Genomic DNA, 230,686 nt, shown 5'->3' on the forward strand with positions numbered 1-230,686 from the left:
TTCACTCCAGCCTCGTGCTCACGCAGCACGCCTATGATCTGATCCTCGGTAAAACGGCCTCGCCGCATCGCTCGTCTCCATCTGACCAGCTAACTTACCAATGGCATGATTTCCGGGGAGCAGGTCATCATCACTCCAGCCTAAAGGCCAAGGAGCCAACGCCTTCCTTCCTATTTTCATGTGATCAAATGACGGTTTTTGGTGAGGTTTTAACATGCATAAGGGGTCGGGAATTGGTTGACGCTGTTCTTTCGGTTTCCTGAAATATTGAATGATCGCTGTTTGAAGACCGTTGAGATACACATGAAAATCGGCAAGATAATTGTTAAAGCTAATCAGATCATCAGCTGAAACGAAATCCAAGAGAAACTTTCGCTTCCCCTTGGCGGACTTCAGGTACACATTCCCGAACGGTCCCATTGTCATGGCTTCGTGAACCGGAATATCCGCTGCTATGGCTTCTGGACTAAAATCTATACCGTATTTTGTGACGCCGCTGATCCCGTGAACGTAGTAATTTCTATATGTGCGACAGATCTCAACGACTTTCACCGCATGTAAGATAGCGGAGGTCAAACTTTCTTCCTCCTCTGGAAGTTCGTTTGCGTAGCAGCTAAGCGCTTGAGTGATTCCCACGGAGCCGAGCTCCGAAATCAACGGTTCTGCTACCCTAAGATGTTCGGGGCTTCCTTTTGCTCCAAGCCATGACAAAGATTCTCGTAGCGATAACTCGCAGGCATTCCAGACTATGACGAGCATTCCTAGGCCCAAGGGAATGTCTCGATGGTCACCCGTCATTACGAAATTTGAATTTTCATCCATGACGACGTCCTACGCTAACCAGCAATGTCTTGGCTACTTTATCCGACAGTTGGATCGGTACGGAATGACCAAAGTTCGTACAAGTCTCGCCAGCGCAGCAGAATAAGTCATCCATCCTCACGTCACCCCGGGCTTGACCCGGAGTCCCGCTTCTTTTCTTCTTCCGGCTTGTGGCGGAGGGGTGGGGCGTGTGGGTCTATATTATGGCCGATCGCTATCGGGGTGCCATGTATCTTGACATCACGGCGCATCTGGGTGCGCGGGTTCGGCAGCATCGGTGCGGGGACGGGTCCGACTTCTGCCGGGGCTATGGCTTGGATCGGCTGGTCTGGGCGGAGCGGGCTGGGTCCGCGGCCGAGGCGATCGGGCATGAGAAGCGGCTGAAGAAGTGGCGGCGGGAGTGGAAGTCTGCGTTGATCGAGCGGGGTAATCCTGAGTGGGCGGACTTGTTTGATCTGGTGGGGTGAGAGGCCGGGGGGGGCGTAGGAGAAGAAGGAGCGGGACCCCGGCTCAAGGCCGGGGTGACGGGATGTTATTCGGCGGGGTGTGCTTTCTTTGCGGCTGGTTAGGCGGCAGCCTTCGCCAGACCCTTCGACAGTTGCAGCGCGCCGTGGAGGCGCGCCGCTGGGTCGGCCCAGTTGCGCTGTAGTGCCAGCTTCGAATCCGGGCGCAGTTTCGCGATGCCGCCGAGCTTGTCGACATAGGCCAGCAGGCCCGCGACGTTGGGCGGTTTGTCGTCGTGGAAGCTGACCAGCGCGCCCTTCGGCCCGACATCCATCTTCGCCACGCACGCCGTCTTGGCGTTCATCTTGATCTCGATGACCTTGACGAGATTGTCGGTCGCTTCCGGCAACGGGCCGAAGCGATCGATCATTTCGGCGGCGAAGGCCTCCAGTTCGCGCTTCTCGTCGAGTTCGTTGAGGCGGCGGTAGAGGGCCATGCGCAGGTCGAGATCGGGAACGTACTCCTCCGGGATGAGGATCGGCGCGTCGACGGTGATCTGCGGCGAGAAATCGCGCGGGCGGTTGGCGAGGCCGCCGGCCTTGGCGTCCATGATCGCCTCCTCCAGCATCGACTGGTAGAGTTCGTAGCCGACTTCCTTGATGTGGCCCGACTGTTCGTCGCCGAGCAGGTTGCCCGCCCCGCGGATGTCGAGATCGTGGCTGGCGAGCTGGAAACCGGCGCCGAGGCTGTCGAGATCGGAGAGGACCTTGAGGCGCTTTTCGGCGGCGTCGGTCATCATCCGCTCGGGCGGGGTGACCATATAGGCATAGGCGCGCGTCTTCGACCGGCCGACGCGGCCGCGCAGCTGGTAGAGCTGGGCTAGGCCGAAGCGATCGGCGCGGTTGACGATCATCGTGTTGGCGGACGGGATGTCGATGCCGCTCTCGATGATGGTGGTGGAGACGAGCACTTCGAACTTCTTGTCGTAGAAGGCGCTCATCCGCTCCTCGACCTCGCTGGCCGCCATCTGGCCGTGGGCGATGACGTAGCGGATCTCGGGCACTTCCTTGCGCAGGAATTCCTCGATGTCGGGAAGGTCCGCGACGCGTGGGGTGACGAGGAAGCTCTGCCCGCCGCGATAATGTTCGCGCAGCAGCGCCTCGCGCAGGACGACCGGGTCCCAGGGCATGACATAGGTGCGCACCGCGAGCCGATCGACCGGGGGCGTCTGGATGACGGACAGTTCGCGCAGGCCGCTCATCGCCATCTGGAGCGTGCGCGGGATCGGCGTGGCGGTGAGGGTGAGGATGTGGACGTCGGCGCGCAGCGTCTTGAGGCGTTCCTTGTGGGTGACGCCGAAGCGCTGCTCCTCGTCGACGATGACGAGGCCGAGGCGTTTGAAATCGACGTTCTTGGCGAGGAGGGCGTGGGTGCCGATGACGACGTCGATCGTGCCGTCGGCGAGGCCTTCCTTGACGCGCTTGGTCTCCGCCGCGGTGACGAGGCGCGAGAGACGGCCCATCTGGATCGGGAAGCCTTCGAAGCGGGTGGTGAAGTTGTTGTAATGCTGGCGCGCGAGCAAAGTGGTGGGGCAGACGACCGCGACCTGCATGCCGGCCATGGCGGCGACGAAGGCGGCGCGTAGCGCGACCTCCGTCTTGCCGAAGCCGACGTCGCCGACGATGAGCCGGTCCATCGGCTTGCCGGCGGAGAGGTCGGCGAGCGTTTCCTCGATCGCGCGGTCCTGATCGTCGGTTTCCTGATAGGGGAAGCGATCGACGAAGCTGGGGTAGCCGCTTGAGTCGGGCTCGGCGACCTCGCCCTGGCGGAGGGCGCGCAGGGCGGCGGTGGCGATCAGCTCACCCGCGATCTCGCGGATGCGCTCCTTCATCTTGGACTTGCGGCGCTGCCATGCCTCGCCGCCGAGCCGATCGAGGCTCGCGCCTTCCTCGCCTGAGCCGTAGCGGGAGAGGACTTCGAGGTTCTCGACCGGCACGTAGAGCTTGTCGCCGCCGGCGTACTCCAGCTGCACGCAATCGTGCGGCGCCTTGGCGACGGGGACCTGCGTCAGCCCGACATAGCGGCCGATGCCGTGATCGGTGTGGACGACGAGATCGCCGGGCGAGAGCGTGGCGAGCTCGGCGAGGAAGGCGTCGGCGGACTTGCGGCGCTTGGCGCGGCGCACGAGGCGGTCACCGAGCATGTCCTGTTCGGTGAGGACGGCGACCTTGGGGGCGGTGAAGCCGTGGTCGAGCGGGAGGACGATGAGCGCGGTCTGCGTCTCGCCGACGCCCTGCGCCTCCTGCCATGTCTCAACCGCTTTGGCGCCGGTGAGGCCGTGGTCCTTGAGGAGGTTGCCCAGGCGATCGCGCGCGCCGGGGGAATAGCTGGCGAGGACGGGTGTGCGGCCCTCTTTGCGGAGCGTCTTGAGGTGATCGACCACCGCTTCGTACACGTTGGTGTTGGCGGCGCGTTCGGGGGCGAAATCACGCGGGCCGTCGACGTTGAAGTCGATGACGGTGGCGGATTCGGGCTCGTGAAACGGCGTGGTGACGTGCGCGGTCGCGGTGACGAGCGCTTCCTCCCATTCCTTGGGGGGCATGTAGAGCGTTTTCGCCGGGAGCGCGCGGTAGCTGCCGGGCTGGGCAGCCTCGGCGCGCTTGCGGTTCTCGTAATAGTCGGCGACCGCCTCGAAGCGGGACTCGCCGGCCGCCTTTACGCCGCCGTCGCGGATGATGAGGGCGTCGTCGCCTAGGTGGTCGAAGAGGGTTTCGAGGCGGTCCTCGAACAGGGGCAGCCAATGCTCCATGCCGGCGAGGCGGCGGCCTTCGCTGACGGCCTGGTAGAGCGGGTCGCCCGTCGCGGTGGCGCCGAAGGTTTCGCGATAGCGGCTGCGGAAGCGCTTGATGCTTTCCTCGTCGAGCAGCGCCTCGGAGGCGGGGAGGAGGGTGAAGCCCTTGATGGTGCCGGTGGTGCGCTGGTCGGCAGGATCGAAGGTGCGGACGCTTTCGATCTCGTCGCCGAAGAAGTCGAGGCGAAGCGCCTGGGTCTCGCCCGAGGGGAAGAGATCGACCAGGCCGCCGCGGACGGCGAACTCGCCCGAGTCATGCACCGTGTCGGTGCGGACGTAACCGTTGGCGGAGAGGAGCGCGGCGAGCTTGTCGCGCGCGATGCGCTCGCCGGGCTTGAGCGTGGCGACGAGCTGGCGGATGCGGAACGGGGTGAGCGTACGCTGGGTGGCGGCGTTGACGGTGGTGAGGACGAGCTGCGGCCCCTTGGGCTTGGCCTGCAGCTTGTGGAGCGCGCCGATCCGCTCGGCCATCACGCGCAGGGTGGGGGAGGCGCGGTCGTAGGGGAGGCAATCCCACGCCGGATATTCGACGATCTCGATCTCGGGCGCGAAATAATGCGCCGTTGCGGCGATGGCGCGCATCGCGGCTTCGTCCGGCGCGATGAAGACGGCGCGGGTCTTCGCGGCGCGGGCGAGATCGGCGAGGAGGCTAGGGAGGAAACCGCTCGGCACGCCCGACAGGGTGAGAGGTGCGGTGGCGGTGAGGATCGTCGTGAGGTCGGGCATCGGATTCCAATTCTCCCTCTACCCGCTTGCGGGGAGAGGGCAGGGGAGAGGGGCAGTGTAGGGCGGCTCTTGACTGCCCCTCTCCCCGACCCTCTCCCCGCAAGCGGGGAGAGGGAGAGTGTGTCACACGCCTTGGCGGGTGCCGGGTATCGCCACGGCGAAATCGACTTGGCGCATCGTGTCCATCATCGCGCCGTCCCATTCGGGCGGGCAGGGGATCGAGCCGATCGCCCAGCCCATGATGTCGACATCCTGCTCCTCCAGCAGCCGTTCGAACCATTGGAGCTGTTCCTCGCTCCAAGCGGCGTGATGCGCGTCAAAAAAGCCGCCGATCATGAAATCGGCCTCCCGCGTGCCGCGGTGCCAGGCGCGGAAGCGGGTGCGCTTCAGGCGGGTGTCTTGATCCATTCGGGCTCCAACGGCGGCAGGCCGGCCATCGTTGCAGAGGGTCGGCTACGAATCTGAACGCCGTTCGTCCTGAGCTTGTCGAAGCATGTGTTCCGGAGCACGGGCTTCGACAGGCTCAGCCCGAACGGCTAGGGCTGCTAACCAGATAGTCATGCGTCCCGATATCCTCAATCCGCTGTTCGCCGAAGTCACTGCCCTCAAGGGGGTCGGGGCGGGACTCGCCAAGCCGCTCGACCGGCTGGGGCTGGCGCGCGTGGTCGATGTGGCGTTCCATCTGCCAAGTGGTTGGATCGACCGGATCCCGCGCGACGAGCTGATGGCGCAGGATGCCGGGCGGACGATCGCGATTACGCTCACGGTGCGTGATATCCGTACCTCCTCGTCCCCGCGCGCGCCGACGCGGGTGCAGGCGGCGGACGCGCTCGGCAACATCGTGAGCCTGGTCTATTTCGGCCGGTCGAGCGGGCTGGTGCGCAAGCTCTACACGGTGGGCGAACAGGTGCGGATCTCGGGCAAGGTCGAGCAATATGGCCAGGACCTGCAGATCATCCATCCGGAGATACTGGAGGAAGGCGGCGGGTCTCGCGAGCGCGAGGCGATCTATCCTTTGTCGGAGGGGCTCACCTCGCGGCGGGTGGGCGGGATGGTGGCGCAGGCGATCGAGCGCGCGCCGGACTTGCCCGAGTGGATCGAGCCGAGCCTGTTGGCGCAGCGCGACTGGCCGGGGTGGAAGGAGGCGCTCGCCCGCATCCATGCCGATCCGTCTGATGCGGTGGCGCGGGCGCGGATCGCTTATGACGAGGTGTTCGCCAATCAGCTCGCGCTCGCCCTGGTTCGGCAGGATACGCGCAAGCGGCGCGGCCGGGGCCTGCGCGGTGACGGGCGGCTGCGCGATCGGCTGAACCTGCCTTATGCGCTGACCGGGGCGCAGGCACGCACGATCGGCGAGATCGAGGGCGATCTGGCGCAGGATGCGCCGATGCTTCGGCTGCTGCAGGGCGATGTGGGGTCCGGCAAGACGCTGGTGGCGGCGCTGGCGCTGCTGATCGCGGTCGAGGCGGGCGCACAGGGCGCGCTGCTAGCGCCGACCGAGATCCTGGCGCGCCAGCATTATGAGACGCTGCGCGAGACGCTGGCGGGGCTGCCGATCAACATCGCGGTGCTGACCGGGCGCGACAAGGGACGCGCGCGCGAAAGCACGCTGATGGGGCTGGCGGACGGCTCGATCGACATCCTCATCGGCACGCATGCGATCTTCCAGGAGGCAGTGAGCTATCGCGACCTCGGGCTGGTGGTGGTGGACGAGCAGCATCGCTTCGGCGTCGCCGAGCGGCTGGCGCTGTCGGCCAAGGGCAAGACCACGCCGCATCTGCTGGCGATGACCGCGACGCCCATCCCGCGCACGCTGGTGCTCGCGCAGCATGGCGAGATGGACCAGAGCCGGCTCGACGAAATGCCGCCGGGGCGCGAGCCAGTCGAGACGCGGGTGATCAGCGAGGAGCGGTTGGACGAGGTGGTCAATGCGCTCGGCCGCCATCTGGCGGAGGGCAAGCAGGCCTATTGGGTGTGCCCGCTGGTGGAGGAAAGCGAGAAGAGCGACCTTGCCGCGGCCGAGGATCGGGCCGCGACTCTGGCGGCTCGCTTCGGGGATCGCGTCGGGCTGGTGCACGGGCGGATGCGCGGGCCGGAGAAGGACGCGGTGATGGCGCGCTTCGCCGGCGGCGAGCTGGGCGTGCTGGTCGCGACGACGGTGATCGAGGTGGGCGTCAACGTGCCCAATGCGACGCTGATCGTGATCGAGCATGCCGACCGCTTCGGGCTGGCGCAGTTGCACCAGTTGCGCGGGCGCGTCGGGCGCGGCGGAGGGCAGTCGCGCTGCCTGCTAATGCGCGGGGCGGCGCTGAGCGAAACCTCGCGTGCGCGGCTGGCGCTGATGCGCGAGACCAATGACGGCTTCCGGATCGCCGAGGAGGACCTGCGGCTGCGCGGCGGCGGCGAGTTGCTGGGCACGCGGCAGTCGGGCGAGGCGGCGTTTCGGCTGGCGACGCCCGAACTGCTTGGCGAGCTGCTGCCGGTAGCTGCGGATGATGCGCGGCTGCTGATCGATCGCGATGGCGGGCTGGCGGGGCCGCGCGGACAGGCGGCGCGGGTGGCGCTGTATCTGTTTGAGCGCGATGCGGGTGTGGCGTTGTTGCGATCGGGTTGATAGCCGCGCGAGCGATGACCGCTTTTCTCCCGATCCTCTTCGCCATCGCCGCTGGTTTGTGCGTGGCGGTGCAATCACCCACCAATGCGATGCTGGCGCGATCGACCGGATCGGTGTGGTTCGCCTCCTTGGTGTCGTTTACCGGCGGGGTGACGTTGCTGCTGGCAATCTGGGCGTTGGTGGACCGCACGCCTCTGGCGGCGATTCGTCAGGCGCCGCCTTGGGCTTGGGTGGGCGGCTTGTATGGCGTCGTGTTCGTCGCGGCGGTGGCTTACGCCACGCCGCGGCTGGGGCTGGCGGTGACGTTGACCGTGACGCTGGCGGCGCAGCTGTCGATGGCGGTGGCGCTGGATCACTTCGGGCTGCTCGGGTTGAAGCAGGAGCCGGTGAGCGTGACGCGGTTGGCGGGGCTGGCGCTGGTGGTGGCGGGGGTATTTCTGGTGCGGAGATAGTGCCGTTCGTCCCGAGCGAAGCCGAGGGACAGGCCGAAGGCGAAGCGTCCGCGGCACGTGCCTCGACTTCGCTCGGCACGAACGGGGAAGGGATCACCATAGCTCCGTTCGTGCTGAGCTTGTCGAAGCACGTGCCGCGGGCGATGCTGCCTGAGGCACGCCCTTCGACAGGCTCAGGGCGAACGGGGGAGGGGGTTAGCCTGCGATCAATAGTCCGTGGTTCTTCTTGCCAGCGGAGATGCGGAGCGGCTCTAAGCCCGCGGAAACCGTCGCGGCTTCATCGGACACCTTGTCGGCACCAATGCGCGCGCCGCCCTGCTTGATCAGGCGACGGGCCTCGCCCTTCGACGCGCAAAAACCGAGACCCACCAGTACATCGACCAGCGCGACTTCGCCGGAGGCGGCAAAGGTCGGCAGCGCGTCGCCGCTGGTGCCTTCCTCGAAAGTCCGCCGTGCAGTTTCGGCCGCCGCGTCTGCCGCCTCTCGGCCGCGGCACATGGCGGTGGCTTCGTTGGCGAGGATCTTCTTTGCCTCGTTGATCTCGGCGCCCTCCAGCGCCTCAAGCCGGGCGATCTCGTCGAGCGGGAGATCGGTGTAGAGGCGCAGGAAGCGGCCGACGTCGCGGTCGTCGGCGTTGCGCCAGAACTGCCAGTAATCGAAATGCGGCAACTGGTCCTCGTGCAGCCACACCGCACCCGCCACCGTCTTGCCCATCTTGGTGCCGTCAGCGGTGGTGAGCAGCGGCGTCGTCACGCCGAACACCTCCGTGCCGTCCATCCGGCGCGCCAGCTCGATGCCGTTGACGATATTGCCCCATTGATCGCTGCCGCCCATCTGCAGCCGCACGCCGTGGCGCTGCGACAGCTCGCGGAAGTCATAGGCTTGCAGGATCATGTAGTTGAATTCGAGGAAGCTCAGCGACTGCTCGCGATCGAGCCGCAGCTTCACCGAATCGAACGACAGCATCCGGTTGACCGAGAAATGCTGCCCGACTTCGCGCAGGAACGGAATGTATTCGAGCTTGTCGAGCCAATCGGCATTGTCGACCATCACCGCGTCGGTCGGGCCGTCGCCGAAGGTCAGGAAACGTTCGAAGATGCGGCGGATCGAGGCGACGTTCTCGGCCACGCGATCGTCGTTGAGCAGCTGACGCGATTCTTCCTTGAACGATGGATCGCCGATCTTTCCGGTGCCGCCGCCCATCAGGACGATCGGCTTATGGCCGGTCTGCTGGAGCCGGCGCAGTAGCATGATCTGAACGAGGCTGCCGACGTGCAGCGAGGGAGCGGTGGGATCGAAGCCGATATAGCCCGGCACCACCGACGTCGTCGCAAGCGCATCAAGCGCAGCCGCGTCGGTCGTCTGGTGGATGTAGCCGCGGTCGGTGAGGACGCGGAGCAGCTCGGACTTGAGTTCGGTCATCGCTTCTTCTTCTCCCCTCCCGCGCGCGGGAAGGGTCGGGGGAGGGGTTGTCCGCACGTAACGGATGGTTGCGCCCATGCCCTCCCCCAGCCCCTCCCGCAAGCGGGAGGGGAATAAGGAGCGCACCCCCGGCTCTAGTCCGGGGTAACCTTACCTTCTGGGAAGCTGCGCCGTCGGATCGACCGGGCTGCGGCCCTTGCGCAATTCGAAATGCAGCTCCGGCCGATCCGCAAAGCCGGTGTCGCCGGACAATGCGATCGTCTGGCCCTTCTTCACCGCCTGGCCGCGCTGAACGAGCAGCTTGGAGGCATGGCCATAGACGCTGGTCCAATTCTCGCCGTGGCGAACGATCACCAGGCCCCCGAGGGCGGCAATGCCGTCACCGACATAGGCGACTGTGCCGTCCGCTGTCGCCTTAACCGGTGTATCCACCGGGACGGCGATCTTAACACCATTGTTGCGCACGCCGCTGGCACCAGTGCCGAAGCGGCTGACGACCTTGCCGTCCACCGGCCAGAGGAACCGGCCCGGGCCGGTCTTCGGTGCTTCCACCGCCGCGGTCGTCGGCAGCACGCGGCGCGAACTCGCCACCGGCTTGGCAGGCACCTGATTGACGGCAAGCGCCGGCTCGCCGCCGGTGATGATGTCGTCGATATCGAGGCGAAACGCCGCGGCGCGCTCGGCATAATTGGTGCCCGCGCGCGAATCGCCGGGGATCAGCACGTGCTGTCCGGTGCGAAGAATGTATGGCTCCTCCAGCTCGTTGGCCGCGACGATGCGGGACCATTGCACGCCATAAGCACGCGCAATTGCAATCCCGGTCTGGCCGGAGCGGACCTGGTGATACCGCCCGCCGGGGATGCGCAGCCGCTGGCCGGCATAGATGGTAAAGGGCGCCGACAAGCCGTTGGCGCGCGCGATCGCTTCCGATCCGGCGCCGATCCGCTGCGCAATGAGCCGCAGCGAATCGCCGGGGCGGACGACATAGATCTGCTCCGCCACGTCCTGCGCGTCCGCGCTGACCGGACGTGCTTCCCAGGCGGGGCGAGGGGCAGGCAGCCGGCTGACATCGTCAGATGCATCGGCGCGATCGCCGGGAGCGGGCAGGTCGAGCGGCTCACCGCCGGGCGGCGGCGGCGGTGGACGCGAACGATCGGTCGAGGGAATGCAGGCCGCCAGCCCGAGTGCGAGCGGCAGTGCAGCCGTGATCCTGATCCGCATCATCCCCCGATAGCCGCTTGGTTAACGCGGCTCCAGTCGGTTCAGTCCGCCAAGATAGGGCTGGAGCACGTTTGGCACGACCACCGATCCGTCCGCCTGCTGATAATTCTCCAGGATCGCCACGATGGTTCGGCCAACCACCAGGCCGGAGCCGTTGAGCGTGTGGACGAAGCGAGTCGCCTTTTCACCCTCCGGACGGAAGCGCGCGTTCATGCGGCGCGCCTGGAAATCGGTGCAGGTGGAGCAGGACGAGACTTCGCGATAGCGATCCTGCCCCGGCAGCCAGACCTCGATGTCATAGGTGCGGGCGGCGGAGAAGCCCATGTCGCCAGTGCACAGCTTCATGCGGCGGAACGGCAGCTCGAGCCGGGTCAGCACGTCCTCGGCGATGGCGGTCATCCGCTCATGCTCGGCCTCCGACTGATCGGGTTCGACGATGGAGACCATCTCGGCCTTGTCGAACTGGTGCTGGCGGATGAAGCCGCGCGTGTCGCGACCGGCGGCGCCGGCCTCGGAGCGGAAGCAGGGCGTGAGCGCAGTGAAGCGCAGCGGCAAGTCGGCGAGGATCTTCTCGCGCACGATGTTGGTGAGGCTGACCTCGCTGGTCGGGATCAGCCAGCGGCCGTCGGTGGTACGGAACAGATCCTCGGCGAATTTGGGCAGCTGGCCGGTGCCGAACATCGTCTCGTCACGGACGAGCAGAGGCGGCACGATCTCTTCATAGCCATGGTCGCGGGTGAGCACGTCGAGTCCGAACTGGCCGAGCGCACGGGCGAGCTTCGCCATGTGCCCGCGCACAAGCGTGAAGCGCGCGCCGGAGAGCAACGCGCCAGTCTCGAAATCAAGGCCCAATGCCGGGCCGATCGCGTCATGTTCGCGGATCGCGAAGTCGAAGGTCGGGCGCCGCCCGCGCTCGTGGATGAGATGATTGTCATTCTCGTCCGCGCCCTCGGGCACGTCGGCAAGTGGAAGGTTGGGAAGGCTCGCGAGCAGGCCGTCTAGCTCGCCGCCCAGCTGCGCCTCTTCCGCCTCGAGCTCGGGCAGACGCTGCTTCAGCGTTGCCACTTCCGCCATCAACGCGGCGGCGGTGTCCTCGTCCTTCTTTGCCTTGGCCGCCCCGATCGCCTTGGAGGCTTCGTTGCGGCGTGCCTGGCCGACCTGAAGCTCCGTCACGATTTCGCGGCGGCGGCGATCGAGGTCGAGGATCGTTGCGGCGTCGGTGGGCTTGCCGCGGCGCGCCATGGCGGCGTCGAAAGCGGCAGGGTCGTCACGGATCAGGCGAATATCGAGCATGGCGCGGGCGCTATGCCGGGGAGGGCAGGGACAGGCAACCCGCGCGGGCGGCGGCGCGTTCTTCACATGACAGGCCAATTACAGGAGATCCCTTCATGCAAGTGCCGCACAATTCCGTCGTTCTGGTCGCGGATGGCCGCAAGCTGTTGTTCCTGCGCAATGAAGGCGATGATGTTCACCCGAATTTGACGGTGGAACATGCCGAGGAACGCCCCAATCCGTCCGACCTCGATCAGAAGACTGACAAGGCCGGGCGCGCCTCCTCCACGCAATCCGGCCCGGGCGCGCCGTCGGTTGCGCAGAACGGATCGAATCACGCGCGCGGTGGCGGGGCGCAGTTTGCGCCGTCACGCGGCACCCTGGGGGAGACGGACTTTCACCAGCTGGAAGAAGATCGGTTTGCGGCCGATGCCGCGGAATTGCTGAAGAAGCGTGCGTTCGCCAACGAGTATGACTCGTTGATCGTGGTGGCACCGCCCAGGACCTTGGGCGAACTGCGCAAACATTATCACAAGGAAGTCACCGATCGGCTGGCCGGTGAGCTTTCCAAGGATCTGACCGGCCATCCGATCCCGGACATTGAGCAGGCGCTGCTGAGCGCCTGAAGCACCGGTGCTCCGTCACGCCGGTATGACCCGGTGTGCAGAAAAAAAAGGCCGTGCGCATCGTCAGACGCGCACGGCCTTTTCTATATTCGGGAAGCTTAAAATCAGGCGGATCCGGCCGCCTTTTTCGCGAACCGGCGGCGCGCGATCAGTCCTGCTGCAGCGGCGCCGAACAGGATCATCATCGGCGGCGCGGGAACAGGCGAGGGATTGCCGCTGCTGTTGCCGCCGTGGCCGCCGTTCGACGACCAGCCCTTTGACGACGAGCCCCAGCCCTTGGACGATGATCCCCAACCCTTGGAGGAAGAGCCGTAGGAAGAGCTGGAGGTCGAAGTCGACGTGGAGCCGGACGAGGAGACGTTGCCCGACGAAGAGGACGAGACGTTACCCGAGGAGGATGACGAGACGTTACCCGACGAGGACGACGATACGTTACCGGATGACGATGAGGAGGAGGAGACATTACCCGATGAGGATGACGTGCTGCTCACGTTGCCGCTGGACGAGGTGCTGCTCACATTGCCCGATGACGTCGATGAAGTGCTGCTGACGCCGCCGGTCGAGGTGGAGGAGCCACCGGTGGACGACGAGACGTTGCCGCTCGATCCACCCGACGAGGTGGAACTGGACGTCGATCCGCCGCTCGTGCTGGATGTCGAGGAGATCACGATCCCGCTCGAACCGCTGCCGCCGCCCGATCCGCCAAAGAAGCCACCCGCGAAGAAGCCGCCGCCGCCGAGGCCGCCGCCACCCCAGCCACCGCCGATGATCGGCGCCACCTCGCCCCCGCCCGACACCACCGGCTGCACGGCGGGGAGCGGCACGGGGATCGGCGCCGCTTGCGATGCGACCGTCACCACCGTGGGCGCGCAGGCCGCGGTGGTAGTCGTCACCACCTTTCGCACGGTGCCCTTGCGCGCCACCGTGCGCTTGACGATCCGCTTCTTCGGTGCGGTTTTTACGTATTTCGTGTAGGAACTGCGAGCCTTCTGCGTTTCGGCCACGTGAACCGCGCCGCCGCCGACGATCGCACCACCGACGGTGCATGCGCAGAGTTTTGCCAAAGCCATCCGCACCGACATGATGTCACTCTCTCAATCTGACGCAGCCGACAGGCCGCCCTTGTTCTTGCTGCAGCGTTGAACCGCCTGTGGCACAAGGTGCAGAACAAAAAATTAAACGCAACGCGATTAACCTGTGGGATCGTCACCTAACCCGCAATTTGCGAAGGTGCAGCGCGTTTTTTCGGGTTAACGTACCAGCGCGGGACAGGAGACCGCGCAACAATCCATTCAGCGTGCCGCAAGACGCGACCGATTAGGCGCTTTTCCACGTCCGTGGACGCTTGTCGGTTGCCTGATGCATGTCTATAGGCGCCGCACGGGGCGCGGTGGTGCTACGACACCCTGACGCGGGCGGGGAGACAGGTCGATGGCAACGGCGTACAATCGCGTGGATCAGGCAGACCCAATGGCACTCGGGGCTGCAAACGACGACGGCTACCGGCCGCATCCGGACGAACCCTTCATGAATGCGCGGCAGCAGGAGTATTTCCGGGCCAAGCTGCTGGCATGGAAGGATGCCATTCTTCGGGAGTCTTTGGGCACCCTGTCACAGCTTCAGATCGACTCGCTGCGAGAAGCGGATCTCAACGATCGCGCATCGAGTGAGACCGATTGGTCGATCGAACTGCGCACGCGTGATCGTCAGCGCAAGCTGATCGGCAAGATCGAGGCCGCGATCCGCCGCATCGAGGAAGGCGAATACGGTTATTGCGAAGTAACCGGTGAGCCGATCAGCCTGGGGCGCCTTGAAGCGCGGCCGATCGCGACCATGACGGTCGAGGCGCAGGAGCGGCACGAGCGCAACGAGAAGGTTTCGCGCGAAGATTGATTGTGGCGGCCGTCGTGGCCACGGCTTGTTTGTATTTCGTCAAGATTTCGGGACGTAAATGTTCGCCATGAATCCGGTCGCAGACAGCGTATTCTTGGATGCTGCGCCTGCGGCGGCCAGCGATCGTGGGCGCGACAGCCTGTTTCTGCTCGCTCGGCTGCGGATCGCCGGGTTTGATGAGGAGCTGTCGGTGCGCGTGCGCAACCTGTCGGCTGGCGGGCTGATGGCCGAACTGCCTGAACCGGTCGAACCCGATGCAGCGGTGCAGATCGAATTGCGCGGGCTGGGCTGGCAGTCGGGCCGAGTCGCGTGGCAGACCGAGGGGCGTGCCGGCATCGCTTTCGATCGCCCGGTTGATCCGCAGCGCGCGCGCAAGCCGGTGGGCGCGCGCACCGGTGATCAGGCGCCGCATCAGCCGCTTCGCTTTCCGGGCTGAGCGCCGGCGCGATAATCACGTCGGACGGGCTGGACGCGCCCGCCCGGTTCGTGCTTAAGGCGCCGTCCAGACACGTGCGGGCGTGGCGGAATGGTAGACGCAGCGGACTCAAAATCCGCCGTTGGTGACAACATGTCGGTTCGAGTCCGACCGCCCGTACCAACATTCAATGCTCGGCTTTGCGGCATCGCGCGTGTCGGCACCATTCACGTCCGGCAATGCGCTCCCTCGAACCAAAACGTCGGCCGCTCATGTAGCGGCGGGTGTTCAAGTACCACGCGCCGCGCCGAGCGCTTCCGATCAGGCGGCACTCCTGACCATCTCCCGGTCGGTTACGCAGCCCGGCTCTGGGCGGGGTTCCCGACCACCGTTGCACCGGCTGGAACATCGCGCGTCACGACGCTGCCGGCGCCCACGACCGCATCTTCCCCGACGGTGATCCCAGGCAGGATGATGGTGCCGCCTCCGATCCAGACGTTACGCCCGATGTGGATCGGGCGGCCCCATTCGGCGCCCGACGCTCGCTCGGTCGAATCACGTGGGTGGTCAGCGGTGAGGATCTGGACGCCAGGGCCGATCTGCGCGCCGTCCCCGATCGTCACTGCAACGACGTCGAGGATCACGCAGTTGAAGTTCAGAAACACTCCGGCACCAAGATGTATGTTATAGCCGTAGTCGCAGTGGAAAGGAGGACGGATCGTTGAGCCGCCGCCCACATGGGCCAGCCCTTCGCGCAGCAGCGCGAGCCGCTCGTCGGGCGAAGCGGTGATGTCCGCATTGAATCGTGCCATCCACCCGGCCGCGGCACGCTGGTCCGCGACGAGTTCCGCATCGCCAGCGTGATAGGGCTCGCCCGCGAGCATCTTCTGCTTCTCGGAGCGCCCCGCCATCATCGTTCCTTGTGCCTGACCCCGCACCGCCTAGCGCGGCTTGTCCTCAATGGGTGCGGTGACAATTGCGCGCAGCCCCGGATCGTTGTTGGCGTGCTCAAGCGTGCCGTCGAGGCGCGCCAGCACCGCTTGCATCATCCGGCTGCCGAAGCCGCGCCGGTCGCCGGATATACCAACACCATGGTCGGCGACGATCAGCCGCAGCCGGTTGCGATGCTGCTCCAGCGCGATGTCGATCCGTCCGCTCGCCCCTTGATAGGCATATTTGGTGGCATTGATAAGCAGTTCGGACGCAACCAGGCCGATGCTGACGGCGCGATCGGTAGGAACCAGTAAAGGCGCCAGATCCACTGTCATTTGCGTCGCCCATTCCTCGCCCAGCGAGCCCTTGAGATCGGCGAACAGCTCCTCGAGATAGCGCGCGAGATCGATCGTCTCGATCTGATCGTCGCGGTACAGGCGGCGGTGCACCAGCGCGACTGCCGACAGCCGTGATCGCGCCTCGATCAACTGATCCGCGACCACGCCAGGGCCGGCTTCACGCGCCTGCAGCGACAGAAAGGCAGAGACGAGCTGGAGGCTGTTCTGGACGCGATGGTCCACCTCCTTCATCAGCACGTCCTTCTGCGCCAGCGCAGCCTCCTTCTCCGCCAGCGCGCGCTCCAGATCGTGGAACAGCCGCTGGCGTTCCCGCACGTCGTTCGCGTCGCGAAACGCGCGACGCAGCCGGTGCGACGACTCGACTTGCTCCAGCGTCCAGCGGCGCGAGCGGCAGCGCACCGTTTCGCTCCACGATTCGAACGACGAGCGGGGCGTCAACATCGCCGAGGAATCAACACCGACGCCCTTGTGCGGATTGCCCGCCCATTCGATTTCCTCGACCTGCTCGACCCGGAACCACAGCAAGGTCGCCTGTTCCTCCGGGATCGGCAGCGCTAGGACGCCGCTCGCCTTGTCCGCAAAAGCGGCAGCCGCTGGCAGCACATTGGCCAAGTTGTGAGTAACAAACGCCTCGCTGGTGTTGCGTTCGGCGAGCCACTGGCCGATCGCCGCAATGTCCTGCTTTGACGGACAATGACCATAGGTGTCGATGCCGTTGGCGTGGATCAGCGCGATGCCGTCGCCGTCGAGCATGCGCCGAATGTCGTCGCTGCGGCTGGCGACCGCAAGGGTCAGCGGCGGTCGGAGCGCCGGCGCCAGCGAATCTTCGGCCGCACGCAGCGACAGCCGCTCGCGATAACTGTCCGCTTCCTCCTTGGCGCGGATCTGCCGCGCCAGGCCGCCGGCCAGCGCCGATGCGGCAAGGCGAATATCGCGCGGCATACTGCGGGGCGTGCGATGATGGCAGGCGATCAGCCCCCACAGCACGCCGTCCTTCACGATCGAGATCGACGCGGACGCCCCGACATCCATGTTGCGCATATATTCGAGGTGCACCGGCGAGACGCTGCGCAGCGACACGTCGCTGAGGTCCACATCGTCATATTGCGCCGGGCGAATTGGCGCGGGGGTATAGCCGACGTCGGGAATGACCCGTGCACGATTGCGGACGTAGAGGGCGCGCGCCTGGCGGGGAATGTCGCCGGCCGGAAAATGGTGGTGCATGAAGCTGCCGAGCGCCGGATCGCGATCCTCACCCACCACGCGCCCCGCTTCATCGTCAAGGAAGCGATAAACCATCACCCGGTCAAAGCCGGTCAGCGTGCGGAACGCGGTTGCCGCGCGGGCGCATAGCATTGCCACGTTGGTCGCACGCTCGAAACCGGCGGCAATGACGTCCATCCACGCCAGCATGTCCCCGGCGAGCAGGGGTTCGGTTCCGGCTGGCTCCAGTTCAACGATCAACTGCTTGCCCGCGCGGTGCATCGCCACGTCATAGGTTCGGTCGCCGAACGCGACAGGTTCGCCGCGGATCGCGCCACCTGGGCCGGCTGTGGGATTGCTGAGCCGCCCGGCGATATCCTGCAACAACAGTTCAGGCAGAGCCGATCCCAGCCACGTCTCGCCAAACAGGCTTTCGAGGTCGCCCGCGCCGGCCTGCACGCTCAGCGTGGCAAGATCAGCGATCAGCAACAGCCCGTGCGGCTGGATCGCGCCGGGAACATGGATCGGCTCGCGATCGCATTCGGTCAGATCGGGCGCGGCCCGCTCGCTGAAGCTCGCCATGGCCTCCCTCTAGACGACAAGGGCTGGACATGACGCAGACGAGTGGCCCGCGCAACTGATCTAAATCAACGTGCCCCGTTACTCGGCCGCTTCGGCGTAGCGGGAAATCATTGATTGCAAACGACCTTCGATGATCTCCTCCGCCTCGGCGACGATCCGGTCGACCAGCTCCTTGACGGTCGGTACGTCGTTGATGAGGCCCTGGACCATGCCGGCGGACCAGATGCCGTCCTCGGTGTCGCCATTCTCCATGGCGGCGCGGCCGCGCGCGCCGGCGACGAGGTGCTGGACGTCCTTGAATTCGGCGCCGCCCTTGCGCTCGATCGCGACCACTTCCTGGCTGACCTTGTTCTTCATCACGCGTGCGGTGTTGTGCAGGGTGCGGAAGATGAGGTCGGTGGCGCGCTCGTCATTGGCGACCATCTGCTGCTTGAAGCTGTCAGCGATCTCCGCTTCCTGCGTCACGCAGAAGCGTGTGCCCATGTTGATGCCGTCGGCACCCAGCGCGAGCGCAGCGACAAGGCCGCGACCGTCGCCGAACCCGCCCGAAGCGAGCATGGGCACCTTGATCTTGTTCGCCGCGGCCGGGATCAGGATCAGGCCGGGGATGTCGTCCTCACCGGGGTGGCCGGCACATTCGAAACCGTCGATCGAGATCGCATCGGCGCCCATCCGCTCGGCCGAAACGGCGTGACGGACTGCGGTGCACTTGTGGATCACCTTGATCCCGTGCGCCTTGAAATCGTCGATATGTTCCTGCGGCTTGTAGCCGGCGGTTTCGACCACCTTGATCCCGCCTTCGATGATCGCGCGGCGATATTCGGCATAGGGCGGGGGGGTGATGGTCGGCAGGATCGTCAGGTTCACGCCGAACGGCTTGTCGGTGAGATCCTTGGTACGCTGGATTTCCTTCGCCAGATCCTCGGGCGTCGGCTGAGTCAGCGCTGTGACGAAGCCGAGCGCGCCAGCATTGGCAACCGCTGCGACGAGCTTCGCCTTGCCAACCCACTGCATGCCGCCCTGCGCGATCGGATATTCGACCCCGAACGCCTCGGTGAACCGCGTCTTGAGCATTTCCCTCTCCCTATCCGCTCGCCGGTGTCCGGCGGGGTAACGTAACAGATGTTATGCTGATCTGGACTGTGTCGCAAGTGGGGCGTCATGCCGGGCCCGTAGCGGCATAACGGAGGCGAGCGACGTCGCACCCATAGGTAACGTCATCCCGGATTTGATCCGGGATCCAACCCTCCGCGGACGCTTCGATCCATGACGATGCGCAGCGCTCGCGGCACCTTGGATCCCGGCGCAAGGCCGGGATGACGGTGCGTTAGAATACGCTGCCCAGCGCCTGCTTGCCCGACCGCGGCCGGATCTGGCTGTTGCGATAGTCCACGTCGCTCCAGTCGAGTTCCTTGAACTCCTGCCGCCGCGGGCCGAGGTAGCCGAACAGGAACGCGGCCACCTTGCGGATCTGGATCTCCTCGGCGCCTTCGGTGATGCGGTAGCGGCGGTGGTGGCGATAGATGTGCTCGAACGCCTTGTGCCGTGAATAGCCGATGCCGCCGTGCACCTGCATCGCCCGGTCCGCTGCCTCGCAGCACAAGCGGTTGCCCCAGTAGTTGCACATCGACACCTTGTCAGAGAGTCGCTTCTCAACCTCCGGGTGCGACATCTGGTCCATTTCCCAGGCGGTCTTGCGGATCAGCAGGCGCAGCATCTCGGCCTGCGTCGCCAGCTCGACGAGCGGGAACTGGATCGCCTGGTTCTTGGCCAGATCCTCGCCGAACGGCTTGCGCTGGCGGGCGTAGCGGATCGATTCCTCGATACAGTAGGTCGCGGCACCGAGCGACGACGCCGCCTGGCGGATGCGGTTCTCGTGGACGAACGCCTGCGCCACCGGCAGCCCGTTCTCCTTTTCGCCGAAGATCGTCGTCTCGGGCACCCACACGTCCTTGAAGCTGACGCGCGGGTGGTCGGTCGGCATGTTGAAGGTCCAGAGGTATTCCTCGACCTTCACGCCCTCGTCATCGGTAGGGACGAGGAAGCAGGTGATGCCGCGCGCCGCGCCATCCTCGCCCGTTGTGCGGGCGAACAAAGCGCAATGCGTCGCCACGTGCATCCCCGTCGTCCACATCTTTTCGCCGTTGATGACATAGCCTGCCACGCCGTTGCGCACCTCGGGCACGCCGCGCGTCTCCATGTGAGTCGCGTCGGAGCCGTGGTATGGCTCGGTCAGGCCAAAGGTCACGCGGCGCGTGCCGTTCAGCGTGCCGTTGATGAACTCTTCCTTCTGCTCGTCCGAGCCGAAATCGTCGAACATCTTAGCGAAGGGGTTGTTCGCTACGATCGAGTGCTCGGTCTGCAGGTCGTTGTGGAGGCCCAGGCCCTTCGCCGCGAGATATTCGCGAATCACACACATCCACAGGTTCGAGCCTCCCTTGCCGCCGAACTTGGGATCCATGGCGAAGCGCAGGTGGCCGGCCTTGTCGGCGCGGCGCTTCGCCTCGCGCATCAGCTCTTCCCACTCGTGGCGGGGCAGGCCGTCATTCTCAAAGTCGGTGCGCGCATATTCGCGGCGGTGATCGAAGAAGCGGACGTTGTCGTCGGCATCCTCCAGCGGCTTGATCTCCGCCTCGATAAAGGCGTCCAGCTCCTTGAGATAGTCGAGCAGATCCTGCGGCAATCCGAAATCCATGTCCCTCTCCCGAATTAAGTCGACTCTTTTAACTTGCCTAACGGACCGGCAAAGATTTTAAAGCCCCTAAATCAAACAAGCCGAGGGGCGATGGCGGATAGGCTTTCGAAAAACGAGTTGGCGGAGCGCCTGACGGTGCTCGCACCGCGAATGGTGCCCGGCGCTGAGCGGATCGAGAATCTGGTACGCCTGACCGGCGGCGCCAGCATGGCGACCTGGGCGTTCGATGCGATGGATGGAGCGGGGACGGCGACCCCGCTGATCCTGCGCCGCCGTGATCGCCCCGTGGAATATTCCACCGTCGCCAAGCCGCCCTTGCGCCGCGAAGCCGCCGCGATCGCTCGCGCGGTCGAGGCAGGGGTGCCGGCGCCGATCGTCGCCTATGTGTGCGACGAGGAGACGGACGGGCTGGACGAGGCCTATGTCATGCACCGCGTCTCCGGCGAGACGCTTGGCAAGAAGATCGCCAGCGATCCGGCGTTTGAGCCAGCGCGTGGCAAGCTGGCGCATCAATGCGGCGCGGCGCTGGCGCGCATCCATGCGCTCGAGCCGCTCGACGGCCTCGACTCGACCGATGCCGAGACGACGCTCGCCAATTACGAGCGGACGTGGCGCGCCACCGGCAATGTGCGGCCGACGATAGAGGCGGCGTTTCGCTGGCTCGAGAAGCGCTTGCCGCCCGAGAAGGTCACGCCGCGCATGGTCCACGGCGATTTCCGCAACGGCAACATCATGGTCGACCCGAACGAGGGCCTGGTTGCGGTGCTTGATTGGGAGATCGTCCATATCGGCGATCCCGCGGAGGATCTCGGCTGGCTGTGCACCAACAGCTGGAAGTTCGGCCGGCCCGATCGCTACGTCGGCGGATTCGGCGAGCTGGACGATCTGCTCGCGGGCTATGCCGAAGCGGGTGGCGAGCCGATGTCGGCGGCGCGGGTCGATTTCTGGTCGATGCTCGGGAGTTTGAAATGGGGGGTAATGACGATGGGCATGTACGCCAGCTTCGCCTCCGACCCGAGCGCAGGGCCGGAACGCGCGGTGATCGGCCGCCGGTTGTCGGAAACCGAGGCGGATATCGTAGCGATCATCGAGAGGAACGCGGCATGATCACGCACCCTTCCGCGCAGGAGATCGTCGCCGGGGTCGCGCAATGGCTGCCGGTCGATGGCAGCGCGAGCATCTTCAGCCTGCGAGTGGCGCGTAACGCGCTGGAGATCGCCGCGCGGGATATGGCGATGAGCCCCGCCGCCGATGCACGCGCGGCGGAGCGGATGCACGCGCTGCTCGGGCGCGGCGGTACGCGCGAGGAACTGGACGTAGCGCTGGTGGAGGCGATCCGCAGCGGCGCGATCGCGTCGGACGATCCCTCGTTGGTGGCGCATCTGCGTGCCTGTGCGCTCGACACGATCGCGATTGACCAGCCGAAATACGCGCACACGCTTGGCTGACTCACGCAAGCCGCTATAGCCACTCACCAAAGCCGTTCGCTCTGAGCTTGTCGAGGGCGTGCCACACAGCGCTGGGCTGCTTGGCACGTGCTTCGACGGGCTAAGCACGAACGGCAAAGGAGCGTTACGCTCCTGAAGTTAGGTGGAGTGATTGCATGGCCGGCATGGGCGCATTCGACTGGGCTGACCCCTTCCTGCTCGACGAGCAACTGACCGAAGACGAGCGGATGGTGCGCGATACCGCGCGCGCCTATGCTCAGGAAAAGCTCGCCCCGCGCATCATCGACGCGTTCGCCAACGAGGTGACCGACCACGCCATCTTCCGTGAGATGGGCGAGCTCGGCCTGCTCGGCCCGACGATCCCGGAGGAATATGGCGGCGTCGGCACCAGCTACGTCGCCTACGGCCTGGTCGCGCGTGAGGTGGAGCGGATCGACTCGGGTTATCGCTCGATGATGAGCGTCCAGTCGAGCCTCGTGATGTACCCGATCTACGCTTACGGCTCCGAGGAGCAGAAGCGGAAGTACCTCCCCAAGCTCGCGAGCGGCGAATGGATCGGCTGCTTCGGGCTAACGGAGCCTGACGCCGGCTCCGATCCCGGCGGGATGAAGACCCGCGCGGTTAAGACCGACGGCGGCTATGTCCTGAACGGCGCCAAGACGTGGATCAGCAACTCGCCCATCGCCGACGTGTTCGTCGTCTGGGCGAAGAGCGACGCGCACGGCGGCGGCATTCGCGGCTTTGTGCTCGAAAAGGGCATGAAGGGGCTGTCGGCGCCCAAGATCGAGGGCAAGCTCTCGCTGCGCGCCTCGATCACCGGCATGATCGTGCTGGAGGATGTCGAGGTCGGCGAGGAGGCGCTGCTCCCTGAGGTGCAGGGGCTGAAGGGCCCGTTCGGCTGCCTCAACCGTGCGCGCTACGGCATCAGCTGGGGCGCGCTCGGCGCGGCGGAATTCTGCATGCACGCTGCCCGGCAATATGGCCTTGATCGCCAGCAGTTCGGCCGGCCGTTGGCGGCGACCCAGCTTTACCAGAAGAAGCTCGCCGACATGGAGACCGAGATCGCACTCGGTCTGCAGGCCAGCCTGCGGGTCGGCCGGCTGATGGACGAGGGCCGGTTCGCGCCGGAGATGGTCTCGATCGTCAAGCGCAACAACGTTGGCAAGGCGCTCGATATCGCCCGCGTCGCGCGTGACATGCATGGCGGCAACGGCATTTCGGGCGAGTATCAAGTGATGCGCCACGTGATGAACCTTGAAACGGTCAACACGTACGAGGGCGCGCATGACGTTCACGCGCTGATCCTCGGCCGCGCGATCACGGGCATCGCTGCATTCTAATCGTCACCCCGGACTTGATCCGGGGTCCCGCTTCTTCTTTCTGCCGGGTTGAAGGTCAGCGGGACCCCGGCTCAAGGCGGGTGACGACAGATGAAGGAAGCGCCGCTCAAGGGCATCAAGGTCGTCGAACTCGCCCGCATTCTCGCGGGGCCCTGGGCGGGCCAGATCCTCGCTGATCTCGGCGCGGAGGTGATCAAGGTCGAAAGCCCCGCTGGTGACGACACCCGTAGCTGGGGCCCACCCTTCGTCGATCACGAGGGCGAGCGCGCCGCCGCTTATTACCACGCTTGTAACCGCGGCAAGACGGGCGTGGTCGCCGACTTCACCAACCCCGACGACGTCGCGCACGTGAAAGCGCTGATCGCCGACGCCGACGTGGTGATCGAGAACTTCAAGGTCGGCGGTCTCGTCAAATACGGGCTCGACTATGCCAGTCTCGCCCCCGATCACCCGGGCCTCGTCTATTGCTCGATCACCGGCTTCGGCCAGGACGGGCCGTACGCCCATCGTTCCGGCTATGATTTCATCATTCAGGGTATGGGCGGCATCATGTCGCTGACCGGCGAACCCGATGGCGCGCCGCAGAAGATCGGCGTCGCTTTCGCCGACATCATGACCGGGCTGTACGCCACGATCGGCATCCAGGCCGCGCTGATGATGCGCGCGCGGACGGGCAGGGGGCAGCAGATCGATTGCGCGCTGCTCGACACGATGGTGGGCGTGCTCGCCAACCAGGCGGCGAATTACTTCGCCAGCGGCGTGAACCCGCCGCGCATGGGCAATGCGCATGCCAATGTCAGTCCTTATGCGGTGTTTCCGACCATTGATGGCTGGTTCATCCTCGCCGTCGGCAACGATGCGCAATATCACCGCTTCGCCGCGATCGTCGGCATTGGGCCGGATCCGCGCTGGGATTCGAATGCGGGCCGGATCGAGCATCGCGAGGCCCTGTTCGCGCTGATCGAGGCGCGGTGCCGCACGTTCCAGCGCGATGATTTGCTGGCAAGGCTTGAGGTGGCGGGCGTGCCGGCGGGGCCGATCAATACCGTCGAGCAGGCGCTCGCCGATCCGCAGGTCGCGGCGCGGGGGATGGTGCTGCCGCCGAGCGTGACGCGGCCCATCGCCGGCCTGCGCACACCGATCCGGTTTTCCGGCGCGGACCTTGCGCTGGATCGCGGCGCGCCGCCGCTGGCGAAGTAAACGCAGCGTCGTGCCGGGCTCGTCCCGGCATCCAGACCTCCTCAAGCTCCGCGCCCGCTGAATGCGCGGGACCCTGGATGCCGGGACAAGCCCGGCATGACGAAGAAGCGGCATAACTTTTGTTGTGCTCGCCGCCCCGCCGCGATACCCCTCTGCGCAATCGCAATCAGGAGAGAGCATCCGTGAGCACGCCACCCCTCGCCGGCATCCGTATCGTTGAGTTCGCCGGAATCGGCCCGGGGCCGTTCGCCGGCATGATGCTAGCCGATCACGGCGCGGAGGTTATCCGCATCGATCGGCCGGGCAAGACGCAGGGCAATGGCGTAGCGGAGAAGGATCCCCTCCTGCGCAACCGCAAGTCGATCGGCATGGACCTCAAGGATCCCAAGGCGATCGCCGCCGTGCGCAAGATCGTGAAAGGCGCCGATGCGATCATCGAGGGCTTCCGTCCCGGTGTGATGGAGCGCCTCGGCCTCGGCCCGGACGTGCTGATCGGCGACAATCCCAAGCTCGTCTACGGCCGAATGACCGGTTGGGGCCAGTATGGCCCGATGGCGCCCGAGCCCGGCCATGACATAAATTACATCGCCATCTCCGGCGCGCTTCACGCCTTCGGGCGCAAGGGCGAGAAGCCAACGCCGCCGATCAACCTGGCCGGGGACTTCGGCGGCGGCGGCATGTTTCTGGCCTATGGCATGCTTGCCGCGCTCCTCCACGCCGCGCGTACCGGCGAAGGGCAGGTAGTCGATGCCGCGATGACCGATGGGTCGGCGGTGCTGATGACGATGATGTGGGGCTTTCGCGGCATGGGCCGCTGGGCCGACGAGCGCGGCACCAACCTGCTCGATACCGCCGCGCATTTCTACGACACGTACGAAACCAGCGACGGCAAGTTCATCTCGTTGGGCGCGATCGAGCCGCAATTCTATGCCGAGTTCCGGCAGGTGATGGGGCTGTCGGACGACAAATGGTCGGCGCAGATGGACCAACGGCAATGGCCGGCGCTGAAGGACGAACTCACCGCTTTGTTCAAGTCCAAGACGCGCGCCGACTGGGTTGCGGCGTTCAAGGGTCATGACGTCTGCTTCGCGCCGGTGCTCGGCTTCGATGAGGCGTATGAGGACGAGCACAACAAGGCGCGCGGCACCTTCGTCGAGGCCGGCGGGATCAAGCAGCCGGCGCCGGCGCCGCGTTATTCGAAAAGCCCGACCGTCGCGCCTGCGCTCGGCGCCGAGCGACAGGACGCGGCGATCCTGCGCGAGCTGGGCTTTGACGATACGGAGGTCGCCGGGCTGGGTTATTGATTGCTCACGCGAAGACGCGAAGAAGATCGGTTCTCACAGAGAGCGCAGAGACGGCCTGCCCCGGGCGGCGGTCTCGCGTCAGCGAGACCTTCACACTAATCGGTGGCCGCAACCTTATTGGCCGCTGACGCGGCCGACGATGCGGCGAGCGCAACACCTCGGCGTCCTCTGCGCTCTCTGTGAGAACCAACCTTCTTCCTGAACTCTTCGCGTCTTCGCGCCTTCGCGTGAACCTCCACCCACGCTATGACGCGTGAATGACGAAGCTCACCGTCAACAACGAAGCAGTCGAGTACCTCCTCGATCCGGCGACCCCGCTGCTGTGGGCGCTGCGCGACGCATCCAACCTCACCGGCACCAAATACGGTTGCGGCACCGGCGCGTGCGGCGCGTGCACCGTGGATGTCGATGGCCGTGCGGTGCGGTCCTGCCAGAGCACGATTGCTGAGGTCGAGGGCAGTTTCGTCACCACTATCGAGGGCTTGTCGCGCGACCGCGCCCACCCAGTCCAACTCGCGTTCCTTGCCGACAATGTCGTGCAATGCGGTTTCTGCATTCCCGGCATCGTCATGGCCGCCGCCGTTCTCATCAAGAATGATCGCGACCCATCCGAGGCAAAGATCCGCGCCGCCATCAGCAACATTTGCCGCTGCGGCATCTACCCACGGCTGGTCGAGGCGATCCAGAAGGCCGCCCGCGCCGCCCGAGGCGACGAAACGCTCACCGCCGGCGCTCGTCCCGGCATCGACCCGAGCGAGGCGGCGAAGAGCGTCCCGGCCCTCAGTCCTCGCTGATCCGGCTCGTCTCGCGTGTGTCGCGCATCTTGAGATAGACGACCAGCGATACCGCAATCATCCCGGTCACATACCAATAGAAGCCGCGCTCCCACCCGGCATCCTTGAACTTCAGCGCGACGAACTCCGCCGTCCCGCCGAACAGCGTGTTGGCCAAAGCATAGGGCAGCGCCACGCCCAGCGCGCGGATGTTGGCCGGGAACAGCTCTGCCTTCACCACCGCGTTGATCGAGGTATAACCAGTCACGATCACCAGCGCCGCCATCACCAGCAGTCCGGCGATCACCGGATTGCGAACACTCTCGAGCGTTGCGAAGATTGGATAGGTCGCCAGCACACCGAGGATGCCGAACGCAACCATCAGCGGCTTGCGCCCGATTTTGTCGCTTAGCCCGCCAGCGATCGGTTGCAGGCACATGAACACAAACAAGGTCGCGGCGTTGATCCGGCTGGCAACTTCGCGGTCGAAGCCGCTGGTATTGACCAGGAATTTTTGCATGTAGATCGAGTAAGCATAGAAAGCGAGCGTGCCCCCGGCGGTCAGCAGCATCACTGTCGCCGTTTCGCGGGGGTGCTGCGTCACCAGCGTCCAGAAGCCCGATTTCGGGCCCTCGCTCTTTTTGAAGCTTTCCGTTTCGGCGAGGCCCCGGCGGATGCGGAACACCACGATTGCCAGCACCCCGCCGATCGCAAACGGAATGCGCCAGCCCCAATCGTCAAGCGCCGCCTCGCTCATCGTGGATTGCAGCACGAGCAGCACGAGCAGCGCGACGAGCTGCCCCGCGATCAGCGTGACATATTGGAAAGACGAGAAGAACCCGCGCCGGTCCTTGCCTGCCATCTCGGATAGATAGGTCGCGCTGGCGCCGTATTCGCCACCGACGGACAGGCCCTGCATCAATCGCGCGAGCACTAGCAGCGCGGGCGCGAGCACACCGATCGTCTCATATCCTGGGATGATCGCGATCAAGAACGATCCCGCACACATCAGCGTAACGGACAGCGTCAGCCCGGCCTTACGCCCATGCCGATCGGCATAGACGCCCATGATCCACGCCCCGATCGGCCGCATGATGAAGCCGACCGCGAACACCGCGGCGGCGCTCAGCAGCTGAGCGGTGCGATCTTCCGCCGGGAAGAAGTGCGGCGCGAAATACAGCGTGAAGGCGGAATAGGCATACCAATCATACCATTCGACGAGGTTGCCCGTCGATCCGCCGATGATCGACTTGAGCCGTGGGTTCATGCGGTGGGTCCTTGCTGTCGGCGGTTCGCGCGCCTTTGCAGTACCGGTTGGTGATCCTCAAGCCAGCTGACCGACGGCACTTTCTACCATGGCTCCTTCAGCGAAGCTCCGGACAGGCTTGGCCACAGCCAGCCTTCCGCCGTGAGTGTGCGGGACCCTGGATGCCGGCACAGGGCGGGCATGACGACTTTGACGTGGCCGTCGCAATCCGATCCACGGGCAGAAAAGGGTTGCTGCCACCCGCTTGCCGCCTTCAAAAGGCTGGTGAGAGGAGAGGGGCCATACGAAGCCTGTTGATCGCCAACCGCGGCGAGATCGCGATCCGCATCGCGCGCACCGCCGCGTCGCTGGGGCTGGAGACGGTCGCCGTCCATTCCGCCGACGATGCTGAGGCACCGCATATCGGCGCTGCCAAACGTGCGATCGCCCTGTCAGGGGAGGGCCCTGCCGCCTATCTCTCCATCGATGCCGTGGTCGCCGCCGCCCGCGGGGCCGGATGCGATGCCGTCCACCCCGGCTACGGGTTCCTGAGCGAGAACGCCGCCTTCGCGAAGGCCTGCGAGGCGGCCGGCCTGACTTTCGTCGGCCCGGCACCTGATCTGCTGGCGTTGTTCGGCGACAAAGCCGCGGCGAAGCGCCACGCGCGCGCCGCCGGCGTGCCGGTGCTCGCCGAAGGGAGTGAAGCCACCGGACCAGTGATCGTAAAGGCGGTTGCAGGCGGTGGTGGGCGCGGCATCCGTGTTGTGCACGACCGTGCGACACTCGACTTCCAACTTGCCGCTGCAGGCGCGGAGGCGCTTGCCGCCTTTGGCTCCGCCGAAGTGATGGTCGAGCGCTACATCGCCGACGCCCGCCACATCGAGGTTCAGCTCGCCGGCGACAATGTTGGCAAGATCGTTGCGCTCGGCACCCGCGATTGTACGGTTCAGCGTCGCCACCAGAAACTCATCGAGATCGCCCCTGCCCAGGCGCTCGATCCAGCTCTCGCCGCACGGATCGAGCAAGCCGCGGTGCGGCTGCTGGTAGGCACCGGCTACACCGGCCTCGCCACCGCCGAATTCCTGGTCGATCGCACGCTCGCCCCCGAACACCCTGACGCCTTCGCCTTCCTCGAAGTAAATCCGCGCCTCCAGGTCGAGCATACCGTGACGGAGGAAGTGACCGGCCTCGATCTCGTCGCCTTGCAACTGCACCTCGCCCGTGGTGAGGAGGTGCCGCCCGTCCCGACGCCACGCGGCGTCGCGATCCAGCTCAGGATCAACGCCGAGACGCTCGGCAGCGACGGCACCCCGCGTCCCTCCGGCGGCACGATCACCGCGCTGGACGCGCCGGGCGGACCCGGCATCCGCATAGACGATGCGGCCCGAACTGGGCTAGTCGCCAATCCGCGGTTCGACCCGCTGATCGCCAAGCTGATCGTCCACGCTCCCGATTGGACCGTCGCGCTCGCTCGTGCTCGCCGCGCCGTTGCCGAATATCGCATCGAAGGGGTCGCCACCAACCTGCCGCTGCTCGCTGCCTTGCTCGATCGCGACGAAGTGGCGGAGACGACCACCGACACCAGCTGGTTCGATCGGCACGCGGCAGAGCTGGTGCCTGCCGCGCCCGAGGCGGCGCCCGCCGATGCGGAGTCGATCGTCGCGCCGCTTTCGGGCGTGGTGGTCGCGATCGGCGTTGCCGTCGGTGATCGGGTCGTCGCCGGCACGGAAGTCGGCACGGTCGAGGCGCTGAAGATGCAGCATGCCGTGGTGGCGACCCGCAGCGGCATAGTGCGCGCGATCGCGGCCGAGCAGGGTAAGGTGATCCAGGAAGGCGCCGTGTTTATCCGCATCGATCCGCTTGACAGCGCGGACGATAGGGGCGCGGAGACGAAAGGCCCCGATCCCGATCTGATAAGGTCCGACCTCGCCGAGGTTCGCGCTCGCCATGCCTTGGGTCTCGACGAGAACCGCCCGGAGTCGGTCGCACGCCGCCGCAAGACCGGCCAGCGCACCGCGCGCGAGAACATCGCCGACCTGTTCGATGCCGACAGCTTCATCGAATATGGCGCGCTGACGATCGCCGCCCAGCGTCGCCGCCGCAGTCTCGAAGATCTGATGCGTAACACGCCCGCGGACGGCTTGATCGGCGGCATTGGCACGGTAAATGCCTCGGACCACGGCGAAGAAGCCGCGAAATGCATGGGCCTGGCCTATGACTACACCGTGCTCGCCGGCACGCAGGGCCACAACAATCACCGCAAGACCGACCGGCTGCTCGGCGTCGCCGCTGATCTGAAGCTGCCGATCGTCTTCTACACCGAAGGCGGCGGAGGGCGCCCCGGCGACGTCGATTCGGTCGGCGCCACCGGCCTTGACGTGCCCACCTTCCGCAGCTTCGCCGCGCTTTCGGGTACGGCGCCCCGGATCGGCATCACGTCAGGCTATGCCTTTGCCGGTAACGCCATTTTGTTCGGCAGCTGCGACATCACCATCGCCGCGCGAGACGCGCATATCGGCGTCGGCGGCCCGGCGATGATCGAGGGCGGCGGGCTAGGCGTCTTTTCGCCCAAGGAGGTCGGCCCGGCCGAGGTGCACTGGGCCAGCGGTGCGATCGACGTGCTGGCGGAGGATGAGGCGGACGCGACCGACTATGCGCGTCGCCTGCTGTCCTTCTTTCAAGGCCGGGTGAGCGGCGCCCAGACGCCCGATCAGCGCCTGCTTCGCCATGTCGTCCCGGAAAACCGGCTGCGCGTATTCGACATGCGCCAGGCGATCCATGGTATGTTCGATGTTGGCAGTTTTGTGGAGCTGCGCGGCGGCTACGCCAAGGGGATGATCACTGGTCTTGCCCGGCTAGACGGCCGAGCAGTCGGCGTTATCGCCAATGATTGCCGCTACTTGTCGGGCGCGGTCGATGCGGAGGGCGCGGACAAGGCGGCGCGCTTCTTTCAGCTGTGTGACGGGTTCGGCATACCCATCGTTTCCTTGTGCGACACGCCAGGCTTTATGGTCGGGCCGGAGGCGGAGAAGACCGCGCCGATCCGCCGCGCCTCACGCATGTTCATCGTCGGCGCGGCGCTGTCAGTGCCGATCTTCACCGTTGTTGTTCGCAAAGCTTATGGCCTGGGCGCGCAGGGCATGGCTGGCGGCTCACTTCATGCCGGCCCATTCACCGTCGCCTGGCCGACCGCCGAGTTCGGCGGCATGGGTCTGGAAGGCGCAGTACGGCTCGGCTATCGCAAGGAACTCGATGCGATCGTCAACCCGGAGGAGCGTGAGGCGCGATATCAGCAACTCGTTGCCAATTCCTACGAGCGCGGGAAGGCAGTGTCGGTGGCGCAATATCTCGAGATCGACGCGGTGATCGATCCCGCGGACACGCGCGCATGGCTGCTGCGCGGCCTCGCTTCGGCGCCGGCGCGTCGCTCCGGCCGTTATGTCGATACTTGGTAAAAGGACGGAGATGATCGAACTCTATCATTGCGCCGACGCGCGCTCCTTCCGCGCCTTGTGGGCGCTGGAGGAACTGGGCCTACCCTATCGGTTGCACGTGTTGCCGTTCCCGCCGCGGATCCGCCAGCCCGAGTATCTGGAGGCCAACCCGCTCGGCACCATTCCGCTGCTGATCGATGGTGACACGCGGATGACCGAGTCGGCCGCAATCGTCCAATATCTTGCGGTAAAGCACGGGCCGACCGATCTAGCGGTCGCGCCCGACGAGCCTGGCTATGGCGAATGGCTCAATTGGCTACACTTTGGCGAGGCGACGCTCACCTTTCCGCAGACATTGGTGCTGCGCTATCGTATGCTGGAGCCGCCGGAACGCCGCCTGCCGCAAGCCGCGGACGATTACGCGCAATGGTTCCACTCGCGCCTGCGCCATGTCGAGCGCGTACTGACGGATCGGGAATGGCTCGTCGCCGATCGTTTCACGATGGCCGACATATCCGTCGGTTACGCCCTGCTGCTCGCCAAGAGCCTGAAGATCGACAACGGCTTTCCACCGCAAGTCGCAGCCTATTGGGAACGCATCAAGGCTCGCGAGGCATTCGGTCGCGCAAAGGCGGCGCAAAAGGCCTGACGATCAGCGCGCCGCCAGCTTGCGCAGCGCCCGTTCGATCCGGGCGGGCGCCTGCGCACCACTGACGACGAACTCGCGATCAATCACCATCGTGGGGACGGAGGCGATGCCTTCCGATCGCCACTCGATTTCATCGTCATTCACCTGTGCGGCATAGCTGCCCCGGCGCAGCACGTCGTTCGCCGCTGCCCGGTCCAATCCGGCAGCCTCCGCCGCATCGGCCAGCGCCGCATGATCGGCGATGTTGCGTCCCTGCTCGAAATAGGCGTCGAACAGGGCATGTTTCAGGGCCAGTTGCCGTCCTTGCTCGCCGGCCCAGTACAGCAGCCGATGCGCGTCAAACGTGTCGTAGATGCGATCGGGCCTTCCCGCCATCGCCACGCCCGCCTCGGCCGCTGCCTCGCGCACCCCGCCACCGCGGCTGCGCGCCTGATCCGGGGTCAGGCCGTATTTGCGGGCGATGTTATCCGCTGTCGCCTCGCCCTGGGGTGGCAGACCTGGATTGAGTTGGAGCGGGTGAAAGGCGATGTCCACCGCCACCTCCCCCTCAAGCGCGGCCAGCGCGCGCTCCAGATTGGCAAGCCCGATATAGCACCAGGGACAGACGATGTCGGAGACGATGTCGAGCCGCAGCGTGCGCATGATGCTTCTCCCAAGAGCCCGCCGGCCCGCTTGCAGCCTCCACCCGGACCGGCGCTCACGTCAAGACTTGAGCGCCGCGCAACCGATGCTACGCCTGTGCGATGACTCAGCTCGTTCTTGACCGGTTCCTCCCCTATCGGATGTCGATCACGTCGAACCTGGTCAGTGATCGGATTGCACGCGCCTATGAAGCGCTGTTCGGGCTTTCCATCCCTGAATGGCGGTTGATCGCGGTTATCGCCGAGGTCGAGGCGATTACCCAAGCTGAAATTGGCGAGCGCACACGGATGGACAAGGTGACGGTCAGCCGCGCTGCGATCGCCCTGGTTGAGCGCGGGCTGCTGCTGCGCGCGCCCAACCCTGGTGACAAGCGCTCGCATCACCTCTCGCTCACCGCCGAAGGGCGAGACCTTTACGCAAGTGTCGCGCCGAAGGCACTGGAGTTGGAGGCGAAAATCTTCGCTCGTTTCACACAGAAGGAGCTGGACGGCTTTGTGGCCATGCTGCGCCGGATCGACGTGGCGGCTTTGGAGGCCTGAGATGAGCGCACCCCTGATTGCCGGTCTGGAATTGGGCGGCACCAAGTGCGTCGCGATCCTGGCCAGCGGGCCGGACGCGATTCATGAACGGGTCGAACTGCCGACCACCAGCCCAGCCGCAACGCTGGCTGCGATCGAGGCAGTGATCGACGGCTGGCGCGGATTCGCGGCCCTTGGCATCGCCAGCTTCGGCCCGATCTCGATCAATCGCCACGCCGCCGATTACGGGCACATCACCTCCACCCCCAAGCCCGGCTGGGCCGGCACCGATGTCGCGCGTCGCCTTGGCGCTCGCTACGGCGTGCCGACCGAGTTCCACAGCGATGTCGTCGGCGCTGCGTTGGGCGAAGCGCGTTGGGGCGCTGCGGCGGGGCTGACCGATCTCGCTTATGTCACCGTTGGCACCGGCATCGGCGTCGGCCTGATCGCGCACGATCGCCCGGTCGATGGCCTGACACATAGCGAACTTGGTCACATCCGCCCGCAACGGCTCCCCGGAGACGATTGGGGCGGCACGTGCCCGTTTCACGGCGCCTGTGTGGAAGGTCTCGCCGCCGGCCCCGCGATTGCCGCAAGGACCGGCGTCAAGGGGCAGGATCTCCCGGCCGATCACGAAGCGTGGGAGGGTGTCGTTCACGCGCTTGCGCAGTTGCTCCATACGATCACGCTCACGGGCGTACCGCGCCGCATCGTCATGGGCGGCGGGGTGATGGTCGGTAATCCATTTCTTTTTCCGCGTGTCCGGCATTCGCTGCGCCAATCGCTTGGCGGTTACATCGCGATCCCGGAAGTAGCGGATGTGGATACCTATGTCGTTGCGCCTGCGCTGGGCCATAATGCCGGGCCCCTCGGCGCCATCGTACTTGGCCAACAGGCCCTTCTCTCGCGCTGAATTTACGCCCGATTAACGTCACTTCGTTACGAGTCGGCAAGCGGTTCGGGTCGTCTGTCGCCCGATACTTGGGACGATTTCGATGCGCTTGCTGATCGTTGACGACGAACCCGCGATGCAAGAATCCTACCGGCGCAGCTTTCGCCCGCCGGTGGACCCTGCGACGCAGAACTTGTCCGCCATGGCCGGCGAATTGTTCGACGAAGGCGGCGAGGAGCCTACGAGCGATGCGCCACCGGCCTTTGAATGCGCCTACCACAATCAGGGGTTGGACGCCGCCATTGCAGTTGAGCGCGCGCTGGCGGAAGATAGTCCCTTTGCCGTTGCATTCATTGACGTGCGCATGCCACCGGGGATCGACGGCAAGGAGACCGCCCGTCGCATTCGCGCCCTCGATCCGCACATCAACCTCGTCATCGTCACCGGCTATTCCGATTTCTCGCCGGCGGAGATCAGCAAGGTCGCGGGCCCGGCTGACAAGATCTTTTACCTCGCCAAGCCGTTCGAAGTTGCCGAGATCGTTCAGACTGCCATCGCCCTCAGCAAACGCTGGGAAGTGGATCGCGAACTCGCCGAAGCCCGTGCCATCCTCGCACGTCAGATCGTCCAGCTCGAACAGCAGGCAGCCGAGCTCGCCGCCAACGAAAGCCGCGCTATCCACGTCGCCAGCCATGATGCGCTGACCGACGCCCCCAATCGGCTTGCCTTCCAGCATGCGCTGGCGGAGCGTAGCCGGGTACGTGGGCCATTCGCGGTTGCCATGGCCGATCTCGATCGGTTCAAGCTGGTCAACGACACGTTGGGTCATCTCGCCGGGGACGAGATGATCCGTGAGGTCTGCGCCATCCTTCACGCCACCGTGCCGGAAGGCGGCATGGTCGCCCGGCTCGGCGGCGACGAGTTCGGGCTCATGTTCGACTCGGCCGGGCCCGAAGCCGCGGTGATGACATGCGAGCGGATCGTGGCTGCGTGCAACGTCTCGATGCGGCTGCTCGGTGATCCCGTCCATGGCTCGATCTCGGTCGGCGTGGTCGTCGCCAATGGCACCGGCGATGCGACTCCGGTCGACCTGATGCGCCGAGCGGATCTCGCGCTCAACGATGCGAAGCGCCACGGTCGAAACGTCGCGCGCCTGTTTGACGAAAGCATCGACGAGGAAATCCGAATCCGACGCCGCATCGAAGCCAATCTCAGCCAAGCGATCGCGCGTGACGAGCTTGGCATGACGTTTCAGCCGATCGTCGCCAACGACACGTTCGAGGTGGTGGGTTTCGAGGCGTTGCTACGCTGGACGGAGGAGTCGGGTCCGATCAGCCCTGGGGTATTCATCCCGATCGCCGAGGAATCGAACCTGATCCACGAGCTTGGCGACTGGGTGCTGGCCAAATCGCTCGAGGTGCTGAAGGAATGGCCCGGCCAATATGTCTCCGTGAATTTCTCCCCACGTCAGTTCCGGCGGCACAATTTTGTCGGCTATGTCATGGAACAGGTGCTGCGCGCCGGCATCGCGCCGCAGCGCTTGCAGATCGAAATCACCGAAACCGCGATTTTCGACGATGCCGAACGAGCGGCCGAGACGCTGTATCGCTTGCGCCAGATGGGCTTCCGCATCGCACTCGATGATTTCGGCACCGGCTATTCCAGCCTCTACAACATCCGCAAGTTCGCGCTCGACAGCCTGAAGATCGATCGCGGCTTTATCGAAGGCATGGGGCGTGAGCGCGAATCCGCCGCCATCGTGCATTCCATCATCCATCTGGGCCGCGCGCTTGGGCTTGGCGTCATCGCCGAGGGCGTGGAGACGGAGATGCAGGTCGCGATGCTTCGCGCCGCGGGCGCCAGCCACCTGCAAGGCTATCTGTTCTCGCACCCGGTCAACGCCGACGGCGCGCGCGCGCTGGCGCATGCCGGGATCATCCATGGGCCGCCGGAACAACATCCGGTGCTCGGAACTGGCACTGCCGGTTAGGGCGTGACTGCGCTGAACCAGCTGATCGGCCTCGGCCGGGCTGGCGCCTCGCGCGCAGGGCGCTGAATGCCGTTCCGCTCACGCTCCGCTCGCCAATCACCCCGATCCCGGCGCTCGGCCTCCTTGAACGCGCAATTGGCGCTGATCATGGCCTTGATCGGCATCGCCGGCGCGGTGGGCATCACCGTGCTGCTCGCCAGCCTCATCACGCCCGGCTTCGATCGTCTCGAGACGGCGCCCGAGCACGCACCGACGCTTGGCCGGCACATCCTGTTGATGGCGGTCGGCGGCTCGATCCTGCTGCTGTTGGTGGTGCTGGTAACGCTCCGCCGGATCATCGCCCATCGCGTCCTCGCGCCGCTCGAACGGCTGCGCGCGCATATGCAGCACGTCTGCGCCTCCGGCCTGCTCGCGCCGCTGGAGGTTGGCGATCGCCGCGACGAGATCGGGTCGCTCGGTAAGAGCTTCAATGCGATGCTGGGCCAATTGGATCGGCAGCGCGAACAGATTGAGGCGCAATCCTTTCTTCTCGGCCGCTCGGCCAACGCGGTCGAGGTGATGCACAATGTCCGCAACGCGCTGAACCCGATCTCGACCATCCTTTCGCAGGGAAGCGCGGAGACGCCAGCGGTCGATCGCGCGTTGTTGGGTCGCACGCTGAGCGAACTGGCCCAATCGGATCTTTCCGCCGACCGACGCGAGAAACTCGCAGCATTCGCCCTCGCCTGCATCGATGCCTTGGACGAGGCGCGCCGTGCTCAGGTCGGGCAGCTCGAGATCGGGCGCGAGGCGCTGGCGCATGTCCTCGACATCATCGGTGCGCAACAGGCCGACGCGCATCAGCCGTTTGCGCTTGATCCTTGCGACATCACCGACGTGATCGCGCGCAACGCCACCATCGCGCGCTACGCGGGCGGCCTCTCGATCGCCTTTTCCTTTCCCGCCGAGCCTCAACCCGTCCTCGCCAACCGGCTGATCCTCAGTCAGGTGATCGGGAATCTTTTCGCCAACGCCGCCGAAGCAATCGCCGCGACCGGTCGGCAGAATGGGGCGATCACGGTGAACGTGGATCGGCACGACAATACGGTTCGCGTCCGCATCCGCGACGATGGGGAAGGCTTCGCGCCGGAAGACGGCCCGGCTCTGTTCCGCCGCGGCTTTTCCACCCGCACGAACAAGGCGGGCGGCCTCGGCTTGCATTGGTGCGCCAATGCCATGGCCGCCATGCGCGGCTCGCTGGCGCTTCATAGCGAAGGGAAGGGCCGCGGCGCGGTGGCGGAACTGCACTTGGAGGCGCCAACGGAAGAGAACGTTGAGCTATAGGGCTCGCCTCGGTCGCTTGCTGCTGATCGAGGACGTTACACCTTATCGCCGTCAGGTTAGGGGGCGCGTGACCCGGCGCGATCACGCGGTCCGCGATTTACCTCGCGCGACGAGCCAGGATCAGGATGCCACTCATCAGTGTCAAAGCTCCGATGCCGGCAGTCCCCAGCAAAACAACGTTCGCTACTTCCATGATCCACTCCCCTTTTCACGCCGGTGATCCGGTCATTGTTGAGGGAAGGTGCCGAGAACCTGCCGGCCACGCAAGTATATTCGTTCGTCGAATGTGTCGCGCATCAAGTCATTACTGCCCCGCGCGTCGTTCCGCTCAGAGGGTGGTGATCTCGCCATCGATCACGCCCACGGGCCAGGGTGTCAGCCGGTCGCCAGCACACGGGCCCCCGACGCATCGTCCGCTATCGGGTTCGAACATCGCGCCGTGCCAGCTGCACGTGATGAACCGGCCATCGGGCGTCAGATAGGCGTCCAGCTCCTGCGCCAGCGGCAGGCCGGCATGCGGGCAGCGGTCGACATAACCATGCACCGCTTCCCCGCGCCGCACGACAAAGCCATGGAAACGCCCGGCCTTCATCTGCAGCACGAAGTTGCGCGCGGCGCCATCCGCAATGATGGCGAGCGGCCCAAGCCGTACCCCCGCGGGAGTCGCGGACAGGCGCTCGCTCATGATTGCGGCAGTTGCGCCTTGGTGAAGCCCGTCCACACGTCGTCATAGTCAAGCTGCATCGTCGGTGCCGCCGCCGCCCATTGCGTCAGCCGCACGACGTGCCGCGTCTCGAACATGAACGCCATCGTCCCGTCGATCTTGTGCGGCTTCAGGTCAGCCGCGACCGCCTTTTCGTAACTCGCCTGGTCGGGCCCATGGCCGTTCATCTGATTGTGCAGCGATGCCCCGCCCGGCACGAATCCGCCGCCCTCCTTGGCGTCGTAGGCGCCCGCGATCAGCCCCATGAATTCGCTCATGACGTTGCGGTGGAACCACGGCGGGCGGAACGTGTCCTCCGCCACCATCCAGCGCGGCGGGAAGATCACGAAATCGCAATTGGCGGTGCCCGGTGTGTCGCTGGGGGAGGTCAATACGGTGAAGATCGACGGGTCGGGGTGATCGAACGACACCGTGTTTATGGTGTTGAAGCGTCGGAGATCATAACGATACGGCGCCAGATTGCCGTGCCACGCCACGACATCGAACGGCGAATGCTCCAGCCGGGTCTGCCACAGCCCGCCCTGAAACTTCTGGACGACATCGCAGGGCGTATCCAGGTCCTCGAACCATGCCAGTGGCGTCTCGAAATCCCGCGGGTTGGCCAAGCCGTTGGCGCCGATCGGCCCCAGGTCCGGCAGTCGCAACAGCGCGCCATAATTCTCCAGCACATAGCCGCGCGCGCGACCATCCGGCAGCGCCACGCGAAACCGCACCCCGCGCGGGATCACCGCTATCTGCAACGGCGCCACGTCGATCCGCCCCAATTCAGTGACGATCGCCAGCGCTCCCTCCTGCGGCACGATCAGCATCTCGCCATCGGCCGAGAAAAACGCGCGGTCCATGTCGGCCGTCGCGGCATAGAGGTGGATGCCGACACCCGTCTGTTCGGCCACATCGCCAGTCCCCCCATAGGTGATCAGTCCATCGATCCAATCCACCGCCGCGCCCGGCCACGGCAGCGGGTCCCACCGTAGCCGGTTGGGGGAGGGGGGCACCGCGGCGAACGGCGCAGTCTTCAGATGCGCCGCGCCGGGATAGGGCGTGAACGCCGGATGGCTGGCGGTCGGCCGCAGGCGATACAGCCACGACCGCTTGTTCTCCGCCCGCGGGGCTGTGAAGGCGGTGCCGGACAGTTGCTCGGCATAGAGCCCGAACGGTACCTTCTGCGGCGAATTGCGACCGACCGGCAGGGCGCCGGAAACGGCTTCGGTTGCGACATGATTGCCGAAACCGGGAATGTAACCGTTCATCCTGCTCCTTTCGCCATTCATGCCGCTTTTCGACCGGCTTTTCGGCTACGTATTTGCGTTTGCCGGGTCGATGTCAGCCCGTCAGCCGTCCACCGTGATGACGCCGCGTCGGATCTGGTCCAGCTCGATGCTTTCGAACAGCGCCTGGAAATTGCCGTTCCCAAAGCCTTCGTTGCCCTTGCGCTGGATGATCTCGAAGAAGATCGGCCCGATCAGATTCTCGGTAAAGATCTGCAACAGCAACCCTTCGTCCCGCTCGATCGATCCGTCGATCAGGATACGGTTCTTACGCAGCCGCTCGAGATCTTCGCCATGGCCGGGCACACGCTTGTCGACAAGTTCGTAATAGGTCTCGATCGTGTCTTGCAGGCGAACCCCCCGCGCGCGCAGCCGCTCGACCGTGTCGTAAATGTCGTCCGTTGTCAGCGCGAGGTGCTGAATGCCTTCGCCCTGATATTCGCGGATGAACTCTTCGATCTGGCTGTTGTCGTCCTGGCTCTCGTTCAGCGGAATGCGGATCGCGCCATCGGGGGCAATCATTGCTTGGCTGAACAGCCCAGTGGCTTTGCCCTTGATGTCGAAATACTTCTGCTCTTCAAAGCCAAACAGCTTGCCATAGAAGCTGGACCAAGTCCGCATCTCGCCACGGCGGACATTGTGCGTCAGGTGATCGAGCAGGTCGAGCCCGACATTATTCTCCCGCTCAGCCTCATGCCAGCCCGGCACTTCGTTCCAATCGGCGTAAAGGTCGGCACCTGCCTTCACCAGATACAGATTGGATCCGCCAATCCCTTCAATGACATGAGTGTCCGGGCCCAGGGTGGATTTGCTCGCATCGACGGCAGTCGCTCCTTCTGCAACGGCATGGGCGTAAGCGGCGGCGGGATCGGCGACGCGGAACGCCATGCCGCTCGCCGACGGCCCATGCGCCGCACGGAAGTCCGCCGCTTGTCCGGTGACTTCCCGGTTGAGCAACAGGTTGATCCGGCCCTGCTTGTAGCGGACTACATCCTTGGTGGGGTGCCGATGCGTGGCAACGAACCCCAGCAACTCGAATTGCGCGGCAAGTGTGTCGGCCTCGGGCGAGGTGAATTCGCAGAACTCGAAGCCATCAAGGCCTAGCGGATTGGCGATGTCGGTCATGATCGTTCCTCGTCCGGCACGTGGAAAAGAGAAGAATATGTAAAGGGCCGCCCGGCTTGCTTAAGCGTCGGTCTTGCTGCGCGCATAAGCCTGGCTGCCCCGATGATAGACCAGGTCCGTTGCGAGCACCGCGTCGGGCGCGATCTCCGACTCTCCGGCAAGCGCTTGGTAAACGGGCGCAAAATCGGTGTTGAGCGTCTGGCTGAGCAGATCTTCGAAATTGTCGATGACGAAATAGCTCTGCTGAAAATCGTCGATCCGGTACTTGGTGCGCATCACCCGGCGCAGATCGAAACCGATGCGATTGGGCGAGGGGTCGTCGAGCGCAAAGATCGACTCGGCATGCGACGACACGATCCCCGCGCCATAAAGGCACAAGCCATCATCCGAGCGGACCAGCCCGAACTCAACGGTGTACCAGTAAAGCCGCGCGAGCCGATCGATCGCGCCCAGTTGCGCCGCGCGTTGCCCGCCCTGGCCATAAGCCTGCATGTAATCGGCAAAGACCGGGTTCGCGAGCAGCGGTACATGGCCGAAGACGTCGTGGAAAACGTCCGGCTCCTGCAAATAGTCAAGCTGGTCCGGGCGGCGGATGAAATTGCCTGACACGAACCGGCGGTTGGCGAGATGGTCGAAGAACACCTCGTCCGGCACCAACCCCGGCACCGCCACCACCTGCCACCCCGTGGCGCGCATCAGCCGATCGGAAAGCTCCTCGAAATCGGGGATGCCGGGCCGTGACAACCGCAGCACGTCCAAACCCTCGATGAACTCAGGGGTGACTCGCCCCGGCAGCATCTGTGCCTGGCGCGCGAAGAGCTTGTCCCAGGTGGCATGTTCTTCAGCCGTGTAGGACGACCAAGACTGTGGGATGGTCCAGTCGTCGGCGGTACCTTCGGGACGGATCAACGATGCCTCGGCCATGAACACCTTCTGCTAGCCAGCGGTTTCCAGCATTGGTAACAGATGAAACTATATACGTAACGTCATTCGAAGGGAAGCCGTTTCGTGGCATGGCAGGTCGCATTCTTGGCGCCTCATTGATGAAATCGCCGCTCGCCATGCCGATCTAGTCGCCTATGCTCGATCTGTTCGACACCCCACCGATCCCGGGCCTTTCGACCCGCGACGACCTGATCTCCCCAGCGGAGGAGCAGGCGCTTATCGCGGGGATCGATGACACCTCCTTGTCGCCGTTCCGCTTTCAGGGCTGGGAAGGAAAGCGGCTGACCGCCTCCTTCGGGTGGAATTACGATTTCGATACTCAGCGTGTCGCACGTGCCGCGCCAATCCCGGATTGGCTGTTGCCGATCCGGCAGCGAATGGCAGCTCTCGCCGGCCTTGATCCGCTTGTGCTGATCCAGGCGCTGTTGATCCGCTACGATCCCGGCGCCGGCATCGGTTGGCATCGCGATCGCCCGATCTACGAACATGTCGTCGGTTTGTCGTTGGGGGCGCGGGTGAACATGCGGTTTCGTCGGCGGCGGTCGCACGGCGGCTTCGATCGGGTCACCGTCCCGCTGACGCCTCGCGGTGCTTACCATATGTCGGGGGAGGCGAGATATGATTGGGAGCACAGCATTGCCGAGATGGACCGCACACGATGGTCGATCACATTCCGCTCGCCGTCATCGCGCTGGGCACTTCCGCTCGATCCCGTGCTTTCGATCTGAACGGTCACGCCATCGCACTTGGCAGTCACCCGCGCTGAATAGCTAACGGGTTGCAGTCCGTGATGATGTATCATAAAAGAACGCTCTGCGATCGGAGCAGCTTGGCTCGCTTCACGTAAGTCGAGTGTCGGCGCAGACAGTTCGCTCACCCTTCGGGTATGTTACGATATGGTGTTTCATTCAGATTGCATGATGGCGAACGAAGCTTGCGTCGCGAGTTTAGATCCTCGCGCTTTCACGCCTGCACCGCCAAATCAGCTTTAATCGGGAAAACAGATGATGCGGGATGCCGCAATCGACGTGCGCGCGTTGCGCCACAGCTACGGTCAACGCGAAGTGCTGCGCGGCTTGGATCTAAGGGTCGCCGCAGGCGAGATCTACGCCCTGCTTGGCGGCAATGGCGCGGGCAAATCGACGACGCTTAGCGCGTTGCTTGGCTTCATTCGGCCGGGTTCGGGCAGCGTCCAGGTGTGCGGGATCGATCCGGCGACTGCGCCGCAGGATGCGCGTGCGCAGCTCGCTTACGTCCCTGAAAGCGTGGCGCTCTACGACCACCTGACCGCGCGCGAGAACGTCGAATACTTTCTGGCGCTTGCCCGGGCTGCCCGCGATCGAGGCACTGTGATCGATCCCGCGCTTGACGCAGTGGGGCTGCCCGGTCACGCCTGGGACGCGCGGGTCGGGGGCTTTTCCAAGGGCATGCGGCAGAAGGTCGCGATCGCGCTTGCGTTGGCGCGGCATGTGCCAGTGCTGTTGCTCGACGAGCCGACGTCGGGCCTGGATCCGAGCGCCACGCTGGAATTCAACCGGCTGATCGAAACCGCGCGCGATCGCGGGGTCGCGATCCTGATGGTGACGCACGATCTGCTCAGCGCGGTGGATGTCGCCGATCGGATCGGCTTCCTGTCCGAAGGGCGGATCGAGGAGGAACTGGTCGCCGGCGCTGCGGGCGCCCGGTTCGACCTCAACGCGCTCCACGCACGCTATACCGGCGCGAAGGTCTCGGGATGAGTGCTGCAGTGACCCGGATCGCGCGCGAGGAATGGCGCGCGCTTGCCCGCAACCGTGCAGGGCTGATCGCCAGCATGCTGCTTGCCCTGCTGGTGCTCGCCGCGGCGCTTGTCAGCGTCGAGCGGCGCAACGCGATCGAGAGCGAGCGCGCGCGCTACCAGGCGTCAGTCGATCACCAGTTCGACGAACAGCCGGCGCGCCATCCCCATCGCATGGTGCATTACGGGCAATTCGTGTTCCGGCCTTTGAGCCCGCTCGCGTTTTTTGACTTCGGCGTAGATGGTTTCACGGGCAATACCATCTTCCTCGAAGGCCACCGCCAAAACAGCGCCAATTTCGCCGAAGCGCGTCAATCCTCGCTGTTGCTCCGCTTCGGGCAACTCACGCCCGCCTTTGTGCTGCAAAACCTGGCGCCCTTGCTGCTGATCTTTCTCGCCTTTGCCAGCGTTTCGCGGGAGCGGGAACGCGGCACGTTGCGGCTGTTGCTGTCGCAGGGGGTAGACGGGCAGCGTTTGCTGATGGGGAAGCTGATCGGTCACGCCGGGATCGCGCTGGCGATTGGCGCGCCTGCCTTTATCCTGCTGCTCGGCATAGCGGCCAGCGGCGGGGCGGAATGGGGCGCCGGCCTGCTGCTGATCCTGGGCTATGCCGGCTGGCTGCTGCTATGGGCGATGCTGGCAGTGCTGGTCTCCGCTTCGGTCCGCCGCTCGCGCGATGCACTGATCGTATTGGTTGGGGTGTGGATGGTCGGCGTGGTCCTGCTGCCGCGCGCGCTTCCGGAGGTGGCAGCTGTACGAACGACGTTGCCGACGCGGATTGAGACGGAAGTGGCGCTACACCGCGACCTGAAGGAGATCGGCGACAGCCACGACCCCGACGACCCATATTTTAACGACTTCAAGGCCCGCACCCTGGCGCACTATGGCGTCGCGCGGGTGGAAGACCTGCCGGTGCAATATGCCGGGCTGGTCGGCATGGAAGGCGAGCGGATCTCAACCGACCTTTACGCCCGTGCTGCCGCCCGCACCGCCGGGCTCGAGGCCAAGCAGGCCGGGTTCGTTCAAAGCTTTTCGGCGCTGAGCCCGCTGCTCGCAATCCGCCAGCTCTCCATGGCGCTGAGCGGTAGCGACATGGGCGCGCACGGGCACTTCCTCGATGCGGCGGAACGGTTCCGCTACCGTTTCGTCCAGGCGCTCAATCAGATGCAGGTGGATCAGATCCCGAACACCAACGCCGGCGAGGATCCGCGCATCGCGGCGGAGAACTGGAAAACCGTGCCGCGATTTTCCTATACTGTGCCGCCGCCGCCCGGGCTCAGCGATCCGCGTGTCCTGCCCAACCTGGCCGTACTCGGCGGCTGGCTGCTCGCGCTGGTGTTGCTCGCCTTGCCCGTCGCGCGCCGCCTCGGGAGGGCCGCACGATGAGCCCGGTTTTGGCCGAACTGCGGCTGATCCTGCGCTCGCGTCTTGCTGCGGGATCGCTGACGCTGCTGCTCCTTCTGGCCGCGCTTGCCATCTGGTCGGGCATGTCCAACGTCGCGCGGCAACAGGAAAGCATCGCACGTGTCACCGCCGAGCAGAAGCGCGACTTCGCCGCGGTGGCGGCGGAACAGGGCAAGCCCGACGGCGAGGCCGGCTATGCCGCTTATTATACCTTTCTGCTGACGCATGACCCGGCCTCGCCGCTCGCCTTCGCTGCGATCGGCCAGCGCGATCTCCAGCCGCAGGTGCTGCGCATCCGTGCGCTCGGCCTGCAGCAGCAGCTCTACGATGCCGAAACGATCAACGCCGAACTGGCGTTGCCCGGCGTGTTCGATTGGGCGTTCGTGCTGATCTATCTCGCGCCGCTGGTGGTGGTCGCGCTGACTCACGATCTGGTGTCGAGCGAGCACGAGGGAGGCCGGCTGCGGCTTCTCCTATCGATGCCGGGGCGCGGCCTGTGGCGGCGGCGGATTGGGCTACGCTACTTCCTGGTCCTGCTGGCGGCGACGCTGCCGCTGCTTGTAGCGCTGCCGTTCGCCGGAGCGCCGGTGCTGGCGGGGACGGGAATGCTGGCGGTGGCGGCGGTGTATCTCGCCTTCTGGTTCGGACTTGGCCTGCTCGTCGCCGCCAGCGTGCGGACTTCGGCGACCGCGGCGGCCGGGTTGCTCGGTTGCTGGATCGCGCTGACGCTGCTGCTGCCGACGCTTGCCAATGCTGCGATCGCGCGTGCCGTGCCGGTGGGCAAGGGCATCGATCTGACGCTGGCGCAACGCGAGACCGTCCACCACGGCTGGGATATCCCGAAGCAGGAGACGTTTGACAAATTCTTCGTCAACCACCCGGAATGGCGCGGCAAGCATGAATTCGAAGGCCGCTTCCACTGGAAATGGTACTACGCCATGCACCAGGTCGGCGACGAGGCAGTGGCAGCCGACGCGGCCGCGTATCGCGAAAGCCTGCTCGCGCGTGAACGCTTGACAACACAGCTCGGCTGGATGCTGCCGCCGGTCGGCGCTCAGGGGCTGCTTCACCGACTGGCGGATACCGATCGAGTGGCGCAGCTGTCGTACCAGGATGCGGTCGCCGCGTTCCATGGTCGATTGCGCCACTTCTTCTACCCGTACATGTTTGAGGATCGGCCGTTCACGCGAGACGATTTCGAGTTGCTGCCGCGCTTCTCCGCGCGTGCACAAACCGGGAGCTGGCCAGTAGTACCGATGGTCGCGCTGATTCTGATTGCTAGCTTGGCGCTGTTCGCCGGCGCCGCCCGCTTGCGACGCATCTGATCGGCTTAGGGAGTTGTTTCTGCCTCTGGTACTACTGACTTTGGCGTACGGATGACCTCCACGTCTCTCACAGCTCAGAAAGCGCGCTCCGGCGCTGCCAGTGCTGCCGCCAACCCCGTCCTTGTTGGCGGACAGTACGAGGGTGATCATTCCCCTGACGACCGCTGGATCAGGCTGGCCAGAGAGGCAGGCTTCGCATCCACCACCAGCTATGCGCGCGGCTGGAGCGCGTCGCCGTTGCCGCCGCGCTGAGCGAGGTGGAGGCGTTCGGCCGTACGCTGGAGCGCGACCTACATGCGCGCCGCCACGGGGGGGGCGGGCAACCCCGACCCCTACCCACCGGTGCGATGAGCGCCCCCAGACGCGCGAGGCCGCAGCTCCCAACCCCAAAGGGCGATGGTGCCCCCGGCGAGATTCGTATCTCACTTTCAGGTCTGCTGACGGTTCCGTCTTGCTGTTGATTTTTCGGTATTTGTGCGCGCAGGTGTGAGAGAATGGTGTGAGAGTTTTGTGGATCAGAAAGCATGGCAGCGTTGGTGCGATACCTAAACCGACGTAACGGTGTGTTCCGGTACGAGAGATGGATTCCTGAGCATCTCCGGTCCGCGGCGGGCATGAAGTCCTTCCGCCGATCACTGCGCACCAAAGACCAATCGGAAGCGCTTAGTCGCGCTGCGATCGCCGAGCGCGAATACGATAGCTTGCTCGCGAGTGCGGCGGCGGCAGCTGGCATCTCAATCCTCGACGCATCGCCAAGGCCATCGCTCGGGCAGGTGGTGCGGCCCGTATCGCAAGGGGACCTAGATCTGATTGAGTCAGATACACGACGCACGGCTTCCCGGTCCTGGCACCAGGACTACTTGATGGCTCAATCCGACCCGGCGCGCGCGGAGTTGCTGAGGGAGCAATGGGATCATTGGCAGCAGAACGCGGAGACGCGTCGCGAAGCGCTCTTAACCCCCGGCTTCGATGATGACGAGCGGCCATGGCTGCCGTCACCGACCAGGGATGCGAGGGCCGTTATATCGGCATTCGGCCTAGACGCGCCTCAAGGAAGCCCCGTGTTTGGCGCAATTGTGAATGCTATACGACGGGGCTACGTCGGTGCAGAGCACGACGTCGCGGAGCTGATGGCCGGACGAGGCCTCGTCCGAGCACGCCAACCCAGTCCAGTAAGCATTGCCCCGACTTTCACGGCGACTGTCGCCGGCTACTTAGAACACCGTCGACCGAGCGAAAAGACAAAGCGGGAAATCGAACGGTACGTCGCTGAGTTCGTAAATCTCGCCGGCGATAAGCGCCTCGATGCTTACACTCGTAATGACTTCGAGAGGTTTGTGAAGTTTCGGGCAAGTCGCACCGTCGGCGGCAAGACAGATGGCAGCATCGTTCGTCCGGCAGCGGCGCAGACTGTAGCGAAGGCTCTAACTTTTCTACGCGCGCCGATCGATCACGCGATCAATCACAGCGACTACGCGTTTGCCGGGCCAAACCCGGCTGTGGGTATTAAGGTCGAGACTTATATCAAACCAGTCGACCAAGCAGTGATGCCGGAGAAACGGCCCTTCAAGGTCGGCGAGATCAACAGGATTCTCCGACACCCTTGGTTCACCGGATGCGCCAGCATGATCAACACACACGAGCGGGGTGCAGAGCGTTTAAATGGAGCCGAGTATTGGGTGCCGATCATCGCATTGCTGACGGGTTGCCGCTTGGCCGAGCTTGCTGGGCTGAGTGTTAGCGAGGTGATGCTGGACGATCCGCATCCTCATATCGTCGTGCGGGCAAACGACGCTCGTCGCGTGAAGACTCGGAGCGCCTCGCGCTGTGTGCCGATCATCGATGCCCTATCGGAACATGGGTTCGACGATTTCGTGAGGGCGGCGCGACGCGCTGGGCACGATCGCCTCTTCCCAGATTGGAACGCTGCCTCTGATGGAACCGGCGAGCAACGATGGAACAACAGCAAGCTAATTCGCGCATTCAATCGCACTGTCATCCCAAACCAACTAGGTGATGTGCTGCCGACCAGCGCCCGTCGAGAGGTCACTTTCCATTCGTTTCGAGGCGCGTTCAAGACTATGCTGGGATCGAGCGAATACCGGCTGCATCCTAACATCATCAACGAGGTAGTCGGGCACGCGAAATCGACGCTGGACCAACGATATGTCGGCACAATTGGGATCGATGAGACCTACAACGCGGTTCGGGCTTGTCGCTTCAAGGGGCTTATCCTTCCGACACCACCGGTCGTATGAGACACCCGTCATGGTCGAGGTTGCCGGCGCTTGCTTACGATCGGCGGACTCAGAGTCATTCAGCGTAGCGGTTTTGTTACACCATGGGCGATGTAAAAAGTGGAATCAGGCAGAGGCGTTCGCGTGAGGCGGAACGCGAGCGCCGTGATCGTAAAATTCTCAGAAAACTGCGAGTTGCGGTAGTTCAATCCAAGAGCCTGCATGCTATCACGCGGGAGCCGCTTGAGCCTTTATCAGTATACCTTGGGAAGCTTGGCACTGAGCGCGGTAGCAAGGTGACTCGGTTCCCGATCGAAACGCAGGATGACGGCAGACCCATGCCGCCGTGGGTTGACCTGTCCCGTTGGATGAAGGTTCAGATCGCGGTGATGGCCATGCACGAATGGTCGTTCCAAACATACAACATTCACATCCATCCCGATCTTGAGGAAAAATGGCTTTCGTCAGGTCGTGATCCGCGAGTGATGATGAGGGATCGTGTGCGCCGCGAGTTCGATAGGCATGTGCGTCCGAACCTCGACTGGTTCTTCGTGATCGAGGGCTGGAGCCCTCGGAACGGAGAGACAATCCTGCACATCCATGGGGGCGCCGCGAGTTATGAGCCCGGGGATGCTGGGAAGATCATGCATGCGGTCGCCCGCGCCGCTGGTCATGGTCTCAAGGGCTACGCGGCGGTCCCCAGGGCTGTTCATGGACAGCCATTCAAGAGGCACAAGGCCGGTTACGTCGACTACCTCTTCAAGGCGGCCCGGCGCAAAGATCCGAGGCTTGGGGAACGGCGACTAACAATGTCCCGCGCGATGACCGGCGGGGCTCGCGCGCTCTGGGAACTGCTGACAGGTCAATAGCATATACGTTGTGGTCGTGAGAGGCGGGCGTCGAACGAGCTGTGATGAAAGCTTGTGCGTCCTTTCCCCACGATCGCGGTATTAACACTGCTAGGTTGCGGTTGCGCTCAAGGGCCGCGAGTACGTCGACCCGCCTGAACCAGGCCTACGGGTCACCCAGGCACTGCATCATCGCTCTGGGCGCGCTCGGCGGGTGATTCAAAGCAAAGTCGCTGCCCACCCGCATCCACGCGGGGATCGCTGCACAGTCTTTTCTTCAACGACTACGAAGGAGATGACGATGCAGCAGATGTTCGACGCTCACGATGAAATTGATTTCCACGTTCTGGTTTTCGCGCCGAACTCGTGGAGAGCCAGTGAGATGGCTGAGCTCCACCGAGACTTGGGGTTCGGGTTTGGCTCCACGCCTGTGTCCGTTGTCCCGCGCTTCATGCCGCTGGCCGGCGCCGCCAGCTATCATCTGCAAGCCGCGCTGGATCGAAACGTCCCGGGGATAGGACACCTGCAACTTGACGGCAGCTGGCTAATCTTGCCGCCCGGCGAACGGCCGCCGCAATCCACCGGGCCCACGCCAATGCAGCTTCACAACTTCACTGACGACGACGGCGATGAATACGTGATCTTCGCCCGAGATTGGGATCGCGCCGCGAAGATCTTCACCGCCTACCTGGACGATCCGAATGCGCTGCCGGGTGGCTGGATCCCTCTAACTCACGATCATTGGCGCACGCTGGGCCTCGTCCGGCACGGCCACCAAGCCGAGTCACGCGGAGTCGAGGGTGTCGGTCGCTATACAGCTGCCGGATGGGTGATCCTTGCAGTTGATTATCACCGGCTTGGGCTGTCAGCACCCTGACGCCCCATGAGCAGTAATTGCCTGAGCACGCTTGTGCATCCGCGGCGTGGCTTTCACATTTGGTCGAGAATGTAGAGGCGGCAAGCTCGACACGTCCGACCAAAACGGCGTGATGGTGGGTGTTCGGGGTGGGCCAGATATTTGGTTTCGGCCGCCGACGTTAACGAAAGACGGCAAAGAATTTTGCTTTGTATCTACAGAAAGCGCCCGATGAACCTAGCTTTAAAGCGGGTTAGAGAGATATTCGGCATTGGACAATGGTTGACGGAAGTTGGTCTTAAATTGACGTAAATATCGAATTCTTTGTCAACCATGTACCTAGGCCTGACGTTTGTAGGCCCTGACGATGCATGTTACGTCAGAAGCGTAATGGAGGTCGCGTCGCCCCTAGCTTGGCGCAAGCATGATCTCAATCGTCCCGCGAGTGATCACTAGTGTAGCCTATAGCAATCCAGAGACCGCGTCCGCAGACTGGAAGAAATTGATCAATCCAGCAATCTCTTCGCAATGGCATCAATGGTGATTGTCTCGAACGACGCATTGCAGATGGCTCGAACTTCCGATGTTAGAATCGGATGAGGCACGCCATCTCTGCTCCAATCTATCTTCTTGTCCAGTGTTACAAAACTTACGCGCTCTATCTCCACCCCCGATTGGTGCAATCTCGAAAGGCCGAACAGGAGATCTGACCATACGTAAAAATCGCCATCCAGATCATCTTTAAAGCCCGGCGGCGTCTTAGTTCTCTTCCTTGATAATGCCGTATCTATTAGTGCATTTCTTGGCACGAACGGAACCATGGCTTTCTCTTGGAGAAGGCTTATCAAGACTCTCGTCTTGCCTACTATCTTATCGTCAAAAACATAACCAAAGGTCTCGTTGAAGTCTTTGACCGTCTCCTGGAACCTGGCGGAAAATGCCTCAAATCGACTGTCAATCCCCTCCATCAATCTGCTTAATTCATCGAACTTCTTCTTTATGTCTGCTGACTTTGTAGCTATGGCTTGAAATTGATTGTTCCAGAACTCTTGTATAACTTGGCCGGGTAGAATGAGTTTTCCAGGGAAGCTCGTTCTTAGATAGTCTACGATGTCGGCACTGCGTGGGTGAGCAATAAGGCGAAGCATGACATTGGCGTCGAGGGCGATAACAGTCTTTTCTAAAGAAGCGTGCCCGATGTCGAACTGCATCGCAGTCGCTAGTGACGAAAGGGCATCTACTTCTACTGCTCGGTCAAGAACGTCACGAACTCTTGACAGCGACGGATCGAGCGCTGGTTCCGAGTTAGGCATCGTACCAGATCCGTCCTGCTTCGGCTGCTAGGTCAGATCCCAGAGCTTCGATCGCCGCCGCATCCCATGCGTCGGTTTTGCCGAGCTGTAAGGTCCATTCACCATCCGCTGCGGTGGGCAGCATGCCTTGTTTGAAGCTCGGCCAGTCCGTTACCGTTTTCGGCCGCTTCTCTATTTTCGACAGAAACGTGTTTCCGATGGTTGAGGCCCAGAAAGCGCCCTCGTTCTCCGGCAGGTCGCCGAATGGCGGATTCTTGACCCAGATGAAGTGAAGAAAGCCGTCTACGTTGGGCGTTACCGTGTTTTGAATGATAGATCTTCTCAGAAACTGAAGTACCTGTTTATTGAGAGACCTTTTTCTTAGGCGGCTCTCAAACTCATCTCGGGGCGGATTTAGATCCTGAAGACTATCCACCATAGCGTGCCAGTCCCCATGCTCACGGATAGACTTCGCTGCCTCCCCAAACTTGCGCTCTACATTACCGGTACCGAGGTTCCCGACAACCATTCGACGGACAACGAGCTTGAGTATGTGCTCCATACCTTGCTGGGCATCGGCGGTCCCAGCGCATGCAAGTAGAATCGGCCGTACGGTCAAAACACCGAGACTATTGAGTGCAGAGAATACACCTAGCGCTTCTGAGTCTGCCGGCCCCCCGGCGGTTGGATCTATCATTTGCAAGTATAAGGGAAGTCGATCGCTTAACAGCTCCATAAGCCGGTGCGGAGCGGGTGGAATGCGATCCCCAAGCGTCATTCTACCTGCAATGAAGCCAAACAGGTCTTTTGGAAGAACGTATCCACTCTCTACAGTAACGACATGGCGAATGTACTGTACAAGATTGTTCCCACCGTCGGTGGTAAACTGCTTCGATATACTTTGCCACTGCTCATATCGCTGTGACTGGTTTACTCCAGACTGACTTAGAACATAGTTCTTTAGAAGGTCAGCAGTGGTAAGATCCTTCCCGCGAGTATTGATGACTTCGTATACTTGATATGCAGACTCAGGGTTTGGGTGAACGAAGACGGCCAGATACAAGCGGTTAGTGAGAAAGTCAGTCCAGCGGCCCAGCCGCTTGAAGGGATCCGGGCGAAGATCTTCTCGCACTCGTTTGACGAGAAAGTCGTAGGACGCGATCATCCTTGCGGAGACGGACCCGTCCTCTTCAGTGGCGGCGGCCGCCATGCCCCTGGTGAGTATAGACTGAAAAGTAGCGTCGTCCTTAGGATCGCTAAGTTTTACTCGTGATACTTCCTCGTCAGAGTCATAGTCGATTGATCTTAGGAATGCCGCCTGTATGCGCTCGGCAAGCGCCTTGCGATCGCGAGCGAGGGCCTCGTGGTATAGAGCGTTAGCGAGAAGACTTATCGTTATTATACGTTGCTGCCCGTCTACTACCTGCTTGCGGCCATGCGCCGTCGAAGTCGGGGTCGTAAAGATCATCAAGCCAAGAAAGTACGATTCGAGTTCGAGCGACCCCCTCAAGTCTGTCCAAAAATCATCAACTTCGTCTTCTCCCCAAGAGTACTCGCGTTGAAATCGCGGTATCTCAAACATGTTATTAGAGAAGACCGCACCGGCGCTACTGGCAGACGCGTTTAGGGGGGTGTCCATTACGTCTCACATGTCGTTCAGGTTCGGGTCCACGTTACACGCAGCGATCGCCGCGGCAAGTCGGTAGTGGCGACGACGACCAAACGCGCTCAGCGTTGTCAGTAGCCATGCAAACTCGTCACCGTACCGCGCAAGGCTGGAACTTCGTCGAAAGCCAAGCTGTGCCGCTTGCTGCCTCAAATCGCTGAGCCATGCGCCTAGCGCCTCTTCAAGCAGTGTCCCTTTGAAGTATAGGTATGCGAGGCGCGATGTTGAGACACTAGCCCCCCGCCAATCAGTCTCAATAGGGTTGACGCCGCACTTTTGGGGCACCACGGTGCGATGGTCTGGAAGCTATTGAGACGGAGCTAGCATGAAGGTGGGGTATGCGCGTGTCTCCTCGGTGGGGCAGTCGCTGGACGTCCAGCTCGCCGCATTGGAGGCGGCCCATTGCGAGAGGATATTCGCAGAGAAGCGAAGTGGCACGACTACGTCGGGGCGATCAGAGCTTGCCGACGCGCTGTCGTTTGTGCGTGAGGGCGATACCTTGGTGGTGACCCGCCTCGACCGCCTCGCGCGGTCTGCGACCGACCTCCACAACATCGTGAAGCAGTTGGCGGATAAGGGCGTGTCATTTCAGTGCCTGCAACAGGGTGGGATGGACACAACCAGCTCAACGGGAAAGCTTCTGCTAGGTGTGCTTGCATCGATCGCGGAGTTTGAAGCTGACATTCGTCGTGAGCGTCAACGCGAGGGGATAGACCGAGCCAAGGCGGCGGGTGTCTATAAGGGTCGTAAGCCGTCCGTGGATGCTAGTGCCGTCAGGGCGCTGCGAGACCAGGGTCTCGGTGGGAGCGAGATCGCGAAGCAACTCGGGATCGGTCGTGCGAGCGTGTATCGTGCATTGAGTGGGTGATCGTCGCTGCGCTTGCCTCTGATCCTAGGAAATGAAAGTCTTAGGATTGCTCGCGCGCACTGACCCGGAAGGAGCCGATGCGGCGGTTAGCCCCGCGCCTCTGCCATCCACCGGCGACAAGGACACATTGGCGATAACCGAATCGGACTCGCGCGAATAGGTCGTGAAAGGATATGAGTTAGACGACGGAAAGCGCTGGCCGATCATTGCGCAGCGGCGGTCGGTCCGACGCCGCCGTTAGGCCAAATAGGAGGTTCTCAAGTTCCCCATGAGGAATGTTGAGCCCGGTGGCGATGTCCGCGCGCGTCAGCTTCTGGTCCCACAGGTCGTCTAGCACCATCTTCCATAGCGTAGACGTTTCTCGCTGCATGGAGTCAGGTTCGCTGCTGCCATAGTCGGTACGCAGCTGGATATTGAAGTTCCGATACTGCCAGTCGGTAATCAAGCCGATCTTATGAAGTCGGTAAGTTAGCGCCGCCGCCGATACGCCCCATCGCTTCTTGCCCCTGAGGATCTGTTGCAGCGACTGAACGCGGGGCATCTCCGACAGCACATCGGCGCGTGGCATTAGAAAAGAACTTGCGAAGGAGTTGGCCTCAGACTCGGCTTGTGGCCCTTGGTTCGACCCGCCGTGCTTATGTAGAATGAGATGGCCGAGTTCATGTGCCGCATCGAAGCGGCTGCGTTCCGTCGTCTTAAAAGTATTGAGAAAGATATAGGGCTCGTCATTCCTCCAGCAGGAAAAGGCGTCAACGTTCTTCGTATTCTCAGCCAACGAGAACACTCGGATACCTTTCGCCTCAAGCAGCTTAATGAGGTTGGAGATGGGCTTTTCGCCAAGGCCCCAAGCCTGACGGAGCGCGCGCGCCGCAGTCGCCGGATCACGCTCAGCCCCAGCATCAATAAGCTTCGGGCTGGGCAGCGTGTATTTCGAGTGCAGCCAGTCAGCCACGAGGTAAGCGATCCCACCTGCGGCGATCGCCGCTTTTCGCTCGCGCTGGGTCACCGAGGACAGGCTGCGGAAGCTGACTGCCGCAGCAGGTAGTGTATCGACGTCAGCCCCATGGAAGAACGCAACGGGATAATCGAGCGCGCCAGCGATACGCTGCACTGTCGTCTCTTGCGGCACCTGCTTGCCGGTCTTGATCTGCGACAAGCTTACCACTGTCACGTCGGCGAGCTCAGCAAGCGCGCGCGCGGTAAGCCGCCGGCGATCCATCGCCAGCTCAAGTCGTGCCGGATTGAACTGCATGCTACTTTCGCGCGATCGAGAACTCGTAAGCGCCGTCATCCTCGGGGGTCATCACCGGGCTCCGAGCTTTCCAGTCGCCGCCCTTAACAATGAAGATCCGTTCGAGAAACCCTTTGAACTGGCCGCTCTCGATCGCCGCTGGCAGCGAGAGCTCCGCACGCACGTCCTCCTCATCCTCGTCGTTGACCGACACGCAGAGGAACCAGAGCATCGAGTTCAGATCCGCAATCTTCTCGGGTGCCACCTCAGGCAGTTCCTCATCGCGGAATAGCACGCCTTGCCCCATCTTGATCGCATTCTCGGCCGCGGGACCCTTCGCGTTGATGGGCTGCGGGCCGCGGATGGCGACACACGCGCTTTCGACAGACTGGTAGACGATCCGCATCCCGGTCTCGACATGAACGACCGACTCCACGCCATTGGTGCTATCAGACTGCCAGCCCTTCGGAAGGAACAGGAAGCGTAGATGCCGAACCCCGGCAAGGTATGCCTTCGTGCCTGCTGCCGTTCGGGCATCAGCGGACACGACGTCATTGCGGGCGGCGACCACGGCCTCGATGAGCGGATTTACATCCTCGGCAACGATACCAAATTGCGATAGCCGGTTGGCGACGTCCGAAGGGCTATGGAAAATGCGAACAGCATGCATGACGACGCCCCTTTAATTTTCTCCACCTCATATGTGACACGAAAAATTAAAGTGCGCAAGCGTCCTAGTCGCTGGGTCGGCCTCATACCGCATCACTAGCAGCCGCCGCAGCCGCCGTCGTGACGATCAGCGGTGTCACGGAACGTGTCGGGAGAGGTTCGACATCCGCGCGCTTTTCAAAGTTGCGCTCGATCGCCGGAGACACAGGACCCGAACAAGCGAGCGACATGGTGCTTTCAGCGTGAGGGCATCTTGGGACGCGGGTCGGTGTCGAGGCGCTTGGGCCGAGAGCTAACACCTAAAAGTGTGAGAGGGAACTGTGAGAGCGCGGCTCCCCAATCCTCCTAAGTCTCTGAATTTGTTAGAATGGTGCCCCCGGCGAGATTCGAACTCACGACCTGCGGTTTAGGAAACCGTCGCTCTATCCTGCTGAGCTACGGGGGCACGCAGGCTTAGCTACGGCGCAGGTCCGTGCGGGTCAATCGCGGCGATGATCGCCTGCTGCCGCTCGCTCACCGACGTAGCGGACGGGCGTGCATCGCGCGACGCCCGTCCTGCGGGATGTCACGCCTTCACGTGTGCCGAAATGTACTTGTTCATCTCGAACATCGTCACCTTGTCCTTGCCGAAGACCTTCTGGAGCTTGTCGTCGGCGAGGATTTCGCGCTTGTTCTCGGGGTTCTGCAGGTTGTTGGACTTGATATATTCCCACACCTTGCTGATCACCTCGCTGCGCGGCAGCTTGTCGGTGCCGACGATCGCGCCGAGTTCGGGCGAGGGCTGGACAGGCGCGTGAATGCCGCCGGTCTTGGGCTTGCCTTCCTCAGTCTTGGTCTTCGTAGCCATTGTTTTCCTTCCTGTTGCGCCGGTCATTCGGCATCTCGCGGAATCACGCCGTTTCGCGAGCGTGACGGCCTTTGTGCGCTGCCTTGCACCGCTTGTCACGCCCCTGTGACTGCGAGTGTCTCGGGAGGTATGTCCGGGCTGCCGCCGAAGCGGTGGTCACAGCCGGGCGCCACCGCTAAGCGGCGGCCGAACCGCAGGAGTAAGGCAAATGGAAACGGTCAACCAAAGCAAGGCATTCGGCGGCACCCAGGGCGTGTACCGTCATGCCGCTGCGACCACCGGCACCGACATGACCTTTTCGGTCTATGTTCCGCCGCATGACGAAGGCGCGCGACTGCCAGTGCTATGGTATCTGTCGGGCCTCACCTGCACCCACGCCAACGTTACCGACAAGGGCGAGTATCGTCGGGCCTGTGCCGAACGCGGCATCATCTTCGTGGCGCCGGACACGAGCCCACGCGGCGAAGGCGTGCCGGACGATACGGCCTGGGATTTCGGACAGGGTGCCGGCTTCTATGTCGATGCGACGGAAGCGCCGTGGAGCGCCAACTTCCGCATGCGAAGCTATATCGAAGACGAGCTGCCGGGCCTCATCGCCGCCGAGTTTCCGATGGCCGACCTTGCCCGTCAGGGGATCACCGGGCACTCCATGGGCGGCCATGGCGCGCTAACGGTGGCATTGCGCAATCCCGGTCGTTTTCGCAGCGTTTCCGCCTTTGCGCCGATTAATTCGCCGCGGCATTGCGCATGGGGTGAGAAGGCGCTGGGCGGTTACCTCGGGGCTGATCGAGCGTCGTGGCTGCCGTATGACGCGTGTGCGTTGATTGACGATGGCGCTCGGGTGGAGGCGATTTTGGTCGATCAGGGCGCAAGCGATCCGTTTCTTTCCGACCAGCTCAAGCCCGATCTGCTGCAACGTGCGTGCGAGCGGGCCGGCATCAACCTGACGCTGCGGATGCAAGCCGGATATGATCACAGCTACCATTTCATTTCGACGTTTATGAATGATCATATTGCTTGGGCCGCGGAACGGCTCCAGTAAAAAAAACGGGCCCCGAGGGGCCCGTAGGTAGTACTCATAAAGACCGCTCGACGATCAGAAGCGGAATCCCGCCGCCACACCATAGCGGCGCGGCTCGAGTGTGAAGATGTTGGTGAACAGACCGGACGACTGATCGGTCAGATACAAACCGGTGGTCGCATTATTGTCGAAGACGTTTGAGATGAAGCCGCGAAGATACCATTTCTCATCCACCCCGTTCAGCTGCACCTGTGCGTTGACCTGCTCATAGCCTTCGATCCGGTTGACGCGTCCGTTGAAGATGTTGCCGTAGCTTTCGCCGGTGTAGGTGAGATCGACCCGTGGCACGAAGCTCATGCCGTTGCTGAAGTCGAACGTCTTCTGCACGCCGGCGGAGAACTTGGCGATCGGCGCCTGCGGCAGTGAGTTGCCCTTGATGCTAACTCCGATGCCATCAACCACCTGGATCAGGCCGCCCGGGTTAAGAGCACCATTCGACGCAAGGGTGGTCAGCGTGCTGCACTGGCTGAACGCACCGCTTCTGGCCCCGACATTGCTGTCGCTTGGATACGCTTGCGGCCCGCGCAGGCCGTTGGCGGCGGTGAGGCCGCGCGACGCATTGATCGCATTATTGGCGGCGGTGACGAACGCTTCGGCAGCGGCGGCGGTGGGGCCACGAACGACGCAGTTGAACGCTGCGCCGATGTCCTTGATGATCACCGTGTTGGGATCGCCGCCCGATGGGTCGCGTTGATTGATGAACGGGCTTTCTTCCTGAACGCTGGTGTTCAGGTAACTCGCGCCAAGGTTGATGACCCAGCCAGGACCTGGCCGCATCACCGCTTCGGCCTCAACGCCCCAGATGTTGGCGTCGATATTGTCATTGATCGACGAGCGCGCGACGATACGGCTGAGCTGCAGGTTCTTGTACTTATAGTAGAAGCCCGTGAGGTTCAGCGTCAGCTTGCCGTTTGCGAAGGTGTTCTTTGAACCGATTTCAAAGGCGTCGATGCTTTCCGGCAGGAACGAGTCCGGGATGGTCAGGCCGGGAACCTGCACCGCCGGATTGAAGCCGCCCGACTTGTAGCCGCGCGAGTAGGACGCGTACACCAGGTTGTCGTCCGTGATCTTGTAGTCGAGCACCGCGCGGCCGGTGAACGCATCGAACGTGCGATTGCGGAACTGCTCAGCCTGGACCCCGGGCACGACCGGATCGGCATCGTACAGCCCGAAATACGGGGAGTCGTAGGCGGTGCCGGTCTGATTGTAAGGCACCAGGAAGCTGGCAAGCGTGCTGCGCGCGCGCACCGTTTTTTGATCGTTGTTATAGCGCAGGCCCAACGTAAGCTTGAGGCTGTCGTTGAAGTCGAAATACGCCTCGCCGAAAATGCCATAGGACTGCAGCTTGAACTCGGGCGTAGCGTTACGGAAGAACGGCGTGCCGAGGAAGCTTGGCGGGACACCATTCGCCGCGCCGCCAAGGCTTTGCAAGCTGCCGAGGACGCCAGTGACATAGTCGATCGGGAAGGCGTTCACGTAATAGTCGCCGTCGCTCAGCTTGTTCTCGACGTAGATACCGCCGAGCAGAAAGTTGAACATGCCATCGAAGTCCGACGACACGATGCCTTCCGCGGACCATGCCTCTGTGCGCTGGTTCGAGCGGTCAAACGCCAGCGGGGTAGCAGCGCAGCGTTTGAAGCCGCCGAACGACCCCAGGCCCGTTTCTTCAGGCAGCGAGGTACAGACGCCACCATTGACGCCGTTCGGGATCAGCGCATTGACGATCGGACGGAAATAGTTGGCGAGCGCCGGATTGGCGGCAAATGCCGACAGCGCGGTGAGGCCCGGGATGATACCCTGCGAATTGCCGACGCCGAGCGAATAATCCTGCGACGATTCAACTTTCGTCTTGTGGTATAAGCCAGTTACCTGCGCCTTGATCGGGCCGAAATTATGTTCGAGCCGGCCCTGGATCTGCAATTCGTCCGTGAAATAGGTGGGATCGGTTGCCGACGCGATCACGCGTGGATCTGGCGAGTCGAGGTAGCCGGCGTAAGCATCGGGCCCGTAAAGGCTGTTAAGCCCGAGCGCTGCAAAGGTCGGCCCACCGGCAATCGCCAGGAACTCGCGCGAACCCAGCGTTCCGGTGAAGCTCGAGTTAGTGTTGCTGCGTGCTGGATCACGGCGCCCGGCAAGGCAGCCGAGCGTGCCTGTTGGATCGCGCTGGCAGACCTGCTTCTGAATGCGCAGGCGGTTATCGTCCTCGCGGAAGTAATAGCCCATGAGGTCAAAGGTGGTATCGACCGAGGGCTCCCAGCGGAACGAACCGCGGATAGCGTACATGTCGCGGCCGTCGATGCGGGTGTTGAGGAAGGTGTTCTTCGTATAGCCGTCACGATTGAGGTAGAAGCCGGCGACCCGCACCGCCATGGTTTCGCTAAGTGGCATATTGATCACGCCCCGCGCACGGATCGAATCGTAGTTGCCGTATTCGAAGTCGCCCGAAGCGGAGAACGCGTCCGTGCGCGGCTTGGCCGAGATGAAGTTGATCACGCCCGAGGTCGCGTTGCGGCCGAACAGTGTGCCTTGCGGGCCGCGCAACACTTCGACCCGCTCAAGATCGAAATACTCGGTTTCGAAGATGCGCGTCGCGAGCAGCGGTGTGCCGTTGATGTGGATCGCGGTTGCGGCATCGCACGAAATCCCGACGCACAGATCGCCGATGCCGCGGATGGTGAAGCTGGAGCCGGTGAAATTGCCCTTCGAGAAGGTCACGTTCGGGAGCGTCAGCTGTAGGTCGGACGCGTTGTCGATCTGTTGCGCGTCTAGCGCCTCGGCCGAGAAGGCCGAGACGGCGATCGGCACTTCCTGCAAGGTCTGGGCTTGGCGTTGGGCGGTGACGACGATATCCGAGCCAAAACCGCTGTCCTGCCCGACCGGCACGGTGCCGGCCGGTGACCCGCCGGTCGGTGCCGGTTGCCCCTGGCCCATCGCCGCGGAAGGAAGGATCGCGATCAACGCGATGGCAGAGGCAGAAAGCAGATCGATCTTGCGCATTGACATCCTCTCCTGGATCCGCCGCCGGCTTTTGCGCCGATCTGCGGTGTACAACTTGCGAGCTGAAACGTAGCGGCATAACATTTCTTACGTCAAACGGATTTGATCGGCAGAAATGCACGTCACATCATTTTTGTGACGAAAATGAAACAGTAGCCAATGTGAACGCTTGCTTCATTGCAGCAAGGAACACGTTGCATTGCACAAGGGTTTTTCTTTGATGAACGTTAAAGGTTCGCCGAATGAGGGGGATATCGTAGCTGAGGACGGCAAGATGGCCGTTCCCGACCATGTTGCGGACGCGATACGAACCTTGTTGCGGTGGGCGGGCGATGATCCCTCACGTGAGGGGCTGATCGACACGCCAAAACGAGTGGCACGCGCCTGGAAGGAATACTGCGCCGGCTATGCCGAGGATCCTGCGCATCATCTCGCACGGGTGTTCGAGGAAGTCGGTGGTTACGATGAAATCGTGCTGTTGCGCGACATCCCGTTCCAATCGCATTGCGAGCATCACATGGCGCCGATCATCGGCCGCGCGCACATCGCCTATTTGCCAAAGAACCACGTTGTCGGCATTTCGAAGCTGGCGCGGGTGCTTCATGCCTACGCCCGCCGCCTTCAGGTCCAGGAGCGGCTGACGGCTGAGGTCGCGGACTGCATTTGGAACGAGCTGAAGCCGCAGGGCGTCGCCGTGGTCATCGAGGCAAGCCATGCCTGCATGACGGCGCGCGGGGTGCGCACGCCGGGTGTCTCGATGGTGACGAGCCGGATGATGGGTGTGTTCCGCGATGACGAACGCAGCCGCAAGGAAGTCCTGGCGCTGATGGGCATGCAGGGCAGGGCGTGAGCCGCACCGTTCTGGTCACGGGGGGGGCGAAGCGGCTTGGCGCTGCGATTGCGCGCGCCTGTGCGGGCGCGGGTTGGCGGGTCGTCATCCACTACGGAGGCTCGCAAGACGAGGCCCGCGCCTTGGCGGCGGAAATCGGCGCAGTGACCGTGGGCGGTGATCTGGGCGATGCGGCGGCGATCGATCCGTTGTTCGCACGGGCTATCGATGCAGCGGGCGGGCCAATCCACGCGCTGGTCAACAATGCCTCGAAGTTTGAAGAGGACCGGCCCGAAGCGATTGACCCGATGCTGGCTGCTCGGCTGTACGCGATCAATTGCACGGCGCCCGCGCTGCTTGCCGCCGCGCTGGCCGGGCAAACCGGGCTTGAAGGTGGCGCCGTCGTCAACCTTCTGGATCAGAAACTCGCCAACCCGAACCCGGATTTCTTTTCCTACTCGCTGACCAAATATGCGCTCTCCGGCGCGACGGAGATGATGGCTATGGCTTTTGCTCCGCGCGTGCGGGTGAATGCGGTGGCGCCGGGCCTTACCCTGCCGAGTGGCGATCAGAGCGTCGCCGACTTCGCCGATGTCGCACGCGAAAATCTCTTGCGACGCCCCGTGGGCGCCGATCAGGTAGCGGCGGCGGTCCTCTATCTGCTCGCCGCGCCAAGCGTGACGGGCCAGACATTGTATGTCGATAGCGGCCAACGCTTTCTGAAGCGGGATTCGGACGTAATGTTCGAGCGGGGGCGCGGAGGATTGGGGCTTGGCTGACTATACGATCATCCTGGAACGGTTCGAGGTGCCGATCCGCCTCGGCATTCATCCGCACGAGGCGGAGCCGCAACGCGTTCGGCTCACCATTGAGATGACCGCCTCATACCCCGGAGCGCCGCGTGCGGATGCGATCGAGGAGGTACTCGACTACGACTTTGTGCGCGAAGGCGTGCTGGCGCTCGCCGCGGGACCGGGGTTTGCCCTGCAAGAAACGCTGGTGGACGCAGTGGCGGCGCTTTGCCTCGCCGACGCGCGCGTACGCCAAGTGCGCGTCCGATCGATGAAGCTCGATGTATATCCCGACGCGCGGGTTGGATGCGAGGTGGTGCGCGGACGGTGAAGCCGTTGTTCGTTCGAGCTCGGGGCGGCGCCGTGTTCGCCGTCCGCTAGGATCGGTGGATGCGAGGGCAGCGTGCCGAACGCGCGCCGTCCTCTGCCTCTCGTTTGGGACCTAGTGCTGGCATAATCGGGCGGTCGCCGCGCCCCGCCCGGATGAATGTTTGGGGGCCGCCGGACAGGGAAGCAGTGTTTCGGCTATTTTCCTTTTCCGGCGCCCGTCGAACTCAGCTTCGATTCGCCGCGCTCAGCACTGCGCGCACACTGGCAGTCGCGATATCGGTATCGATACCGACGCCCCACACCGTCCGGCCGTCGGCGGTGCGGCACTCCAGATACGCCGCCGCCTGCGCGCCGGCACCGTGCCCGATGGCGTGTTCGGCATAGTCGATCACGTCGAGGCTGGGCCCCGTCGAGTCCGCCAGCGCTGCGATCACGCCCGAGATCAGGCCGTTGCCGCGCCCGGACAGTGAGCGTTCCTCGCCGTCGATTGCGATCCGACCCACGAACAGGCGATCGCCCGCGCTGCCGGTCTCGTCATAATCGCGCAGCACAAAACGATCACTCTCACCCGGCAGATAGGCACGTTCGAACGCACCCCAGATATCGGCGGCGTTGAGCTCGCGGCTCGTCTCGTCGGCGAGCGCCTGGACGTGGCGGCTGAAATCGCTCTGTAGCCGCTTCGGAAGCTTCAGTCCCTTGTCCTGCTCGATCACCCAGGCAACGCCGCCCTTGCCGCTCTGCGAATTGACGCGGATCACCGCTTCGTAGCTGCGCCCGAGATCGGCGGGGTCGATGGGAAGGTAAGGCACCTCCCAAAGATCGTCGTTGCGCGCTTCCTGCGCGGCGAAGCCCTTCTTGATAGCGTCCTGGTGGCTGCCCGAGAACGCCGTGAACACGAGATCGCCGGCATAGGGTGTGCGCGGGTGCACCGGGATGTTGGTGGCATATTCCACCGTCTTCACGATCGCGTCGATGTCGCTGAGGTCCAGCTGCGGGTCGACGCCCTGCGTGTACATGTTGAGCGCCACAGTCACGAGATCGCAATTGCCGGTGCGCTCGCCATTGCCGAGCAGGCAACCCTCGACGCGATCGGCGCCGGCCATCAGCCCCAGCTCCGCCGCCGCCACGCCGGTGCCGCGGTCGTTGTGCGTGTGCAGGCTGATCACCACCGCTTCGCGATTGGGGATGTGACGGCCGAAATATTCGATCTGGTCGGCATAGACGTTGGGCGTCGCGCACTCGACCGTGGCGGGCAGGTTGAGGATCAGCGGATGCTCGGCGGTGGGGCGAAGTACGTCCATCACCGCGGCGCAGACCTCGATGCTGAAATCCACTTCGGCGGTGGAGAAGGTTTCCGGGCTATATTCGAAATGCCAGTCGACATTCGGCTGCTTGGCCGCCTCGTCGCGCAGCACCTTGGCGCCTTCGATCGCGATCGCCTTCACCTCCTCGCGGCTCATGCCGAACACGATGCGGCGCCAGGCAGGACTGACCGCATTGTAGAGGTGGACGATCGCCGAATGCGCGCCTTCGAGGCTGCGAAAGCTCGTCTCGATCAGGTCGCGGCGCGACTGGGTGAGGACCTGGATCTTCACGTCCTCGGGGATACGATTCTGCTTGATCAGCCCGGAGATGAAATCGAATTCGGTCGCCCCGGCGGAGGGGAAGCCGACCTCGATTTCCTTCAGGCCGACCTTCACCAGCAGGTCGAAGAAGCGGGTCTTCTTCTCGGCATCCATCGGATCGATCAGCGCCTGATTGCCGTCGCGCAGGTCGGTCGAGAGCCAGCGCGGCGCGCGGGTGATCGTTTTGGAAGGCCAGGTGCGGTCGGCGATCTGGATCGGCGGAAAGGGACGGTACTTGGTCGATGGGTCGCGCAGCATGGTTCGGCTCGCTTCGCTCGAAGGGGGCGGGGAAGGTCGGTTCGGCTGGCCCTTAGGCGGTTCGCGTGCCGCCCGATAGGCGCACCGCGGTGGTCGCGCCTAAGGGCGCGTAAGTCGCAGGAGAAGGCCGAGTGCCCGGATCATCGACGCCAAAGGTGCCCAAATATCGCCATCCTGTCCACCCTGAAGAAATTTGACGTTTTCGTAAGGGGTTGGCCGATAGGCATCGGCTTTCGCTCCAGCGGCGGCTTGAAAGGACCAGCGTGAGGCAGCTTCTCTACATCAGCACGGCCACGCCGGGCACCACCATCGATACTGTGGGTATCTTGGCGGCTTCACTGCGCAACAATCGGCGCGAAGGCGTCACCGGCCTGCTGTGGACCGACGATCGTCGCTTCCTGCAAGTCCTGGAGGGGGAGGACGCCGCAGTGCAGGGCGTGTTCGACCGGATCAAGGCCGATCCACGGCATCGTGCGATCGTCGTGCTCCACGATCGCACGATCGCGGTGCGTGAATTCGGCGCATGGGAGATGGCGCGCCGCGGCCCGTCGGACACCAGCGATGCCTTTGACACGAAGATGCGGCACCATCTTGCCGCCGCATCGCCGGCGGTACGCGGCACGTTCGAGGGGCTGATCGCCGCCCGGCGCGCCGCGTAGCGCCTGCCGCCGCTTACTTCTGGAAGGCGGCGGTGATCTTCAGCTTCACCTCGTCCGACACCATCGGAATGCCGTAACCGACGTTGAACGCACTGCGCTGAATGCTGGTCTTGGCGGTAAAGCCGATATTCTCCTTGCCGCCCATCGGGGCCGGCGCCTTGCCCGCACCGTAGAATTCGGCATCCAGCGTCACCGGCTTGGTCACGCCGTTGAGCGTCAGATTGCCCTCGATCTTGGCCGTCTGGCCGTTCGGCGTTACGCGGGTCGAGACGAAGCGGGCGGGCGCAGGGGCAGCGCCGAAGAAGTCGGCCTGCTTGCCGGCCTCGGCAGGCTTCAGCAGATGCTTGGTCAGGCCAGCGCTGGCGGTGGTCACTTCGGCGACCGGGATCGTGACATCGACCTTCGCCGCCGCCGGATTCTTCGGATCAAGCGTCAGCGTGCCGGTGACATTGCCGAACAGCCCGAAATAGGGGCTGAAGCCGAGGTGATCGACCGACCATTCCACCAACGTGTGGCCGGCATCGACGGTATAGGTGCCGCCGGTGATCGCGGCGGGGTTCTTCTGCCCTGGCGTGGTGGTCGGCGCCTGTGGGGCGGCGATGGCCACGGTGCCGGTGAGCAGGGCGGACAGGATGAAAGCGTGTGCGATGCGCATGAGAAGGCCTCCCGGAAAACGTCTGGCGCGGAGGAACCATAACGCGTGACGGCGGAAAAGTGCCGCGTCCGAAACGACCTGTTTCAGCTAGTTCGCCACGCCCACGACGATATCGTATTTGATCCGCACCCAGGCCCCGATCAGCGGCTTGCCGTTCACCCGCGGCGGCCGCACCAGGAACTGCCACGACGCCCGCCTGAGGCCGCGCGCGATGCCCGATCCAGGCGTTTCGCCCATCTCGCGGCAGTCCTCGACGCGGTTGCGCTCGATGGTGCGGCAAGCGACGATGCCCCAGCCGCTTTGCTCGCGCTGCGGCAGGTAGGTGACCATCTCGGCGCGGGTTGGCTCGCGCACCCATTCGGCGGCATAGAGTGTCTCGCCGTTGGGGCCGCCGCCTGCCACACCTTCGGCACCGCCGCCGGCATCGCCGGGCGGGCCGGATGCGCCACCCGGCGCCGGCGCGGCACGCGGAATCCGGCCGATGTCGGCTGCGGCATAGTCGTTCCGCGACAGCTTGATGACGCCGGGCAGTTCCAGTTCCGACAGCGGTACGGGCGGCAGCGGTGGTGGAGGTGGGGCGACGGGCGGTTGCTCCGCCGGCTTCTGATTCGCCTTGGGTTGCCGCTCACGGCGCTGTTGCCGCGACTGTTCCTGCTTCGGGCCGGGCGGGGAGACGTCGAAGGTCGACAGGATGCCGCCGTCACCGGGCGGGCGGCCGGGCCATGCCCCCATGCGGATCAGCACCAGCACGAGCAGCGCGACGAGCAGCAGCGCGAACGACAGGGACAGCAGGCGGCTGCGCCACGACGGACGGGCCAAATACGTCGCATGGATCTGGGACGACGGCCGCATCGTCCGGCGCGCGTAGCGGGTTGAGGGTAGGGCGACAATGGCAGTCGCACCAAGATGAGAACTCTATTCCGCTCGCACTGAGCTTGTCGAAGTGCGTGCCAAGCGCGCTTTCGCTTGTGACACGCCCTTCGACAGGCTCCGGGCGAACGGGGAAGGGTGGTTCCCTTCCCCGTGTGCTAGCGGATCAGTTCTTTTCCTTGTCCACCAGCTTGTTGGCGCCGATCCACGGCATCATCGCGCGCAGCTCGCTGCCGACCTGCTCGATCGGATGTGCCGCCGCCGCCTTGCGCGCGGCCTTGAGTTCCGGCTGACCGGCGCGGTTGTCGAGCACGAAGTTCTTGACGAACCGACCCGACTGAATGTCGGCGAGCACGCGCTTCATCTCCTTCTTGGTCTCGTCGGTGATGATCCGCGGACCGGTGGTGATGTCGCCATATTCGGCGGTGTTGCTGATCGAATAGCGCATGTTGGCGATGCCGCCTTCATACAGCAGATCGACGATCAGCTTGGTCTCGTGCAGGCATTCGAAATAGGCCATTTCGGGGGCATAGCCCGCCTCGACCAGCGTCTCGAACCCGGCCTGGATCAGGTGGGTAATACCGCCGCACAGCACCGCCTGCTCACCGAACAGGTCGGTTTCGCATTCTTCCTTGAAGTTCGTCTCGATGATGCCCGAACGCCCGCCGCCGACGCCGCTGGCATAAGCAAGCGCGATGTCATGCGCGTTGCCGCTCGCGTCCTGCTGGATGGCGATGAGGCACGGCACGCCGCCGCCGCGGACATATTCGCTGCGTACGGTGTGGCCGGGGCCCTTGGGCGCGATCATGATCACGTCGATGTCGGCGGGCGCCTCGATCAGGCCGAAGTGAACGTTGAGGCCATGCGCGAAGGCGATCGCCGCACCCGGCTTCATGTTGCCCTTGAGATCATTCTCCCAGATCGCCGCCTGGTGCTCGTCCGGCGCCAGGATCATCAGGATGTCTGCCCAGCCGGCGGCTTCCTTGTTGCTCATCACCTTGAAGCCGGCGCCTTCCGCCTTCTTCGCCGTCGCCGAACCCTCGCGGAGCGCGATCGCGACGTCCTTCACCCCGCTGTCGCGCAGGTTCTGCGCATGGGCGTGGCCCTGCGAGCCATAGCCGACGATGGCGATCTTCTTGGACGTGATCAGGTTCAGGTCGGCGTCGCGATCGTAATAGACACGCATTGGTTGGTACTCCCTTTTGTTCTGCCGTCATGCTGAACTTGTTTCAGCATCCACCGTGCAACCGGCGAAGATCTCGCTTGTGGAGCATTGGACCCTGAAACGAACTCAGGGTGACGGGTGTGGTGGCGGATAGGTTCAGGCGGCGTCCTTGCCGCGGGCGATGGCGACGATGCCGGTGCGGGCGACCTCGATCAGGCCGACTTCGCCCATCAGCTCGACGAACTTGTCGATCTTCTCGATGCCGCCGGTCACTTCGAACACGAAGCTCGACGTGGTCGCATCGACTACGCGGGCGCGATAGACGTCGGCGAGGCGAAGCGCCTCGATGCGGTGATCGCCGGTGCCGCGCACCTTCACCAGTGCGAGCTCGCGCTCGACGTGCGGCCCCTCCGCGGTCAGATCGCGGACGGTGTGCACCGGCACGAGCCGATCGAGCTGGGCGACGATCTGTTCCAGCATCGGCTTGCTCGCCGACGTCACGATGGTAATCCGGCTGACCGCCTTGTCGGCGGTGATCTCGCTCACCGTCAGGCTTTCGATATTATAGCCGCGCGCGGTGAACAGGCCGGCGATCCGGGCGAGGATACCGGGTTCGTTGTCGACGATGACGGCAAGCGTATGCCGCTCGGCGGTTTCGGATTTGATGTGCATGTCGATCTCACTCCCCTCCCGCTTGCGGGAGGGGTTGGGGGTGGGAAGGCGGCAGGCGATGCGGAGGCGGACAAGCCCACCCCCAGCCCCTCCCGCAAGCGGGAGGGGGGATCAGACCAGCGCCTTGGCCTCGTCGTCCATCGTGCCCGACACTTCGTTCGCCTGAAGGATCATGTCGGTATGCGCCGCACCCGACGGGATCATCGGGAAACAGTTGGCGAGCTTCGCCACCATGCAATCCACCATCACCGGGCCGTCATGCGCGAGCATGTCGGCGATCCCCTGCTCCAACTGGTCGGGATGCTCGATGCGGATGCCCTTCCATCCGTATGCCTCGGCCAGCTTCACGAAATCGGGCAGCGAATCCGAATAGCTTTCGGCATAGCGGCTCTCATAAGTGAGCTCCTGCCACTGGCGGACCATGCCCATATATTCGTTGTTGAGGATGAAGACCTTCACCGGGAGGCGATATTGCGTCGCCGTCGCCAGTTCCTGGATGTTCATCTGGATCGAGGCTTCGCCGGCGATGTCGATCACCAGCGCGTTGGGATTGCCCATCTGCGCACCAATCGCGGCGGGGAGGCCATAGCCCATCGTGCCGAGCCCACCGGAGGTCAGCCACTTGTTCGGCTTCTCGAACCCGAAATGCTGCGCGGCCCACATCTGGTGCTGACCGACCTCGGTGGTGATGATCGGATCGCGGGCATGCGTCGCCTCCCACAGCGCGCGCACCGCGCGTTGCGGCATGATGACCTGATCGTCCTTCGGGAAGTTCAGGCACTGGACCGCGCGCCATCCCTCGATCCGCCGCCACCACTCGCGCGTATCGGGCTTGGGATGCTGGCGCGCCTTCCAGATGCGCAGCATGTCCTCCATCGCATGGCCAGCATCGGCGACGATGCCCAAGTCGATGCGCACCGTCTTGTTGATGCTCGACCGATCGATGTCGATGTGTACCTTACGGCTGTTCGGCGAAAAGGCGTCGAGCCGGCCCGTAACGCGATCGTCGAAGCGCGCGCCGATCGCGACGATCAGGTCCGCCTGGTTCATCGCCATATTGGCTTCATAGGTGCCGTGCATGCCCAGCATCCCCAGCCATTGCGGCGAGGTGGCGGGCAGGGCGCCAAGCCCCATCAGCGTCGAGGTGACCGGCGCGCCGGTGACGCGCGCCAGCTCGATCAGCAGCTGCGACGCCGCAGGGCCCGCGTTGATCACGCCGCCGCCGGTGTAGAAGATCGGGCGTTCGGCCGCGGCGAGCATGTCGACCAGTTGCTCGATCTCGCTGCGATCCGCCTTAAGCGCCGGACGATAGGTCTTGTGCTGGATCGGGCCGGGCTTCTGATATTTGGCGGTTGCGACCTGCACGTCCTTGGGGATGTCGACCACGACCGGGCCGGGGCGACCCGAGGTGGCGATATGGAACGCCTCGTGGATCACGCTGCCGAGGATCGCCGGGTCCTTCACCAGATAATTATGCTTGGTGCAGTGACGCGTGATGCCGATCGTGTCGGCCTCCTGAAACGCGTCCGAGCCGATCAGCGCGGTCGGCACCTGTCCGGTGATTACCACCATCGGGATCGAATCGAGCAGCGCATCGGTGATGCCGGTGACGGCGTTGGTCGCACCGGGGCCGGAGGTGACGAGCACCACGCCCGGCTTGCCGGTGGAGCGGGCATAACCTTCCGCCGCATGCGTTGCTGCCTGCTCGTGGCGTACAAGGATGTGGCGAATGCGCTTGGACCGGAAGAGGGCGTCGTAGATCGGTAAAACGGCACCGCCCGGATAGCCGAAGATGACGTCCACGCCGAGATCGCACAGCGCCTCGACCAGGATGTCTGCTCCGCTCTTCTCAATCACTTTCATTCCCCTTTCATGATAGACACGGTCGCGTGCCACTCGGGTGGCGGCGCGCTACGGCAATGAAAATTACGCGTCAAGACGGAAGATTGAAATAATATTCCAACTCAGCCGCAGGTAGCTGGTCCACGCGCCGCCAGTGCGGCGGCGGCTGATGCCGGAACCACGTATATTGGCGCTTGGCGTACCGCCGGGTCGCAAGTGCCGCGCGGGTCAGCGCCGTCTCGCGATCGATATCACCTGCCAGCATGGCCGCGATCTCCGGCACGCCAATCGCGCGACGCACCGGCGCCGCTTCATCCACGTCGTTGCGGGTAAGCAGAGCCTCCACTTCCATGATCGCGCCGCTGGCGAACATTTGGTTCAGGCGCTGATCGATGCGTTCGTTCAGGTCTGCGCGATCGGGCAAGACGATCAACGGTGCGAGATCGACCTGATCGCCGATCCCCCCAACCCGCTCCGCCTGCCATGCCGCAAGGGGCCGGCCCGTTGATCGCACCACCTCAAGCGCGCGCGCGACGCGCGTGGTGTCGGCCGGGGCCAGCCGCTGCGCAGCGCCCGGATCGGCCACCGTCAGTTCGGCATAGGCCTTCGCCACCGGCAAGGCGCGTACGGCCTCCCGGATCGACGGATCGATCGGCGGCACCGGTGCGATGCCCTCCAGCAAGGTGCGCATATAGAGCCCAGTCCCGCCGGTGAGGATTGGCAGTCGCCCTTCCGCGATGATTGCCATGATCTGCTCGCGAGCCTCGGCCGCCCATTGCGCGGCCGACCAATGCGTGGCGCCATCGATATGGCCGTACAGCCGGTGCTCGGCCCGCGCCTCGTCCGCCGATGTCGGCCGCGCGCTGATCACCCGCAAGTCGCGATACACTTGGCTGGCATCGGCGTTGACGATGACGCCGCCGGTCCGCTCGGCCAGCGCAAGCGCGAGCGATGACTTGCCGCTCGCGGTTGGCCCTGCAATGAGCGCCAGCTTCGAAAGGGGATCACGCTTGTTCACCGCGACGCTGATAGCAGCCGGGCGCCTGTCGCCCCAGACCCTCTCTGACGCGCAGGAGCGGCTTGCGGCTGCCGGCTGCGCTCCGGTCGCCGCCGGCTGGCTCGACGAAGGGGATGCGGCGGACATTCCGTTCGGCCTGTCTCCCGATGCTGCCCGCCAAGCGCTGGAAGGCGCCCTTGATCGCGTCGATGTGGTCGTCCAGCCGCTGGCCGGGCGCGAGAAGCGCCTGCTGGTCGCGGACATGGATTCCACCATGATCACCGTCGAATGCATCGACGAACTCGCGGACTATGCCGGCATCAAGCCGCAGATCGCCGAGATTACCGAGGCGGCGATGCGCGGCGAACTCGATTTTGCCGCCGCGCTCGACGCGCGGGTCGCGTTGCTGAAAGATCTTGGCGCTGACGCGATCGATCGCTGCCGCGCGGAACGGGTGAAGCTGATGCCGGGTGCTGTGACGCTGGTGCGCACCATGCGCGCGCGCGGCGCCACCAGCATTCTCGTTTCCGGCGGCTTCACCGCTTTCGCCGATGCAGTGGGCGAAGAAATCGGCTTCAATCGGGTAATTGCAAACAGGCTGGAGGTTAAGGACGGCAAGCTCGCCGGTACTGTAATCAAACCGATCGTCGATTCCGCCACCAAGGAGCGCACCTTGCGCGAAGCGCGCGTCGAACTCGGGCTGGCGGAGGAGGCCACGCTGGCGGTGGGGGATGGCGCCAACGATCTGGCGATGATCAACATCGCAGGACTTGGCGTGGCTTATCACGCCAAGCCGATCGTCGCCGCGGCGGCTGGCGCACGGATCGACCATAATGATCTTACCGCGCTACTCTGGGCGCAAGGCTTGCCGCGCCGGGAGTGGGTGGCAGGCTGACCTGTCCCGGGCGCACATGCCTGTCCTACTCACCGTGGTTTGTGGCATGTGGGTGGGCATGATTGCGTCCCCCACAACTCATCCGCTCGCGAATGTTGAGACAGGTGTGCCAGAGCCTCAACTTCCTCAACATTCGCGCGCTAAGTGACTGATCCGATGTCGCCACCGATCAATATTCTCCATCTCCATTCCACCTTCGATCTTGGTGGCAAGGAGGCGCGCGCCGTACGGCTGATGAACGCGTTCGGCGATCGTGCTCGCCACACGATCGTGTCGGGGATGGAGGGGCGCTACGGCGCGCGCGAGCGGATCGCCAAGGGCATCAAGTATGAGATCGCGCAGAATCCTCCACCGCTGCAAGGGCGCCCCTCCGTGGCGCGCTACGAAGCGATCGCCCGCTACATGCGCCGCTTCGACTTGGTCCTGACGTATAATTGGGGTGCGATCGACGGTGTCATGGCACGGCGCGTGTTCGGCCGTGGCACGCCGCCGGTCGTTCATCACGAAGACGGCTTCAACGAGGACGAGGCGGGCGGACTGAAGCGAGAGCGCAACCTCTACCGCCGCCTTGCCCTGAGTGCCGCACATGGCCTGGCGGTTCCCTCGACGACGCTGGAACGCATCGCGCTGGAAACATGGAAGCAGCCGCGCGCCAAGGTCCATCGCATCGTCAACGGAATTGCCACCGATCTTTATACCAAACGCCCCGATCCCAAGGCGATCCCCGGCTTCGTCCGCAAACCGAGGGAGACGGTGATCGGCACCGTCGCCGGTCTGCGCGCGGTCAAGGATCTACCCGCGCTGGTTCGCGCCGTGGGCGGGCTGTCCACCCGCTTTCGCCTCGTCATCATTGGCGAGGGGCCGGAACGCGCCGCGATCGAGCAGGCCGCGCTGGCGATGGGAATCGAGGATCAGCTCATCATGCCAGGGTTCCTGGATCGGCCCTATCGCTTTCTGGGGCTTTTCGATCTGCTGGCGCTGTCGTCCCGCTCGGAGCAATTCCCGATTTCGGTGGTTGAAGCGATGGCTGCCGGCCTGCCGATCGTCGCTCCACCAGTCGGTGACGTGCCGGCGATGGTGGCGCCGGAGAATGCGCCGTTCATCACCGACTATCCCGGTGAAGTGCGGCTGCGCGATGCAATGCAGGCGCTGATCGCCGACCCCGAACTGCGGCGCAGCGTGGGGGAGGCGAACCGCCGCAAGGCACAAACGGAGTATGATGAGGACCGGATGATCGCTCGCTACGCGGCGCTTTATGAAGGGGCAATGGAGCGGCCGGGGTCATTGTTCTGAAACCAAAAGGCTCGCGCGACGAAACCTTTCTCGCTAGGGCGCCTTATCCGTTTGCAAGAGGTGATTGAAGCTCGTGGCCACTGCCGTTTTCAAGGGGCTGAAGCCCATTATCTACAACGGCCGCGAAGTGTGGCCGCTGGTGGAGGGCGGCAAAGGTGTTGCAGCGACCAACCATGCCTCCGCGGGTGCATGGGCCGCGGCCGGCGGCATCGGCACGGTCAGCGCGGTCAATGCCGACAGCTACGATCCCGAGGGCAAGATCGTGCCGCAGGTGTATCACGCCGCCACTCGGCGCGAGCGGCATGAGGAACTGATCGCCTACGCCATCGAAGGTGCTGTTCAGCAGGTGCAGCGCGCCTGGGAGATCGCTGGCGGCAAGGGCGCGATCAACATCAACGTCCTGTGGGAGATGGGCGGCGCGCAGCGTGTGCTGCAAGGCGTGCTGGAGCGCACCCGTGGGCTGGTGGCTGGCGTCACCTGCGGCGCAGGCATGCCGTACAAGCTGAGCGAAATCGCCGCTTCGTACAACGTCAACTATCTGCCGATCGTCTCCTCGGGGCGTGCCTTCCGGGCGCTTTGGAAGCGCGCCTATTCAAAGGTTTCCGAACTGCTGGGCGCGGTGGTTTATGAAGATCCATGGCTCGCAGGTGGGCACAACGGTTTGTCGAATGCCGAGGATCCGCTGAAGCCGGAGGATCCCTATCCCCGCGTCAAGGCACTGCGAGAGACGATGCGCGAGGGCGGCATCCCGGATTCGACGCCGATCATCATGGCCGGCGGTGTGTGGTACTTGCGCGACTGGAACAACTGGATCGACAATCCCGAACTGGGTGCGATCGCCTTCCAGTACGGCACGCGCCCGCTGCTGACGCAGGAAAGCCCGATTCCGCAGGAGTGGAAGGAGCGGCTGATGACGATTGAGGAGGGCGACGTCCTCCTGCATCGTTTCTCGCCCACTGGTTTTTACTCGTCCGCGGTGCGCAATCCGTTTCTCCGCAGCCTGGAGGCCAGGTCCGAGCGGCAGATTGCGTTCTCCACCCAGGAAGCGGGCGACCACGTCTTCCAGCTCGATGTGGGTGTGAAGGGCAAGAACTTCTGGGTCACCAAGGGCGATCTGATGCGCGCCCGCGAGTGGTTCGGCCACGGCTTCACCGATGCACTGAAGACGCCGGACAACACGTTGGTGTTCGTCAATCCGCAGGAAAAGGCAGAAATCCGCAAGGATCAGGCGGATTGCATGGGCTGCCTGAGCCAATGTCTGTTCTCGAGCTGGGCCGATACGGAGACCAACTCCACCGGTCGCTTGGCCGATCCGCGCAGTTTCTGCATTCAAAAGACGCTGCAGGACATCGCCCATGGCGGCGACACCGAGGCGAATCTGATGTTCGCCGGGCATGCCGCGTATAACTTCAAGCGTGATCCGTTCTATTCCAACGGATTCGTACCCACCGTGAAGCAGCTAGTGGATCGCATTCTGACCGGGGATTGAGACGCCCTTATCGGCAATGAGACTAGCGGCCATTGTTGCGGCCTCCGCCGCCCTGATCGAGCGGTGATGGTTGCAGCAGCGGTCGTTCAATCGTCATTGCGACCAGGTCGCCGCCGCGGGCAACTGAAATGCGCGCATGGCCCAGCGAACCGAGGTAGCGACGGCGGTTGCACCAAGCATCAGCAGAAGAATCGTCTTCTTCATGATCGTTTCTCCATTTTCTGGGACGATCAAGAAATGTCGCAGCAGAGGTCGGCTCTGATCGGCATCTTGAATTAGCGCGCGGGTTCAGGCCCAGCCTTCAAGTACCTGGTCGGGCGGGCGGTGACCATCCGCCCACATCCGGATGTTGGCGATCACTTTTTCACCCGTCGCCAGTCGCCCTTCAAACGTAGCCGAGCCCATGTGCGGCGTCATGACGACATTAGGGAGCGCCAGCAGTCGCGGATCGATCGCGGGCTCGTGGGTCCAGACGTCGAGACCAGCGCCAGCGAGGCGGCCCGCTTCCAGCGCATCGATCATTGCTTCCTCATCGACAATCCCGCCGCGGCTGGCGTTGATGAGGTGGACGTGCGGGCGCAGCAGGGCAATGCGATCTGCGCCGATCAGGTTGGCGCTATCTGCATTCAGCGGCGTGTGCATTGTCAGGATGTCAATGGCGCCGAGCATCTCATCGAGGTTCGGGTGCCATTGCGCCTGTAGCTCCGCCTCAACCACCTTCGGCAGGCGGTGGCGATTGTGATAGTGGATCGACAGGCCGAAGGCGCGCGCCCGGCGGGCGACCGCCTGGCCGATGCGGCCCATGCCGACGATGCCTAATGCTTTGCCGCCGATACGGTGGCCGAGCATCCCGCCGGGGCTCCAGCCCTTCCACTCGCCGGAGCGGACCAGCTTCTCGCCTTCCGCCAGCCGGCGCGGAACCGAGACGATCAGCGCCATCGTCATGTCGGCGGTGTCTTCGGTGAGGACGCCCGGCGTGTTGGTGACGATGATGCCGCGCGCACGCGCCGCCCTGAGGTCGATATGGTTCACGCCCGCGCCGAAATTGGCGATCAGCTTCAGCCGCTCGCCAGCAGCGGCGATCAGATCGGCATCGATCGTATCCACGACGGAGGGGACCAGCACGTCGCAATCAGCCATGGCGGCGGCGAGCTGATCGCGCGACATGGCGAGATCGCCGCGGTTGTTGACCGTATCGAACAGAGCCTCCAGCCGATCCATCGTGGCGTTCGGCAGCTCACGGGTGACGACCACCCGAGGGTTGGGGCAGCGGCGGGTATCGACCATGACGCCAGGATTGGCGAAGCGACGCGCAGGCGTCAACGATCGGTTGATGGCAGGGCGTCGGCGCGGCTACAGGGGCGGCTTGGTCGAAGGGGTCAGATGATGCGGCGTTGGACGGTATCGATTGCTATCGCCGCATGTGTCGGGCTGGTCGCAGGTGCGCAGGCACAGAGCAACAAGGACAAGCCCAAGCCACCCTATTTCGCCTCGATCGGTGCGGGCAAGGCGCGGATGCGGTCGGGGCCGGGGCGCAGCTATCCGGCGACCTGGCTGTACGTGCGCGCCGATCTGCCGGTGCGCGTGGTCGATGTGTTCAAAGACTGGCGCAAGGTGGAAGATCCCGGCGGCACGCAGGGCTGGATGCTCGGCACGTTGATCAGCCGGACGCGAACCGCGGTGGTGCAGGGGGCGATCACCGAATTGCGCGAGCGGCCGGCATTCGGCGCGCGCGTCCTGTGGCGGGCGGAGCCGGGCGTAGTGGGGCGATTGAGCCAGTGCGCGCGCGGCTGGTGCCGTTTCGACGTGCGGGGGCAGGCGGGCTTTGTCGAGATCAGCCGCTTGTGGGGCGTCGCGTCGGAGGAGACTCTGCCGTGATCGAAGGCTTCGATATCGGCGCGTTCGTTTCCGCGACATTAGCGGAGGATTTAGGACCGGGGAGGGATGTCACGTCCGAAGCCGTCATCCCCGCGAACGCGCGGTTCGATGCGGTCATGGATACGCGGGACGCCATTACGGTGGCGGGGCTGGAGATCGCAGCGGCGTTCTTCCGCCGGCTCGATCCAAATGCGGCGGTGGTGCGCCTTGTTGCCGATGGCGAGCGGGTGCCTGCGGGAACCGAGATCATGCGTGTCGCAGGCGGAGCGCGGGCGCTGCTGACCGCGGAGCGATCGGCGCTCAACACGGTGCAGCATCTGTCGGGAATCGCGACACTCACCGCGCGTTACGTCGACCAGATCGCCGGAACGGGCGCGGTGTTGCTTGACACCCGCAAGACGATCCCCGGCCTCCGCCTGCTGGAGAAATATGCCACGCGGATGGGTGGGGCGCAGAACCACCGCATGGGGCTGTGGGATGCGGCGATGATCAAGGACAATCACGTCGCAGTTGCCGGCGACGTGGGCGAGGCGGTACGCCGCGCGCGTGCGGCCGGGGTGGCGGAGATCATCGTCGAGGTGGACCGGGTGGAGCAGATCGAGCCGGCACTAGCGGCCGGCGCCACGCGGCTGCTGCTCGACAATATGCCACCAGCCGTGCTGCGCGGCGCGGTGACATTGGTCGGCGGGCGCGTGAAGACCGAGGCATCGGGCGGCGTGACGCTGGAGACGATCCGCGCCATTGCTGAAACCGGTGTCGATTACATCAGCGTCGGCCGGCTGACGCAGTCAGCACCGGCGGCCGATATCGGCCTCGATTTCGCGCTCACTTGAGGACGCTGCTTTCCATGACACGCCCGTTGTCGATCCAACGCTATGAGCGGCTGTATCTTCTTGCCCTGGCGCTCGGTGTCGGGAGCACGATGCTGGACTGGCCGCAGCGGGCGGCGAGCTTCGCGCGTGACCCGATCCTAGCCGAAATGGGGTGGATGCTGCCGGCCTCGTTGGTGGTGAATGTCCTGCTGCGACTCACCCTTTGGTTCTACACCGCGCGTCGGGCCAATCGGGCGGCCAAGTGGTTCGTCGTGCTGCTCGCGGGGATTGCGCTGGTCCTGCTTCTGTTCAGCCTCACCGCGCTGATCGCCGGCGCAACGCCGTCGCTCGCGGCTTCGCTGACCGGCATCATCTCGGGCGCGCTGTATATCGCGGCGACGGCCTATCTGTTTCGCGGCGACGCGCGGGCGTGGTTCGGCGAAGAGGTTCATGGGGAAGGGGAGTTGGAGCTATGATCCGGGGTTTGGCGGTGGCGCTGGCCTTCGTGCCGGGGCTCGCGGCGGCGCAGGCGTATCAATGTTCGGTGCCGGATACGGCCGCGCTGACGGTGCGACCCGATCTGCCGAGCGAGCGGGAGCCCAAGCGGCTGCTGCCGATCGGGCATTACACGCTGGCGATCAGCTGGTCGCCGCAATATTGTCGTAAGCCGGACGCCATAACGCGGTCGCGCTTCCAGTGCGGCAGTAGTAATCGCTTCGGCTTCGTGCTGCATGGCCTGTGGCCCGACGGCGTTGGCAAGGAGTGGCCGCAATATTGCAAGGCGACGCCGCTGATCTCGCCGGCGACGGTGCGCGCCAACATCTGCTCGACGCCCTCGGCGCAGCTGTTGCAGCATGAGTGGGCGAAGCATGGAACGTGCATGGCCGGCGAGACGCCGGAGAGCTACTTCGCCAAGTCCACGTCTTTGTACCGCAAGCTGCGCTACCCCGATATGGTGTCGTTGTCCCGCCAGCCGCTGAGCGCGGGGAAGCTCGCGGCGGCGATCGCGCGGGTCAATCCGGGGATGCGGGCGGACAATATGCGGATCACCACCGATCGGCAGGGCTGGCTGGACGAGGTGTGGATCTGTCTGGACAAGCGTTTCCGTTATGCGCGCTGTCCAGCGCATCAGGGTGGGGTCAAGGCGAACGCCCGGGTGCGGATCTGGCGCGGGCGGCGGTAAGATAAGGGGCAAGCGCCTCCCCTCTAGGGGAGGAGCTTTTTCCCCTCAGCGCTTGCGCGTCAGCTCGCGCATCGCGTCGTCGAGACCTTCCAGCGTCAACGGGTACATGCGGTCGTTCATCAGCTCGCGGATGACCTTCACCGATTGCGAATAGCCCCATTGCGCCTGCGCGACCGGGTTCAGCCATACCGCTGCCGGGTAGGTGGTCGTAAGCCGGTGCATCCACACTGCGCCCGATTCCTCGTTGAAATGCTCGACCGATCCACCCGGATGGGTGATCTCGTACGGGCTCATCGAGGCGTCGCCGACGAACACGAGCTTATAATCGTGCGGGAACTTGTGCAGCACGTCCCACATCGGCGTGCGCTCCGCGAAGCGGCGCTTGTTGTCCTTCCACACGCCTTCGTAGGGGCAATTGTGAAAGTAGAAGAATTCGAGATTCTTGAACTCGGTCGTCGCAGCGGAGAACAGTTCCTCGCAGAGCTTGACGAACGGGTCCATCGAGCCCCCGACGTCGAGGAACAGCAGCAATTTCACCGCATTGCGCCGCTCTGGCCGCATGTGAACGTCGAGCCAGCCCTGCCGCGCGGTGCCGTCGATCGTCGCGTCGATGTCGAGCTCGTCAGCGGCGCCTTCGCGGGCGAACTTGCGCAGGCGGCGTAGCGCGATCTTGATGTTGCGGGTGCCAAGCTCGCGGGTGTTGTCGAGGTTCTTGAACTCGCGTTGGTCCCAGACCTTGAGCGCGCGCTTGTTCTTCGATTCGCCGCCAATGCGCACGCCTTCGGGATTGTAGCCCGAATTGCCGAACGGGCTGGTGCCGCCGGTACCGATCCACTTGTTGCCGCCCTGGTGGCGCTTCTGCTGTTCCTCGAGCCGCTTCTTCAGCGTCTCCATGATTTCGTCCCAAGAGCCGAGCGACTTGATCGCTTCCATCTCCTCGGGGGTCAGGAACTTCTCGGTGATGGCTTTCAGCCAATCTTCCGGGATCTCGGCGCCCTGCTGGGCAAAGCTCGTCTCCAAGCCCTTGAAAACCTTGGCGAAGACTTGGTCGAATTTATCGAGCAGCCCCTCGTCCTTCACGTACACCGAGCGGGAGAGATAGTAGAAATCCTCCGGCGTGCGATCGATCACCTCCTTGTCGAGCGCTTCGAGCAGCAGGAGGTGCTCCTTGAGGCTCGCGGGGATGCCCGCCACGCGCAGCTCATCTAGGAAGTTGAGGAACATCGGCCATCCGCTCCGGTATCTGTTTGCGGTCTTGATGCCAGAGTATCACGCCGGGTGAAAGCGGGGGCGCTGACGGATGCATCAGGCGCCGCTAGAGAGCGCGCCATGCTCACTGCCGCCGCCACGCTACCGCCCCCGCCGCCGCTCGTTGCCGCGGGTCACTGCCTCCTGCTCGACTTCGATGGCACGCTTGTCGATCTGGTCGATCGGCCCGACGCAGTGGTCGTGGATGCGGATCTCGTTGCGCTTATGCAACATCTGGTGGGAACCTTTGCCGGGCGGTGCGCCTTAGTGAGTGGACGGTCGGTGGCGCAGATCGAGGGCTTTCTCGGCGGCGCCGTACCAGGACTGGCGGTGGTCGGCAGCCATGGTGCCGAACTCCGGCTTCCCGGTGCGCAAATTGCGCCCGACCGGCCCGCGGCGCTGCATGAGGCGGAGCGGGTGTTCACCGCGGCGTTCGCCGGCGAGCAGGGGGTGTTGATTGAGGTGAAGTCTCTGGGGGTTGCAGTTCATTACCGCATGGCGCCCGAGCGCGCCGCGGAGGCGCATCGCCTCGCCGAGCAATTCGCCGGGGCTGACGGCATCGTGCTTCAGCAAGGCAAGATGATGGTCGAGCTGCGCGCTGGCGGCAATGACAAGGGTACCGGCATCGCCGCGCTGCTGCGCCATGCGCCGTTCGCGGGGCAGGTGCCGGTGTTCGCGGGTGACGACGTGACGGACGAGGCGGGGCTGAAGGTGGTCGCCGATCTTGGCGGCGTTGGCGTGCTGGTCGGGCCGCAGCGCGATACGGCGGCGGCATACCGTCTCGATGATGTCGCCGCGGTGCGCGGCTGGCTGGAGACGGCGGCATGACGGCGACGATGGACCTGTGGCCGATCGGCAATTGCCAGGTGTCGGCACTGGTCGACCGGGCTGGCCGGTTCGTTTGGGGCTGCACGCCGCGCGTCGACGGCGACCCGGCGTTCTGCTCGCTGCTCGATGACAAGCCGCCCGCGGGCGAGGATGCGTTCGGCTTTTGGGAGATCGATATCGATCGCCTGAAATCGACCACGCAATATTATCTGCGCAACACCCCCGTGCTTGTCACGCGGCACGAGGACGAGAATGGCAGCGCGATCGAAGTGATCGACTTCTGCCCGCGCTTCACCCGTAACGGGCGGCGCTATCGCCCGGTGGCATTCGCGCGGATCGTGCGGCCGGTGGCCGGAAGCCCGCGCGTGCGCGTGCGGTTGCGGCCGGCGGTAAACTGGGGCGCAGCGCAGGCGGAGACAACGCGTGGCTCGAACCATATCCGCTATCTGCTGGACGATAGCGTGCTGCGGCTGTCCACGACGGCGCCCGTCGGGTGGATCGAGGACGAACGGATGTTCCGGGTCGAGCGTCCGCTGCACTTCTTCCTGGGGCCGGACGAGAGTTTCTCCGACAGCATCGAAGCATCGCTCGATAACATGCTCGATCGGACGATCGATGAATGGCGGCATTGGGTGCGCGGGCTGGCGACGCCGCACGAATGGCAGGAGGCGGTGATCCGCTCCGCCATCACGCTGAAGCTGTGCCAGCATGAGGAGACCGGCGCGATCGTCGCGGCGCTGACCACCTCGATCCCGGAACATGCCGACTCGCAGCGCAACTGGGACTATCGGTATTGCTGGGTGCGTGACGCTTATTACACGGTGCAGGCGCTCAACCGATTGGGCGCGCTCGACGTGCTGGAAAGCTATCTCGAATACCTCCGCAACATCGTCGACAATGCCAAGGACGGACATATCCAGCCGCTGTACGGCGTTGGCGGTGAGGCGACTCTGGTCGAGTGGGATGCACCAGCGCTTAATGGCTATCGCGGCATGGGGCCGGTGCGCGTCGGCAATCTGGCCTATGAGCAGGTCCAGCACGACGCTTACGGCCAGATCGTGCTATCCAACGCACAGGCGTTCTTCGATCACCGCCTGCTGCGCGTCGCGGGCGTGGAGGATTTCGAGGCGCTGGAGCCGGTGGGCGAGCGCGCCTGGGAGAAGTTCGACAAGCCTGACGCGGGACTGTGGGAGCTGCGCACCAAGAGCCACGTCCACACCTATTCCGCCGCCATGTGCTGGGCGGCATGCGACCGGCTGGCCAATGCCGCGGAGGCGCTGGGGCTGTTCGAACGCTGCATCTTCTGGCGCGACCGGGCAGATACGATGCGCGCGCGGATCGAGGAAGCGGCGTGGCGGCCGGATACGGAGCGGATGTCGGCGACGTTCGGTGGCGACGATCTCGACGCCAGCCTGCTGCAATTGCTCGACCTGCGTTTTCTGGCGCCGGACGATCCCCGTTTCCGCGCGACGCTCGACGCGGTCGAGGGCGGGCTTCGGCGCGGATCGCACATGCTGCGCTATGCGACCGAGGATGATTTCGGTCTGCCGCATACGGCGTTCAACGTCTGCACCTTCTGGCTGATCGAGGCCTTGCACTTCACCGGGCGCGATGCGGATGCGCGCGAATTGTTCGAAGAGATGCTGTCGCGCTGCACGCCGGCGGGGCTGTTGTCTGAGGATATCGATCCCGTGAGCGGGGAATTGTGGGGCAATTATCCCCAGACCTATTCACTGGTGGGCGTCATCAACTGCGCCGTGCTGCTGAGCAAGCCATGGAGCGCCATACGATGAGCCGATTGATCGTCATCTCCAACCGGGTATCCGCCCCCACCGCCGAGCAGCCGAGCGCGCAGGGCGGCCTGGCGGTGGCGCTGACTGCTGCGCTGCGCGAGGCGGACGGAATCTGGTTCGGCTGGTCGGGTCAGACCGGTGAGACGGGCGATCTCAAGTTCGAGACCTATGACGGCGTCACCTCCGCGACGATCGACCTGCCTGAGCAGGATGTGGAGGAATATTATGACGGTTATGCCAATCGCACGCTGTGGCCGCTGTTCCATTACCGGCTGGGGCTGACCGAGTTCGAGCGCGATTTTCAAGGCGGCTACGAGCGCGTCAACCGGCTGTTTGCCGACGTGATCAGCCCGCATATCGAACCCAACGATCTCGTCTGGGTGCATGATTACCATATGATACCGCTGGGCTGGATGCTGCGGCAGCAAGGGATCAAGAGCCGGCTGGGCTTCTTCCTGCACATCCCGTGGCCGCCGGCACGTCTGCTGATCGCGCTGCCCGAACATCGCCGGTTGGTGGAGGCGCTGTTCGGTTATGACGTGGTCGGCTTCCAGACCCAGGAATGGCTGGAGACGTTCCACGACTATGTCGAGCGCGAGATGGGCGGCACGATCGGCGAGAACGGCGACGTGACGGTCGGCGGGCGCACGATCAAGGCCATCGCTTGCCCGATCGGGATCGACGCCAAGGAGTTTATCGCCAACGCCAACGGGCCGACGGCGCAGGCGACGCACGAGCGGATGATGGAAAGCGTCACGGGGCGCGACCTGATCGTCGGCGTCGATCGGCTGGATTACTCCAAAGGGATCGAGGAGCGCTTTAACGGCTACCAGCGCTATCTGGAGACGCGGCCGGAGATGCGGACCAACGTCTCGCTGCTCCAGATCGCGCCGCCCTCCCGCGCGACGGTGCAAAGCTATCAGGAAATCCGCGCGACGCTGGATGCCTTGTCGGGCCGGATCAATGGTGCATTCGCCGAGATCGACTGGGTGCCGCTGCGCTACGTCAATCGCGGGCTGCCGCGTGACGTGCTGGCGGGGGCCTATCGCGCGGCGCGCGTGGGCCTCGTGACGCCACTGCGCGACGGCATGAACCTGGTGGCGAAGGAGTTCGTCGCGGCCCAGGATCCCGAGGATCCGGGCGTGCTGATCCTGTCTCGCTTCGCCGGCGCGGCGGAGCAGTTGACCGAGGCGTTGCTGATCAATCCGTACAGCCCGGATGAGATGGCCGATGCGATCGAACAGGCGCTCGCCATGCCGCCGGACGAGCGGATCGCGCGCTGGCGCAAGATGTACGACAATGTCGTCAACGAGGATGTGATCTGGTGGCGCAAGCGCTTTACCGACGTCCTGACGGCGGTGGAGCCGGTCGCGGCATAATCGGGCCGGACGGGCAACAATCGTCCAAACGTCACCCCGGACTTGATCCGGGGTTCAGCTTTTCACCATCGGCCGCGAAGACATCGGGCCCCCGGATCAAGTCCGGGGTGACGACGGTTGGATGGGGAGACGAGGAATCATGGCTCGTGGTACAAAGCGGTCGCTTGCTCCCGGTTTCCGTCCCGACCAAAGACCGCGCATGACCTTCCGCATTCTTCCCCTCGGCCTGGCGCTGTCCGCGGTGCCTGCCGCTGCGCAGACGGCGCCCGATATCGTCGTTACCGGGCGCGGGCTCGATGATCGGCCCGGCGATCGCACCGCTGACGTCGTGACCATCGACGCAGACCGGATCAGCGCCAATGCGAGCGATCGGCTCGAAAGCGTGCTGGCGGATATCGCGGGGCTTCAGCAGTTCCGGCGATCCGACTCGCGCTCCGCCAATCCAACCAGCCAGGGCATTTCGCTGCGGGGGATCGGCGGCAATGCCTCCAGCCGCGCCTTGCTGGTACTGGACGGTGTGCCGCAGGCCGATCCATTCGGCGGCTGGGTGCCGTTCCCGGCCTATGCCACCGATCGGCTGGGACGCATCCGCGTGACGCGCGGCGGAGGCAGCGGCTATTTCGGTCCGGGGGCGCTGGCCGGGACGGTGGAGTTGGAGAGTGCCGATCCGCGTGACCAGCGATCGGTGCTGGGCAGCGTCGCCTACGGTAGTCGCGATTCGGTGGATGCGCAGGCGTCGGGCACGTTCGTGTCCGGGCCGGGGTTTGCGACTGTATCTGCGGCCTATGCGCGCGGCGATGGATTCGTGCCGATCGTGGCCGAATCTCGCGGGCCGGCGGATCGCCCGGCGCGCTACGAGCAGGCGTCGGGTGCGGTGCGTGGGGTGATCCGGGTGGCGCCAGGCACCGAGCTTCAGGCGAACCTCAGCGCCTTCACCGACTCGCGCGAGCGCGGCACGGCTTTCACGGCCAACCGCAGCGAGGGGGCGGATGCGAGCATTCGGCTGATTGGGCGGGGCGAGTGGGGCTTTTCGGCGTTGGCCTATCTGCAGACGCGCGCCTTCGCTTCGCAGTTCGCCAGCGTTTCCGCGGGACGCGCGAGTGCGAGCCAGACGCTCGACCAATACAACACGCCCGCGACCGGGCTGGGTGCGCGGTTCGAGGTCGTGCCGCCGGTCGGCGTCGGACGCGATCTGCGGATCGGCGTGGACGTGCGCGATGTGGAGGGGCGGACGCAGGAAAATTACACCTTTGTGGGCGGCGCACCGACGCGGCGACGGATAGCGGGGGGCAGCAGCCTTACCGCGGGGTTGTTCTTCGACGGCAGCGTGGAGGCGGGGGCCTGGACGCTGACGCTGGGCGGGCGCGTCGATCGCTGGCGGATCAGCGACGGGCGGCTGGACGAATATGCGCTGGCGACGGCTGCGCCGGTCACCGACGCCGATTTCGTGGATCGCAGCGGGACTGAATGGACCGGGCGGGCGGGCCTGGCCTTTGCGCCGGTCGACGCGGTGACGCTGCGGTTGAGTGGTTATCGCGGGTGGCGGCTGCCGACGCTGAATGAGTTGTATCGCCCGTTCCGCGTCGGCGCTGATGCGACCGCCGCCAATGCCGCGCTCGATCCCGAGCGGCTGACGGGCGTGGATGGGGGGGTGACGATCACCCCCGCCGCAAACGTCTCGATCGCCGCGACCGTGTTCTGGAACCGGCTGGAAGGGGCGATCGCCAACGTCACGCAGGCGCAAGGGCCGGGCAATTTCCCGGGGGTCGGCTTCGTCAACGGTGCTTATCGCGTGCGGCAGAATCTCGACGCGATCGAGTCGACGGGTGTTGAGGTGGATGCGCGCTGGCAGTCCGGCCCGGTGTTTGCCATCGCATCGTGGAGCCATGTCGATCCGCGGGTGGAGGCTTCGGGTGCGGCCGCGCCGCTCGACGGGCTGCGGCCGGCGCAGACCCCGCTCGATCAGGTGTCGGGAACGTTGGGGATCCGGCAGGGGCGATGGACAGCGTCGGCGACGCTGCGGCACGCTGCGCGGCAGTTCGAAGACGATCAGAACAGCCGCGCCCTGGCGCCGGCGACGACGCTCGATGGCTATCTCGCTGTGCCGCTGACGCCTGCGCTGGCGATCGAGGCGAGGGGCGAGAATCTGTTCGACGAGCGGGTCGAGGCAGGGATCAGCGGGGCGGACATCGTGGAGCAGGCGACGCCGCGCACCTTGTGGATCGGCCTGCGCGTGCGGGGGTGAGCCGCCGAGGCGCGATGCCGTCGTGGCCTACGCCGGCTGCTCCTCGCGCTGCAGCCCGTCGATGGCGGCGTTGATGCAGCCCATCAGCGACCGGATCGCCTCGCTGCTCGGCTGATCCTGTTCGGTGATGCGGCGCTGGAAGACACCCGCGGCGATCGTCTGTATCATCTCGGCAACGCACTCGAAACGCGCGGGAGAGACAGACGCCGGCACCAGCAGGCGAAGCGCCGACGACAATTCCTGACTCATCCGCTCGTTCACGTTGCGGACGATCTCTGCGATGCGATCATTGCGCGAGGCCTCCGCCATGATCTCGGCCACCAGCCGACCGCCGCTTTCCGGCTCCTTGCACGCGACAAAGTTGCCGATCCACGCACGTACCGCTTCGGGGTCTCCGGCCGCGCCGGCGGCGCACAACCCCTGTTCCGATAAGAAATCTTCCAAATCGCGTTCCACGATCGCCGCGACGATCGCTTCCTTGTTCGCGAAATCGCGATAGATCTGGCCCACGGCGATGCCGGACGCATGGGCGATCTGTGCGACGCCGGTCCCATGAAAGCCATTGGCCGCAAACGCCTCACGCGCGGCTTGGATCAATTTCTCGCGTCGTGCGTTGGCCCGACCGATGCGAGCACTCGGCGGGGCAGGGCAGCATCCAATAACGACAACTCTCCTCACGCTTGACCGTTCCGCCAGTTCGCAGTAGCAGCAAACGTGAGTGAACGATCACTCACGTATATCACAGAGAACAATATGTCATTCAAGAGGGTCGCGCTTACGGCGCTGCTGCTGGCCTCCGTGTCCGCGTGCGGGGGGCAGAACGATCAGGCGCAGCAGGCGCAACAGCAGGCAGGGCCGCCGCCGGTTGGCATCATCACGGTGCAGCCGCAGGCGGTGACGCTGACGACGACCCTCCCGGGCCGGACCTCCCCCTATGAGACGTCTGAAGTGCGTCCGCAGGTAAATGGCCTGATCGTCGAGCGTCTGTTCCGCGAGGGCGATCAGGTCCGCCGGGGCCAGCCGCTCTTCCGGGTTGACCAGCAACCATACATCGCTGCCGTGGCAAGCGCCCGTGCGGCGCTGGCGCGGGCACGCGCGGCGATCGCGTCGAGCGCGGCGCTCCAGCGGCGTTACGGCGAACTGGTGAAGATCAACGCCATCGCGCGCCAGGAGTATGAGAACGCGATCACCTCGGCGCAGCAGGCGCAGGCGGATGTCGCGGCCCAGCAGGCGGCACTGCGTAGCGCGCAGATCGATCTGGAGCGTACGACGGTGCGCGCGCCGATCTCGGGCCGGATCGGCCGTGCGCTGGCGACCACTGGCGCGCTGGTGACTTCCGGGCAGACGACCGCGTTGACCACCATTCAGCGGCTCGACCCGATCTATGTCGACGTGCCGCAATCGAGCGCGGACCTGTTGCGTCTGCGCCAGTCGATCGCGGCCGGCGACCTTTCGCGCGGCGGCGGTGCCGCGCGGGTGCGCCTGCGGTTGGAGGACGGCTCAGTCTATCCGGTCGAGGGCAGGTTGCAGTTCACCGACGTCAGCGTCGATCCCGCGACGGGCACGCAGACGATCCGCGCGATCTTCGACAATCCGCGCGGACTGCTGCTGCCGGGCATGTACGTGCGCGCCGAGCTGGTCGAGGGCACGCAAGGCGACGGCATCTTGGTGCCGCAGCGCGCGGTTCAGCGCAGCGAGCGCGGCGAGCCGACCGTGATGGTTGTTGGCCAGGGCAACAAGGTCGAGCAGCGGACGCTCAAGGCGGACCGTACGATTGGCGAGAACTGGCTCGTCACGAGCGGGCTCAAGGCCGGTGACCGCGTGATCGTGGAAGGCGGCGGCGGCATGCTGCGGCCGGGCATGCCCGTAGCACCCAAGCCGTGGAACCCCAATGCCAAGCCCGCAGGGCAGGGTGGTCAGCCCGGCACGCCCACGGGACAAGCGCCGCAGGGCAATCAGGCGCAGGCGAAGTAATCCCAGATGGCACGCTATTTCATCGATCGACCCATCTTCGCATGGGTGATCGCGATCGTCCTGATGCTGGCTGGCGCGATCGCCATCCGCTCGCTTCCCGTCGCCCAGTTTCCGGAGATCGCGCCACCGACGGTGTCGATCACCGCGACCTATCCCGGTGCCGACGCCAACACGCTTGAACGCACCACCACGCAGATCATCGAGCAGCAACTGCGCGGGATCGACAATCTGCGCTATTTCTCGTCGTCGTCCTCCTCTTCGGGCGTGCTCACCATCACGCTGACGTTTGAACAGGGCACCGATCCTGACATCGCGCAGGTGCAGGTGCAGAACAAGCTGCAGGCGGCGACTCCCTTGCTGCCGCAAGAAGTGCAGCAGCAGGGCATCCAGGTGCAGAAGTCGGCGGCGAGCTTCCTGGTCATCGTTGGCCTGTATTCGCAGGACGGCTCGCACTCGATCACCGACCTGTCGGACATGGTTGTGTCGCGGCTCCAGGATCCAGTCAGCCGCGTCAACGGCGTGGGTGAGCTCCAGATCTTCGGTTCACAATATGCTATGCGCATTTGGATCGATCCGCTCAAGCTGAACAATTACCAGCTGACGATCGAGGACGTCTCGGCCGCAGTGCGTGCACAGAACGCACAGGTTTCCGCCGGCCAGATCGGTGCGCAGCCGGCGCCCAAGGAGCAGATGCTCAACGCCACGGTCTCGGTTCAGTCGCGGTTGCAGACGCCTGAGGAATTCGGCGCGATCCGCATGAAGACCGCCGCCAATGGCGCGGTGGTGCGGCTGCGGGATGTGGCGCGGATCGAGCTTGGTGCGGAAAACTATGGCTTCGATACCAAGTTCAACGGCAAGCCCGCATCTGGCTTTGGCGTCCGCCTTGCCGCCGGCGCCAACGCGCTCGACACCGTCGATGCCGTCAAGGCCGAGGTCGAGTCGATCGCCAAGGGCTTCTCGGCCGACGTGAAGGTCGTTTATCCGTTCGACACCACGCCGTTCGTGCGCTTGTCGGTGGAGCAGGTGATCCACACGCTGGTCGAGGCGGTGGTGCTCGTCTTCCTGGTCATGTTCCTGTTCCTGCAGAACTGGCGTGCGACGATCATCCCGACAATCGCGGTCCCGGTGGTGCTGCTCGGCACCTTCGCGGTGATGCAGATCGCGGGTTATTCGATCAACACGCTGACGCTGTTCGGCATGGTACTCGCCATCGGCTTGCTAGTGGACGACGCCATCGTTGTGGTGGAGAACGTCGAGCGTCTGATCGTGGACGAGGGGCTGAGCCCCAAGGACGCCGCGCGCAAGTCGATGGACGAGATCTCGGGCGCGCTGATCGGCATCGGCATGGTGCTGTCCGCGGTGTTCCTGCCGATGGCGTTCTTCGGCGGATCGACGGGCGTGATCTATCGCCAGTTCTCGATCACGATCGTCTCGGCGATGGTGCTCTCGGTGCTGGTTGCGTTGATCCTGACGCCGGCGCTGTGCGCCACCATCCTGAAGCCGCACGATACAACCAAGCACGAAGGCAACGGCATCTTTGCGCGCTTCTTCCGCTGGTTCAACCGAACCTTCGAAAAGGGCACGACCAAGTACGAAGGCGGCGTCAAGCGCACTGCACGTAGCTGGAAACGGTCGATGCTGGTCTATCTGTTGATCGTCGGCGGCATGGCGTTCCTGTTCGCACGCCTGCCGAGCGCCTTCCTGCCGGACGAAGACCAGGGCACGGTGGTGGCGCTGGTCCAGGGGCCGGCGGGCGCAACCTCCGCGCGCACCGACAAGGGCCTGGATCTGATCCGCAGCCACTTCCTGAAAGAGCCCGGCGTCGAATCGGTGTTCACGATCAACGGCTTCAGCTTCGCGGGTCAGGGGCAGAATGCGGGCCTCGCCTTCATCAGCCTCAAGCCTTGGGAGGATCGCGAGGGCGTCGAGAACAAGGCGCAGACGATCGCCGCGCGATCGATGGGTGCCTTCTCTCAGTATACCGACGGCATGATCTTTGCGCTGGTGCCGCCGGCGGTGCAGGAGCTGGGCAATGCGACTGGCTTCGACCTCCAGCTGGTCGATACGGCAGGAATCGGACACGAGAAACTGACCCAGGCGCGCAACATGCTGCTCGGCATGGCCGCGCAGGATCAACGCGTCGCGCAGGTCCGCCCGCTCAGCCTCGAGGACGCGCCGCAGCTCAAGATCGACATCGATCAAGACAAGGCGCGGGCGCTCGGCCTCGATCTCGCCACGGTGAACTCGACGCTGGCGACCGCATGGGGTGGATCGTACATCAACGACTTTATCGATCGTGGCCGTGTGAAGCGCGTCTATGTCCAGGCGGACACCCCTTATCGCCTGAAGCCGGAAGACCTTGCCAGCTTCTACGTCCGTGGCGCGGAAGGGCAGATGGTGCCGTTCACCGCCTTCTCGACGATCGAATGGGCGAACGCGCCGGTCTCGCTAACCCGCTATAATGGCCAGCCTGCGATGCAGCTTCAGGGTTCGCCGGGGCAGGGGCTCAGCACCGGCACCGCGATGGAGGCGCTGGAGGAGATGCACGTGAAGCTGCCGCCGGGTACCGCGCTGGAGTGGACCGGCCTGTCCTATGAGGAACGGCTGTCGGGCGGTCAGGCGCCGGCACTCTACGCGCTGTCGCTGATGATCGTGTTCCTCTGCCTGGCCGCGCTGTACGAGAGCTGGTCGGTGCCGATCGCGGTGATGCTGGTGGTGCCGCTGGGCGTGATCGGTGCGCTGCTCGCGGCGATGCTGACGGGCCTTAGCAACGACATCTATCTGCAGGTCGGACTGATCACGACGATCGGCGTGTCGGCGAAGAACGCGATCCTAATCGTGGAATTTGCCGAGGAACGGATCGCCGAAGGGATGCGGCCGTTCGAGGCGGCAGTGGAAGCGGCACGGCTGCGTCTACGGCCGATCCTGATGACCAGCCTTGCCTTCATCTTCGGCGTCCTGCCGCTGGCGATCTCGACCGGTGCAGGTGCGGGCGGTCAGAATGCGATCGGTCGCGCGGTAGTCGGCGGCATGTTGTCTGCGACGGTGCTGGCGATCTTCTTCGTGCCGATGTTCTTCGTCGTCGTGTCGCGGCTGTTCGGTCACGGCAAGGGCGACGAGGGCGACCAGAATGTGAACAACTACGAACCGCTGCACGACGATAGCAACGGTGGTGACCGTGGCCGCGGCCCGGCGCCGCAGGGAGCATGAGTAAGATGAACGGCCGTTTCCTCCTGTTGGCGCTCGCCGCAGCCACTGCGCTGTCGGGCTGCAACCTGGCGCCCAAGTACGTTCGCCCTGTCGGCGCCGCGCCGGCGACCCTGCCCGAGGGCGGAGTCTATCCTCGCGCCGCCACCGATGCGCCGGACATCACTCAGATCGGCTGGCGCGATTTCTTCCTTGATCCGCGGCTCCAGCAGGTGATCGAGACCGGGCTCGCCAACAACCGCGATCTCCGCATCGCGGCCGGCAACGTGCTTCAGGCCCGTGCGCAATATCGTGTGCAACGCGCGAACCTGGTGCCGTCCACGACGATATCGGGCTCGGGCACCTATACCAACAACGTCTTCGGTGCCGCAGGCGCTGCGGGCGGTGGCGGTCTAGGGGGCGGGACTGGCACGGGTGGCACGGGTATTGGAGGCACCGGATCGGGGGCAGGTGGCGGCTCCGGGGGTGGCACGGGGGTTGGCGGCGGCGCCGGGATCGGCGGCGCTTCATCCAATCTCGAATTCTATTCGGTGAACGCCGGCTTCTCGCAATTCGAGCTCGATCTTTTCGGCCGCGTGCGCAACCTGTCCCGTGCCGCGCTGGAGCAATATTTCGCCTCGGAGGAGGCGCAGCGCACCGCACGCATCAGCCTCATTGCGGAGATCGCCACCGCCTGGCTGACCATGGCATCGGACCAGGAACAGCTCCGCATCAGCCGCGAGACGCTGAAGGCGTTCGAACAGTCGTTGGAACTGACGCGTGCGCAGTTCCGGATCGGCGTCGCGTCCGAACTGGAGGCGCGCCAGGCGGAGACCAATTATCACGCCGCGCGCAACGACATCGCGGCTCTGCAGACGCAGGTGGCGCGGGATCAGAACGCGCTCGATCTGCTCGCCGGCACCACGATCCCGGCGGAGCAACTGCCGGCGGAACTGGGCGCAATGGCAGTCACCCGCGACGCGCTGCCCGGCGATCTTTCGTCGGAGGTGCTTCTGCGCCGCCCGGATGTGCTCCGGGCCGAGCATCAGTTGATCGCCGAAAACGCCAATATCGGCGCAGCGCGCGCCGCCTTCTTCCCACGCATCTCGCTAACGGCGACGATTGGCACCATCTCGACCGCGCTGTCGGGCCTTTTCGCGGGTGGCAGCTTCACCTACAATGCCGCGCCTTCGATCGGGCTGCCGTTGTTCGACGGCGGGCGCAATGCGGCCAATCTCGATTATGCCAAGGCATCGCAGCAGGTGGCGGTCGCCACTTATGAGCGTGCCGTGCAAACCGCGTTCCGTGAAGTGTCCGACGCACTCGCGCAGCGCGGCACGATCGATGAGCAAGTGGCGGCACAGACCGCACGAGCCGAGGCGGCTAGTGTGGCGGCACGTCTGTCCGATGCGCGCTATCGCGCGGGCGTGGATTCATTCCTGGTGGCGCTTGATGCCCAGCGTACTGCTTATGCGGCGCAACAGCAGTTGGTGACCACACGCTTGGCGCGCGGCAATAATCTTGTTGAACTCTATCGTTCGCTCGGCGGCGGACTAAACTGAGGCTATTGCAAGACGGATCATTTCGCTTACTCTCCCGTTCTTAGGAAGAGGAGAGAGCCAATGACGCCACAAGAGCGCGCGGGCGACGAATCACTGGTGATCTTGCAGAGCCTGCTCTGCTTGCTTCGCGAGAAGAACGTGTTGACCCGCGCCGACATCGAAACACTTTGTGAGCGCGTCGCGATGCGCGCCAGTCAGGCCGAACGCGATCCGATTCCCTGCTGCGCCGAAGCGGCGCGCACTGCGGCAGAGGAAATGGCGAAGATCGCCGGCTATATCGGCCCGCATTATGGCGGAAAGCATCGCCGCGCCTGATCATGTCTGACGCTGACGGCGCTTGCCTGCGAACCTTATCGCGGGCAGCGCGTTGGCGATGCCGATGAAGCTATTCCATGTCAGCGACGTGCATTTCGGGGCGGAAGATCCGAAGGCACTCGGTTGGTTCGCGCAATGTGTCGCGGACGAGAAGCCCGACGCAGTCATCATGACCGGCGATCTGACGATGCGTGCCAGGCGTCGCGAGTTCGACGCCGGCGGCAAGTGGCTCCGCTCGCTGGGCGTGCCGGTGACGATCGAGGTCGGCAACCACGATATTCCATATTACTGGGATCCGCTGCGGCGGCTGTTCAGCCCCTACAAGCGCTATGGCGCGGCCGAGCGGATGATCGAGAAGACGCTCGATTTGCCCGGCATCTCTATCGTTCCGCTGAAGACGACCGCGCGCGCGCAATGGCGCTGGAACTGGTCCAAAGGTTACGTGAGCCGTGGCGCGCTGCGAGACGCGTTGGAACTGGTCGCGGCCGCGCCTCGCGGCAATCTGATCTTCGTCGCCGGCCATCATCCGCTGATCGAAGGCGGCACCAAGGGAACGGCCAAGACGCGAAACGGCGATGCGGCGCTCGCGGCGCTGGCCGACGCCGGAGTTCATGCCGTCCTCTCAGGACACGTCCATGATCCGTTCGACAGGCCGGTGCGGTGCGGTGACTGGACGGTGCGGATGATCGGTGCCGGCACCCTGTCCAAGCGTTTGCGCGCATCACCACCGGCGTTCAACGAGATCCGCATCCACGGTGCGCGATTCGAGACACTGGCGCGCACACTCTCGCCGGAACCGAAGCATCCTATCAGCGCGACGTCCAACGCCGGCGACACCTACTGACCGGCATGCTGGCCGCGGACAGCCCGCTCAGCCGACCGGATAGGGCGTGAGGGTCGCGCGGTTCTCGTCTGCGGCGACGGGGCGGCCGATCATGGGAAAGGCGCGTTGCGGGCAGGCGGTGCGCTCGCACACCTTGCAGCCGACGCCGATCGGGGTGGCGGCGCGAGGGTCGGTGAGGTCGAAGCCGCGCGAATAGACGAGGCGGTGCGCGTGGCGGATGTCGCAGCCGAGCGCGATGGCGAAGGTCTTGCCCGGTTCGCCGAACGCGCCGGCGGTGCGGCGAACGGTGCGCGCGACCCACAGATAGGTGCGGCCGTCGGGCATCTGCGCGACCTGGCGGAGCACGCGGCCGGGCTGGACGAAGGCTTCGTACACTTTCCACAAGGGGCAGCTGCCGCCGACGCGCGAGAAGTGGAAATCGGTGGCCGACTGACGCTTGGAGATGTTGCCGGCCCGATCGACGCGGATGAAGAAGAAGGGGACGCCGCGCGCCTCGGGGCGCTGGAGGGTGGAGAGGCGGTGACAGATCGTCTCGAACCCGACGCCGAAGTGACGGCCGAGCTTTTCAATGTCGTACGCCTGCGCCTCTGCCTCGGCGAGGAAATCGGCGTAGGGGAGGAGGAGCGCGCCGGCGAAGTAATTGGCGAGACCGATGCGGGCTAGACGGCGCGCCTCGGGGCCGGTGAGGATCGGGTCGTCAGCCAGGCGGTCGATGAGGTCGCCGAGTTCAAGGAAGGCGAGCTGGGTCGCCATCTGAAACGCCTGCTGGCCAGCGCGCAGATCGGGCGAGATGTGCAGCGTCCGGGTAGCGGGGTCGTACCGGCGCTGGACGGCGCCGGGCTCCGACAGCGCCACGGTGATGCCGTGGCGGTCCTGGAGGCGCGCGATCAGGCCGGCGTGCACCCGGCGCGGGCCGAAGCGGGCTTCGCGGTACAGCGCTTCGGCGGCTTGATCGAGCGGTTCGATATGGTTGTAATTGGCGTAGAACAGTTCGCGAACCTGCTCGAACGGCATGCGCGTGCCGCCGCCCTCGATCCACTGGTCGCCGAGTTGCGCGGCCATCGCTTCGTTGCGTTCGGTGAGGTCGCGCTGGCGGCGGTGGAGCGCGATCAGCGTGCGCGCGACCGCGGGCATGTTGGTGGCAAGTTCGCGGATCTCGGCCAGCGCGATCGGCTCGGGTGCTTCGGTCAGGCTGTCGCGCAGGTCGGTGATTAGGCGGGCTTCCTCGTCCTCCGAGAAAAGCTGGACGTCGATGCCGAAGACCTGGTTGATCTTGAGCAGGACGGGAACGGTGAGCGGGCGCTGGTTCTGCTCGATCTGGTTGAGGTAGCTGGTGGAGATGCCGAGTGCCTGGGCGAGCTCGACCTGTTTCAGGCGGCGTTCTTCGCGGAGGCGGCGCAGGCGCACGCCCATGAAGGTTTTCCGCATTCCTTCGCTTCCTTCGCTTTCGGGTAGACGTGGAAGAGATAGAGGTTTGCGGATGTTGCGGAAAGTGCCGCGCTCGTCATGCCGGCACAAGGCCGGCATGACGTTGGGGCGATGCCAGCGCTAGCTACTTGCGTCATCCCGGACTTGATCCGGGATCCATGCCGCCGCGTACACTTCGGCGTCAGCGTTCGCGGAACCTTGGACTCCGGCTCAGGGCCGGGGTGACGGTGTTTGCAGGTCAGGCGTTGGGCATCACGGGGACGATCGTCTTGATGATGCTGGCGTCGAGCTCTTCGAAATCGTGCAGGCCGATCACGTCATACAGTTCCTGGCGGGTCTGCATGCGATCGACGTATTTGTGGGTGCCGCCGTTTTCCTTGATCGAAGCGTAAAGTTCGGCCTGCGCCTTGTTGGCAACGCGCAGTGAGGAGACCGGCCAGATCACCATTTTGTAGCCCATCTCCTCGAACTCGGTCGCGGTGTAGAAGGGGGTCTTGCCGAATTCGGTCATGTTGGCGAGCAGCGGCACGTTCGGCACCGCCTTCGCGAACTTCTCGAACATCTCGCGTGTGTTCAATGCTTCGGGGAAGATCGCGTCGGCGCCGGCGTCGACATACATCTTGGCGCGATCGACCGCGGCGTCGAAGCCCTCGACACCCGCGGCGTCGGTGCGGGCGACGATGACGATGTCGCGCGCCGCCTTCTTCGCGGCGGCGACCTTGGTGGCCATGTCCATCGCCGACACGAGGTTCTTGCCGTTCAGGTGGCCGCACTTCTTGGGCAGGATCTGGTCCTCGAGATGAACCGCGCCGGCGCCCGCGTCCTCGAAGGTGCGGACCATGTGCATGACATTGAGCGCCTCGCCATAGCCGGTGTCGCCGTCGACCAGCAGCGGGAGACCCGACGAGCGAGTGATCTGGCGGATGAAGAAGGCAACTTCATCGACGGTGATGATGCCGAGATCGGGCAGGCCCATCGATGCAGTCATCGCCGCGCCCGACAGGTACAGGCCGTCGAACCCGGCATTGCGCGCCTGGATCGCCGCTTGGCCGTTATGCGCGCCCGGAAGCTGAAAGATGCCCGGCCGCTCCAGCCCCGCACGGAAGCGCTTGCCGGCGGATTCGGTCGGGAGGTCGGAGGCGAGGAGGTAGGGCATTGTCATTCCTTGTGTATTCGGGCGTCTGGCTTGGCGCGCCTTAGCATGTGCAGCATGGCGCGGCCAATCTTGTGACGGCCGCGCCTGTAGTCCCTCGATGCGGGACCGAGCTTACTTCCGCTCGGCCAGCGGCACCCACTTGAGGTCTTCGGGGCCGGTGTAGTTCGCGCTCGGGCGGATGATCTTGTTGTCTTCGCGCTGCTCGATGACGTGCGCGGCCCAGCCGCTGGTGCGGGCGATCACGAACAAGGGCGTGAACATCGCGGTGGGGACGCCCATCATGTGGTAGGAGACGGCCGAGAACCAATCGAGGTTCGGGAACATCTTCTTCACGTCCATCATCACCGCTTCGAGGCGGTCGGCGATGTCGTACATCTTGGTCGAGCCGGCCTCATCCGACAGCTTCTTGGCGACGCGCTTGATGACGACGTTACGCGGATCGCTGATCGTATAGACCGGGTGGCCGAAGCCGATGATGACTTCCTTGGCTTCCATCCGGCGGCGGATGTCGGCCTCGGCATCGTCGGGGTTCTGGTAGCGCTTCTGGATCTCGAACGCGACTTCGTTGGCGCCGCCGTGCTTGGGGCCGCGCAGCGCGCCGATCGCGCCGGTGATGCACGAATGCATGTCGGAGCCCGTGCCGGCGATTACGCGGGCGGTGAAGGTCGAGGCGTTGAACTCATGCTCGGCATAGAGGATCAGCGAGGTGTGCATCGCCTGCACCCAGCTCTCGCTCGGCGCTTCGCCATGGAGCAGGTGGAGGAAGTGGCCGCCGATCGACTCGTCGTCGGTCTCGACCTCGATCTCCACGCCGTTGTTCGACAGGTGATACCAATAGAGCAGCATCGAGCCGAGGCTGGCCATCAGCCGGTCGGCGATGTCGCGCGCGGCTGGGGTGTTGTGATCGTCCTTCTCCGGCAGCGCGCAGCCGAGGGCGGAGACGCCGGTGCGCATCACGTCCATCGGGTGGGCAGCGGCGGGGAGCGCGGCAAGCGCTTCCTTCACGGCGATGGGGAGGCCGCGGAGTGCCTTGAGCTTGGCCTTGTACGCCTTGAGCTCGGCGGCATTGGGGAGCCAGCCGTGGACGAGGAGGTGGGCGATTTCCTCGAACTCCGCGCCTTCGGCGAAATCGAGGATGTCATAGCCGCGATAGTGCAGGTCGTTGCCGGTGCGGCCGACGGTGCACAGCGCAGTGTTGCCAGCCGTGACGCCCGACAGGGCGACGGACTTCTTCGGCTTGAAGGTGGGAGCGGTGGCGGTGTCGGTCATGCTCTTTCGGTCCTCTTTCTTCTGTTCCGGTCACCCTGTGGCGGGCGTGTTACAAGCGCTACCGTTTGGGACACGTGCTTCGGACAGGCTCAGCACGAACGGAGCTGGTTAGAAGCTTCCTTCCGGCACGCGGACGTGGCCTTCCATCAGGATGCGGGCGCTTCGGCTCATGATCGCCTTGGTGACGGTCCATTGGCCATCGACTTGGCGAGCCTCGGCGCCGACACGCAGCGTGCCCGAGGGGTGGCCGAAGCGGACCGACTGGCGCTCGCCGCCACCCGCCGCCTGGTTGACGAGCGTGCCGGGGACGGCCGCCGCCGTGGCGATGGCCACCGAAGCGGTGCCCATCATCGCGTGGTGGAGCTTGCCCATCGACATGGCGCGAACGAGCAAATCGATGTCGTCACCCTTCACGATCTTGCCGCTCGATGACGGGTAATCGGTCGGCGGAGCGACAAAGGCGATCTTGGGGGTGTGCTGGCGCTTGGCGGCTTCCTCGGGCGACTTGATGAGGCCCATCTTGATCGCGCCGATCGTGCGTAGTGCCTCGAAGCGGCGGAGCGTGTCGGGATTGGTGTTGATCGTCTCGCGCAGCTCAGTGCCGGTGAAGCCGATATCGGCGGCGTTCACGAAGATCGTCGGGATGCCCGCGGTGATCATCGTCGCCTTGAGCTTGCCGCCGGGCACGATTTCTTCCGGCACATCCAGTTCGTCGACGAGATTGCCGGTGGGGAACATCGATCCACCCTCGTCGCCGTCGTCGGCGGGATCGACGAATTCGAGGACGATCTCGGCCGCCGGGAAGGTGACGCCATCGAGTTCGAAGTCACCGGTTTCCTGCACTTCACCGTTGGCAACGGGGACATGGGCGATGATCGTCTTGCCAATGTTCGCCTGCCAGATGCGGACGGTGCAGACGCCGTTCTCGGCACGGTTCGCATCGACATAGCCGGCATGGATCGCGAAGGCGCCCGCACCGGTGGAGAGATTGCCGCAATTACCCGACCAGTCGACGAAATCGGTATCGATCGAGACCTGGCCGTAGAGATAGTCGACGTCGTGATCGGGCTGGGTGCTGGGCGAGATGATCACGCACTTGCTGGTGCTTGAGGTCGCCCCGCCCATGCCGTCGATCTGCGCGGCATAGGGGTCGGGGCTGCCGATGACTCGCTGGAAGAGCTTGTCGCGGGCGGTGCCGGGGGTGCGGGCGGATTCGGGGAGGTCTTCGAGGCGGAAGAATACGCCCTTGCTGGTGCCGCCGCGCATGTAGGTGGCGGGGATGCGGGTCTGGCCGGTCATTATGCGGCTGCCGCTTCCGAGGCGAGGAAGTCCTGGGCGAAGCGCTGGAGAACGCCGCCGGCTTCGTAGATCAGCGATTCCTCGGCGGTGTCGAGGCGGCAGGTGACGGGTACTTCCTCCGTCGTGCCATCCTTGCGGCGGATGATCAGCGTGAGGTCCGCACGCGGGCGGCGGTCGCCGATCACGTCATAGGTTTCGGTGCCGTCGAGGCCGAGCGTCAGCCGGGTGGTGCCCGGCTTGAACTCGCACGGCAGCACGCCCATGCCGATCAGGTTGGTGCGGTGGATGCGCTCGAAGCCCTCCGCGACGATCGCCTCGACGCCGGCGAGGCGGACGCCCTTGGCGGCCCAGTCACGCGAGGAGCCCTGGCCGTAATCGGCGCCGGCGATGATGATCAGCGGCTGCTTGCGCTGCGCATAGGTCTCCATCGCTTCCCACATGCGCATGACGGTGCCGTCGGGCTCGACGCGGGCGAGGCTGCCGCGCTTCACCTGGCCGTCGACCACCGCCATCTCGTTGACGAGCTGCGGATTTGCGAAGGTGGCGCGCATCGCGGTGAGGTGATCGCCACGGTGGGTGGCGTAGGAGTTAAAGTCCTCCTCTGGCACGCCCATCTTCGTCAGGTATTCGCCCGCCGCGGAGCTGGCGAGGATCGCGTTGGACGGGGACAGGTGATCGGTCGTGATGTTGTCCGGCAGGATCGCGAGCGGGCGCATGTCCTTGAGCGTGCGCGGATGCGCCGCCAGCGCGCCGACGCCCTGCGTGTCCCAATAAGGCGGGCGGCGGATGTAGGTCGACATCGGGCGCCAGTCGTAGAGCGGGCTGATCTTGTCCGCCGAACGGGCGCGCGCGCCGAACATCGGCTCGTAGACCTTGCGGAACTGCTCCGGCTTCACATGCGCGGCGACGATCGCGTCGATCTCCTCGTCGGTCGGCCACAGATCCTTGAGGCGGATCTCCTTGCCGTCGACCACACCGAGCACGTCCCGTTCGATGTCGAAGCGGATCGTGCCGGCGATCGCATAGGCCACCACCAGCGGCGGCGAGGCAAGGAACGCCTGTTTGGCATAGGGGTGGATTCGGCCGTCGAAGTTGCGGTTACCCGAGAGAACGGCGGTGGCGTAGAGATCGCGGTCGATGATCTCCTGCTGGATCTTGGGATCGAGCGCGCCCGACATGCCATTGCAGGTGGTGCAGGCAAAGGCGACGATGCCGAAGCCGAGCTTTTCGAGCTCGGGCAGCAGGCCGGCCTCCTCGAGATAGAGGCGGGCGACGATCGAGCCGGGGGCGAAGCTGGACTTGACCCAAGGCTTGCGGACGAGGCCGAGCGCGTTGGCCTTCTTGGCGACGAGACCGGCGGCGACGACGTTGCGCGGGTTCGACGTGTTGGTGCAGCTGGTGATCGCGGCGATGATCACCGCGCCGTCGGGGAGCAGTCCCTCGCGCTCCTGCGCCTGCGCCTTGTCGAGATCGACGGCGATGCCGGTCTCTTCCAGCGCCGAGGTCGGCAGGCGGCGGTGCGGGTTGGACGGGCCGGCGAGGTTGCGGACGACGGTGGAGAGGTCGAATTCGAGCACGCGCTCGTACTCGGCGGTCTTGAGCGCGTCGGCCCACAGGCCGGTGTGCTTGGCGTAGGTCTCGACCAGCTTGACCTGATCGGTTTCGCGGCCGGTGAGCAGGAGATAGTCGATCGTCTGCTGGTCGATGTAGAACATCGACGCGGTGGCGCCATATTCGGGGCACATGTTGGAGATGGTCGCGCGGTCGCCGATCGTCAGGCTGTCCGCGCCCTCGCCGAAGAACTCGAGCCAGGCGCCGACCACGCGCTCCTTGCGGAGGAATTCGGTGATCGCGAGGACGATGTCGGTGGCGGTGATGCCGGGCTGGCGCTTGCCGGTGAGGCGGACGCCGACGATGTCCGGCAGGCGCATCATCGAGGCGCGGCCGAGCATCACCGTCTCGGCCTCAAGCCCGCCGACGCCGATCGCGATCACACCGAGCGCGTCGACGTGCGGCGTGTGGCTGTCGGTGCCGACGCAGGTGTCGGGGAAAGCGACGCCGTCCCGTAGCTGGATAACGGGCGACATCTTCTCCAGGTTGATCTGGTGCATGATGCCGTTGCCGGCGGGGATCACGTCGACGTTCTGGAACGCCTCCTTGGTCCATTCGATGAAGTGGAAGCGATCCTCGTTACGACGATCCTCAATCGCGCGGTTTTTCTCGAAGGCATTCGGATCGAAGCCGCCATGCTCGACCGCGAGGCTGTGGTCGACGATCAGCTGGGTGGGGACGACCGGGTTGACCTTGGCGGGGTCGCCGCCCTGGTCGGCGATGGCGTCGCGCAGGCCGGCGAGATCGACGAGCGCGGTCTGGCCGAGGATGTCGTGGCAGACGACGCGGGCGGGATACCAGGGGAAGTCGAGATCGCGCTTGCGCTCGACGATCTGGGTCAGCGCGTCGGTGAGAAGCGCGGGATCGCAGCGACGAACGAGCTGTTCGGCCAACACGCGCGACACGTAGGGCAGGCCGTCATAGGCGCCGGGGCGGATCGCCTCGATCGCCTCGCGGGTGTCGAAATAGTCGACCTGGGTGCCGGGGAGCTGCTTGCGGTGGGCGCGGTTCATGGCTGGGACTCTTGTTTGGCGCCGCGCACCGGACGGAGACTCTCCCGTGTGCGCGTCGCTTCGTACGATCACGGGTTACCATTTGTGCATTATCCGCAACGGCGCAACCCGTGGCGGCGGTTTAAAGGGCGAAGATCGGCGGATGCCGCTGGGGTGAGGCTGCGAAGTTTGCGAATGTTGATGCTCGCTACTCCGTTACGGAGCGGTCATCCCGGACTTGATCCGGGATCGATCGTGCCGCGTACGCAGGTGCGTCAGTGTACGCGGGACCTTGGGTCCCGGATCAAGTCCGGATGACGGGGGATGGGTGGTGAGTGCTGCGGCTCAAACGCCTGTGAACGCCGGGCGTTTTGCTATATGGCGGGCGCTATGACCAAGCCCGTTGTAACCGACATCGAACGCCCGATCCTGACGCCCCCCGATGGCCACAAGAAGGTGCTGCTGCACAGTTGCTGCGCGCCGTGTTCGGGAGAAGTGATGGAAGCGATGACGGCGAGCGGAATTGATTACACGATCTTCTTCTACAACCCGAACATCCACCCCAAGGAGGAATACATCCTTCGCAAGGAGGAGAATATCCGCTTTGCCGAAGCGCACAACGTGCCGTTCGTCGATGCCGATTACGACACGGTGAACTGGTTCAAGCGCGCCAAGGGAATGGAGCACGAGCCCGAGCGCGGCATCCGCTGCACCATGTGCTTCGACATGCGGTTTGAGCGGACGGCGCTTTATGCGCATGAGAACGGCTTTCCGGTGATCACCTCGTCACTCGGGATCTCGCGCTGGAAGGACATGAACCAGATCAACGGCAGCGGTGAGCGGGCAGCGTCGCATTACCCCGATCTCAGCTATTGGACGTTCAACTGGCGCAAGGGCGGCGGCGCGGCGCGGATGATCGACATTTCCAAGCGTGAGCAATTTTATCAGCAGGAATATTGCGGCTGCGTCTATTCGCTGCGCGACACCAATGCACATCGGGTGTCGCAGGGGCGGCCGGAGATCGAGATTGGCAAGCTGTTCTACGGGGTGGACGAGCCTTCAGCGTCAAACTGACATAAAGCCATAAAGATACCGTTATACCGCGGTTCGAGGCTCCCGGTGCGGGGCTAAGACGGGAGGCGGGTGGCGTGTCCGTGAGGGCCCGCAGTCCGGCGCCGCCTCTGCAACTGTAAGGGGAGCGGCGGCTTCATCTCGTGCCGCAAGCATGCCTGGCAGGCCCGGACCGTTTTGTTGATCCGTGACCAGGAGACCTGCCTTCGCCGCAACCGCGCTCCTTGTAAGGGGGTTCCTCCGGTGGATCGCGCCGGGCGCTGCGCGCCGCGACCTGGGAGCGACAGAAGGCATTGGGCATCGCAGTGATCCCCTCGAACGACCTTCCCCTCTCTCCTCCTGGGGAAGAGGAAGCGATCACCCCGGCGTGACGTCGAACCACACTGGTGACGCGCCAAGCACCTCCACCGCATCGTGCCGCGCGCCCGAAGCAAAGTGGATCGTGGCCCTGTCGAACTCGCCACCTAGTGCTACGGCAACCCGCAGCGCCTTTCTCTCATACCTCCTTTCGAAGGCGAGCAGCCGTGCGCTTTCTGGAGTGTGGATCTCGGCCGGTTCGTAGCTTCCGTGCTCAAACAGTGCGCGATGTTGGCGACGCAGGCCGAGTAGGTCGATGAGCAGCCGCATCTTGGGCGCTGGGACATCGAGAGCGGCCGCGCGGGCGGCATAATCAACCGGGCGGCGGTTGTCAGGGTCGACAAGGCTGAGATCCGCAAATTCCCGGCCCTGGTACAGGTCCGGCACCCCGGGCAGCGTGCAGCGAAGCGCAACCTGGATCAGGCTGTTGCGGTTCGCCGCGGAGGCGATCTCCGCCAGGAAGCCGTCGATAGCGCTTCGATAGGCGGGGTTGGCGATCAAGGCACGTGCGAGATCGTTGCAGCGGGCCTCGTACGCTTCGTCCGGCGCTTCCCATGACGAGCGCAGCTTGGCTTCCCGGAGTGCCTTAGTTTGCCAATCGGCGATGCGGTCGCTGAACTCTTCGGTGAGCCGATCCGGCCAGGCACCGAGGAGAGCCTGAAACAGCATGTAACGGTCGCCGCCATCGACATCCAATGAATGACTTGCCGCGATCTCTTCCCACCGGCTGACCACTTCGCGCCAACGGTCGGGTATGGCGCTGAGCACCGCCAGCCTGGCGCGGGAGTCCTCGCCGCGTTTGTGATCGTGGGTGGCGGTGGTAAGCATCGCGTGTGGCCAGTGCGTGGCGCGAGCTTGCATGCGTGCGTGGAAGGCCGCGGGGGCCAGCGCGAAAAGGCCGGCGTCAAAGCCGACGTCGTTACGGGAAAGCAAGCGACCGTGGCGGTAGAAAGCGGTGTCTTCCAATGCCTTGGCAGCGATCGGTGCCGAAAGCTGTTGAAAACGACGCGCTGCCTCGGCGCGTAGGCCGATGTCGCCGGAACCGGCACCGGCAAGCCAATCGAGCACCAGGTGAACGACCTCCTTCTCTCCGGGAGGTACGTGCGGCTCAACTCGTCGTCGTACCGTGTCCCGCACCGCTGCATCGCTGACGGGAGCGTCGGGGCCGTAGGTGCGATAGACCGGGAAAACCCACAGCAGTCGCTCCAAAGCTCGGCGGAGCATGGCGCGGGTGATGCCGTCGGAAGCGATCGCATGGAAGGCGTCAGTGCAGGCTTCAAGCTGACCGGTGAATTGCCATGCGAGGAGTTGCTGGCGGGCGAGCAGTTCTTCCGCTTCGAGGCCGACGGGGCGGTCACTGATCGCGTGCCATAGCTGGCCGAGCGGTTCGGCACCAGTCGGATCGTGGATTAGAGCGGAAACATCCTCCATGAAATCATAGCCGCTCGTGCCATTTACTGCCCATTCCTTCGACAGCTGCTCACCGGGGCCGAGAATCTTTTCGATGACGATCCATGCTTTGTCGCCGAGCCGGTCGCGGAGCTGGCGGCAATAGCCGAGCGGGTCAGTGAGGCCGTCGACATGATCGATCCGGACCCCGTCGATCAGCCCCTCGTCGTGGAGGCGGAAGTAGAGGCTGTGGGTGCGTTCGAAGACCTGCGGGTCCTCGATGCGGACGCCGGCGAGCTCGTTGATTGCGAAGAAGCGGCGCCAGTTGAGCTCGTCGTTAGCGGTGCGCCAGAGCGCGAGGCGGTAATGCTGGCGGCTGAGCAGGGCTTTGATTGGCTCCTTCTCCGGTGCTTGCTGGTCTTGGTCGCGGAGAGGGAAGCGCTTGTTACCATAAGCAGTTAGCCACCAACGTTCGTCCTGATGCTCAACCTTCAGAACGCCGTCTTCGATCGCTTGGGCGAGAGAGGTGCCGAGAACCGGCAGGACGATCGGCCTTGACCAGTCGATGTCGAAGACGTCGGCGTATCGGCTAGCCCGGCCGTGGCGCAGGATGTCGTTCCACCAGGGGTTCGTGTCGCCGGCGACGCCCATGTGGTTAGGAACGATGTCGATGATCATGCCCATGTCGCGCGCGCGCAAGGCATTGACGAGGCTGCGGAATCCTTCCTCGCCACCCAGCTCGGGATTGATGCGCGTGGGGTCGACCACGTCATAGCCATGGGTGGAGCCGGGCGCGGCGGTGGTGATGGGGGAGGCGTAGATGTGGCTGATGCCGAGTTGGTCTAGGTAGGGCACAATCGCCTCCGCATCGGCGAAGGTGAATTCCTTATGGAATTGAAGGCGATAGGTGGCGCGCGGGATCATCCAGGCCTCTTGGCGGTGAGTATGTGGGTACGCTGCGCGACGGCGGGGCGGGCGAGCAAAGCGGCTGTGTTGTCAGGCATGCGGCGCCGCCAGTTGGGGTGCTCGTCGACGGTGCCGGGGAGGTTAGGTTGTTCCTCAATGCCGAGCAGGTCTTCCAACGGGAAGATCGCGAGGGGAGCGGGGGAACCGGCCACGGCTTCGAGTACCTGATCGAGCGGTGGTTCTTCGGGTGCTGTTCCAGACACATCAAGTGCTTGCGCCAGGGAGTTGCGTTCCTTTGTACGCTCTTCAAGGTTGGCGGGTTGGCCGCTGATGGCGGCGCGCCATTCGACGTCGCGACCCTTCCACCAGCCGACGACGGTGGGGGTGTCGTGGGTGCCGGTCATTGCGACGGCATCGCTATCCCATTGAGCGGCGGAGACAAATCCGCCCTGTTTGTCTCGTTCGAAGGGGAGGACACGCATGCCGAGCATGCCGCGGCGGGAGAGGTCTTCGCGCAGGCCGGGGGGGACGGTGCCGAGATCCTCTGCAATGACGATCGCGCCCGCGCGACGTGCCTCTATTGCCACGATATTCTTGAGCGTTTCGCCGGGCATGTCGAGGTAGGCGCCGTCGGCGGCGGTGGCGTGGTCGGGAACGATCCAGAGGCGGTCGAGGCCGATGGCGTGATCGATGCGGAGGCCGCCGGCGTGGCGCAGGGCGGTGCGTATCGTGTTGATAAACGGGGCAAAGCCGCTGCGCGCGAGGGCGAAGGGATCGAGCGCGGAGATGCCCCAGTTCTGGCCGTCAGGGCCGAGCGGATCGGGGGGGGCGCCGATGGTAACGCCGGTGAGCAGATCCCGCGGGTCGCTCCAGCCGTGGCTGCCGCCGCGATCGGTGCCGACGGCGAGGTCGGCGATGAGGCCGATGGCCATATGCTCGCGGGCGGACTTCTGGGCGTTTGCAAGGCCTTGGTCGGCGAGCCATTGTAAGAATGTGAAGAAGGCGACGTCCTGCGCGTGCTCGGCGGCGAAGCGCTGAACGGCTGGGCTGGCGGGATCGCGCAATTCGGTGGGCCAGTGCGAGCCAGCGCGGACGTTCATGTGCCACTGGAGGGCGTCGAAGCGGGCGTGATCGATCAGCGGCGGGCCGTGCTGTGCTGCATAAGCAGAGACCGCGGCCTCGATTTCCGGTCCGGCGCTTTCGAAAGCGAAACGCAGGTGTTTCAAACGAAAGCGCTGGGCATCGGGCCAGTCGATGAGGTCGGGGGCGGGCTCCGTCGGGAACGGCATGCCGATCAGCGAAGGGTCGGCGAGGGCGACGTTGTGGAAGAGGCGAGAAGAGGGGGCGTAGGGGCTGAAGCGGGTCGGGTCGGCGGGGAAGAGGGCGTGGGTGGGGCTGATCGCGAGCGCGGTGGCGCCGGAGCGGCCGAAGGCGGCGGCGGCTTTGGCTAGGGTCGCGTAGCTGCCGTAGGCGGTGGGGTGATCGTCACGGAGCGAGGGGATCTGGATGGCGAGGCCCCAGCCGCGGCCGGGGGGCTGGGGGCAGCGCGCGGGCGCGACGGCGATCGTGTAGGATCGGCGGCCGAGCTGGAGGTGGTGGTAGCCGATCTGGGTGATCGTGTCCTGGCCGAGGGCGAGCGGGATTGCCGTGCCGTCTTCCAGCGTCAGGTCGGCGGTGCCGGTGGGGGCGCCGGGGAGGTGGACGGGTTCGCCGGCGGTGATCGACAGGAACGGGGTCTCGGGTGGGGTCAGGTCGAGGCAGGCGAGCAGGGCTTCGAGCACCGCGCCGTCGACGTGCTGGGGGCGGCCGGTGGCGTCGGTCCAGTCGCGCTTGAGGCCGGCGGCCGCCGCGGCGGCTTGGAGAGGGGTTACGCGATCCATGCGGCGAAGCGGTTGTCGGTGGTGAAAAGGGGTTCGCTCACCTTTCGTGCCTCGACTTCGCTCGGCACTAACGGAGGGGTGGGGAGCGGGGCCGGGGTGTCGGACAGGTCGACGACGATGGTGAGGGTCTTTCCGTCCGTTAGGCGCCAGCTGGCGGTTACCGCGGCGAGGCTGGTGGCCCGGGCGCCCAAGCTTTGGACTGACGTGTCGTCACCCCGGACTTGATCCGGGGTCCCGCTTACTGGCGCAGTTGGAGAGGAGAAGCGGGATCCCGGCTCGTGGCCGGGATGACGGGTGGGGTGGGCTTCCACTTCGGCTTTCCCGACTGGGCCCCGGCCTTCGCCGGGGTGCAGTTCGGGAGTGGTCGCGAGGCGGGGGGTGATGTGCTGGCGGCGGAGGCGGAGCAGGTTCTGGTAGAAGGTGCGCCAAGCCGGGGCTTCGGGGCCGGGGTGCGGGATCGAGGCGGTGAAGGTGTTTTCCGCATTGGGATCGGGGATCTGCTCGCGGGCGCTTTCGTCGGCGAAGGCGGCGAATTTGGCGAATTCCTTGCGGCGGCCGGTGCGAACGGCGTCCGCGAGCTCGTCGTGGAAATCGGTGAAGAACAGGAACGGGCTCTCGCTGCCTTCCTCGTCGCCCATGAAGAGGAGCGGGATCTGCGGCGCGAGAAGCAGCAGCGCGGTGGCGGCGCGGAGCTTGGCGGGATCGGTGAGGAGCGTCAGGCGCTCGCCCAGCGCACGGTTGCCGATCTGGTCGTGGTTCTGGAGGAAGCTGACGAAGCGCGTCGGTGGCAGGTGCGCGCTGGGAGTGCCGCGCGGCTTGCCTTCGTGATTGGGCGAGGGGTCGCCCTGGTAGATAAAACCTTCCGACAAGCAGCGGGCGAGGCGCTCGGCGGGCTTGTCGGCGAAGTCGCCGTAATAGGCGCTGGTTTCTCCGGTGAGGAGGACGTGGAGGACGTTGTGAAAATCGTCGTTCCATTGCGCGTCATAGGCGTCCGGGCGTAGACGGGCGGCGTCGTTGCTCTCGTTCTCCAGGACCAAGTGGGTGTGGCGGTCGGGGAGGGCGGCGCGGATTTCGGCGGCCATCGTGTCGAGGAACGTGGGGTTGTCGATCGCGTGGACGGCGTCGAAGCGCAGGCCGTCGAAGCGATAGTCCTTGAGCCACATCAGAGCGTTGTCGATGAAGAAGCGCGCGACCGGCGGCTCATCGACCGCGACCGCCCCGCCCCAGGGGGTGGCGACGTCGCGGTGAAAGAAGCGGTCGGCGTAGAGGCCGAGGTAGTTACCGTCGGGGCCGAAGTGATTGTACACCACGTCGAGGAAGACGCTGAGGCCGAGTTCGTGCGCGGCGTCGATGAGGGCGCGCAGTTCGTCGGGCGAGCCATAGGCCTCATGGATCGCGTAGGGGAGGACGCCGTCATAGCCCCACCCGCGGTTCCCGCCAAACGCGTTGATCGGCATGAGCTCGATCGCGGTGACGCCGAGTGCGGCAATTGACGGGAGGCGCTGGAGAACACCGCTGAAGCCGCCGAGGGTGCCGGCGTGAAGCTCCATGATGACCATTTCGTGCCATGGGCGCCCGCGCCAGTGGGGAGTGCGCCAATGGTAGGTATGGTCGGGGACGATGCTCCAGCCGTTCACGCCGCCGTGCTGACGGCGGGAGGCGGGATCGGGGACGGAGGTGTCGCCGATGTGGAAGCGGTAGCGGGTGCCGGCGCCGGCGGGGAGGGTGGTTTCCCACCAGCCGTTTTCAGTGGGGTTGAGGGGGCGGCGTGCTTCTTCCGCTGTTCCCCGGCGGAGGTCGGGGTCCAGTTGGGGGGCGTTTCGGGCTGCCTCGTGAGCTTTCCCGACTGGGCCCCGGCCTTCGCCGGGGAACAGGTTGCGGGGTGGGCCGTCGATCTCGATTGCCACCGCGTCCGCATCGGGTGCCCAGAGGCGGAAGCGGGTGGTGCCGTCCGTTAGCGGTTCGGGGCCCCAGGCGTTCAGGCTTCCCATGCGCTGGTCCAGCTGAGCAGCACCGCGCCTTGTGGGGCGACTTCATATTCGTTCTCGATGTCGACCTCGCCTTGGTCGGGCTTGGCGCTGTCGATCAGGACGGTGCGGCGGGTGTCGGGCTTGGGCAGGTGGAAGGTGATCGGTGCCTCGCTAGCGTTGAGGAGGAGCGAGACGGTTTCCACCTCGCCTGCCTCGGTGCGCATCGCGCGGCGCATCATCAGCGCGCGTCCTTCGGGGTTCTGCCAATCCTCGTCGCTCAGCCGCTCGCCGCGCTCGTCCCACCATTCGACGTCGTTGACACCGTGGCCGGGGGAATCCTGGCCGTAGAGGAAGGTCGGTGCGCGCAGCACGGCGAAGCGGCGGCGCAGTTCGGTCAAGCGGGCGGTGAAGTCGATCTGCTGCTGACCCTCCGGGCTGGCGGCGGCCTTCCAGTCGAGCCAGCTGATCTCGTTATCCTGGCAATAGGCATTGTTGTTGCCGCCCTGCGTACGGCCGAACTCGTCCCCGGCGACCAGCATCGGGGTGCCGAGCGACGCCAAAAGTGTGGTGAGCATGGAGCGCATGACGCGGCCGCGGGCGTCGTTGATCGCGGGATCGTCGGTGGGGCCTTCCGCGCCCCAGTTGCGCGAATGATTGTTATCGTGGCCGTCGCGATTGTCCTCGCCATTGGCCTCGTTGTGGCGTTCCTCATACATCACCGTGTCGGCGAGGGTGAAGCCGTCGTGCGCGACAAGGAAGTTGACGCTGGCCCAGGGGCGGCGGGCGCGACGGTCGAACAGGTCGCCCGAGCCGGACAGGCGCGCGGCAAGGTCACCGCGCTTGCCCGCGTCACCCTTCCAATAGCTGCGGACGGTGTCGCGGTATTTGTCGTTCCATTCGGCAAAGCCGGGCGGGAAGTTGCCGAGCTGATAGCCGCCGGGGCCGACGTCCCATGGCTCGGCGATCAGCTTGAGCTGGCTCAAGACGGGATCCTGGCGGACGACGTCGAAGAAGGCCGCGCCCGGGTCGAAGCCGGTTGCCTCGCGGCCGAGCGTCAGGCCGAGATCGAAACGGAAGCCGTCGATGCCGAAGCTGGTGGCCCAGTAGCGCAAGCTGTCCGCGACCATCTGGATCACGCGGGCCTTGCTCATGTTGAGCGTGTTGCCGGTGCCGGTGTCGTTGATCGTGTAGCGCGGATTATCGTGGACGAGGCGGTAGTAGCTGGCGTTGTCGAGGCCGCGCCACGATAGCGTCGGGCCCTTCTCCGAGCCTTCGCAGGTGTGGTTGTAAACCACGTCCATGATGACTTCGATGCCGGCGTTGTGGAGGCGGTGGACGGCGCGGCGAAGCTCGTCCTGATGCTGGCTGGCCATATAGGCCTGCTCTGGGGCGAAGAAGCCGAGCGTGTTATAGCCCCAGTAGTTGCGCAGGCCTTTTTCTTGCAGGAACCGGTCCTGGGTAAAGGCTTGGATCGGGAGCAACTCGATCGCGGTGACGCCGAGGCGCTGGAGGTGGCGGATAACCGCTGGGTGCCCGAGCGCGGCATAAGTGCCGCGTTCGCGCGCCGGCACCTCCTCCATCAGTTTGGTTAAGCCCTTGGTGTGCGCTTCATAAATGATCGTTTCGGACCAAGGGGTTTTGGGGCGCCGATCGCGCGACCAGTCCCAATGATCGTCAACCACCACGCTCTTGGGCATGGCGGGGGCGCTGTCGCGTTTGTCGAAGGAGAGATCCTCCCGGCGGTGGCCGATGCGATAGCCGTGTAGCGCGTCGGTCCATTTGATTTGGCCGTGCAGCTTGCGCGCGTAGGGATCGAGCAGCAGCTTGTTCGGATTGAAGCGGTGGCCGGCCTCAGGCTCGTAGCGGCCGTGTGCGCGATAGCCGTAGAGGAGACCCGGCTCGACGTCGGGCAGGTAGCCGTGAAACACCTCGTCGGTGCATTCGGGCAGCCAGAAGCGCTTGAGCTCGCGCTTGCCCGCAGGGTCGAACAGACACAACTCGATCGCGTCGGCGTTGGCGGAGAAGACGGCAAAGTTGACGCCAAGGCCGTCGAAGGTGGCGCCGAGCGGGTAAGGGGTGCCGGGCTGGAGCCGGTCGACGGAGAAGGGCACGGTTATTGGGCCTCGTGGTTGGCAGGTCGTGCAAGTCGTCAGGATGGTCTGGTTCCGGCATCCACCGTGCCGCGCCTCCTACGCCGTTGTGTGTGCGGCGCAGTGGACCCCGGCACTGGACCGGGGTGACGGATCGTTGGTGGAGCGGTTGCCGCCTGTCAGTTGCTGGTCTTAGTCCGAACCTTGCCGCGGGCGCCCTTTTTGGTCGGCGCGGCGGCTGCGGGCGGCTCGATGGCGCCTGATGCGCTCGCGACGCGCGTTTCGGGAGCGCCGCCGGCCGTCGACTCGGCGGCGGTCGTTTGCGGCGGGGCAGTTTGGAGCTGATCGCTGTCGGTCTGCGCAGCTTGTTCGTCCGCGGCACCGGTGTCCGCCGGCTCGCCGAAGGGCAGGTCCGCGCCGGCGTCGCTGATCAGCGCATCGCGATAGGCGGGTTCGTTGTCTGCAAGATCAGTGCTGACGTCATCGCCGGTGCCATGTTCCTGCTCAGCCTGGGCCCAATGCGCCTGTTCGCGACCCTCCGGCTGGCCCTCGTCCTGCCAGATCCTGTAGGCGCGTTCCCTGATCTTGTGTTCCCGCTCATCGGCCAAGTCGGTTCTCCCTCTTTGTGCGGGAGGAACGCGCGGGCGGCGAAATCGCCCCAGCGCACGGGAAATATTTGCCTAGCGCCGATAGGGGTTCTGAAGACCGGGCATCCAGCCGGCGGTCGCGCCCGCATCTGGTGTTCGGGCCGACGCCGGTCGCGGCGCCACGGCCGCCTTGGCCCGCGCGGCGTCCGGATCGATCGGCTCCGCGAATTCGATGCCGGCCGCGCCGTCACGCGCCCACACCACCGTGGCGCCGACGGCCTCAAGCGCGCCAACGGTGACCAGAACAGTGGCGCCGGGCCTGAGCCCCACCGCCTGATCGATGCGCATGCCGCCGGTCGAGAGATCGCGGACCCGATGCTTGCTAGGCGCGGTGCCGCCGAAACGTTGCACCGTGGCGCTCAGGAAGACGCTGTGGCGCGGCGCGCGCACAGTCGGTTCGCTGGTGGGCGGCGTATCAGGCGATAACGCTCCGGCCGAGGGGAGGTCCGGCTTCGACATGGCGCGCAAGTGGGATGTGCGTGCCGCGGACGCAACCATGTTTTTCTGTGACAGAATGCTTCTGCATTGTAACGTTATTACGTCCCAGCTAGGTAGTGGCGCTCCATCGTAGAAGGGTTACCCGTTGAAGACCTTTGCCTTTTTGCTGGCCGGCAGCGCGCTGGCGACGACGCCCGCCGCTGCGCAGACAACAGCCAGCCCCGTCGAAGGGTCAAGCGCCCCCACGCGCTCCGGCCATGTCGAGGCGGATCGCGACATCGTCATCACGGCCCCGTTCGTACGCGATCTCAACATTCTGGCGGGCAAATCTGTGGTGACCGGCGACGAACTGGTACGCGACATCCGGCCGCAGATCGGCGACACGCTGACGCGCCAGCCGGGCGTGTCGGCGACGTCGTTCGGCCCCGGTGCGTCGCGGCCCGTGCTGCGTGGTTTCCAAGGCGAGCGCGTGCGGGTGCTGACGGATGGGCTCGGTTCGCTCGACGTGTCGAACACCTCGACCGATCACGGCGTGACGATCGATCCGCTGACCGCCGAGCGGATCGAGGTGCTGCGCGGGCCGGCGGTGCTGCTGTTCGGAAGCCAGGCGATCGGTGGCGCGGTGAACGTGATTGACCGGCGGATCCCGCGTGGTGTGCCCGAGAATGGCTATCACGTCGACGCGATCGGCACCTATGGCTCGACCGCCGACGAGCGTAGCGGCGGGGCGGGCCTCGATGTTGCGCTGTCGAACCAAATTGTGGCGCATGTCGATGGCAGCTATCGCAAGAGCGACGACCTCGGGATCGGCGGCTATCAGCTGTCGCCGAGCTTCCGGCGCGAGCAGCTGGATATCGCGGCGGAGGAAGCCGAAGAGGGGCATGCCGATGAAGCCGCGGAGGCGACCGCGCGCGCCAACCAGCGCGGGCGGGTGCTGAACAGCGGCACCGAGACCTATACGTTGGGCGCCGGGCTGGCGGTGATCAACGACGGCGGGAGCCTGGGCTTTTCGGTCGGCTATTACGACAGCAATTATGGCGTGCCGGAGCGACCCGGCTCGGCGCATGCGCATGGCGAGGAGGACCATGACCATGACGATGACCACGAGGAGGGAGGTCACGATCACGGCGACGTGACGATCGCCATGAAGCAGTTTCGCGCGGACATGCGCGGCGAGCTGAACGTGGATGGCGGGCTTCTCGACAAGGTCCGCTTCCGCGCGGGCTTTGCCGATTACGAGCACACCGAGTTCGAGGGTGCCGAGGTCGGCACCGTGTTCAACTCGCAGGCGTTCGAGGGCCGGCTGGAACTGGTGCAAGCGGACCGCAGCGGCTGGCGCGGAGTGACAGGATTCCAGGGCTTTACGCGCGACTTCTCGGCAATCGGTGAAGAAGCGTTCGTGCCGCCAAACACCACCGACCAATACGGCCTGTTCACGTTGCAGGAAATCAACCGGGGCAATTGGGAGGTCGAATTCGCCGGCCGTTACGAGCACACCGACGTGCATTCCCGGAGCGTCCGGGTGGGGCTGGACGAGGATGTCGCGCCAATCGCCGTGAGCCGTGATTTCAATTCCCTCTCGGGCGCGCTTGGCCTGTCCTACGCGGTCGCGCCCGAGGTGAAGATCGGCATCAACGGATCGCGCGCGGTGCGTGCGCCTTCAGCGGAGGAATTGTTCTCCAATGGGCCACATATCGCGACACAGGCGTATGAGATTGGAAATCCGAACTTCAAGACCGAGAAGAGCTGGGGATTGGAGCTGTACGCGCGCGGACGGACAGGGCCGTTCCGTTTCCAGGTGAGCGGCTATGCGACCTGGTTCGACGATTACATCTTCGAGAATGCGACTGGCGCGGAGCGCGACGGTCTGCCGGTGTTCCAGTATTTCCAGGCGAGCGCACGCTATTATGGCGTGGAGGGCGAACTGACCGCCGAGTTGATCCGCAGCGGCGCGTTCGAACTCGATGGCAATTTGGTGGCCGATTACGTCAACGCCGAGCTGACGGGCGACCGCGGGCCGGTGCCGCGCATTCCGCCGCTGCGCGTGCTGGGCGGGCTGAGCGCGCGGATGGGCGATTTCGGCGCTCGGGCCGAGGTGGAACATGTGACGCCGCAGAACCGCGTGGCGGCGTTCGAGACGCGCACCGATGATTTCACGCTGGTCAACGGATCGGTATCGTTCAAGCCGTTCGGGCACGACAGCGAAACGACGCTGATCGTGTCGGCGAACAACATCTTCGACGTCGATGCACGGCGGCATGCGTCGTTCACCAAGGATTATGTGCCGCTTGCCGGGCGCGACATTCGTGTGGCGGCGCGGGTTAGTTTTTGAACTAACCCGTCACCCCGGCCTTGAGCCGGGGTCCCGCTATCTGGCCTGAGGCTAGAAGAAGAAGCGGGACCCCGGATCAAGTCCGGGGTGACGTAGCTATTTCGGCAAGCGTCGGCTTCATTTCGTTCGCCCTGAGCTTGTCGAAGCGTGCCGCATGCGGGATCGCGTGTGACACGTGCTTCGACAGGCTCAGCACGAACGGGCAGGGGTGGCGAGCCGGTCAGTCTTACAGGCAAGCCTCGAGGAACGCCTGGTCGAAGCCGAACTGCTTCGCCTTGTCGATCGTGTAAGGGCGAAGTCCCATGGCGCGGTATTCGCCGATGATCTTGCCGTCGGCGGTTTCGTCAAGATACTCGAACTTGAAGAGTTCCTGCGTGACGATCACCGGGCCTTCCATGCCAATCACTTCGGTGACGTTCGTCACGCGGCGCGAGCCGTCTCGCAGGCGCTTCACCTGGATGATCATGTCGACCGAGTCGGCGATCTGGCGGCTGATCGCTTCCTTGGGCACCTTGATGTCCGACATCATCACCATGTTCTCCATACGCGCCAGCGCCTCGCGCGGGGAGTTGGAGTGAAGCGTACACATCGAGCCGTCGTGGCCGGTGTTCATCGCCGAGAGCATGTCGAAACACTCGCTGCCACGAATTTCGCCCAGGATGATGCGGTCCGGGCGCATACGCAGCGCGTTCTTGACGAGATCGCGGATGCTGATTTCGCCCTGACCTTCGAGGTTCGCGGGACGCGTTTCGAGCGGGAGCCAATGCGGCTGCTGCAAGCGAAGTTCGGCGGCGTCCTCGATCGTCAGCACGCGCTCGCCCGGGTCGATCATCTTCGACAGCGCGTTGAGCATGGTGGTCTTGCCCGAGCCGGTGCCGCCCGAGATGACGATGTTGAAGCGGCAAGCGCCGGCGATCTTCAGCGCGGTCGCCATCTTCGGCGACATCGAGCCGAAGCCCGCCATCATGTCGAGCGTGATCGGCTTGGCCGAGAACTTACGGATCGAGATCGCCGTGCCCTTGAGGCTCAGCGGCGGCACGATGACGTTGACGCGGCTGCCGTCCTTCAGGCGCGCGTCGGCGAGTGGCGTGGTTTGGTCGACGCGGCGGCCGACCGAGTTGCAGATGCGCTGCGCGATCTGGAACAGATGCTCCTCGTCGCGGAACTGGATCTGCGCGAGCTGAAGCTTGCCCTTCTTTTCGATAAACGTCTGGTCGGGGCCGTTGACCATGATGTCGGAGATTTCCGGGTCGGCGAGCAGCTCCTCGAGTGGGCCAAGGCCGAGCAACTCGTCGACCAGCACCTTCTCAAGCGCGAACTGTTCGCGGCGGTTGAGGGTCAGCTTGAGCTCGGCGAGAACTTCTCCAATGATTGGTCGGAATTCCTCGGCAAGCTCGTCCTTGCCGAGCGTCGCGGCGGCTTCGGGATCGACGCGCTCCAGGAGGCGGGGAAGCACTTGTTCCTTGATCTTGTGGATCGAGGTCTCAAACCCCTCCATGCGGCTGCTGCCCGCCTCGCCGGACGCCGCCTGACGGTCGGCAAGGCGCTGCATGGCGTTCTGCTGCAGGACGGGCATGTTGCCACCGTGCTCGGGCGCGGCGAGTTCGCCGGGTAGCGGGAGCGTGTCGAGCGAGGGGAATTGCTCGCCGCCGGGCTCGGCGCGCGGCGAATTGTTGTCCGGCCGAGGGGCGCCGCCCTGCATGGGCCGCGCCACGCCGAAGCCGGGCCGTGCTGCCGTTCCCACACCATTTCTACGCCCGAACGCGTTCATGCCAAACAGTCCTGCTAGTCCTGGGGCCGAAGCGGTAAATGGGAAGGCTTTAGATTTGCCTAACCAATGGTGGGAGCTGCCGTCCTCCCTATGCGCAGCATGGAGAGGGGGACCGCCGCCGAAGGCGGGGGTGGAGGGGACTGTCACGAGGGGCAGCGTTCGTGGATTTCCCCTCCACCAGCTTCGCTGGTCTCCCTCCCCATCTGCGATGGGGAGGATGAGTTAGCGCTTCCGTTCCCGCTCAAGCAGCGTCTGCTTGCGCTCGGGGCCGTGGGCGTAGCCGCCGATCGTGCCATCGCTCTTCGTCACGCGGTGGCAGGGGATGAGGACGGGGACGTGATTGGCGCCGCAGGCTGTGCCGGCTGCGCGAACGGCGCCGGGGCGGCCGGCGAGCGCGGCGAGCTGGGCATAGGAGCGGGTTTCGCCGGGTGGGATGGTGCGCAAGGCCTGCCAGATCGCTTCCTGGAAGGCGGTGCCGCGAACGTCGAGGGGCAAATCATGGTTGCGATCGGGGGATTCCACCGCCGCGATTACCCGTGCTGCCAGGTCGGACAGGGCTTCGCCACCAGCGATGAGCTCGGCCGCGGGGAAGCAGGCGCGCAGGTTCGCGCCATCCTCCTCAAAGGCGAGGCGGCAGATGCCGCGGTCGGTGGCGGCGATCAGGAGCGGGCCTAAGCTGGTAGAGGCGATCGTCCAGCGGATCGTTACGCCGGCGCCGCCGCGGCTCCACGCGCTGGGGCTCATGCCGAGGCGCGGCGCTGCGTGTTCGTAGAAGCGGCTGGGAGCGGAATAGCCGCTGTCGTAGATCGCCTCCGTAACGGAAGCGCCATCGGCGAGCGCGGCGGCGGCGCGGTGGGCCTTGCGGGCGCGGGCGTAAGCGGCCGGGGTGATGCCGGTGGCGCGCTTGAACAAGCGGTGGAAATGATGGGGCGCGTAGCCGACGCGCGCCGCAAGCTGGTCGAGCGAAGGCGCTTCATCCGCGGTTTCGAGCAGGGCGATGGCGTCGGCGACAGCAGTGCGGTCGCGCCCGAGCTCATCGGGGCGGCAGCGCAGGCAAGCGCGATAGCCAGCAGCCAGCGCTTCGGCCGGGCCGGCGTGGAAGGAGACGTTCTCGCGGCGCGGATGGCGCGCGGGACAGCTCGGCTTGCAATAGATGCCGGTGGTGCGCACCGCGACGACGAAGCGGCCGTCTGCGGCGCGATCGCGCGCTTCGAAGGCGGCCCAGGCGGCGGCAGGATCGATGGCGGCGCGCGCTGCGGGGTCGATGGCGTCACTCATGGGCGTCATGTAGGACATGGCGTGGGCGCGGGCATCCCGTGGCTTACGATCAAAACAAACTGTCAAAAGATTGGGAGAGGGTGATGGACGATCTGGTGCTGCTGGAGGTTGCCGATGGCGTGGCGACGGTGACGTTGAACCGGCCCGGGGCGATGAACGCGCTGTCCAAGGCGCTGCGTTCGCGATTGTACGAGGTCATGACCATGGTCGATGGCGACGATGATGTGCGCGCGGTGGTGCTGACCGGCGCGGGTGAGCGGGCGTTCACTGCGGGGCTGGACCTCAAGGAACTTGGGTCGCAGGCGGGGGCGCTGGGGTCGGCGAATGCGACGGGCGCGGACGAGAATCCGGTCAAGGCGATCGAGCTGTGCCGCAAGCCAGTGGTGGGCGCGATCAACGGCGTGGCGATCACCGGCGGGTTCGAGGTGGCGCTGGCATGCGACATATTGATCGCCAGCGAGAATGCGCGGTTTGCCGATACGCATGCGCGCGTTGGCGTCATGCCGGGTTGGGGGCTGAGCCAGAAGCTGTCGCGGCTGATCGGGATTTCGCGCGCGAAGGAATTGTCGCTGAGCGGGAATTTTCTGGATGCGGCGACAGCGGAGCGCTGGGGGCTGGTCAATCGCGTGGTGCCGGCTGGGGAATTGCTGGCGGTCGCGCGCAAGCTGGCGAGCGATATCGCCTCGGCGGATGCGGGGTTCATTGCCGCGTACAAGCGGCTGATCGATGACGGATTTGCGCGGCCGTTCGGGGAGGCGATGGCGCTGGAGCATGAGCGCTCGTCTGCGGCGAACCGCGCGGTGACGCCGGAGGCGGTCGAGGCGCGGCGCGCGGCCGTGCAGGCGCGGGGGCGGGCGCAGTAGATCACGCGTCCGTCACCCCGGACTTGATCCGGGGTCCATCCGCCCGCAAGCGCTGCCGTGCATCATGAGCCGCAGCGCTCGCGGCACCTTGGATCTCGGGCCAAGCCCGGGATGACGGATGTGGTTGGGGCTTCTCACGGCGCCAACAGCGGATAAGCTGTCTCTGGAGAAGGAAGAGGGGAACGGATGATCTGGCGGTGGCTGGTGGCGCTGGGGTGCGCGTTGGCGGCGGCGACGTCAGCACAAGCGGAGTGGCTGGAGGCGCGGTCGCGGCATTTCGTGCTCTATTCGGACACGAGCGAGGCGACGTTGCGCAAACAATCGGAGGCGCTGGAGCGGCTCGACTGGGGGCTTCGGCGCTTCATGGCGGTGGAGGAAGAGCCCGAGATCGCCTCGCGCAAGCTGACCGTGTTCATGGTCGAGGATCGTGACGTCAAACGGCTATGCCGGTGCAGCAATGCCGCCGGCTTCTACCATTCGCGGGTGAGCGGATCGGTGGCCTATAGCGGGCGCGGCGGGTGGACCGATGCGAACAATTGGGGCCGCGTGGTGCTGTTCCACGAATATGCCCATCATTTCATGTTCGGCAGCTATGATGTCGCCTTTCCGGCCTGGTATGCGGAAGGGTTCGCCGAGTTCGCCTCCACCATGCGGATTTCGGACGATCAGGCGGTGATCGGCTACCCTGCCCAGCATCGCGCCAATGGGCTGATGATGGGTGAGCGGCTGACGGCGGCGCAGCTGTTCGACCCCGCGAACCGCGCGCGCTGGTCCGCGCAGCAGATGGATGTGTTCTACGGGCGCGGCTGGCTGATGACCCATTATCTCAGCTTCGATCGGGACCGGTTCATCAAGTTCCAGAATTACCTCAAGGCGATCAACCGCGGGGTGCCGGGCGTCGAGGCGGGGCAGCAGGCCTTTGGTGACCTGAAGGCGCTCGACAAGGAACTGGCGCGGTATCTGCGGCAGAGCCGGTTGCCAGGCTTGCCGATGCGGTTCGAAGGCGCGGCGGTACCGCCAGTGGCGATCCGCCGCCTGAGTGCGGGCGAAGCGGCGCTGATCGACGAGCGGATGACGTCGGTGCGGGGCGTCAATCGCGAAAGCGGGCGCAAGCTGTTCGGAAAAGCCGCGCCAATTGCGGCGCGCTACCCCGACGATCCGGTGGTGCAGGGATGGCTTGCCGAGATGGCGTATGATGCGGGCGACTTTCCGGCGGCGCTTGCGGCGGCGGATCGGGCTCTGTCGCGCGATCCCAAATCCGTACAGGCGCTGCTGTACCGCGGCATGACGAAGCTGCGGCAGGTGAATGATGCCAAGTCCGAGGATGCGGCTGCCTGGGCGGAGGCGCGGCGCGCGATCGTGGCTGCGAATCGTGCCGACCCGAACGATGCGGAGCCCTTGTGGTGGTTCTGGCAGAGCTTCGGGATGCAGGGGATCGAGCCGACGCCCTCGGCCGTCGCTGGGCTGCACCGCGCGCAGGAACTCGCCCCGCAGGACGAATCGGTGCGATTCGCGGCGGCGATGGTGCGGTTGAAGGCGGAGGAGCTGCCGCAGGCCAAGCGGCTGCTACGGCCGATCGCCTATCACCCGCATGCGCCCGCGGACAATCCGGCGAGCCGGATGGTGGCGGCGCTGGATGCGGGGAAGAAGGGGGCTGAGGTGATGGCGATCGGCGCGGCGGCGATGATGGAAAAGGCGATCATGCGAGCCGGTGAGGGCGGGGACTAGCTTTCACGTCATGCCGGGCTCGTCCCGGCATGACGATGGTGGCTTAGCCGCCGTTTTCGCGAAACAGCGTCAGCGTGCGGTCTCTTGCGAGCTCGGCCGAGGGCTCGTGATAATCCTTGCGGCGATCAGAGTTGAAGCCGTGGCCCGCTTCGTAGATGTGCACCTCGGCGAGCGGGAATTGCTTTGCGACCACCGCTTCGACCCCTTCCATGGGAATGCCGCGATCGTAGCGGCCGAAGTGCGCGATCACCGGCACGCGCGGCGCCGCTTCCTCCGCGATGGCCGGCACCATGCTGCCGTAATAGGCCGAGGCTGCCGCCACGCCATCGAGCTTGGTCGCGGCGGCCCAGGCGATCGAGCCGCCGTAGCAATAGCCAACCACGAACACCGGGCCCTTTGCCCGGAGCGCGTCGATGCAGGTCTGCGTGTCCTTGAGCGACAGGTCAAAGGGGTGCAGCGTACGGGCGAGTTCCACCGCGCGCTCGAAATCGGGGCCGCTGTAACCCGCTTCGAATCCGGGATGCTCGCGATCGAACAGAGCGGGGGAGAGGACCTCATAGCCTTCGCTGGCATAGTCATCCGCCATCTCGCGGATGTGATCGGTGACCCCGAATATTTCCTGCACCAGCACCACCCCGCCGCGGCGCTCGCCCTCGGGCTTGGCGTGATAGACGGCGATCTCGGCGCCGTCGCTCATCGTCATTCGGATCATGTCACCCATCGTTCATCCTCCCGTCACGGATTGTTGCATAGCGGCTACCCCTTTGCTACGCGCCGGCCAACCCAAGCGTCGGCCACGTTCGTGCGCCGTGTTTTCGCATGGGGGTTTAACCTTAGTGCGAACGGGGATTCGACTCGCGTGGATGGTTCCAGCGGTAATCTAGGTGGCAGCATCCAGGCGAGCCTGGGCGGTCGGTATGCGACCGCGCTGTTCGAGCTCGCCGAGGCGGGCAAGACGATCGACACGGTGGAGGCGAGCCTGGCCAAGGTGCGCGCCGCCCTCGACCAGTCGGACGATTTCAAGGCGCTGACGACCTCGCCGGTCGTCGCCCGCGAGGCTGCCGGCAAGGCGGTGCTCTCGACCGCGGACGAGTTGGGCGTCGATTCCGTTACGAAGAATTTCCTTGGCGTGCTCGCGCAGAACCGCCGTCTGGCTGAATTGCCTGCGATCATCCGCGCGTTCCGTCAGCTTGCCGCGCGCCATCGCGGCGAAGTAACCGCGGAAGTCACCAGCGCACATGCGCTCACCGACGATCAGGTCGTCGAACTCAAGCAGCAGCTGCGCCAGCGCGTCGGCCGCGAGGTCTCGGTCGACCTGTCAGTTGACCCGGCACTGCTTGGCGGGCTTGTCGTCCGCATTGGTTCGCAGATGATCGATTCGTCGATCCGCACCCGTCTCAATTCTCTCGCGCACGCGATGAAGGGCTAAGCACAATGGATATCCGCGCCGCAGAAATCTCCAAGGTCATCAAGGATCAGATCGCCAATTTCGGCACCGAGGCCCAGGTCAGCGAGACCGGCCAGGTGCTCAGCGTCGGTGACGGCATCGCCCGCATCTATGGCCTCGACAACGTCCAGGCGGGCGAGATGGTCGAGTTCGCCAATGGCGTGCAGGGCATGGCGCTCAACCTCGAGGCCGACAATGTCGGCGTCGTGATCTTCGGCTCGGACGCCGAGATCAAGGAAGGTGACGTCGTCAAGCGTACCGGCACGATCGTGGACGTGCCGGTGGGCAAGGGGCTGCTCGGCCGCGTGGTCGATGGCCTCGGCAACCCGATCGACGGCAAGGGCCCGATCGTGTCGACCGAGCGTCGCCGCGTCGAGGTGAAGGCGCCGGGCATCATCCCGCGTAAGTCGGTGCACGAGCCCGTGCAGACCGGCCTCAAGGCGATCGACGCGCTGGTGCCGGTTGGCCGTGGCCAGCGCGAGCTGATCATCGGCGACCGCCAGACCGGCAAGTCGGCGATCGCGATCGACACGTTCATCAACCAGAAGTCGGTCAACGCCGGCAGCGACGAATCGAAGAAGCTCTACTGCGTCTATGTCGCGGTGGGTCAGAAGCGCTCCACCGTCGCGCAGCTGGTTCGCACGCTGACCGAGAATGGCGCGATGGATTATTCCATCATCATCGCCGCGACCGCGTCCGATCCGGCACCGCTTCAGTTCCTGGCGCCATACACCGGCACTGCGATGGGCGAGTTCTTCCGCGACAACGGCATGCATGCCGTGATCGTGTTCGACGACCTTTCCAAGCAGGCGGTCGCGTACCGCCAGATGTCGCTGCTGCTGCGTCGTCCGCCGGGCCGCGAAGCCTATCCCGGTGACGTCTTCTATCTCCACTCGCGCCTGCTGGAGCGCGCGGCGAAGATGAATGATGCCAATGGCGGCGGCTCGCTGACCGCGCTGCCGATCATCGAGACGCAGGCGGGCGACGTGTCGGCGTACATCCCGACCAACGTGATCTCCATCACCGACGGCCAGATCTTCCTTGAAACCGACCTGTTCTTCGCCGGCATCCGACCGGCAATCAACGTCGGCCTGTCGGTGAGCCGCGTCGGCTCGGCCGCGCAGACCAAGGCGATGAAGAAGGTGTCGGGCTCGATCAAGCTGGAGCTGGCGCAGTATCGCGAGATGGCCGCGTTCGCTCAGTTCGGCTCGGACCTCGACGCCTCGACGCAGAAGCTGCTGAACCGAGGTGCGCGCCTGACCGAGCTGCTGAAGCAGCCACAGTTCTCGCCGCTGCCCTTCGAGGAGCAGACGGTGTCGATCTTTGCCGGCACCAACGGCTATCTCGACAATGTGCCGGTGCAGGACGTGACGCGCTACGAGGCGGCGATGCTCGCCTTCATGCGCGACCAGCATGGCGACACCCTGGCGAAGATCCGCGACAGCCGCGACCTGGGCGACGATGCCAAGGCTGGGGTGAAGAGCGCGCTCGACGCCTTTGCGAAGACGTTTGCGTAAGAGCGGGACAGGCGGCAACACACATCCGTCACCCTGAACCCGTTTCAGGGTCCACCCTTCCACCAGCGACGGCGTCGCGAGCGGAGGGGTGGGTGCTGAAACAAGGTCAGCATGACGGCGCTGGGGAAGTGACGAAGCATCAATGGCAAGCCTAAAGGCCCTCAAGATCCGCATCGGCTCAGTGAAGTCGACGCAGAAGATCACCAAGGCGATGAAGATGGTCGCGGCGGCCAAGCTGCGTCGTGCGCAGGAGGCGGCCATCGCCGGCCGTCCATATGCCGAGCGGCTCGAAGCAGTGATGGCGAGCCTCGCGTCCAAGGTAGGCGTCACCGAGGGCAGCTCGAAGCTGCTCGCCGGCACCGGCCGGGATCAGGTGCATCTGCTGGTGGTCGCGACGTCGGAGCGCGGCCTGGCGGGTGCGTTCAACACCAATATCGTGCGTGCCGCGCGCAAGAAGGCGGAAGAGCTGGAAGCCGCAGGCAAGACTGTGCGCTTCTATCTCGCCGGCAAGAAGGGCCGCGTGCTGCGCCGTTTTTACCCGAATGCGATCGCCGCCGACCATGAGCTGGGCCAGCACAAGGTGCTTGGGTTCGACCAGGCGCGCGAAGTAGCGGATGATCTGATCGCGCGCTTCGAGGCGGGCGAGTTCGACGTCGCCCATCTGTTTTACGCCAAGTTCCAGTCGGCGTTGGTGCAGATCCCCACCGGGCAACAGATCATTCCGGTGTCGGTGCCCGCCGGGAGCAGCGTTGAGATGGCGAACGATGGGGACGCCACGGTCGAGTATGAGCCCGACGAGGAAGCGATCCTCGCCGAGCTGCTGCCGCGCAACGTAGCAATTCAGATTTTCCGCGCGATGCAGGAAAACGCCGCCTCCGAGCAGGGCAGCCGCATGACCGCGATGGACAATGCGACGCGCAACGCCGGCGACATGATCAAGCGGCTCTCCATCCAGTACAATCGCGCGCGTCAAGCCGCGATCACGACCGAGCTGGTCGAGATCATCTCGGGCGCCGAAGCGCTGTGATGAAGACGGGCATCCTGCTGGCGGGTGCGCTCGCCGTGGCGGGCTGCTCGGGCACGCCGGCCGGGAACGAGACGGCGATCGCCAATGCGCTTGACAGCAATGTGACGGATGGGGACTCGTTCGTTTCGCCCAACCTTGCCGGCGGCAGCTGGGAGGGCGTGTGGAAGGATCCGGCCAAGTCGATCGAGAACTTCAGCCGCATCGGGCTTCGACCCGGTTCGTATGAGAAGAAGGGCGAGGTGTGGCGCTCCGACGCGGAGCCGACGCCACTGACCGATCCTTCGGGTGACCATGTCGTGACGGCCTATTTCGCCGCCTCCGGCGACGAGGAATCGCTCGACAAGGTCGCGTTCACGCTGGTCGAGCCGCAGCTGTCGAATGATCAGCAAGCGCGTGACCAGTTCGAAAAGTGGGTGACCCAGGCGCTGACGCAGCTGGGCGTGACCGGCGGCGACACGGTGGTGAAGGCGATCCATGGCGAGAAGCGCATGGAGGGCAAGCTGAAGGGTGGCGCCGATTACGCGGTGACGCGTGAGACGAATGCCAAGGAGCGACGGCTGACCGTGACCTTCGCGCGCGCCGCGCCTATATTGAACGGGACCGATCCGACCGCGCGCTGACGTGGCGAGGGTTCCGAAACGCAACGAGATAAAACGCCTGCACCCGCAGGTACGACGAAGAAGGTAGAAGCAAGATGGCCACCGTCCTCGAGGATCGCCCGACCATTTCGGGCAGCAACAATGTGGGCCGCATCAGCCAGGTGATCGGCGCCGTCGTCGACGTGCAGTTCGACACCCACCTGCCGGCGATCCTGTCGGCACTGGAAACCGACAATAACGGCCAGCGGCTGGTGCTCGAAGTGGCGCAGCATCTGGGCGAGAACACCGTCCGCACGATCGCGATGGACTCGACCGAGGGCCTGACCCGCGGCCAGAACGTGACCGATACCGGCGCGCAGATCACCGTGCCGGTCGGCCCGGCGACGCTTGGCCGCATCCTCAATGTCGTTGGCGAGCCGATCGACGAGCGTGGCCCGGTCAACTCGGCGCATCACGCCCCGATCCACGCTTCGGCCCCGCTGTTCGTCGACCAGTCGACCGAAAGCTCGATCCTGGTGACCGGCATCAAGGTGATCGACCTGCTCGCGCCTTACGCCAAGGGCGGCAAGATCGGCCTGTTCGGCGGCGCCGGCGTCGGCAAGACCGTGCTGATCCAGGAGCTGATCAACAACATCGCCAAGGGCCATGGCGGTACGTCGGTGTTCGCCGGCGTGGGTGAGCGCACCCGCGAGGGCAACGATCTCTATCACGAGTTCCTCGACGCGGGCGTTATCGCCAAGGATGCCGAGGGCAATCCGACCAGCGAGGGATCCAAGGTGGCGCTGGTATTCGGCCAGATGAACGAGCCGCCGGGTGCGCGCGCACGCGTCGCGCTGTCGGGCCTGACGATCGCTGAGTATTTCCGCGACGTCGAAGGCCAGGACGTGCTGTTCTTCGTCGACAACATCTTCCGCTTTACCCAGGCGGGTGCTGAAGTGTCGGCGCTGCTCGGCCGCATTCCGTCGGCCGTGGGCTATCAGCCGACACTGTCCACCGACATGGGCGCGCTGCAGGAGCGCATCACCTCGACCAACAAGGGCTCGATCACCTCGGTGCAGGCCGTGTACGTGCCAGCGGACGATCTGACCGATCCGGCACCGGCGACCTCGTTCGCCCACTTGGACGCGACCACCGTGCTCAACCGCGCGATCTCGGAGCTCGGCATCTATCCGGCGGTGGACCCGCTCGACTCGACCAGCCGCGTTCTGGAGCCGCGCGTTGTTGGCCAAGAGCACTACGAGACGGCGCGTGCGGTGCAGACGATCCTGCAGAAGTACAAGTCGTTGCAGGACATCATCGCCATCCTTGGCATGGACGAGCTGTCGGAAGAGGATAAGCTCACCGTCAGCCGCGCGCGCAAGATCCAGCGCTTCCTCAGCCAGCCGTTCCACGTCGCCGAAGTGTTCACCGGCATCGAGGGCAAGTTCGTGCAGATCGAGGATACGGTCCGCTCGTTCAAGGCGGTGGTGAACGGCGAGTACGACCACCTGCCGGAAGCCGCTTTCTACATGGTCGGCGGCATCGATGAGGTGATCGCCAAGGCCGAGAAGCTGGCGCAGGAGGCCTGATCGATCTCCCTCTCCCCACTGGTGGGGAGAGGGTGGCCGAGCGCAGCGAGGTCGGGAGAGGGGCAGTGTGCCACGGCTCCTGACTGCCCCTCTCCCCGACCCTCTCCCCGCAAGCGGGTAGAGGGAGAAGGTAAGAAACATGCTCCATTTCGAACTCGTCACGCCTGAACGCCTGGTCCGCAGCGAAGAGGTTTACATGGTCACCGTGCCTGGCACCGAAGGCGACTTCGGCGTGCTGGAAGGCCATGCGCCGCTGATGTCGACGATCCGCGACGGCGATCTGCTGGTGCAGCGTAGCGCGGGCGCCGTGCCGGAGACAATCGCGATCCGTGGTGGTTTTGCGGAGGTGAACGCCAAGGGACTGACGGTGCTGGCGGAACACGCCGGCTGATTGTTTCACCTGTTGGTGGATGAAGGAGCGCGATCGCCTTTGGGGCGGGCGCGCTTTTTCGTTTTGGCCCCGTTTAAGCTGAGCTTGTCGAAGCTCCGTCTTGCCCTTTGTTCGTGTGGGGAGGGGAAGCGCAGCCCTTCAACAGGCTCAGGACGAACGGGGGTTTGTCGTAACGCTGCCGTTCACCCTGGTCGTGCCGCGCCTGGTCGAGGTGCGAGTGTAGCGGGGCGTCGCTTGTAGCCTCTCCCTCGACTTGGCTCCGGACGAACGGCGTCAGGCTTGGACTGAGAAGCTCCGTTCCAGGAAGTCGGCGTAGATCTCGGTCAGCAGCTGGAGATCCGCCACGGCCACCGCCTCGTCCAGCTTGTGCATCGTCGCGTTGAGCAGGCCGAACTCGACCACGGGGCAGAGGGCCGAAAGAAAGCGGGCGTCGGAGGTGCCGCCGGTGGTGGACAGCTCCGGGACGATGCCGGTTTGCGCCTCGATCACCGCGGCCAGAGTAGTGGAAAGCGGGCCAGGTTGCGTCAGGAACGCCTCGCCGGAGACCTTGGCGGTCAGCGTCGCCTCGGGTGCGTGGCGGTGGACGATGGCGGTGATCCGCTTGGCGAGGGCGTCGCCGCGATGCTGGTCGTTGAAGCGGATCGACAGGCGTGCCGATGCCTTGGCGGGGATGACGTTGGTTGCCGGGTTGCCGACGGTGACGTCGGTCACCTCGATGTTCGACGGCTGGAACCAGTCGTTGCCCTCGTCCAGCACGATGCCGTCGATCTCGGCCAGCGCGGCGATCAAGCGCGGGATCGGATTGTCGGCGAGGTGCGGGTAGGCGACGTGGCCCTGCTTGCCGGGCACGTCGATCCAGATGTTGACCGAGCCGCGGCGACCGATCTTGATCGTGTCGCCAAGCCGCGCGGTGGAGGTGGGTTCGCCGACGAGGCACGCGTCGGGCTTGATGCCGCGTTGCGCCATGCGCTCGATCAGGGCGACGGTCCCGTAGGTGGCGGGGCCTTCCTCATCACCGGTGATGATGAGGCTGGTGGTGCCGGGGTATTCCACGCGGGCCGCCGCGGCGACGAAAGCGGCGATTGCGCCCTTCATATCCACCGCGCCGCGACCGTAGAGGAGATCGCCGCGGATTTCGGGCGCAAAGGGGCCGCTGGTCCAGCCTTCGCCAGGCGGCACCACATCCAGGTGGCCGGCGAAGGCGATGTGCGGGCCGCCGGTACCGCGGACGGCGAGAAGGTTCTCGACCGGGCCGTCGGGTTCCTCACCCGCGGTGAAGCGATCCACCGCGAAACCGAGCGGGATCAGCGCGGCTTCGAGCACGTCGAACACCTCGCCGCGTGCTGGCGTCACACTTTCGCACGCGAGCAGCGCCTTGGCGAGCACCAGCACGTCGCTCATGTGCGGGCAGGCTGCTCGAACTGTTCGAGCACCCATTCCTCTTCCTGCGCGCCGGCAATCCAATCCTGCATGAAGGGATGAGTGAGGACGGCGGTGATATAGGTAGCGGCGAAGCGCGCCACCGGGAGCGAATAGGTTATAATGCGGGTGCACACGGGGGCGAACATGATGTCCGCGGCGCCGAACTCGCCGAAGAGGAAATCGCCGTCGCCGCCCCAGCGCGCGCGGGCCTGCGCCCAGAGCTCCATGATGCGGACGAGGTCCGCAGCGACCGCTTCCGATGGCGGCTGCGGCGGATAGATCTGGCGGATGTTCATGCTGTGCTCGCGGCGGAGCGACACGAAGCTGGAGTGCATCTCCGCGGCCATCGAGCGTGCCATGGCGCGGGCGGCCTCGTCCGCTGGCCAGAAACGATCGCGGCCGACCTTGTCGGCGAGATAGTCGACGATGGCGAGGCTGTCCCACACCACTGCCTCGCCATCCCACAGGATCGGCACCTTCCCCGACGAGGGCGCAAATTCGGCACCTTCGCGGCGCTTGTCCCGATCCTGGTCGTAGAGCGGAACGACCACTTCCTCGAACGGCAGGCCCGATTGCTTGCACGCGAGCCAGCCGCGCAGCGACCAGGAGGAATAGGCCTTGTTGCCGATGATGAGCTTCATGGGCTTGGGGGTAGAGGGTGGGGGAGGGAAGGGCAACGGGTGCCACACGTTCCGTCATGCTAAACTTGTTTCAGCATCCACCGTGCCGCCGACAGGGCTGAGCCTGTGGCGCGGTGGACCCTGAAACGAGTTCGGGGCGACGGCAGGGTGGTCCGGAGGTCGCCGGTCATTTCGCTGGTGGGTCGCTTGGGGCGACGCCCCCACCACCGCCTTTGGCGGCGGTCCTCCTCCCCGTATCGGGGAGGAGTTAGGCGGCGTTCAGCCGATCGCTTCGATCACTGCGGCGCGGAGTTCGGGGATGCCCATGCCCTTTTCGGAGGAGGTGGCGATGATCTCCGGATGGGCAGCGGGGCGCTTGCGGGCCTCGGCAACCGTGCGTTCGGTGACCTCGGCGAGTTCGGACGCCTTGATCTTGTCTGCCTTGGTCAGGACGATGCGGTAGCCGACGGCCGCCTTGTCGAGCATCTCGAGGATCTCGCGGTCGACGTCCTTGATGCCGTGGCGCGCATCGATGAGGACCAGCGCGCGCTTGAGCACCACGCGGCCGCGCAGGAAATCGTTCACCAGGTAGCGCCACTTGCGAACCATGTCCTTGGGCGCCTTGGCGAAGCCGTAGCCGGGCATATCGACCAGACGGAAGGCGAGCGGGTCGCCGACGTCGAAGAAGTTCAGCTCCTGCGTGCGGCCCGGCGTGACCGAGGTGCGCGCAAGCGACTTGCGGCCGGTGAGGGCGTTGAGCAGCGATGATTTGCCGACGTTGGAGCGGCCGGCGAAGGCGACTTCGGGGACGACCGGGTTGGGGAGGTGCTCCAGCGCCGGGGCCGACTTCAGGAATTCGATGCGGCCGGCGAAGAGCTTGCGGGCGTGTTCCAACTCCTCTGCCGAGCGGGTGATGTCGTCAGGGAGGGAGGTTTCTAAGGACGGGATCGCGTGTGGCGACGCCCCTCCATTATCCGGCTGCGCCGGACGGTCCCCCTCCCCAAGCGGAGCTTGGGGAGGACTATTCGTCATTTTGCGGGGGCTTCCTTGAGGCCCGGGTGGCGGGCGTAGAGCAGCTTCTGCTGCAGGATCGTCAGCACGTTGGAGGTGATCCAGTAGATCTGCAGGCCGACCGCGAACGGCGCCATCACGAACATCAGCACCCAGGGCATCAGCGCGAAGATCTGCTTTTGCGCATCGTCCATCGGCGCCGGGTTCAGCTTGAACTGGAAGTACATGGAGATGCCGAGCAGGATCGGGACGATGCCGATCGCCAGGAACGAGGGCGGCGTGAAGGCGAGCAGCCCGAACAGGTTCACCGGGGTGAGCGGATCGGGCGCGGACAGATCCTTGATCCAGCCGACGAACGGCTGGTGCCGCATCTCGATGGTCAGCATCAGCATCTTGTACAGCGCGTAGAAGATCGGGATCTGGAGCAGGGTGGGGGCGCAGCCGGCGAGGGGATTGACCTTCTCCGTCTTGTAGAGCGCCATGATCTCCTGCTGCATGCGCGCCTTGTCGTCCTTGTAGCGCTCCTGAATGGCCTTCATCTTGGGCTGAACGGCGCGCATGTTGGCCATCGACTTGAACTGGCGTTGCGCGATCGGGAACATCAGCAGACGGATCGTCAGCGTGAGCAGAATGATCGCCACGCCGAAGTTGCCGAGGTGGGTGAAGAGCCAGTCGAGATAATAGAAGATCGGCTTTTCGATCAGGCGGAACCAGCCCCAGTCGAGCGCATAGTCGAGCCGCGGGGCAATGCCGCTGTCGGTATATTTGTCGAGCAGGCGCACTTCCTTGGCGCCGGCGAAGAAGCGGGTGGTCTGACTGATCTGGCGGCCGGGCTGGAGCAGCTGGGCATTGGAGGTGTAGTCACCCTGGTACGCCTTGTTGGCACCGGCGCGGAACTGGCCATCGAACGGGCGCGCCTGATCGGGGATCAGGGCGGTCAGCCAGTATTTGTCGACAAAGCCGAGCCAGCCGCCAGTGGTGCTGAACTTCTTGTTGCCTTCGTCCACATCGTCGTAATCGACGCCGTAATCGGCCTGGTCGTTATGGACCGACATCGGCCCGACGTGGATCGTCCAGCTATCCGGATCCTTCGATACGCCGGCGCGGTTGACGAGGCCGTAGGCGGCGACGGGCACGGCGCCGGCACCACCGTTGGCGACCGTCTGCTTGACGTTGAACATATAGCCGTCGTCGACCGACAGCTCGATCGCGAAACGCTGGCCCTTGGCGTTGGCGGCGGTCAGCGTCACCGGCTTGCCGGGCGCGAGCAGCTGCGACGAGGCGGTCCAGACGGTGTCGGCGGCGGGCGGCGCAAGGCCGTCGTCGCGCCAGCCGAAGCCAGCGAAATAAGCGTCGGGCGCGCCGGCGGGCGAGAGCAGGCGGACGGGCGGCGAATCCTTCGCCACTGTTTCCTTGTAATTCTTCAGGACGAGATCATCGATGCGTGCGCCGCGCAGGTTAATCGAGCCGTGCATGGTGGGCGTGTCGATCTGCACGCGCGGCGTCTCGCGCAGCACCACCGCGCGATTGCGGATCGCGGCGGGCGAATCGGCGGTGGGATCGGCCTCGGGCTTGGGCAGGACCTTGGTCTTGCCGTCCTCGATCTTCGTTACCGGGGGATTGGCCGTCGGGAAGAACTTGTTCTGGATGAGCGGCCAGCCGAACAGGATCAGCGCCGCAATCACCGCGAACAGGATGAAGTTCTTGTTGTCTTTATTCACGAGCGCCCAATTCCCTTATGGCACCGGATCATAGCCGTGCCCGCCCCATGGCCCGCAGCGCGCGATGCGCTTTGCCGCCAGCCAGGAACCCCGCGCGGCTCCATAGCGGCGAAGCGCCTCGATTGCATAGGCGGAACAGCTTGGCTGGTAGCGGCAGGTCGGCGGCAGGATCAGCGAGGGCCCGAGCTGCCATCCACGCGCGACGAGGATGAGCAGCCGGGCGATCATTTCACGACCTTGCGCAGCGCCTTGCCGAGCTCGGCGCGGAGCTGCGCGAAGTCGCGCTCGATCCCGCCCATGCGGCCGATCAGCACATGATCCGCGCCCGGCACGCCTTGCACTGGCAACAGCTCACGCGCCAAGGCGCGCAACCGGCGCTTCATCCGGTTACGCACCACGGCGTTGCCGATCTTCTTGGTGACGGTGTAGCCGATGCGCATCGTCGCATCGCCATCGTCGCGGGGGCGCACCAAGAGCACGAAGCCCGGCATCGGCGCGCGTCGCCCCGCATTCGCCGCCAGGAAATCCCGGCGGCGATCGAGAGTCTTTATGCCGACAGCTTCTTGCGACCGCGCGCACGACGTGCCCGGATCACCGAGCGACCGCCGACCGTCGCCATCCGCGCACGGAAGCCGTGACGGCGTGCGCGCACCAGGTTGCTCGGCTGAAAGGTCCGCTTCATTGTTCATTCCCGAATCTAAATAATAAAGGCCGCCACGTGGGACGGCCCGAACAGGGCGCCGCATAGGTGAAGGTGCCCGCCTAGTCAACGCTGGCTCAGCACGCGATCGCGGGCGCGGCGGCGAAGCGCGCTGCGGCGGCGCATGGCGCGATCGACGAGGTTGCCGATGCGCGGCCAGCGGCGCTTGAGCCGCGCCCAGCGCACCTGTGCCCAGCGCGAATTGCGCAGGATCAGGATCATGCCGCCCGCGAAGAGGAAAATGCCGCCGGGGCCGGGCAGCGGGCCCATGATCGCGGCACCGATGAGGAGCAGGCCGCCGAGCACCAGCTGTAGGATTCGCAGGGCGGGGTGGCGGGCTTGCATCGGCGCGCATGTGGCGCTGGTGTGTTGCAAGTGCAAGACGGTCATTCTTCCGTCGTCACCCCGCACTTGATCCGGGACCGCGCTTCTTCTTCTGGCGACGGGACACGGCCGCGGGATCCCGGGTCAAGCCCGGGGTGACGAAGCTTCGTTTGTGAGCGCAATTGCCCGCTTCCCAGCACTAACAAACCGGGTAAGACCTCACCTGGGGAACAGGTGGGGGACAGATGGCGGCGATCGTCGCGACGGTGGCGTATCTCGGGCTGGAGGCGCGCGCCGTCGAGGTGCAGGTGCAGCTGATCCCGGGGCTCCCAGCGTTCAACCTTGTGGGTCTGGGCGACAAAGCGGTGGGGGAGAGCCGCGAGCGGGTGCGTGGGGCGATCGCCGCGATGGGGCTGGCGTTGCCCCCCAAGCGGATCGCGGTGAACCTGTCGCCCGCCGATCTGCCCAAGGAGGGGTCGCATTTCGACCTGCCGATCGCGCTGGGGCTGCTCGCGGCGATGGGGGTAGTCGATGCCGAAGCGCTGGCCGATTATGTGATCGTCGGTGAGCTGACGCTCGACGGGCGGATCGCGCCGTCGCCGGGGGTGCTGCTTGCCGCATTACACGCCGCGGAAGTGGGCAAGGGGTTGATCTGCCCGGCCGCGCAAGGCTCCGAAGCAGCGTGGGCGAGCTCGGTCGAGGTGCTGGCCGCACCTGATTTGCTGGGGCTCATCAATCACCTGAAGGGTCATGGGCTGCTTGCCGCGCCGCGGCCGGGGGAAGTCGAGCTTGATGCCGGCGGGCCGGACCTGCGGCAGGTGCGGGGGCAGGAAACAGCGAAGCGCGCGCTCGAGATTGCGGCGAGCGGCAACCACAATCTGCTGATGGTCGGGCCGCCGGGATCGGGCAAGTCGCTAATGGCGTCGTGCCTCCCGGGCATTCTGCCGCAGCTCGATCCGGCTGAAGCGCTGGAAGTGTCGATGGTACAATCGGTCGCGGGGGCGCTGGAGGGCGGGCGGCTGACGCGGACGCGGCCGTTCCGCGCGCCGCATCATTCCGCCTCCATGGCGGCGCTGACCGGCGGTGGGCTGAAGGTGCGGCCGGGCGAAGTGAGCATGGCCCATCTTGGCGTCTTGTTTCTCGACGAACTGCCGGAATTTCAGCGCGCCGTACTCGACTCGCTGCGCCAGCCGCTGGAGTCCGGCGTGGTCAGCGTCGCGCGGGCCAATGCGCATGTCACGTTTCCCGCGCGCGTGCAGTTGATTGCGGCGATGAACCCTTGCCGCTGTGGGTATCTTGGCGACCCCGGGCTGGCCTGCGCGCGGGCGCCGAAATGTGCGGCGGACTATCAGGCCAAGGTGTCGGGGCCTCTACTCGATCGGGTCGACCTGCACGTCGAGGTGCAGGCGGTAAGCGCGGCCGACCTGATGCTGCCGCCGCCGGCGGAGGGCTCGGCCGAGGTCGCGGCGCGCGTCGCGGGGGTGCGGGCGGTTCAGGCGGAGCGCTATCGCGAGCATTCGATCCGGACCAATGCCGAGGCCGAAGGAGAGCTGCTGGAGGCGTTCTGCACGCCGGACGATGGCGGGAGGACGCTGCTGGCGCAGGCGGCGGAGACGATGCGGCTGTCGGCACGCGGCTATACGCGAATCCTTCGCGTTGCCCGGACGATTGCGGACATGGCAGGGAGCGCCGCGGTGGGACGGATCCATGTTGCCGAGGCGCTGAGTTATCGTCGGCAGCCGCCGCGTAATTGACGCACAATGGCTTGGAGACAAACACTCCTGCCGCTGTCGCCCTGAACTTGTTTCAGGGTCCACTCATCCAGTCGCGAGGTGGCTGCTTGTGGCACGGTGGATGCTGAAACAAGTTTAGCATGACGGCACTCCTATAGGAGAGGGCCTGAGCCAAATTCCGGCCGAGTACCATGTGGCCGGGCGAACGGGCGGTCAGCTCGCGAGGCGTTCGTGCAGGTTCTGTGCGGCCGGCCCGGTGCCGAGCAGGCGGCGTTCGGCCAGAAGGCGGCGGGTGTTGGCGGCGCTCATGGGGCGACCGTACAGGTAACCCTGGGCGCGAGCACAGCCGAGAGCGCGCAACCGACCCTCGATCTCCATGTCCTCAACCCCTTCCGCCGTCACTGGCAGGTTCAGGCTGGCGCCGAGACTCGCGACCGCGCCCACGATTGCGGCGCAATCATTGCTCTCGGCGATCGACTGGACAAAGCTCCTGTCGATCTTGATGCGATCGAATGGCAGCGCGCGCAGGTGGCCGAGGCTGGAATAACCGGTGCCGAAATCGTCAAGCGCGACGCGGATGCCCTGGTTCTTGAGGCTGCCGACGATCGACTGGGCAAGCGGCAGATTCTCGAACAAGGCGCTTTCGGTGATTTCGATCTCCAGCCGGTGCGCGGGAAAGCCGGTTTCCAGAAGCAGCTTGATGATCTTCTGCGGCAGCCAGGCGTCCCGCAACTGAACCGGCGAAATGTTGATCGCCAGCGTGAGCGAGGGATCCCAATCGCGCGCGGCCTGAAACGCCTGGCGCATCAGCGTCATCGACAGTTCGGCGATCATGCCCGTCTGCTCGGCGATCGGGATGAAGCGTTCCGGTGGGATGGGGCCGTGAACCGGATGTTCCCAGCGCGCGAGCACCTCGAAGCCGAGCACATGGCCGTTCGCCAGATCGACCTGCTGCTCAAAAAATGGGACGACCTGCCCAGCCGGGATCGCGGTGCGCAAGCCATTCTCCAGCTCGTTGCGGGCGTGCAACGCGCGCGCCATGGCGGGATCGAACCAGCCGCAGCGATTCCGCCCGGCATCCTTGGCGGCATACATGGCGATATCCGCGGCGCGCATCAGCGTATCGACCGAACCGCGCTCGAAGTCCGATCGCGCAATGCCGATCGAGGCGGAAATATGGACAGTGGTGCCGTTTAACTCCAGGGGCCGGGCGAGGCGGCTGACCAGGCGATCCGCAATGCGTTGCACCGTTTCCGCATCGCGCGGGTCGAACACGAGGGCGCAGGCGAATTCGTCGCCACCCAGCCGGGCGGTGAGCACACCGTGCGGTATCTCGGCGCTGATCTCTTTCGCGACCCGGGCGAGCAGGGCATCGCCAGTGGCATGATCATAAAGGTCGTTGATGGTCTTGAAACGATCGAGGTCGATCATCAGCATCGCCACCGCACGGTGCCGCCGTTGGGCGTCGAGCAGCATCGTTGCCGATTGTTCGACCAGGGCCCGACGATTGAGGAACCCGGTCAACGGGTCGGTTGCGGACAGCCGGCGCGCGCGCTCCCCTGCAGCGAACTGATTGCCGAGGATCTCGACTAGCTGGCGGTGTCGTCGCCACCCGATCAGGATCAGCGCGACGTTGAGCGCAAGCGCGACGACCAACGTGCGATCGATACCCCCGCTGGTGCCGAACACCTGGCGCAGCACCGTGGCGATGGCGGCGCCACCCAGCGCGACGAACAGCGCGATCGCCGCCACCGTAATGAGCCCGGCTGGCGTGGCGCGTTGCTCCGCCGAGCCGCGTGCTGCCGGTGGAAGGATCGCGGAATCATCCATGTCATGCCAAGATGAGGCATTAGCATGTAGAAGGTGTTAATGACCGGCGGCTTGCTTGTGTGACGCTTTTGTCCTAAGCGCCGCGCAACGTTCCGTGTTGAACGCTGAAGACAAGCACCCGTGCGGTGCACGCTGGCCGGCGAGGTTTCGCCCGCCGGCGCTTTTGCGTTTGGCCCCGGAGGAAGGGAGTTTGACCCGATGTTCGACAGTCTGAGCGATCGTCTTGGTGGCGTGTTCGATCGCCTGCGCGGTCGCGGTGCGCTGACCGAAGCGGACGTGCGTCAAGCGATGCGCGAGGTGCGGATCGCGCTGCTTGAAGCGGACGTCGCGCTGCCTGTCGCGCGGCAGTTCGTCGATGAGGCTACCGAAAAGGCGATCGGGCAGAATGTGCTCCGCTCGGTCACGCCGGGGCAGCAGGTCGTCAAGATCGTCAATGACGCGCTTGTGGCGATGCTGGGCGGCGATGATCCCGCCGCGGCCGAGCTGAACCTCGGCGTCTCGCCGCCCGCGGTGGTGATGATGGTCGGCCTGCAGGGCTCCGGCAAGACGACCACGACGGCAAAGATCGCCAAGCGGCTGTCCGGCGGGCAGGGCGGTCGGGACCGCAAGAAGGTCCTGATGGCGTCGCTCGATGTCAATCGCCCGGCCGCGCAGGAACAGCTCGCGACGCTAGGCACGCAGGTGGAGGTGCAGACGCTGCCGATCGTCGCCGGGCAGCAGCCGGTGGAGATCGCGCGGCGCGCGTTGCAGGCGGCGAAGCTGCAGGGTTTCGACGTGCTGATGCTCGACACCGCGGGTCGCCTGCACGTCGATCAGGCGCTGATGGACGAGATGAAGGCGGTGGCGGATATCGCCACGCCGCAGGAAATCCTGCTCGTCGTCGATTCGCTGACCGGCCAGGACGCGGTCAACGTCGCGCAGAGCTTCTCCGAGCAGGTTCCGCTGACCGGCGTGGTGCTGACCCGGATGGACGGCGATGCGCGTGGTGGTGCGGCGCTCTCGATGCGCGCCGTCACAGGCAAGCCGATCAAGTTCGCCGGGGTGGGCGAGAAGATGGACGCGCTGGAAGCGTTCCATGCCGAGCGCGTCGCCGGCCGGATCCTCGGCATGGGCGACGTCGTCAGCCTGGTCGAGCGCGCGGCGGAATCGATCCAGCAGGAAGACGCCGAGCGCATGGCGGCGAAGCTGGCCAAGGGCCAGTTCGACATGGACGACTTACGCGGGCAGCTGGCGCAGATGCGCCGCATGGGCGGGCTGGGCGCGCTTGCGGGCATGATCCCGGGCATGAAGAAGGCCCAACAGGCGATGGCCAATGGCGCCGTCGACGAGCGCATCCTGCTGCGCATGGACGCGATGATCACGTCCATGACCCAGAAGGAGCGCTCCAAGCCCGAGCTGATCAACGCCAAGCGCAAGATCCGCATCGCCAAGGGCAGCGGCACGACCGTGCAGGACGTGAACAAGCTGCTGAAGATGCACCAGGAAATGTCCACCGCGATGAAGAAGATCCGCAAGATGGGCGGCATCAAGGGGATGCTGTCCATGCTTGGCAAGGGCGGGCCGGGCGGCGGCATGGCTGGGATCGGCAATGCACTGGGCGGGCCCGAGCTTGGCGACATGCTGGGCAAGGCTGGCGGCGGTCTGCCGGGCCTGCCTGGCGGTCTCGGCGGGCTTGGGGGCGGCGGTGCGCTGCCGCCAGGATTTCCGAAGTTCAAGAAGTAACGAACACCGCCTTTGTCCGTCACCCCAGCGAAGGCTGGGGTCTCCGGCGGCGAGGGCACGAACGACAACCAAGAGATCCCAGCCTTTGCTGGGATGACGAATTTAGAAGGCAAGGAAGACTAAAATGGCACTGAGCATTCGTCTGTCGCGTGGCGGCTCCAAGAAGCGTCCTTACTACCGCATCGTGGTGGCGGACGCGCGCAGCCCGCGTGACGGCAAGTTCATCGAGAAGATCGGCAACTACAACCCGCTGCTCGCCAAGGACGATGAGAAGCGCATCGTGCTCGACGCTGAGCGTGCCAAGCACTGGCTGAGCAACGGTGCGCAGCCGACCGATCGTGTCGCGCGCTTCCTCGACCTCGCCGGCGTTCGTGAGCGCGCCGCGCGTAACAACCCGAAGAAGGCTGAGCCGGGTGAGAAGGCCAAGGAGCGCGCCGAAGAGCGTGCCGAGAAGCAGAAGGCCGCCGAGGAAGCCGCCGCCGAGGCGAATGCGGCACCGGCCGAGACCGAAACCGCTGAAGCGTCCGCCGAGTAACAGGCATCCGATCGGGTCATGGCGCGTTGCTCCTGATGTAAGAGGAGCATGCCATGACCGATCCTGATCCCCGGACCGCCAATGATGACGACGAAACGGTCGCCAGCAACGAAGGCGTCTCCGCGCCCGACCCAGCCGAAGGACGCGACGACGCCCCCGCCGGCGACGAAGGCTCCGCCGCCGGTTGATGCCGGCGGGGAGGCGCACGTCGTTCTGGCGGTGATCACCGGCGCCCACGGCGTGAGCGGCGAGGTGAAGCTGAAGCTGTTCGCCGAGGAGATCGGCCCGCACCGCTCGTTCAACGGCGGGGCGCTGACGCTGAAATCCGTGCGCGGCAACATCGCGCGCTTTGCCGAGGTGGCGGATCGTACCGCTGCCGAGGCATTGCGCGGGGTAGAACTGACGGTGCCTCGCTCAGCGCTGCCGGCGCTGGAAGAGGGCGAATATTACCACACCGACCTGCTCGGGCTGGCGGTGGTGTCCGACGCAGGCGAACCGCTGGGGCAGGTCGTGGCGGTCGAGAATTTCGGCGCTGGCGACGTAGTCGAGATTGAGCGGCCGAACGGCAAGCGCTTCATGGTGCCGATGACTGAGCAGGCGGTGCCAGAATGGAGTGCCGAACGGCTCGTCGTCACGGCGGCGTTCGCGGAGATGTGATCGGGCTGTCCTCCCCCTCGAAGATGGGGAGGATCAGTCAGACGTCCATCTGCTTTACCGCGGCGTTCCACATCGAAATGTTGTTGCGTGCTTCCTGCACAAAGGCGGAGCGGCGCACGAAGCCGAGAAAGAACTCTGCGAACCACTTACCCGGATTGCGCAGCGGGCGTTCAAACTGGATCAGCAGGACGACGCGGGTGCCCTCCGTCTCGTTCCAGACTTCGTGATCATAGGTGTCGTCGAACACCAGGGTTTCGCCCTCGCACCAGCGGACGACGCGTCCATCGACGCGCATACGCACGTCGCCGTCACGTGGCACGATCAGGCCCAGGTGACAGGTGATCAGCCCCTTGGACACCCCGCGATGTGCCGGGATGTGCGTGCCGGGCGCAAGGATCGAGAAAAAGGCGCTGTTGAGGCCGGGGATCTGCTCGACGAGTGAGGCGGTCGCCGGGCAGCGCGCCGCGTTTTCATCGATGCGATAGCCATAGCCCCACAGGAAAAATGAGCGCCACATGTTGATCTGGGCGATCGAGCGGTGATCGGGCGAGATCGTCGCGAGGCTAGGCGCGGCTTCGCCCTGCAGCGCAACAGCGGTCGCTTCGTCGCGGATCGTTTCCCAATTGTCGCGCAGCGTCTGTGTCCAGGGAAAGGTGCGCACGTCGAGCACCGGATCGTTCGGCACAAGTGAGGATGAGGCAATCAGCCGATCGAAGACGCCGCGCAGATGCTTGCCGAAGCGGATGATCAGCGGACGGCCTGGCTCTGCCTTCATCTCGGCTCCTGGGGCGGGAGCACCGGATACAGCCTGAATATTCGGCACCCGCAGCGGGCGGGCACCGTCGTTATTCTGCCGTAATTGCGGCCGGTTCGGGCTGAGGGTCGTCACGTCGTCCGTCCGTTCCATCGCAAGCTGCGGTTGGCGTCCGTAGCGGGCTAAGCGACATTCGGGACCAAAACATGGCGACGGCAGGGTGATCGAAAGATCGCCATGGGGTGTGGCGGCGGGGTGACGGGCAGGCTAGAAGCGATGGCATGATCGCTTCTCCGCGCGCGCTTGCTGCGCCGTTCGCCGTCCTCTCGCTCCTCGCCATCGCTGCCGTTCCCGCGATCGGGCAACAGGCTGCGCGCAAACCGGCCAAGGTCGCCGTCGCCAAGCCTGCGCCCGTTGCGGCGACGCAAAGCACGATCATCGATCCGGCCACGATTACCGTCGATACCGCCCCGTGGTTGTTCAAGGGATCGGACATCCCGCCCGATCCGGCATGGAACTTCGGCGCGCTGCCCAACGGTCTGCGCTATGCCGTGCGCAAGAACGGCGTGCCACCGGGGCAGGTCGCGGTGCGCGTGCGCATCGATGCGGGGTCGCTCAACGAGACCGATGAAGAGCGGGGCTATGCGCATCTGATCGAGCATCTGTCGTTCCGCGGATCGAAATATGTGCCGGACGGCGAGGCCAAGCGGGTGTGGCAGCGGTTTGGCGCGACCTTTGGCTCGGACTCCAACGCATCGACCACCCCGACGCAAACGGTTTACAAGCTCGACCTGCCTGCCGCGACCGAGGCGAACCTGGACGAAAGCCTGAAGATTTTCGCCGGCATGATGGCGGAACCGGGCATCACCGCGCAGGGCCTTGCTGCCGAGCGGCCGGCGGTGCTCGCGGAGCAGCGCGAGGCGCCGGGGCCGCAGGTGCGGCTGTCCGATGCGCGCAACGCGCTGTTCTTCTCTGGGCAACCGCTGGCGGACCGATCGCCGATCGGCAACGTCAAGACGCTGGAGGCGGCGACGCCGGAGAGCGTGCTGGCGTTCCACCGCCGCTGGTATCGCCCGGCGCGTACGGTGGTCATCATCTCGGGCGACATCGACCCGGCAATCGCGTCGCAGCTCGTGGTGAAGAACTTCGGTGGATGGCAGGGCACCGGCCCGAATCCGGCCGATCCCGATTTCGGCAAGCCCGATCCCAAGGGCACGCCGACCGCGACGCTCAACGAACCGTCGATCCCGCCGCTGGTGATCAGCGCGGTGCTGCGGCCGTGGACCTATCGTGATGATACGATCATCTTCAACCAGAAGCGCTTGGTGGATCTGGTGGCGATCCGGGTGATCAACCGCCGGCTGGAGAACCGGGCACGGGCAGGCGGGAGCTTCCTGCAGGCGAGCGTCGCGCTGGAGGACGTCGCCCGCTCGGCTAACGGCACCTTTGTGAGCATCCTGCCGATCGGTGACGATTGGGAAGCGGCGTTGAAGGACGTTCGCGCCGTGGTCGCTGATGCCATAGCGACGGCACCCAGCCAGGCCGAGGTGGATCGGGAAGTCGCCGAGTTCGAAGGCGCGATGCGCAACGATGTCGAGACGGCGCGGGTCGAGGCCGGGTCGAAACAAGCGGACGACATGGTTCAAGCGCTCGATATCCGCGAAACCGTGGCGGGGCCGCAGGAATCGTACAACATCTTCCTCGACGCGAAGAAGAAGGGGATGTTCTCGGCGGCCGGCGCGTTCGAATCGACGAAGCGCGTGTTCAAGGGCGATGCCGAACGCGCGATCGTCAACACCCGTGTCGCCGATCCCGGTGCCGCGGCGAAGCTGGCGGCCGCGCTGACCGCCGACGTATCCAACCTAGCCGGTCGCCGTGCCAGCCAAGCGAAGGTGAACTTCAAGGATCTTCCCAAGCTCGGCAAGCCTGGCACCGTCACGTCGCGCGAAGCGATTGCCGATCCCGGCATCGAGAAGGTCACCTTCTCGAACGGCGTGCGGATGCTGATGTATCCGAATGTCTCGGAGACGGGGCGGGTGTATCTGCGCGTTCGTTTCGGCCGTGGCTATGGCGCGCTGCCGGCGGACAGGTCCACGGCGGCCTGGGCCGCGGAAAGCGCGCTGGTACAGAGCGGGATCGGCAAATGGAATCAGGGCGATCTCGACGCGCTGACCACCGGGCGGCGCATGGGTCTGAACTTCGACGTCACCGACGATGCGTTCGTGATGAACGCGATGACGACGCCGGGCGACTATGCCGACAATCTGGCGCTGATGGCGGCCAAGCTCGCGGCGCCGCGCTGGGACGCGGCGCCAGTGCTGCGCGCCAAGGCGGGGGCGCTGGCCGGCTATGCCGGGTTTGACTCCTCACCCGATGGCGTACTGTCGCGCGACCTGGAGCGTAAGCTGCGCAACGGCGACCCCCGCTGGGGCCCGCCGACCCGCGAGGAGATCGAGGCGCTGACGCCGGAGGCATTCCGCAAGCTGTGGGAACCGCTGCTTGCCACCGGCCCGATCGAGGTGGACGTATTCGGGGACGTCAAGGCGGACGAAGCGATCGCTGCGGTGGGGCGCACCTTCGGGGCGCTGAAGCCGCGCACCGAAGCGCCGGTGGTGGCGCCAGGCGCCGCCTTCCCGGCGCACAATGATCGCCCGGTCGTGCTGACGCATGAGGGCGCCGACACGCAAGCGGCGGCCGTGATCGCCTGGCCGACCGGCGGGGGCAGCGCCGGCATTGCCGAAAGCCGCCGGCTCGACATCCTCGCCGCGATCTTCGGGGATCGGCTGTTCGATCGGCTGCGTTCGGTGGCGGGCGCCAGCTATAGCCCCAGCGCGGTCAGTCAATGGCCGCTTGGGCTGACGAGCGGCGGGCGCATCGTCGCGGTCGGCCAGGTCGCGCCGGACAATGTCGACCTGTTCTTCAAGCTCAGCCGCGAAATCGCCGCCGAACTGGTTTCTACCCCGGTGAGCGAGGACGAGCTTCGTCGCGCGATCGGGCCGATGATGCAGTATCTGGCGCGCGCGTCGTCGGGCAACCAGTTCTGGCTGTTGCAGGTGAGCGGCGGGGCGTATGATCCCAACCGGCTCGGCGGCGCGCGGACGCTGGTGAGTGACTATATGGAGATCACCCCGCAGACGCTGCAGGCCACTGCGGCCAAGTATCTCAGGCCCGAGAAGGACTGGACGCTGATGGTGCAGCCTAAGGCGGCGGCGAAGTAAGGCTAAGTCTCCATCCCCGCTTGCGGGGAGAAGGAGGTTGTTGTGTCGCCTCGCGGGTCATCAGCGCCGCAGCGGTCGGCGCTCGCTCAGTTCGTTACGGATCGTCGTTGCTGCGACACCCGCCTCACCCATGGCGTGGCTGATCTGGTCGAGGCCCTTCACCACGTCGCCGGCGGCGAACAGGCCGGGGAGCGTGGTGCGCTGATGTTCGTCGGTGACGATGCAGCCATCATCGGTTCCGCGCGCACCGGCGGCGAGCGCCAGTTCGGAGCGGGTCTCAGAACCGAGCGCCGGATAAACGCTATCGAAGGCCATGCGACCGCCAGCCGTGTCAAGCGCGAGGCGATCGCTCTCGATCGCAAACCTACCACACGGCCCATCAACGCGGGTGACACCGGCAGCGTCGAGGGCAGCGGCGCATTCTTCGTCGAGCATATGCTCTGCATCGGGGGCGATTAGCGTCACGTTCTTGGTATAGCCGCGCAGGAATAGCGCCTCGCGCATCCCGTGCGTGCCGGTGCCGATCACGCCCACGTTCTTGTCGGTGACCTCATATCCATCGCAAACCGGGCAGTAGCGCAGCAACCCGGCGGCGAGCGCCTTGTCATGCAGCGCCGTGTCCATCTTGGGCCGGTTGTTTACCACGCCGGTCGCGAGGAGGACCGTGCGGGCCTTCAGCTCGAAGGCCTTGGTGCGGATGACGAACGTTTCGTCTGTTGGCTCGATCGCGGTCACGGTCGCGTTATGCGAGCGGACGCCGAACGAGGCGGCCTGTTCGCGCATTCGGGCGAGCAAGTCGGGGCCGCTGATCCCGCCGGGAAAGCCGGCATGATTGTGCGTGCACGGGATCAATGCCGCACGGCTCGAGCCGCTGTCGAACAGCGCAATGTCGAGATGGAAGCGAGCGAGATAGATGGCTGCGGTAAGCCCGGCAGGGCCGCCGCCGATGATGACGCAATCGTGCATTCTGGCGGGACGCTTCGGAACGTGGGTGGTTCCGGTTCTTTCTCTCTGCCGCCCGCGTCAAGAGCGGGAGGTCGGATTTGCAGAACGGTTGACGCTTGAACCGACACCGGTAACCCTGCGGCAAAAGGGGAACCGATGATGATCCGCACGCTGACCGCTGCCTTGTTGCTCGCCACGCCTGCTGCCGTGCTGGCGCAAGCGGCGCCAGTGCCAGTGCCGCAGCCTGCCGCTCCTGCTTCGGTCGAGGCGCTGGAGCCGCAGCTTACCGGCTTTTTCGAGGCCTGGATGAAGCAGCAGCATGTGCCCGGCCTCGTCTATGGCGTGGTGAAAGATGGCCGGATGGTGCTGGTCCGCGGGTTGGGCGTGCAGGATGTCGCGAGCAAGCGGCCGGTGACGGCGGACAGTCGCTTCCGTATCGCCTCCATGTCCAAGGCGTTCACCGCCATGGCGATCCTGAAGCTGCGCGACGAGGAGCGACTTTCGCTCGCTGCTCCGGCCGACCGTTACGTGCCCGAGATGCGGGGATGGAGATATCCTACTGCCGACAGCCGCCGTATCCGCGTGGCTGACTTGCTCCACCACAATGCCGGCCTGGTCGAGGACAACCCTTGGGGCGATCGTCAGCAGCCACTGTCCGAACGCAGCTTCACCGCGATGCTGAAGGCCGGCGTGCCATTCGCGCAGGCGCCGGGGCTGAAGATGGAATATTCCAACCTTGGTTATGCCACGCTGGGCCGGATCGTCAGCAACGTCTCGGGCACGCGCTATCAGGACTATATCGGGCGCGAGATCATGGCGCCGCTGGGCATGACGGCAACCGGATACGACGTGCTGAACGGGCCGCAGGAGTTTCGCGCGCTCGGCTATCGATGGCAGGATAACGCGTGGGTGCGCGAGCCGGATATGGCCGATGGCGCGTTCGGCGCAATGGGCGGGGTGCAGACCAGCGCCAATGATTACTGGCGCTGGATCGCCTTCCTGCTCTCCGGCTGGCCGGCGCGCGACGATGCCGAGGCCGGGCCGGTGAAGCGTGCGACGGTGCGCGAGATCGTGGAAGGCGCCAACTTCGTCAGCGTGCAGGAGCGGCGCGGGCCGAGCGGCAACACGTGCCGCGCGCCGGTTGCTTATGCGATGGGCTGGTCGGTGGTGAACGACTGCGACTTGGGGCGGATCGTGACGCATAGCGGCGGCTATCCGGGCTATGGCTCGATCGTGATGATGCTGCCGGACACGGGCGTGGCCGTGTTTGCCTTCGCCAACCGCACCTATGCCGGGCCGGGGCGGCCGGTGGGGCAGGCGCTCTATGCGCTGCGCCAGGCGGGGCTGGCGACGGATCGAGCCGTGCCGGTATCGGCCGATCTGGCGCGGGCCTATACGATCGCGCGCGACGTGTGGCGGACGGGCGATCCAGCCAAGGCGCCGCTGGCCAACAATGTCGTGCTCGATCGCGATCTGGCGCGGCGGCGCAAGGATATCGCGGACCTCAGGAAGCAGGTCGGGACGTGCCGCACCGACGCGGCAATCGTGCCCTCGTCGGCGATGGAAGGGACGTTCACCTGGACGTGTGCGAGCGGTACGGTGAACGGCCGCGTGCAGCGGGCGCCGACGCCGGCGTTGAGTCTTCAGGTGTTGAGCTTTACCGCCGCGCAGTGACCTTCCATGCCACTGTCCTGACGCTCTATCCCGAGATGTTTCCCGGCCCGCTCGGCCATGCCATCGCGGGGCGGGCGCTCGCCGAGGGGCGCTGGTCGCTCGATCCGGTCAACATCCGCGATTTCACCACCGATCGGCACCGGACGGTGGATGATACCCCGGCTGGCGGTGGGGCGGGAATGGTGCTGCGGGTCGACATTCTCGCCGCTGCGGTGGATGCGCAAGGGACGGGGCGGCCGGTGCTGGCGATGACGCCGCGGGGCAAGCCGCTGACCCAGGCACGGGTCCGCGAACTGGCGGCGGGGCCGGGTGCGGTGATCCTGTGCGGGCGGTTCGAAGGGTTCGACGAGCGGCTGTTCGAGGCCCGCGAGGTCGAGGAAGTGTCGATCGGCGACTATGTGCTGTCCGGCGGCGAGACGGCGGCGCTGGTGCTGCTCGATGCTTGCGTTCGGCTGCTTCCGGGCGTAATGGGCGCCGCTTCCAGTGGTGTCGAGGAAAGCCACGAAAGCGGCCTCCTCGAATATCCGCATTATACCCGACCTCAGCAATGGGAAGGGCGCACGATCCCCGAAGTGCTGCGATCGGGGGATCATGCGAAGATCGCCGCCTGGCGCCAGCGCCGGGCGGAGGAAGATACACGGCTACGGCGGCCGGACCTTTGGGAGCGTCACGTTGGCGCTCGGGTCGGTCGCCCTCTGGCGCGCGGCGACGAACGGGAATGAAGTTATGAACCTGATCCAGCAGCTCGAAGCCGAGCAGATCGCGAAGCTGACCGCGAACAAGAAGATCCCTGATTTCCGCCCCGGCGATACGCTGAAGGTCGGCGTGAAGGTGGTCGAGGGCGAGCGTACCCGCGTCCAGAACTACGAAGGCGTGTGCATCGCGCGTGCGAACAAGGGCATGGGCTCGTCGTTCACCGTCCGCAAGATCTCGTTCGGCGAGGGCGTCGAGCGCGTCTTCCCGCTGTATTCGCCAAACATCGATTCGATCGATGTCGTCCGCAAGGGCGCGGTGCGTCGTGCGAAGCTCTACTATCTGCGTGGTCGTACCGGTAAGTCGGCGCGTATCGCCGAACGCCGCGACAACCGTCCGGCAAAGGCCGAAGCCGCCGAGTAATCGGTCCGGTTCTTTGGGTTACGGAAAGGGCGTCGGTGGGAGACCACCGACGCCTTTTTTCTTTGTTGGCGGCGGGGGGAGGAAGAAGCGGGGCCCCGGGTCAAGCCCGGGGTGACGAAGAATAAAAGGCGTCCGCTACTACACCGCCACGTCGCCGCGGACGATCTCGACGATGCGGTCGCCTGGTTCCACACGCCGCGCTGCGTCGTCGAAGTGCCCGACGCACACGCCGTTCCGGAACAGGCGCACGCCGAGGCCGGTTGTAAGCTCGCGCAGGTGTCGGCCCACATCCTCCGGCGTGGCATCGCGTTCGCGCAGCGCGACGCGGCCGTCCACCGCGGCGAGGTCGGTCAGATATTCCGCCACATGCGGGCCGTTGGTCGAGCCGGCGAGCAGCAGCCCGGCGAAGCTGGCGGGGTTGATCACCACATCGGCGCCGGCCTGACGGGCGAGCGCCTCGTTATCATCGGACTTGATCACCGCACTGATCCGCACGTGTTCGGACAAGCGCCGCGCGGTGAGCACGATCAGGATCGTCGTGTCATCGCGTCCGGCCGAGACCATCAGCGTCGAGGCCTGGGCGATACGCGCGATCTTCAGCGTCTCGTCCCGCGTCGCATCGCCGTCGAGCACCACCGCGCCGCATTCCTCGGCATGGTCGAGCGCGTCGCGATTGCGGTCGATCACGACGATTGTGTCGACGTCCTTGCCGCGGCGGCAGAGCTCGCGCAGCGCCTCCGTGCCGCTGGTGCCATAGCCGGCGATGACGATATGTCCGGTCAATTGCCGCTGGATCACCTTCATGCGCCACCTCTGCCAGGTGCGTCGAAGCAGGAAATCATAAGCGGTCCCCAGGAAGATCAGCCACACGAACAGGCGGATCGGCGTCACCACGAAGGTGTCGAACAGCCGGGCGCTGTCCGTCACCGGCACGATGTCGCCATAGCCCACCGTCGTGACGGTAATCATGGTGAAATACAGCACGTCGATGAAGCTGATCGACCCGTCGATATTGTCGCGCAGCCCCTCACGATCGAACCAGTGGCCGCCGAGCGCCACGCCGACGAGGGCCAGCGCGAGGCCCACGCGCAACGCGAGGTTCGCCCAGTCGGACAGGCCACTGCGCTGCCGCAGGTGAAGATCCTTGGCCTGTTTGGTAAGACGCATCGGGGCCTCTTCTACCGATCCCCGCGCGACGATCCAGCCATCCTCTCCGTTCGCGCCGAGCGAAGTCGAGGCACAAACCCAATACGCCAGCGCACGTGGCATCTCCCTCGACTTCGCTTGGGACGAACGGGACGGGAACTTTGCGCTTGCCGCCGCTCCCCGCTAGTCCAACCCTACACATCAGCCGGGAAGAGTGAATGCGCAAATGGATGGCGGCGATCGGGGCAGGGGCGGTGGTCTGGACGGCAAGCGCGGTGGCTGAGCCCGCGAAACCAGCCATGAGGCTGACACTGGAGCGGGTGTTCGCCAGCCCCGATCTGGGCGGCGGCCAGCCGCAGGCACTGCGCCTGTCGCCCGACGGCACGCTGCTCACGTCGGTTCGTCCGCGTGAGGACGAGCGCAATCGTTTCGACCTTTGGGCGATGGACACCCGCACCGGGCAATCACGGATGCTGGTCGATTCGAAGAAGGTCGGCAGCGGCGCCGCACTTTCCGAAGCCGAGAAGATGCAGCGCGAGCGGGATCGATCGAAGACCGGCAAGACCGGCATCCTCGATTACGACTGGTCGCCCGACGGCAAAACGATCCTGGTGCCGGTGGATGGCGAGCTGTTCATTGCCACGCTCGACGGCGAGGTGCGCAAGCTGGAGGGGAGCAAAGGCGCGCTCAATCCGGTGGTGAGCCCGCGCGGCGGTTTCGTGAGCTTCGTGCGCGACCAGAACCTCTGGGTTGGTGCAGCGGATGGCACGGCACGCGCGGTGACCAAAGAAGGCGGGGGCACCGTTCACTTCGGCGAGGCAGAATTCGTCGCGCAGGAGGAAATGCATCGCCGCACCGGCTATTGGTGGTCGCCCGACGACAAATTGATCGCGGTCGAGCGGTTCGACGAGGCGCCGGTGCGCGTGTTCACCCGCGCGTCGATCGGCGCGACGGGCACCAGCATCTACGAACAGCGCTATCCCGCCGCAGGCACGCCCAATGTGCTGGTCGATCTCTTCATCATGAAGCCCGACGGATCGGGGCAGGTGAAGGTCGATCTCGGCGCAGAAAGCGGGACTGGGCGCGACATCTACCTCGCGCGGGTGGATTGGACGCCGGACGGCTCGGCGCTGCTGGTGCAACGTCAGTCGCGCGACCAGCGCACGCTGGACATGCTGCTGGTCGATCCCGCGACGGGCAAGTCGACGGTGATGTTTACCGAGCGCTCGGGCGAGAAGAGCTGGCTCAACCTGTCCGACGCCTATCGCCCGATGAAGGACGGCAGCCTAATCTGGCGCTCCGAGCGCGACGGCTTCGGGCATCTGTATCGCTGGAAGGCGGGTAGGTGGACGCAGCTGACCAAGGGCGAATGGGTGGTCGATTCGTTGGTATCAGTGGACGAGACCGCCGGGCGGCTTGTGTTCACGGGTAACAAGGACGGCGTGCTTGAGCGGCATCTTTACGCGCTCGATCTGAACAAGCCGGATGCGGTTACTCGGCTCACCGAGGCGGGGTGGTTCACCGCGGGCGTGTCGGCCGATGCGACCGGCACCCGCTTCATCATCAGCCGCTCCAACCCGACGCAGCCCAAGCAGACCTATCTCGCCGATGCAAGCGGCAGGCGTATCGCCTGGGTGAACGAGAATGCCGTGACGGGCGCGCATCCCTACGCCCCGTTCCTCGCCACGCATCGCCCGACCGAGTTCGGCACGATCAAGGCCGAGGACGGCACCCCGCTCCACTGGCAGATGATCACGCCGGTGCTGGAGAAGGGGAAGCGCTACCCCGTCTTCTTCATGCATTATGGCGGCCCCGGCAGCCAGGACGTGGCGCGCGACTGGCCCGGCAACATGCCGCTGCGGCAATATCTGGCGCAGCAGGGCTGGATCGTCTTCCAGATCGACAATCGCGGCTCCGACAATCGCGGCAAGGCGTATGAGGATGCGATCTGGCATGCGATGGGGTCGGTCGAGGTGGCCGACCAGCTTGCCGGGGCGGCCTATCTGAAGACGCTGCCGTTTGTCGATCCGGCGAAGATCGCGACCTATGGCTGGTCGTACGGTGGCTATCTGACGCTCAAGATGATGGAGCAGCATCCCGGCGTATTCGCGGCCGGCATCTCGGGCGCGCCTGTGACCGACTGGGCGCTGTACGACACGCATTATACCGAGCGGTTCATGGGCGATCCGACGCGCGATGCGGCGGCTTATGCTGCCTCCAGTGCGCTGCCCGAGGCGACGAAGATCAGCGATCCGCTGCTGATCATGCACGGCATGGCGGACGACAATGTGTTCCTCGACAACACCACGGCGTTCGCGGCGAAGATGCAGGCGGCGAACCGGCCGTTCGAGATGATGCTTTATCCCGGCAAAGCGCATGGCGCGGTGCGCGACGTCCATCCGTGGACGACGATGCTGGCGTTCCTGGATCGGACGGTAAAGAACAAGCCTGCCTCGTCACCCCGGCCTTGAGCCGGGGTCCCGCTGCCTTCCCGCGCGCGCAGAAGAAGAAGCGGACCCCGGCTCAAGTCCGGGGTGACGAAGGTAGGTGGCAGAAGAAAAGCTGCGCCAAGCAAAGCTTTGTTGGCAGAATCTTTCGCTAACGCCTAAGGCGCGCGCGGTTACGAGTTGAAGGACGGGTTTATGGGTTACCGGGTGGTGGTCGCAGGGGCGACGGGCAATGTCGGGCGCGAGATGGTCAACATCCTCGCCGATCGTGAGTTTCCGGCGGATGAAGTGGCGCTTCTGGCGTCGTCCCGCTCGGTCGGCGAGCAGATCGAATACGGCGAAACCGGCAAGATGCTCAAGGTGCAGAACATCGAGCATTTCGATCCCACCGGCTGGGACTTCGCCTTGTTCGCGATCGGCAGCGAGGCGACCAAGGTCTATGCGCCCAAGTTCGCCGCCGCCGGCTGCACGGTGATCGATAATTCGTCGCTATACCGCATGGATCCGGACGTGCCGCTGATCGTGCCCGAGGTGAACCCGGAGGCGATCGACGGCTATCGTGCCAAGAACATCATCGCCAACCCGAATTGCTCCACCGCGCAGATGGTGGTGGCGCTCAAGCCGCTGCACGATGTGGCCAAGATCAAGCGCGTCGTCGTCGCCACCTATCAATCGGTGTCGGGCGCCGGTAAGCAGGGGATGGACGAGCTGTTCGAGCAGAGCCGCAACATCTTCGTCGGCGATCCGGCCGAGCCGAAGAAGTTCACCAAGCAGATCGCCTTTAACGTGATCCCGCACATCGACAGCTTCCTGGACGACGGATCGACCAAGGAAGAATGGAAGATGGTGGTGGAAACCAAGAAGATCATGGATCCGAAGGTGAAGGTGACCGCCACCTGCGTGCGCGTGCCGGTGTTCGTCGGCCATTCGGAAGCGATCAACATCGAGTTCGAGAACGAGATTTCGGCCGAGGAAGCGCAGAAGATCCTCCGGGAGGCGCCCGGCGTCATGCTGGTCGATAAGCGCGAGGACGGAGGATATGTCACGCCGATCGAGTGCGTGGGCGAGTACGCGACCTATGTCAGCCGCGTGCGCGAAGATCCGACGGTGGAGAACGGCCTCGCTTTGTGGTGCGTGAGCGACAATCTGCGCAAGGGCGCGGCGCTGAACGCGGTGCAGATCGCGGAGCTGTTGGGACGGCGGCACCTGCAAAAGGCGGCTTGATCTCGTCACCCCAGTCTTGAGCCGCCCTGTTCCCCGGCGAAGGCCGGGGCCCAGTCGGGGAACAATGTTGGGGGGCGCAGCGCCTGTTATCGCAGCCTTCCCAACTGGGCCCCGGCCTCCGCCGGGGAACAGGTAGCGCTCACCCCTTGTACAACGCCTCCAGCCGCTCGCCATACACCTGCCGCAGCACATGGCGACGGATCTTCAGGCTCGGCGTCAGCTGCTCGTTCTCGATCGTGAACGGCCCGTCCGCCAGGATGAACCGGCGGACGCGCTCGATCACCGACAGATCCTTGTTGGTCCGCTCCACCGCCGCGGCGATCCCCGCGCGATATTCCGCGTTCTGCGCCAGGCTCGCGAAGTCGCACTTCGTCCCGCGCGCGGCGCAAAATTCCTGCGTCCATTCCGGGTCGGGCACGATCACCGCCACCATATGTGGCTTGCGGTCGCCCGCGATCATCGCCTGCATGATTTCGGGCTGGAGGGTCAGCATCCCCTCGACCTTCTGGGGCGCGATATTATCGCCCTTGTCGTTGATGATGAGGTCCTTCTTGCGATCGGTGATCTTGATCCGTCCGACCTCGTCGATCACGCCGATGTCGCCGGTGTGGAGCCAGCCATCGTGCAGCACCCGCGCGGTTTCCGCCGGGTTGCGCCAATAGCCGTGCATCACCAGCTCGCCGCGCACCAGGATCTCGCCGTCCTCGGCGATCCGCACCTCGGTGTTGGGCAGCGGCGGGCCGACGCTGTCCACCGTCACGCCCACCTTGGGCCGGTTGCACGAGATCACCGGCCCTGCCTCGGTCTGGCCATAGCCTTGCAGAAAGGTGACGCCGAGCGACTGGAAGAACACGCCCACTTCCGGCGTCAGCGGCGCGCCGCCCGATACCATCGCCTTCATCCGCCCGCCGAACTTCTTGGCGATTTTGGGCTTGAACACACGATCGACGACCAGCGCCTTGGGCCGGTCGACCAGCCGCAGCGTGCCTGCCGCGCGCCGCGCGCCGATGTCGAGCGCGGCGCCCAGCAGCTTCTGCGACGCGCCGCCCTGCTTGGCGATCACCTTGCTGATCCGCGTGCGCAGTACCTCGAACAGGCGCGGCACGACGAACATGATCGTCGGCTGCACTTCCTCCATGTTGGCGGCGAGCTTTTCCAGGCTCTCCGCATAGAAGATCTGCCCGCCCATCGCGATCGGCAGCATCTGCCCGCCGGTATGCTCATAAGCGTGGCTGAGCGGGAGGAACGAGAGGAACACTTCGTCGCCCCAGCCGAGATCCTCGGAGATGACGTCCGCGCAGCCGGCGATATTGTGGAGGATCGCGCCGTGGTGCAGCATCACACCGCGCGGCGCGCCGCCGGTGCCCGACGTGTAGATGATGCAGGCGGTGTCCGCACGGGTAAAGGTGACGTGCGCGGCGGCATCCCCCGGATCGGTGGCATGTTCCTCGATCAGCCCGGCCCAGCTGCAACTGCGCACGCCGGAGGGGCGGGGGCGCAACTGGTCGATGGCGATCACCGTCTCAATATGCGTCGTGCGCAGCACCGCCTTGAGCAATGTGTCGGCGAGCTTCTGCGTCGAGACGATCACCGCGCGCGCACCCGAATTTTCGATGACGTGCGCATGGTCGCGCTCGGTATTGGTGGTGTAGGTCGGCACGGTGATGCAACCCGCGGCCATGATGGCGAGATCGCTGATGCACCATTCCGGCCGGTTCTCGCTGACCAGCATCACCCGGTCGCCCGGCTGGAGCCCGATATGCTTCAGCGCCGCGGCGAGGCTGGCGACCTGTCGCGCGGCCTCCGCCCAGCTCGTCGCCTGCCACGCGCCATTGCGTTTGGCGGAGAGGAACGGCGCGTCACCCTTCTCCCGCGCACGCGTGAAGAACATCGTCACGATGTTCGGGAAATGCTCCAGCTTGCGCATCTATACTCTCCTATCCTCCCCCGAACGGCGAGGGGGACCGCCAGCCGCAGGCTGGTGGTGAAGGGGCGGCCTTCACACGCACGTTATCCGCCGTGGCGCCGCCCCTCGACCAGCCTTCGGCTGGTCCCCCTCCTCGTCCCGGAGAGGAGATTATCACTGCTTCAACGCCGTGCCGACGCTGCGCGGATCGGGCGCGCCGACCCATCCGCTTGCCGTCTTCTCCGCGGCATTGGCCTTCAGCCCCAGCTTCGACACCGTCACCTTATGGCCCATCGCCTCCAGCGCCGGCTGCATCGCGGGAAGGCTGGTGCCCTGTTCCAGCACCAGCCCGTCCTTGTTGAAGAACACCAGCCCTAGGCCAAGCGCGTCGCGAGCCGGCAGCTTCCAGTCGAAATGCGCGACGATCGCCTTGGCGACCTGCATGATGATCGTCTTGCCACCGGCTGCGCCGACGGTGAACACCGGCGCGCCGCTCGCATCATAGACGATCGTCGGCGACATGGACGACAGCGGCCGCTTGCCCGGCTGCACGCGGTTGGCGACGGGCGCGCCGTCCTTCTCCGGCGCGAGGCTGAAGTCGGTCAGCTCGTTGTTGAGCATATAGCCGTTGGCAATCAGCTGGCTGCCGAACGGCATTTCGATCGTCGAGGTCATGGTGGCGATATCGCCATCCGCGTCGACCGCGACGAAGTGAGTCGTGCCATGCTCGTTGTGCTGCGGCGCGGCGGTGCGCGGCTGGGCACCCGGCGGCGTTCCCGGCTGATAGGTGCCGAGCGCGCGCGCCTGTGAGATCAGGCCCGATCGCTTGGCGATATAGCCCTTGTCGATCAGCCCGGCGACCGGCACGTCGACGAAATCGGCATCGCCGAGATACTTGTCGCGATCGGCGTAAGCGAGCTGCATCGCCTCGCCGATCAAATGCCAGGCCACGGGCGAATCCTTGCCGAGCTTGACGAGGTCGAACCGCTCCAGCATGCCGAGGATCTGGAGCACGGTCGTCGCGCCCGAGGAAGGCGGACCCATGCCGCACACCTTGTAGCTGCGATAGCTGCCGCACACCGGCGCGCGCTCCTTCGCCTGATAAGCTGCGAGATCGGCTTCGGTCATGTCGCCGGGCGCAACTTTCGCGGTGGTGACGGCGGCGACCAGCGCCTTGGCATTGTCGCCGGTGTAGAAGGCGTCGGGCCCCTCGTCGGCGATCTTGCGCAGCAGCTTCGCGAGCGTCGGGTTGGTGATCCGTTCCCCTTCGGTCAGCGGCTTGCCGCCCCGCGAATACATTGCGGCGACCTGCGGGAAGCGGCCGACCTTATCCGCCGTACCGGTCGAGGTGCCGCCCTCTGGCCCTGCGACGGCCGTGCGGCCACCGCCCCACAAAGGCGTCAGGTTCGTGCTCGCGGCCGCCATCGGGCGCGTCACCGTGTAGCCGCCTTCGGCAAGCCGGATCGCCGGGGCGAACAGCGCCTTCCACGGCAGCTTGCCCCATTTCCTGTTGGCGAGCGCCGCCAACCGCACGTTGCCGGGCACGCCGACCGACTTGCCGCCCGGAAACGCCTGCACATGCGGGATTGGCTTGCCGTCAGGCCCGAGAAAGCGCTGCGGCGTCGCAGCCATCGGGGCCTTTTCGCGCCCGTCGATCGTCTCCAGCGGGCCGCCGGCGCTCTGATGCAGCAGAAAGCCGCCACCGCCGATACCGCTTGATTGCGGCTCCACGACGGTCAGCGCGATCATCATCGCCATCGCCGCATCGGCGGCCGAGCCACCGGCGCGCAGGATCTCACGGCCGGCCTCCGTAGCGCGCGGATCGGCGGAGGTGACCATTCCCTGAGCGTAAGCGGGAACGGGGGCGAGCAGCGCGGCAAGCGCGAGCATGGTCTTCATGGCCCGCGACCCTATCGGCGCGTGTCCCCGCGTCAACCGGCGCCGACCGCCTCGGTTATCGAGCCATAGCCATCGCGCCGAAGCAGCGCCGCCAGTTCGCGCAGGATGCGCACCGGCAAACCCGGGCCGGCATAGACCATGGCGCTGTAGAGCTGGACGAGGCTCGCACCGGCGCGAATGCGAGCATAAGCCTCCGCTCCGCTGTCGATCCCGCCGACCGCAATCAGCGGGATCGCGCCGCCCGTCGCTTGCCGGAAGGCGCGCAGCTTCTCCCGGGCAAGCACCGCCAGCGGTGCGCCGGACAGCCCGCCTGTTTCGCCGGCGTTGCCGGACACAAGCGGTGGGCGAGAGATCGTGGTATTGCCCAGGATCAGCGCGTCTAGCCGGTGATCAATTACCGCCGCGGCAATGTCTTCAATCGCTGAAGGCTCCAGATCAGGCGCGACCTTCAGGAACAGCGGTCTCGCCGCAGCGGCTGCGCGCGTCGCCGCAAGCAGATCGCGGAGTGCGGCGCCATGTTGCAGGTCGCGCAGCCCCGGTGTGTTGGGCGAACTGACGTTGATCGTCACATAATCCGCCACCCGCGCCGCCGCAGTCACGCCATGAACATAGTCCGCGACCCGATCCGCGGCATCCTTGTTCGCGCCGACATTGAGCCCCAGCACGCCGCGCCGCTTCGCCGGCAGTCGAGCCAGCGCCGCGTGGAGCCCGCCGTTGTTGAACCCCATGCGGTTGATCACCGCGCGATCCTCGACCAGCCGGAACAGGCGCGGCTTAGGATTGCCGGTCTGGGGCAGGGGGGTCAGCGTCCCCACCTCGACCGCGCCGAACCCCAGCGCATGCAGCCCCGCCACCGCCTCGCCATCCTTGTCGACCCCCGCCGCCACGCCAAGCGGGTTGGCGAAGTCGATCCCGGCCACGCTCGTCGCGAGCACCGGATCGGTGAACGAACGTCGCCCCATGGTGCCGGCACTGCCCCACGCCGCCAGCGCGCGGATGGTCAGGCGATGCGCGCGTTCGGCATCGAGGGCGAAAAGGGCAGGCCGCAGGGGAAAGCTCATCCCCGCGCGGTGCCCGCGAACCGCCGGAGAGATCAACCCCTCATTGTTGGTTGCGACAGGACCTGTGACGCACCGCAACATGGTGGTTGATTTCCGTCACGCGCGCGCCCATCTGCCAATCGGAACGATATAGTCCGATTTGAGAACCGCTCGCAACATGCGCCTGTCCAGCCTTGCCGATTATGCCGTCGTGATGATGACGGCCGCGGCGCGCCATTGCGGTGGGCTGGCACGCGTAAACGCGACCGGCCTCGCGCAGGAGACCGGCGTGCCGCTCCCCACGGCGCAGAAGCTTGTCAGTCGCTTGTCGTCTGCCGGTCTTATCGAGAGCACGCGTGGAACCGGCGGCGGCTTTCGCCTGTCGCGCCCGCCAGCGACGATTACGCTCGCCGACATCATCGAGGCGGTGGAGGGGCCGATCGCGCTCACCAACTGCGTCGATACGTCGCATCAGGAGTGCGCGCTCGACGGCAGCTGCCGCGTCAAGCCGCATTGGCCGGTCGTCAACCGCGCCGTCCGCGATGCGCTGGCGGGGGTCACGTTGACGCAGCTCGCAACCCAAGCTCCCCTCCCGCTTGCGGGAGGGGTTGGGGGAGGGCCTGTCCGGTCTACCCCCGCCTTCGACATTCCCTCCCCTAACCCCTCCCGCAAGCGGGAGGGGGAACAGGTATTATGATGGCTACCAAGAACGCCGAGGCGCTTGCCGCCGTTTCGAAGAAGTACGAATGGGGCTTCGCCACCGACGTCGAGCAGGACTTCGCGCCCAAGGGGCTGAGCGAGGATACTGTTCGCTACATCTCCGCCAAGAAGGGTGAGCCCGAGTGGATGCTCGACTGGCGGCTTAAGGCATTTCGTAAGTGGCTGACGATGGAATCGCCGGATTGGGCGAAGCTGTCGATCCCGCCGATCGACTATCAGGACGCCTATTACTACGCGGAGCCGAAGCAGAAGAAGACGATCGCGTCGCTCGATGAGCTCGATCCCGAAATCCGGCGCACTTACGAGAAGCTCGGCATCCCGATCGCCGAGCAGGAAGTTCTCGCCGGCGTCGAAGGCGCCCGCAAGGTAGCGGTCGACGCGGTATTCGACAGCGTCTCGGTCGCCACGACCTTCCGCGAGGAGTTGAAGGCGGCTGGTGTCATCTTCCTGTCGATCAGCGAGGCGATCCGCGAGTATCCCGATCTTGTGAAGAAGTGGCTCGGCAAGGTTGTGCCACAGCATGACAATTACTTCGCGACATTGAACAGCGCGGTCTTCTCCGACGGCACCTTCGTGTACGTGCCCGAGGGCGTGCGCTGCCCGATGGAGCTGTCGACCTATTTCCGCATTAATGCTGAGAATACGGGCCAGTTCGAGCGCACGCTGATCGTCGCCGACAAGGGCTCCTACGTCTCGTATCTCGAGGGCTGCACAGCCCCGATGCGCGACGAGAACCAGCTCCACGCCGCGGTGGTGGAACTGGTCGCGCTGGACGACGCCGAGATCAAATATTCCACCGTGCAGAATTGGTATCCCGGCGACGAGAATGGCGTCGGCGGCATCTACAATTTCGTCACCAAGCGCGCTTTGTGCCAGGGCAAGAACAGCAAGGTGTCGTGGACCCAGGTCGAGACCGGCTCGGCGGTGACCTGGAAGTATCCCTCGTGCGTGCTGGCGGGCGAGAACAGCGTCGGCGAATTCTATTCGGTTGCGGTAACGAACAACCGCCAGCAGGCCGACACCGGCACCAAGATGATCCACCTCGGCAAGGGATCGCGCTCAACGATCGTGTCGAAGGGAATCAGCGCCGGTCGTTCGGATAACACGTATCGCGGGCTGGTGCGCGTGGCCCCGACCGCAGAAGGCGTGCGCAACTTCACCCAGTGCGATTCGCTGCTGCTCGGCGACCAGTGCGGCGCGCATACCGTGCCGTATATCGAGGTGCGCAATCCGAGCGCGCAGATCGAGCATGAGGCGACCACCTCGAAAATCAGCGAAGATCAGCTGTTCTACGCGATGAGCCGCGGGCTGGATCAGGAAGCCGCGGTGGCGCTGATCGTCAACGGGTTCGCTCGCGAGGTGCTGCAGCAGCTGCCGATGGAGTTTGCGGTGGAAGCGCAGAAGCTGCTTGGCATCAGCCTTGAAGGTTCGGTCGGATGACCATGTGTACCACGTCCTCAGCCCTCATCGCCTCAGTTCGGAATAACCATGCTCAAGATTGAAGACCTCCACGCCGAAATTGACGGCAAGCCGATCCTCAAGGGCCTCACCCTGTCCGTGAATGCGGGCGAGGTGCATGCGATCATGGGGCCGAACGGTGCTGGCAAGTCGACGCTCGGCTATGTGCTCGGCGGCCGCCCCGGTTACGAGGTGACCGAGGGCAGCGTCACGTTCGATGGGCAGGACCTCCTCGAACTGGAACCGCACGAGCGCGCCGCGGCCGGCGTGTTCCTCGGCTTCCAGTATCCGGTCGAGATCCCCGGCGTGTCCAACGTCCAATTCCTGCGCGAGAGCCTCAATGCCCAGCGCGCCGGCCGCGGCGAGAAGCCGTTGTCGGGTGCCGAGTTCCTAAAGCTTGCACGCAGCCAGGCCGACGCGCTCGGCCTTGACCAGGAGATGCTAAAGCGCCCGGTCAACGTCGGCTTTTCGGGCGGCGAGAAGAAGCGCAACGAGATGGTCCAGATGGGCATCATCGATCCCAAGTTCGCGATCCTCGACGAGACGGACAGCGGCCTCGACATCGACGCGCTGCGCATCGTGGGCGATGGTATCAACCGCATCATGCGCCAGCCCACCAAGGCCGTGCTGCTGATCACCCACTATCAGCGGCTGCTCGATTACGTGAAGCCGGACTTCGTCCATGTCCTTGCCGACGGCCGCATCACGCGATCGGGCGGCGCGGAGCTGGCGCATCAGCTCGAGCGTGAGGGATATGCGGAGATTGCGGCGTGAGTGACGCCGTGCTCGATCTCCCCTCCACCCGCGAGGAAGCATGGCGCTGGGCCGACCTCGGCGGCCTCGCCGCAGCCGCCGCGCTCGCGCCGATCGCCGCGCCGGAGGCCGACTTCCTCGATCTCCCCGGCGCCAAGCTGCTCTTTCTCGATGGGAAGCTCGACGAAGCACGCAGCGACCTTCACCGCGTTACGCTCATCGAGCTGGGCGGAGACGAACACGCGCTCGGCCGCCGCGCGACCGGCACCGGCTGGTCGCTGCGGCTCGACGCGCAGGCGGTCACGCACCCGGTGCAGATCGTCCATGTCGCCACGGGCCGCGAGAACCATCTGCCGTCCGAGATCGTCCTCGCCGACGATGCCGCGGCCGAGATCGTCGAAACCTTTGTCGGCGCCGGTTGGCAGAACCGCTTCACCCGCACGCAGCTCGGCAAAGGCGCGCGCCTGATGCGCTCGGTTCGCCTGCTTCAGCCCGCCGGCTTCGTGTCGCTGCGCGAGGCCGCGCAGGTCGGCGAAGCGGCAAGCCTCATTACCGTGTTCCTGGGCGCCGGCGGGCAGGGGAGCCGCATCGACGCGCAGCTCACCATGGCGGGCGAGGGCGCGTTCGTCGAATATGGCGGCGCCTTGCTCACTTCTGCCGAACAGAAGCAGGAATGCGCCGTCCGCGTGAACCACGCACAGCCGAATGGGGCGTCGCGTCAGGTGTGGCGCGCGGTCGCAGCGGATCGCTCGGCGGTCAGCCTCGCCGCAGCGGTCGAAGTCGCGCGGCATGCGCAGAAGACCGACGGCGAACAGTCGCTCCGCGGCCTGCTGCTCGATCGCACCGCGACGGTGAATCTGAAGCCCGAGCTGGAGATTTTCGCCGACGACGTGAAATGCGCCCATGGCGCGACGGTCGGCGAACTCGACCAGCGCGCGCTCTTCTACATGCAGAGCCGCGGCATTCCGCGCACCCGCGCGCAGGCGATCCTGACGCGCGCCTTCGTCGCCGACGCGCTGGAACGGATCGGCGACGAGACGGTGCGCAAAGGGTTCGAAGCCGACGCCGACGCCTGGCTGGACGCTGCGTTGTGATAAGTGCCGCTTCTATCCTCCCCGGAACGGGGAGGGGGACCGCCGCGCGCAGCGCGGTGGTGGAGGGGCGCTTCCACAAGCGAGTCCCTATGTGGAGACGCCCCTCCACCAGCTTCGCTGGTCCCCCTCCCCGTGCCGGAGAGGATATGCGGCTGTCCTACACGCCGCACTCGTGTCAGCGTCCCCTTATGCTCACCCAATCCCCAACGTTGGGAAAACCGCGCCAGCGCCTCAACATTGACAACATTCGCGAGGCCGCATGACCGTCCTCACCACCGCGCGCCCGCTCGACGTGGTCGCGGATTTCCCCGCGATTCCCGAAGGCTGGGCCTATCTCGACACTGCCGCGACGGCGCAGAAGCCGCGCTTGGTAATCGACGCGATCACCCGCGGCTATGGCGAGACCTATGCCACCGTTCACCGCGGCGTATATCAGCGCTCGGCCGACATGACGCTCGCCTATGAAGCCGCACGCCGTGCTGTCGCCCGCTTTATCAACGGCGCCGAGAACGAGGTCGTGTTCGTCCGCGGCGCGACCGAGGCGATCAACCTGGTCGCGCAATGCTGGGCCGGCATGCAGTTAAAGGCGGGCGACCGCATCCTGCTCTCCGCGCTCGAGCATCACAGCAACATCGTGCCGTGGCAGATGGCCGCCGAGCGCGTCGGCGCCGCAATCGACGTCGTCCCGCTGACTGCCGATCACCGCATCGATCTCGACGCCATGGCCGCTATGCTGCGCCCCGAGCACAAGCTGGTCGCGCTGGGGCATGTCTCCAACGTGCTCGGCTCCGTCCTCGACGCGAAGCGCGCGGCCGCCCTCGCGCATGAGGTGGGCGCGAAGATCCTCATTGATGGTTGCCAGGCGGTGCCGCGGCTGCCGGTCGATGTTGCCGATCTCGATTGCGACTTCTACGTCTTCTCCGGCCACAAGCTCTACGGCCCGACCGGCATCGGCGTGCTCTGGGCCAAGGCCGACCTGCTCGACGCCATGCCGCCGTACCAGGGTGGCGGATCGATGATCGACCGCGTCACCTTCGCAAAGACCACCTACGCCCCGCCGCCGACCCGTTTCGAGGCCGGTACGCCGCACATTGTCGGTGCGCTCGGGCTTCACGCCGCGATCGACTATGTCGAGGCGATCGGCCTCGATCGCATCCATGCGCACGAGACGGCGCTGGTCGCCCGCACCCGCGAGGCGCTCGCCGGCATCAATTCGGTTCGCCTGTTCGGGCCCGAGGACAGCGCCGGGATCGTGTCTTTTGCGATTCAAGGGGTGCATCCACACGACATCGGCACCATCTTGGACGAGGCAAAGGTCGCGATCCGCGCCGGCCATCATTGCGCGCAGCCGCTGATGGAGCTGCTTGGGGTTGAGGCGACCGCACGCGCCAGCTTCGGCGTCTATAACGGCCCGCAGGACGTGGACGCGCTGGTCAAGGGCATTGAGAGAGTAACGAGGATTTTCGGATGAGCGATTCGATCCGAGTGGAAGAAGTGGTTGAAGTGGCGCAGGCCAAGCGCGCCCGCGTCGAGGATGCGGTGGAAACGCCAGCGCGCCAGCGTGATTATCTCGACGGTTTCCTGAAGCAGCAGCCGCAAGGCGACGTGGCGCATGAACCGGGCGGCGCGCTGTACGAAGCGGTGATCGAGTCGCTGAAGGAGATCTACGATCCGGAAATCCCGGTCAACATCTACGATCTCGGCCTGATCTATAATGTCGAGGTGACCGATGGCGGCCATGCGGTCGTCACCATGACGCTGACGACGCCGCATTGCCCGGTGGCGGAGTCGATGCCGGGCGAGGTGGAATTGCGCGTCGGCTCGGTGCCGGGCATCGCGATCGCCGACGTGAACCTCGTCTGGGATCCCCCCTGGGATCCGGCCAAGATGTCTGACGAAGCCCGGCTCGAACTGGGGATGTTGTGATGACCACCGCCACCCGCACGCGCCCCGCCGCGCTGATCCTCACCGATACGGCAAAGGCGCGCGTCGCCGATCTGATGAGCAAGGCGCCCGCCGGTGCGATCGGCGTGAAGCTCTCCACGCCACGCCGCGGCTGCTCAGGTCTCGCTTATTCGGTCGATTATGTCACCGAGGCCAAGCCGTTCGACGAGAAGATCGAGACCGATGGCGGAACGCTTTACGTCGACGGCGGATCGATCCTGTACCTGATCGGCTCCACAATGGATTGGGTGGAGGACGATTTCACCGCCGGCTTCGTGTTCAACAATCCCAATGCGAAGGGCGCATGCGGCTGCGGCGAGAGCTTCACCGTCTGAATTCCTAAGCTGCGATGCAGCATCCATCGTGACCAATGATGCGGGGGTCGTTAAGCTCGCGTCACGATGACCAGCGAAGCCACGCCCGCCACCGTCCGTTCGGCGCTTGCCGACCGGATCGTCGACACCCTCATCCACCGTATCGGCAAGGACGAGCGCGCCGCGCGCAAGCACGATTGGCTTGAAGCGACGATCCTGACGCTGCGCGACGAAATCATCCACAAATGGATGGCCTCGACCCGCGCCGCGCATGCCGCGGGGGCGAAGCGGGTTTATTATCTCAGCCTCGAATTCCTCATCGGCCGCCTGCTTCGCGATGCGCTCTCAAACCTCGGCCGCAACGAAGAGGTGGGGGAGGCGCTTGCGTCGCTTGGCGTCGACTTGGCCGAGATCGAGGAGATCGAGCCCGACGCCGCGCTCGGCAACGGTGGCCTTGGCCGGCTCGCGGCATGCTTCATGGAAAGCCTCGCGACGCTGGATCTGCCGGCCTATGGTTATGGCATCCGCTATGTAAACGGCATGTTCCGCCAGCGGCTGGATGATGGCTGGCAGGTGGAACTGCCCGAGACGTGGCTCGCCCATGGCAACCCATGGGAGTTCGAGCGGCGCGAGAGCGCCTATTTCATCGGCTTCGGCGGCGAAGTGACCGGCAGCGAGACGGGGCAGGTGCGCTGGAAGCCGGCGGAGGCGCTGGACGCGATCGCTTACGACACGCCGGTAGTTGGCTGGCGCGGCAAGCGGGTCAACACGCTTCGGCTGTGGAGCGCGCGCGCCTTTGATCCAATCCGCCTCGATGCATTCAACGCCGGCGACCACATCGGCGCGCTCGCCGGCCAGGCACGGGCGGAAGCGCTGGTCCGCGTGCTTTATCCTTCGGATTCGAGCAGCGCCGGCCAGGAACTGCGTCTGCGGCAGGAGTATTTCTTCTCCTCCGCCTCGATCCAGGACATTGTCCGCCGCCACATCCAGTATTTCAAGGACATCCGCACGCTACCAGACAAAGCGGCGATCCAGCTCAACGATACCCACCCCGCCGTATCCGTGGCGGAGCTGATGCGCCTGCTGGTCGATCACCACGAACTGTCGTTTGACGAGGCATGGGACATCACGCGCCGGGCCTTCGGCTATACCAATCACACCTTGTTGCCCGAGGCGCTGGAAAGCTGGCCGCTGCCGCTCTTCGAGCGGCTGCTGCCCCGGCACATGCAACTAATCTACGCAATCAACGCCAAGGTGCTGCGCGAGGCGCGGCGCACAGCCGGGATCGGCGACCAGGCAATCGCGGCGATCAGCCTGATCGATGAAGGCGGCGAGCGGCGCGTGCGCATGGCCAACCTTGCCTTCGCCGGCAGCCACAGCGTCAACGGCGTCGCGGCGCTCCATACGGAACTGATGAAGCAGACCGTCTTCTCCGATCTCCACCGGCTCTATCCAGATCGGATCAACAACAAGACCAACGGCATTACCCCGCGGCGATGGCTGCTCGAGTGCAACCCTTGCCTAACGGCGCTGATCCGCGACGCGATCGGGCCCGATTTCCAGGACGATGCGAGCAAGCTCAAGGCGCTAGAATCTTTTGCAAACGACGCATCGTTCCGGGAGCGTTTTGGCGCGGTGAAGCGTTCCAACAAGGTGGGACTGTCCAACTATATCAAGGAGAGCATGGGGGTGGCGCTTGACCCCGATGCGCTGTTCGATGTCCAAATCAAACGCATCCACGAATATAAGCGCCAACTGCTCAACATCATCGAGACGGTGGCGCTGTACGACCAGATCCGCAGCCATCCGGAAAAGGACTGGACGCCGCGAGTGAAGCTGCTCGGCGGCAAGGCGGCGTCAAGCTACCATAATGCCAAGCTAATCATCAAACTGGCGGCGGACGTGGCGAAGCGGATCAATAGCGATCCGTCCGTCGGTGGTCTGCTCAAGGTCGCGTTCGTCCCCAATTACAACGTTAGCCTGGCCGAGGGGATCATTCCCGCCGCCGATTTGTCGGAACAGATCTCCACCGCCGGCATGGAGGCGTCGGGCACCGGCAACATGAAGTTCGCGCTCAACGGTGCGCTCACGATCGGCACGCTCGACGGCGCGAATATCGAGATCAAGGATCATGTCGGCGACGAGAATATCATCATCTTCGGCCTGACCGCCGATGAAGTTGCCGCCAAGCGCGCCGACGGCTACCGCCCGCGCGACGCGATCGAGGGCAGCGCGGAGCTGAAGCAGGCGGTTAACGCGATTGCATCCGGCGTGTTCTCGCCGGACGATCCCGGGCGGTACCAGGGGCTAATGAACGGGCTATACGATCACGACTGGTTCATGGTCGCGGCGGATTTCGACAGCTATGCGGCGGCACAGCGCTCGGTCGATGCGCGTTGGGCGGACAAGGATGGCTGGCGCGGGGCGGCAATCCGTAATGTCGCCAATGTCGGCTGGTTTTCTTCCGATCGCACGATCGGGGAATATGCGCGCGACATCTGGGGCGTGATGTGAAGCCGTCGCGCTCCGCCATCACCGCGTTGCTGGCGGGGCGTCATGACGATCCATTCTCGTTGCTCGGCACCCACGCCGGGCCTGAGGGCACCTTTGCCCGCGCCCTGATCCCCGGCGCGGAAACGGTAGAAGCGCACAGCCTCACCGGTGAGAAACTGGGATTACTCGAACGGGTCGACGAGCGTGGCCTGTTTGAAGGCAAGGTCGCGGGCGATCCCCAGCCGGTGCGCTATCGCGCGCAGGGCTATGGGGCCGAATGGTGGGTCACCGATCCTTATACCTTCGGCCCCGTGCTCGGCCCGGTTGACGATCTATTGATGGCCGAGGGCACGCACTTCCGCCTGCATGACAAGATGGGTGCGCACCTCATCGAGCATGAGGGGGCGGGCGGCGTTCACTTCGCGGTTTGGGCGCCCAATGCGCGGCGCGTATCCGTGGTCGGTGACTTCAACGATTGGGACGGTACGCGTCACCTGATGCGGCGCCGTCTCGATGTCGGCGTGTGGGAAATTTTCATTCCGGACATCGGTGCCGGGCGGCATTACAAATACGAAATCATCGGCGCGGACGGTCAGCTTCAGCCGCTGAAGGCCGATCCCTTCGCCTTCGCCACCGAGCTTAGGCCAAGCACCGCCTCGATCACCGCCACCCCCTTCGAGCACGAATGGGGCGATGCCGATCACCGCGCCGCCTGGGCCGGCGTCGATCCGCGCCGCGTTCCGATGAGCATCTATGAGGTGCACGCCGGCTCGTGGGATCGCGACGAGAACGGCTGGTTTCTCACCTGGGATGCGCTTGCCGACCGGCTCATTCCCTATGTGGTCGACATGGGGTTCACCCATATTGAGTTCATGCCGATCTCCGAACACCCCTATGATCCGTCGTGGGGCTATCAGACGACCGGCCTCTATGCGCCCTCCGCACGCTTCGGCGATGTCGAGGGCTTCGCCCGCTTCGTCGATGGCGCGCACCGCGCCGGGGTCGGCGTGCTGCTCGATTGGGTGCCGGCGCACTTTCCGACCGATGCGCATGGTTTGGCACGCTTCGACGGCACGGCGCTCTACGAACATGAAGATCCGCGGCTTGGCTACCATCCCGATTGGAACACCGCGATCTACAATTTTGGTCGGCGCGAAGTGTCGGCGTTCCTCGTCAACAACGCTTTGTTCTGGGCCGAGCGTTATCATGTTGATGGCTTGCGCGTCGATGCGGTCGCGTCGATGCTGTACCGCGATTACAGCCGCAAGGCCGGCGAGTGGATCCCAAACCCCGAAGGCGGGCGCGAGAATTGGGAGGCCGCCTCCTTCCTCCAGTCGATGAACCGCGCGGTCTATGGTGCTCATCCCGGCATCTTCACCGTGGCGGAGGAATCGACCGCATGGCCGGGCGTAACCCATCCCGCCCACCACGGCGGACTGGGCTTCGGCTTCAAGTGGAACATGGGCTTCATGCACGATACGCTGAAGTACATGGCCCGCGAGCCGGTCCATCGGCGCCACCATCATCATGATGTCACCTTCGGCTTAGTCTATGCGTTCAGCGAAAACTACGTCCTCGCGCTAAGTCATGATGAAGTCGTCCACGGCAAGGGATCGCTGCTCACCAAGATGAGTGGCGACGACTGGCAGCAATTCGCCAATCTGCGCGCATATTACGCCTTGATGTGGGGTTATCCCGGCAAGAAGCTGCTGTTCATGGGGCAGGAATTCGCCCAGCGTGCCGAGTGGAGCGAGGAGCGCTCGCTCGATTGGCACCTGTGCGACGCAACCGCCCATGCTGGCATCCGCAAGCTCGTCCGCGACCTCAACCGCATCTACCGCGAGACGCCGGCGCTGTACGCCCGCGATTGCGAGCCGGAAGGGTTCGAATGGCTGGTCAGCGACGATGCCGCCAATTCCGTCTTCGTGTGGCTGCGCAAGGCACCAGGCGCCAAGCCGGTTGCCGTAATCTGCAACATGACGCCTGTCGCGCGCGCGCCGTACCGTGTGCCGCTGCCGCATGACGGGCGCTGGCGCGAGATCCTGAATTCGGACGCGAGTGATTATTGGGGGTCGGGCCTCGGTAATCTCGGCGGCGTCGTCGCGAAGGATGGAGCAGCGATGGTCACGTTACCCCCGCTGGCGACGATCATGCTCGAGTTTGAAGCGTAACAATTCCCCCTCCCGCTTGCGGGAGGGGCTGGGGGTAGGGCTTTCCTCCAGCGAACTATTCTCTCGGGGCACGCCCACCCCCGACCCCTTCCGCAAGCGGGAGGGGAGGAAGGAACTAAGAGGATGGATCACCACCACCACCGCAAGGGACAGCCGCTCGCACGCGATGCGATGGCCTATGTGCTCGCCGGCGGTCGCGGCAGCCGCCTGCACGAGATGACGGACACGCGCGCCAAGCCGGCGGTCTATTTCGGCGGCAAGAGCCGGATCATCGACTTTGCGCTGTCGAATGCGATCAACTCGGGCATCCGCCGCATCGGCGTCGCCACCCAGTATAAGGCGCACTCGCTGATCCGCCACTTGCAACGCGGCTGGAATTTCCTGCGTCCGGAGCGCAACGAAAGCTTCGACATCCTGCCCGCGTCGCAGCGCGTCAGCGAGTTCCAGTGGTACGAAGGCACCGCTGACGCCGTCTTCCAGAACATCGACATCATCGAAAGCTATGGTCCAGAGTTCATGGTCATCCTCGCGGGCGACCACATCTACAAGATGGACTATGAGCTGATGCTCCAGCAGCATTGCGATTCCGGCGCCGATGTAACGGTCGCCTGTCTCGAAGTGCCGCGGATGGAGGCAGTCGGCTTCGGCGTCATGCACGTCGATGAAACCGGCCGCATCATCGATTTCGTTGAGAAGCCCGCCGACCCCCCCGCTATGCCCGGCAAGCCCGATATCGCGCTCGCCTCCATGGGCATCTACGTCTTCAACACCTCGCTGTTATTCGATCAGCTGCGCCGCGATGCTGAAACACCTGGATCGAACCGTGATTTCGGCAAGGATATCGTTCCCTGGTTGGTGAAGAACGGCAAGGCGGTGGCGCACCAGTTCACCGACTCGTGCATTCGATCCTCGAACGAGGCGTCGGCCTACTGGCGCGATGTGGGGACGGTGGACGCTTATTGGGAAGCCAATATCGATCTAACCGATGTGGTGCCCGCGCTCGACCTCTACGATCGCACATGGCCGATCTCGACCTTTTCTGAGCTGACCCCCCCGGCGAAGTTCGTCCACGACATCGATGGGCGCCGTGGCTCCGCGGTGGCGAGCCTCGTGTCGGGCGATTGCATCGTCTCGGGCTCCTCAATCTACCGCTCGCTGCTGTCGACGGGCGTGCGGACGCACAGCTTCGCGATGCTCGACGAAGCGGTGGTGCTGCCCTTCGTGAAGATCGGCCGCGGCGCGCGGTTGCGGAAGGTGGTGATCGATCGCGGGGTGGAGATTCCGGATGGCCTGGTGGTCGGCGATGATCCGATCCTCGATGCCAAGCGGTTTCGCCGCACCGACAGCGGCGTCTGCCTGATCACCAACCCGATGATCGATCGGCTGTGATCGCGCCGTGAAGGTTCTTTCCGTTGCCTCGGAAGCCTATCCGCTCGTCAAGACGGGCGGTCTGGCGGATGTCGTGGGTGCGCTGCCCGCCGCGCTGAAGCCGCACGGCATTGAAATGACGACGTTCCTGCCCGGCTATCCCGGTGTGGTGAAGGTTGCCGATGCCAAGCCGATCCACCAATGGCCGAACCTGCTCGGCGGCGGTGAGGCGCGGCTCATGTCCGGCAATCTCGCCGGCCATCCCTTGCTGGTGCTCGACGCCCCCGGCATGTTCGCGCGCGAAGGCGGGCTATATGCCGCCTCCACTGGCGGCGACTGGCCGGACAACTGGCGCCGTTTCGCTGCTTTCGCTTACGCCGCTGCGGAGATCGCCAACGGTGCGGTGAAAGGGTTCTCCTTTGATCTGCTCCATGCGCATGATTGGCAGGCCGGTCTTGCACCGCCATACCTGCGCTATGCTGCCGCACCGGTCAAATCGGTGATGACCGTCCACAACATCGCCTTTCAGGGCCAGTTCGGCGGCGACATCTTTCCTTATCTCGATTTGCCGCCGGAAGCCTGGGCGCTGAACGGTGTCGAATATTACGGCGGCGTCGGATATCTGAAGGCGGGACTGGAAGCAGCCGACGCGATCACCACCGTCAGTCCCACGTACGCGCGGGAGATCATCCGCCCCGAATTCGGCATGGGCCTGGAAGGACTGGTCGCCACGCGTGCCGACAGTGTCTTCGGCATCGTCAACGGTATCGATCCCGCAGTCTGGAACCCGCAAGCGGATCCGGCGCTCGCCGCCCGCTATTCCGCCGATACGCTCGCACGCCGCGCCGAAAACAAACGTGTGGTCGAGCGCGCCTTTGCGCTGGACGAGGATGATGGCCCTTTGTTCACCGTCATCACGCGCCTGACGTGGCAAAAGGGCATGGACGTGCTCGCCGGTGCGCTCGACGCTCTGGTCGGCATGGGCGGGCGGCTCGCGCTGCTTGGCTCGGGCGATGTTGCGCTGGAGCAGGCGTTCCGCGCTGCTGCCGATCGCCATCCAAGCCGCATCGGCGTGCGCATCGGCTATGACGAACCCCTGTCGCACCTGCTGCAAGGCGGCGCTGACGCGATCATTATCCCCTCGCGGTTCGAGCCGTGCGGGCTGACCCAGCTTTACGGCTTGGCCTATGGCTGCGTGCCAATCGTCGCTCGCACCGGTGGCCTGGCGGATACGATCATCGACGCCAATGCCGCTGCGCTTGCCGCAGGGGTCGCGACTGGCATTCAGTTCGACGGTGCCACGCACGAGTCTCTGACCTACGCTTTGCGTCGTGCGACCGATCTTTATGCCAATGCGGCCCGGTGGCGTTGCATTCAGCAGCGCGGCATGGGGGCGGACTTTTCCTGGCGGACGAGCGGGGCAGCCTATGCCGCGCTTTATCGGAGTTTGATTGAGGCATGATCGAGACGGTGGCGACCACGCCTTTCACGGACCAAAAGCCGGGCACGTCGGGCCTGCGCAAGAAGGTGAAGGTTTTCCAGCAGGCCCATTACGCCGAAAACTTCATCCAGTCGGTGTTCGACGTGGTGAAGGGCAAGCAGGGAGCGACGCTGGTGATCGGCGGTGATGGTCGCTTCCTCAATCGCGAGGTGATCGACAAGGCGATCCGCATGGCCGCCGCGAACGGCTTCGGCCGCGTGGTGGTGGGGCAGGGCGGCATCCTCTCCACACCCGCCGCATCGAACATCATCCGCCAGCGCGGTGCAATAGGTGGTCTGGTGCTCTCGGCGAGCCACAATCCGGGCGGGCCGGACGAGGATTTCGGCATCAAGTACAACATCGCCAATGGCGGCCCCGCGCCCGAGAAGGTCACCGACGCCATCCATGCGCGGACCAAGTCAATTGATGAGTATCGGATCGCTTCGGCGGCATCGATCGACCTCGATGCGATCGGGGAAAGTCAGATCGGCGAAATGGTGATCGAGGTTATCGACTCCGTCGCTGACTATGCCGATCTTATGCAGTCGCTGTTCGACTTCACCGCCATACGTGGCGCCGAGTTGACGATGGCTTTTGATGCGATGAGTGCCGTGACCGGCCCTTATGCCAAAGAGATTTTGGAGCGTCGGCTCGGTTTCGCTGAGGGCTCGGTGCGCAACGGCACACCTTTAGAGGATTTCGGCGGTCATCATCCAGATCCGAACCTCGTCCATGCGCGCGAGCTGTACGATCTGATGATGAGCCCCCACGCGCCGGACTTCGGCGCGGCGTCGGACGGTGATGGCGATCGCAACCTCATCATCGGTCGCGGGATCTTCATCACGCCATCGGACAGTCTAGCGATGCTCGCCGCCAACGCGCATCTGGCGCCCGCTTACGCCGGCGGGCTGAAGGGCATTGCCCGCTCAATGCCGACCAGTGCCGCCGCCGATCGTGTGGCCGATGGGCTCGGCATTCCCGCGTATGAAACGCCGACCGGCTGGAAGTTCTTCGGCAATCTGCTCGACGCCGGCATGGCGACGATTTGCGGCGAAGAAAGCGCCGGCACCGGCTCCGATCACGTCCGCGAGAAGGACGGTCTCTGGGCTGTGCTGCTGTGGCTCAACATTCTCGCCGCGACCGGCAAGTCGGTGAAGCAGATTGCCGATGAGCATTGGGGAAGGTTCGGCCGCAATTATTATGCTCGTCACGACTATGAGGGCGTGGACAGCGCCGCCGCTGACGCGCTGATGACGGAATTGCGGGGCAAGCTCGGCGAATTGCCGGGGCAAAGCTTCGGCCTGTTAACGGTCGAGGCGGCGGACGACTTCGCCTATGAGGATCCGACTGACGGTTCGGTGAGCCGCAAGCAAGGCGTGCGCGTGCTCTTCGCCGGCGGCAGTCGGGTGGTGTTCCGTCTTTCAGGCACCGGAACCAGCGGTGCGACGCTGCGGGTGTATCTGGAGCGGTACGAACCGGTTGCGGGTCGCCTTGATGCTGATACAGCGGAGATGCTAGCGGAAATCGTGGCCGCTGCGGATGCGATCGCTGAAATTGTTCGCCACACCGGCCGCACGCAACCTGACGTAGTGACGTGAGGGTCGGCGATTCAAACCTCGGGGACCATCACGAACGTTATCGCGGCAAACGCTCGGATCGGTTGCGACTGATGCGCTGCGCTGAAGCCCGGCCTCGCCTACAATGACCGATCCCGAGATGCGGGCCTTTCGCGTGCGTTCGCCCAAAGCCGTTGCCGTCTGGCTATGCCTGTTCGACAACGACGATCGTGAGACGCGAATCCCGTTGGTGCGCGATGGAGATGACTGGACTGCCACGGTCGCCGCCGTTGAGGGCACCCGCTATGCCTATCGTGCCGATGGCCCGCCGCCATTCGATCCGTCCAAGCTGCTCGTCGACCCCTATGCAACGCATCTTGACCGGCCATTCGCCTACGACCCGCGACTGGGGGAGCGTGGCATCGAAACGGCGCCCTTTGTGCCTAAAGCTGTCATTGCCAGACCATTCTCCTCATGGGACCGAGCGCCGCCGCTATTCTTTCCGGGCGGACTGATTTACGAAATCAATGTCCGCGGCTACACATTGCTACACCCCGACGTGCCGGAGGCGCTGCGGGGCACGATAGGCGCGCTGGCGCATCCTGCCGTCGTCGCGCACCTCCAGAAGATCGGTGTGGATGCCGTAGAGCTCATGCCAATCGTCGCGTCGATTGACGAACGCCATCTCGCGCCGCTCGGCCTGCGGAACGCCTGGGGCTACAATCCCGTCGTGCCGATGGCGCTCGATCCGCGCCTGTGCCCGGGCGGTGTGGCGGAACTGCGCGCGACCGTCGCGTCGCTTCGCGAGGCAGGTATCGGCACGATCCTCGATCTGGTCTTCAACCATAGCGGCGAGAGCGATCTGAATGGGCCCACTTTGTCGTTCCGCGGGCTTGATGATGCGGTGTACGCGAGGACGCCAGACGGCAAGCTGATCAATGATGCCGGCACGGGCAACACATTCGACTTCGGCAATCCCGCCGTGCGCGCGCTGACCCTGGCGACGCTGCGTCACTTCGTCGATCAGGCTGGTGTGGATGGCTTCCGCTTCGATCTTGCCCCCATCCTCGCCCGGGCGCCGGGCTTTGATCCGCACGCCCCGATCTTCGCTGAGATTGGGGCTGATCCGCTGCTCGCGGATCGCATCGTGATCGCCGAGCCCTGGGATGTCGGGCCCGGCGGCTACCAGCTTGGCAACTTTCCAGCGACCTGGCTGGAGTGGAACGACCGGTTTCGCGACGACGTTCGTCGGTTCTGGCGAGGAGACGGAAAAACCGGCGACTTGGCAACAAGGATCTCCGGCTCGACCGACATTTTCGCCGATCAGCGCACCAGAAGCGTCAACTTTGTCGCGGCGCACGACGCTTCACGCTCGCCGATGCTGTCGCCTATGCGCGCCGCCACAACGAGGCGAATGGCGAAAACAACCGGGATGGCAATGCCGATGAGGTGAGCTGGAACGCGGGCGTCGAGGGTCTCGGACGCGACGCTGATGTCCGCGCACTTTTGGCCACGCTTTTCGCCTCCCGCGGCACGATCATGCTGGCCCCGGGTGACGAATTCGGCCGCACCCAATGTGGCAACAACAATGCCTACGCCCAAGACAACGAGGTCTCGTGGCTCGACTGGGCAGGGCGCGATCGGGAGCTGGAGGACTATGTCGCGAGTCTCGCCGCTTGGCGGCGCGCGCATCCGGAAATATCTAAGCCACTGATCCGGCACGACCTTCGGTGGCAGGCGCTGGACGGCTGCGCGATGGAGCCGTGGATGTGGGCTGATGCGTCCGGCTTCGACATGAGCCTCCAGGATGGCGCGAGCATTCGGATCGACCGGAACGCTCGCGCAGTCACCTTGAGTTCCTGACTGGTTCGCGATCAGCGCTGCGGTAAAACCAGATACTTCTCGCCAGTCGCGCGCTTGCCGAACGCGGCGATGATCTCGGCATCGAGCATATCTTCTAGCGTGATGCGCTTGGTGTACTTGCTGGCGAACGTCGTCTTCAATTCCGCAGCCACACGGGCGCGCAGCGCCTTGGCTTCCGCCGCGCCGATATCCTCAAGGAAATAGGTCAGCAGCCAACCGCCCATCCGCCAGCGCATGCCGAATCCGCGGTTGAACTCGGTAGGCGCGGTGGACAGGCCACCATAGACATAGACCTGTTTCATCTGCCGCGAGCCATAAGGCCCATCGACCTTCTGTGTCCGTAGCGCGGCCTGCTCCATTGCGGCCAGGATCTGTCCTGCGAGCTTGCCACCGCCGACCGCGTCGAAAGCGAGGAACGCCTGTGTCGCGGCGATCGCCTCGATCAGCTTGGGCATGAAATCGTCTGCGGTCATGTCAACAACATGCTCTGCCCCGAGGTCACGCAGCAGCTGCGCCTGCGCATCGCTGCGCACGATGTTGACCAGCGGGATGCCATCTGCCGCGCAGAGCTTCACCAGCATCTGGCCCAGGTTCGATGCGGCAGCGGTGTGAACCAGACCCTTATAGCCCTCGCGCTTCAGCGTGCCGACCATGCCGAGCGCAGTGAGCGGATTGACGTAGGACGAGGCGCCTTCCTCGGCGCTGGTTCCATCGGGTACGATCATGCAGGCGGCCGCCGGTGCCTTGCGATATTGCGCATAGAAACCGCCGCCGGCGAGCGCCACCGTTTTGCCGAGCAGTGCCTGTGCCGCGTCCGATGCGCCTGCCGCGACCACGACGCCGGCACCTTCGTTGCCGACCGGCAGATCGATCCCTGCGCGTGCCGAAAGGGCTCGCTGCACCGGCGGCGAAAGCCGCGCAACGGCGGCGTCGCCATCACGCTCGAACGCGGTGCCTTCGGTAAGCGCGAGGAGCACGCCCAGGTCCGACGGATTTATTGGGCTCGCTTCTACGCGGACGACGACCTCGTCATCCCCCGGTGTCGGAAGCGGCACGTTCTGGAGCGAAAGGCGAACCTGGCCGTCCGTGGTGACGGTAGAGACGAGGCGGCGGTGGGTGGTGGGCAGACCGGTCATGAAGGCTCCTCTCGTTTGCCCGAGGCTGTGCGGGAGTGAAGCAGCCATGTCGACCCAAAAGAACTCGCGTGCCCCTCGAGCTAGTCTAACGGCGTGGGACAAGGATCCTCACGAGCGGCACGTGCTTCCACTGACTTAGCACCAGCGGGGCACCAGCTAGGAGTGCGCTGATTTAGTCCAGCGTCATGCCCCTCATACAGCCTTCATCGCGCCAAGCCTTGATCGTGTTGAAGAAAGCGACCGGCCCCTTGCCGTAGCTGGAGAAGCTAGCGGCCTTCGGGCTTAGCTGACCCTCTCCGTTATAATAGCCCGGTGTGCATTCCTCGAGGAACTTGCGCCGGTCGAGCACGGCGGAAAGGATCTCCTGCGTCCAAGCCTCCTCCGCTTCTTGGGTAGGCTCCACCCGCGACTTTTGCGACCGCATCGCCTCGCCGATAATGTGCGCGGCATGACCCGCCTGTTCGAGCAACGCGTGCGGATAATTGGCGGTAAAGCCCGACTGGACCACCGAGAAGATGAACATGTTGGGGAAGCCGTTGACTGTCATGCCGTGCAGCGTCTTGCCGCCGTCCACCCATTTCTCCTCGAGTGTACGCCCACCAACGCCACGCACGTCATAGCCCGCGCGCCGCGCGTAGCTGGTGCCGACCTCGAAGCCGGTGCCGAAGATCAAGCAATCGAGCTTATACTCCTTGCCCGCGACCACCACGCCATTCTTGGTGATCCTCTCTACGCCCTGACCATTGGTATCGACCAATGTAACGTTGGGGCGGTTGAACGTCGCCAGATAATCGTCATGGAAGCACGGGCGCTTGCAGAATTGGTTGTACCAGGGCTTGAGCGCGTCGGCGGTCGCCTTGTCCTGCACCACATCATCGACGCGGGCGCGGATCGATTCCATCTTCTGGAAATCGGCGAGCTGAACCAGATCGTCGGGGTTCTCCACGCCGCTCTTCAGCGCCTTCATGCGCGCGATGATGCCGAGGTTACGAATGATGTCAGTCCAACCGTCGTTGACCAGATCCTCGTCCGCCCATCCGCCGGAGACAAGGGTGTTGAAATTTTCCATGCGATGCTGGTGCCAGCCGGGCGTGAGCGACTGCGCCCATTCGCTGTCGGTCGGGCGATCGCCGCGCACATCGATCGACGAGGGAGTGCGCTGGAAGACGTAGAGCTGCTTCGACGCCGCGCCGAGATGCGGCACGCACTGCACCGCTGTCGCCCCGGTGCCGATGATGCCGACCACTTTGTCGCCGAGCTTGTCGAGCCCGCCGTTCTGGTCGCCGCCGGTATAGGCATAGTCCCAGCGGCTAGTGTGGAACGTGTGCCCTTCAAACTCCTCGATGCCAGGGATGCCGGGCAATTTGGGGCGATGCAGCGGGCCGTTCGCCATGACCACGAAGCGCGCCCGGATCGCGTCGCCGCGGTTGGTGAAGACAGTCCAGCGCCGTGTTTCCTCATCCCAGGCCATGTCGGTGACTTCGGTCTGGAACAGCACGTCGCGATAGAGATCGAAACGCTCGGCGATGCGACGGGAATAGGCGCGAATTTCCGGTCCCTGGCTGTATTTGCGTTCGGGAACGAAGCCGGTTTCCTCCAGCAGCGGCAGATAGACGTAGCTTTCGATATCGCATGCCGCGCCGGGGTAACGGTTCCAATACCACGTGCCGCCGAACTCGCCGCCCTTCTCGATCAGTCGGACATCTTCGATCCCGGCCTCGCGCAGCTTGGCACCGGCGAGCAGACCGCCGAAGCCGCCACCGATCACCACGACCTCTTTCTCGTCGGTCAGCGGCCCGCGATCGATCGGTGCCTCGATGTATGGGTCTTCGAGATAATGGGCGAACTTGCCCGCCATTTCGACATATTGCTCGTTGGCGTCGGTGCGCAGGCGCTTGTCGCGTTCCGCCAGGTACTTGGCCTTTAGTGCCTGGGGATCGAACGCCAACTTGGCATCGGGCGCATCATGGATCGCCTGCGACTCGAGCGTCATCTGCCTCTCCTCGTTCCTGCTTTTTATTGGAACGCATTATGACTTGTCATATGGCGGAGAGAAAGCGAAAGTTACGGCGTCAGCGTTCCAGCCGACCGTCTCCGATCGCGCTTGCTTCGAAGGTGAATAGCGTCTCCGGATCAGGCGCGTCGATCCGGCCGGCGATCTCCTTCGGCGCGAGTTCACGCAACAGGTGGCGGATCATCGCGCGGCGTGCGCGCCTTTTGTGGTCGCCGCGGACGCAAGTCCACAGAGCCGCGGGCGTGCTGGTGCGGGTCAGCATCGTATCGCGCGCCACAGTGTAATCGTCCCACTTGTCCTGAGCCACCGCATCGAGCGGCGAGATCTTCAACGCCTTCAAGGGATCCGTGCGGCGCGACTCGAGCCGTGCTGCCTGCTCCTCGCGCGAGATGTCGAGCCACAGCTTCACTAGCCGGATGCCGTCACCGATCAGCATCGCCTCGAAGCCCGGCACGTCGGCGAGGAAACGTTCTTGCTCCTCCGCGCTGGAGAAGCCGTTCACCACCTCAACGCCGGCGCGATTGTACCAGCTGCGGTTGAAGATCACGAGTTCGCCCGCGGCGGGCAGGTGAGTCACGTAGCGCTGGAAGTACCATTGCGAGCGTTCCCGGTCGGTCGGCTTCGGAAGCGCGACCACGCGGGTCTGGCGCACCGCTAGATGCCGCGTGATCGTGCGGATCGCGCCATCCTTGCCGGCCGTATCACGCCCTTCGAGCACGACGACCGCGCGAGCGCCGCTGTCCGCTGCCCATTGCTGGTAGCGGACGAGGGCGAGCTGAAGTTCTCGATCTTCACGCTCATGATCGTCTTTCACGGGGTTCAGACCAGCTCGACGGCAACGGCGGTGGCTTCGCCGCCGCCGATGCAAAGGCTTGCAATACCACGCTTTTTGCCGTGATGCTTGAGCGCGGCGATCAGAGTGGTGATGATCCGCGCGCCCGAGGCGCCGATCGGGTGGCCGAGCGCGGTTGCGCCGCCGTGGACGTTGATCTTGTCATGCGGAATGCCGAGATCGCGCATCGCGAACATCGCGACGCAGGCGAACGCCTCGTTGATCTCGAACAGATCGACATCGTCGATCGACCAGCCCGCCTTTTCGAGCAGTTTCTCAATCGCACCGACGGGAGCGGTGGTGAAGGCGGCGGGTTCCTGTGCGTGCGCGGAATGCGCGACGATCCGGGCGACCGGCTTTTGCCCCTTTGCTTCGGCAATGCTTGCTTTGGTCAGCACCAGCGCGGCGGCGCCATCGGAAATCGAGGAGCTGGTCGCGGCAGTGATCGTGCCGTCCTTCGCGAAGGCGGGCTTCAGCGTCGGGATCTTGTCCGGCATGCCGCGACCGGGTGCTTCGTCGGTGTCGACCACCACCTCGCCCTTTCGGGTCGCGACGGTCACCGGGACGATTTCCTCCACAAAAGCGCCCGACTTGATCGCTTGCTGCGCGCGGCGCAGCGACTCGATCGAATAATCATCCTGCGCCTGGCGGGTCAGCTGATATTCGTTGGCGGTATCCTGCGCGAACGTGCCCATCGCACGGCCCACTTCATAGGCATCCTCAAGCCCGTCGAGGAACATGTGGTCATAGGCCGTATCGTGGCCGATGCGCGCGCCCGAGCGGTGCTTCTTGAGGATGTACGGGGCGTTGGTCATGCTCTCCATGCCGCCCGCGACGATCAGGTCGGCGGAGCCGGCGGCAATCGCCTCGGCGCCCATGATCACCGTCTGCATGCCCGATCCGCAGACCTTGTTGACCGTCGTCGCCTGCACCGACTTGGGCAGCCCGGCCTTGATCGCCGCCTGACGCGCCGGCGCCTGGCCGAGCCCGGCGGGGAGCACGCAGCCCATGTAGATGCGCTCGACATCAGCGCCGTCCACACCGGCGCGTTCGACCGCAGCTTTCACCGCCGTGGCGCCGAGGTCAGTCGCGGAAACATCGGCGAGCGCGCCCTGCATGCCGCCCATCGGCGTGCGGGCATAGGAAAGAATGACGACGGGGTCGGTGGCCATGGAAATGCTGCTCCGCGGAAGAAATCTTATTGATGACGATCTAGTCACGAAGTTTCGCGAATACAAAGGGTCGCGGATTGCGTTAGGCGGCGATGGACTCACTCATCGACGTGCTCAAATGGGCGGCTTCGATCAGCGGCATGATTGCCGCTTTCATGGTTTCGCTGGACCTCGGCCGCCGAGTGACTGGCTGGGGCTTCGTACTATTCGTCGGATCATCGATCTGCTGGATCAGCGGCGCGGCGATGACGGGCGATTGGGCGCTTGGAACCCAGAACGTCGTCCTGTTCGGGATCAACCTGTTCGGCGTGTATCGATATCTGATACGAAAGAAGGGTGTCTGACCTTTTCTGGCCAATCGCGCTCGGGTTCCTTGGTGCGATCCTCGGCAGCTTCCTTGCGACAGTTGCAATCCGTTGGCCGGCCGGCCGCTCCTCGGTTGCCGGGCGATCGATGTGCGACAATTGCGGTGCGCCGATCCGCGCGGGTGACCTGATTCCGCTGGCTTCCGCCCTGCTGCTGCGCGGCAGGGCACGTTGCTGCGGTGTGCCGATCGCGCCGTTGCACGGGCAGGTGGAAGCGGCCTGTGCGCTGGTGGGGCTTGCCGCGGGTGTGGTGTTGCCTGAGCCCGCCGGGATCGTCGTGGCGGCGTTCGGCTGGTTGCTGGTGCTGGTCGCTACGCTGGATGCGACCGAGATGTGGATTCCGGACCCGCTCGTCGCCATTCTTGCCATCGGCGGCGTGCTGGCAGCGCTGGTGCTGCCGCCGCCGCTTACCGAGCGGTTGATCGGCGGGGCGGCAGGTTTCGGATCCTTGTGGCTGATTGGCTTCGCCTACCACCGCCTGCGCGGGCAGGAGGGGCTGGGCGGGGCCGATCCCAAGCTGTTCGGGGCGATCGGCCTGTGGCTCGGGTGGCGGATGCTGCCGCCCGTGCTGCTGATCGCGGCGCTCGTGGGGCTGGGGATCGTGGCGTGGCGGCTGACGACAGGCCGGGCGGTGGCGCGTGACGATGCCGCGCCGTTCGGGACGTATCTTGCCGTCGCGGCTTACCCGGCGCTGCTGCTCATGGTAGAGTTCGGATCATGATCGCGTTGCTTCTCGCCCTGGCGGCCGCGGATCCGCCCAAACCGCCGGAGTCGATCGATGGCCTGCCGATCGGCGGCCTCGAGCGCCAGTCGATGCCCGGGCAAGGGTGCGCGGCCTATCTGTTCAGCGCCGGCAAGTCGCGCACGTTTGTGGCGATGGCGAGCGCCGCACCGGGCACGTTGCGGATCGCGGTGGACGGCAAACCAGGCGATTACGCGCGCGGATCGCAGACCGGAAGCGTCGGCTATGGCTTTGGCGCGACGACCGAATATCGCGGCGGCGATGTCACCGCGACGCTCGACATGACGGTGCAGACGCGCAAGGACCTGTCACAAGGGGCAGTGGTGGAACGTGGAACGCTGCGTATCGACCGGACGGGGAAGGATACGATCGTGCTGCCGGTGGCGGGGCTGATCGGGTGTGCGGCGTGATAGCCGTTCGCTTTCTGTCTGGCCGAGCTTGACCCGGAGACCAGTTTTTTCTCGCTGATGACGAAATAACGGGCCCCCGGGATCAAGTCCGGGGTGACGAGATGACAGAGACGAGGACCAACTCGCGCGGAAAGAAAAAACAAGGGAGAGGATCGATGAAGGACTTACTGGCTGCCCAGCGCGAGAGCTTCATGGCCGCGCTCCCTGAACCATTGTCAGTGCGCAAGGATCGGCTGAAGCGCGCCGCCGCAATGGTCCGCGACCATGCCGATCGCTTCTGCGACGCGCTGAGCGAGGATTTCGGCCACCGCAGCCGCGAGCAATCGATGATCACCGATATCGGCGGCTCCGTCTCGCCGATCGAGCATGCGCTGAAGAACCTGGAGAAATGGGCCAAGCCGGAGAAGCGGGGCGTTCAGTTTCCGCTCGGCCTGCTGGGTGCCAAGGCGTGGGTGGAATATCAGCCCAAGGGCGTGATCGGGGTGATCGCGCCGTGGAACTTCCCGGTGAACCTGGTCATGTCGCCGCTCGCCGGCGTGTTGGCCGCGGGCAATCGCGCAATGGTGAAGACGAGCGAATATACGCCCGTCACCGCCGCCTTGTTCGAGGAAATCGTCGGGCGGTATTTCGATCCGACCGAGCTCACCTTTGTCTCAGGCGGGCCGGACGTGGGCAAGGCGTTCGCCGAGCTGCCGTTCGATCACCTGCTGTTCACCGGCGCGACCGGGATCGGGCGCCACATCCTGCATGCCGCGGCGGACAATCTGACGCCGGTCACGCTGGAGCTCGGCGGCAAATCGCCGGTGATCGTCGGCAAGGGCGCCGATATGAAGCAGGTCAGCGAACGAGTGGCAGTCGGCAAGATGCTGAACGCGGGGCAGATCTGTCTCGCGCCCGACTATGTGCTGGTGCCGTCCGAGCAGGAAGGCGCGGTGGTCGAAGGGCTGAAGAGCGCGGCAAGTGCGATGTACCCGACGCTCCTGTCCAATCCGGATTATACCAGCGTCATCAACGATCGGCATTTCCAGCGCTTGAACGACTGGATTGCCGATGCGCGCGACAAGGGCGCGACGGTGGAGGTGGTCAATCCCGCCAACGAGGATTTCGGCAGCACCAACAGCCGCAAGATGCCGCTGCACATCGTGCGTGATGTAACAGACGACATGACGCTGATGCAGGAGGAAATTTTCGGCCCCGTCCTGCCCGTGCGCCGTTATGACGGGATCGAGAGCGCGATCGCGGAAGTGAACCGGCGTGACCGACCGCTAGGGCTTTATTATTTCGGTGGCGATGAGGGTGAGCGTCGGCGGGTGCTGGACCGGACGATTTCGGGCGGTGTGACGCTGGACGACGTGGTGTTCCACGTGTCGATGGAGGATCTGCCATTCGGCGGCGTCGGGCCATCGGGCATGGGATCATATCATGGGCTCGACGGCTTCCGCACCTTCAGCCACGCCAAGGCGATCTACAAGCAATCGAAACTGGATGTGGCGAAGATCGCCGGGTTGAAGCCGCCCTATGGCGCCGCGACCCGCAAGGCAGTGGCGCGGCAGATCAGCGGGTAATCAATCGGGCGCGGCGCGGGGGAAGCGATCCCCCGTGCCGAACCCAGTCAGTTCGTGCAGTGATCAGTGCGCTGAGATTTCTTCCTTCAGACGCAGCTTCTGCTTCTTGAGCTCCGCAATCAGCATGGTATCGGGCATTGGCCGATGCCGTTCGTCGTCGATGCGCTGATCGAGCGTGGCATGCTTGGCCTCCAGAGCCGAACGATGCGCGGTCTGCATATCAGGAACCTCCTTGCTTGCTTGACGGGACTCAGGAGTAGAACACTGATCGGCCAAAATGTCTCACGCGAAAGTGGTTAAGTTGCGCCGGGCTGCGCGGCATCCGCGATGTCACGCAGTTGTAACGAGTTTCTGCAGCGCAAGTCACACGCCTTCTGCTAAGGGGACCGCGAAACGGAGGGCGACTTGGTGGACGATGGCGAGCTCATCACGCGATTGGGCGCGCTCCGGCTGGAGCATCGCGATCTCGACGCGGCGATTGTGGCATTATCCGCCGGGAGCGATCAGCTGCAGCTTGCGCGGTTGAAGAAGCGCAAGCTGCGGCTGCGCGATGAGATCAGCGCGATCGAGGATCAGCTCATCCCCGACATCATTGCATGAGTATCGCTTTGGGACGGATCACGCCAAGGTGGTCGGTTCCGGCCTGTCGCAATCGCCCATCGACGATGTAACGGTTGCGGCATGCACGGGGGCACGCAGGAATCGCCGATCCATCGGCGGCTGATCGACACTCTATATGTCGAGGCGATGGTGCTCGCCGACGATGCGCGGAGCTATTTCGACGATGGCGGTCGCGAGGAGCGCGAAGCACTGGCGCCGATGGCGCGCGTGACGTTCAGCTGCGAATCGCTGAAGGTAACCACGCGGCTGATGCACGTCATCGCCTGGCTGCTGACCCAAAGGGCCGTGCTGGCTGGTGAGCTGCGGGCGCGCGACGCGCTTGACGCATCGCGGCGGCTGGGCGATTCGCCGGCGACGACGGGCGAGACCGTGGCGGAACTGCCGCCGCAGGCGCAGGCGCTGGTGGCGTCGAGCATGGATCTGCATCGTCGCGTCGCGCGGCTGGACGCGGCTCAGGAGGCCGGGCTTCCCGACGAAAGCCCGGCGCGGCAGATGTTCCAGCGGCTGGCGACGGCGTTCTGAAACCGCGGGAGGCTCAGCCTTCCACCCGCTCCCAGTGACCGGCCTCGAACCCGCCGACCGCCAGAGCGGCGACGCGCGCGGCGACCACTTCCGGCGGCTTCACCGATGCGGGATCCTCGCCGGGATAAGCGCGGGCGCGCATCTTGGTACGAGTGGCGCCGGGATCGATGATGGCGGTGCGCACGCGACTGATCTCCGCCATTTCATCGCCATAGGCGCCGAGCAGCGTCTCGAATGCGGCCTTGGACGCGCCATAGGCACCCCAGTAAGCGCGTGGCTTGCGGCCGACGGAGGAGGTGATGCCGATCACCTTTCCGGCATCCGAACGGCGCAGCATCGGATCGAACGCCTGGATCAACGCCACCTGCGCGGAGACGTTGAGCGTCAGCACCGTGGCGAGCTCCTTGGTGTCGATCGCGGGCACGGCGGCGAGGGTGCCGAGGGTGCCTGCGTTGAGCACCAGCACGTCGAGCGCCTGCCAGCGTTCAGCGATCGCCGTGGCGAGACGGGCGATCGAATCGTTCTCGGTCAGGTCGAGCGGGGCGATGGTCGCGGAGCCGCCGGCGTCGAAGATCGTTTCTTCGACCTCCTCCAGCGCCTTGCCGGTGCGGGCGGTGAGCACGACGTGTGCGCCTTGCGCGGCAAGCGCGATTGCGGTGGCAGCGCCGATGCCGCGGCTCGCGCCAGTGATGAGGGCGAGCTTGTTGTCGAGAGGTTTGTTCAATTCCGTTCGCCCTGAGCTTGTCGAAGCGCGCCTTCTATCTCGCTGATCCGGAAATAGAAGGGCGGGGCTTCGACAGGCTCAGCCTGAACGGGAGATCAGGCCACCCGTTCTTCGAGCATCGCGAACTGATCGACCGCGGCGGTATCGTCGTGATCGGTCAGCGCGGTGGGATAATCGCCGGTGAAGCAGGCGTCGCAATAGCCGGGGCGATATTGCGAGCGCTCCGACTTGCCGAGCGCCTTGTAGAGACCGTCGATCGTGACGAACGCGAGGCTGTCGGCGTGGATGAAATCGGTCATCGCGCCGAGATCATGCGTCGCGGCGAGCAGCTTGGCGCGCTCCGGCGTGTCGACGCCGTAGAAGCAGCTGTGCTTGGTCGGCGGGCTGGCGATGCGCATGTGCACCTCCGCCGCGCCAGCCTCGCGCATCATCTGCACGATCTTGAGGCTGGTGGTGCCGCGGACGATCGAATCGTCGATCAGCACCACGCGCTTGCCCTTGATCAGCGCGCGGTTGGCGTTGTGCTTCAGCTTGACGCCGAGGTGGCGGACCTTGTCGCCTGGCTGGATGAAGGTGCGGCCGACATAGTGCGAGCGGATGATGCCGAGCTCGAACGGAATGCCGCTTTCCTGCGCATAGCCGATCGCTGCTGGCACCCCCGAATCGGGCACCGGGATGACCAGATCGGCTTCGACGGGCGCCTCGATCGCGAGCTGCTGCCCGATCGCCTTGCGCACCGAATAGACGGACTGGTCGTCAACGATCGAATCAGGGCGCGAGAAGTACACCCATTCGAAGATGCAGGGGCGGGGTGCTACCGGGCCGAACGGACGGACGGAGCGCATCTCGGTGCCCTGGACGATCACCAGTTCGCCCGGCTCGACGTCGCGGACAAACTCCGCGCCGACCACGTCCAGCGCCACGGTCTCACTGGCGAAGATGATCGAATCATTCAGCTTGCCCATGACGAGCGGGCGGATGCCGAGCGGGTCGCGGCAGGCGATCATGCCCTCAGGCGTCATCACGATCAGCGCATAGGCGCCTTCGATCTGCTTGAGCGCATCGATGAAGCGATCGAGCAAAGTGCGATAGTTGGACGTGGCGACGAGGTGGATGATCGTCTCGGTGTCGCTGGTCGACTGAAAGATCGAACCGCGCCGGATCAGCTCCCGGCGGACCTTCATGGCGTTCGAGATATTGCCGTTATGCGCCACCGCAAAGCCGCCGCTCGCCAGCTCCGCGTAAAGCGGCTGGACGTTGCGCAGCGCCGTCTCGCCGGTCGTCGAATAACGCACATGGCCGCAGGCAACGCTGCCCGGCAACGCGCCGATCACGGCCTCGCTATCGAAATTGCCAGCGACGTGACCCATCGCTTTCTTGGTGTGAAAGTGATGGCCGTCGAATGAGGTGATGCCTGCGGCTTCCTGCCCGCGGTGCTGAAGGGCGTGCAGCCCCAGCGCCACAAGCGCGGCGGCGCCTTCGGAGCCTGACACTCCAAAGATGCCGCACTCCTCGTGCAGATGGTCGTCGTCGAAAGGATTTGTGGTCAGCATGTGCGTGGGGGCTCGCGTCGTGCGCGGCCCATATAGCGACTGTCGCCGATTTGTCATGGGGTGGATCGAAGCGCGCGCCCATCGGTTCGTGCGCGAAAGGAGAGTTCCGCGATGGCCAAGGACCACGGATCGCAGATCAAGGACGACAAGCTCTACGAAGACCTGCGCAAACAAGGCGAATCGAAGGAGAAGGCGGCGCGGATCGCCAATGCCAAGGCGGCGGGGACGCTGGAGCACCGGGGCGAGAGGCTCGAGGATCGGACCAAGGACGATCTATACGAGGAAGCGCAGGAGATCGGGATAGAAGGGCGGTCGAAGATGAACAAGGCGGCGCTGGTGGAGGCGATTCGGAACCATAAGTGAGTTGGGCGGCGCCCGAGCTAGTAAGGTCTCCGTCCGTCATTCCCGCGGAGGCGGGAATCGATAAGCACCAGCGCTGAGTATAGAGCGGAGACGTCCGAGTTTATGGATCCCCGCCTCCGCGGGGATGACGGATGAGTCGGGCTGGTGATTCGTGCCTTCAGGACTGTAATGGCGGCGCCATGACCGACCCACGCGAAGCTGGCCTCACCCTCGATCCGAAGTACGATGCCGCCGGCCTCGTCACTGCCGTGGTGACGGACGTCGCCACCGGCGAGGTGCTGATGCTGGCGCATATGAATGCCGAAGCGCTAACGGCGACTCGCGCTAGCGGGAAGGCGACCTTCTGGTCGCGTAGCCGCCAGGCTTTGTGGGTGAAGGGCGAGACTTCGGGGCATTTCCTTAGCGTTCGCGAGTTGCGCATCGACTGTGACCAGGATGCGATCTGGGTGATCGCCGAGCCTGCCGGCCCCGCCTGTCACACCGGCGCACGTTCCTGTTTCTATCGCCGTATCACGGAGGAAGGGCTGGAGCGCGTGGGTTGAGATATGTGGCGCTGGCGCTGCTGCTTGCCGCCTGCGGCCAACCGGCGCCCGATCCCGCGCGACCGGAGGAAGCCGGCGCTGCGTTGGAGCAGGCGGCCCTGAAAGCCGGGATTGTCGCCGACCCCGCCAATCTTAACCCTGTTGGGGCTTACGCCTCCGAGACGGATCGGGTGTGCATCGTGCCGCACAACAAGGATTATCGGATCGGCGCCAGCGTTGAATATGGCGAGGGGCAAAGCTGTATCGCACGCGGCGTCGCATCCGGCCGCGACACGTTGCAGATCGACTTCGGGGAGGATTGCCGCTTCGAGGCTGGCGTGGAGGGTGGGCGGGTCGTTTTTCCGGCCGTGCTCCCCCCCGCGTGTGATCGGCGCTGCACCGGGCGTGCTACGCTTACCGCCATCAACGCCAGCTTGCTCAGCAGCGCCGAAGCGGAAGCGCGGGCTATGCGCGCGCCTGACGGGGAGCCGCTCTGCAGTTGACGTTCACGTAAGCGGTAGGTAAACCGCCGGTCATGTCGGTTGCTGGCGTCTTTGACTCGCTCCCGCCTCGCGCGGATCGCACGCATTTTACCATCACTGATCTCGCGTTGGAGTTCGGCGTGACCCCGCGTGCGCTGCGCTTCTACGAGGACGAGGGGCTGATTGCCCCCGACCGGCGCGGCACCGCGCGTATCTATTCGCATCGTGATCGTGCGCGGCTTGCCTGGATCCTGCGTGGCAAGCGTGTCGGGTTCAGCCTGGCCGAGATCCGCGAGATGATCGACCTCTACGACATCGGGGACGGCCGCAACACGCAACGCTCCGTGACGATCGCGCGATGTCGCTCCCGGATCGATGCCCTCAACGCGCAGAAGCGCGACATCGACGATGCGATTGCCGAACTCGACGAGTTCGTCGCCCTACTCGAACAACCCGATAAGGACTGATCCCATGCCGCAATACACCCCGCCGGTGCGCGACACGCGCTTCGTTCTCGAGCATGTCGTCGGCCTGAGCGGCCATGCGAACGTGCCCGGCTTCGCCAACGCCACGCCCGATACGGTCGACGCGGTGCTGGAGGAGGGCGGGCGCTTCGTTGCCGAGGTGCTGTTCCCCATCAACCAGTCGGGCGATCAGGAAGGGTGCACCCGGCACGACGACGGATCGGTAACGACCCCGGCGGGCTTCAAGGAAGCGTACAAGCAGTTCGTCGAGTCGGGCTGGGGCACACTGTCGGCGCCGGAAGCGTTCGGCGGACAGGGGATGCCGCACGTCGTCTCGACCGCGTTCCAGGAATATATGATCTCGGCCAACATGGCGTTCGCCATGTATCCGGGCCTGTCGCATGGCGCGATCGCGGCGCTGGTCGCCAAGGGTTCGCCCGAGCAGCAGGAAAAGTACCTGCCCAAGATGGTGTCGGGCGAGTGGGGCGGCACCATGAACCTGACCGAGCCGCAGTGCGGCACCGACCTTGGCCTGATCCGTACCCGCGCCGAGCCGCAGGGCGATGGATCGTACAAGATCACCGGCACCAAGATCTTCATCTCGGCCGGTGAGCACGACCTCACCGACAATATCATCCACCTGGTGCTCGCCAAGACGCCGGGCGCGCCGGATAGCTCGAAGGGCATCAGCCTGTTCGTGGTGCCCAAAGTTATGGTGAACGATGACGGTTCGCTGGGTGAGCGCAACGCGGTGTCGTGCGGATCGATCGAGCACAAGATGGGCATCCACGGCAATTCCACCTGCGTGCTGAACTATGACGGCGCGACCGGCTGGCTGGTTGGCGAGGAGATGAAGGGCCTTGCCGCGATGTTCATCATGATGAACGCAGCTCGGCTCGGCGTTGGCCTGCAGGGCCTCGGCGTGGCGGAGACGGCGTATCAGAACGCGGTGCAATATGCCGAGGACCGCCGGCAGGGCCGGGCGCTGACCGGGGCGGCTGAGCCCGAGGAGAAGGCGGATACCTTGTTCGTCCATCCGGATGTTCGCCGCATGCTGATGAACGCCAAGGCTTGGACCGAAGGGCTGCGCGCGCTGTGCCTGTGGGGCGCGCTTCAGGTCGACCTGGAGCACAATGCCGAGGACGAGGCGGCGCGGCAGGAGGCGGCGGACCTGATCGGGCTGCTCACCCCCGTCATCAAGGGTGTTGGCACCGACAAAGGCTATCAGGTCGCGACCGACGCGCAGCAGGTCTATGGCGGGCACGGCTACATCCAGGAATGGGGGATGGAGCAATATGTCCGCGATGCCCGCATCGCGATGATCTACGAAGGCACCAATGGCGTGCAGGCGATGGACCTGGTCGGCCGTAAGCTGGCGATGAACGGTGGGCGCGCGATCCAGCTGTTCTTCAAGGTGGTCACGGAGGAATGTGCGGCGGCCAAGAGCGGGCCTGCGGCGGAGTTCGCCGGGCGGCTGGAGAAGGCGTTGGGCGAGCTCCAGGCGGCGACCATGTGGTTCATGGGGAACATCAGCAACCCGAACAACATCGGCGCGGGCGCGGTACCGTACATGCATCTGCTAGGCGTGGTTGCCACCGGCCTGATGTGGCTGCGCATGGCTGTCGCCGCGGCGGCGCTGAAGGAAGCTGGCGAGGGCGATGCCGCGTTCCTCGACGCGAAGCTGGTGACGGCGCGCTTCTTCGCCGAGCGCGTGCTGCCGGAAGCCGGATCGTACCGCCGCCAGATCGAGGGCGGGGCCGAGGCGCTGATGGCACTGCCGCCGGAGATGTTCCGCGCGGCGTGAGATCTTCGATCGGTGGAGAGGCGGGGCGCCTCTCCACCGACGATCTTACCCGCAGGACAGTTTGACGATCGTGCCGGCTTCGTCGGTTTCGATGTTCAACCGATCTTCGCGATAATCCATGGTGAGCGCGGCACCTGGGCCGTAGCTGCGCACTGCCGCGGCGCCAGCGCGCTTCTTGGCGTCAGCCTCGTTAGCCGCCAGCGGCTTGCCGACGAGATTTTGCACTGCCGTTGCATCGCACTTGCCACCCGCCGGAGCGGAATTCGTCGTTGCACAGGCGCCAAGTGCCAGCGCCGCCATCACGATCATCTTCATGCTTCGATCTCCGTCCGGGTCATCTTGAGCTTGCCGCCGACGACCGCGAAGCCCAGCCTGCCCTCGACCAGATCGAGCGCATCACGGCCGAACTGATCGAATCGCCAGCCTTCGAGGATCGCGAGATTGTCGCGCGTACCGGCGGCCAGTGCCTCCAGCTCCTCGCCGCGCGCGAGCAGCCGCGGCGCGACGTCAATATCGCGGGCGCGGATCTTGAGCAGCAGCTTGAGCAGATCGGCGACCAGCGATCCGTCTTTGCCAAGCCCGGGCTTGCGATCCTCGCGGGGGGGCATTTCCTCGGCGGAGAGCGGCTCGGCGCTCTCGATCGCCGTCATCAGCCGCTTGCCGATGTCGTTCGACGCCCAGGTCGCTGACAGGCCGCGCACCTTGGACAGATCGGCCTGCTTCTTCGGTGGGTGGCCGGCGAGGTCAGCGATCGTCTCGTCCTTGACGATGCGGCCGCGCGGCAGATCCTTGCCCCGCGCCTCGACCTCGCGCCACCGCGCGATCGCCTTGAGGCGGCCGAGTACGTCAGGCCGCCTGCCGGAAATGCGCACGCGCTTCCACGCGAGATCGGGATCGTTGGCGTAGTTCGACGGATCGGAGATACGCTCCATCTCCTGGTCAAGCCACGCGCCGCGCCCGGTCTTCTTCAGCCGTTCCAACATCTTGGGGAAAATCCTGGAAAGATGCGTCACGTCGCCGATCGCATAATCCACCTGGCGCTGATCGAGCGGGCGGCGCGACCAGTCGGTAAAGCGTGCGCCCTTGTCGACCGCGATTCCCAGCCAGCTGTCGACCAGGTTGGAATAACCGATCTGCTCGCCCTGGCCGAGCGCCATTGCCGCCACCTGCGTGTCGAACATCGGATGCGGGGTCTTGCCGGTCAGGTTGTAGATGATCTCGATATCCTGCCCGCCGGCATGGAAGACCTTCAGCACATCCTCATTGTTGACGAGCAGGTCGAGCAAAGGCTGCATGTCGAGCCCCGGCGTCATCGGGTCGATCGCCGCGGCTTCCTCGGTATCGGCGATCTGGATCAGGCAGAGTTCCGGCCAATAAGTGTTCTCGCGCATGAACTCCGTGTCGACGCACACAAAGGGGGCATCGGCGAGGCGGGCGCACAGATTGGCGAGCGTGGCGCTGTCGGTGATAAGCGGGTGAACATGCATAAGCGCGGCTCCTTAGCTCCACGCGCGCGCCTTGACAAAGAGGGGATGGAAGGGGAGGGGCGCGGGCCATCTCCTAACCCGTCATCCCAGCGGAAGCTGGGATCTCGTGGTAGGAAGCGCACCCTTTCCGCACGAGACCCCAGCTTCCGCTGGGGTGACGAGAGAAACGAGACATGCACGCCTATCGCTCGCACAATTGCGCCCAGCTCGACGCCGATCAGGTCGGCAACGAGGTCCGCCTGTCCGGCTGGATTCACCGCAAGCGCGATCACGGCGGCGTGCTCTTCGTCGATTTGCGCGATCATTACGGGATCACCCAGATCGTCGCCGACAGCGATTCGCCCGCGCTGCCGGTGCTGGAATCGCTGCGTGTCGAGTCGGTCATCACGATCGACGGCACGGTTAAGGCGCGCTCCGAAGCGACGGTGAACCCGAACCTTGCCACCGGCGAGATCGAGGTGTTCGCCCGCGCTGTGACGGTGCAGAGCCAGGCGCAGGAACTGCCGATGCCGGTCGCCGGCGAGCAGGATTACCCGGAGGAGATCCGCCTGCGCTACCGCTTCCTCGATCTTCGTCGCGAGAAGCTGCACGCCAACATCATGCTGCGATCGAAGGTAATTTCCTCGATCCGCGGCCGCATGGTCGATCAGGGCTTCACCGAATTCCAGACGCCGATCCTCACCGCCTCCTCGCCCGAGGGCGCGCGCGATTATCTGGTCCCCAGCCGCGTGCATCCAGGCAAGTTCTACGCGCTCCCGCAGGCGCCGCAGATGTTCAAGCAGCTGCTGATGGTCGCCGGCTTCGACCGCTATTTCCAGATCGCGCCCTGTTTCCGCGACGAGGACGCCCGCGCCGATCGCTCGCCCGGTGAGTTCTACCAGCTCGATTTCGAGATGAGCTATGTCACGCAGGAGGATGTGTTCGCTGCCATCGAGCCGGTGCTGCACGGCGTATTCGAGGAATTCGCGGACTGGCAGGGCAAGGGCCGCACCGTCAGCCCGTTGCCGTTCAAGCGCATCCCGTATCGCGAATCGATGCTGAAATACGGCAATGATAAACCCGATCTGCGCAACCCGATCGAGATCAACGACGTGTCGGGCTATTTCTCCGGCTCGGGCTTCGGCCGCTTTGCCTCGATCGTCGAGGCCGGCGACGTGGTCCGCGCGATTCCCGCGCCGAATACTGCCGACAAGAGCCGGAAGTTCTTCGACGACATGAACGCCTGGGCGCAGAGTGAGGGCTTCGCTGGCCTCGGCTATGCGACCCGCAAGGGCGGTGAGTTCGGCGGCCCGATCGCCAAGAACCACGGCGACATCGGCATGCGTGAGCTTGCCGAAGCGCTTGGCCTGGGCCCCGACGACGGCGTGTTCTTCGCCGCCGGCAAGGAGGCGCAGGCCGCCAAGCTCGCGGGCCTCGCCCGCACCCGCGTCGCCGAGCAGCTCGACCTCATCGACAAGAGCCGCTTCGAATTCTGCTGGATCGTCGACTTCCCAATGTTCGAGTACGATGACGAAGCGAAGAAGGTCGACTTCAGCCACAATCCCTTCTCGATGCCGCAGGGCGAAATGGAGGCGCTGGAGAGCAAGGACCCGCTCGACATCCTCGCCTATCAATACGACATCGTCTGCAACGGCATCGAATTGTCGTCGGGCGCGATCCGGAACCATCGCCCGGAGATCATGTACAAGGCGTTCGAGATCGCTGGCTACAGCCAGGCCGATGTCGACACCAACTTCGCCGGCATGATCAACGCGTTCAAATACGGCGCGCCGCCGCACGGTGGCTCCGCGCCGGGCATCGACCGTATCGTCATGCTGCTCGCGGACGAGCCGAACATCCGCGAGGTGATCGTCTTTCCGATGACGCAAAAGGCGGAAGACCTGATGATGGGCGCGCCGAACTTCGCCACGGCCAAGCAGTTGAAGGAACTGAACCTGCGCTCGACCGCGGATCAGCCCAAGGATGTCGCCAAGTCGGTCACCCCCGACGCCGGCTGAATTGGGAACCAGGGGGCGGCGCAAGCGCTAAGCGTTTATGTCGTTGACCGCCTCGCGCGCCGCCCTGCTCCACGTCGCCCTTCAGGATCTTCGCGCCGGCAAGCAGTTGCTGATCGACCGACTAATGCCGCTGGCCGATGCGGCGTCCGATCCGGGATTGCAGGAAGTAATCGAGCGCGATCGCGCCAACGCCCGGCGGCACGCAGCGCGGCTCGACGACATGGCGGACCTTGCCGGCGCGCCGCACAACCTGTGGATGAGCGGCATCCTGGATGATGCCGAACGCGATGCTGACAGCCACATGCGCGGTCCGATCCTCGACACGGCGCTGATCGGGGCGCTGCGCAAGGCCAAGGCTGCGGAGCTTGTCTCGATCGAGACCGCCATGGCACTCGCTGGCAGTGAGTCGCCGACGATGCTGCCGGGCTTGTCCGCGAACCATGCCGAGGATCGCGCCGTCGAAACACGGCTCGCGCGACTTCTTGGAACCATCGGCGGCCACATTCCGGTGGCGTGAGCCGCCGCCACAGCACTTCAGTCAAGGCGGTTGACCCCGGCACCCGGACCCGCCTACCGCCCGCCTCCTCGATTTCAGGAGAGGCTCCATGCGTGCGTTCATCTTCCCCGGACAAGGCAGCCAAGCCGTCGGCATGGGCCAGGCGCTTGCCGCATCGAGCGCGGCAGCGCGCGAAGTGTTCGGCGAGGTGGACGAGGCGCTTGGACAGAACCTGTTCCGACTGATGGTCGAGGGGCCAGCGGACGAACTGACGCTTACTGAAAATGCGCAAGCAGCGATCATGGCCAATGCCGTTGCCACCTTGCGCGTGCTGGAGCGGGAAGGCGGCGTGCGGCTGGCCGACAAGTCCGATTTCGTCGCTGGGCACAGCCTGGGCGAATATAGCGCCCTGTGCGCGGCGGGGGCGATCGACCTCACCACCACGGCGCGGCTGCTGAAGCTGCGCGGGCAGGCGATGCAGGCGGCGGTGCCGGTGGGCGAGGGCAGCATGGCGGCGCTGCTCGGCGCGGATCTCGACAAGGCGCAGGCGATCGCGGCGGCGGCGGCCGAGGGCGAGGTATGCACCGTCGCCAATGACAACGATCCCTCGCAGGTGGTGATTTCGGGCGCGAAGGCCGCGATCGATCGCGCGATCTCGATCGCCAAGGATCACGGGGCTAAGCGCGCTGTTGCGCTGCCGGTGTCCGCGCCGTTCCACTGCCCGCTGATGCAGCCGGCGGCGGACGCGATGGAAAAGGCGCTGGCGGACGCGCGCGTCTCGGCGCCGCTGGTGCCCGTCTATGCCAATGTCATTGCCGCGCCGGCGAGCGACCCCGACACGATCCGCCGACTGCTGGTGGAGCAGGTGACGGGCATGGTGCGCTGGCGCGAATCGGTGCTGGCGATGGTGGAGGCGGGGGTGACCGAGTTCGTCGAGTTCGGCGGCAAGGTGTTGACCCCGATGGTCAAGCGCATCGCGCCGGATGCGAATGCGGTGAGCGTGGTTTCGATGGACGACATCGAGGGATTGTTGAAGACGTTGTAATTGGTTCTCACAGGGAGCGCAGAGGGCACAGAGAGGGCGCGATGAAGGATATCGATGCGATCAGCGGCGATGTCCTTGATCTATCAATCAGACTCCATCGTGATCTGGGTGCCGGGCTTCTTGAAAGCGTCTACGAGACGGTTCTTGCCGAGTGGCTGGCGCGACGAGGATATAGGATCGCGCGCCAGCGCGCGATCGACATCACCTTTGACGGCATGCATATCGAAAGCGCCTTCCGGATTGATTTGTTGGTGGAAGAACGCGTGATTATTGAGATCAAATCGGTCGACCGCTTGCTCCCGGTTCATTCGAAGCAGATCCTGACCTACATGCGCCTGACCGGCCAACCGTTGGGTCTCCTGATCAACTTCGCAGGCGCGACGCTGAAGGAAGGATTCCGGCGGTTCGTCAATAGTCCGACCGTCTCTGCGTCCTCTGCGCTCTCTGTGAGAACCCGATAAACCCAGGAGTTAAAAGCAATGTTCGACCTCACAGGCATGACCGCGCTGGTCACGGGCGCGTCCGGCGGGATCGGTTCGGCGATCGCGCAGGCGCTGGCGGGGCAGGGGGCTCGGTTGGCGGTGTCCGGATCTAATGCCGAGAAGCTGGCCGCTTTTCGTGATCAACTGGGCGGCGATCATGTCGCGGTGCCCGCGAACCTGTCCGACGCGGCGTCGGTGGATGGACTGGTGCCGGCGGCGGTTGAGGCGCTGGGCGGGCGGATCGATATTCTTATCAACAATGCCGGCGTCACGCGCGACAATCTGGCGATGCGGATGAAGGATGAGGAGTGGGATCAAGTGATCCGTGTTAACCTCGAAGCCGCGTTCCGCCTGATCCGCGCGGCTGCCAAGCCGATGATGAAGCAGCGTTTCGGCCGCGTGATCTCGATCACGTCGGTGGTCGGGCAGACCGGCAATCCCGGCCAGGCCAATTATGCCGCGTCGAAGGCCGGCCTAGTCGGCATGTCCAAGGCCCTTGCGCAGGAGCTCGCCAGTCGCAACATCACAGTGAATTGCGTGGCGCCCGGGTTTATCCGATCGGCAATGACCGATGTGCTGCCGGACGCGCAGAAAGCTGCGCTGCTGACCAAAATCCCGGCGGGCGATCTGGGGACCGGCGAAGACATCGGTGCAGCGGTCGTTTATCTCGCATCGCGCGAGGCCGGCTATGTCACCGGCCAGACGCTGCACGTCAACGGCGGCATGGCCATGATTTAAACCGCACTTGTAACGCAGCGAGCCCCGTTCTACCTGCGTTCAGGATTCTACCCACCCCCGAATTGAATAAAGGGAATGACTATGAGCGAGACCGCCGACCGCGTGAAGAAGATCGTCGTCGAGCATCTCGGCGTCGAAGCCGACAAGGTGACCGAAGATGCGAGCTTCATCGACGATCTCGGCGCGGACAGCCTCGACATCGTCGAGCTGGTGATGGCGTTCGAGGAAGAGTTCGGGGTGGAGATTCCGGACGATGCCGCCGAGAAGATCACCACCGTGCGCGATGCGATCACCTATATCGACGAGCACAAGGGCTGATCGCCTGCGGGCAGCGTGGCTTTGAGCCGACGGCTGCCCGGATCAGGATTTGAGCGGCTCCCCGTCCCCGGCTAGAGGGCGGGGAGCCGTTTCGTTATGAATTACATGGAGTAGCGCAATGCGCCGCGTCGTCGTCACTGGTCTCGGTCTCGTCACCCCGCTTGGTGCGGAAGTCGAGACCGCATGGGCCAATCTCATCGCCGGCAAGTCCGGCGCCGGGCCGATCACGCGCTTCGACGCGACCGATTACAAGTGTCGCATCGCTTGCGAGGTGAAGCCGGCCGATCACGCTTATGGCTTCGACGCGGGCAAGCGGGTCGATCACAAGATCCAGCGGCAGGTCGATCCCTTCATCGTCTATGGCATCGATGCGGCCGGCCAGGCGCTCGAGGACGCCGGACTTACCGAGATGAGCGAGGCGGAGCGCTTCCGCGCGGGCTGCTCGATCGGCGCCGGCATCGGCGGCCTGCCGGGGATCGAGAGCGAATCGATCGTCCGGCATGAAAAGGGACCGAGCCGCGTCAGCCCGCACTTCGTGCATGGCCGTCTCATCAACCTGATCTCGGGCCAGGTGAGCATCAAATACGGGCTGATGGGCCCGAACCATGCGGTGGTCACCGCGTGCTCGACTGGCGCGCACTCGATCGGTGATGCCGCGCGGATGATCGCGATGGATGATGCCGACGTGATGCTCGCGGGCGGCGCCGAGGGCGCGATCTGCCCGCTCGGGATCGCCGGGTTCGCGCAGGCGCGCGCGCTGTCGACCAATTTCAACGACACGCCGGAAAAGGCGAGCCGGCCGTATGACAAGGACCGCGACGGTTTCGTCATGGGCGAGGGCGCGGGCGTGGTCGTGCTGGAGGAATATGAACGGGCCAAGGCACGCGGCGCGAAGATCTATGCCGAGGTGATCGGCTACGGTCTGTCGGGCGATGCTTATCACGTCACGGCGCCGCATCCCGAAGGCTCGGGCGCGTTCCGATCGATGGAGATGGCGATGCGCAAGTCCGGACTCCGCCTGGAGGATATCGACTATATCAATGCGCACGGCACCTCGACCCCGCTGGGCGACGAGCTGGAGCTGGGCGCCGTGCGGCGGCTGTTCGGCGACCATATGAGGTCGCTGTCGATGTCCTCGACCAAGTCGGCGATCGGCCATTTGCTGGGCGGTGCCGGCGCCGTCGAGAGCATCTTCTGCATCCTTGCCATGCGCGACCAGATCGTGCCGCCGACGCTAAACCTCGATAACCCAAGCGACAATTGCGCGGGCGTGGACCTGGTGCCGCACACCGCCAAGAAGCGGCAGGTGCGCGCGGTGCTGAACAACAGCTTTGGCTTCGGCGGCACGAACGCGTCGCTGGTGATGAAGGCGATCTGATAGCAATCTGTTCCCCGGCGACGCCCGGGGTCCAGTTTCGGGCCGGCCACAACTGGCCCCGGCCTCCGCCGGGGAACGGAAGTAGATGCGCAAAATCGGCTGTTTCGGACTCATCATCGGCCTCGCGCTGATCGCCGCGCTCTTTTGGGTCGCGCGCGACTGGTCGGGCGCCGGCCCGGCGGAAAAGCGGCTGGCGATTGTCGTTCCCGAGGGGGCGAGCCTAACCCGCGCCGCGGCCGATCTGGAAAAGCAGGGCGCGATCCGCTCGGCGTGGCGCTTCCGCGGCTATGCGCGGGTGTTCGGCACCGGCACCCCGATCAAGGCGGGTGAATATGCCATCCCGGCAGGGGCGAGCGCGGCCGACATCCTGACCCTGTTGGAAGAAGGCAAGGTCCGCCAACGGCTGGTGCCAGTGCCGGAGGGCTATCCGTCGATCCTCGTCCATGAGGCGCTGATGCGCGCCGAGGGGCTGACCGGCGACGTTGCCGTGCCCCGCGAAGGGTCGATCCTGCCGGACAGCTACGCGTATCAGCTGAACGATACGCGGGCGGCGGTGGTCGGCCGGATGCAGAAGGCGATGGCCGATTATCTCGCGGCGGCTTGGAAGAAGCGCAAGCCCGGCATTGCCGTCACCACGCCCGAACAGGCGGTGGTTCTCGCCTCGATCGTCGAGAAGGAAACGAGCAAGCCGTCGGAGCGGCGGACAGTTGCAGCGGTCTATACCAACCGACTGAAGCGCGGCATGCCGCTCCAGGCAGATCCCACCGTCATCTACCCGATCACCAAGGGCAAGCCGCTCGGTCGCCGGATCAAGCGGTCCGAGCTTCAGGCGAAGAACGGGTACAACACTTACGCCAGTGCTGGCCTGCCAATTGGCCCGATCGCCAATCCGGGGCGGGCGTCGATCGAGGCGGTGCTCGATCCGGCGGCGAGTTCGGCCCTCTATTTCGTTGCCGATGGCACGGGCGGGCATGTGTTCGCGGACACGCTTCAGCAGCACAATGCAAACGTCGCAAAGTGGTATGCCATCCGCCGTGCGCGCGGCGAGATGTAGGCTGTTCACTTTGCCGAGCGTGTGGGTAGAACCGACGGGTCACCTTACGGACTCCCCTGCTCCTTGCCGACCACGCCCATGCTGATCGCCACCGGCGCCGTTCTTCTCCTGCTGGTCGCGGGGGCGTCGATGGCGCTGTACCGCGGGCTGAAGGCGATCGCTGTGGCGGAGCGCGTGCAGGAGCGAAGCCGCGCGGCAGAGGCGCTGCTTGGCGTTGCGCCGATGCAGCCGATTCTAGTGCGGGCGGATCTGCGCATCGAGATGCCGCCGCGGGTGGCGGATCTGTTTGGCCTGGTGCAGCCTGCCACTGACTTCGATGGGTTGAGTGCCGCGGGCGGTGGGCTCGATCCGCTGGATGCCGAGCATGTGCTGTCGGACGTGACCGCGCTTCAGCGATCGGGAAAACCCTTCGTACGTCAGGTCCGACCCCGCGGCGCCGCACGCGCCCTGACGCTGCGCGGCGCGCCCTCGCCGATCGGGATGAGCAGCGCCGACGTGGTGGTGTGGGTGCATGACGCGAGCGAAGCGCAGGCCGAGGTCGAGCGGCTCGCGGCCGAGCAGGCGCAGGTGCGCGAGGCATTCGATGCATTGACCGGGCTGATCGAGGCCGCCCCGATGCCGATGTGGTATCGCGGCCCCGATCTGCGGCTGGCGATGGTCAACTCCGCTTATGTCCGCGCCGTCGAGGGCGCCCATGCGGCGGACGTGGTCGCGCGCGGCGTGGAACTGATCGAGGGATCGGGGCAGGGTGGGCCGCTCGCTGGTGCCACTGCGGCGCGTGAAGCGGGACGGCCCGAGATCCGCGTGCTGCCGGCGACGATCGGCGGCGCACGCCGCTCGATGCAGCTGCACGACGTGCCGCTGCCCAACGGCGGCGTGGCTGGCTTTGCAATCGACGTCGAGGAACTGGAGGAAGCGCGCGCGCGGGAGCAGCGGTTCGCCGAGGCGCAGCGCGCCATGCTGGACCGGCTATCCGCGGGCGTGGCGCAATTCGGCAGCGATCGGTCGCTCGTTTTCTGCAATCAGCCGTTCCGTCGAATGTTCGCGATGCGCAGCGAGTGGCTGTCCGATCGCCCGGAGTTCGACCGCGTACTGGAACGCATGCGGGAGGCCAATCGCTTGCCCGAAGTGCGCGACTTCCCCGGCTGGAAGGCGGAGCGACGCGACTGGTTTACGCGGACGGACGCTGCGACCGAAGAGACGTGGCACTTGCCCAATGGCGTGTACATTCGCGTCGTCGCGCAATTGCTGCCCGACGGCGGGTTGCTGCTGATCTTCGAGGATCGGACGGAGGAGGTGCAGCTTGCCTCGGCGCGAGACACGTTGCTGCGCGTGCGCACCGCGACCTTCGACAATTTGTTCGAGGCGCTGGGCGTGTTCGCGGCGGACGGGCGGCTCCAGCTTTGGAACAATCGCTTTCGCGCCTTGTGGGAGCTGGAGGAGGAATTCCTCAGCGGCCATCCGCGTGTCGATTCGGTGGCGGAGAAGATCGCGCCCAAGCTGCGTACCCCCAATCGAGCCAAGCTGGTGACCGAACTGGTCCGCTCGGCGACGACCGACCGGCAGCAGCGGGGCGGGCGCGTGGCGCTGGCGGACGGTCGGCATTTCGAGTTCGCCGCCGTGCCGCTTCCCGATGGCAATGCGCTGTTCACCATGCTCGACATTACCGACAGCCGCCGCGCCGAACAGGCGCTGCGTGAGCGGGCGGCGGCGCTGGAGGCGGCGGACCGGGTGAAGACCGCGTTCGTGGCCAACATGAGCTATGAATTGCGCACGCCGCTGACCTCGATCAGCGGCTTTGCAGAGATGCTGCACGGCGGCTACGCCGGCAAGCTGACGGCGCAGGCTGACCAATATGTCGCGGCGATCCTCGAATCGGTCGGTCGGCTGGGTACGATGATCGACGACGTGCTCGATCTGACGCAGGGCGCGGGGGATACGCCGATGGCGCGCGAGACGGTCGATCTCGCCTCGGTCGCCCGAGCAGCCGCAGACGACATGAGGCAGATGGCCGTGGAGCGCGCGATTGATCTGGCGGTGGAGATCGGCACCACCACCGGGGAGGTGAACGGCGATCCGCGCCGCTTAGGCGAAGTGATCGATCATTTGCTCCGCCATGCGCTCAGCGCGGCGGAGCCGGGCGGGCGGGTGCTGCTGCATACCGATGGCGACGAGCGACGCGCGCGGATCATCGTGTCGGACGATGGCGCAGGGATGGATGCGGAGGCGGCGCGTCATGTTTTCGACCGCTTCGCTCAGCCCAGCGCCAGCGATCGCGGCGTACGTGCGCTTGACCTCGGCCTGCCGCTCGCCAGGCAATTCGCCGAGGCGCATGGCGGTACGATTTCGTTGGTGAGCGAAGTCGGCGTCGGCTCCCTGGTCACGGTGGAGTTGCCGCGATGACGACAGGGACGATGCGCCTGGGCGATCTCGCCGCGACTGAGGCCGTCGGCGCGAAGCTGGCGAGTGGCTTGCGGGCCGGCGACGTGATCACGTTGAAGGGGCCGCTGGGTGCGGGGAAGACCAGCATCGCGCGCGGCTTGCTGGCAGCGTTGGGGCTTGCCGGTGAAGCGCCGAGCCCGAGCTTCGCGATCGTCCAGCCTTATGATCTGCCCGAGGTGCGGCTGCCGGTGATGCACGTCGATCTCTACCGGCTGGACGAGGCGGCGGAGCTTGCCGAATTGGGTCTGGATGACGCGCTGTACGATTCCGCCTTGGTGGTGGAATGGCCCGATCGCGCCGGCACGGGCGCCTGGCCCGATGCGCTGCGGCTGACGCTGGCGATCGAACCGGATGGCGCGCGACGCTTGACTTGGGAAGCGCCGGCGGCATGGGAGCGCCGATGGCCATAGACATGATCCCGCCGCCCGACGCGCCCGCTTTCCTGGCGGTGAACGGGTGGGGTGGGGCGACGGTGCTGCCGCTGGCCGGCGACGCCTCGTTCCGACGATATTTTCGCGTGGTGGATGGCGCACGCAGCGCCGTGCTGATGGACGCGCCGCCGCCACATGAGGACCCGCGCCCGTTCCTGGCGGTGGCGCGCTGGCTGACGGAGCGCGGCTTCGGCGCACCGGCGATACATGCCGCCGATGAAGAGCGCGGCCTCGTGCTGATCGAAGACTTTGGTGACGACCGGATGCGCGAGGCGATCGACGCCGATCCGCAAGTTGCGATGTCGCTGTACGCCAACGCGGTGGACGTGCTTGTCGCCCTGCGCGCGCATCCCGCGGGGGACTGGCGTCCGTACGATCGGGCGGAGCTGCAACGCGAGGCGGCGCTGCTGGTGGAATGGTATTGCCCGGCGCTGGGGCTGACGGTGGACGCGGACGGCTATGTCGCGGCGTGGGACGCGGTGCTGGCGCATGCCACCTATGATCGCGCGGTCACGGTGCTGCGGGATTATCATGTCGAAAATCTGATGCTGGTCGGCGCCTCCCGGTCGCTGGGGCTGCTCGATTTCCAGGACGCGCTCGCTGGCCATGCCGCTTACGATCTTGTCTCGCTGCTGCAGGATGCGCGGCGAGACGTGGATCCCGAACTCGAAACCGCGATGCTGGCGCGGTACCGCGACGTGACCGGCGAGGGTGAGGCGTTCCTGCGCGCCTATCATGTGCTCGGCGCGCAGCGGAACGCGAAGATCATCGGCATCTTCACCCGGTTGTGGAAGCGCGACGGCAAGGCGCGCTATCCCAGCCTGTGCCCGCGCGTCTGGACCTATCTGGAGCGCGATCTCGCCCAGCCGGAACTGGCGCCGGTCGCGGCGTGGTTCGACGCCAACATCCCGCCCCACCTGCGCGGCGATCCGTTGGCGCTGAGCGAACGATGACCAAGCCACGACTGATCCGGCCTGCGCTGCTCGCGACGATGCCGTCCACCGCGATGGTGATGGCCGCGGGCCTGGGCAAGCGCATGCGGCCGTTGACCGCGACGCGGCCGAAGCCGCTGGTCCATGTCGCCGGCAAGGCCTTGCTCGATCATACGCTGGATCATCTGCGCGCGGCGGGCGTGAAGAAGGCGGTGGTCAACGTCCACTATCTGGCGGACACGCTGGAGGCGCATCTTCGATCGGTGACGGGTATCGAAACCATCGTGTCGGATGAGCGGGCGCAGCTGCTCGAGACTGGCGGCGGGTTGATGAAGGCCAGGCCGCTGCTCGGCGACGATCCGATCTTCGTCGTCAACAGCGACAATTACTGGCTCGACGGGCCGATCGACGCCTTGTCGCTGCTCGCCGCGCGCTGGGATCCGGCGGCGATGGATGTGCTGCTGCTGCTGGTGCCGCTGGCGCGCGCGCATTGTCATGGCGGGCAAGGCGACTTCCATATCGCTGCCGATGGCCGGATCACTGGGCGGCGTCAGCGCGGGCGGGTGGCGCCGTTCGTGTTCATCGGCGTCCAGATCCTGAACCCGGCAATCCTCGTCAATGCGCCGGACGGGCCATTCTCGACCATGACGTTCTGGGAGCGGGCGATCGCCACGGGGCGCGCTTATGGTGTCGTCCACCAGGGTCTGTGGGTCGATGTCGGCACGCCCGCCGCCATCGCGCGCGCGGAGGCGCTGCTGACTGATGGCTGAGCGGCGCAGGCCGCGGCTTTACACGATCCCGGCGCATCGTGCCTTTGCCGATGCGCTTGTTGCTGGGCTGATCCGGCAACATGGCGACGATCTGCTGGGGCTTGCCCGCGGGCTGGTGCTGCTGCCCAACAATCGTGCGAAGCTGGCGGTGACCAACGCCTTTGTTCGCGCGCGGGGCGGGGCGCTGGTGCTGCCGCGGCTGGTGGCGATCGGTGCGGAGGATCTCGGCGAGGCGATCGGCGCCGCGCTCGACCCGGCGGATGGGGACGATCCGCTGCCCCCCGCCGTCGCGCCGCTCGCGCGGCGGATGATCCTGGCGCGGCTGGTGCAGGAGGCCCGGCCATCGCTGGAAGCGGCCGAGGCGGTGCGGCTGGCGGGCGAGCTGGCGCATACGCTGGACCAGCTGATCGTCGAGGAGGTCGATCCGGCGCGGCTGGCGAGCCTCGATCTCGGCGAACTGACCGATCACTGGCGCGCTGCCCTTGATCTGTTTCGCATCGTTATCGATCGCTGGCCCGCGGAACTGGCGCGGCTGGGACGGATCGATGCCGGCACCCGGCGCGTGCTGCTGTTGCGTCGATTGGCCGAGCGCTGGCGCGTAACACCGCCGGCTGGATTCGTCTGCGCGGCTGGCATCACCGATGCGGCGCCCGCGGTCGCGACGATGCTTGGTCGTGTCGCCATGCTGGACAACGGCTCGGTGGTGCTGGCCGGGCTGGATCGGGCAATGGACGAGGACGAATGGCGCGCGCTCGGGCCGCACCAGGCCGATCCGGTGACCGGTCGCGCGCCGCGCTCCATCGAAGTGCATCCGCAATTCCATCTCAAGCAGTTGCTGGAGCGGATGGGCATGGCACGCGACGATGTTGCGACCTGGCGCGATGGCAGCGACCATGATGCGTCCGCCGCACGCGGGCGCACCATCGCCACCGCGCTGGCCCCGGCTGAGTTCACCGCGCGCTGGACCGAGCTTCGCCCACAGCAACGCCAGCTGGTCGGCGTGCGCATCGCCGAGCTCGCCACACCGGCGGAGGAAGCGCAGGCGATCGCGCTGGCATTGCGCGAGGCGCTGGAGGTGCCCGAACGCACCGCCGCCTTGGTCACGCCAGATCGTGCGCTGGCCCGTCGCGTGTCGGCGCATTGCGCGCGCTGGAACATCGCCGTGGACGATAGTGCCGGCCGTCCGCTGTCAATCTCCCCGCCGGGCACCCTGCTGACGGCCATTGTCGAGGCGGCGGCGGAGGACTTCGCCCCGCTGGCGCTGCTGACGCTGCTTAAACATCCGCTGGTGCGGGCCGGTGAGCGGCGCGGGCAATGGCTTGAGGGCGTGCGGCGGCTCGATCGGCGCTTGCGTGGCCCGCGGCCGGCGCCGGGGCTCAGCGGCATTGAGGCACACCTGGGGGAGGCAGGTGGCAGTTGGTGGCGCGAGATGCGGGACCTACTCGATCCGCTGGCCGCCGTCTTCGGTGATGGCGCGCGCGCCCTGCCGGAGCTGATCGCGGCGCTGCGTGATGCGGCGACGGCATTGGCCGGTGACGATGCGTGGCGGGGCCCCGCCGGTCGCGCCGCGGCGGACCTGCTCGCAGAGTTGGAGGCTGAGGCGCTTTCAGGTCCGCGCGATGTGACCCCGCACGGCCTGGTTGCCATGCTTCGCCTGTTGATGGACGAGGTCGCGATCCGTCCGCAGGGCGGCCACACGCGCCTTGCCATCTACGGCCTGATCGAGGCGCGGTTGCAATCGGCCGACTTGATGATCTTGGGTGGCCTGAACGAAGGCGTCTGGCCGGCTAGCCCTGCGCCCGATCCCTGGCTTGCGCCGCGCATCCGCGCCGCGCTCGGCTTGCCGGGGCTGGAACGCGGCATCGGCGTCGCGGCACATGATTTTGGCCAGGCGCTTGGCGCGCGTGAGGTGCTGATCACCCGCGCGCGGCGCGACGCGCGCTCGCCGGCGATCCCGTCGCGCTTGTGGTTGCGGCTCGCGGCGATGGCCGGCGATGAGTTCGAGCGCGCCCGCGCCCATGACGTGGAAGCGTGGACGCGGCTGATCGACGATGGCGGAACGCCGCAACCGGCGGCTCGCCCGGCGCCCCGCCCAGCGGCGAGCCTTCGGCCGACCGCCATGTCGGTGACGCAGGTCGATCGGCTCAAGGCCGATCCCTATGCCTTTTACGCGCAGCGCATCCTGCGGCTGGCGGCGCTCGACCCGGTCGATGCCGATCCCAGCGCGGCGTGGCGCGGGACGGCGGTGCACGACATCCTGGAGGCATGGGCGCGCGACGATCGATGCCGGGTCGACGCGCTGCAGCCGCGCGCGTTGGCGATGCTGAGCGAGCCGACTACGCACCCGTTGCTGCGCGCCTTGTGGCAGCCGCGGCTGCTTGCCGCCGTGGAGTGGATCGCCGAGCGCATGGCGACGGAGCAGGCGGGCGGACGCCAGGTGCTGGCGGCGGAGGGGAAGGGCGGAACGACGATCGCGGGCATCGACTTGTCGGGGCGCTTCGACCGGATCGACCGTTTGCCCGATGGCACGCTCGGGATCGTCGATTACAAGACCGGTAAGGCACCGTCCGCTGCGGCCGTCCGAGCCGGGTTCTCGATGCAACTCGGCCTGCTCGGGGCGATTGCCGAGGCAGGTGGCTTTGCGAACATCCAAGGCACCGCCGGCGGGTTCGAATATTGGTCGCTCGCCAAATATCGTGATTCATTCGGCAGCGTGAGCACGCCGGTCGATCCCGCCGGTAAGAACGACCGGATCGTGACGAGCGAGTTCGTCGACAAGGCGCGCGCCGTTTTCGCCGAAGCCGCCGCACGATGGCTGACCGGGGATGAGTCATTCGTCGCAAAGCTCCATCCGGAATTCGCCCCTTATGCCGAATATGACCAATTGATGCGTCGTGACGAATGGTACGGGCGTGAGGGGTAAGGCGGTGCGCTCCTTGCTCGCTGTCGCTGGAGCCGGCGCTTGAGCGGCGCCGTCCGCCCACTGCCGCCGCTGCGGGGCGAGCAGCGCCGCGCCAGTGCGCCCGACGCGCATGTCTGGCTTTCCGCCTCGGCCGGTACGGGCAAGACGCAGGTGCTGTCGGCGCGCGTGTTCCGGCTGCTGCTGCGCGGTGTCGATCCATCGGCGATCCTGTGCCTTACCTTTACCAAGGCGGGGGCGGCCGAGATGGCGGCGCGCGTCAGCCAGCGGCTCGCCGCCTGGGTGCGGATGAAGGATCGCGACCTGTTCGCCGACCTTCAGGCGCTGGGCGAGCCGGCCGACCCGGCGCAGCGCGACCGCGCGCGGACCTTGTTCGCCAAGGTGCTCGACGCGCCGGGCGGTGGGCTGCGCATCCAGACCATCCACGGCTTCTGCCAGGGCCTGCTCGCTGCCTTTCCGGCCGAAGCAGGGCTGGTGCCCGGTTTTCGCCCGATCGAGCCGCGCGAGGAAGCCGTGCTCGCCCGCGCGACCCTGGCCGAGCTGCTGGTCGATGCCGAGCGGGAAGGGCGCACCGCCCCAATCGAAGCGATCGGCCGTCTGAGCGTGCGGCTGGGCGAAGCGGGAGCGGAGCGCTTCCTCAACGACTGTGCGCGTGCCGGCCCCGCGCTGGAGGAATTGCCGGCAGGCATCCAGCCGTGGTTGCGCCGCGCGCTCGATCTGCCCTCGGGCGATATCGAGACGGTGATCGCCCAAAGGTGCGACGAATTCGACTGCGATGCCATCGACCGGCTCGCCGCCGCCAATCGCACCTGGGGCACCGCGACCGGCACCAAGCACGTCGAGGCCATCACGCGTTGGCTGGCCGGCACCGGCACCGATCGCGCCGCCACGCTGAACGACGTGCGATCGGTCGTCCACACGGCCGCCGGCGACCCGCGCAAGGCTTCGGCCAAGCTGATCGCCGCCGAACCCGATTACGAAACAATTGCCACCATGGTCGGTTCGCGCTGTGCCGAGCTGCTGAGCCTGCGGGATCGTGCCGCCTATGCCGATCTGCTGGCGGAGGCGCTCACCGTAGGGCGCGACTATGCCCGCGCCTATGCAAAGGCGAAGCGGCGTGGCGGCGTGGTGGATTTCGACGATCTCATCGCCTCGACGGTGGCGCTGCTCGACCAGCCCGGCATCGGCGAATGGGTGCGCTTCAAGCTGGACCAGACCACCGAGCATGTGCTGATCGACGAGGCGCAGGACACCAACATCAACCAGTGGCGGATCGTGCGCGCGCTGGTGGACGAATATTTTGTCGGGCGCGGCGTTTATGCGCCATCGGTGCGCACGTTGTTCACGGTAGGCGACCACAAGCAGGCGATCTTCGGCTTCCAGGGTACCGACCCGATCAACTTCCGCGCTGCCGAGGAGCATTTCGCGCGCAAGGCCGAGGAGGTGCGCGGCGACGATCGCATGCCCGATGACGAGCGCGGGTTGCCGTTCGAACGCCTGTCGCTGGTATCGTCGTTCCGCTCAACCCGGCCGGTGTTGCAGTTCGTGGACAGCGCAATCGACGGCCTCGGCCCCGACGCGCTGGGCCTCGACGGCGAGATGCCGCCACATGCCAGCGAAGTGCCCGGCCCCGGCTGCGTGGAGCTGTGGCCGCCGATTGTCGCCGGCGCGGCCGAGGACGATGGCGGCGCGGAGGAGTGGATCGACGATGCGGTGCGCGCCAACGCCACACGCATCGCGCGTCAGATTCGCGGGTGGTTGGACAGCGGCACGATGCTCGAAAGCAAGGGCCGGCCGATCCGGCCCGAGGACATCATGGTGCTGGTAAAACGCCGCGGAGAGATCGCACGGTTGATCGTGGCGCGACTATATGCGGAGGGTGTGCCGGTCGCCGGCGTCGATCGACTGCGGCTCAACGCGCCGCTGGCGGTGCAGGATCTGCTTGCGGCGATTCGCTTCGTGCTTCAGCCCGACGACGACCTCAGCCTGGCGAGCCTGCTGGTCTCGCCACTGATTGGCTGGACGCAGGAGGAGCTGCTCGCCCGCGCGGTGCCACGTTCGGGCAGCTTGTGGCGACATCTGTCGGAGCATCATCGCGATTTGCTGGCGCCGCTTGATGCGATGCTGGCGCGGGCCGACTTCACCACTCCCTATCGCTTCTTGGAAGAAATCCTGTCGGGCGAGCGTGACGGCAGGCGTCGCTTGCTAGCGCGGCTGGGTGACGAAGCCCGCGATCCGATCGACGAGCTTCTGAGCGCGGCGCTGGAGTTCGAAACCAGCGCCACGCCGTCGCTGCAACGCTTCCTTGACTGGTTCGATCGCGGCGAGGTGGAGGTGAAGCGCGAGGCGGAGGGGGCGATCAGCGCCGTCCGGGTGATGACCGCGCATGGCGCCAAGGGCTTGCAGGCGCCGGTGGTGATCCTGGCCGACGCCACCGCCGATCCCGATGCGACCCGCGGTGGCACGCTGATGTGGACCCCGGAAGGACTGACACAGCCGATCCCGGTCTTTCCGCCGCGCACGGCCGAGCGCGCTGGGCCAATCGCCGATGTAGCTGCGGCCGCGGGGTCGCGGGAACGCCAGGAGCATTGGCGACTGTTCTATGTGGCGGCGACCCGCGCTGAGGAACGACTGGTAATCACTGGTTCGCTGGGCCCGAAATATCGCAACGGCGCACCCGAACAGAGCTGGCACGCGGCTGCTGCGCGGGCGTTCGACGCGCTTAGCGTGGCGGGTGAAGGCGCACGCATGTTCCACGGCGCGCCGCCGGGCGACCCGGTGCCAAACAAGCCGCTCGAGGCTGCGGAGGCGAAGGATCGCCCGGCCCTGCCGGAATGGATACGGCGCGCTGCTCCGCCAGAGGCGCGGCCGCCGCGGCCGCTCGCCCCTTCATCGATCGGTGAGGATGCGGTGGCTGATCCGCCGCCTAGTGCCGCGATGCGTGCGGCTGCCGAGCGTGGCCGATTGATCCACGGCCTGTTTGAACGATTGCCCGCGGTTACGGTGGACGAACGCCGCGCCGCTGCCGATCGCTGGCTGCTGCGCACCGGTGCACTGGGGGACGCCGCCGAGCGCGCGGCGCTGGTCGATACCGTCTGCGCGATCCTCGGTGATGCGCGCTTTGCGCCGCTGTTCGGCCCCGGTTCGCTGGGCGAGGCGCCGATCAGCGCGGTGGTGGATGGCGGCTTGGTGATCGCCGGCACGGTGGACCGGCTGCTGGTTTCCGAGGACCGCGTGCAGGTGGTCGACTTCAAGACCGGCCGCTTTGCGCCGGGCGGGCTTGAGGACGTGCCGTCCTATCACGTGCGGCAAATGTCGGCTTATGCCGCGGCTTTGTCGGTGATCTTCCCCGATCGGCCGGTGGAGGCCGCCTTGCTCTACACCGCCGGCCCAACGCTGATCGCGCTGCCGGCCGATCTGCTCGCCGCGCACAAGCCGGGCTTGGCGCGCACGGAGCAAAGCTTGCCAGCTACCCGTTGAGTGGGGCGCGCCGCCGACCTAGATTGGCTTGCAAAGGAGTTACTACGATGGCCACCAAGAAGATCACCGACGACAGCTTTCACGCGGACGTCCTCCAGTCCGACAAGCCGGTGCTGGTCGATTTCTGGGCGGAATGGTGCGGCCCGTGCAAAATGATCGGCCCGAGCCTGGAAGAGATTTCGGATGAGCTGGGCGAGCAGGTGACGATCGCCAAGATCAACATCGACGAGAACCCGGACGCCCCCGGCCGCTATGGCGTGCGAGGCATTCCGACGATGATCCTGTTCAAGGGCGGCAACCCAGCGGCGACCAAGGTCGGCGCCGAGCCCAAGGGCCGGATCAAGGCGTGGCTGGAAGGCGAGCTGGCCTGAGCCTCAGCTAAGCGGGATCGTGACCCGGCCGTAACCGGGTCGCGATTTCAGCCGTTCGTACCAGGCGGCGACATACGGCACGTCGGGCCGCTCGATATTCAGCGTGAACCACGTATGGGCATAGACGCCCATCGGGATGTCACCGATGCCGAACTGGGTGCCCGAGAGCCACTCTGTTTGGGAGAGATGGTGATCGAGAAGCAGCATTCGCTTCGCGCAACGCGCCGCGGCCTGCACCACGGCGACCGTATCACGCTCCTCGGGAGTGCGGCGCACAAGATTGACGAAGGCATCGCGCTGCCCCTCGGCATAATCGATCTGCCAGTCCATCCAGCGATCAGCGACAGCACGCAACATCGGATCGGCGGGCCACCAGCGTTCGCCGCCATGCCGCGCGGCGAGATAGCGCAGGATGGCGTTCGACTCCCAAAGGACGAAGCCGTCGTCCTCGATCGTCGGGATCAAGGCATTCGGATTCAGCGCAAGATAGGCGTCGTCCATACCGAAGGTGCCGCCAACGTCATGTCGAACGTGCGGCAGCGCGAGCTCTTCAGCGAACCACGCCACCTTCTTCACGTTATGCGAGTTGAGCCGGCCCCAAATGGTGAGCATCGTCAGCTCCGATAATCGGCGTTGATCGAAATGTAGCCGTGCGTGAGGTCGCACGTCCACACGGTCGCGCGGCCCTCGCCGAGACCGAGATCGACGCCGATCTCGACTTCGCTGCCCTTGAGGTGCGCGGCGACGGGGGCTTCGTCATAGCCCTCCACCGCGAGGCCGCCGCTTGCCACCTGCGTGGTGCCGAAGCGGATCGCGAGCTTGTCGCGCTCGGCCGGCTCGCCTGCTTTGCCGACGGCCATGACGATCCGGCCCCAATTGGCGTCCTCGCCGGCGATGGCGGTTTTCACCAGCGGCGAGTTGGCGATGGACATGGCGATGCGGTGAGCGGAGCGGTCGCTGTCGGCGCCTTCTACGGTGATCTCGATCAGCTTGGAAGCGCCTTCGCCGTCACGCACGACGAGCTGCGCGAGTTGGTGGCACAGGTCCGCCAGAGCGGCGCGGAAAGCATCGGCACCGGGGCTGTCGTCATCGGCAAGCGGCGTGTTGCCGGCCTTGCCGGTGGCGAAGGCCAACACCGTGTCGCTGGTCGAGGTATCGCCATCCACGGTGATGCACGAGAAGGTGCGGGCGTTGGCGCCATTCAGCGCGCCTTGCAAAAACGGGGCGTCGACAGCGGCGTCAGTGAAGATGAAGCCCAGCATCGTCGCCATGTCCGGCGCAATCATGCCCGAACCCTTGATGATGCCGACCAGCGTAACCGTACGTCCGTCGACGATCGCGGTGCTGACGGCGCCCTTGGGATAAGTGTCGGTGGTGCCGATCGCTTCCGCGGCGGCGCGCCAGTTGGCAGGGGTGGCGGCGAAGGCAGCGTCGAGCCCGGCCTCCGCCTTGTCGATCGGCAGCGGTACGCCGATCACCCCCGTCGAGGCGACGAAGACGTCGGACGGCTGGCAGCCGAGCTGCGCCGCCGTGCGCGCCGCGATCGCCTCCACCGCGGCGCGGCCGCGATTGCCGGTGAAGGCGTTGGAGTTGCCCGCGTTCACCACCAGCGCGCGTGCTTCGCCGAGCACCAGTGCCTTGCTGCACCATTCCACTTCCGGCGACGGGCATTTTGACTGGGTGACGACTCCCGCGACGCTGGTGCCTGGATCGAGCGTGACGAACGTCAGGTCGCAGCGGTCCCATTCCTTGTAGCGCGCTCGCGCGACCCGCGGAGTCGCACCGGCGATCGGTGGCAGATCGGGGAAGGGCAGGGCGAGCGGAGAGACAGCGTGGGACATGACTGGCGCCATGCCGTGAGCGGTAAAGAAAGTCACGCCGCGCCGGGGCTGGCGGATGCTCGGCTTGCGATCGTTGCCCGCTTCCTTGCTACTCCTGTGCAAGATCGATGACGCTTTTGGGTTGGCCGCGCTGCCGCGTCATCCTATGTCCCGGATCGTGAACCTCCTGCTTCTCCTCTCCGCGCTGTTGTCAGCGCTGACCGGCGTGGGCGGGAGCGTGCGGGCGCAGGATCGCGCGCAGGCGGTAGCGGAAGGGTCCGTCGCCGCAGCACGGGTCGCATCGGTGCCGCGCAGCGCGACGCAGCGGCCTCAGGCTGTGGCTGTCACGCTGGTGGAGGCGGCGCGCGCTGCTCTTGATACGCGCTGGACCGTGGCGCCGGTCGAACCGCCGTTCGCTACTCGCCGGCGCGAATAGGCTCTTCGCCACCGACTTCGTCGGACCAGCACCGCTTTCTTTCGCGCGCGCCCACGGGGTAGCTGCGCCGCATCGATATCAGGATCAGACCCATGTTCGGCAACATCGCCAAGTCGCTCTTCGGCTCGTCCAACGAGCGCTATGTCCGCTCGCTCAACCCCATCCTCGCCAAGATCGCGTCGTTCGAGCCGGCGCTGCAAGCGATGGATGATGCCACGCTCTCCAATCAGACGGTGTTGTTCCGCGAACGGCTGGCGAATGGCGAGACGCTCGACTCGCTGCTGCCGGAAGCGTTCGCGACGGTGCGTGAGGCGGCGCGACGCGTGCTCGGCCAGCGGCATTATGACGTGCAGATGGTGGGCGGCATCGTGCTCCACCGTGGCGAAATCGCCGAGATGCGGACCGGCGAGGGCAAGACGCTGGTCGCGACGCTCGCGACGTACCTCAACGCGCTGCCCGGTGACGGCGTGCACGTCATCACCGTGAACGACTATCTCGCCTCGCGCGATTCCGACTGGATGGGCCGGGTCTATCGCTTTCTCGGGCTGACCGTGGGCGTGATCGTGCCCAACCTGTCCGATGACCAGCGCAAGCAGGCCTATGCCGCCGACATCACTTACGGCACGAACAACGAATTTGGCTTCGATTACCTGCGCGACAACATGAAGTACGAGCGCGCATCGATGGTGCAGCGCCCGTTCGCCATGGCGATCGTCGACGAGGTCGATTCGGTGCTGATCGACGAAGCGCGCACGCCGCTGATCATCTCCGGCCCGACCGACGACAAGAGCGAGCTGTACATGCAGGTCGACGCGATCGTGAAGCAGATTACGCCCGAGGATTACGAGAAGGACGAGAAGCAGAAGACCATCGTCCTGACCGAAGAGGGCACCGAGCGGGTCGAGCGACTGCTCGAGGCGGCGGGGCTGCTGGAAGGCGCAAACCTCTACGATTTCGAGAATACACAGGTGGTGCACCACCTAAACCAGTCGTTGCGCGCGAACGTGATGTTCAAGGCGGACATCGACTACATCGTCAAGGACGGCAAGGTCGTCATCATCGATGAATTCACCGGCCGCATGATGGACGGCCGCCGCTGGTCGGATGGCTTGCACCAGGCGGTTGAGGCCAAGGAAGGCGTCACGATCGAGCCCGAGAACCAGACCATGGCCTCGATCACCTTCCAGAATTATTTCCGCATGTACCCCAAGCTTGCGGGCATGACGGGTACGGCGGCGACTGAAGCGGCCGAATTCTTTGACATCTACAAGATGAACGTGGTCACCATCCCGACCAACAAGACGATCCAGCGCGTCGACGAAGAGGATGAGTTCTACAAGGATACGCAGGACAAGTTCCGCGCCATCGCCAAGCGCATCCGGCAGCATGCGGAAAAGGGCCAACCGGTGCTGGTTGGCACGGTGTCGATCGAGAAATCCGAGATGCTGAGCGAGTTCCTCCGCCAGGAAGGCGTCGACCATTCGGTGCTGAACGCGCGCTACCATGAGCAGGAAGCGCATATCGTGGCGCAGGCGGGCCGGCTTGGCGCGGTGACGATCGCCACCAACATGGCCGGCCGCGGCACCGACATCCAGCTCGGGGGCAACCTGGAGTTTCGCGTCGAGGACGAACTGGCGGGCATGCCGGACGGTCCGGAACGCGACGCCGCGATCGAGCAGATCAAGGCCGAGATCGCTGCGGAGAAGGAGCGCGTTTTGGAGGCGGGCGGCCTTTTCGTGCTCGGCACCGAGCGGCACGAGAGCCGGCGGATCGACAATCAGTTGCGCGGCCGCTCGGGCCGCCAAGGCGATCCCGGCCTCAGCCGCTTCTATCTCAGCCTCGACGACGATCTGCTACGCATCTTCGGGCCGGACACGCTGTTCGCGCGCATGATGCGCAACAATATCGACGATGGCGAGGCGATCGGCAGCAAGTGGCTGACCAAGGCGATCGAAACCGCGCAGAAGAAGGTCGAGGCGCGCAACTACGACATCCGCAAGCAGGTCGTCGAATATGATGACGTGATGAACGATCAGCGCAAGGTGATCTACGAGCAACGCGCGGACATCATGGATGCCGAGACGGTCGGCGATGTGGTGGAAGACATGCGCGCCGAGACGGTCAACGCGATCGTGGGCGAGGCGTGCCCGGTCGGCTCCTATCCCGAGCAGTGGAACGTGGAGGGGATGAAGGATCGGCTTGCCGACGTCCTGAACCTCACCCCGCCGATTGACCGCTGGCTGGAGGAAGACGCGGTCGACCCCGAGATGATTACGGAGCGTGTGCAGGCCGAGGCTGATGCCATGGTCGCCGCCAAGGCAGCCGACCTAGAGCCGGAAACCTGGACTCAGGTCGAAAAGTCGATCCTGCTCCAGAACCTCGACCATCACTGGAAGGAGCATTTGGCCACGCTCGACGCGCTGCGCCAGGTGGTTCACCTGCGCGCCTATGCGCAAAAGACTCCAATCAACGAGTACAAGCAGGAAGCGTTCGCGCTGTTCCAGCGCATGCTCGACAACATCCGCGAGGATGTGACCAAGACGATCGCGCATGCGCAGTTCCAGCTTCAGGCGCCGCCGCCGCTGCCCGACCTGCCCGACTTCATCACCACCCACTTCGACCCGTTTTCGGGCGAGGACAATTCGGCGGATGTGGATGCCGGCACGTTGGGGCTGATCCAGACGCAGATGCCGCCGATGCAGATCCCGCAGCCGACCGGCGCGGAACTCGGCGAGGATCCGGAAAGCTGGAAGGGCATGGTGAGCCGCAATTCGCCGTGCCCGTGCGGTTCGGGGCGCAAGTACAAGCACTGCCACGGCGCCGTGTGAGCTAGGCTTCTAGATCTTGGTGCGGTTCCCGCATCTGCTCGCCGCTCATGGCGGCGCGCAGATGGGCAATCGCATGGGTGCCTACCCAGACCGTCGCGTAATTTGGAATGAAGATCCGCTCATTCCGTCGCGCTTTTACGTGCCTAACCGACAAAGCGGCCGCGCACAAAAAAGGCCCCGCCATCTCTGGCGGGGCCTTTCTCTTTGCAACTAAGTGCCAATCAGCGCCGGCGCTCTTGACCCGGCAGGATGATCGTCGGCCCGAGCCGCTGGACCACGTCGCGAGCGTTGAAGGCGCGGGTCTCGCCACGATCGGGCGTGCCCTTGCGCATCAGGATTTCGGCGGTCGCTTCGTAGCGATCAACGGTGCGAACGTCGAAATCGTTGAAGCCGCCGCCCCACGGACCCCAGCCGCCCCAGCCGCCCCATGGGCGGCCGTAGTAGCGCCACGACGGGCCCCAATAGCCCCCCCAGCCGCCGTAGCCCCAGCCGGGCCCGAAGCCACCGCCGAAGCCAGCACCAGGCGTTGAATAGGTACGCGCCTGACGATCAGTCTGGCGATCGACCGTCACGAAATAGTCAAAGCCGTTTTGCAGCGTCAGTTCAGCCGCACGATACAACAGGTACCGCTCTACCGTATCCCGGTCGGTTACGGTGTTACCCGCAAAGGTGACGAGGAAGCGGTTCGCCTCCACTTGCTGTTCGCTGAAGCCGGTACGATTGAAACCACTGCCCGTCGCGGGACGATACGGCGTCTGAGTGGCACAACCCGCCACCAGCAGGGCACCAGAAGCGGCCGCCGCCAACCAGAGGCTGCGACCGGGACGAAATATTCTCATTATGGCGTCTCCGAAACCGCCGGTGCGGCGGAATAGCGTGCGTTTACCAACTGCATGCGGAACGTCCGATGAACGGATTGGCTCCGGAATGTACCGGCTCGTCGTACTTCAACCAGGTTAAGTCGATTGCTGAGACCGACGTTGAACGACGTCAAGATAGGCGCCGAGTGCAACGTCGTTGATCGACTCCCAACGATAGCCCGCGGCCTTAACACTTCCTTGTTGGCCCATGGCGATGCGCCGCGTCGTGTCCGCAACCAGCGCGCCGATCGCATCGGCATAGCCCGGCACGTCGCGCGGGCCGACGAGCAGACCGGTCAAGCCATCGTCGACCAGTCCGACCGCACCGGACGCCCGCGCCGCGACAACCGGTACGCCGGCCGCCATCGCCTCCAATGTCACATTGCCGAACGTCTCCGTGACGCTGGGATTGAAGAACACATCCATTGAAGCGACGGCGCGGCCCAGATCGTCGCCTGACTGGAAGCCGGCAAATGCTGCGTCCGGCACTTGAGCGGCAAACCAGTCACGCGCCGGCCCTTCGCCGATCACCAGCACGCGATGCTTCACTCCGCGCCGGCGGAGTTCGGCGGCGACGTCGGCGAAGATATCGAGCCCCTTTTCCTTCACCAGCCGACCAAGGAAGCCGATCGCGACCTCATCATCCGCGACACCCAGCGAACGGCGCCAGGCGAGATCGCGCCGTGCGGGCGAGAAGCGATCGTGGTTCACCCCGCGCGACCAGACGGTGGTCGGTGTATCCACGCCCCAATCACGCAGGATTTCGCCCAGCAGCGGCCCCGGCACGAGCACGCGATCGACCCTGCCGTAGAAGCGCGCGAGCATTCGCTCCGCCAGCGGCTCGATGAAGCCGAGCCCGTAATAACGGGGGTAGGTTTCGAAGCGGGTGTGGAGCGAGGCAACACGCGCGATCCCGTTGCGGTGCGCATAGCTGACCGCGCGATGACCAAGGATATCGGGCGCCGCGACATGGATGAGGTTCGGGGCGAATGCCGCAAGGTCCGCGCGCACCCGTGCAGGGAGACCACGTGCCAGCCGATACTCTCCCCTCCCACCCGGCAGCGACAGCGACGGCACGTCGACGAGGTCGCCGGTTGGTGCGAACGCCGGATTGGCAACCGTGGGCGAATAAACCCGCACCTTCACCCCGCGTGACAGCAGGTGCCCGACAAGCAGGTTCAGCGCTTGGTTCGCGCCATCGCGGGTATAATTGTAATTGCCGCTGAAAAGCGCGAGGCGAAGGTCCGACGGCTGCATGATGGTCGCGCGGATTACCGGGGGATTGCGGCGAACGCTGGGCAGGGTTCAGATGAGATCGAGTTCGCCTTTCCGGGGCAGCCGGCGAATGCGGGGCTCGCGGCTCAGTTTCGCTTCCTGGCGGATCGTCTGCCGCAACTGATCGCGCTTCTCGTGAATCGAGGCGATCACCGGGCCCATTGCCACGCCAAGATCGACAAGCACCGCCTCCGATAGCTGCAGCGAGCTTTCCAGCGTCTCGGGCACCGCGTCAGTAACGCCCGCGCGGTAAAGCTCGGCGGCGTGTGTCGCATCGCGGGCACGGGCGATGATGGGCAATTCGGGAGCCAGCGCGCGCACACGCCGGGCGATCCGCACCGTCAGTACGGGATCATCCATCGTCAGGATCAGTGCGCTGGCATGCGGCAGGTCAAGCCGATCGACCAGCTCCGGACGAACCACGTCGCCATACATGATCGATCGGCCGGCCGCGCGTGCGGTTTTTACCACATCGATATCCGCCTCCACCGCTAAATACGGCTGCTGGTGAACATCGAGCAGCTCGGCAACCAGCCGGCCGACCCGCCCGAAGCCGATGATCACGGCGTGGCGACCCTCCTTGGGTGGCCCGGCGACGGACTCCGTTCCGCCCTCCAGCCGCTTGGAGATCGCTGTGCCGGCCGCGGCGAGCAGCGGCGTCAGAGTTAGGCCGATCGCCGTCACGGTCTGCCAGAAAGCAGCGGTGGATGCCTGGATCAGCTGCGCCTGCGCCGCCGTGGCAAGGACGATCAGCGTGGTTTCCGACGGGCTGCCCATAAGCAAGCCGATCTCCGCAGCCGTGCCGCGACGCGCATTCGCGACGCGTAACAGCAGGTAAGTGACGATCGCTTTCACCGTGACCACGCCGAGCACTGCGATCAACAGCTCTGACCAGTTGCGCGCGATGAGCCGCAGATCGAGGCTCATGCCGACGGTGATCAGGAACACGCCCAACGCCAAGCCCTTGAATGGCGCGGTGATCACCTCGACTTCGGTGTGATATTCAGTTTCGGCGATCAGCAGGCCGGCGAGCAGCGCGCCCACAATCGGCGACAGCCCGGCCGCGGTGGTGCCAACACTAGCGACGATCACGACCAGCAAGGATGCGGCGAGGAACAACTCCGGGCTCTTGGTGCGCGCGGCCTGAGCGAACAGCCGCGGCAGGACGAGCCGGCCGCCGATATACATCGCGACCACGGTCAGGCCGCCGCGTAGCGCCACGATACCGATCTCTCCCAGCCCGCTTTCCCCGGCCGAAGGCGCAAAGGCACCCAGCGCGAAGATGATCGGCACCAGTGCCAGATCCTCGAACAACAGCATGGCGAAGGCGCCGCGGCCCACCGCACTGGTGGTCCCGACGAGCGGCAAGACGAGCGCGGTCGAGGAGAGGGTGAGCGCCAGGCCAAGGCCGATCGCGCCAGGCCAATCCTGTCCGACATAATGGAGCGTGATGCCGATGATCAGCGCGGAGCCGAGCAGCTCCGCCGGCCCAATCCCGAAGACCAGCCGTCGCATCGCCCACAATCGCTTGAACGAGAGCTCCAGGCCGATCGAGAACAGCAGCAGCACGATGCCGAACTCGGCGAACGGCTCGATCGAGTCCGGGTCGGAGATGGTGATGTAGTAAAGCCAGGGCGCCCGATCGATCTGACTGCCGAGCCCCGCCGGCCCGACCAGCAAGCCAACCAGGATGAAGCCGATCACCGGACTCACCTTGAAGCGGGCAAAGGCCGGGATCACCAACCCAGCCGCGCCGAGGATTACCAGAGCGTCGGAGAAGCCGGGATTGTCGAGACCGATTGCCATGCCACCTTCTTGGCGAGGCGAGTCGCGCTTGTCAGCAAAGACGTGTCAGGCGGCTTACGTTCTTCGTCGATCACGCTGCTCGCTTATCGATGCGGAGAGCAGGACCGACGCAATCGCGGCGCTACAGTTCGTCCGCGGTGGAATTATTCGAGGCGGGTCGGAGTAGGCGCCACCACGCCATCCCACCGCCTCCTTCCACTTGGTTAAGGTGAATGATCAAGATGGTGAGGAGTGCGTCATTGGCGGCTGAAAAAGTGAAGGCCCCGGTTCATCACCGGGGCCTTCAGGATCAAGCGCTGGCTCTTCAGCCAGGCCTTACATTCACAGGCACCCCGGACCTGATCCGGGGTCCCGCTACCTTGCACGCTTAGTGAAGAAGCGGAGTCCCGGCGCGACGCCGCGGTGAGGAGAAAGGCGCGTTGATGCTTACGCCCAGCTCGCCATCTTGTTCTCGAGGTTGACGCGAACCGCCTCAAAGAACTGCTCGGTAGTCATCCACTTTTGCTCCGGACCGATCAGGATCGCGAGATCCTTGGTCATGTCGCCATTCTCGACCGTCTCGATGCAGACCTTTTCCAGCTCCTCGGCGAAGCGCGTCACGTCGGGGGTGTTGTCGAACTTGCCCCGGAACTTGAGGCCGCCGGTCCAGGCGAAGATCGAGGCGATCGGGTTGGTCGACGTCGCCTTGCCTTGCTCATGCTGACGGAAGTGACGCGTGACGGTGCCGTGCGCCGCCTCGGCCTCGATCGTCTTGCCGTCCGGAGTCATCAGCACCGAGGTCATAAGGCCGAGCGAGCCGAAGCCCTGCGCCACCTGGTCGGACTGGACGTCGCCGTCATAGTTCTTGCACGCCCAGACGAACTCGCCGTTCCACTTCAGCGCGGAGGCAACCATGTCGTCGATCAAGCGGTGCTCGTAAACGATGCCCAGTTCCTTGAACTTCTCGACGAACTCGGCCTCGTACACCTCGGCGAAGATGTCTTTGAAGCGGCCGTCATAGGCCTTGAGGATGGTGTTCTTGGTCGACAGGTACACCGGCCAATTACGGTTGATGCCGTAGTTCAGCGAGGCGCGCGCGAAATCGCGGATCGACTCGTCCAGGTTGTACATGCCCATCGCGACGCCTGCGCCCGGAAAATCGAACACCTCGTGTTCGATTTCCTGACCGTCCTCGCCCGTCCACTTCATGGTCAGCTTGCCGGCGCCCGGCACCTTGAAGTCGGTTGCGCGATACTGGTCGCCGAAGGCGTGACGGCCGACAACGATCGGGTGCGTCCAACCCGGGATCAGGCGGGGAACGTTCTTGATCACGATCGGCTCGCGGAAGACCACGCCGCCCAGGATGTTGCGGATCGTGCCGTTCGGCGACTTCCACATCTTCTTGAGCCCGAATTCCTCGACCCGCGCCTCGTCCGGGGTGATGGTCGCACACTTCACGCCCACGCCATACTTCTGGATCGCCTTGGCGCTATCGGTCGTCACCTTGTCGTCGGTGTCGTCACGATGCTTCATGCCGAGATCGTAATAATCGAGATCGATATCGAGATACGGCTTGACCAGGCGCTCACGGATCCATTCCCAGATGATCCGCGTCATTTCGTCGCCGTCGATCTCCACGACGGGCGTTTTCACCTTGATCTTGGCCATTTTCGTTTCCTTTTTGGGAGGAGGTTGCCGCGGTCGATAGGGGGAAGGGGGCGGGGGATCAACCACCGCTGCGGCAGTGCAGCGCATCCGTCCCGCGTCCAACCGGGCACCCCGTGCGTTGTGCGGTTTGATCGCCCCCGCTACACGAGGCCGCATGCCTTCCTTGCCAAAGCCCGAAGAACAGGGCCTGCCCATCACCACCACCGTCAAGTGGCGGTTCCCCGCCGTCCATCCGGAAGGGCAGAAGTTCACCGCCATCGCCTTCGGCATCACGTTGCTGATGACGATCGTCCACAATGTGTTCTTCTGGCCGCTGCTCGGGATCACCCTTTGGGTCGCCGCTTTCTTCCGCGACCCGATCCGCACCACGCCGCGTGGCGATGACCTTATCGTCTCGCCGGCCGATGGTTTGGTGACAATGATCACCGAGGTGCCGGTCCCGCGCGAACTGATTGCTGAGCTCGGCGCCGAGCGGATGATGCGCGTCTCGGTGTTCATGAGTGTGTTCGATGTGCACATCAATCGTTCACCGATCGCCGGCACGATCCGCCAGGTCGTCTATATCTCCGGCAAGTTCCTCAACGCCGATCTCGACAAGGCGTCAGAGGACAACGAGCGCCAGCATTTCGTCGTCGAGGGGCATGATGGCCGCAAGGTCGCCTTCACCCAGATTGCCGGGCTGGTGGCGCGCCGGATCATGGGGTTCGTCAAGGTCGGCGACATGGTCGCGGCCGGTCAGCGGATCGGCTTGATCCGCTTCGGCAGCCGCGTCGATGTGTTTCTGCCTATCGGCTATGCGCCGCAGGTGGCGCTCGGCCAGCGCGCGATTGCGGGCGAGACGGTTCTGGCACGCGCCGGCGCCATACCCGCGGTGGGGACGGCGCAGTGAGGCGCCCGGCACGGACCCGGCGGGGGCTGCCGCTGCGGGCGGTGGCGCCCAACGCCATCACCGCGTTAGCCCTGTGCTCAGGCCTCAGCGGCGTTCAGTTTGCGGTCAAGGCGCGGATGATGGAGAACGATCTTGTGCTCCGCCACGGCGCTGATTTCGTCGCGCTCGCCGACCGCATCGCCACCCATTGGCAATTGGCCGTGGCGTTCGTGCTGGCGGCGGGCATCCTCGACGGCATCGATGGCCGGATTGCTCGGCTGCTGCATGGCGAAAGCCGGTTCGGCGCCGAGCTCGATTCGCTCGCTGACGCCATTTCCTTCGGCGTGTCGCCGGCGTTGATTCTTTATCTCTGGTCACTATCGTCGCTGCCGCGCTTCGGCTGGATGGCGGCGTTGATGCTTGCGGTATTCGCCGCACTTCGCCTCGCGCGTTTCAACGCCAATATAGACGCTGGGGAGCAGCCGCACAAATCAGCCGGCTTCCTCACCGGTGTTCCCGCACCGGCCGGGGCTGGCCTAGCGTTGCTCCCGATCTTCCTGTGGTTCTGGACCGAGTCGCCGATCTTTCGTTCGCCGCTGCTAGTCGCACCATGGACGGCGATGGTGGCGCTGCTGATGGTCTCCAGCCTCGCCACCTGGTCCTGGTCGTCGCTACGCCTGCGTCGGAACATCCGCTTCGAGGCGCTGGCGCTGGTCGTTATTGTCGCTGCGGCAGCCGTCACGGCGCCGTGGCATACCACCAGCGCGCTCAGCCTGGCGTATCTGATCGGCTTGCCGTTCAGTGTCGCCAGCTATGCGCGGATCAAGCGGCTGCGCGCATCCGGTTCGTTGGAGCCGGTCGCCGCTCCGCCGCCCAACGCCTAACGGCGATCCGCTGTTCAGCGCGCACCAGCGCCGCCAACGGGTGGGCATTCGGCTGCGGTTGCCCGCGCAGGGCGCCGATGACCCGATCGAACCGCGGCGCCACCGTTGCCACGATGGCATAGGCGGAAGCCGCGAACGTCCCGGCAAAAACAGCGAAACTCAACACCGTCATCATCGTCCGCCTCCGTGCATCATGCGAACCACCCGCAGCAAACCATTGAAAACATGCCTCGTTCCAGCCCTCTGGTAACAATTACGAAACTTTTTGGCCGATCAATGACACGCTTGGTCGAAGGGGGTTCTGAAGTTCTCCGTCTGTTCCGCAGCGTGTTCCACATACGTTCCAGCTCGTCAAGCGAGTTGTGCGACCTTGCCTAATCCGCCGCATTGCGCTAACCGCGCGGCCCTCAACCCCGCATGGGAAGCATCAAACCACCGGTGTGCCGGCCTTTCAGGCTCGCACCAGCCGCTTCCCAGAGGCATAACCGGAAGGAAGAAATATCATGGCGGCACCTGTCGTCTCGATGCAGCAGCTTATCGAAACCGGCGCGCACTTCGGCCACCAGACTCACCGCTGGAACCCGAAAATGAAGCCGTATCTGTTCGGCGACCGCAACGGCGTCCACATTATCGATCTGTCGCAGACCGTGCCGCTGTTCGCACGCGCGCTCGAGTTCATCAGCTCCACCGTCGCCAGCGGCGGCAAGGTGCTGTTCGTCGGCACCAAGCGCCAGGCGCAGGAGCCGATTGCGGATTGCGCGCGCCGCGCGGGCCAGCATTTCGTTAACCACCGCTGGCTGGGCGGCATGCTCACCAACTGGAAGACGATCAGCAACTCGATCAAGCGTCTGAAGGCGCTCGAGGAGCAGCTGTCGGGTGACACGCACGGCCTCACCAAGAAGGAAGTGCTCCAGCTCACCCGTGAGCGCGACAAGCTCGAACTGAGCCTTGGCGGCATCCGCGACATGGGCGGTATTCCCGACATCATGTTCGTGATCGACGCGAACAAGGAAGAGTTGGCGATCAAGGAAGCCAACACGCTCGGTATCCCGGTCGTCGCAATCCTCGATTCGAACGTGTCGCCGGATGGCATTGCTTTCCCGGTGCCGGCGAACGACGACGCCGCGCGTGCGATCCGCCTGTATTGCGAAGCGGTGGCGATCGCGGCCACTCGCGGCAACAACGAGCAGCAGCGTCGTGGTGGCCAGGACTTCGGCGCGATGGCCGAGCCGCCCGTTGAAGAAGCGCTGGGCAGCGATCCGGTGGTGGCCGAGGCCGGCACCGAGGAATCGCGCCAGATCGACGCGTAAACGACAGCTTCGACAAGCCTCATTCCCGTTCGTGCTGAGCTTGTCGAAGCACTGTCTTTCCCCTGCAACGTCGCGGAGAGAAAGGCAGCACTTCGACAGGCTCAGTGCGAACGGGCCAATTTGATCCGAAGGAAGTGACAATGGCCGATATCACGGCAGCGATGGTCAAGGACCTGCGCGAGAAGAGCGGCGCAGGCATGATGGACTGCAAGAAGGCGCTGAACGAAACCGGCGGCGACATGGATGCCGCGCTCGACTGGCTGCGCACCAAGGGCCTCGCGGCTGCCGCCAAGAAGTCCAGCCGCACTGCGGCCGAGGGCCTGGTCGGCATCGCCGTCAGCGGCACCAAGGGTGCTGCGGTCGAGGTGAACTCGGAAACCGACTTCGTCGCCAAGAACGATCAGTTCCAGCAGTTCGTCCGCGAAGTGACCCAGATCGCGCTGGCGACCGGCGGCGATATCGATGCGCTCAAGGCCGAGGCGATGCCGTCTGGCACCACCGTCGAGGACGTGCTGACCAAGAACATCGCGACGATCGGTGAGAACCAGTCACTGCGCCGTGCCAAGCGCCTCGAAGTCTCCAAGGGCGCGGTTGTCGGCTATGTCCACAATCAGCAGGCGCCGGGTCTCGGCAAGATCGGCGTGCTCGTCGCGCTCGAGAGCGAGGCGTCGGACGAGGTGCTCCAGGGGCTTGGCAAGCAGCTGGCGATGCACGTCGCCGCGGCTTTCCCGAAGGCGCTGAACGAGGAAGACCTCGATGAGGCGGAGATCGAGCGCGAGCGCGCGATCGCGGCCGAGAAGGCGGGCGAGAGCGGCAAGCCGGCCGATATCATCGCCAAGATGGTCGAGGGCTCGATCGCCAAGTACCGCAAGGAGCATGCTTTGGTCAGCCAGCTGTTCGTGATGGACGGCAAGACCAAGATCAGCGACGTGGTGGCCAAGGCCGGCAAGGACGCCGGCACGTCCATCGTGCTGAAGGACTATGTCCGCTTCCAGCTGGGCGAGGGCATCGAGAAGGAAGCGTCCGACTTCGCCGCCGAAGTCGCCGCCGCCTCGGGCGTGCCGCAGAACAAGCAGCCCGAGCCGACTGCCTGATTGTCACGGGGCGCTGCCGAGATGGTCGGCAGCGCTCCGCTTCATTGCTTATCGGCGATCGGCGCGCCGAACTGATCGACGGACAACGGATCGTTCCGCTTTAGATCACGCGTAAACGCCGCATTTATTCTGTTGAGCTTGGCTTGCAGTTCGGCTTTGCTCGACTCACGCAATGTGCCTCCGTCTGCTCGTTGCTGGCGTAATGCCTCGTCGCGGAGCTTGTTGAGGCGATACAGATGAATCTGCCGCAAATCCGCCGGGCTGTGATATTCCCGGACGCCGTTGAATACCTGTCGGTCGCCTTGATGCACGGGCAGTACGGACTGCGCGCTCGCCTGTGTATCGACGCTGACCGATGCTATTATCAATGCTGCTCCGGTAAAGCTTTTCATGTCGGCAATCCTAGAAGTTAAACGTGGTGTGCCTCAACTCGTTTGAGCTAGATTCCATGGGACTGGCTCCAGGTGATCGGCTTTAGATGTTCGGCAGCATCAGATGGACATCATCGTTCTGATCGTCGCTCGACGCCGAACGCATCCACGGACATGATATCGTTTCTACGCGCGTCGCGTGCGCGCGTGGCATTGATGCGATTGAGCTTGCTTTGAAGCTCCGCGCGACTTTCAGGCGTCAAGCTGCCACCATCGGCGGCTTGCCGGCGGAGCGCCTCGCTTCTTAGGCCTTGCAGTCGATGGAAATAGATTTGCTGCAGCTCGACCCGGTCATAGCTCGGTCGTGTCGAGCCGGGACCTGAGTACACGATCTGAGCCGTGGCAGGCGCTCCCACAATCATTGCCAATGCACACAGTCCGACGCCCCGCATTACTGACCTCCTGCCTCTGGGATAGCCGCATCCGACAGACAGCCTCGATCGGACCAGATGAACAACGCCTGTATCGGTCGGCTTTTCAAACGAACACGCGCCGCGCGGGTTGCGGCAGCAACGCCCCCCGCCTAAGGTCCGCGCCGCCTCCAGCCATATCGGAACAGATGACCAACCCCCGCTACAAACGCATCCTCCTGAAACTCTCGGGCGAAGTCCTGATGGGCCCCGACGGCGTGGCCATCGATCCCGCTGTGACCGGCCGGGTGGCCGAGGAGATCGCGGATGTGAAGGCGCAGGGTTATGAGCTGTGCGTGGTGGTCGGGGGCGGCAATATCTTCCGCGGCCTTGCTGCAGCCGCCAAAGGCTTCGAGCGCGCCACCGCCGATTACATGGGCATGCTCGCCACCGTCATGAATGCGCTGGCGGTGCAGAATGCGCTGGAGCAGATCGGCGTCGATACGCGCGTTCAATCCGCCATTCCCATGCAATCGGTGTGCGAGCCGTTCATCCGCCGGCGCGCCGTCCGCCACCTAGAAAAGAACCGCGTAGTGATCTTCGCCGCCGGCGTCGGCTCGCCGTTCTTCACCACGGACAGCGGCGCCGCCTTGCGCGCGGCCGAGATGAATTGCGATGCCCTGTTCAAGGGCACCAGCGTGGACGGCATCTACGATGCCGACCCGAAGAAGGTTGCCGGTGCGACCCGCTACGACACGATTTCGTATGACACGGTGCTGTCCAAGAACCTGAAGGTCATGGACGCCAGCGCCGTTGCCCTTTGCCGTGATTCCAACATCCCGATCGTCGTCTTCAACATTCGCGAACACGGCAATTTCGCTGCCGTGCTGCAGGGCGAAGGTGTATCGACGGTCGTCAGGAACGAACAGGAGTTGATCGATGCCCGCGTATGACAAGGCTGATCTGGAACGTCGCATGGCCGGTGCCGTGGAGTCGCTCAAGGGCGATCTGGCGGGTCTGCGCACCGGCCGCGCCTCCACGGCGCTGCTCGATCCCGTGACGGTCGAGGTTTATGGCGCGCACATGCCGCTCAGCCAGGTCGCGACCGTCTCCGCACCTGATCCGCGCATGCTGTCGGTGCAGGTCTGGGACAAGAGCAATATCGGCCCTGTCGAGAAGGCGATCCGCTCGGCCGGTCTAGGCCTTAACCCGATTAACGACGGCCAGACCTTGCGCCTGCCAATCCCCGATCTGACGGAGGAGCGCCGCAAGGAATTGGCCAAGCTCGCCGGCTCCTATTCGGAAAAAGCCAAGATCGCCGTGCGCAACGTGCGCCGTGACGGCATGGACAATCTTAAAACCGACGAGAAGAAGGGCGTTCTTAGCGAAGACGAGCGCAAGCGCCACGAAACCGAGGTGCAGAAGCTGACCGATGCGACGATCGCCGAGATCGACGCGGCCTCGAGCGCCAAGGAAAAGGAAATTCTCGGCAAGTGACGCTGCCGTCCCGCCAAGCTTGCCCCTTCAGGCTGAGCTTGTCGAAGCGCTGCCTTTCTTCGCTTGGAGAAGTGCAGCCCTTCGACAGGGTTAGGGCGAACGGATGAAGGGGCACCTCGTGAGCACGGTGCCCGTGATCGCAGGACGAGACATCGCCCTGCCGCGCCATGTCGCCATCATCATGGACGGCAACGGGCGCTGGGCGAAGAAGCGCCTGCTGCCGCGGGCCGCCGGGCACAAGGCAGGGGTGGAGGCGGTGCGCCGCGTCACCCGCCATGCGCGCGCGATCGGCATTGAGGCGCTGACTATCTATGCTTTCTCCTCGGAAAACTGGCGCCGTCCGGAAGAGGAGATCGGCGATCTCATGGGCCTGCTGCGGCTGTTCATCCGTAGCGACCTCGCCGAGCTTGTCCGCGAGAACGTCCGCCTGAAGATCATCGGCGACCATCGGCGCTTCCCGAAGGACGTGGTCGCGTTGATCGACGATGCGGTGGCGCGCTGCGCCGCGAACACCGGGCCGATCCTCGCCATTGCGCTCAACTATGGCGCGCAAGCGGAGTTGGTCCGCGCCGCGCAACGCCTCGCAGAACGGCTGCCGCCCGATCAGATCGACGCCGCGGCGCTCGAAAGCGAGCTCGAGACCCGCGATCTGCCGCCACTTGATCTGCTCATCCGCACCTCGGGCGAGCATCGCTTGTCCAATTTCCTGCTGTGGCAGGCGGCGTATGCCGAACTGCTGTTTGTCGATACGCTTTGGCCTGATTTTGGCGCGGCGGATCTCGACGCTGCGGTAGTGGCGTTTGGCTCACGCAATCGCCGGTTCGGAGGCTTGTGAGCCCGACTCCGGTGACGCCGCCGCCTGTCACGCCCCCCGACGCGAAGTTGCGCACGCCCTCCAACCTGCGGCTGCGGATGATTGCCAGCGTGGCAATGATCGCGGTCGCCAGCGCCGCCTTGTGGTTCGGCGGCATTGCGTTCTGGCTGCTCGCGGTGGTGATCGCCTTGTTTATGATGGCGGAATGGTCCGATCTTCAGAAGGTAGCGTCACGCGAAAAGCGAGTTGCGCAATATGGCCTATCGGTGCCGCTGGCCGTGATGGCGCCGGCATCGCTGGTGCTTGAGGAACATCATTTTTTCTCGCTGGGCCTTCTCGTCGGCGCGGCCTTCTTCGTTACCATTGTCACTCGGCGTTCGGCGCTGGGGCAGGGGGTGATTTACTGCGGGCTGCCAGTGCTCGCCCTGGTCTTCCTGCGCCGCCAGGACGAGGGTTTGCTCTGGGCGTTCTGGGCACTGGCCCTGGTGTGGGCGACCGACATCGGTGCCTTCTTCGCCGGCCGCACGATCGGCGGGCCGAAGCTCGCGCCGCGCCTGTCGCCCAACAAGACCTGGGCCGGCCTGATTGGCGGTGTGATGGCCGCCAGCGCGCTGGCGTTGCTTCTTCATGTCTACTACGGCCTGCCGTGGCGCATGACGCTGGCGACGCCACTGCTCGCGGCGCTCGCGCAAGGAGGGGATCTGTATGAAAGCTGGCTCAAGCGACGGGCAGGCGTGAAGGACTCGGGCAACATTCTGCCCGGCCATGGCGGCGTGTTGGATCGGCTCGACGGCCTCGTGCCAGTGGCGCCAGTGGCGGCGCTGCTGGTGGTTGTGCCGTACCTGTACCGATGAAGACCGTCACGATCCTGGGGGCGACTGGCTCGGTCGGCACGTCGACGCTTGACTTGGTGGAGCGCGCGCCGGACCAGTTCCGCGTGGTCGCGCTTACCGCCAATTGCGACGTCCAGCGGCTCGCCGCAGCGGCGATTCGAACGCGGGCGCAGCGTGCCGTGGTGGCCGATGAAAGATGTCTTCCCGCGCTTCGCGACGCCCTCGCGGGAAGCGACGTCACGGCGGCTGGCGGCGCCGCCGCGGTGTGTGAGGCCGCCGCGATGGGCGCAGATGTGACCGTCGCGGCGATCGTCGGCTGTGCGGGGCTCAAGCCGTCGATGGCGGCGGTGGAGCAGGGCGGCACCCTTGCGCTCGCCAACAAGGAAGCGCTGGTCTCGGCGGGCGAGGTAATGAAGGCAGCGGTTCGCCGCAGCGCCACGACCTTGCTGCCCGTCGATAGCGAGCACAGCGCGATCTTCCAATGTCTCGACGCCAACCTGGCCAATCGGGTGAGCCGGATCATCCTGACCGCCAGCGGCGGCCCGTTCCGTGATCGCCCACTCGCCGAGATGCGGCAGGTTACGCCCGCCCAAGCGGTGTCGCACCCGAACTGGTCGATGGGTGCCAAGATCTCCGTCGATTCCGCGACCATGATGAACAAGGGCCTCGAACTGATCGAGGCCTATCATCTATTTGCCGTTACTCCCGACCAGATCGAGATCGTCGTCCATCGGCAATCGGTGGTTCACTCCATGGTCGAGTATGTTGACGGCTCGGTGCTGGCGCAGCTCGGCACGCCGGACATGCGCACGCCCATTGCCTGCGCGCTCGCCTGGCCCGACCGGATGGTGACGCCGGGTGAGCGGCTTGACTTGGTCAGGATCGGCCGGCTCGATTTCGAGGCACCCGATCCCGAGCGGTTTCCGGCGCTGCGCCTCGCGCGCGAAGCCTTGCTGGCGGGCGGCGCGCGGCCAGCAATTCTCAACGCCTCCAATGAGATCGCGGTCGCAGCGTTCCTTGCTGGGCGGATCGGCTACCTCGAAATTGCCGCAATCGTCGCCGATACGCTGTCGCGCTTTGACCCGGCAGCGCCCGCGACGCTCGACGCCGTTCTAAGCGTCGATCGCGAGGCGCGGGCGCTGGCGGAAGAGCGTGTAAAGGAACGCGTCGCTTGATCGATACTCCCGGGCTGCCGCTCACATTGCTGGCCTTCATCCTGGTGATCGGACCTCTCGTCTTCGTGCACGAGATGGGCCATTATCTCGCCGCGCGGTTGTTCGGTGTGAAGTCCGACGTGTTCTCGATCGGCTTCGGACGCGAGATCGCCGGTTGGACAGACAAGCGCGGCACGCGCTGGAAGGTCGGCTGGATGCCGCTGGGTGGCTATGTCCGCTTCGCCGGTGACATGAACGCGGTCAGCCAGCCGTCTGCCGAATGGCTGGCCTTGCCGGCGGACGAGCGCAACCGGACGTTCCAGGCCAAGCCGGTGTGGCAGCGTGCAATAATCGTCGCCGCTGGGCCGGTCGTGAACTTCGTGCTCGCCATCCTGATCCTCGCTGGCTTCGCGCTGGCTTACGGCGACACGCGCACCCCGCCCGTGGTCGGCACGGTGCTGGAGGGCAGCGCCGCCGCGACCGCCGGCTTGCAGGAGGGCGATCGCATTACCCGGCTCGGCGACCGTGACATTGCGGTGTTCGAGGACATGCTGTCCTACACCAGGATTCATCCTGGCGAGACGACCACGGTTGGCTTCGAGCGCGCCGGGCAAGGGCAGACGCTGCCGGTGACGATCGGTGTCGAGGAACAGACTGATCGGTTCGGCAACAATTATCGCATCGGCATGCTCGGCATCGCGCGCGGCGAACGGGTTACGGTGTCGATCGGCCTGTTTGAAGCGCCAGTCGTCGCAGTGCAGCGCACGGGTGAGATCGTGTCGATGATGGTTGAAACGATCGGCCAGATCATCACCGGGCGCCGCTCAGTGAAAGAACTCGGCGGCCCGCTGTCGATCGCCAAGGTTTCAGGCGAGCAGATCACGCTGGGTGTGGACGCCTTTGTGTTCCTGATCGCGCTGGTGTCCATCAATCTGGGGTTCATCAACCTGCTGCCAGTTCCAATGCTGGATGGCGGCCACCTGCTCTTCTATGCGATCGAGGCGGCACGGCGCCGGCCGGTCGGCCCGCACGTGCAGGAATGGGCGTTTCGTGGCGGAATGGCGGCGATCCTCGGGCTGATGCTGTTGGTGACGTTCAATGATCTTGGCAATTTCGGGCTGTGGCGTAGCCTCGCACGCTTGATCGGTTGACGATTCAAGGGCAGGGCGCGCCCGCAGGGGCTGGTTTGGGCTTACCGGG

The 230,686-nt window shown here is 65.1% G+C and carries 194 protein-coding genes, 2 tRNA genes, 3 pseudogenes and 1 riboswitch; of the genes and pseudogenes, 121 read left to right on the top strand and 78 right to left on the bottom strand.

What is annotated here, in order from left to right; all coding sequences use genetic code 11:
- Positions 1-18: 18 nt before the first annotated feature.
- The gene (locus SPHI_RS14805) at positions 19-822 is read right to left on the bottom strand and encodes a hypothetical protein (RefSeq protein WP_144036129.1); all 804 of its coding nucleotides are present in this window, start codon (positions 820-822) and stop codon (positions 19-21) included.
- A gap of 203 nt (positions 823-1,025) precedes the next feature.
- On the opposite strand from SPHI_RS14805, the gene SPHI_RS00005 reads away from it, so the two are divergent.
- Complete coding sequence (locus tag SPHI_RS00005) at positions 1,026-1,289, top strand: GIY-YIG nuclease family protein (RefSeq protein ID WP_076743203.1); 264 nt, start codon at positions 1,026-1,028, stop codon at positions 1,287-1,289.
- 98 nt (positions 1,290-1,387) lie between these two features.
- Here SPHI_RS00005 and mfd read toward each other — a convergent pair whose 3' ends face one another.
- Together mfd and SPHI_RS00015 are read right to left on the bottom strand one after the other, a co-directional pair.
- Positions 1,388-4,843: a transcription-repair coupling factor gene (gene mfd / locus SPHI_RS00010; RefSeq protein ID WP_076742857.1), complete on the bottom strand. Its 3,456-nt coding sequence runs from the start codon at positions 4,841-4,843 to the stop codon at positions 1,388-1,390.
- A gap of 123 nt (positions 4,844-4,966) precedes the next feature.
- Positions 4,967-5,251, bottom strand: a complete 285-nt coding sequence (locus tag SPHI_RS00015) for an FAD assembly factor SdhE (protein WP_076742858.1) — start codon at positions 5,249-5,251, stop codon at positions 4,967-4,969.
- Positions 5,252-5,402: 151 nt separating this feature from the next.
- On the opposite strand from SPHI_RS00015, the gene recG reads away from it, so the two are divergent.
- Together recG and SPHI_RS00025 are read left to right on the top strand one after the other, a co-directional pair.
- On the top strand, positions 5,403-7,457 hold the full coding sequence (recG, locus tag SPHI_RS00020; RefSeq protein ID WP_076742859.1) for an ATP-dependent DNA helicase RecG: 2,055 nt from the start codon (positions 5,403-5,405) through the stop codon (positions 7,455-7,457).
- Between the two features lie 14 nt (positions 7,458-7,471).
- Positions 7,472-7,909: a DMT family transporter gene (locus SPHI_RS00025; RefSeq protein WP_076742860.1), complete on the top strand. Its 438-nt coding sequence runs from the start codon at positions 7,472-7,474 to the stop codon at positions 7,907-7,909.
- Between the two features lie 195 nt (positions 7,910-8,104).
- On the opposite strand, the gene tyrS is transcribed toward SPHI_RS00025, so the two are convergent.
- From tyrS to serS, 3 genes are all read right to left on the bottom strand, one after another.
- Positions 8,105-9,331 (bottom strand): tyrosine--tRNA ligase, encoded by a 1,227-nt coding sequence (gene tyrS / locus SPHI_RS00030; RefSeq protein ID WP_076742861.1) that lies wholly within the window; start codon positions 9,329-9,331, stop codon positions 8,105-8,107.
- A gap of 150 nt (positions 9,332-9,481) precedes the next feature.
- Positions 9,482-10,555 (bottom strand): M23 family metallopeptidase, encoded by a 1,074-nt coding sequence (locus tag SPHI_RS00035; protein ID WP_076742862.1) that lies wholly within the window; start codon positions 10,553-10,555, stop codon positions 9,482-9,484.
- A gap of 18 nt (positions 10,556-10,573) precedes the next feature.
- Positions 10,574-11,845, bottom strand: a complete 1,272-nt coding sequence (serS, locus tag SPHI_RS00040; protein ID WP_076742863.1) for a serine--tRNA ligase — start codon at positions 11,843-11,845, stop codon at positions 10,574-10,576.
- Between the two features lie 95 nt (positions 11,846-11,940).
- Here serS and SPHI_RS00045 point away from each other — a divergent pair, with 95 nt between their 5' ends.
- The 5 genes from SPHI_RS00045 (at position 11,941) to SPHI_RS00065 (ending at position 14,941) form a co-directional block, all read left to right on the top strand.
- Complete coding sequence (locus tag SPHI_RS00045; protein ID WP_076742864.1) at positions 11,941-12,450, top strand: host attachment family protein; 510 nt, start codon at positions 11,941-11,943, stop codon at positions 12,448-12,450.
- Positions 12,451-12,789: 339 nt separating this feature from the next.
- A complete protein-coding gene (locus SPHI_RS00050) occupies positions 12,790-13,425 on the top strand; it encodes a hypothetical protein (RefSeq protein WP_198927788.1) in 636 nt (211 codons plus the stop codon).
- Between the two features lie 456 nt (positions 13,426-13,881).
- The gene (gene dksA, locus SPHI_RS00055; protein WP_076742865.1) at positions 13,882-14,343 is read left to right on the top strand and encodes an RNA polymerase-binding protein DksA; all 462 of its coding nucleotides are present in this window, start codon (positions 13,882-13,884) and stop codon (positions 14,341-14,343) included.
- 94 nt (positions 14,344-14,437) lie between these two features.
- The gene (locus tag SPHI_RS00060; protein WP_233130552.1) at positions 14,438-14,779 is read left to right on the top strand and encodes a PilZ domain-containing protein; all 342 of its coding nucleotides are present in this window, start codon (positions 14,438-14,440) and stop codon (positions 14,777-14,779) included.
- 76 nt (positions 14,780-14,855) lie between these two features.
- Positions 14,856-14,941: transfer RNA gene (locus tag SPHI_RS00065), tRNA-Leu, on the top strand.
- Between the two features lie 170 nt (positions 14,942-15,111).
- Here the strand turns inward: SPHI_RS00065 and SPHI_RS00070 are convergent.
- The 4 genes from SPHI_RS00070 to SPHI_RS00085 all read right to left on the bottom strand — a co-directional run bounded on the left by SPHI_RS00070 (position 15,112) and on the right by SPHI_RS00085 (position 20,530).
- Complete coding sequence (locus tag SPHI_RS00070; RefSeq protein ID WP_076742866.1) at positions 15,112-15,669, bottom strand: sugar O-acetyltransferase; 558 nt, start codon at positions 15,667-15,669, stop codon at positions 15,112-15,114.
- A gap of 30 nt (positions 15,670-15,699) precedes the next feature.
- Entirely contained in the window at positions 15,700-17,835 is a 2,136-nt protein-coding gene (locus SPHI_RS00075) for a histidine kinase dimerization/phosphoacceptor domain -containing protein (RefSeq protein ID WP_076742867.1), read from the bottom strand.
- 78 nt (positions 17,836-17,913) lie between these two features.
- Positions 17,914-18,909 carry an NAD(P)H-dependent flavin oxidoreductase gene (locus SPHI_RS00080; protein ID WP_076742868.1) on the bottom strand — a complete coding sequence of 332 codons (996 nt, stop codon included), beginning with the start codon at positions 18,907-18,909 and terminating at the stop codon, positions 17,914-17,916.
- Positions 18,910-19,162: 253 nt separating this feature from the next.
- Positions 19,163-20,530, bottom strand: a complete 1,368-nt coding sequence (locus SPHI_RS00085; protein WP_076742869.1) for an acyl-CoA dehydrogenase family protein — start codon at positions 20,528-20,530, stop codon at positions 19,163-19,165.
- A gap of 90 nt (positions 20,531-20,620) precedes the next feature.
- Here SPHI_RS00085 and SPHI_RS00090 point away from each other — a divergent pair, with 90 nt between their 5' ends.
- The 6 genes from SPHI_RS00090 to SPHI_RS00115 all read left to right on the top strand — a co-directional run bounded on the left by SPHI_RS00090 (position 20,621) and on the right by SPHI_RS00115 (position 26,616).
- Entirely contained in the window at positions 20,621-21,637 is a 1,017-nt protein-coding gene (locus SPHI_RS00090) for a phosphotransferase family protein (protein WP_076742870.1), read from the top strand.
- Positions 21,634-21,978 (top strand): DUF6285 domain-containing protein, encoded by a 345-nt coding sequence (locus SPHI_RS00095; RefSeq protein ID WP_076742871.1) that lies wholly within the window; start codon positions 21,634-21,636, stop codon positions 21,976-21,978. Before SPHI_RS00090 ends, SPHI_RS00095 begins: the two co-directional genes overlap by 4 nt.
- A 155-nt stretch (positions 21,979-22,133) precedes the next feature.
- Positions 22,134-23,318 (top strand): acyl-CoA dehydrogenase, encoded by a 1,185-nt coding sequence (locus tag SPHI_RS00100; RefSeq protein ID WP_076742872.1) that lies wholly within the window; start codon positions 22,134-22,136, stop codon positions 23,316-23,318.
- 90 nt (positions 23,319-23,408) lie between these two features.
- Positions 23,409-24,518: a CaiB/BaiF CoA transferase family protein gene (locus SPHI_RS00105; protein ID WP_076742873.1), complete on the top strand. Its 1,110-nt coding sequence runs from the start codon at positions 23,409-23,411 to the stop codon at positions 24,516-24,518.
- 182 nt (positions 24,519-24,700) lie between these two features.
- The gene (locus tag SPHI_RS00110; RefSeq protein WP_076742874.1) at positions 24,701-25,822 is read left to right on the top strand and encodes a CaiB/BaiF CoA transferase family protein; all 1,122 of its coding nucleotides are present in this window, start codon (positions 24,701-24,703) and stop codon (positions 25,820-25,822) included.
- Positions 25,823-26,079: 257 nt separating this feature from the next.
- Positions 26,080-26,616: a (2Fe-2S)-binding protein gene (locus tag SPHI_RS00115; protein WP_076742875.1), complete on the top strand. Its 537-nt coding sequence runs from the start codon at positions 26,080-26,082 to the stop codon at positions 26,614-26,616.
- Here SPHI_RS00115 and SPHI_RS00120 read toward each other — a convergent pair.
- A complete protein-coding gene (locus SPHI_RS00120) occupies positions 26,603-27,862 on the bottom strand; it encodes an MFS transporter (RefSeq protein WP_076742876.1) in 1,260 nt (419 codons plus the stop codon). The genes SPHI_RS00115 and SPHI_RS00120 overlap by 14 nt on opposite strands.
- Positions 27,863-28,155: 293 nt before the next feature.
- Here SPHI_RS00120 and SPHI_RS00125 point away from each other — a divergent pair, with 293 nt between their 5' ends.
- Together SPHI_RS00125 and SPHI_RS00130 are read left to right on the top strand one after the other, a co-directional pair.
- Positions 28,156-31,296: an acetyl-CoA carboxylase family protein gene (locus SPHI_RS00125; protein ID WP_198927789.1), complete on the top strand. Its 3,141-nt coding sequence runs from the start codon at positions 28,156-28,158 to the stop codon at positions 31,294-31,296.
- A gap of 10 nt (positions 31,297-31,306) precedes the next feature.
- A complete protein-coding gene (locus SPHI_RS00130; RefSeq protein WP_076742877.1) occupies positions 31,307-31,924 on the top strand; it encodes a glutathione S-transferase family protein in 618 nt (205 codons plus the stop codon).
- A gap of 3 nt (positions 31,925-31,927) precedes the next feature.
- On the opposite strand, the gene SPHI_RS00135 is transcribed toward SPHI_RS00130, so the two are convergent.
- Entirely contained in the window at positions 31,928-32,566 is a 639-nt protein-coding gene (locus SPHI_RS00135) for a DsbA family oxidoreductase (RefSeq protein ID WP_233130554.1), read from the bottom strand.
- 101 nt (positions 32,567-32,667) lie between these two features.
- Between SPHI_RS00135 and SPHI_RS00140 the strand changes: the two genes are divergently transcribed.
- The 4 genes from SPHI_RS00140 to SPHI_RS00155 all read left to right on the top strand — a co-directional run bounded on the left by SPHI_RS00140 (position 32,668) and on the right by SPHI_RS00155 (position 37,289).
- On the top strand, positions 32,668-33,105 hold the full coding sequence (locus tag SPHI_RS00140) for a MarR family winged helix-turn-helix transcriptional regulator (RefSeq protein WP_076742879.1): 438 nt from the start codon (positions 32,668-32,670) through the stop codon (positions 33,103-33,105).
- A gap of 1 nt (position 33,106) precedes the next feature.
- Entirely contained in the window at positions 33,107-33,997 is an 891-nt protein-coding gene (locus tag SPHI_RS00145; RefSeq protein WP_076742880.1) for an ROK family protein, read from the top strand.
- Between the two features lie 82 nt (positions 33,998-34,079).
- Positions 34,080-35,966, top strand: coding sequence for a GGDEF/EAL domain-containing response regulator (locus SPHI_RS00150; RefSeq protein ID WP_076742881.1), 1,887 nt, complete (start codon positions 34,080-34,082; stop codon positions 35,964-35,966).
- A gap of 147 nt (positions 35,967-36,113) precedes the next feature.
- On the top strand, positions 36,114-37,289 hold the full coding sequence (locus SPHI_RS00155; RefSeq protein WP_076742882.1) for a sensor histidine kinase: 1,176 nt from the start codon (positions 36,114-36,116) through the stop codon (positions 37,287-37,289).
- A gap of 328 nt (positions 37,290-37,617) precedes the next feature.
- Here the strand turns inward: SPHI_RS00155 and SPHI_RS00160 are convergent, their stop codons facing one another.
- The 4 genes from SPHI_RS00160 to phhA all read right to left on the bottom strand — a co-directional run bounded on the left by SPHI_RS00160 (position 37,618) and on the right by phhA (position 41,330).
- Complete coding sequence (locus SPHI_RS00160; RefSeq protein ID WP_076742883.1) at positions 37,618-37,974, bottom strand: Rieske (2Fe-2S) protein; 357 nt, start codon at positions 37,972-37,974, stop codon at positions 37,618-37,620.
- On the bottom strand, positions 37,971-39,263 hold the full coding sequence (hmgA, locus tag SPHI_RS00165; protein ID WP_096348695.1) for a homogentisate 1,2-dioxygenase: 1,293 nt from the start codon (positions 39,261-39,263) through the stop codon (positions 37,971-37,973). Before hmgA ends, SPHI_RS00160 begins: the two co-directional genes overlap by 4 nt.
- Positions 39,264-39,344: 81 nt before the next feature.
- A complete protein-coding gene (gene hppD / locus SPHI_RS00170) occupies positions 39,345-40,406 on the bottom strand; it encodes a 4-hydroxyphenylpyruvate dioxygenase (protein ID WP_076742885.1) in 1,062 nt (353 codons plus the stop codon).
- A gap of 60 nt (positions 40,407-40,466) precedes the next feature.
- On the bottom strand, positions 40,467-41,330 hold the full coding sequence (gene phhA / locus SPHI_RS00175) for a phenylalanine 4-monooxygenase (RefSeq protein WP_076742886.1): 864 nt from the start codon (positions 41,328-41,330) through the stop codon (positions 40,467-40,469).
- A 155-nt stretch (positions 41,331-41,485) separates the two neighbouring features.
- Here phhA and SPHI_RS00180 point away from each other — a divergent pair, with 155 nt between their 5' ends.
- The 7 genes from SPHI_RS00180 to SPHI_RS00210 all read left to right on the top strand — a co-directional run bounded on the left by SPHI_RS00180 (position 41,486) and on the right by SPHI_RS00210 (position 49,819).
- Positions 41,486-42,079 carry an alpha-ketoglutarate-dependent dioxygenase AlkB gene (locus tag SPHI_RS00180; RefSeq protein WP_076742887.1) on the top strand — a complete coding sequence of 198 codons (594 nt, stop codon included), beginning with the start codon at positions 41,486-41,488 and terminating at the stop codon, positions 42,077-42,079.
- A gap of 276 nt (positions 42,080-42,355) precedes the next feature.
- Entirely contained in the window at positions 42,356-43,090 is a 735-nt protein-coding gene (locus SPHI_RS00185; RefSeq protein WP_076742888.1) for an ABC transporter ATP-binding protein, read from the top strand.
- Entirely contained in the window at positions 43,087-44,514 is a 1,428-nt protein-coding gene (locus SPHI_RS00190) for an ABC transporter permease (RefSeq protein WP_076742889.1), read from the top strand. Before SPHI_RS00185 ends, SPHI_RS00190 begins: the two co-directional genes overlap by 4 nt.
- Positions 44,511-45,857, top strand: coding sequence for an ABC transporter permease (locus SPHI_RS00195; protein WP_076742890.1), 1,347 nt, complete (start codon positions 44,511-44,513; stop codon positions 45,855-45,857). The genes SPHI_RS00190 and SPHI_RS00195 overlap by 4 nt, the downstream gene beginning before the upstream one ends.
- A gap of 524 nt (positions 45,858-46,381) precedes the next feature.
- Positions 46,382-48,115 (top strand): DUF6538 domain-containing protein, encoded by a 1,734-nt coding sequence (locus tag SPHI_RS14650; protein ID WP_083719545.1) that lies wholly within the window; start codon positions 46,382-46,384, stop codon positions 48,113-48,115.
- A gap of 317 nt (positions 48,116-48,432) precedes the next feature.
- A complete protein-coding gene (locus SPHI_RS00205) occupies positions 48,433-48,963 on the top strand; it encodes a hypothetical protein (protein ID WP_076742892.1) in 531 nt (176 codons plus the stop codon).
- Between the two features lie 280 nt (positions 48,964-49,243).
- On the top strand, positions 49,244-49,819 hold the full coding sequence (locus SPHI_RS00210; RefSeq protein ID WP_076742893.1) for a hypothetical protein: 576 nt from the start codon (positions 49,244-49,246) through the stop codon (positions 49,817-49,819).
- A 485-nt stretch (positions 49,820-50,304) separates the two neighbouring features.
- Here SPHI_RS00210 and SPHI_RS00215 read toward each other — a convergent pair whose 3' ends face one another.
- Together SPHI_RS00215 and SPHI_RS00220 are read right to left on the bottom strand one after the other, a co-directional pair.
- A complete protein-coding gene (locus SPHI_RS00215; protein ID WP_076742894.1) occupies positions 50,305-51,009 on the bottom strand; it encodes a PIN-like domain-containing protein in 705 nt (234 codons plus the stop codon).
- Positions 51,010-51,103: 94 nt separating this feature from the next.
- Positions 51,104-52,729 carry a DUF262 domain-containing protein gene (locus SPHI_RS00220; protein ID WP_076742895.1) on the bottom strand — a complete coding sequence of 542 codons (1,626 nt, stop codon included), beginning with the start codon at positions 52,727-52,729 and terminating at the stop codon, positions 51,104-51,106.
- 352 nt (positions 52,730-53,081) lie between these two features.
- Here SPHI_RS00220 and SPHI_RS00225 point away from each other — a divergent pair, with 352 nt between their 5' ends.
- Entirely contained in the window at positions 53,082-53,624 is a 543-nt protein-coding gene (locus SPHI_RS00225; protein WP_076742896.1) for a recombinase family protein, read from the top strand.
- 178 nt (positions 53,625-53,802) lie between these two features.
- Here the strand turns inward: SPHI_RS00225 and SPHI_RS00230 are convergent, their stop codons facing one another.
- From SPHI_RS00230 to SPHI_RS00245, 4 genes are all read right to left on the bottom strand, one after another.
- The gene (locus SPHI_RS00230; protein WP_076742897.1) at positions 53,803-54,876 is read right to left on the bottom strand and encodes a helix-turn-helix domain-containing protein; all 1,074 of its coding nucleotides are present in this window, start codon (positions 54,874-54,876) and stop codon (positions 53,803-53,805) included.
- Between the two features lies 1 nt (position 54,877).
- On the bottom strand, positions 54,878-55,525 hold the full coding sequence (locus tag SPHI_RS00235; protein ID WP_076742898.1) for an HAD family hydrolase: 648 nt from the start codon (positions 55,523-55,525) through the stop codon (positions 54,878-54,880).
- Between the two features lie 367 nt (positions 55,526-55,892).
- Positions 55,893-55,969 (bottom strand) — tRNA-Arg (locus tag SPHI_RS00240).
- A 120-nt stretch (positions 55,970-56,089) separates the two neighbouring features.
- Positions 56,090-56,371, bottom strand: a complete 282-nt coding sequence (locus SPHI_RS00245; protein ID WP_076742899.1) for an SWIB/MDM2 domain-containing protein — start codon at positions 56,369-56,371, stop codon at positions 56,090-56,092.
- 208 nt (positions 56,372-56,579) lie between these two features.
- Between SPHI_RS00245 and fghA the strand changes: the two genes are divergently transcribed.
- On the top strand, positions 56,580-57,413 hold the full coding sequence (gene fghA / locus SPHI_RS00250; RefSeq protein WP_076742900.1) for an S-formylglutathione hydrolase: 834 nt from the start codon (positions 56,580-56,582) through the stop codon (positions 57,411-57,413).
- Between the two features lie 54 nt (positions 57,414-57,467).
- Here the strand turns inward: fghA and SPHI_RS00255 are convergent, their stop codons facing one another.
- Entirely contained in the window at positions 57,468-60,449 is a 2,982-nt protein-coding gene (locus SPHI_RS00255; RefSeq protein ID WP_076742901.1) for a TonB-dependent receptor, read from the bottom strand.
- A gap of 274 nt (positions 60,450-60,723) precedes the next feature.
- Here SPHI_RS00255 and folE point away from each other — a divergent pair, with 274 nt between their 5' ends.
- The 3 genes from folE to SPHI_RS00270 are packed head-to-tail and all read left to right on the top strand — an operon-like array spanning position 60,724 to position 62,400.
- The gene (folE, locus tag SPHI_RS00260; RefSeq protein ID WP_233130556.1) at positions 60,724-61,299 is read left to right on the top strand and encodes a GTP cyclohydrolase I FolE; all 576 of its coding nucleotides are present in this window, start codon (positions 60,724-60,726) and stop codon (positions 61,297-61,299) included.
- The gene (locus SPHI_RS00265) at positions 61,296-62,057 is read left to right on the top strand and encodes an SDR family oxidoreductase (RefSeq protein ID WP_076742903.1); all 762 of its coding nucleotides are present in this window, start codon (positions 61,296-61,298) and stop codon (positions 62,055-62,057) included. Before folE ends, SPHI_RS00265 begins: the two co-directional genes overlap by 4 nt.
- Positions 62,050-62,400 carry a dihydroneopterin aldolase gene (locus tag SPHI_RS00270; RefSeq protein ID WP_076742904.1) on the top strand — a complete coding sequence of 117 codons (351 nt, stop codon included), beginning with the start codon at positions 62,050-62,052 and terminating at the stop codon, positions 62,398-62,400. Before SPHI_RS00265 ends, SPHI_RS00270 begins: the two co-directional genes overlap by 8 nt.
- Before the next feature lie 223 nt (positions 62,401-62,623).
- Here SPHI_RS00270 and leuA read toward each other — a convergent pair whose 3' ends face one another.
- Positions 62,624-64,282: a 2-isopropylmalate synthase gene (gene leuA / locus SPHI_RS00275; RefSeq protein WP_076742905.1), complete on the bottom strand. Its 1,659-nt coding sequence runs from the start codon at positions 64,280-64,282 to the stop codon at positions 62,624-62,626.
- Positions 64,283-64,545: 263 nt separating this feature from the next.
- Here leuA and SPHI_RS00280 point away from each other — a divergent pair, with 263 nt between their 5' ends.
- Positions 64,546-64,941, top strand: a complete 396-nt coding sequence (locus SPHI_RS00280) for a BLUF domain-containing protein (RefSeq protein WP_076742906.1) — start codon at positions 64,546-64,548, stop codon at positions 64,939-64,941.
- A gap of 13 nt (positions 64,942-64,954) precedes the next feature.
- Here the strand turns inward: SPHI_RS00280 and SPHI_RS00285 are convergent, their stop codons facing one another.
- The 6 genes from SPHI_RS00285 to miaA all read right to left on the bottom strand — a co-directional run bounded on the left by SPHI_RS00285 (position 64,955) and on the right by miaA (position 71,163).
- Positions 64,955-65,596, bottom strand: coding sequence for a YceI family protein (locus tag SPHI_RS00285; protein WP_076742907.1), 642 nt, complete (start codon positions 65,594-65,596; stop codon positions 64,955-64,957).
- Between the two features lie 87 nt (positions 65,597-65,683).
- On the bottom strand, positions 65,684-66,448 hold the full coding sequence (locus SPHI_RS00290) for a hypothetical protein (protein ID WP_233130558.1): 765 nt from the start codon (positions 66,446-66,448) through the stop codon (positions 65,684-65,686).
- Positions 66,449-66,632: 184 nt separating this feature from the next.
- A complete protein-coding gene (gene ilvC / locus SPHI_RS00295) occupies positions 66,633-67,652 on the bottom strand; it encodes a ketol-acid reductoisomerase (RefSeq protein WP_076742908.1) in 1,020 nt (339 codons plus the stop codon).
- 135 nt (positions 67,653-67,787) lie between these two features.
- Positions 67,788-68,303 (bottom strand): acetolactate synthase small subunit, encoded by a 516-nt coding sequence (gene ilvN, locus SPHI_RS00300; protein ID WP_076742909.1) that lies wholly within the window; start codon positions 68,301-68,303, stop codon positions 67,788-67,790.
- A gap of 111 nt (positions 68,304-68,414) precedes the next feature.
- Entirely contained in the window at positions 68,415-70,166 is a 1,752-nt protein-coding gene (locus SPHI_RS00305; RefSeq protein WP_198927791.1) for an acetolactate synthase 3 large subunit, read from the bottom strand.
- Positions 70,167-70,236: 70 nt separating this feature from the next.
- Positions 70,237-71,163, bottom strand: a complete 927-nt coding sequence (gene miaA / locus SPHI_RS00310; protein WP_233130560.1) for a tRNA (adenosine(37)-N6)-dimethylallyltransferase MiaA — start codon at positions 71,161-71,163, stop codon at positions 70,237-70,239.
- Between miaA and serB the strand changes: the two genes are divergently transcribed.
- The 3 genes from serB (at position 71,156) to SPHI_RS00325 (ending at position 74,819) form a co-directional block, all read left to right on the top strand.
- A complete protein-coding gene (serB, locus tag SPHI_RS00315) occupies positions 71,156-72,037 on the top strand; it encodes a phosphoserine phosphatase SerB (protein ID WP_076742910.1) in 882 nt (293 codons plus the stop codon). The two genes, miaA and serB, sit on opposite strands and share 8 nt — an antisense overlap.
- Before the next feature lie 156 nt (positions 72,038-72,193).
- Positions 72,194-73,330 (top strand): glycosyltransferase family 4 protein, encoded by a 1,137-nt coding sequence (locus tag SPHI_RS00320; protein WP_076742911.1) that lies wholly within the window; start codon positions 72,194-72,196, stop codon positions 73,328-73,330.
- A 73-nt stretch (positions 73,331-73,403) separates the two neighbouring features.
- Complete coding sequence (locus tag SPHI_RS00325; protein WP_076743210.1) at positions 73,404-74,819, top strand: NAD(P)H-dependent flavin oxidoreductase; 1,416 nt, start codon at positions 73,404-73,406, stop codon at positions 74,817-74,819.
- 288 nt (positions 74,820-75,107) lie between these two features.
- Here SPHI_RS00325 and SPHI_RS00330 read toward each other — a convergent pair whose 3' ends face one another.
- Positions 75,108-76,106, bottom strand: a complete 999-nt coding sequence (locus SPHI_RS00330; protein ID WP_076742912.1) for a 2-hydroxyacid dehydrogenase — start codon at positions 76,104-76,106, stop codon at positions 75,108-75,110.
- A gap of 99 nt (positions 76,107-76,205) precedes the next feature.
- On the opposite strand from SPHI_RS00330, the gene SPHI_RS00335 reads away from it, so the two are divergent.
- From SPHI_RS00335 to SPHI_RS00350, 4 genes are read left to right on the top strand one after another with little or no spacing between them, the layout of a single operon-like run.
- On the top strand, positions 76,206-76,697 hold the full coding sequence (locus SPHI_RS00335) for an SH3 domain-containing protein (protein ID WP_076743211.1): 492 nt from the start codon (positions 76,206-76,208) through the stop codon (positions 76,695-76,697).
- Positions 76,694-77,530, top strand: a complete 837-nt coding sequence (gene nadC / locus SPHI_RS00340) for a carboxylating nicotinate-nucleotide diphosphorylase (protein ID WP_096348697.1) — start codon at positions 76,694-76,696, stop codon at positions 77,528-77,530. Before SPHI_RS00335 ends, nadC begins: the two co-directional genes overlap by 4 nt.
- A gap of 14 nt (positions 77,531-77,544) precedes the next feature.
- On the top strand, positions 77,545-77,985 hold the full coding sequence (locus SPHI_RS00345; protein WP_144036132.1) for a hypothetical protein: 441 nt from the start codon (positions 77,545-77,547) through the stop codon (positions 77,983-77,985).
- The gene (locus SPHI_RS00350; protein WP_076742915.1) at positions 77,982-78,692 is read left to right on the top strand and encodes a ribonuclease T2 family protein; all 711 of its coding nucleotides are present in this window, start codon (positions 77,982-77,984) and stop codon (positions 78,690-78,692) included. Before SPHI_RS00345 ends, SPHI_RS00350 begins: the two co-directional genes overlap by 4 nt.
- 45 nt (positions 78,693-78,737) lie before the next feature.
- Here the strand turns inward: SPHI_RS00350 and SPHI_RS00355 are convergent, their stop codons facing one another.
- Positions 78,738-79,916, bottom strand: a complete 1,179-nt coding sequence (locus SPHI_RS00355) for a vWA domain-containing protein (RefSeq protein WP_076742916.1) — start codon at positions 79,914-79,916, stop codon at positions 78,738-78,740.
- Between the two features lie 105 nt (positions 79,917-80,021).
- Here SPHI_RS00355 and otsB point away from each other — a divergent pair, with 105 nt between their 5' ends.
- From otsB to SPHI_RS00375, 4 genes are all read left to right on the top strand, one after another.
- Complete coding sequence (gene otsB, locus SPHI_RS00360; protein WP_076742917.1) at positions 80,022-80,768, top strand: trehalose-phosphatase; 747 nt, start codon at positions 80,022-80,024, stop codon at positions 80,766-80,768.
- Complete coding sequence (locus SPHI_RS00365; protein ID WP_076742918.1) at positions 80,765-82,561, top strand: glycoside hydrolase family 15 protein; 1,797 nt, start codon at positions 80,765-80,767, stop codon at positions 82,559-82,561. The genes otsB and SPHI_RS00365 overlap by 4 nt, the downstream gene beginning before the upstream one ends.
- A complete protein-coding gene (locus SPHI_RS00370; protein ID WP_076742919.1) occupies positions 82,558-83,940 on the top strand; it encodes an alpha,alpha-trehalose-phosphate synthase (UDP-forming) in 1,383 nt (460 codons plus the stop codon). Before SPHI_RS00365 ends, SPHI_RS00370 begins: the two co-directional genes overlap by 4 nt.
- 199 nt (positions 83,941-84,139) lie before the next feature.
- Positions 84,140-86,185: a TonB-dependent receptor gene (locus SPHI_RS00375; protein ID WP_076742920.1), complete on the top strand. Its 2,046-nt coding sequence runs from the start codon at positions 84,140-84,142 to the stop codon at positions 86,183-86,185.
- 27 nt (positions 86,186-86,212) lie between these two features.
- Here the strand turns inward: SPHI_RS00375 and SPHI_RS00380 are convergent, their stop codons facing one another.
- Complete coding sequence (locus tag SPHI_RS00380; protein ID WP_076742921.1) at positions 86,213-86,782, bottom strand: TetR/AcrR family transcriptional regulator; 570 nt, start codon at positions 86,780-86,782, stop codon at positions 86,213-86,215.
- Between the two features lie 156 nt (positions 86,783-86,938).
- Between SPHI_RS00380 and SPHI_RS00385 the strand changes: the two genes are divergently transcribed.
- The 5 genes from SPHI_RS00385 to SPHI_RS00405 all read left to right on the top strand — a co-directional run bounded on the left by SPHI_RS00385 (position 86,939) and on the right by SPHI_RS00405 (position 94,066).
- A complete protein-coding gene (locus SPHI_RS00385; RefSeq protein ID WP_076742922.1) occupies positions 86,939-88,159 on the top strand; it encodes an efflux RND transporter periplasmic adaptor subunit in 1,221 nt (406 codons plus the stop codon).
- 6 nt (positions 88,160-88,165) lie between these two features.
- A complete protein-coding gene (locus tag SPHI_RS00390) occupies positions 88,166-91,369 on the top strand; it encodes an efflux RND transporter permease subunit (RefSeq protein WP_076742923.1) in 3,204 nt (1,067 codons plus the stop codon).
- Between the two features lie 5 nt (positions 91,370-91,374).
- The gene (locus SPHI_RS00395) at positions 91,375-92,907 is read left to right on the top strand and encodes an efflux transporter outer membrane subunit (RefSeq protein ID WP_076742924.1); all 1,533 of its coding nucleotides are present in this window, start codon (positions 91,375-91,377) and stop codon (positions 92,905-92,907) included.
- A gap of 60 nt (positions 92,908-92,967) precedes the next feature.
- Positions 92,968-93,222, top strand: a complete 255-nt coding sequence (locus SPHI_RS00400; RefSeq protein ID WP_076742925.1) for a hypothetical protein — start codon at positions 92,968-92,970, stop codon at positions 93,220-93,222.
- Positions 93,223-93,286: 64 nt separating this feature from the next.
- Positions 93,287-94,066, top strand: coding sequence for a metallophosphoesterase family protein (locus tag SPHI_RS00405; protein WP_076742926.1), 780 nt, complete (start codon positions 93,287-93,289; stop codon positions 94,064-94,066).
- A 27-nt stretch (positions 94,067-94,093) separates the two neighbouring features.
- On the opposite strand, the gene SPHI_RS00410 is transcribed toward SPHI_RS00405, so the two are convergent.
- The 5 genes from SPHI_RS00410 to acnD form a co-directional block, all read right to left on the bottom strand.
- Positions 94,094-95,494 (bottom strand): short-chain fatty acyl-CoA regulator family protein, encoded by a 1,401-nt coding sequence (locus SPHI_RS00410; RefSeq protein WP_076742927.1) that lies wholly within the window; start codon positions 95,492-95,494, stop codon positions 94,094-94,096.
- 238 nt (positions 95,495-95,732) lie between these two features.
- A complete protein-coding gene (gene prpB, locus SPHI_RS00415) occupies positions 95,733-96,650 on the bottom strand; it encodes a methylisocitrate lyase (protein WP_076742928.1) in 918 nt (305 codons plus the stop codon).
- Positions 96,651-96,761: 111 nt separating this feature from the next.
- Positions 96,762-97,919, bottom strand: a complete 1,158-nt coding sequence (gene prpC / locus SPHI_RS00420) for a bifunctional 2-methylcitrate synthase/citrate synthase (protein WP_076742929.1) — start codon at positions 97,917-97,919, stop codon at positions 96,762-96,764.
- 108 nt (positions 97,920-98,027) lie between these two features.
- A complete protein-coding gene (gene prpF, locus SPHI_RS00425; RefSeq protein WP_076742930.1) occupies positions 98,028-99,218 on the bottom strand; it encodes a 2-methylaconitate cis-trans isomerase PrpF in 1,191 nt (396 codons plus the stop codon).
- Positions 99,218-101,842, bottom strand: coding sequence for a Fe/S-dependent 2-methylisocitrate dehydratase AcnD (acnD, locus tag SPHI_RS00430; protein ID WP_076742931.1), 2,625 nt, complete (start codon positions 101,840-101,842; stop codon positions 99,218-99,220). Before acnD ends, prpF begins: the two co-directional genes overlap by 1 nt.
- Positions 101,843-102,211: 369 nt before the next feature.
- Between acnD and SPHI_RS00435 the strand changes: the two genes are divergently transcribed.
- Entirely contained in the window at positions 102,212-102,895 is a 684-nt protein-coding gene (locus SPHI_RS00435) for an epoxyqueuosine reductase QueH (protein WP_076742932.1), read from the top strand.
- Positions 102,896-102,916: 21 nt separating this feature from the next.
- Positions 102,917-103,111: riboswitch (cobalamin riboswitch) on the top strand.
- Between the two features lie 138 nt (positions 103,112-103,249).
- Here SPHI_RS00435 and treY read toward each other — a convergent pair.
- From treY to SPHI_RS00470, 6 genes are all read right to left on the bottom strand, one after another.
- Positions 103,250-105,562, bottom strand: coding sequence for a malto-oligosyltrehalose synthase (treY, locus tag SPHI_RS00440; protein WP_076742933.1), 2,313 nt, complete (start codon positions 105,560-105,562; stop codon positions 103,250-103,252).
- Entirely contained in the window at positions 105,559-107,325 is a 1,767-nt protein-coding gene (malQ, locus tag SPHI_RS00445; protein WP_233130562.1) for a 4-alpha-glucanotransferase, read from the bottom strand. The genes treY and malQ overlap by 4 nt, the downstream gene beginning before the upstream one ends.
- Before the next feature lie 86 nt (positions 107,326-107,411).
- A complete protein-coding gene (treZ, locus tag SPHI_RS00455) occupies positions 107,412-109,415 on the bottom strand; it encodes a malto-oligosyltrehalose trehalohydrolase (RefSeq protein WP_096348698.1) in 2,004 nt (667 codons plus the stop codon).
- Positions 109,403-111,505 (bottom strand): glycogen debranching protein GlgX, encoded by a 2,103-nt coding sequence (gene glgX / locus SPHI_RS00460; RefSeq protein WP_233130563.1) that lies wholly within the window; start codon positions 111,503-111,505, stop codon positions 109,403-109,405. The genes treZ and glgX overlap by 13 nt, the downstream gene beginning before the upstream one ends.
- Positions 111,506-111,663: 158 nt before the next feature.
- Positions 111,664-112,092, bottom strand: a complete 429-nt coding sequence (locus SPHI_RS00465) for a DUF2934 domain-containing protein (protein WP_076742936.1) — start codon at positions 112,090-112,092, stop codon at positions 111,664-111,666.
- Positions 112,093-112,164: 72 nt separating this feature from the next.
- Positions 112,165-112,590, bottom strand: a complete 426-nt coding sequence (locus tag SPHI_RS00470; protein ID WP_076742937.1) for a PilZ domain-containing protein — start codon at positions 112,588-112,590, stop codon at positions 112,165-112,167.
- A 124-nt stretch (positions 112,591-112,714) separates the two neighbouring features.
- On the opposite strand from SPHI_RS00470, the gene SPHI_RS00475 reads away from it, so the two are divergent.
- Positions 112,715-114,901, top strand: coding sequence for a TonB-dependent receptor (locus SPHI_RS00475; RefSeq protein WP_076742938.1), 2,187 nt, complete (start codon positions 112,715-112,717; stop codon positions 114,899-114,901).
- A 226-nt stretch (positions 114,902-115,127) separates the two neighbouring features.
- Here the strand turns inward: SPHI_RS00475 and SPHI_RS00480 are convergent, their stop codons facing one another.
- Together SPHI_RS00480 and ada are read right to left on the bottom strand one after the other, a co-directional pair.
- Positions 115,128-116,672, bottom strand: a complete 1,545-nt coding sequence (locus tag SPHI_RS00480) for a CpaF family protein (RefSeq protein WP_076742939.1) — start codon at positions 116,670-116,672, stop codon at positions 115,128-115,130.
- Between the two features lie 222 nt (positions 116,673-116,894).
- Entirely contained in the window at positions 116,895-117,950 is a 1,056-nt protein-coding gene (ada, locus tag SPHI_RS00485) for a bifunctional DNA-binding transcriptional regulator/O6-methylguanine-DNA methyltransferase Ada (RefSeq protein WP_076743212.1), read from the bottom strand.
- 83 nt (positions 117,951-118,033) lie between these two features.
- Between ada and SPHI_RS00490 the strand changes: the two genes are divergently transcribed.
- Together SPHI_RS00490 and SPHI_RS00495 are read left to right on the top strand one after the other, a co-directional pair.
- Positions 118,034-118,813 (top strand): enoyl-CoA hydratase, encoded by a 780-nt coding sequence (locus SPHI_RS00490; protein WP_096348699.1) that lies wholly within the window; start codon positions 118,034-118,036, stop codon positions 118,811-118,813.
- Positions 118,814-118,999: 186 nt separating this feature from the next.
- Positions 119,000-120,541 carry a tetratricopeptide repeat protein gene (locus tag SPHI_RS00495; protein ID WP_076742940.1) on the top strand — a complete coding sequence of 514 codons (1,542 nt, stop codon included), beginning with the start codon at positions 119,000-119,002 and terminating at the stop codon, positions 120,539-120,541.
- A 43-nt stretch (positions 120,542-120,584) separates the two neighbouring features.
- Here the strand turns inward: SPHI_RS00495 and SPHI_RS00500 are convergent, their stop codons facing one another.
- Entirely contained in the window at positions 120,585-121,262 is a 678-nt protein-coding gene (locus SPHI_RS00500) for a dienelactone hydrolase family protein (RefSeq protein ID WP_076742941.1), read from the bottom strand.
- 138 nt (positions 121,263-121,400) lie between these two features.
- Here SPHI_RS00500 and SPHI_RS00505 point away from each other — a divergent pair, with 138 nt between their 5' ends.
- From SPHI_RS00505 to SPHI_RS00530, 6 genes are all read left to right on the top strand, one after another.
- Positions 121,401-121,970 (top strand): F0F1 ATP synthase subunit delta, encoded by a 570-nt coding sequence (locus SPHI_RS00505; protein ID WP_076742942.1) that lies wholly within the window; start codon positions 121,401-121,403, stop codon positions 121,968-121,970.
- 5 nt (positions 121,971-121,975) lie between these two features.
- On the top strand, positions 121,976-123,505 hold the full coding sequence (gene atpA, locus SPHI_RS00510; RefSeq protein WP_076742943.1) for a F0F1 ATP synthase subunit alpha: 1,530 nt from the start codon (positions 121,976-121,978) through the stop codon (positions 123,503-123,505).
- Positions 123,506-123,647: 142 nt separating this feature from the next.
- Positions 123,648-124,532 carry a F0F1 ATP synthase subunit gamma gene (locus tag SPHI_RS00515; protein WP_076742944.1) on the top strand — a complete coding sequence of 295 codons (885 nt, stop codon included), beginning with the start codon at positions 123,648-123,650 and terminating at the stop codon, positions 124,530-124,532.
- Positions 124,532-125,152: a hypothetical protein gene (locus tag SPHI_RS00520; protein WP_076742945.1), complete on the top strand. Its 621-nt coding sequence runs from the start codon at positions 124,532-124,534 to the stop codon at positions 125,150-125,152. The genes SPHI_RS00515 and SPHI_RS00520 overlap by 1 nt, the downstream gene beginning before the upstream one ends.
- A gap of 74 nt (positions 125,153-125,226) precedes the next feature.
- A complete protein-coding gene (gene atpD, locus SPHI_RS00525) occupies positions 125,227-126,699 on the top strand; it encodes a F0F1 ATP synthase subunit beta (RefSeq protein WP_076742946.1) in 1,473 nt (490 codons plus the stop codon).
- A 139-nt stretch (positions 126,700-126,838) separates the two neighbouring features.
- Positions 126,839-127,090: an ATP synthase F1 subunit epsilon gene (locus SPHI_RS00530; protein ID WP_076742947.1), complete on the top strand. Its 252-nt coding sequence runs from the start codon at positions 126,839-126,841 to the stop codon at positions 127,088-127,090.
- A gap of 273 nt (positions 127,091-127,363) precedes the next feature.
- Here SPHI_RS00530 and dapE read toward each other — a convergent pair whose 3' ends face one another.
- The 8 genes from dapE to SPHI_RS00570 all read right to left on the bottom strand — a co-directional run bounded on the left by dapE (position 127,364) and on the right by SPHI_RS00570 (position 132,909).
- Complete coding sequence (dapE, locus tag SPHI_RS00535; protein WP_076742948.1) at positions 127,364-128,491, bottom strand: succinyl-diaminopimelate desuccinylase; 1,128 nt, start codon at positions 128,489-128,491, stop codon at positions 127,364-127,366.
- Positions 128,488-129,153, bottom strand: coding sequence for a glutathione S-transferase family protein (locus SPHI_RS00540; protein WP_076742949.1), 666 nt, complete (start codon positions 129,151-129,153; stop codon positions 128,488-128,490). The genes dapE and SPHI_RS00540 overlap by 4 nt, the downstream gene beginning before the upstream one ends.
- Positions 129,154-129,411: 258 nt before the next feature.
- Positions 129,412-130,026 carry a ribosome biogenesis GTP-binding protein YihA/YsxC gene (yihA, locus tag SPHI_RS00545; protein WP_408640464.1) on the bottom strand — a complete coding sequence of 205 codons (615 nt, stop codon included), beginning with the start codon at positions 130,024-130,026 and terminating at the stop codon, positions 129,412-129,414.
- Between the two features lie 134 nt (positions 130,027-130,160).
- Positions 130,161-131,864 (bottom strand): membrane protein insertase YidC, encoded by a 1,704-nt coding sequence (yidC, locus tag SPHI_RS00550; RefSeq protein WP_076742950.1) that lies wholly within the window; start codon positions 131,862-131,864, stop codon positions 130,161-130,163.
- Positions 131,865-131,879: 15 nt separating this feature from the next.
- A complete protein-coding gene (gene yidD / locus SPHI_RS00555) occupies positions 131,880-132,092 on the bottom strand; it encodes a membrane protein insertion efficiency factor YidD (RefSeq protein ID WP_076742951.1) in 213 nt (70 codons plus the stop codon).
- Positions 132,089-132,415: a ribonuclease P protein component gene (rnpA, locus tag SPHI_RS00560; RefSeq protein WP_076743216.1), complete on the bottom strand. Its 327-nt coding sequence runs from the start codon at positions 132,413-132,415 to the stop codon at positions 132,089-132,091. Before rnpA ends, yidD begins: the two co-directional genes overlap by 4 nt.
- Positions 132,412-132,546, bottom strand: coding sequence for a 50S ribosomal protein L34 (gene rpmH / locus SPHI_RS00565; RefSeq protein WP_076743215.1), 135 nt, complete (start codon positions 132,544-132,546; stop codon positions 132,412-132,414). The genes rnpA and rpmH overlap by 4 nt, the downstream gene beginning before the upstream one ends.
- Before the next feature lie 84 nt (positions 132,547-132,630).
- Positions 132,631-132,909 carry a hypothetical protein gene (locus SPHI_RS00570; protein ID WP_076743217.1) on the bottom strand — a complete coding sequence of 93 codons (279 nt, stop codon included), beginning with the start codon at positions 132,907-132,909 and terminating at the stop codon, positions 132,631-132,633.
- Positions 132,910-133,133: 224 nt separating this feature from the next.
- On the opposite strand from SPHI_RS00570, the gene SPHI_RS00575 reads away from it, so the two are divergent.
- Entirely contained in the window at positions 133,134-134,642 is a 1,509-nt protein-coding gene (locus tag SPHI_RS00575) for a YifB family Mg chelatase-like AAA ATPase (RefSeq protein ID WP_076742952.1), read from the top strand.
- Positions 134,643-134,834: 192 nt separating this feature from the next.
- Here the strand turns inward: SPHI_RS00575 and SPHI_RS00580 are convergent, their stop codons facing one another.
- Positions 134,835-136,451: a putative bifunctional diguanylate cyclase/phosphodiesterase gene (locus SPHI_RS00580; protein WP_076742953.1), complete on the bottom strand. Its 1,617-nt coding sequence runs from the start codon at positions 136,449-136,451 to the stop codon at positions 134,835-134,837.
- Between the two features lie 198 nt (positions 136,452-136,649).
- Between SPHI_RS00580 and ffh the strand changes: the two genes are divergently transcribed.
- The 4 genes from ffh to rimM all read left to right on the top strand — a co-directional run bounded on the left by ffh (position 136,650) and on the right by rimM (position 139,365).
- Positions 136,650-138,173, top strand: a complete 1,524-nt coding sequence (gene ffh, locus SPHI_RS00585) for a signal recognition particle protein (RefSeq protein ID WP_076742954.1) — start codon at positions 136,650-136,652, stop codon at positions 138,171-138,173.
- A 124-nt stretch (positions 138,174-138,297) separates the two neighbouring features.
- The gene (gene rpsP, locus SPHI_RS00590; RefSeq protein WP_076742955.1) at positions 138,298-138,708 is read left to right on the top strand and encodes a 30S ribosomal protein S16; all 411 of its coding nucleotides are present in this window, start codon (positions 138,298-138,300) and stop codon (positions 138,706-138,708) included.
- A 53-nt stretch (positions 138,709-138,761) separates the two neighbouring features.
- The gene (locus SPHI_RS15375) at positions 138,762-138,896 is read left to right on the top strand and encodes a hypothetical protein (RefSeq protein WP_269844733.1); all 135 of its coding nucleotides are present in this window, start codon (positions 138,762-138,764) and stop codon (positions 138,894-138,896) included.
- Between the two features lie 31 nt (positions 138,897-138,927).
- Positions 138,928-139,365 (top strand): ribosome maturation factor RimM, encoded by a 438-nt coding sequence (gene rimM / locus SPHI_RS00595; protein WP_233130567.1) that lies wholly within the window; start codon positions 138,928-138,930, stop codon positions 139,363-139,365.
- A 37-nt stretch (positions 139,366-139,402) separates the two neighbouring features.
- Here rimM and SPHI_RS00600 read toward each other — a convergent pair whose 3' ends face one another.
- A complete protein-coding gene (locus SPHI_RS00600) occupies positions 139,403-140,140 on the bottom strand; it encodes an aspartyl/asparaginyl beta-hydroxylase domain-containing protein (protein WP_076742956.1) in 738 nt (245 codons plus the stop codon).
- A 260-nt stretch (positions 140,141-140,400) separates the two neighbouring features.
- On the opposite strand from SPHI_RS00600, the gene SPHI_RS00605 reads away from it, so the two are divergent.
- Positions 140,401-143,337 (top strand): M16 family metallopeptidase, encoded by a 2,937-nt coding sequence (locus SPHI_RS00605; protein ID WP_076742957.1) that lies wholly within the window; start codon positions 140,401-140,403, stop codon positions 143,335-143,337.
- A 60-nt stretch (positions 143,338-143,397) separates the two neighbouring features.
- Here SPHI_RS00605 and SPHI_RS00610 read toward each other — a convergent pair whose 3' ends face one another.
- Positions 143,398-144,303 carry an NAD(P)/FAD-dependent oxidoreductase gene (locus tag SPHI_RS00610; RefSeq protein WP_076742958.1) on the bottom strand — a complete coding sequence of 302 codons (906 nt, stop codon included), beginning with the start codon at positions 144,301-144,303 and terminating at the stop codon, positions 143,398-143,400.
- Between the two features lie 135 nt (positions 144,304-144,438).
- Here SPHI_RS00610 and SPHI_RS00615 point away from each other — a divergent pair, with 135 nt between their 5' ends.
- The 3 genes and pseudogenes from SPHI_RS00615 to rplS all read left to right on the top strand — a co-directional run bounded on the left by SPHI_RS00615 (position 144,439) and on the right by rplS (position 147,072).
- On the top strand, positions 144,439-145,956 hold the full coding sequence (locus tag SPHI_RS00615; protein ID WP_233130568.1) for a serine hydrolase domain-containing protein: 1,518 nt from the start codon (positions 144,439-144,441) through the stop codon (positions 145,954-145,956).
- Positions 145,953-146,686 (top strand): annotated as a pseudogene (gene trmD, locus SPHI_RS00620) (tRNA (guanosine(37)-N1)-methyltransferase TrmD). The gene SPHI_RS00615 and the pseudogene trmD overlap by 4 nt, the downstream one beginning before the upstream one ends.
- Positions 146,683-147,072, top strand: coding sequence for a 50S ribosomal protein L19 (gene rplS / locus SPHI_RS00625; RefSeq protein ID WP_076742960.1), 390 nt, complete (start codon positions 146,683-146,685; stop codon positions 147,070-147,072). The pseudogene trmD and the gene rplS overlap by 4 nt, the downstream one beginning before the upstream one ends.
- Positions 147,073-147,210: 138 nt before the next feature.
- On the opposite strand, the gene SPHI_RS00630 is transcribed toward rplS, so the two are convergent.
- Complete coding sequence (locus SPHI_RS00630; RefSeq protein ID WP_076742961.1) at positions 147,211-148,239, bottom strand: potassium channel family protein; 1,029 nt, start codon at positions 148,237-148,239, stop codon at positions 147,211-147,213.
- Positions 148,240-148,436: 197 nt separating this feature from the next.
- Between SPHI_RS00630 and SPHI_RS00635 the strand changes: the two genes are divergently transcribed.
- Positions 148,437-150,689 (top strand): S9 family peptidase, encoded by a 2,253-nt coding sequence (locus SPHI_RS00635; protein WP_076742962.1) that lies wholly within the window; start codon positions 148,437-148,439, stop codon positions 150,687-150,689.
- A gap of 171 nt (positions 150,690-150,860) precedes the next feature.
- Positions 150,861-151,889, top strand: coding sequence for an aspartate-semialdehyde dehydrogenase (locus tag SPHI_RS00640; RefSeq protein WP_076742963.1), 1,029 nt, complete (start codon positions 150,861-150,863; stop codon positions 151,887-151,889).
- A gap of 139 nt (positions 151,890-152,028) precedes the next feature.
- Here SPHI_RS00640 and SPHI_RS00645 read toward each other — a convergent pair whose 3' ends face one another.
- The 3 genes from SPHI_RS00645 to SPHI_RS00655 all read right to left on the bottom strand — a co-directional run bounded on the left by SPHI_RS00645 (position 152,029) and on the right by SPHI_RS00655 (position 156,755).
- Positions 152,029-153,816, bottom strand: coding sequence for an AMP-dependent synthetase/ligase (locus SPHI_RS00645; protein ID WP_076742964.1), 1,788 nt, complete (start codon positions 153,814-153,816; stop codon positions 152,029-152,031).
- Between the two features lie 153 nt (positions 153,817-153,969).
- Positions 153,970-155,694, bottom strand: coding sequence for a gamma-glutamyltransferase family protein (locus tag SPHI_RS00650; RefSeq protein ID WP_076742965.1), 1,725 nt, complete (start codon positions 155,692-155,694; stop codon positions 153,970-153,972).
- 32 nt (positions 155,695-155,726) lie between these two features.
- Positions 155,727-156,755: a quinone-dependent dihydroorotate dehydrogenase gene (locus SPHI_RS00655; protein ID WP_076742966.1), complete on the bottom strand. Its 1,029-nt coding sequence runs from the start codon at positions 156,753-156,755 to the stop codon at positions 155,727-155,729.
- 157 nt (positions 156,756-156,912) lie between these two features.
- On the opposite strand from SPHI_RS00655, the pseudogene SPHI_RS00660 reads away from it, so the two are divergent.
- The 13 genes and pseudogenes from SPHI_RS00660 to SPHI_RS00720 form a co-directional block, all read left to right on the top strand.
- Positions 156,913-157,317, top strand: a pseudogene (locus SPHI_RS00660) (SUF system Fe-S cluster assembly regulator); the annotation flags it as partial.
- Positions 157,318-157,430: 113 nt separating this feature from the next.
- Entirely contained in the window at positions 157,431-158,894 is a 1,464-nt protein-coding gene (gene sufB, locus SPHI_RS00665) for a Fe-S cluster assembly protein SufB (RefSeq protein ID WP_076743220.1), read from the top strand.
- 48 nt (positions 158,895-158,942) lie between these two features.
- The gene (gene sufC / locus SPHI_RS00670; RefSeq protein WP_076742968.1) at positions 158,943-159,686 is read left to right on the top strand and encodes a Fe-S cluster assembly ATPase SufC; all 744 of its coding nucleotides are present in this window, start codon (positions 158,943-158,945) and stop codon (positions 159,684-159,686) included.
- Positions 159,683-160,759: a SufD family Fe-S cluster assembly protein gene (locus SPHI_RS00675; RefSeq protein ID WP_083719557.1), complete on the top strand. Its 1,077-nt coding sequence runs from the start codon at positions 159,683-159,685 to the stop codon at positions 160,757-160,759. Before sufC ends, SPHI_RS00675 begins: the two co-directional genes overlap by 4 nt.
- 259 nt (positions 160,760-161,018) lie before the next feature.
- Positions 161,019-162,230 carry a cysteine desulfurase gene (locus SPHI_RS00680; RefSeq protein ID WP_076742969.1) on the top strand — a complete coding sequence of 404 codons (1,212 nt, stop codon included), beginning with the start codon at positions 161,019-161,021 and terminating at the stop codon, positions 162,228-162,230.
- Entirely contained in the window at positions 162,227-162,685 is a 459-nt protein-coding gene (locus tag SPHI_RS00685) for an SUF system Fe-S cluster assembly protein (protein WP_076742970.1), read from the top strand. The genes SPHI_RS00680 and SPHI_RS00685 overlap by 4 nt, the downstream gene beginning before the upstream one ends.
- Positions 162,685-163,038 (top strand): HesB/IscA family protein, encoded by a 354-nt coding sequence (locus tag SPHI_RS00690; RefSeq protein ID WP_076742971.1) that lies wholly within the window; start codon positions 162,685-162,687, stop codon positions 163,036-163,038. The genes SPHI_RS00685 and SPHI_RS00690 overlap by 1 nt, the downstream gene beginning before the upstream one ends.
- 66 nt (positions 163,039-163,104) lie before the next feature.
- Positions 163,105-165,531 carry a glycogen/starch/alpha-glucan phosphorylase gene (locus tag SPHI_RS00695; RefSeq protein WP_076742972.1) on the top strand — a complete coding sequence of 809 codons (2,427 nt, stop codon included), beginning with the start codon at positions 163,105-163,107 and terminating at the stop codon, positions 165,529-165,531.
- Positions 165,528-167,681: a 1,4-alpha-glucan branching protein GlgB gene (glgB, locus tag SPHI_RS00700; RefSeq protein ID WP_076742973.1), complete on the top strand. Its 2,154-nt coding sequence runs from the start codon at positions 165,528-165,530 to the stop codon at positions 167,679-167,681. Before SPHI_RS00695 ends, glgB begins: the two co-directional genes overlap by 4 nt.
- Positions 167,682-167,804: 123 nt before the next feature.
- Positions 167,805-169,070: a glucose-1-phosphate adenylyltransferase gene (gene glgC, locus SPHI_RS00705; protein ID WP_076742974.1), complete on the top strand. Its 1,266-nt coding sequence runs from the start codon at positions 167,805-167,807 to the stop codon at positions 169,068-169,070.
- 7 nt (positions 169,071-169,077) lie between these two features.
- Positions 169,078-170,511 (top strand): glycogen synthase GlgA, encoded by a 1,434-nt coding sequence (gene glgA, locus SPHI_RS00710; protein ID WP_076742975.1) that lies wholly within the window; start codon positions 169,078-169,080, stop codon positions 170,509-170,511.
- Positions 170,508-172,127, top strand: a complete 1,620-nt coding sequence (locus SPHI_RS00715) for an alpha-D-glucose phosphate-specific phosphoglucomutase (protein ID WP_076742976.1) — start codon at positions 170,508-170,510, stop codon at positions 172,125-172,127. The genes glgA and SPHI_RS00715 overlap by 4 nt, the downstream gene beginning before the upstream one ends.
- 103 nt (positions 172,128-172,230) lie before the next feature.
- Positions 172,231-173,948 (top strand): annotated as a pseudogene (locus SPHI_RS00720) (glycogen debranching protein).
- Between the two features lie 11 nt (positions 173,949-173,959).
- Here SPHI_RS00720 and SPHI_RS00725 read toward each other — a convergent pair.
- The 4 genes from SPHI_RS00725 to SPHI_RS00740 all read right to left on the bottom strand — a co-directional run bounded on the left by SPHI_RS00725 (position 173,960) and on the right by SPHI_RS00740 (position 179,102).
- The gene (locus SPHI_RS00725; protein ID WP_076742977.1) at positions 173,960-175,084 is read right to left on the bottom strand and encodes a zinc-binding dehydrogenase; all 1,125 of its coding nucleotides are present in this window, start codon (positions 175,082-175,084) and stop codon (positions 173,960-173,962) included.
- A gap of 172 nt (positions 175,085-175,256) precedes the next feature.
- Positions 175,257-177,077, bottom strand: coding sequence for a flavin-containing monooxygenase (locus SPHI_RS00730; protein ID WP_076742978.1), 1,821 nt, complete (start codon positions 177,075-177,077; stop codon positions 175,257-175,259).
- A gap of 79 nt (positions 177,078-177,156) precedes the next feature.
- Positions 177,157-177,912: a polyphosphate kinase 2 gene (ppk2, locus tag SPHI_RS00735; RefSeq protein WP_076742979.1), complete on the bottom strand. Its 756-nt coding sequence runs from the start codon at positions 177,910-177,912 to the stop codon at positions 177,157-177,159.
- Positions 177,913-177,917: 5 nt separating this feature from the next.
- Positions 177,918-179,102, bottom strand: coding sequence for an acetyl-CoA C-acyltransferase (locus SPHI_RS00740; protein WP_076742980.1), 1,185 nt, complete (start codon positions 179,100-179,102; stop codon positions 177,918-177,920).
- Positions 179,103-179,194: 92 nt separating this feature from the next.
- Between SPHI_RS00740 and SPHI_RS00745 the strand changes: the two genes are divergently transcribed.
- The 4 genes from SPHI_RS00745 to SPHI_RS00760 all read left to right on the top strand — a co-directional run bounded on the left by SPHI_RS00745 (position 179,195) and on the right by SPHI_RS00760 (position 182,184).
- Complete coding sequence (locus tag SPHI_RS00745; protein WP_233130570.1) at positions 179,195-179,446, top strand: hypothetical protein; 252 nt, start codon at positions 179,195-179,197, stop codon at positions 179,444-179,446.
- The gene (locus SPHI_RS00750; protein WP_076742981.1) at positions 179,439-180,188 is read left to right on the top strand and encodes a prepilin peptidase; all 750 of its coding nucleotides are present in this window, start codon (positions 179,439-179,441) and stop codon (positions 180,186-180,188) included. The genes SPHI_RS00745 and SPHI_RS00750 overlap by 8 nt, the downstream gene beginning before the upstream one ends.
- A complete protein-coding gene (locus SPHI_RS00755) occupies positions 180,185-180,619 on the top strand; it encodes a hypothetical protein (RefSeq protein ID WP_076742982.1) in 435 nt (144 codons plus the stop codon). Before SPHI_RS00750 ends, SPHI_RS00755 begins: the two co-directional genes overlap by 4 nt.
- 155 nt (positions 180,620-180,774) lie before the next feature.
- Positions 180,775-182,184 carry a coniferyl aldehyde dehydrogenase gene (locus SPHI_RS00760; protein WP_083719560.1) on the top strand — a complete coding sequence of 470 codons (1,410 nt, stop codon included), beginning with the start codon at positions 180,775-180,777 and terminating at the stop codon, positions 182,182-182,184.
- A gap of 63 nt (positions 182,185-182,247) precedes the next feature.
- On the opposite strand, the gene SPHI_RS00765 is transcribed toward SPHI_RS00760, so the two are convergent.
- Positions 182,248-182,403 (bottom strand): YdcH family protein, encoded by a 156-nt coding sequence (locus SPHI_RS00765; protein WP_076742984.1) that lies wholly within the window; start codon positions 182,401-182,403, stop codon positions 182,248-182,250.
- Between the two features lie 189 nt (positions 182,404-182,592).
- Here SPHI_RS00765 and SPHI_RS00770 point away from each other — a divergent pair, with 189 nt between their 5' ends.
- Both SPHI_RS00770 and SPHI_RS00775 read left to right on the top strand, forming a co-directional pair.
- Positions 182,593-182,784, top strand: coding sequence for a YdcH family protein (locus SPHI_RS00770; protein ID WP_076743223.1), 192 nt, complete (start codon positions 182,593-182,595; stop codon positions 182,782-182,784).
- Between the two features lie 81 nt (positions 182,785-182,865).
- Entirely contained in the window at positions 182,866-183,327 is a 462-nt protein-coding gene (locus SPHI_RS00775) for a DUF1465 family protein (protein WP_076742985.1), read from the top strand.
- Between the two features lie 13 nt (positions 183,328-183,340).
- Here the strand turns inward: SPHI_RS00775 and SPHI_RS00780 are convergent, their stop codons facing one another.
- Both SPHI_RS00780 and purF read right to left on the bottom strand, forming a co-directional pair.
- Positions 183,341-184,051: an SDR family NAD(P)-dependent oxidoreductase gene (locus tag SPHI_RS00780; RefSeq protein ID WP_076742986.1), complete on the bottom strand. Its 711-nt coding sequence runs from the start codon at positions 184,049-184,051 to the stop codon at positions 183,341-183,343.
- Positions 184,052-184,146: 95 nt separating this feature from the next.
- A complete protein-coding gene (purF, locus tag SPHI_RS00785) occupies positions 184,147-185,604 on the bottom strand; it encodes an amidophosphoribosyltransferase (protein ID WP_076742987.1) in 1,458 nt (485 codons plus the stop codon).
- Positions 185,605-185,715: 111 nt separating this feature from the next.
- On the opposite strand from purF, the gene SPHI_RS00790 reads away from it, so the two are divergent.
- From SPHI_RS00790 to SPHI_RS00810, 5 genes are all read left to right on the top strand, one after another.
- A complete protein-coding gene (locus tag SPHI_RS00790) occupies positions 185,716-185,967 on the top strand; it encodes a Rho termination factor N-terminal domain-containing protein (RefSeq protein ID WP_076742988.1) in 252 nt (83 codons plus the stop codon).
- A gap of 179 nt (positions 185,968-186,146) precedes the next feature.
- Positions 186,147-186,509 carry a phosphoribosyl-AMP cyclohydrolase gene (hisI, locus tag SPHI_RS00795; RefSeq protein WP_076742989.1) on the top strand — a complete coding sequence of 121 codons (363 nt, stop codon included), beginning with the start codon at positions 186,147-186,149 and terminating at the stop codon, positions 186,507-186,509.
- Positions 186,506-186,991 carry a hypothetical protein gene (locus SPHI_RS00800; RefSeq protein WP_076742990.1) on the top strand — a complete coding sequence of 162 codons (486 nt, stop codon included), beginning with the start codon at positions 186,506-186,508 and terminating at the stop codon, positions 186,989-186,991. Before hisI ends, SPHI_RS00800 begins: the two co-directional genes overlap by 4 nt.
- A 32-nt stretch (positions 186,992-187,023) precedes the next feature.
- Positions 187,024-187,437, top strand: a complete 414-nt coding sequence (locus SPHI_RS00805; protein WP_076742991.1) for a MerR family transcriptional regulator — start codon at positions 187,024-187,026, stop codon at positions 187,435-187,437.
- Between the two features lie 4 nt (positions 187,438-187,441).
- Positions 187,442-189,238 (top strand): acyl-CoA dehydrogenase C-terminal domain-containing protein, encoded by a 1,797-nt coding sequence (locus SPHI_RS00810; protein ID WP_076742992.1) that lies wholly within the window; start codon positions 187,442-187,444, stop codon positions 189,236-189,238.
- A gap of 45 nt (positions 189,239-189,283) precedes the next feature.
- Here the strand turns inward: SPHI_RS00810 and SPHI_RS00815 are convergent, their stop codons facing one another.
- Together SPHI_RS00815 and rnd are read right to left on the bottom strand one after the other, a co-directional pair.
- Entirely contained in the window at positions 189,284-189,553 is a 270-nt protein-coding gene (locus tag SPHI_RS00815) for an I78 family peptidase inhibitor (protein ID WP_076742993.1), read from the bottom strand.
- Complete coding sequence (gene rnd, locus SPHI_RS00820) at positions 189,550-190,725, bottom strand: ribonuclease D (protein WP_076742994.1); 1,176 nt, start codon at positions 190,723-190,725, stop codon at positions 189,550-189,552. The genes SPHI_RS00815 and rnd overlap by 4 nt, the downstream gene beginning before the upstream one ends.
- A gap of 173 nt (positions 190,726-190,898) precedes the next feature.
- On the opposite strand from rnd, the gene aspS reads away from it, so the two are divergent.
- The 15 genes from aspS (at position 190,899) to trxA (ending at position 209,579) form a co-directional block, all read left to right on the top strand.
- A complete protein-coding gene (aspS, locus tag SPHI_RS00825) occupies positions 190,899-192,722 on the top strand; it encodes an aspartate--tRNA ligase (protein WP_076742995.1) in 1,824 nt (607 codons plus the stop codon).
- 37 nt (positions 192,723-192,759) lie between these two features.
- Positions 192,760-193,239: a DUF892 family protein gene (locus SPHI_RS00830; protein WP_076742996.1), complete on the top strand. Its 480-nt coding sequence runs from the start codon at positions 192,760-192,762 to the stop codon at positions 193,237-193,239.
- 88 nt (positions 193,240-193,327) lie between these two features.
- Positions 193,328-194,263, top strand: a complete 936-nt coding sequence (fabD, locus tag SPHI_RS00835; RefSeq protein WP_076742997.1) for an ACP S-malonyltransferase — start codon at positions 193,328-193,330, stop codon at positions 194,261-194,263.
- A 41-nt stretch (positions 194,264-194,304) separates the two neighbouring features.
- Entirely contained in the window at positions 194,305-194,724 is a 420-nt protein-coding gene (locus tag SPHI_RS00840; RefSeq protein ID WP_076742998.1) for a GxxExxY protein, read from the top strand.
- An 18-nt stretch (positions 194,725-194,742) separates the two neighbouring features.
- Positions 194,743-195,483, top strand: a complete 741-nt coding sequence (gene fabG / locus SPHI_RS00845; protein WP_076742999.1) for a 3-oxoacyl-[acyl-carrier-protein] reductase — start codon at positions 194,743-194,745, stop codon at positions 195,481-195,483.
- A gap of 81 nt (positions 195,484-195,564) precedes the next feature.
- Positions 195,565-195,801 (top strand): acyl carrier protein, encoded by a 237-nt coding sequence (locus tag SPHI_RS00850; protein ID WP_046410516.1) that lies wholly within the window; start codon positions 195,565-195,567, stop codon positions 195,799-195,801.
- 118 nt (positions 195,802-195,919) lie between these two features.
- The gene (gene fabF, locus SPHI_RS00855; RefSeq protein ID WP_076743000.1) at positions 195,920-197,179 is read left to right on the top strand and encodes a beta-ketoacyl-ACP synthase II; all 1,260 of its coding nucleotides are present in this window, start codon (positions 195,920-195,922) and stop codon (positions 197,177-197,179) included.
- 85 nt (positions 197,180-197,264) lie between these two features.
- On the top strand, positions 197,265-198,233 hold the full coding sequence (mltG, locus tag SPHI_RS00860) for an endolytic transglycosylase MltG (RefSeq protein WP_076743001.1): 969 nt from the start codon (positions 197,265-197,267) through the stop codon (positions 198,231-198,233).
- A gap of 78 nt (positions 198,234-198,311) precedes the next feature.
- A complete protein-coding gene (locus tag SPHI_RS00865) occupies positions 198,312-200,636 on the top strand; it encodes a sensor histidine kinase (RefSeq protein WP_076743002.1) in 2,325 nt (774 codons plus the stop codon).
- An 11-nt stretch (positions 200,637-200,647) separates the two neighbouring features.
- The gene (gene tsaE / locus SPHI_RS00870; RefSeq protein ID WP_076743224.1) at positions 200,648-201,085 is read left to right on the top strand and encodes a tRNA (adenosine(37)-N6)-threonylcarbamoyltransferase complex ATPase subunit type 1 TsaE; all 438 of its coding nucleotides are present in this window, start codon (positions 200,648-200,650) and stop codon (positions 201,083-201,085) included.
- Positions 201,086-201,087: 2 nt separating this feature from the next.
- Complete coding sequence (locus SPHI_RS00875) at positions 201,088-202,059, top strand: aminoglycoside phosphotransferase family protein (protein ID WP_198927797.1); 972 nt, start codon at positions 201,088-201,090, stop codon at positions 202,057-202,059.
- Positions 202,056-202,808, top strand: coding sequence for a nucleotidyltransferase family protein (locus tag SPHI_RS00880; RefSeq protein ID WP_076743004.1), 753 nt, complete (start codon positions 202,056-202,058; stop codon positions 202,806-202,808). The genes SPHI_RS00875 and SPHI_RS00880 overlap by 4 nt, the downstream gene beginning before the upstream one ends.
- The gene (locus SPHI_RS00885; protein WP_076743005.1) at positions 202,801-205,731 is read left to right on the top strand and encodes a PD-(D/E)XK nuclease family protein; all 2,931 of its coding nucleotides are present in this window, start codon (positions 202,801-202,803) and stop codon (positions 205,729-205,731) included. The genes SPHI_RS00880 and SPHI_RS00885 overlap by 8 nt, the downstream gene beginning before the upstream one ends.
- Before the next feature lie 39 nt (positions 205,732-205,770).
- Positions 205,771-209,208 (top strand): double-strand break repair helicase AddA, encoded by a 3,438-nt coding sequence (addA, locus tag SPHI_RS00890; protein ID WP_076743006.1) that lies wholly within the window; start codon positions 205,771-205,773, stop codon positions 209,206-209,208.
- 47 nt (positions 209,209-209,255) lie between these two features.
- The gene (gene trxA / locus SPHI_RS00895; protein WP_076743007.1) at positions 209,256-209,579 is read left to right on the top strand and encodes a thioredoxin TrxA; all 324 of its coding nucleotides are present in this window, start codon (positions 209,256-209,258) and stop codon (positions 209,577-209,579) included.
- A gap of 3 nt (positions 209,580-209,582) precedes the next feature.
- Here trxA and SPHI_RS00900 read toward each other — a convergent pair whose 3' ends face one another.
- Both SPHI_RS00900 and argJ read right to left on the bottom strand, forming a co-directional pair.
- The gene (locus tag SPHI_RS00900) at positions 209,583-210,191 is read right to left on the bottom strand and encodes a glutathione S-transferase family protein (protein ID WP_076743008.1); all 609 of its coding nucleotides are present in this window, start codon (positions 210,189-210,191) and stop codon (positions 209,583-209,585) included.
- Positions 210,192-210,193: 2 nt separating this feature from the next.
- Positions 210,194-211,420 (bottom strand): bifunctional glutamate N-acetyltransferase/amino-acid acetyltransferase ArgJ, encoded by a 1,227-nt coding sequence (gene argJ / locus SPHI_RS00905; RefSeq protein ID WP_076743225.1) that lies wholly within the window; start codon positions 211,418-211,420, stop codon positions 210,194-210,196.
- Positions 211,421-211,577: 157 nt separating this feature from the next.
- Here argJ and SPHI_RS00910 point away from each other — a divergent pair, with 157 nt between their 5' ends.
- Positions 211,578-211,835 (top strand): hypothetical protein, encoded by a 258-nt coding sequence (locus SPHI_RS00910; protein ID WP_144036134.1) that lies wholly within the window; start codon positions 211,578-211,580, stop codon positions 211,833-211,835.
- Between the two features lie 92 nt (positions 211,836-211,927).
- Positions 211,928-214,663 carry a preprotein translocase subunit SecA gene (gene secA / locus SPHI_RS00915; RefSeq protein ID WP_076743010.1) on the top strand — a complete coding sequence of 912 codons (2,736 nt, stop codon included), beginning with the start codon at positions 211,928-211,930 and terminating at the stop codon, positions 214,661-214,663.
- Positions 214,664-214,884: 221 nt separating this feature from the next.
- Here secA and SPHI_RS00920 read toward each other — a convergent pair whose 3' ends face one another.
- The 4 genes from SPHI_RS00920 to SPHI_RS00935 form a co-directional block, all read right to left on the bottom strand.
- Complete coding sequence (locus tag SPHI_RS00920; RefSeq protein ID WP_076743011.1) at positions 214,885-215,502, bottom strand: CC0125/CC1285 family lipoprotein; 618 nt, start codon at positions 215,500-215,502, stop codon at positions 214,885-214,887.
- Positions 215,503-215,619: 117 nt separating this feature from the next.
- Positions 215,620-216,780, bottom strand: a complete 1,161-nt coding sequence (locus SPHI_RS00925; RefSeq protein ID WP_076743012.1) for a glycosyltransferase family 4 protein — start codon at positions 216,778-216,780, stop codon at positions 215,620-215,622.
- Between the two features lie 48 nt (positions 216,781-216,828).
- Positions 216,829-218,604, bottom strand: a complete 1,776-nt coding sequence (locus SPHI_RS00930; protein WP_076743013.1) for a cation:proton antiporter domain-containing protein — start codon at positions 218,602-218,604, stop codon at positions 216,829-216,831.
- 426 nt (positions 218,605-219,030) lie between these two features.
- The gene (locus tag SPHI_RS00935; RefSeq protein WP_076743014.1) at positions 219,031-220,251 is read right to left on the bottom strand and encodes an NADP-dependent isocitrate dehydrogenase; all 1,221 of its coding nucleotides are present in this window, start codon (positions 220,249-220,251) and stop codon (positions 219,031-219,033) included.
- A gap of 154 nt (positions 220,252-220,405) precedes the next feature.
- On the opposite strand from SPHI_RS00935, the gene SPHI_RS00940 reads away from it, so the two are divergent.
- The 4 genes from SPHI_RS00940 (at position 220,406) to tsf (ending at position 224,407) form a co-directional block, all read left to right on the top strand.
- Positions 220,406-221,140 carry a phosphatidylserine decarboxylase gene (locus tag SPHI_RS00940; protein WP_076743015.1) on the top strand — a complete coding sequence of 245 codons (735 nt, stop codon included), beginning with the start codon at positions 220,406-220,408 and terminating at the stop codon, positions 221,138-221,140.
- A complete protein-coding gene (locus tag SPHI_RS00945; protein ID WP_076743016.1) occupies positions 221,137-222,003 on the top strand; it encodes a CDP-alcohol phosphatidyltransferase family protein in 867 nt (288 codons plus the stop codon). The genes SPHI_RS00940 and SPHI_RS00945 overlap by 4 nt, the downstream gene beginning before the upstream one ends.
- Before the next feature lie 503 nt (positions 222,004-222,506).
- Positions 222,507-223,313, top strand: coding sequence for a 30S ribosomal protein S2 (gene rpsB / locus SPHI_RS00955; RefSeq protein ID WP_076743018.1), 807 nt, complete (start codon positions 222,507-222,509; stop codon positions 223,311-223,313).
- Positions 223,314-223,453: 140 nt separating this feature from the next.
- The gene (gene tsf, locus SPHI_RS00960) at positions 223,454-224,407 is read left to right on the top strand and encodes a translation elongation factor Ts (protein WP_076743019.1); all 954 of its coding nucleotides are present in this window, start codon (positions 223,454-223,456) and stop codon (positions 224,405-224,407) included.
- A gap of 41 nt (positions 224,408-224,448) precedes the next feature.
- Here tsf and SPHI_RS00965 read toward each other — a convergent pair whose 3' ends face one another.
- The gene (locus SPHI_RS00965) at positions 224,449-224,799 is read right to left on the bottom strand and encodes a hypothetical protein (protein WP_144036135.1); all 351 of its coding nucleotides are present in this window, start codon (positions 224,797-224,799) and stop codon (positions 224,449-224,451) included.
- Positions 224,800-225,397: 598 nt separating this feature from the next.
- Between SPHI_RS00965 and pyrH the strand changes: the two genes are divergently transcribed.
- The 6 genes from pyrH to rseP all read left to right on the top strand — a co-directional run bounded on the left by pyrH (position 225,398) and on the right by rseP (position 230,637).
- Entirely contained in the window at positions 225,398-226,141 is a 744-nt protein-coding gene (pyrH, locus tag SPHI_RS00970; RefSeq protein WP_076743021.1) for a UMP kinase, read from the top strand.
- Positions 226,128-226,685 (top strand): ribosome recycling factor, encoded by a 558-nt coding sequence (gene frr / locus SPHI_RS00975; protein WP_076743022.1) that lies wholly within the window; start codon positions 226,128-226,130, stop codon positions 226,683-226,685. The genes pyrH and frr overlap by 14 nt, the downstream gene beginning before the upstream one ends.
- 103 nt (positions 226,686-226,788) lie before the next feature.
- Complete coding sequence (gene uppS, locus SPHI_RS00980; RefSeq protein ID WP_076743023.1) at positions 226,789-227,520, top strand: polyprenyl diphosphate synthase; 732 nt, start codon at positions 226,789-226,791, stop codon at positions 227,518-227,520.
- A gap of 77 nt (positions 227,521-227,597) precedes the next feature.
- The gene (locus tag SPHI_RS00985) at positions 227,598-228,353 is read left to right on the top strand and encodes a phosphatidate cytidylyltransferase (protein WP_076743226.1); all 756 of its coding nucleotides are present in this window, start codon (positions 227,598-227,600) and stop codon (positions 228,351-228,353) included.
- Positions 228,350-229,507: a 1-deoxy-D-xylulose-5-phosphate reductoisomerase gene (locus tag SPHI_RS00990; protein WP_076743024.1), complete on the top strand. Its 1,158-nt coding sequence runs from the start codon at positions 228,350-228,352 to the stop codon at positions 229,505-229,507. The genes SPHI_RS00985 and SPHI_RS00990 overlap by 4 nt, the downstream gene beginning before the upstream one ends.
- Positions 229,504-230,637 (top strand): RIP metalloprotease RseP, encoded by a 1,134-nt coding sequence (rseP, locus tag SPHI_RS00995; RefSeq protein WP_076743025.1) that lies wholly within the window; start codon positions 229,504-229,506, stop codon positions 230,635-230,637. Before SPHI_RS00990 ends, rseP begins: the two co-directional genes overlap by 4 nt.
- Positions 230,638-230,686 lie beyond the last annotated feature (49 nt).

The organism is Sphingomonas jeddahensis (assembly GCF_001981525.1).
GTDB lineage: Bacteria > Pseudomonadota > Alphaproteobacteria > Sphingomonadales > Sphingomonadaceae > Sphingomonas > Sphingomonas jeddahensis.

Bases quoted from the DNA above. Each gene is read 5' to 3' on its own strand.
- SPHI_RS14805 (WP_144036129.1), bottom strand. From the start codon at position 822: ATGGATGAAAATTCAAATTTCGTAATGACGGGTGACCATCGAGACATT.
- SPHI_RS00005 (WP_076743203.1), top strand. From the start codon at position 1,026: ATGGCCGATCGCTATCGGGGTGCCATGTATCTTGACATCACGGCGCAT.
- mfd (WP_076742857.1), bottom strand. From the start codon at position 4,843: ATGCCCGACCTCACGACGATCCTCACCGCCACCGCACCTCTCACCCTG.
- SPHI_RS00015 (WP_076742858.1), bottom strand. From the start codon at position 5,251: ATGGATCAAGACACCCGCCTGAAGCGCACCCGCTTCCGCGCCTGGCAC.
- recG (WP_076742859.1), top strand. From the start codon at position 5,403: ATGCGTCCCGATATCCTCAATCCGCTGTTCGCCGAAGTCACTGCCCTC.
- SPHI_RS00025 (WP_076742860.1), top strand. From the start codon at position 7,472: ATGACCGCTTTTCTCCCGATCCTCTTCGCCATCGCCGCTGGTTTGTGC.
- tyrS (WP_076742861.1), bottom strand. From the start codon at position 9,331: ATGACCGAACTCAAGTCCGAGCTGCTCCGCGTCCTCACCGACCGCGGC.
- SPHI_RS00035 (WP_076742862.1), bottom strand. From the start codon at position 10,555: ATGATGCGGATCAGGATCACGGCTGCACTGCCGCTCGCACTCGGGCTG.
- serS (WP_076742863.1), bottom strand. From the start codon at position 11,845: ATGCTCGATATTCGCCTGATCCGTGACGACCCTGCCGCTTTCGACGCC.
- SPHI_RS00045 (WP_076742864.1), top strand. From the start codon at position 11,941: ATGCAAGTGCCGCACAATTCCGTCGTTCTGGTCGCGGATGGCCGCAAG.
- dksA (WP_076742865.1), top strand. From the start codon at position 13,882: ATGGCAACGGCGTACAATCGCGTGGATCAGGCAGACCCAATGGCACTC.
- SPHI_RS00070 (WP_076742866.1), bottom strand. From the start codon at position 15,669: ATGGCGGGGCGCTCCGAGAAGCAGAAGATGCTCGCGGGCGAGCCCTAT.
- SPHI_RS00075 (WP_076742867.1), bottom strand. From the start codon at position 17,835: ATGGCGAGCTTCAGCGAGCGGGCCGCGCCCGATCTGACCGAATGCGAT.
- SPHI_RS00080 (WP_076742868.1), bottom strand. From the start codon at position 18,909: ATGCTCAAGACGCGGTTCACCGAGGCGTTCGGGGTCGAATATCCGATC.
- SPHI_RS00085 (WP_076742869.1), bottom strand. From the start codon at position 20,530: ATGGATTTCGGATTGCCGCAGGATCTGCTCGACTATCTCAAGGAGCTG.
- SPHI_RS00090 (WP_076742870.1), top strand. From the start codon at position 20,621: ATGGCGGATAGGCTTTCGAAAAACGAGTTGGCGGAGCGCCTGACGGTG.
- SPHI_RS00095 (WP_076742871.1), top strand. From the start codon at position 21,634: ATGATCACGCACCCTTCCGCGCAGGAGATCGTCGCCGGGGTCGCGCAA.
- SPHI_RS00100 (WP_076742872.1), top strand. From the start codon at position 22,134: ATGGCCGGCATGGGCGCATTCGACTGGGCTGACCCCTTCCTGCTCGAC.
- SPHI_RS00105 (WP_076742873.1), top strand. From the start codon at position 23,409: ATGAAGGAAGCGCCGCTCAAGGGCATCAAGGTCGTCGAACTCGCCCGC.
- SPHI_RS00115 (WP_076742875.1), top strand. From the start codon at position 26,080: ATGACGAAGCTCACCGTCAACAACGAAGCAGTCGAGTACCTCCTCGAT.
- SPHI_RS00120 (WP_076742876.1), bottom strand. From the start codon at position 27,862: ATGAACCCACGGCTCAAGTCGATCATCGGCGGATCGACGGGCAACCTC.
- SPHI_RS00130 (WP_076742877.1), top strand. From the start codon at position 31,307: ATGATCGAACTCTATCATTGCGCCGACGCGCGCTCCTTCCGCGCCTTG.
- SPHI_RS00135 (WP_233130554.1), bottom strand. From the start codon at position 32,566: ATGCGCACGCTGCGGCTCGACATCGTCTCCGACATCGTCTGTCCCTGG.
- SPHI_RS00140 (WP_076742879.1), top strand. From the start codon at position 32,668: ATGACTCAGCTCGTTCTTGACCGGTTCCTCCCCTATCGGATGTCGATC.
- SPHI_RS00145 (WP_076742880.1), top strand. From the start codon at position 33,107: ATGAGCGCACCCCTGATTGCCGGTCTGGAATTGGGCGGCACCAAGTGC.
- SPHI_RS00150 (WP_076742881.1), top strand. From the start codon at position 34,080: ATGCGCTTGCTGATCGTTGACGACGAACCCGCGATGCAAGAATCCTAC.
- SPHI_RS00155 (WP_076742882.1), top strand. From the start codon at position 36,114: ATGGCCTTGATCGGCATCGCCGGCGCGGTGGGCATCACCGTGCTGCTC.
- SPHI_RS00160 (WP_076742883.1), bottom strand. From the start codon at position 37,974: ATGAGCGAGCGCCTGTCCGCGACTCCCGCGGGGGTACGGCTTGGGCCG.
- hmgA (WP_096348695.1), bottom strand. From the start codon at position 39,263: ATGAACGGTTACATTCCCGGTTTCGGCAATCATGTCGCAACCGAAGCC.
- hppD (WP_076742885.1), bottom strand. From the start codon at position 40,406: ATGACCGACATCGCCAATCCGCTAGGCCTTGATGGCTTCGAGTTCTGC.
- phhA (WP_076742886.1), bottom strand. From the start codon at position 41,330: ATGGCCGAGGCATCGTTGATCCGTCCCGAAGGTACCGCCGACGACTGG.
- SPHI_RS00180 (WP_076742887.1), top strand. From the start codon at position 41,486: ATGCTCGATCTGTTCGACACCCCACCGATCCCGGGCCTTTCGACCCGC.
- SPHI_RS00185 (WP_076742888.1), top strand. From the start codon at position 42,356: ATGATGCGGGATGCCGCAATCGACGTGCGCGCGTTGCGCCACAGCTAC.
- SPHI_RS00190 (WP_076742889.1), top strand. From the start codon at position 43,087: ATGAGTGCTGCAGTGACCCGGATCGCGCGCGAGGAATGGCGCGCGCTT.
- SPHI_RS00195 (WP_076742890.1), top strand. From the start codon at position 44,511: ATGAGCCCGGTTTTGGCCGAACTGCGGCTGATCCTGCGCTCGCGTCTT.
- SPHI_RS14650 (WP_083719545.1), top strand. From the start codon at position 46,382: ATGGCAGCGTTGGTGCGATACCTAAACCGACGTAACGGTGTGTTCCGG.
- SPHI_RS00205 (WP_076742892.1), top strand. From the start codon at position 48,433: ATGCCGCCGTGGGTTGACCTGTCCCGTTGGATGAAGGTTCAGATCGCG.
- SPHI_RS00210 (WP_076742893.1), top strand. From the start codon at position 49,244: ATGCAGCAGATGTTCGACGCTCACGATGAAATTGATTTCCACGTTCTG.
- SPHI_RS00215 (WP_076742894.1), bottom strand. From the start codon at position 51,009: ATGCAGTTCGACATCGGGCACGCTTCTTTAGAAAAGACTGTTATCGCC.
- SPHI_RS00220 (WP_076742895.1), bottom strand. From the start codon at position 52,729: ATGGACACCCCCCTAAACGCGTCTGCCAGTAGCGCCGGTGCGGTCTTC.
- SPHI_RS00225 (WP_076742896.1), top strand. From the start codon at position 53,082: ATGAAGGTGGGGTATGCGCGTGTCTCCTCGGTGGGGCAGTCGCTGGAC.
- SPHI_RS00230 (WP_076742897.1), bottom strand. From the start codon at position 54,876: ATGCAGTTCAATCCGGCACGACTTGAGCTGGCGATGGATCGCCGGCGG.
- SPHI_RS00235 (WP_076742898.1), bottom strand. From the start codon at position 55,525: ATGCATGCTGTTCGCATTTTCCATAGCCCTTCGGACGTCGCCAACCGG.
- SPHI_RS00245 (WP_076742899.1), bottom strand. From the start codon at position 56,371: ATGGCTACGAAGACCAAGACTGAGGAAGGCAAGCCCAAGACCGGCGGC.
- fghA (WP_076742900.1), top strand. From the start codon at position 56,580: ATGGAAACGGTCAACCAAAGCAAGGCATTCGGCGGCACCCAGGGCGTG.
- SPHI_RS00255 (WP_076742901.1), bottom strand. From the start codon at position 60,449: ATGCGCAAGATCGATCTGCTTTCTGCCTCTGCCATCGCGTTGATCGCG.
- folE (WP_233130556.1), top strand. From the start codon at position 60,724: ATGGCCGTTCCCGACCATGTTGCGGACGCGATACGAACCTTGTTGCGG.
- leuA (WP_076742905.1), bottom strand. From the start codon at position 64,282: ATGCTGCGCGACCCATCGACCAAGTACCGTCCCTTTCCGCCGATCCAG.
- SPHI_RS00285 (WP_076742907.1), bottom strand. From the start codon at position 65,596: ATGCGCATCGCACACGCTTTCATCCTGTCCGCCCTGCTCACCGGCACC.
- SPHI_RS00290 (WP_233130558.1), bottom strand. From the start codon at position 66,448: ATGCGGCCGTCGTCCCAGATCCATGCGACGTATTTGGCCCGTCCGTCG.
- ilvC (WP_076742908.1), bottom strand. From the start codon at position 67,652: ATGCGTGTCTATTACGATCGCGACGCCGACCTGAACCTGATCACGTCC.
- ilvN (WP_076742909.1), bottom strand. From the start codon at position 68,303: ATGCACATCAAATCCGAAACCGCCGAGCGGCATACGCTTGCCGTCATC.
- SPHI_RS00305 (WP_198927791.1), bottom strand. From the start codon at position 70,166: ATGAAAGTGATTGAGAAGAGCGGAGCAGACATCCTGGTCGAGGCGCTG.
- SPHI_RS00320 (WP_076742911.1), top strand. From the start codon at position 72,194: ATGTCGCCACCGATCAATATTCTCCATCTCCATTCCACCTTCGATCTT.
- SPHI_RS00330 (WP_076742912.1), bottom strand. From the start codon at position 76,106: ATGGTCGATACCCGCCGCTGCCCCAACCCTCGGGTGGTCGTCACCCGT.
- SPHI_RS00335 (WP_076743211.1), top strand. From the start codon at position 76,206: ATGCGGCGTTGGACGGTATCGATTGCTATCGCCGCATGTGTCGGGCTG.
- SPHI_RS00345 (WP_144036132.1), top strand. From the start codon at position 77,545: ATGACACGCCCGTTGTCGATCCAACGCTATGAGCGGCTGTATCTTCTT.
- SPHI_RS00350 (WP_076742915.1), top strand. From the start codon at position 77,982: ATGATCCGGGGTTTGGCGGTGGCGCTGGCCTTCGTGCCGGGGCTCGCG.
- SPHI_RS00355 (WP_076742916.1), bottom strand. From the start codon at position 79,916: ATGTTCCTCAACTTCCTAGATGAGCTGCGCGTGGCGGGCATCCCCGCG.
- otsB (WP_076742917.1), top strand. From the start codon at position 80,022: ATGCTCACTGCCGCCGCCACGCTACCGCCCCCGCCGCCGCTCGTTGCC.
- SPHI_RS00365 (WP_076742918.1), top strand. From the start codon at position 80,765: ATGACGGCGACGATGGACCTGTGGCCGATCGGCAATTGCCAGGTGTCG.
- SPHI_RS00370 (WP_076742919.1), top strand. From the start codon at position 82,558: ATGAGCCGATTGATCGTCATCTCCAACCGGGTATCCGCCCCCACCGCC.
- SPHI_RS00375 (WP_076742920.1), top strand. From the start codon at position 84,140: ATGACCTTCCGCATTCTTCCCCTCGGCCTGGCGCTGTCCGCGGTGCCT.
- SPHI_RS00385 (WP_076742922.1), top strand. From the start codon at position 86,939: ATGTCATTCAAGAGGGTCGCGCTTACGGCGCTGCTGCTGGCCTCCGTG.
- SPHI_RS00390 (WP_076742923.1), top strand. From the start codon at position 88,166: ATGGCACGCTATTTCATCGATCGACCCATCTTCGCATGGGTGATCGCG.
- SPHI_RS00395 (WP_076742924.1), top strand. From the start codon at position 91,375: ATGAACGGCCGTTTCCTCCTGTTGGCGCTCGCCGCAGCCACTGCGCTG.
- SPHI_RS00400 (WP_076742925.1), top strand. From the start codon at position 92,968: ATGACGCCACAAGAGCGCGCGGGCGACGAATCACTGGTGATCTTGCAG.
- SPHI_RS00405 (WP_076742926.1), top strand. From the start codon at position 93,287: ATGAAGCTATTCCATGTCAGCGACGTGCATTTCGGGGCGGAAGATCCG.
- SPHI_RS00410 (WP_076742927.1), bottom strand. From the start codon at position 95,494: ATGCGGAAAACCTTCATGGGCGTGCGCCTGCGCCGCCTCCGCGAAGAA.
- prpB (WP_076742928.1), bottom strand. From the start codon at position 96,650: ATGCCCTACCTCCTCGCCTCCGACCTCCCGACCGAATCCGCCGGCAAG.
- prpC (WP_076742929.1), bottom strand. From the start codon at position 97,919: ATGACCGACACCGCCACCGCTCCCACCTTCAAGCCGAAGAAGTCCGTC.
- prpF (WP_076742930.1), bottom strand. From the start codon at position 99,218: ATGACCGGCCAGACCCGCATCCCCGCCACCTACATGCGCGGCGGCACC.
- acnD (WP_076742931.1), bottom strand. From the start codon at position 101,842: ATGAACCGCGCCCACCGCAAGCAGCTCCCCGGCACCCAGGTCGACTAT.
- SPHI_RS00435 (WP_076742932.1), top strand. From the start codon at position 102,212: ATGACCAAGCCCGTTGTAACCGACATCGAACGCCCGATCCTGACGCCC.
- treY (WP_076742933.1), bottom strand. From the start codon at position 105,562: ATGATCCCGCGCGCCACCTATCGCCTTCAATTCCATAAGGAATTCACC.
- treZ (WP_096348698.1), bottom strand. From the start codon at position 109,415: ATGGGAAGCCTGAACGCCTGGGGCCCCGAACCGCTAACGGACGGCACC.
- SPHI_RS00470 (WP_076742937.1), bottom strand. From the start codon at position 112,590: ATGTCGAAGCCGGACCTCCCCTCGGCCGGAGCGTTATCGCCTGATACG.
- SPHI_RS00480 (WP_076742939.1), bottom strand. From the start codon at position 116,672: ATGAACGCGTTCGGGCGTAGAAATGGTGTGGGAACGGCAGCACGGCCC.
- ada (WP_076743212.1), bottom strand. From the start codon at position 117,950: ATGAGTGACGCCATCGACCCCGCAGCGCGCGCCGCCATCGATCCTGCC.
- SPHI_RS00490 (WP_096348699.1), top strand. From the start codon at position 118,034: ATGGACGATCTGGTGCTGCTGGAGGTTGCCGATGGCGTGGCGACGGTG.
- SPHI_RS00495 (WP_076742940.1), top strand. From the start codon at position 119,000: ATGATCTGGCGGTGGCTGGTGGCGCTGGGGTGCGCGTTGGCGGCGGCG.
- SPHI_RS00500 (WP_076742941.1), bottom strand. From the start codon at position 121,262: ATGGGTGACATGATCCGAATGACGATGAGCGACGGCGCCGAGATCGCC.
- atpA (WP_076742943.1), top strand. From the start codon at position 121,976: ATGGATATCCGCGCCGCAGAAATCTCCAAGGTCATCAAGGATCAGATC.
- SPHI_RS00515 (WP_076742944.1), top strand. From the start codon at position 123,648: ATGGCAAGCCTAAAGGCCCTCAAGATCCGCATCGGCTCAGTGAAGTCG.
- SPHI_RS00520 (WP_076742945.1), top strand. From the start codon at position 124,532: ATGAAGACGGGCATCCTGCTGGCGGGTGCGCTCGCCGTGGCGGGCTGC.
- atpD (WP_076742946.1), top strand. From the start codon at position 125,227: ATGGCCACCGTCCTCGAGGATCGCCCGACCATTTCGGGCAGCAACAAT.
- SPHI_RS00530 (WP_076742947.1), top strand. From the start codon at position 126,839: ATGCTCCATTTCGAACTCGTCACGCCTGAACGCCTGGTCCGCAGCGAA.
- dapE (WP_076742948.1), bottom strand. From the start codon at position 128,491: ATGAGCGACGTGCTGGTGCTCGCCAAGGCGCTGCTCGCGTGCGAAAGT.
- SPHI_RS00540 (WP_076742949.1), bottom strand. From the start codon at position 129,153: ATGAAGCTCATCATCGGCAACAAGGCCTATTCCTCCTGGTCGCTGCGC.
- yidD (WP_076742951.1), bottom strand. From the start codon at position 132,092: ATGATCGCCCGGCTGCTCATCCTCGTCGCGCGTGGATGGCAGCTCGGG.
- rpmH (WP_076743215.1), bottom strand. From the start codon at position 132,546: ATGAAGCGGACCTTTCAGCCGAGCAACCTGGTGCGCGCACGCCGTCAC.
- SPHI_RS00570 (WP_076743217.1), bottom strand. From the start codon at position 132,909: ATGCAAGCCCGCCACCCCGCCCTGCGAATCCTACAGCTGGTGCTCGGC.
- SPHI_RS00575 (WP_076742952.1), top strand. From the start codon at position 133,134: ATGGCGGCGATCGTCGCGACGGTGGCGTATCTCGGGCTGGAGGCGCGC.
- SPHI_RS00580 (WP_076742953.1), bottom strand. From the start codon at position 136,451: ATGGATGATTCCGCGATCCTTCCACCGGCAGCACGCGGCTCGGCGGAG.
- ffh (WP_076742954.1), top strand. From the start codon at position 136,650: ATGTTCGACAGTCTGAGCGATCGTCTTGGTGGCGTGTTCGATCGCCTG.
- rpsP (WP_076742955.1), top strand. From the start codon at position 138,298: ATGGCACTGAGCATTCGTCTGTCGCGTGGCGGCTCCAAGAAGCGTCCT.
- SPHI_RS15375 (WP_269844733.1), top strand. From the start codon at position 138,762: ATGACCGATCCTGATCCCCGGACCGCCAATGATGACGACGAAACGGTC.
- SPHI_RS00600 (WP_076742956.1), bottom strand. From the start codon at position 140,140: ATGAAGGCAGAGCCAGGCCGTCCGCTGATCATCCGCTTCGGCAAGCAT.
- SPHI_RS00605 (WP_076742957.1), top strand. From the start codon at position 140,401: ATGATCGCTTCTCCGCGCGCGCTTGCTGCGCCGTTCGCCGTCCTCTCG.
- SPHI_RS00610 (WP_076742958.1), bottom strand. From the start codon at position 144,303: ATGCACGATTGCGTCATCATCGGCGGCGGCCCTGCCGGGCTTACCGCA.
- SPHI_RS00615 (WP_233130568.1), top strand. From the start codon at position 144,439: ATGATGATCCGCACGCTGACCGCTGCCTTGTTGCTCGCCACGCCTGCT.
- rplS (WP_076742960.1), top strand. From the start codon at position 146,683: ATGAACCTGATCCAGCAGCTCGAAGCCGAGCAGATCGCGAAGCTGACC.
- SPHI_RS00630 (WP_076742961.1), bottom strand. From the start codon at position 148,239: ATGCGTCTTACCAAACAGGCCAAGGATCTTCACCTGCGGCAGCGCAGT.
- SPHI_RS00635 (WP_076742962.1), top strand. From the start codon at position 148,437: ATGCGCAAATGGATGGCGGCGATCGGGGCAGGGGCGGTGGTCTGGACG.
- SPHI_RS00640 (WP_076742963.1), top strand. From the start codon at position 150,861: ATGGGTTACCGGGTGGTGGTCGCAGGGGCGACGGGCAATGTCGGGCGC.
- SPHI_RS00645 (WP_076742964.1), bottom strand. From the start codon at position 153,816: ATGCGCAAGCTGGAGCATTTCCCGAACATCGTGACGATGTTCTTCACG.
- SPHI_RS00650 (WP_076742965.1), bottom strand. From the start codon at position 155,694: ATGAAGACCATGCTCGCGCTTGCCGCGCTGCTCGCCCCCGTTCCCGCT.
- SPHI_RS00655 (WP_076742966.1), bottom strand. From the start codon at position 156,755: ATGAGCTTTCCCCTGCGGCCTGCCCTTTTCGCCCTCGATGCCGAACGC.
- sufB (WP_076743220.1), top strand. From the start codon at position 157,431: ATGGCTACCAAGAACGCCGAGGCGCTTGCCGCCGTTTCGAAGAAGTAC.
- sufC (WP_076742968.1), top strand. From the start codon at position 158,943: ATGCTCAAGATTGAAGACCTCCACGCCGAAATTGACGGCAAGCCGATC.
- SPHI_RS00680 (WP_076742969.1), top strand. From the start codon at position 161,019: ATGACCGTCCTCACCACCGCGCGCCCGCTCGACGTGGTCGCGGATTTC.
- SPHI_RS00685 (WP_076742970.1), top strand. From the start codon at position 162,227: ATGAGCGATTCGATCCGAGTGGAAGAAGTGGTTGAAGTGGCGCAGGCC.
- SPHI_RS00690 (WP_076742971.1), top strand. From the start codon at position 162,685: ATGACCACCGCCACCCGCACGCGCCCCGCCGCGCTGATCCTCACCGAT.
- SPHI_RS00695 (WP_076742972.1), top strand. From the start codon at position 163,105: ATGACCAGCGAAGCCACGCCCGCCACCGTCCGTTCGGCGCTTGCCGAC.
- glgC (WP_076742974.1), top strand. From the start codon at position 167,805: ATGGATCACCACCACCACCGCAAGGGACAGCCGCTCGCACGCGATGCG.
- SPHI_RS00715 (WP_076742976.1), top strand. From the start codon at position 170,508: ATGATCGAGACGGTGGCGACCACGCCTTTCACGGACCAAAAGCCGGGC.
- SPHI_RS00725 (WP_076742977.1), bottom strand. From the start codon at position 175,084: ATGACCGGTCTGCCCACCACCCACCGCCGCCTCGTCTCTACCGTCACC.
- SPHI_RS00730 (WP_076742978.1), bottom strand. From the start codon at position 177,077: ATGACGCTCGAGTCGCAGGCGATCCATGATGCGCCCGATGCCAAGTTG.
- SPHI_RS00740 (WP_076742980.1), bottom strand. From the start codon at position 179,102: ATGGCCACCGACCCCGTCGTCATTCTTTCCTATGCCCGCACGCCGATG.
- SPHI_RS00745 (WP_233130570.1), top strand. From the start codon at position 179,195: ATGGACTCACTCATCGACGTGCTCAAATGGGCGGCTTCGATCAGCGGC.
- SPHI_RS00755 (WP_076742982.1), top strand. From the start codon at position 180,185: ATGATCGCGTTGCTTCTCGCCCTGGCGGCCGCGGATCCGCCCAAACCG.
- SPHI_RS00760 (WP_083719560.1), top strand. From the start codon at position 180,775: ATGAAGGACTTACTGGCTGCCCAGCGCGAGAGCTTCATGGCCGCGCTC.
- SPHI_RS00765 (WP_076742984.1), bottom strand. From the start codon at position 182,403: ATGCAGACCGCGCATCGTTCGGCTCTGGAGGCCAAGCATGCCACGCTC.
- SPHI_RS00775 (WP_076742985.1), top strand. From the start codon at position 182,866: ATGCACGGGGGCACGCAGGAATCGCCGATCCATCGGCGGCTGATCGAC.
- purF (WP_076742987.1), bottom strand. From the start codon at position 185,604: ATGCTGACCACAAATCCTTTCGACGACGACCATCTGCACGAGGAGTGC.
- SPHI_RS00790 (WP_076742988.1), top strand. From the start codon at position 185,716: ATGGCCAAGGACCACGGATCGCAGATCAAGGACGACAAGCTCTACGAA.
- hisI (WP_076742989.1), top strand. From the start codon at position 186,147: ATGACCGACCCACGCGAAGCTGGCCTCACCCTCGATCCGAAGTACGAT.
- SPHI_RS00805 (WP_076742991.1), top strand. From the start codon at position 187,024: ATGTCGGTTGCTGGCGTCTTTGACTCGCTCCCGCCTCGCGCGGATCGC.
- SPHI_RS00810 (WP_076742992.1), top strand. From the start codon at position 187,442: ATGCCGCAATACACCCCGCCGGTGCGCGACACGCGCTTCGTTCTCGAG.
- SPHI_RS00815 (WP_076742993.1), bottom strand. From the start codon at position 189,553: ATGAAGATGATCGTGATGGCGGCGCTGGCACTTGGCGCCTGTGCAACG.
- rnd (WP_076742994.1), bottom strand. From the start codon at position 190,725: ATGCATGTTCACCCGCTTATCACCGACAGCGCCACGCTCGCCAATCTG.
- aspS (WP_076742995.1), top strand. From the start codon at position 190,899: ATGCACGCCTATCGCTCGCACAATTGCGCCCAGCTCGACGCCGATCAG.
- SPHI_RS00830 (WP_076742996.1), top strand. From the start codon at position 192,760: ATGTCGTTGACCGCCTCGCGCGCCGCCCTGCTCCACGTCGCCCTTCAG.
- fabD (WP_076742997.1), top strand. From the start codon at position 193,328: ATGCGTGCGTTCATCTTCCCCGGACAAGGCAGCCAAGCCGTCGGCATG.
- SPHI_RS00840 (WP_076742998.1), top strand. From the start codon at position 194,305: ATGAAGGATATCGATGCGATCAGCGGCGATGTCCTTGATCTATCAATC.
- fabG (WP_076742999.1), top strand. From the start codon at position 194,743: ATGTTCGACCTCACAGGCATGACCGCGCTGGTCACGGGCGCGTCCGGC.
- SPHI_RS00850 (WP_046410516.1), top strand. From the start codon at position 195,565: ATGAGCGAGACCGCCGACCGCGTGAAGAAGATCGTCGTCGAGCATCTC.
- fabF (WP_076743000.1), top strand. From the start codon at position 195,920: ATGCGCCGCGTCGTCGTCACTGGTCTCGGTCTCGTCACCCCGCTTGGT.
- mltG (WP_076743001.1), top strand. From the start codon at position 197,265: ATGCGCAAAATCGGCTGTTTCGGACTCATCATCGGCCTCGCGCTGATC.
- SPHI_RS00865 (WP_076743002.1), top strand. From the start codon at position 198,312: ATGCTGATCGCCACCGGCGCCGTTCTTCTCCTGCTGGTCGCGGGGGCG.
- tsaE (WP_076743224.1), top strand. From the start codon at position 200,648: ATGCGCCTGGGCGATCTCGCCGCGACTGAGGCCGTCGGCGCGAAGCTG.
- SPHI_RS00875 (WP_198927797.1), top strand. From the start codon at position 201,088: ATGATCCCGCCGCCCGACGCGCCCGCTTTCCTGGCGGTGAACGGGTGG.
- SPHI_RS00880 (WP_076743004.1), top strand. From the start codon at position 202,056: ATGACCAAGCCACGACTGATCCGGCCTGCGCTGCTCGCGACGATGCCG.
- SPHI_RS00885 (WP_076743005.1), top strand. From the start codon at position 202,801: ATGGCTGAGCGGCGCAGGCCGCGGCTTTACACGATCCCGGCGCATCGT.
- trxA (WP_076743007.1), top strand. From the start codon at position 209,256: ATGGCCACCAAGAAGATCACCGACGACAGCTTTCACGCGGACGTCCTC.
- SPHI_RS00900 (WP_076743008.1), bottom strand. From the start codon at position 210,191: ATGCTCACCATTTGGGGCCGGCTCAACTCGCATAACGTGAAGAAGGTG.
- argJ (WP_076743225.1), bottom strand. From the start codon at position 211,420: ATGTCCCACGCTGTCTCTCCGCTCGCCCTGCCCTTCCCCGATCTGCCA.
- secA (WP_076743010.1), top strand. From the start codon at position 211,928: ATGTTCGGCAACATCGCCAAGTCGCTCTTCGGCTCGTCCAACGAGCGC.
- SPHI_RS00920 (WP_076743011.1), bottom strand. From the start codon at position 215,502: ATGAGAATATTTCGTCCCGGTCGCAGCCTCTGGTTGGCGGCGGCCGCT.
- SPHI_RS00925 (WP_076743012.1), bottom strand. From the start codon at position 216,780: ATGCAGCCGTCGGACCTTCGCCTCGCGCTTTTCAGCGGCAATTACAAT.
- SPHI_RS00930 (WP_076743013.1), bottom strand. From the start codon at position 218,604: ATGGCAATCGGTCTCGACAATCCCGGCTTCTCCGACGCTCTGGTAATC.
- SPHI_RS00935 (WP_076743014.1), bottom strand. From the start codon at position 220,251: ATGGCCAAGATCAAGGTGAAAACGCCCGTCGTGGAGATCGACGGCGAC.
- SPHI_RS00940 (WP_076743015.1), top strand. From the start codon at position 220,406: ATGCCTTCCTTGCCAAAGCCCGAAGAACAGGGCCTGCCCATCACCACC.
- rpsB (WP_076743018.1), top strand. From the start codon at position 222,507: ATGGCGGCACCTGTCGTCTCGATGCAGCAGCTTATCGAAACCGGCGCG.
- tsf (WP_076743019.1), top strand. From the start codon at position 223,454: ATGGCCGATATCACGGCAGCGATGGTCAAGGACCTGCGCGAGAAGAGC.
- SPHI_RS00965 (WP_144036135.1), bottom strand. From the start codon at position 224,799: ATGAAAAGCTTTACCGGAGCAGCATTGATAATAGCATCGGTCAGCGTC.
- pyrH (WP_076743021.1), top strand. From the start codon at position 225,398: ATGACCAACCCCCGCTACAAACGCATCCTCCTGAAACTCTCGGGCGAA.
- frr (WP_076743022.1), top strand. From the start codon at position 226,128: ATGCCCGCGTATGACAAGGCTGATCTGGAACGTCGCATGGCCGGTGCC.
- uppS (WP_076743023.1), top strand. From the start codon at position 226,789: ATGAAGGGGCACCTCGTGAGCACGGTGCCCGTGATCGCAGGACGAGAC.
- SPHI_RS00985 (WP_076743226.1), top strand. From the start codon at position 227,598: ATGATTGCCAGCGTGGCAATGATCGCGGTCGCCAGCGCCGCCTTGTGG.
- SPHI_RS00990 (WP_076743024.1), top strand. From the start codon at position 228,350: ATGAAGACCGTCACGATCCTGGGGGCGACTGGCTCGGTCGGCACGTCG.